This is a genomic window from Streptomyces sp. NPDC058257 (genome assembly GCF_042881845.1).
Classification (GTDB): domain Bacteria; phylum Actinomycetota; class Actinomycetes; order Streptomycetales; family Streptomycetaceae; genus Streptomyces.
In genome coordinates, this window is sequence record NZ_JBHVXJ010000008.1 from 36,925 (window position 1) to 267,610 (window position 230,686).

Sequence of the window (230,686 nt, forward strand, 5' to 3'; positions counted from 1 at the left end):
GGGGGGGGGGGGTCTTTTGGCGTCAATCCCCACGTCCCTCCAGCCCCACCGTTGTCTGGGCGGGTTTGCCCCTCCGACCCCCCCCACGGCGCCGGCGGGGGGGGGGGGGGCCCGGGGAGGGGGGTGGGTGGGGTCAGGACGGGGTGAGTGGTTGTAGCCGGTAGGCGTACGTGTAGGTTCGCCCGGAGCGCAGCAGGTATGCCTCCAGTGGAGGCGCGCCCCAGGAGTCGTTGCCGCCGACTCCCATCTGCCGGTGGTTGACCCCGAGCACCGTCTCCTCGCGTCGCTTCACCTCGTGCGGGTGTCTTGGCCCGTCCAGATCCGCCGGCGAGTGGTGCAGCGCGCTGGTCTCAAGGAGAGGCTCGCCCTCGGCCGGGTCGGCGAGCACGGTCAGGCCGCCGCCCGAGCGGTCGGCGAGCGAGAAGCGCCGCACATCCGTCATGTTGCCGGTCTGCTGCGGCCGGACGTACGGCGCGACCTGGTCGTCCACCGTGGAACGGTAACGGCCCACGAAAGCCGCCGACTTGCGGTCCTGGTAGTTCTCGTGCGGCCCGCGCCCGTACCAGTCGATCCGCTCGAACCCGGCGGGCACGGTCAGCAGGGCACCCACCACGGGCAGGTCGGGCAGCCCCGCCGCCGCCTTCAGCGTGTGCCTGACCCGCACCTCGCCGTCCCCGCGCACCGTGAACACCGTGTGCCAGGAGGACGGTTGCGGCTCGGTCGGCAGCGTGGAGCTCACCTCGATGGTGACCTCGCCGGGCGCCGGCCGCGCGGCCTTGACCTCCGTGATCTTCGCCTTGGCACCCGCCTCGCGCCAGGTGGCCGCCGTCTCCTGGAACTTGCGGCCGATGTCGTTGTCGGTGGGGGCACGCCAGAAGTTGGGTACGGGGCCGCCCGCGAGCAGAGGCTTCCCCTTGACCTTGTACGAGGAGAGGGTGCCGGTCTCCTTGGACAGGACGACCTCGATATCGCGCCCCGTGACCCTCACCTCGGTGCCGCTCTGGGTGAGTTCGAGGGCGGGCAGTGTGCCGGGCTCGGGGTCGGCGGGGGCGGGGGCGTGCCAGTCCAGGGGGAGCTGTTCGGCGGCGACGGTGTGTCCCGCCGGAGCCCAGCGGGTCTTGTGGCGCAGGACGAAGGTGACGTCGAGCCAGTACTCGGCGCCGGGTCCGAGGCTGCCGGGCTTCTTGTACGGGATGCGTACGGCCCGGGAGGTGCCCGGCGCCACATCGGGCGCGCGCAGGGTGCCGTGCTGGACCTCCTCACCGTCGCGCGTCACGCTCCAGCGCAGCTCGTACGCGTCCAGACCGCTGAAGAGGTGCTTGTTGCGGACCTTGACGGTCCCCTCCCCGAGGTCGTCGGCCGTGACGGCAACGGGCTGGTAGACCTTCTTGATCTCCATGAGGCCGGGGTGGGGTGCGCGGGTCGACGCCACAAGACCGTTGCAGCTGAAGTTGCTGTCCGTGGGATAGCCGGGGTGCCAGTCACCGCCGTACGAGAGATAGCTGTGCCTGCGGTCGCCGGGAATGGGGAGGCGGATGTTCTGGTCGACCCAGTCCCAGACGAAACCGCCGTGCAGGTTCGGGTACTTCTCGAAGATCTCCCAGTACTCGGGCAGATTGCCGTTGCTGTTGCCCATCGCGTGCGTGTACTCGCAGAGCATGTACGGCTTGGAGTTGCCGGACTTGCCGTACTTCTCGACGTCGGCGGGCTTCGTGTACATCTCGCTGTGCACGTCGGCGACGGAGTTCATGCCCTCGTAGTGCACGGGACGGGAGTCGTCGCGGGCCCGCACCCAGTGCGCCATCGACTTGAAGTTGTCGCCCTCGCCGGCCTCGTTGCCCAGTGACCAGGCCACCACACAGGCGTGGTTCTTGTCGCGCTCGACCATCGAGCGGATCCGGTCCACGCAGGCGTCGGTCCAGTCGGGCAGTGAGGCGGGGAGCCGGTCGCGCACCCCGTGCGTCTCCAGGTTGGTCTCGTCGATGGCGTACAGGCCGTACTCGTCGCACAGCTCCAGCCAGCGCGGGTGGTTGGGGTAGTGCGAGGTCCGGACGGCGTTGATGTTGTGCCGCTTCATCAGCAGGACATCCTCGACCATGACCGACTCCGGTACGGCCTGTCCGTGCTCCGGGGTCGACTCGTGCCGGTTGGTGCCGTGCAGCATGACGTGCTTGCCGTTGACCGTCCACTTTCCGGGGCCGAAGTCGACCTGGCGGAACCCGATGCGGGTGCGCTGGACGTCGGTCGTGCGGCCCTCGCCGTCGGTGAGGGTGACGACGAGCGTGTAGAGATTCGGGTCCTCGGCGGACCAGAGGGCGGGCGCTTCGACGTCGGCCTTCAGGGTGAGCGGCTCGTCGAATTCGGGCACGCCGGTCAGTTCCGTGCCCGGCACGGGGCGGCCCTTGGTGTCGTGGAGCCGGGCCGTGACGCGGTGCTCCGACTTGCGCGCCTTGCCGGTCCGGTCGCGTACGACGGTGGTGACGGACAGCGTCGCGTCGCGGAACGCCGAGTCCAGATCCGTCCGTACGAAGACGTCGTGCACATGCACGAGGGGGATCGCGTACAGATACACGTCCCGGAAGATCCCGGACAGGTCGATCATGTCCTGGTCCTCCAGCCAGCTGCCGTCGGACCAGCGGTAGACCTCCACCGAGAGGGAGTTGGCGCCGGGCCGCAGATAGGGGCTGATGTCGAACTCGGCCGGGGTGTAACTGTCCTCGCTGTAGCCGACCTTCTTGCCGTTGACCCAGACGAAGAAGGCCGACTTCACCCCTTGGAAGGAGATCAGGGTGCGCCGCCCTGACCAGTCGTCCGGGACGGTGAAGGTGCGGCGGTAGGAGCCGACGGGGTTGAAGTCCTTGGGCACGTCGGGGAAGTCGGGCTTCTCGTAGCCCTCCCACGGATATCTGATGTTGAGGTAGATCGGCTCCGGATAGCCCTCGATCTCCCAGTTGGAGGGCACGGGGATGTGGTCCCAGCCGCTGACGTCGTAGGCGTCGGCCTCGAAGCCGGTGGGCCGCTGCTCGGGGTTCTTCGACCAGTGGAAGCGCCACTTGCCGTTCAGGGAGCGGTAGTACGGCGACTTGGCGAGGTCGCCGCGCAGGGCGTCGGCCGTGGAGGCGTACGGGACGAGTCTGGGCCTGGCGGGTTCTCTGTTGACCTGGAAGACGCGCGGATCGGCGCTCCACTCGGGCACCCGAGCCGCCTTCGTCTCCGCCTCCGCTGCGAAGGCCTGTTTCTGCGCTGCGAAGGCGGCCCAGCCCACGAGGGCGGTGCCGGTGGCGAGGAACGATCGACGGCTCGGCAGATGTGCGCCCATGCTGCAACTCCGAACGTAAGGCAAAACGCAAGGCAACAAGAACCGCCAGCATCGGACGTGATCGCTCAACATTCAAGACCCGTGTAGCTGGCGGAATCCGACGTTCGACGGGCCGCACGGGACCGGCGCGATCAAGCCGCCGAACTGCTGGCTTCGGCTGGGCCGAACTGCTCGCTCCGGTTAGTCGCCGCAGAGCTCCCGTTCGGCCCGCACCGGATCGTTCGGGAAGCGGAACGACGTCCGTTCCCACACCCCGGTGACATTGCGCAGGAACCGCCCCGGCGTCATCGGATCCCGCGTAGCCGCCCGCAGCTCGGCCAGCGGCCCGCAGCCGAGTGCCCGCCGGGCGGCCGCGACGTCCGCAGGGTCGAGGCCCTCGGGGAGGGGGCCGCGTCCACGGTCGGCGAAGATCCACGTGTCGGGCAGCCGCTTGTCGTGGCCCACGCGGCCGTCGATGCGCTCGGAGTGGGCGGCCAGCGGATAGGCGAGGCCGATCGGATCGAGGGCGGCCCCGTTCAGGGGGACCACGGTTCCGCTGAAGCCGAGGGTGCTGTAGACGCCGGTGACGGTGGGGGAGTTGGCGGCGGCCGGGGTTCTGGCGAGGAACAGGCTCGGGGTTCCCGCGCGATCGGCGTCGCGTACGAGACGTGCGTACTCGACGTTGCTCGGATAGCCCGCGAAGCCGTGGTGGAGGGGGTGAGCGGCGGCGTTCTGCTGGACGTACACACCGCGTTCGTCCGCCACCCCGCCGGGCCCGATCCGCCCCTCGTACGGGATCCGCAGCAAGCTCGCGCAGGCCACGGCCCAGATCCCGATGCCCACCGCCGCGATGGCCCACGCGCGCGTGAGCGGCACCAGGAAGACCGGCAGGAGCATGAGCAGCAGACCCGGCAGGAACATCCGGCCGTGCATGAAGTCGCCGCCGACCTTGATGACGTAGCCCCAGCAGAGGAGCCCCGCGACGACGGGCGCGAGCGCGGGGACGAGCGGCGCGGCGTCACGCCTCTCCGCGGCCGACGGCAGCAGGGCCGCGAGCAGGAACAGCGCGGGCATCCAGAGCAGATAGGGCCCGCCGAAGTCCACGAGGTAGTCGAACCCGCGCCCCCACAGACTCTGCGACGCCTCCTTGGTCACGCCGGGCAGCGGCATCAGCTGTCCGTAGTACCCGATCCGGAAGATCTCGTACGAGACCGGCAGCGCGAGGGCCGCTCCGAGTCCGCCGAGAGCGGCCCGCCGCGAGGGCCGCACCATCAGCCACTGCGCCCCGAGGAAGACCGCGGACACCAGCGCCAGGTCGGGCCGTACGAGCGGGCCGAGTCCGATGACCACGCAGGTGGCGGGCGAGTGCGCCCGCGAGACGAGCAGCAGCCACGCGCCCGCGATCCAGCACGTGGCGAGGCCGGTCTCCAGACCGGAGGTGGCGAAGTCCCAGACGGGAGGCAGGGCGAGCAGGACGAGGCAGCCGAGAGGAAGGACAGCCTTGTCCGCGTACAGCCGCAGCGCCCCGAGTGAGGCGAACGCGAACCCGGCGGCGGTCAACAGCAGCCCCCCGTACATCGCCGCCCTCGCGACGTCGGTGCCCGGCAGCCCCGCAAGCACGAGCAGCCACTGCCAGAGGGTGCCGGTGGAGGACTCGGCGCGCTCGCCCGCGTTGAAGACGGGGCCGTTGCCCGCCAGGATCTGGCGGACCGTACGGACGTAGATGTGCCCGTCGTCGGACATCCAGCGCCGCTGGAACCCGGCGAACGCGATGACGCAGGCCGGGAGGAGACAGAGGACGCCGCGCCGGACGCTGCGTCCGACGTCGCGGCGGCTGTTGAGCAGCCCGAGGACGGCGTCGGGCTCACGGAGGGAGGGTTGCGTCGACGTCATGATCTTTTCATCGGCGCAGGTCAGGGGTTGCTTGAAGGATTTTTCTCGATCCGGCGCCTTGGCGGAACCGGGACGGGCTCGATATCCGGCCTGCACGGCGCCTGAGGACGCCCCAGACGAAGCGGGTAATCGCGGCGCTCACGGCGCCACGGCGCTACGGCCTCACGGCGCTACGGCCTCACGGCGCTACGGCCTCACGGCGCTACGGCCTCACGGCGCCACGCCCTCTGGCCATGGCGCGAGGCCCACGGCGCGAGGCCCGGGTCCCACGCCCACGGCGCGAGGCCCACGGCTATACGAGGCCCACGGCTATAGGCCTGCGGCCAGCCCCTCAGCGAATCTGCCGTCCGGAAATCGCCCGAGCGATCACAAGCCGCTGAATCTCACTCGTTCCCTCGAAGATCGTGTAGATCTTCGCGTCCCGGTACATCCGCTCCACCGGGTGCTCCCTGCTGTACCCCGCGCCCCCCAACACCTGCACGGCCTTCTCCGTGGCCGCCACCGCGAGCTCCCCGGCCCGCAGCTTGGACATGGAGCCCTGCCCCGCGTCGAACGACTTGTCGTTCCGCGCCATCCACGACGCCTGCCAGATCAGCAGCCGCACCGCCTCGATCTCGGTCCGCAGATCGGCGAGCGCGAAGGCGATGGACTGGTTCTCGATGATGGGGCGGCCGAAGGCGACCCGGGAGCCCGCGTAGTCGAGGGCGTACTCGTACGCGGCCCGCGCGATGCCGAGCGCCTGCGCCCCCACCGTCGGCCGGCTCACCTCGAAGGTCGCCATGGCGGCTTGCCCGCGGCCTCCGGCACCCGCCTTCGCGCCGCCTCCGGAACCGGCCTTGCTCCCCTCGCGGGCCCGGGCGAGGCGGGCGTCGAGCCGCTCCTTGCCGCCGAGCAGACAGTGCCCCGGCACGCGTACGTCGTCCAGGAAGACATCCGCGGTGTGCGAGGCCCGCAGCCCCAGCTTCTTTATCTTCTTGGCGCCTTCGAGGCCGCGGGTGGCGGGCGGCACGATGAACGCCGCCTGTCCCCGCGAGCCAAGGGCCGGATCGACGGACGCGACCACCACATGGACGTTCGCTATACCGCCGTTGGTGATCCACGCCTTCTGGCCGGACAGGGTCCACTCGTCGCGTGCCTCGTCGTACGTCGCGCGGGTCCGCATCGCCGACACGTCCGAGCCCGCGTCGGGCTCGGAGACGCAGAACGCCGCGACCTTGGGTTCGTCCTCGTCACCGAAGCACTGGGGCACCCACTCGGCGAGCTGGTCGGGCGTGCCCGCGGAGAAGATCCCGGCCACCGCGAGCGACGTGCCGAACAGGGCCATCCCGATGCCCGCGTCGCCCCAGAACAGCTCCTCGTTGGCGATCTGCAGCGAGAGCCCGGTGGGGTCGCCGAACAGATCGGCCAGGGACTCGAACCCGTACAGGCCGATCTTCGCGGCCTCCTGGATGACGGGCCAGGGCGTCTCCTCGCGCTCGTCCCACTCGGCGGCCGCAGGCCGCACCACATCGGCCGCGAAGCCGTGCACCCAGCCGCGCAGGTCCCGCTGTTCCTCGGTCAGTTCGAGCGAGAAGGCCATGGTGCGGCCCCTTCCGGAAGTCGGTGTGTCAGTCGGTGTGTCAGTCGGTGTCGGTCGGCGTGTCGGTCGGCGTGTCGGTCGGTGTGTCGGTCGGTCTGTCGGTCGGTGTGCCGGGTTCGGAACGTGTGGGCTCGGGTCAGGCCTTCGGGATGTCGAAGTAGCGGGTGAGGCCGGCGGCGAGCGCCACATCGCCCGCGACCTTGAGCTTGCGCATCATGAACATCGTCACGGGGTTGGCGTTGCCGGAGACCAGCTTGAGGAACTCGGCGTCGGCCAGGACGAGCGTGACGCGCGGCTCGGCGTTCGAGCGGCCTTCGCGGACGGTGCAGGTGCCCTCCGAGATGTCCGTCTCGTAGACCACATCGGCCGCCTCGTCGACTCCCGTGATCTTCCAGCGGATCAGGGCCTTGAGCGTGCCCGCGGCCTCCGGCCTGAACTGCCGGCCCATGCGCCCGAACACCTCCTGCAGGACGCGGGCGCGCAGCTCGGCGTCCCGGGCGATCTCGGTGATCTCCTTGCCGGACAGGCCCTTCACGATCTTCGCGAACTCCTCGGGGGTGACGCTCGCGAAGTCCAGACCGGCCACACCTTCCGCACCACCGACACCACCGACACCGTCCGTCATGGCAATCTCCTTACTCAACAGTAAACTTACTAAAGGGTAAGGTAGCCCCGAGTCTGGGAGGCTGCAAGGGTGACGGTCAACGGGAGAACTGAGGGACGGCGGAAGCGCGTTCCGCGTCAGGAGCGCGAGCAGCAGATCATCGATGTGGCGGTGACGGTCTTCGCGAAGCGCGGCTACCACGCCGCGTCCGTGGACGAGATCGCCGAACTGGCCGGGATCTCCAAGCCGATGGTCTACCTCTACCTCGACTCGAAGGAGGGGCTCTTCCTCGCCTGCCTGCGCCGCGAGGCCGACCGTCTCGTGGCCGCCTTCCAGGGCGCCGCGCAGGCGGTGGGGGGCGCGCAGGCCGGTGGTGGCGCGCCGGAATTGCGCCTGCACGCGGGCCTCTCGGCGTTCTTCGCCTTCGTCGCCGAGCACCGCGACAGCTGGGTCGTCCTGCACCGCCAGGCGTCGGAGCTGAGCGAGGCGATCGCGTCCGCGGTCGCCGACGCGCGGCGCGCGGTGATGGCCGAGGTCGCGGGCCTGGTCCGGGACGGCATCACGGAGAGCGCCGGCGGTTCGCAACTCGACGACGAGGACGCCGACTTCGTCGCGTACGCGCTGGTCGGAGCGGCGGACTCGCTCACCGACTGGATGAGCGGCCACCCGGGCCAGTCGCCGGAGGGTGTCACGCTGCGGCTGATGAACATGGTGTGGGTGGGGATGGGGCGGGTGCTCGAGGGCGAGGTCTGGGTGCCCGGCGAATGACCCGCGCGGTGGGCTCCGCGCATGGTTGCGCGCGCCGCACTCCGCACTGGCCTCTCCGTCGACTTCCTCACCGACTTCCTCACCGATTTCCTCACCCGAGTGAGCACTCATGTTCCTCACCCGAGTGAGTACTCATGTCACCGACGTGATGACCGCCCTTTGTCATCGAAGTGACGACCGCCTGCTGATTTCTTCGCCGCCCGCCCCATTGAACTTTCCTTACGCATGGGTAAGTTGACCTCCCAGTAAGTACGCGTCACCGAACCACCGCACCACCTCTGCACGTCAGCTGGTAGCCGGGAGCCGGGAGCCGTCATGGGCGTACGCAAGGATCTGAAACGGGCACAACGCCACGGCGAGCTGTCGGAGCGCGCCACGGTGGAGCTCATCCGGGACGAGCACGGCACCGTGCGCGAGGCGCGTACCGCCCGGCTCGCGGCGAAGGCCACCGCGGGCAGCACCGCCGACATCCCCTTCACCAACGCCGCCGAGGCGCCCGACGCGGTCGTCATGCGCCGCAGACGGGGCGACCAGTGGCATCCGGTCACCGCGGCGGCCTTCGCGCACGAAGTCACGGCCACGGCGAAGGGTTTGATAGCCGCCGGGCTCGAACCGGGCGGCCGGGTCGCCTTGATGTCCCGCACGCGGTACGAGTGGGCCGTACTGGACTTCGCGATCTGGGCGGCGGGCGGGCAGACCGTGCCCGTGTACGCGACATCGGCGGCGGAACAGATCGAGTGGATCGTACGGGACTCCGGCGCGACGCTGCTGGTCACGGAGACGGCGGAGAACGTGGCGACGGCCGAATCCGCGATAGGGGGCCTTGCCGAGCCGCCGCGCGTCCTCTGCGTCGACGACGCCGCTCTGAGCGAACTCGAAGCCGGTGGGCGGGATCTGCCGGACGAGGAAGTGACCAAGCGGAGGTCCGCCCTCACCCCGGACTCCGTCGCCACCATCTGCTACACATCGGGCACGACCGGCAAGCCCAAGGGCTGCGTCCTGACCCATGGCAATCTGCACGCCGAGGCCGCGAACACGGTCGACCTGCTGCACCCCGTCTTCCAGGAGATCACGGGCCAGGTCGCCTCCACGCTCCTCTTCCTGCCGCTCGCCCATATCCTGGGCCGCACCATCCAGATCGCCTGCATGCTCGCCCGCATCGAACTCGCCCACTGCCCGAGCATCAAGCCGGACGACCTGCGGCCCGAACTGCGCTCGTTCAAACCGACGTTCGTGGTCGGCGTCCCGTACCTCTTCGAGAAGATCCACGACACGGGCCGCGCGACAGCGGAGAAGATCGGGCGCGGCGCGTCCTTCGACCGGGCCGAGGGGATCGCGGTGCGGTTCGGGGAGGCGTATCTGAACAAGTTCCTCGACAGGAGCGGCCCCGGCCCCTCGATCGGGCTCCGCCTCGGCTGGGCACTGTACGAGGTGCTCGTCTACCGCCGCATCCGCAAGGAGGTCGGCGGCAGGCTGCGGTACGCGATCAGCGGCGGCTCGCCTCTCGACCGCCGCCTCAACCTCTTCTTCTTCGCCGCCGGGATCGTCATCTACGAGGGCTACGGCCTGACGGAGACCACCGCCGCCGCGACCATCACGCCACCGCTGAAACCTCGCCCGGGCACGGTGGGCCTTCCGGTGCCGGGCACGGCGGTGCGCATCGCGGACGACGGCGAGGTGTTCATCAAGGGCGGCATCGTCTTCGGCTCGTACTGGAACAACCCGGCCGCGACGGACGCCGTACTGCGGGACGAGTGGTTCGCGACCGGGGACCTGGGCGCGCTCGACGACGACGGCTATCTCACGATCACCGGGCGCAAGAAGGACATCATCGTCACGTCCGGGGGCAAGAACGTCTCCCCGGCGATCCTGGAGGACCGGCTGCGCAGCCGGACGCCGGTCGGACAGTGCATCGTCGTCGGCGACAACCGTTCGTACGTCGGGGCGCTCATCACGTTGGACCCGGAGGCCGTCGCACACTGGCTCGCCGTACGCAAGCGCCCGAAGAACACCCCGCTCGTCGAACTGTGCCGGGATCCCAAGATGATCGCGGAGGTCCAGAAGGCGGTGGACTACGCCAACACGGCGGTGTCACGGGCCGAGTCCATCCGCAAATTCTCCCTGATCGAGGGCGAGTTCACCGAGGACAACGGACTGCTCACTCCGTCGCTGAAGATCAAGCGGCATGCGGTGGCGGCGGCGTACGAGGCCGAGATCGAGGCGCTCTACGGTGAGTGAGGCGACGGGGGCATCCAGGCCCTCTCAAGAGACGTACGACTCCGAGCCCGAGCCTGACTCGGAGCCCGAGCCCGAGCCCGAGCCCGAGCCCGAGCCCGAGCCCGAGCCCGAGCCCGGCTGCGAGGCTGACTTCGACTTCGACGTGCTGGTGGTGGGCTCCGGCTTCGGGGGCTCGGTCGCTGCCCTGCGCCTGACCGAGAAGGGCTACCGCGTCGGCGTCCTGGAGGCGGGGCGACGCTTCACCCGGGAGTCACTGCCCAGCGACTCCCGGGACCTGAAGAACTACCTGTGGGCACCGGCCCTGGGTCTCTACGGCATCCAGCGCATCCATCTCCTTCGCAACGTCATGGTCCTCGCGGGCGCGGGGGTGGGCGGCGGTTCGCTGAACTACGCGAACACCCTTTACGTGCCGCCGCCCGCCTTCTTCCAGGACAAGCAGTGGGCGGGCATCACGGACTGGCAGGCGGAACTCGCCCCGCACTACGACCAGGCCCGGCGCATGCTCGGCGTACGCCAGAACCCGACCACGACCGAGGCCGACGAGCATGTGCGGGCGGCGGCGGACCGGATGGGTGTGGCGGACACCTTCCGGCTGACGCCCGTGGGGGTGTTCTTCGGCGACGGGGCGGACGCGGGCGGTGACGGCGCGCGCGGCGACGGCGTGGGTGATGGCGGCGTGGGTGATGGCGGTGCCGGTGGCGCCACCGGTTCCAGTCCTTCAACGCCCGGCGCTCACCCGGAAGTTCCGGATCACCCGGAAGTTCTGGATCGCCCGGAAATTCCCGATCCGCACTTCGGTGGGGCAGGCCCCGCGCGAGGGGCGTGCACCGAGTGCGGATCGTGCATGACGGGCTGCAAGGTGGGCGCCAAGAACACACTCACCGAGAACTACCTGTACCTGGCCGAGCGGGCGGGCGCGAAGATCCGCGCGATGACGACGGTGGTGTCCGTGCGTGAGATCGCCGGGGGCCACGAGGCGGTGACCGTCCCCACCGACAAACGCCGCAGAGGCCGCCGCACGGTCCTGCGTGCCCGCCAGGTAGTCCTGGCAGCCGGTACGTACGGCACTCAGACGCTCCTGCACCGCATGAAGGAGGAGGGAGTCCTTCCGCGCCTCTCCTCAAGGCTCGGCAGACTCACCCGGACCAACTCCGAGGCGCTGGTGGGCGCGGTGACGTTCCCGCGCCGCTACCGCAAGAAGCGCGGTGACGGCCGCCCCCTGGACTTCACCCGGGGTGTCGCCATCACGTCCTCCATCCACCCGAACCCCACCACCCACATCGAGAACGTCCGCTACGGCAAGGGCTCCAACCTGATGGCGCTGATCTGCGTCCCGCAGTACCGCCAAAACCTCCCCAAGCCGCTGGCCGCCGTGTGGGCGTGAACCCGTCCCTCACCATCACGGCCCAGGCCGAGCGCGCGATGGCGCACTGGCCCAACAAGGGCGAGACGGACGCGCGCCCGAAGCAGAACACGGGGTACGCGCGCGTGCGGCCCGTCCCACCGCAAAAGCCCGTGGTTCCGGCGGGGGCATACGGGGAACTGCGTCTACCGGAGTAGAGCCCCCGAGCGGGCAGACCGCTCGGGGAGCCTCATGGCGTAGAGGAAATGCGCCGGTCTCCTCCGTTCTGTGCCCGGTTGGGGGAGGACGGTGGGTGCAGGGCGTACCGCCCGCGCTGAGCTCCCCTCCACGGCCGGTACTGCCCGACCACGGGCGCCGGCATCGCGGGAACGCGCCGGCGCCTGTGGGGGCCCTGACACGACTCGAACCTGCGGTCGAACGCCCGGTCGGCAGGCCACGCCCGATGCGCGTACTTCACGACGCGGCCACTGTCATGTCACGAACGTGTCTTGAGAACGATCAAGAGGCAACTGAGGCAACCACACTGACTATCTGAGAGGGCAGAAAGCGACACAGCCGAACAGTCGCCCAGCTTGATCGATCGCTCGCTCGCTCGCCCGCTCGCCCGTCCGTCCGCTCCTCAGGAGCGACACCCCCACACGAAGAGGACAGAACCAGCATGCGCACTCGGAAGATCTCGGTACTGACCATGACCGCAGTGGCCCTCAGCCTGGCGCTGACGGCATGCAACAACGACGGCACGGACAGCGGGTCCTCTTCCTCGAGCAGCTCGTCGTCGTCGGCCACGAGCACCCCGAAGTCGGACAGCTCGAAGTCCGACGCGGCAGACGGCAAGTCGTCGGGCGCGCCCGCCAAGTCCGACGCGAAGTGCACGGACCAGATCGACTACGCGGGCGACTCGCGCTCCAACGCGGAGATCAACTCCATCGGTGCGGACACGGGCACGTGCCCGCCGGTCCAGAAGTCGTCGTCCGACACGAAGTGCACGGACCAGATCGACTACGCGGGCGACTCGCGCTCCAACGCCGAGATCAACTCGATCGGTGCCGACACGGGCACGTGCCCGCCGGTCCAGAAGTCGGAAAAGGCGTCGGGTACGCCGAAGGACGCCGACACGAAGTGCACGGACCAGATCGACTACGCGGGCGACTCGCGCTCCAACGCCGAGATCAACTCGATCGGCGAGGACACGGGCACGTGCCCGCCGGTCAAGCAGTAGTTACTGGCTGACCGCCCCTGAAAGCAGGAGCGCCGGACCCTCCCCATGGATGACCTGGGGGCGGTCCGGCGTTTCCGTGCCCGCGGCGTGGTGCGGTGGGTTGGTGCATCCGGATGAATCTCCTCTGAGGCGCGGTGCGGAATTTTCGGAGATCGGCAGTCTGCGGATGTCGAGAACGTGCCACCGGCTCCGTCCCAGGGACATCAGCGGCCATCCCGGGCCGTACGAGGAAGAGGGAGAAACCAGCATGGCGATTCAGCGGATGGACAACGTGGGCATCGTCGTCGAGGACATGGATGCCGCCATCGCGTTCTTCGTGGAACTCGGTATGGAGCTGGAGGGCAGGGCAGAGGTCAAGGGCCCCGTCGCCGACCAGTGCACCGGACTGGAGGGCGTCCACTGTGACATCGCGATGGTCCGGACCCCGGACGGTCACAGCCGGCTAGAGCTGGCGAGGTACCGCAGCCCCGCGGCGGTCGGCACCGAGCCGCGCGATCAGCCGCACAACATTCTGGGCACGCACCGCGTCATGTTCGCCGTCGACGACATCGAGGACACCGTTGCCCGCCTGCGCCCGCACGGCGCCGAACTCGTCGGCGGGATGGCCCGGTTCGAGGACAGCTATCTGCTCTGCTACCTCCGCGGCCCGGAGGGCATCATCGTCGGTCTGGCCGAGCAGCTCGGCTGAGAAGGACTTCGCGATTCTGACGCCCCGCAGAAACCGGTGAAAGCCGGCCAGCGCCCGGCCACCCCCACGCTGACCTGGGGGCGGCCGGGCACTTACGCGTCCGCTACCCACCGCTCGCTACGTTGCCCCGACCAGCAAAAAGGCCCTCCCGTAGAGGAGAGCCGAACAAGGATGGCTGAAGCGCCCCCGGCAGGACTCGAACCTGCGGCCAAGCGCTTAGAAGGCGCCTGCTCTATCCACTGAGCTACGGGGGCCGGATGGTGGCCGGTGGCCTGGAGCCCGGGTGGGGACGAGCCGTGACCTTGCCGGGGACAAGGATAGGGCTCCCGGGTCCTTGTCCCTGGTGCTTCGCCTCCGAGGCGCTATGTGGAGGTTCAGTGAAGCGGTCCTGATAATCGCAGGCAGGTGCGAATCTCGCATCGCTTTTGGCGTCTCACGCCCCGGGTGTTGTGCACTCGTTATGCCTGCGCCCCAGTCGCCCCTTCCGTCCCATGTGTCCGATCGGCGCGCAGGTAGTGCCCATATGCTTCATAATGCCGCCAAAATTGGGCATTCTTCGCATGTGGTGACCTTGGACGTACGGCCTAAACTGCTCGACGCACTCTCCGCCCTGCGCGAGCGTGTCGCCGCCGCACGCTTTCCGCTCCCCTTGGTGGGGGCGCCACGCGCGCGTGCCAACCGCGACGAGCTCCTAGCCCAGCTCGACGACTATTTGGTGCCCCGCCTGCGGGCCCCCGAAGCACCGCTGCTCGCCGTGATCGGGGGATCCACCGGGGCGGGCAAGTCGACCCTGGTGAACTCCCTGGTCGGGCGGCAGGTCAGTGAGGCGGGGGTGCTGCGCCCGACGACTCGGACGCCGGTCCTTGTGTGCCATCCGGAGGATCATCACTGGTTCGCCGACATGCGCGTACTGCCCGACCTCACGCGCGTATGGGTGCCGCGTCCTGAACCCTCGCGCGCCGACGACGGGGACGACGGGAACGAGGACCTGCTGCCGATCGGGCCCGACGGTGAGCGCGCGCTGCGCATCGAGACCGCGGAGACCCTGCCGCGCGGGCTCGCGCTCCTGGACGCCCCCGACGTCGACTCGCTCCTCTCCGGCAACCGGATCCTCGCCGCCGAGCTGATCTCCGCGGCCGACGTCTGGGTCATGGTGACCACCGCGTCCCGGTACGCGGATGCGGTGCCCTGGCATCTGCTGCGTACCGCCAAGGAGCACGACGCCACCCTCGTCACCGTTCTCGACCGGGTGCCGCACCAGTTGGTGGCCGAGGTGTCCCGGCAGTACGGAGCGCTGCTCGACAAGGCGGGCCTCGGCGATGTGCCGCGCTTCACCGTGCCCGAGCTGCCCGAGTCCGCGGGCGGCGGCGGGCTGCTTCCGTCCACCGCCGTCGCGCCGCTGCGGTCCTGGCTCACCCACCGGTCCCAGGAGCCCACGGCCCGTGCGCAGGCCATCGCGCGGACGGCGTACGGCGTCATCCAGTCCCTGAACGTGCGGGTCCCGGAGCTCGCGGGCGCCGTCGCCATGCAGTACGCGGCCGCGTTGCGGCTCACCTCCACCGTCGATGAGGCGTACGGGCACGAGTACGCGCGCGTGCGGGAGCGTCTGCAGACGGGGGCCGTCCTCGCGGGCGACGCGCTCAAGCGCTGGCGCAGCTACCCCCTGGACTGCGGCGCCGGTGAGCTCCTCGACGCCGTCGCCGAGAGCCTGGAGGCGCTGCTGCTGTGCGCGGTGACCGCCGCCGACGAGCGGATCGACGAGGCGTGGCGGCGTGAACCGGCCGCCGACGCCCCCGGGCTCGGCGACCGCGACCGGGAGGCGGAGAGCGCCGAGCACCGCATCGGAATGGCGGTACGGCGCTGGCGGCGCGTCCTGGAGGAGTACGCCGAGGAAGAGATCCGCGGACTCGACAGGATCGAGAAGAACTTCCTCCCCGACCCCGAGATGGTGGCCGCCCTGCTCGCCACGGCCCTCCTCGGCGGGGATCGCGGGCGCTCGGCGGGCGAGACGCTCGCCGAGCGGATCGGCGCCCAAGGCGCGCTCCGGCTGCGGGACCGGGGCGGATGCCTGCTCACCACCTACCTGGACAACGTCCTGGACACGGAGCGAGAGCGACGCCTCGCCCCTCTCGACGCCCTCGACGTGAACCCCGAACCCCAGGCGGACCTGATCGCCGCGCTGTCCGTACTGCAGAAGGAGAGGTGACCGCGGTGACTGCCATCACTGATCACACCGAACACGAACGTGAGCGCGAGGGCGGGCGCGAGGGCGGGCGCGAGAAGCACGAGAGCGGGCGCCGGCACGATGAGCGTTCCGAGGAGCCGAGAGGCCCTGAAGGGGCTGCCGGAGACGCCCGTGACACCCGTGACACCCGTGACGCCCGTGACGGCTCCGAAGGCGTCTGGGACGACGGGCTGATCGCGCGGCGTGGCGGCGGTGGCGTGCGGGCTGGTGGCGTGCGCGGTGGAGACGCTCACGGGGCGGGAGGCGGCGCTGACGCGTACGCCCCGACGGAGACCGCTTCCGGGGCCCCCTCCAGTACGCCGTCCGGTGCTCCCTCCGGCACCCCGCCCGGCATTTCGACCGCGTACGAAGGGCCCCTGCGCGCCCGGCTCGACGCCCTGCGTGAACTCGTCGGGCTCTCCCGAACCCGGCTCGACAGCGCCACGCTCGCCGAGGCGGGCCGGGTCCTCGACGAGGCCGCGGCCCGGCGCAGGCTCTCCGGGCGGCACACCGTCGTCGCCATCGCCGGAGCCACGGGGAGCGGCAAGTCGACGCTGTTCAACGCCCTGGCCGGGGTGACGATCTCGGAGACCGGCGTCCGCCGGCCGACCACGGCGGCCCCCATCGGCTGCAGCTGGACCGACGGCGCCGCGGGGCTTCTGGACCGGCTCGGCATCCCGGGGCGGCTGCGCAGGCGCCCGCTCCAGGGCCCGGACACGAGCACGCTGGAGGGGCTCGTCCTGATCGACCTGCCCGACCACGACTCGGCGGTCGGCGAGCACCGCGCGCACGTGGACCGGATCCTCACGCTCGTCGACGCGGTCATCTGGGTCGTCGACCCCGAGAAGTACGCCGACGCGATGCTGCACGAGCGCTATCTGCGGCCCATGGCAGGGCACGCCGAGGTCACGTTCGTCGTGCTCAACCAGGTGGACCGGCTCCCGGGCGACGCCGCCGACCAGGTGCTCGACGACCTGCGGCGGCTGCTCGACGAGGACGGCATCGCCCTTGGCGAGCACGGCGAGCCCGGTGCCACCGTGCTCGCACTCTCGGCGCTGACCGGCGAGGGAGTCGGTGAACTTCGGGAGTCACTCGGTCAATTCACCAAGGAGCGGGGCGCTGCCGCCCGACGGGTCTCGGCCGACCTGGACGCCGCCGCCGACAAGCTGTGGCCCGTGTACGCGGCCGGGGCGGGCGGAGGCCGGGGCGGGGCGCGGATCGGGCTCAGCGAGGAGGCGCGCGAGGAGTTCGCCGACCGGCTCGCGGACGCGGTGGGCGCGGCGGCGGCGGGGCAGGCGGCTGAGCGCGCCTGGCGACGCCACGCGGGCAAGGCGTGCGGGACGCCCTGGCTACGGCTGTGGCGTTGGTACGAGGCCCAGCGCTCGCCGCAGAGTCTCGGGTGGCCCGTGCCGCAGGTACCGGCCGACGAGGAGGCCACGGCTCGCCAGCGCGTCGAGCACGCGGTGCGCACGGTGGCCGACGAGGCTGCTTCCGGGCTGCCCCAGCCCTGGGGGCAGGCCGTCCGGGAGGCGGCGGTGCGCGGCTCGGAGGGGCTGCCGGAGGCACTCGACCAGCTGACGGTGACGGCCGGGGTGCCGGAGGGGAAGCCGCCGCGGCCCGGGTGGTGGCCGGTCGCGGTGCTCGCCCAGGCGGCGATGACGCTGCTCCAAGTCGTGGGCGGGCTGTGGTTGGTGGCACAGATCATCGGGGTCGCCGTACCGAACCTGGGCGTGCCGGTGCTGCTGATGCTGGCCGGCATCGTGGGCGGCCCCTGCGTGGAGTGGGGGAGCCGGATGGCGGCACGGGGGCCGGCGAGACGCTACGGCCTGGACGCGGAACGGCGGTTGCGGGAGGCGGCTGCCGGGTGCGGGCGGGCGAGGGTCCTGGATCCGGTGGCGGCGGAGCTGCTGCGTTACCGGGAGGTTCGGGAGCAGTACGTGCGGGTGACGGGGGCGTCGGTGGGCTGACACGGGGTCTCGACTCTGCCTCAGGTCTGCCCCAGGTCGGGGGCCCGGGTCGGGCCCAGGTCGGGCCCAGGCCGGGACCCGGTCGGGACCCGGTCGGGACCTGTTCGGGACCTGTTCGGGTGAGGGAGTTTTCCACAACCGCCCGGTAGACCACAGGGCTCAGCGGGATCTCCTCGACCGGTCCACTCTGAGATCGAAGCCGCGGAACCGAAGCGGCCGGACCGACCGCCGCCGCCGGGGCGGCGGCGGAAGCGGAGTGGACGAGGGAGGGGTTTGGCATGAACGAGACCTTGGTGACGGTGGTGGGGAACGTCGCGACGACGCCGGTGTTCCGGGAGTTGGCATCCGGGCCGGTGGCGCGGTTCCGGCTCGCGGTGACCGCGCGGTACTACGACGCCGTGCAGAACGTCTGGACGGACGGGCACACCAATTTCTTCACGGTGTGGGCGAAGCGATCGCTCGGATCGAATGTGCAGGGCTCTTTGACCATCGGTGAACCGGTGATCGTGCAGGGGAGGTTGAAGGTGCGCGACGAGGAGCGCAGTGGCCAGCACTGGACGTCGGCGGACATCGACGCGATCACCGTGGGCCACGATCTCTCGCGCGGTACGGCGGCGTTCCGGCGCGTGTTCAAGGCGAACGGATCACTGACGGAACCGGCGACGGCGCGCGGGCGGCAGTCCGAGTCGATGCCCGAGTCGATGCCCGAGCCGATGCCCGATCCGGTGCCCGAGCCAGTGGGGTGACGGACCGGCAGGGGGTGGCGACCGATGTGCGGCTTATCGGCGAATGGGTGCCGTTGATTTGTCGATAAGCCCAGTTCGGAAAGATTGTTGGCGATAACGATTCCGAGTCGGATCGGTTATCGAACGGCAGTACTGGGGACCGTGGTCTGCCGTTTCCCTAGGATGCCGGACGTAGCTAGCGGGGCAGTTGGTAGTGGATGCCACGCAGGTGGCAGGTGATTCTGCCCCTTTTCGATCTGCTGGCGGGATCTCCCCCCTCGAAGTGAACGGGTCCCGTCCGGAGGGGAATTCTGTGTCTTTTGCGCGTTCTGTGTTCTCTGCGTTCTCCGCTCTCTCCGGGGGGCGTGCGTGCTCTGCGCCGTCCCGGCGGAGACGGGGCGCCGCGCGCCTCGCCGCGGTGACGCTGGCAACCGGGGCCGTCGCTGCGGGCGCGATAGCCACCGCGGTTCCCGCCGCGGCGGAAGAGGTTCCTCAGCACCGGGGCGGAGCCGTCGCGACGCTGGGCGGACTCCAGACGTACGACCAGGCGGTCATCCGTGACAACGGGTCGAGCCAGCAGGTGCCCGCCGGACTTTTCGAGATGTCCGTGGACGGCGGCGGCACGCTGCAGACGTACTGCATCGACATTCTCAACCCCACGCAGAAGGACGCGAAGTACCAGGAGACCCCCTGGAGCGGCACTTCGCTGAACGGCAACAAGAACGCGGGCAGGATCGGCTGGATCCTGCAGAACTCCTACCCGCAGGTGAACGACCTCGCCGCGCTGGCCCACAAGGCGGGCGCGCGAGCGCTCACCGAGCAGACGGCGGCAGCCGGCACGCAGGTGGCGATCTGGCGGTACTCGGACGGCGCCGACGTGGAGGCGGCCGACCCGCAGGCCGAGAAGCTCGCGGACTACCTCTACAAGAGCGCCCGCGGTGCGGCGGAGCCCAAGGCCTCGCTGACGCTCGACCCGCCCGCGGTCTCCGGGCGCGCGGGGGAGCGGCTCGGCCCGGTCACCGTGCGGACGGACGCGGACACCGTGTCCGTGACCCCGCCCGCGGACTCGGCGGCGAGCGGAGTGAAGGTCGTCGGCAAGGACGGCAAGCCCGTCACCACCGCGGCAAACGGCAGCCAGCTGTTCTTCGACATCCCCAAGGACGCCTCGGACGGCTCGGCGACACTCGCCGTACAGGCGTCGACCACGGTGCCGGTCGGCCGGGCCTTCGCCTCCGAGACCCGGAGCCAGACGCAGATCCTCGCGGGCTCCAGCGAGTCAACGGTCTCCGCGACGGCGAGCGCCACGTGGGCGAAGGACGGTGCGATACCGGCGCTCTCCGCCGAGAAGAACTGCGCCAAGAGCGGCGTGGACATCACGGCGAGCAACAAGGGCGACGAGCCGTTCACCTTCCGCCTCATGGGCCTCAAGCACACGATCGAGGCCGACGAGTCGCGGACGGTGACGATCCCGCTGCAGGAGGACCAGCCCTACGACTTCACGATCAACGGGCCGAACGGCTTCGAGAAGCGGTTCACGGGCGTGCTCGACTGCAAGACCGAGGGCAACACGATCGGCAACAAGACGGAGCCCGTCGCCGCCCCCAGCCCCGCGTCAGCGGGCGGCACCGGCACCAGTGGCGGCGACCTCGCGGAAACGGGCGGCTCCAGCGCGACGCCGATGATCGCCGGAATAGCGGTCCTCATGGTCGTGCTCGGCGCGGCGGCGATGTTCTTCCTGCGCAAGAAGAAGGACCCGGCGACCACGGCGGAGACCCCGACCGAGGACTGAGCCGGAAGGCGAGCCGGAAGGCGAGCCGGAAGCGAACCTGACCGCGCCCGCACGGTAGTTGTGCCCCTGCCGTGCGGGAGGTCCGGCGGTTTCGCCGCATCTCGGGTGCCGATGAGCTACCGGCCCGCGCTGTGCCGTCTCCGCAGTTGATCACGGAGGGGGCAGCGCTGTTCAGACGATGCCCGATGGCCGATGCCCGATGGCCGTGGGTGTGAATCTGCTGCTGGGAACTCATCCTGATGAGCCTGTGGCCGCACTGACTGCTGAGCGTGGATGGACGCCCATCGCACCGGAGCGGCCGACGTCGACAGGCAGTGACAGGCCGGTTACCGGGGAGTGCTGGGAACGTCCAGGTCATGGCCCCCCGCCCATACTGGTTTCCCCCGGTAGCTAGCCGTCAGGCAAGATGGGGTGTATCTGCCCACTCACTGATTGCCGGACGGTTTCTCTTGGCTGAGTACATCTACACCATGCGCAAGACGCGCAAGGCGCACGGCGACAAGGTGATTCTTGATGACGTCACCCTGAGCTTCCTGCCTGGCGCCAAGATCGGTGTCGTGGGCCCCAACGGCGCCGGTAAGTCCACGGTGCTGAAGATCATGGCCGGGCTTGAGCAGCCGTCCAACGGTGACGCGTTCCTCGCGCCCGGGTACAGCGTCGGCATCCTCATGCAGGAGCCGCAGCTCGACGAGACGAAGACCGTCCTCGAGAACGTCCAGGACGGCGCCGCCGAGGTCATGGGCAAGCTCAAGCGCTTCAACGAGGTCGCCGAGCTCATGGCGACCGACTACTCCGACGCGCTCATGGACGAGATGGGCAAGCTCCAGGAGGACCTGGACCACGCCAACGCGTGGGACCTCGACGCCCAGCTCGAGCAGGCCATGGACGCGCTCGGCTGCCCGCCCGGCGACTGGCCCGTCACCACGCTCTCCGGTGGTGAGAAGCGCCGCGTCGCGCTCTGCAAGCTCCTCATCGAGGCGCCCGACCTGCTGCTCCTCGACGAGCCCACCAACCACCTCGACGCCGAGTCGGTGAACTGGCTGGAGCAGCACCTCTCCCAGTACGCCGGCGCCGTCGTAGCGGTCACTCACGACCGGTACTTCCTGGACAACGTCGCTCAGTGGATCCTCGAGCTCGACCGCGGTCGCGCCCACCCCTACGAGGGCAACTACTCCACGTACCTGGAGAAGAAGGCCACCCGCCTCAAGGTCGAGGGCCGCAAGGACGAGAAGCGCGCCAAGCGGCTCAAGGAAGAGCTCGAGTGGGTGCGGTCCAACGCCAAGGGGCGTCAGGCCAAGTCCAAGGCTCGCCTTGCCCGTTACGAGGAAATGGCCGCCGAGGCGGACAAGATGCGGAAGCTGGACTTCGAGGAGATCCAGATTCCGCCGGGCCCGCGGCTCGGGTCCATCGTCGTCGAGGTCGAGAATCTTTCGAAGGCTTTCGGCGACAAGGTACTTGTCGATGACCTGAGCTTCTCGCTGCCGCGCAACGGCATCGTCGGCATCATCGGTCCGAACGGCGCGGGCAAGACCACGCTGTTCAAGATGATCCAGGGCCTGGAGCAGCCGGACTCCGGCAGCATCAAGGTCGGCGACACCGTCAAGGTCTCGTATGTCGACCAGGGGCGCGCCAGCATCGACCCCAAGAAGACCCTCTGGGCCGTTGTGAGCGACGAGCTCGACTACATCAACGTCGGTCAGGTCGAGATGCCCTCGCGGGCGTATGTCTCCGCCTTCGGGTTCAAGGGGCCCGACCAGCAGAAGCCGGCCGGGGTGCTCTCCGGTGGTGAGCGCAACCGCCTCAACCTGGCGCTGACCCTCAAGGAGGGCGGCAACCTGCTCCTCCTCGACGAACCGACGAACGACCTCGACGTCGAGACCCTCTCCTCGCTCGAGAACGCCCTCCTGGAGTTCCCGGGTGCGGCCGTGGTCATCTCCCACGACCGGTGGTTCCTCGACAGGGTCGCCACGCACATCCTCGCCTACGAGGGTGACTCCAGCTGGTACTGGTTCGAGGGCAACTTCGAGTCGTACGAGAAGAACAAGATCGAGCGCCTCGGTGCCGACGCGGCCCGTCCGCACCGCGCCACCTACAAGAAGCTCACCCGAGGCTGAGACTGACATGAGTCGCCATATCTACAGCTGCCCCCTCCGGTGGTCGGACATGGATGCCTTCGGGCACGTCAACAACGTCGTCTTCCTGCGGTACTTGGAAGAGGCGCGGATCGACTTCATGTTCCGCCTCGCGCCGGGGGACGGCAGCCCGTCGTTCTCGGGCGGGTCCGTCGTGGCCCGCCATGAGATCGACTACGTACGGCCGTTGGTCCATCGGCACTCGCCGGTGACCATCGAGTCGTGGGTGACGAAGATAAGCGCTGCCTCGCTCACGATCTCGTACGAGGTCAAGGACCCCGAGCAGGTGTACGTGCGGGCCACGACGGTCGTCGTCCCGTTCAACCTGGAGGCGCAGCGCCCTCGGCGGATCACCGCCGAGGAGAAGGCCATGCTCCTGACGTACATGGACGACGACGGCGATGTCGCCGGAAGCGCGGAGGCGCTCGTCGCATGACGGCGCAGCTGCACTTCGCCGACGCCGGGGAGGCGGGGGATCTCGCCGCCTTCCTGGCCCGGCTCATCCACTACGACAAGGCGGCCGCGGTCCGGTTGCAGGCGGCGGGCGACACGCTCGCCGTGTTCGGCAGGCCGCCGTCGTTCGAGGTGCTCGCCATCCGTACGGCCCGGCTCGCGAAGCCGTACGAGCACGGGCTCGACTCCTCGCTCGACGTCACCGTCTCCGCCGGTGAACTCCTCGAATCCGTGGGGGAGTCGGCCGACTCCGCGCGATCGGCGGGCGCGGCCGCTGTACCGCAAGCCGTCACCGGGCCGCCCTGGGCCGGGATTCTGCCGCCCCGCGGCGGCTGGCAGCCGGAGCGGGGGCTTCCGCCGGTGGACGCGGTGCGGGGGCTCGTGGCGGCTGCCGTCGCCGAATTCAAGTCCCGCGTCGAAGAGTTGCCGCACGAGCGGCGGGTGCGGGCCGAGCTCGACCAAGTGGGGCGGGAGATCTGGTCCCGGACCATCGGGGACACGGGTCTGCCCGTGCGGGCCGCGCATGCCGCGCAGGCCCTGGGATTCCTGCGGGGCGACTCGTTCGACCTGCTGTCCTCCGGGGCGTGGCTGCGGCTGCGTACGGACTATGGGTCCATCGCCGTACGTCGGGCCGGAGTTGGCGGGCTTTCCGTGACACCGGCCTAGCCGGTGCCGTAACGGGTGCCTCAGAGGTCGAGGGTCAGCCGGGGCGACCGGGCCCGGGACACGCACGCGTACATCCTGCCCTCGAGGGCGCCGACGTCGTCCCGATGCTCCGGTGCGCCGTCCAGGACGGTGACTTCGCAGCTGCCGCACACGCCTTCGCGGCAGCCTGACGGGAGTGGGAGTCCGGCGTGGGCGAGGGCGTCCAGGAGTGACTCGTCGGGCGGCACGGCGACGGTCTTCCCCGATCGGGCGCAGACCGCCTCGAAGGCTGTGTCCGGGCCGAACGTCCGGGCCACCGGCTGGAACCGCTCCGCGTGCAGCCGCTCGGCGGGGAACGCCGCCTCGGCCGCCGCCAGCATGGCCGCTGGGCCGCAGCAGTAGACGAGGGTGTCCGTCCCCAGCGTGGCCGCGAGGGCGTCGAGGTCCGGCCTGCTCTGGCCTTTGGCCCTGGTTTCCGTGATACGTACCCGGTCACCGTACGAGCCTCGCAGCTCGTCGGCGAAAGGCATGCTGTCCGCCGACTGCCCCACGTACAGCAGGGTCGCCGGAAGTCCCGCGGACGCCACCGCGCGCAGCATCGGCAGCAAGGGTGTGATCCCGATCCCGCCCGCGAGGAACAGGTAGCTCGGTGCGGGGACGAGCGGGAAGTGGTTGCGGGGCAGGGAGATGTCGAGGGTGCGGCCCGGGCGCAGGAAGCGGTGGACGTACTCCGAGCCGCCCCGGCTGAGCGGGTCGTAGCGAACGGCGACGCGGTAGGCATCGCGGTCGGCGGGGTTCCCGCACAACGAGTACTGCCGCGTCAGCCAGTTGGGCAGGGACAGGTCGATGTGGGCGCCGGGGTCCCAGGGCGCGAGATCTCCGGTGGCGGTGCGCAGGGTGAGGGCTACGACGTCCTCGGCGACCCGGTCGATGTGGTCGACGACAGTCTGTTGCATCGGTGATTCCCTTGTCGGACTGCGAGGTCTGGTCAGTAGAGCTTTCGGTAGCCGTCCTCCAAGGACTGTTCGAGCAGCCTCGGGTCCACGTCGACGCCGAACTGCGCCGCCGCGATCTCACCGAACGACGGCATCTCCTCCGCGAGCGCCTGGCTTGCGGGATCCCACAGCCGGGAGCGGATCAGGGCGCGCCCGCAGTGGAAGTACGCCTCGGCCACCTCGACGACGATCGCCAGCTCTGGCCGCTTGGCCTCGGTGCGCATCCGGACCAGCACATCGGGCTCGTCGGTGACGTAGCCGCTGCCGTTGACGCGCAGGACCTCCCGCATGCCGGGGACGAAGAAGCACAGGCCGACGCCGTCGTTCTCGGCGAGGTTGCGGAAGGAGTCGGCGATCTTGTTGCCGGGGCGGTCGGGGAGGGCGACGGTCTGCTCGTCGAGGACCTTCACGAAGCCGGGGTAGTCGCCGCGGGGCGAGCAGTCGGCGCGTCCGGCCGCGTCCGCCGTGGCCATCGTCAGGAACGGCGAGTGGGCGATGAAGTAGCGGAAGTAGTCGTCGATACGGTCCTGCACCTTCGCTTTGACCATCGCGTCCGGCTGTCCGAGCCGTGCAAGGACCTCCTGCGGGGAGACCCTGCGAGGGCGCGTGGGGGCGATGGGGGCGGTGGGGGCAGTGGGGGCATGCGTCATGGCGCCTTCCTTGGGCTCATCGCCGCAGTTCATGGCACCATTGTGAGCAATTACTCAGGTCGTGCGCTACTCGCTTTCACGGCCCCTCGCAGGAGGTGTCATGACGGCCGACCGCCGTGGACTTCAGCCACGTAAACAGCCCCGTCAGGTCCGGGCCGAGCTGACCCGGCAGCGCGTCCTCGACGCCGCTGCTCGCGTTTTCGCCGAGTACGGGTATGCGGCGGGGACCACCAACCGGATCGCGGAGCGGGCCCGGGTCTCGATCGGCTCGCTGTATCAGTACTACCCGAACAAGGATGCGATCCTGGTCGAGTTGCTGACCCGGCATCTCGACGCCGGGATGGCCGCGGCCCCGCTGGACCAGGACGAACTGCTGCCGGAGTCCATCGAGGGCATCATGCGCTTCTATGTGCACAGCGCGATCGAGAACCACCGCGAGGACCCGCAGCTGCTCCGCGTGATGATGGAACAGGGGCCCCGCGCGCCGGAGTTGCTGGAGCGGGTCGCGGACAGCGAGCGGAGACGGATCGCCTACGCCCGCAGGCTGCTCCGGAACCATCCGGAGGTGCGGGTCGCGGACGTCGACATCGCCGCCCGGCTCGTCGTCTCCACGGTGGAGATGGTGGTGCACAGGGTGATGGCCGGGTCCGGGTCCGGGCCGGGGGGCGAGTCCGGGGTTGAGTCCGGGTCCGGGCCGGGGGGCGAGTCCGGGTCCGGGTCTGGGCCGGAGTCCGAGTCCGGGTCGGGGTCGGGGTCGGGGTCCGGGGTCGGCCAGGTCGACATCGCGCGGTTCGAGGACGAACTCGTCACCATGCTCACCCGCTACCTGAGCCCACCCGCTACCTGAGCTCACCCGCTACCTGAGCTCACCCGCTACCTGAGCCCACCCGCCGCCTGACGGGCGACCTGCCGTCTGACGGGCGACCCGGCCGGAGCACCCGGCCCCCGCACGCGTCAGCCCTCGGTGTTGACCATGGACGCCGCCGCGTACGTCATGTAATTCCACAGCGTCCGCTCGTGTTCCTCGGAGAGCTTCAGCTCCTCGACGGCCGCCCGCATGTGCTTCAGCCAGGCGTCGTGCGCGGCCCTGTCGACGGTGAACGGGGCGTGGCGCATGCGCAGCCGGGGGTGGCCGCGGTTGTCGCTGTACGTGCGGGGGCCGCCCCAGTACTGCATGAGGAACAGCGTGAGGCGCTCCTCGGCGGGGCCCAGATCCTCCTCCGGGTACATCGGTCGCAGCAGCGGGTCCTCCGCGACCCCCTGGTAGAAGTGGTGCACCAGGCGCCTGAAGGTCTCCTCGCCGCCGACCTGTTCGTAGAAGGTCTGCTCCTGAAGCGTGCCGCGCGGGATCTCTATCACACGGTCCATGGTCTCAGACGGGGCGGCCGAGGACGGAAGACTTAGGACCGATCTCCTCCGGATCGGTACGTCCTGCCGCTCGCATCGCAGGCCAAGCCGCAGCACAGTGGCTCTATGGGACCCACAGTCGACCCCCTTCTCGCCGCGGAGGCCGGATCCGCTCTCGTCCGCGAGGTCGAGGCCAGTGGTGCCTGGACGCGGGATCCGGAGCTGCGTGCGGCGTTCGAACAGGTTCCGCGGCACCTGTTCGTGCCGTACTACTACGTCTCCTCGCCGGCCGGCGGCTACGAACGCCTGTGGGGCGAGGACCCTGATCCCGTACGCCGGGCGCGCTGGCTGCGAGGGGCCTACGCGGACGCCCCGCTCGCCACCCGCGTACGCGACGGAGAGCTGCTCTCGTCCAGCAGCCAGCCCTCCCTGATGGCGAAGATGCTGGACGAGCTGGATCTGCGCGACGGGGACTGCGACGTCCTGGAGATCGGTGCGGGCACCGGCTACAACGCGGCCCTGCTCGCCCACCGGCTCGGCGACGAGCACGTCACCACCGTCGACCTGGACCCGGAGATCACCGAGTCCGCGCGGCGCCATCTCACGGCCGCCGGATACCACCCGGCCGTCGTCACCGGCGACGGCACCGCGGGGTGCCCCCAGCGCGCTCCGTACGACCGGATCATCGCGACCTGCACCCTGAACTCCGTGCCGCGTCCCTGGCTGGCCCAGAGCCGCCCCGGTGCTCGCGTCCTGGCCCCGCTGGCCACCGGCCTGATCGCGCTGACGGTGCGGGACGCCGAGCACGCCGAGGGCCGCTTCCTGCACACCCCCGCGTACTTCGTGCCGCTGCGGGGCGGCAGCGGAAGAGCCCCGCACGAGCAGCACCTCGGGGGGCTGCCGCGCGGGGCTCTGCAGAACCAGCTCTTCCGCTTCTTGCTCGAACTGACCGAAGGCAGTCTCGACCCCTACGAAGCACTCGCCCTGTGGGAGCGCGAGGGGCGGCCGGTGCGCGAGCGCTTCGGGGTCACCGTCAGCGGACCGCACGAGTGGGCCTGGCTCGACGACCCCGAAGGGCCGTACGCCTGGCCACTCGCCTGAATCCGCGTCGAGCGATCCTCAGCTGTGCCGGATGGTGATCGTCGTCCAGGCGCCCACGTGCACCCGGTCGCCGTCCTGAAGCGGCACCGGGACGAACGGCTGGATGGGCTCCTCGCCGTTGTTGACCGTGGTGCCGTTCGTCGAGTTCTGGTCGACGACCGCCCAGGTGCCGTCCGGCTGCTGGACCAGGACCGCGTGCTGGTGCGATACGCCCGGGTCCTCCGGCGGCACCGACAGGTCGATGTCCGGGGTGTCTCCGGTGGAGTGCCGGCGGCGGCCGATGGTGATCTGGTTGCCGGCCAGCGGGCGCTGCTGCTCGGGCGAGTACGCGGGCAGGTTCAGGCCCGACGCCTCGGGACCGCTGCGGTGCATCATCGCCATGAAGTACTCACGGTCGGGACCGATCGTCGCCGACCAGGTGACCGTGCCGGTGCCGGGACCGGGAACCGCCTGGAAGCCCGGAGGGCCCTGCGGTGCCTGCGTCTGCTGCGGCGGCTGGCCCGGCTGCGGCTGCCGGACCCACTCGCCCTGCTCGGGAGCCTGCGGAGCGCCACCCGGAGCGCCGGGACCCGGAGCGGCCGAGGACGGCGGCGAGATCACCCAGTCGTCGTCACCGCCACCGAAGGACGGGCCGCCAGGACCGGGCTGACCGGGACCGGGCTGTCCAGGACCGCCAGGACCAGGCTGCTGCGGAGGCGCCGGAACCCCCGTCTCCTGCGGAAACGCGGGCGGCGCGGGCGGGCCCTGCTGCTGGAACCCCTGCGGAGGCTGCCCGTGCTGACCGGGCTGCCCCGACTGCTCACCACCGCTGTACGGCGGCGGCACCTGCCCGGGCGGGTTGCCGTTGCCGTACGGCGAAGGCGCGGGCGGCGGCGGAGGCGCCTGACCGGAAGACGGGTTGCCGGTGCCGAACGGCGGGATCGGCTCGGCGGGCCGGTTCATCTGCGAGGGCCGCGAACCCTGGTACCCGAACGAGTCCTGGCCCGGCTGCGTGCCGGGGGGCTGCTGGGACTGCTGGAACTGCTGTGCCGGGTTCGACACGGGCGGGTGCGGGGCGGCCGGGGTGTACGAGGTCGCCGTGTTCGTCAGGAAGTTCCAGCGGCACTCCTCGCAGAACGGCGCGTTCGCCTCGCGGGGCGTGCGGCACTGCGGGCAGAGCTGCGGCTCGGCGGGCTGGTCCGGCACGGCCGACAGGTGCGGGCGTCCCGCGGCCTGCTGGGGGTAGCCGTATCCGGCGTCCTGACCGGGGCCGGGGCTGGGCGGCGGATAGCCGTACCCAGGGTTCTGGCCGGGTCCGGGCGGCGGCGGATAGCCGTATCCGGGAGCGGCCGGTGGCGGCGGCGGGGGCGGCGGTACGGCACCGGCCATGCGGTGACCGCAGACCTCGCACCAGTCGTCGGAACCCGACTGGTGTCCGTTCGGGCAGGTCGGCATGTCGGCGCTTCCCCCTCTCCTTCTCCGGCCCTGGGGCCGTACGTGCTGCTGTGGACCCACTCACTGTGGACCCACTTGCTGTGGAGCCACTGAATGAGTACCGATGAGTATGGGACGTGCTGGCTACTTCTTCACGCGAACAGTCTTCGTGGACCGTGTCTCAAGAGTCATCTCGTCGGCCTCGGCGACCCTCGCCTTCAATCGAACAGTACCTGCCACGGCATCGACCACGTCGACCACCTTCGAAAGCAGCTTCGCGGTGTCCTCGTTGCCCGAGGCGCTCGCGAGCTGAACGGCACGGCCCAGTTTGGCCGTGGCTCCGTCCATATCTCCCGACTTGCGCGCATCGAGGCCCTGTTGGATCACTTGTGCCAGTTCCGCCTGGCCGGTGTAGTGCGCCACCTGCGGATTGATCGACGTGGAAGCGGACATGTCATCCGTCCACACGGCCCGCACCAGGCCCTGCGAGAGCGTCTGGGCGCTGCCGTCCGGCTGCGGCACGATCAGTGAGACGCGGGCCGCGAGCATCTCCTGGCCGAGTTCGGCGTTCGGCACCTCGACACAGATGTGGTAATCGCGGGACTCGTCACCCCAGGACCCGGTGGGATAGTCGCCGGCGCGTGGTCCGGCCTCCGTGCGACGCCCCGTCAACTCCTCGACCGTGGGCGCCACTTGCTTGACGAACTTGATCTCCGCGCCCATCGGCGTCCACACCCGCAGGCTGACGTCGGCGACCTCCTTGCCCATCGCCGTCTCCATCATCCGCGTGAAGTCGGCGGACAGGGCCGCGGGGTCGGCGACGATGTCGGCGGTGCCCAGAAGCGCGGAGGCGATGCCGGTGACCTCCTTGACCTCCCAGTCGGTGCCGACACCGCGGGCGTCGCAGGTGAAGCGGCCCGCGCAGGCGTCTAGGGAGGCATGGAGGTCCTCGGGTGACTCGTGTTCGTTGCGGCCGTCCGTCAGGACGATTCCGTGCCGGATCGAGACATCGGCCGAGGAGAGCAGCCGGTCGGCCAGGCGCAGCCAGGTGCCGATCGCCGTGCCGCCGCCCGCGCTGAGCTTGCGCAGGGCCTGCTTGGCCTGTCCCCGGGTCTGCGCGTCCGCGACCGCGAGACGGCCGTTGCCCGGGTAGATTTCTTTGGCGACATGGGTGCCGCCGATCACCGCGAAGTGGACTCCGTCACGTACGGCGTCGATCGCGGCGGATGTGGCGTCACGGGCGCCGCGCATCTTCGTCGGCGGGTAGTCCATCGATCCCGAGCAGTCGACCATGATCGCCACGGCCGCGTCCGGGGTCTGCCCCGCCGAGTAGAGGTGCGGAGCGCTCACCGCGGCTCCCACCGTGCCGCCGCCGGTGGAGGTGACCGTGGCGATGGCGTTGACCTCGCGGGCGCCCTCCGCCATGTACTCGTTCTGGTACACGTCGACCGAGAACTGCGGCACGTTCGACTTCGAGAAATTGGCCATGGAATTCTGCTCCCCCTAAATGTTCCCACCGGCTTCCCCAAGCCGGTGGGTGACAAGTACGCGCGGTCGGCACCCGTTTCGAACGTGTGGTCGGCACCCGTCGCGGGGACCTTCGCTAGGCGGATCCTGCCCCTTGCGGCACCACACGGAACGGCAGAATCGCCACTGTTACGTTGTCGTGGCCCCCGCCGTCCAGTGCGTGGCCGACCAGAACCTGGGCGCTGTGCAGCGGGCGCGCGGCGGAATCGACCGGCACGGCCCGCGCCATCTCCTCCACCGCTTCCGCGTAGTTCCAGAGCCCGTCCGTGCATACCACCACTACACCCGCACGGTCCGGCTTGAAGGAAGCGGTGTGCGGCTCAAGTTCGTACGCGTCGGCGCCGAGCCAGCCCGTGATGGCGTGGGCGCGCTCGTCGGCGTACGCCTCCGCCTCGCTCATCAGGCCCGCGGCCACCATCTGAGCGGCCCACGAGTCGTCCTCGGTGAGCCGGACGGTGGGGCCGCTGCGGTCGTCGGGGACCCAGTAGGCGCGGCTGTCGCCGACCCAGCCGACGACCAGGAGGCCACCGGCGATGATCGAGCCGACCAGGGTGCACGCGGGGGCGTTCTGGTGAGGGGAGTGCTCCCGGGCCTGAGTGGGCTCCGCGGCGAGGGCGTTGACGGCGTCGGCCGCCGAGAGGATCGCGTCGTGCATGGCCTGCTGCGGGTGCGTACCGCGCGGCAGGGCGTCCAGGAGCGACTCGTTGGCCGCGCGTGACGCGGCGAGCGATGCCTCGTCGGGGCGGGTGGCGGACGAGACACCGTCGCAGACGATCGCGACGACGGCGGGGGAACCGTCCGGCAGCGCGGCCGACGAGAGCGCGAACGCGTCCTCGTTGCGGTGGTGGCGCAGGCCCCGGTCGCTGACCGCGGCGACCGCGTCGAGCTCCTGTTCCATGTGGTCGCGCTCGCGGGGCTGGGCGTGCCCGCAGTTCTCGCAGTAGCCGTCGGGGTCGACACGGCCCGAACGGCACGCCACGCAGAGCTTGGTGCCCGCGGGCGGCGTGGGATCCGAGAGGACCGTCCGGGGATCGGCGGGCTCGGCGGGCCCGGCGGGCGCGGCCTCCGGGGCGGTGCCGGGGGCGGGCAGGGGGTACTCGTCCGGCTCGGCGGGCGGCCCGAGGGGCTGCGCGGCAGACTGTTCGGCGGGCCGCTCGACGGACTGTTCGGCGGGCCGCTCGAAGGGGGCGTCCGTCCGTACGTCCCGTGCGCCCCGCGCCTCCCCCGCGTTCGGCGAGAGCTCGCCGCCCGAGGACTCCGTGACCGGCAGGTCGGTGGGCAGGTGCGCGGGCACCGGCATGTCGGAGCTGTCCACGTCCGGGGCGATGGGCCACTGCGACGACGCGTCGGCCCGCGGCGCGGGCGACGAGCCGTTCATCGCGACGGTGGGGCGGTCGTCCGACCCGACCGGCTGCGCCGACAGGTCGAACCCGCACGCGCCGCAGAACAGGTCACCCGATTCCAGCGGCTCCTGGCAGCCGGGGCACGTGGAACCTGCTGCCCCGGCAGTCTGCTGGTGAATCTGCGACATCTTCACACCCACGTCCGAGGGCGGAAACGGTTGGCCCGCTCCACCAGTTCGATCCTTTCCTCGCCACCCTGTGCGAGCCGGGCAAGCGTCCGGTAAGAGCGCTCCAGGCCGTAGCGGAGGCCGCGCTCGTCCAGATCGTTGCCGAGCAGCACGGTCCGCGAACCGCTTGCCGGTGCAGCGGGTGCTGTCGGCGGAGCGGACGCGTGACCAGAGTGCCTACCGGAGAGTACCCAGTCCAACGCGGTGCCAAGGACCTCGGTGGAGAGTCGCTCGCGGCGCACCGCGTCGAGGCCGAAGCCCGCGAGGGCCTCCACCTGGCCCGCCGCGGCCGTCAGGTCGTCCAGGACGTCGAGGAAGGGCGCGCCGGGCGACGGCGCGGTGTCCAACGTCATACGGTGGCGCAGCCTCGCCCGCACCGCCGCGACGCGGGCCGCGGTGTAGTGGATGGAGGACTCGGGCACCGACTCCAGGGTGCGCACGGCGCCGCGCCGGTCGTCCGACGCGAGCTGTACGCGGGCCAGGCCGAACGCGGCGCTGACATAGCTCGGGTCGGTGGACCACACGAGGCGGTAGTACTCGGCCGCGTTGTCCAGCTGCTCCAGGACCTCGGCGCAGACCCCGAGGGCCAGCTTGGGCGCGGGCTCGCCGGGGAACGCGTCGTACACGGCGTCGAAGGACAGCGCCGCGTTCTCGTGGTCGCCGATCGCAAGCGAGGCGATGCCGCGGTACCAGACCACCCGCCAGTCGTCCGGGTGCCGTACCTCCAGGTCGGTCAAGGCCTGCGCCGCGGGCTTGAGTTCCCCCATCGCCAGGCGGGCCCGGAGCCCGCGCAGCTGGAGTTCCACGGAGTCGGTGGTCGCGGCCCCGAGCGCGGTGATCAGCTCGGCGGGCGCGGACGCCATGAGCCCGGCGAGGAACCCGGCGTTCGGGTCGTTCGGATCGACGCGCGGCACCGGCAGGGCGAGGGCCGTCGCGGGGGCGTCGAGGGAGCGGACGATCCGGGCGGGCGGGGCGGCCGGAGGCACGGGCGGCGCGATCGCCGGGCTGCCGTTGCCCTGGCCCTGGCCGTTACCCGGGTCATGGCCGTTGCCCGCCGCCAGTTCAGGGCGCCCCTTCCTGCGGCCCGTCGGCAGCACGCGTACCCCGAAGTGCGAGACGTCCCCGGCCAGCTCCGCGAACAGCTCCGTGTCCGTGACCTTCACCTCGGGCCCGAACAGTGTGGAGAGCGCGGGGCGCGGCCGACCCGTCTGGAGGGCCACGACCTCCCTCAGAACGCCCGTGAGCTGTTCCGCCATCTCCTGCGCCGACGCGAACCTGCGGGCCGGGTCAGGGTCGGTGGCGCGCACGAGGAGGCGGTAGAACGACTCGTACTTACGGAAGACCTCGATGTTGTCGGGGTCCGGCAGGGAGTCCACGAAGACGTTCGTGTACCCCTGGAAGTCGAAGGTGAGCACGGCCAGGGTGCGCGCGACCGTATAGAGGTCGGAGGCCACCGACGGGCCGAGCTCGGCCACTTCGGGGCCTTGGTAGCCGACCGTGCCGTAGATCGCAGACTCGTCGTCGTCCATGCGGCGGACCGCGCCCATGTCGATCAGCTTGAGCTGGTCCTCGGTCTGGATCGCGTTGTCGACCTTGAAGTCGCAGTACAGGAGATTGCGGCTGTGCAGGTGCCCGAGGGCTTCGAGCGCCTCGATGCCGAACGCGCAGGCCTGTTCGACCGGCAGCGGGTCGCGCTTGCCCTGCGGCGTGCGGCGTTCGTTGGCGATCTCCTTGAGGGACTTGCCGCCGACGTACTCCATGACGATGTAGCCGTCCATGGAGCCCGTGCGCTGGTCGAGGTGCTCGACGAAGTTGTAGATGCGCACGATGTTGCTGTGCTCGATCTCGGCGAGGAAACGGCGCTCGGAGATCGCGGCGGCCATCGCGTCCTGGTCGCCCGTGTCGAGCAGGCCCTTGAGGACCACCCAGCGGTCGGAGACCGCGCGGTCGACGGCGAGATAGACCCAGCCGAGCCCGCCGTGCGCCAGACAGCCCACGACCTCGTACTGACCGTGCACGATGTCGCCGGTGTCCAGCTTCGGCACGAACGAGTACGGGTGGCCGCACTTGGTGCAGAACCCCTCGGTGCGGCCGGGGCGCTCACCGCGGGCGCGGCCCACCGGAGCACCGCAGTCGGAGCGCGAGCAGAATCGCTTCCGCTCGGGAACCTCGGGGTTCTCCTGCACCGCCTGACGAGGATCGGGGCGTGGCACCTCGGGCACCAGGACCAGGCCCACGCCCAGTCTGCTGCGGGCCGACGAACTCGCCGCCGCGCCGGAGCTGCGCACCGAGACCGACCGGGACGTCGAGGCGCCGGACAGCGAGCGCGAGAGGCGCCCCGACACCGACCTGCGGGAGGACTGGGAGCGCGCCGAGCGGGACGAGGAGCGGGAGCTGGACCGGGAGCTGCTGCTGCCCGACCCCTTTCCGCCGCCGGTGATGCCGGTCGGGGGAGAGGACACCATGCCCGTCGGGGAGACGACCGGGGCCAGGCCGCAGGTGTCGCAGTACAGCTCGCCGCCGCCCACGTCCTCGTACGACCCTGTGCATCCGGGTCGCTGGCACTTCCGCTGCTCACTCATGCTTCCCCCCTCCGGTCGGTGGGCCCGCCCTGTTGCGGCACCCTCGGTGCTAGGACTTCGGCGGCCGCCTGCTGGTAGCGGAGCACGGCCTGTTCGGCGACGCGCAGATCGCAGGGGGCGCTCCAGAGCATCCGGCGCGCCGCGTCGTACCGCTCGACGAGGAAGGGGTCCTCCGCGTGGCCCAGCCGCGCGACCTTCGCCTTGTACGCGTCCAGGCGACCGCGCAGCTCCGCACGGACCGCGAGGGGCTGCGTGACGGCGCTCAACGACTCCCGGGCCCGCAGGAGTTCGTCCTCCGCCTTCTCCTCAAGTGACTCCAGGAGCGGGGAGAGGCGGTGCCACTGGGCGTGCCTGCGGTAGTCGGACGCCATGGCCAGCTGCTCCTGCAGCGCGGTCGACGGGCCGCTGACGGCGGGCACTTCGGACGCGGCGATCTTGGCGAGGACCTCACCGCGCGCCGAGCGGGCCTCGGCCAGGGTGCGGTCCGCGCGCGAGAGCACGTCACGCAGCCTGCCGAGCCGCAGCTCCGCGTCCTGCCGGACGGTGAGCACGGCGTCGATCTCACGGCGTACGTCCTCAAGGGCGCGGGCCTCGCGGTCGTACCGATCGGTGTGCGGGCGTCCGCCGCCGGGGGCCGAACTGCCCTTCGTGGGCTGCCAGAAGGCCAGCGGGTCGGACACCACCTGCTCGCGCAGGCGCGTCAGCTCCGCCGTGATCCGCTCCAGGTCGTCGCCCGCCGGATGCTCGCCCGGACGTACGCCCACGGAGTGCGCGAGCTGGCGGGTGCGGTGCAGCTCTGCGGCCAGGAGGTCTATCCGGGCGGGCAGCGCGGACCAGACCGCGTCGGCGGCGACGACCATGTCGAGCGAGTGCGCGTACAGGTCGTTCATCCGTGCGACGAGCTCGATGAGGGTGAAGCGTTCGGTGAGCTTGGCGGGGCCGCTGATCGAGGCCGACGGCGCGGGGGCGGCGCCGCCGGCGACGGTGATGCTCTCACCGCGCAGCAGCTCGGTCAGCTCCACCAGGTCGTCCCTGTTGGGCCATCGTCTGCGGAGCCGCACGTCGTGCGCGGTGCGCAGGGCGGCGGCGTACGCGTCGAAGTACGCCCACAGAAGGGTGATCTGCTGTTCGGTGGACTGCCAGCGCTCCTGTGTGGTGCCGGTGAGACCGGCGCCTTCGAGGAGTCGGCGGCCCGCGTGATCCTGAAGGGCGAGGAGCGAGGTCTCGATCGCCTCGTGCTCGGCGTCGAGCCGCGCCAGCGCACGGTCCACCTCGTCCCGGTCCATCACAGGACCGGGGGGTCCCGCGACGCTCATCGATCACCTCTCCGCTCTGCGTTGCTGTTCACGTCCGGCTCAGTCGCTGTACTTCGGCGCGGGCGGCCCGGCCGATTTACCGAGGGCCGGCTTCAGCCAGTGGTCGTAAGACTTCTGCCAGCCGTTCTTGCTGTCGCGATAGTCCTCCAGGACTTGGTTGACCCGCCGCACCAGGTCGTCGTCGCCGTTGTCCGGCTTCTTCATCGCCACGCCGTAGTACTCGGTGTTGAGCGGCGCGTCGCCCTTGAGCTCCACCGTCGGGTCCTGCGCGGCCTGGCTCGCGGCGAGCGCGCTGTCGGTCACGACGGCGTCCACCTCGCCGAGCTGGAGCCTTACCAGGCAGTCGAGTTGGTTGGGGACCGTAGTACCGATGTCGGCACCGAGGCCCTTCTTCTTGAGCTCCTCCAGCTCGGTCAGGGCCGTGGAACCCTTCGCCGAGCAGACCTTCTTGCCGTCCAGTGTGCCGTCGAACCCGGTGATGTCCGAGGACTTGGGTGCGAGGACCTGCTGGCCGGTCTTGAAGTAGGCGGTGGAGAAGGAGACGTCCTTCTCGCGTTCGCAGGTGATCGTCATCGTCCGTACGACCATGTCGACCTGGCCGCTCTGTATGGCCTTGACGCGCTGGTTGGTGGGGATGGCGCGGAAGAGCACGGCGTCGCGGTCGCCGAGGATGTCCTCGGCGATCTTGTGCGCGAGGTCGATGTCGAAGCCTTCGAGTGTCGCCGTCTTCTTGTTCGGGTCGCGATACCCCCAGCGATAGCTGTTCTGGTCGACGCCGACGATGAGCTTCTTGACCTTGCGGTTGCGGATGGCCTCGATCGTCGGGCCGTCCTTGCCGGAGGGCGACAGGCTCGCCTCGGGGGCCGCGCACTCCTCGGCGTGCGCGGGAGCGGCCTCGGTGAAACGCTGGGACGCCCGGCTCGCACCGGCATCCCCGTCCGGCTCGGCCGCACCGCCGGCCTCCGGCAGCACCAGGACGAGGGAGCCCGTGAGCGCGCAGGCCACCGCCATGGCGGCAGCTCCGCCCCAGCCGCGCAGCCTCGCCAGTCCTCGCGTACGCATCGTCCGCTCGCCCCCTCTCACCTGTACTCCGACAGCCTGCGCCCGATGCCGAGCAGGGCGCCCGCGGCTGCGAGCACCGCGAGCACGGCGGCGCCCTCCGGGAGCCCGGTCATCGCTCCCTTGCCGTCCTTGGCCGCCTGCTGGAACTCGCCCTGCTCGTGCTTCAGCGCGACCTCGAGTGCCTTGTCGACATTGTCGAAACACTCGCCGGTGGGCTTGTCCTTCTTGTCACCGACGACCTTGGCGAGCGCGCCCTTGTAGTCACCCGCGTCGTCGCTGTCCCGCGCGGTCTTGTGGCGGTCCTTCCAGACCAGCACGTTCTTCGCGGCGGCCTCGACGGGGTTCTTGCCCGACGCGTCGTCGGCGATGGCCGCGGCCTGGCCGAGCAGCCCGCTGTCGGCGCTGCCGAGCTGCTTCATCTGCGCCTGGTAGTCGACGTCGAACTTGTCCTTGATCTCCTTGTCCGCACCGACCTCGACGGTCTCCGCGCCACGGCTCACCAGCGTGAGGTTCTCGTTGCTGCGGGCCTTGAGCGAGCTGATGCGGGCGTCGTTCAGGACGTTCAGGGACTGCACTCCGTGGTCGTACGAGTCATTGAGACCCGAGCGCGCGAAGGTGTGCCCGGCGACCAGCCAGAGCAGGACGACCGTGGACGCGGCGGTCGCGGCGACCAGGCCGTGGTTCAACACCCGGTTCGTGCGGTGGTAGTTGCGGCGCTGGGCCCAGAACAGGGCGCCCAGCGCGAGCGCGCCGAGTCCGATGGCGAACCACGGATACGGCTTCGCGTCGGCGTAGTCCGACTTCAGCCGCTGCTTCTCAGCGGTGTAGAGCTCCTCGGCCGCCGGGAGCATCTTGGTCTGCATCTTGTCGTTGGCGTACCGCAGATAGGCGCCGCCGAGGGGGAGGCCCTGGCGGTTGTTCGCGCGGGCCCGCTCGATCAGGCCGGTGTACTCCGGCAGGAGCTTGTTCAGCTTGCTCACCGAGGCGGCGGCCGTCGAACCCGAGCCCGCGTTCGACGCGGCGTTGGCCAGCTTCTCGGACGCGCGGTCGATGTCGCGGTTGTACCGGTCGCGCACGGCCGCGGGCTCCTGACCGCCAGCCAGGAAGCCGCTGGAGGCGGCCGTGTTGGCGTCCGCGAGGGAGCGGTAGATGGCCGCCGCGTCGTCGCTCAGCGGCTGGCTGCGGTTCAGGACGCTGTTCGCGGCGTCCGCGCGGTCGGTCATCTGCCAGGTGGTGACCGCGCCGAACGCCACGACGAGCAGCGCGAGGACGGCGCCGATGATCCGCAGCCTGCCCGGTTCGGTCGTCGCCGCCGCGCGCAGCCGGTCGCGGCCCTCTATCCAGGCAGGGCGGCGGGGCGCCGCGCTCCGCACGGTCTCCGCGGGCGCCGCGGAGCCCCCTCCCGCCTGAGGCGGGACGGTGGGCATCGTCGGCGCTGCTCGTCCCGGCGGCGCGGCACTGCCGTTCGGCGGGTATGTCACCTCGACCTCGACCTCCCCCTTGGTCATCGGACGTTCACTTCCGCCCGAAGTGCGCGGTGCGGGAAGAAGTGCACGGCCGCAAGTATCGCCGCAGGGACTGACATCCGCACAGGCATTGACTCGATCTTGTACTGATCATCGTGTCCGCATCACCGTGTACGGATCCCCCTGTCCGGATCAGGCGACCCCGCTGCCCGGGTCACGCGAAGATCGCACACCACCCCTGCCCTTGAATACGCGATTCAGTACGGTTCGGTTCCCTGCCTGGCCCATGAACCGTGCCGCTTCAGGCTCCCACGCCACTCTCGTAGTGCCCCCGCACGCGCGCGTGCACCTCCGTCGGCGCCCCGATCCGGTCCAGACCGAGCAGCGCGGCGCCGAGCACGGGACGGGCGACGACCACCCGGGGCACCGCCTTGGGCGCCCGGTCGGCGAGCAACGTACGGATGCGGTCGTCCAGTTGCGGGTGGCGGGCGGCCAGGACGCTGCCGCCGAGCAGTACCGGGGCCTCCTCGCCGAGCAGGCCGAGCCGGTCGAGGGCCACGGTCGACATGGCGACGACCTCGTCGGCCATCCGGTCCACCAGCGAACGCGCCACCGCGTCGCCCGCCGCCGCCGTGGCGAAGAGCACCGGCGTCAGTTCGTGCCGCCGTACCTGAGCGATGCCACCCAGATGCAGGGCCTCGATCAGCGCGTACATGGAGGGCAGGCCGAAGTGCGCGGGCAGCGCCTCGCGCAGCGCGGTCGCTGCGCCGCGGCCGTCCTCGGCCCGCGCCGCGAACCACAGTGCCTCCTCGGCGAGAGCGCCGCCCCCGCCCCAGTCGCCGGAGATCCGGCCGATGGCGGGGAAGCGGGCGGTGCGCCCGTCGGGCAGCATGCCCACGCAGTTGATGCCGGCGCCGCACACCACGGCGACGCCCCGCGGCTCGGTGTCCTCCAGGAGACCGGCCCGCAGGATGGCGAAGGTGTCGTTGCGTACGTCGACCGACCGGCCCCACGCGCGGCGGCGCAGCGCGTCGGCCAGCTCCCGCTCCTCCACCGGGAGATCCGCGTTGGCGAGACAGGCGGACACGTGCCCGACGGAGTCCACGCCCGCCTCGGCAAGGGCCCGCGTCACCGCCTCCTGAAGGATGTCCACCGCGGTCTCGACGCCGACCTGGGGCGGCTGGAACCCGCCGCCGCGTGCCGCGCCGACGACCTCGCCGTCGGCCGCGACCACCGCGACGTCGGTCTTGCTGTTGCCCGCGTCGATCGCGAGCACACTCGTGCCTACGCCCACGCCAGGTGCTCCCGGTTGTGCGCGATGAGGCTCTCGGTGAGCTGCTCGGCGTACGCGTACTGGCCGACGAGGGGGTGGGCGAGCAGCGCCTTGAAGACGCGCTCGCGCCCACCGTGCACCGCTGCCTGGAGGGCCAGGTCCTCGTACGCGGTGACGTTCGAGATGAGCCCGGCGTAGAGCGGGTCCAGCTTCGGCACCGCCAGGGGCGTGGCGCCCGAGCCGTCCACCGAGGCCTGCACCTCGATGACGGCGTCGTCCGGCAGGAACGGCAGCGTGCCGTTGTTGACGGTGTTCACCACCTGGAAGGGGCTGCCGCCGTCGCCGAGCAGCGAGGCCGCGAGATCCACGGCCGCCTCCGAGTAGAAGGCGCCGCCGCGCTTGCCGAGCAGGGCGGGCTTCTCGTCGAGCGTCGGGTCGCCGTACATCTTCAGGAGCTCGCGCTCCATCTCGGCCACCTCGGCGGCCCGCGACGGCTTGGTCCGCAACTCCTCCACCACGGCGTCGTGCTGGTAGAAGTAGCGCAGGTAGTACGAGGGCACGACGCCGAGCCGGTCGACGATCTCGCGCGGCATACGCAGATCGGCGGCGACCGCGTCCCCGTGCTCGGCGAGCAGCTTGGGCAGGATGTCGTCGCCGTCGGGCCCCCCGAGACGTACGCCCGTCTCCCACGTCAGGTGGTTGAGCCCCACGTGATCGAGGTGCACGTCGCCCGGCGTGACGTCGAGCAGCTTCGCGAACTTGCGCTGGAAGCCGATCGCCACGTTGCACAGGCCGACGGCCTTGTGGCCCGCCTGGAGCAGTGCGCGCGTGACGATGCCCACGGGGTTGGTGAAGTCGATGATCCAGGCGTTCGGGTTGGTGCGCCGTACGCGCTCGGCGATGTCGAGGACGACGGGCACCGTGCGCAGGGCCTTGGCAAGGCCGCCCGCGCCGGTCGTCTCCTGGCCGACGCAGCCGCACTCCAGGGGCCACGTCTCGTCCTGGTTGCGGGCCGCCTGCCCGCCGACGCGCAGCTGGAGCAGGACCGCGTCGGCGTCCGCGACGCCCGCGTCCACGTCGGACGTGGTGACGATGCGGCCGGGGTGCCCCTGCTTGGCGAAGATGCGCCGCGCGAGGCCGCCCACCAGGTCGAGACGGTCGGCTGCCGGGTCCACGAGGACGAGTTCCTCGATCGGCAGGGTGTCCCTCAGCCGTGCGAATCCGTCGATCAGTTCGGGTGTGTAGGTCGACCCTCCGCCGACCACTGCGAGCTTCATATCGGTTCTCAGCCCTTTACTCCGGTGAGGGTGACGCCTTCTACGAAGGCCTTTTGTGCGAAGAAGAAGATGATGATGACGGGGGCCATGACGAGCAGGGTCGCGGCCATGGTCATGTTCCAGTTCACGGCGTGCGCGCTCTTGAACGATTCCAGGCCGTAACTCAGTGTCCAGGCACCGGGGTTCTGGGCGGCGTAGATCTGCGGCCCGAAGTAGTCGTTCCAGCAGTAGAAGAACTGGAAGAGCGCGATGGCGGTGATGCCGGGCTTGGCCATCGGTACGACGATCTTGATCATGGTGCGGAACTCGCCGCAGCCGTCGACCTTCGCCGACTCGATGTACTCCTTGGGGATGGTGAGGAGGAACTGGCGGAGCAGGAAGATCGAGTACGCGTCACCGAACGCCATCGGGATGATCAGCGGCCACAGCGTGCCCGACAGATGGAACTGCTGGGCCCAGACCAGATACATCGGGATCACGATGACCTGCGGCGGCAGCATCATCGTCGAGATGACGAGCAGCATCGCCGTGCGCCGGCCGCGGAAGCGGAACTTGGCGAGCGCGTACGCCACGGGGATCGCCGAGCAGACGGTGAAGAGGGTGCCGAGACCCGCGTACATCAGCGAGTTGCGCCACCAGTCCAAAAAGCCCGGCGTCTCGAACACGGCCCTGTAGTTCGACCAGTGCCAGGAGTCGGGCCACAGGTCGCCGCTCATCGCCTGCGAGTCGCTCATCACCGACGTCAGGAAGACGAAGACGAACGGCAGGATGAAGAGCAGCGCGACGGCTATCGCCACGCTGTGCACGGCGATCCAGTGCAGGATCCGCTTGCGGCGGGCGCGGGCGGCGGCGGGGCCTCTGGACGGGGCGGTGCGTTCGGGCGCCGACGCGGGCGCGCTGAGAGTCGTGGAAGTCATCGAGAGTCCTCAGTCCTCCGCCGCGAGCAGCCCGGAGCGCTTGCGCATCAGGAGCAGCGTGACGGCCATGGCGATGGCGAAGAGCACGAGCGAGAGCACGCACGCGGCACCGGTGTTGAAGTTCTGGAAGCCCATTTGGTAGACGAGCTGGGGGACCGTGAGGGTCGAGTGGTCCGGGTAGCCGGGCTGGATCACCGAGCCGGGGCCGATGTTGACGCCGGACGCGACTTTCCCCGCGACCAGGGCCTGCGTGTAGTACTGCATGGTCTGTACGACGCCGGTGACCACCGCGAACATCACGATCGGCGTGATCGCGGGCCAGGTCACGTAGCGGAACTTGGCGAACGCCCCGGCGCCGTCCAGGTCCGCGGCCTCGTACTGCTCCTTCGGTACGTCGAGCAGCGAGGCCATGAAGATGACCATCAGGTCGCCGATGCCCCACAGGGAGAGCAGTACGAGCGAGGGCTTGGCGGTGTCCGGGTCGTTGAACCAGTTGGGGCCCGGGATCCCGACCGCGTCGAGGATCTCGTTCACCGGTCCCGTGCCCGGGTTGAGCAGGAAGACGAAGGCGACGGTGGCGGCCACCGGCGGGGCGAGGTAGGGGAGGTAGAAGGCGGTGCGGAAGAACCCGGCGCCCGTCTTGATCTTCGTGATGAGCAGCCCGAGCGAGAGCCCGAAGACGACGCGCACGGCCACCATGATCACGACCAGCCACAGGGTGTTCCACAGGGCCGGGCCGAACAGGGGCATCTGCTCGAACACGTACTTCCAGTTCCGCAGGCCCACGAAGGTGGGCTGCTTGATCTGGTTGTAGTGCATGAACGAGAAGTAGACGGTGGCGAGCAGCGGATACGCGAAGAAGACGCTGAAGCCGACCAGCCAGGGGGAGAGGAAGCCGAGCGTACGCAGTCTGCGGCGCGCGGGGTTGGAGAGGGAAAGTGCCATGGCGGGGTCCTCAGCTCTTCGACTGGAGGGTGTCGGCGTCGATCTGCTCGTCGAGCTTCGTCAGGCCCTTGCGCAGATCGGGGACGCGCCCGGACTCGACGCCGTACGCGAAGTCCATCAGCGAGACGACGTAGGCGCCGCCGTTGACGGAGGGCGGCAGTGCCTTGCTGTGCTTGTTCTCCAGGATGTCGAAGAAGGTCCGGAAGGTCGGATCGGCGTCCAGATCGGGCGACTTGAGGGCCGCGAACGTGGAGGGGACGTTGTGGATGGCGTTCGCGAAGTTCACGACCTGCTTGGTGTCGGCGGTCAGGAACCGCACCAGCTCCCACGCGGCGTTCTGGTGCTTGCTGCTGTGCGCGATCCCCGCGACCGTGCCGGTGATGAAGCCCCGCCCGTACGTGTCGGCCTGGTCGTCCGGGACGGGCAGCGGTGCCACGCCCCAGTCGAACTTCGCCTTCTCCTCGTCCAGCATCAGGCCGCGCCACTCACCGTCCAGGTGCATGGCCACCTTGCCGGTCAGGAAGGCGTTCTGATTGGACATCTCGTCACCGAACGACATCCGGAACTTTTCCAGGTCACCGAAACCGCCCTGCGCCTTGGCCAGTTGCTGCGCGGTCTTGAAGAACTTGTACGTCGATGGCTCATCGGCGAGCCGCGAGTCGCCGTCGGCGTCGAAGTACTCAGGGCCCCACTGTGCGAAGAGCCGGTCCGGACTGTTCTGGTAGAAGCGGAAGTTGGGCAGATACCCGACCTGCTTGTACGAGTCCTTGCCGCTGCGAATGGTCAGCTTCTTGGAGACCTCTTCGAACTCGGACATCGTGCGCGGCGGACGTTCGATGCCCGCCTTCTTGTAGGCGTCCTTGTTGTAGTACATCCCGAAGGCGTCCGCGAGCAGCGGCAGGGCGCACTGGCTTCCCCGGTAACTCGTGTAGTCGAGCAGCGTCTTGGGGAAGGTCTTGCGCTTGTCGAGGCCGGTCTTCTCCATGAACGGATCGAGGTTCGCCCACATCCCGGAGTCGCAGTACTGGCCCACGTTGTTGGTCGTGAAGGACGAGACGACGTCCGGGGCCTTGTCGCCGCCCGCCCGCAGGGCCTGGTTGACGGTCTCGTCGGAGACGTTCCCGGTGGCCTTGACCTTGATGTTCGGGTGCAGCTTCTCGAAGCGGTCGATGCTGTCGTTGACGGCCTTGACCTCGCCGGGCGTCGACCAGCCGTGCCAGAACTTCAGGGTGACCGGCTTGGTCGGGTCGTCGTTCGCGCTGCCGACGCTCGGATTGGCACAGCCGGAGAGCAAGAGACCGGCTGCGGCGAGCGCCGCGGACGCGCAGGTGGGCATGCGCCATCGCGGCATGGCGGACTTCCTTTACGGGGGAGGGGAGTTGCGGTGCGGGGAGGGGTGGTTCGGACGGCTGTGCGTCAGGCCGTGTCGAAGACCTGGTCGCGGGCCTGGGTGAGGGCGGAGCGCAGGGCGCCGGTGAGGATCGGGTCGCCGTCGAGTTCGCTGATGCGGATCTGGGGGCGTGGCAGTGCGAGCCCGGTCAGCTCCTCCTCGACCCTGGCGCGCAGCTTGTCGCCGCCCGCCTGGGCCACGGAGCCGGAGAGCACGACGAGTTCGGGGTCGACGACGGCGACGACCGCGGCGATACCGGTGGCGAGACGGCGTGCGACCTCGCTGAGCACGGTGTCGTCGGCGAAGGCGTCGGCCAGTGTGGCCGCGCCGCCGGCGAGTTGCTTGACGACCGGCGCGGAGACGAGGCTCTGGAAGCCGCCTCCCCCGTCGGGGCCCCGGGTCGCCTCGGGGCCGCCGTGCGCCAGGGGAGCGCCGGGCAGCGGCATGTAGCCGATCTCGCCCGCGCCGCCGGTCGCGCCGCGCAGCAGGGTGCCGCCGAGCACGATGGCGGCACCGACGCCGTCGTCGAGCCAGGTGAGGACGTAGTTGTCGTTGTCCTGGGCGGCGCCCTCGTACTGCTCGGCGACGGCGGCCAGATTCACGTCGTTCTCGATGTCGACGGGCGTGCCGAGGACGGCGGCGAGATCGTCGCGCAGCGTCCGCGAGTGCCAGCCCGGCAGGTGCGGGGCGTACCGCAGCTCTCCGGTGTGCGGGTCGATGGCGCCGGGCGTGCCGATCACCGCGGCCCGCAGGTCGTCGTGGCCGAGGCCCGCCTGGCGCAGCGCCTCGTCGACGGCCTCCGTGACCAGTTGTGCCGTGCGGCGGCGCACATCCTCGGCCACGGCCTCCGCCTCGACGCGCGCCTGCCCGATGACGGTGCCGGTGATGTCGGCGACGAGCGCGGTGATCCCGGTGGGGTCGGCGGACAGGGCGGCGACATGTGCGGCGCCCGGGTCGATCTCGTACAGCAGTGCGTTGGGTCCCGGCCGTCCGCTGAGGCTGCCGGTGGTGTGCACGAGGCCGGCGGCTTCAAGGCGCCCGAGCAACTGCGAGGTGGTGGGCTTGGAGAGTCCGGTCAGCTCACCGATGCGGGTACGGGTGAGCGGCCCGTGCACGACGAGCAGGTCGAGCACCGCCCGGTCGTTCATGGCGCGCAGGACGCTGGGCGTGCCCGGGGTCCCCGGGGTGCTGCTTGCTGCTGCCATGACGACACCTGCCTATCGGCTGCCCGAAGGTTAGCGGCCGGGCACCGGTCGGTGCTTGTCCCACTAACTGTTAGGAAACTTTCCAATTCGTGAGGACCGTACGGCTGGCGTGAATGAGGCGTCAATAGCGCACGCCCCCGCGGCAACCAAGTCGTTATCTGCGGGGGCGGGGCGTTGCACGGGGTGCTTCCCGCTCGCGACATGGACGAAAGTCATGGGGCGCTCCGCACTTTCGCCGGTGCCGGACGCCACCCGCGATTCCTACGCTCACAGCCATGATCATCAGCAGCAGCCGCATCAGCAGCAGCAGCCGCATCAGCAACCGCATGGGCAGCCGCACCCGATGCAGGGCCGCCGCAGCCCTGGTGGCCCTCACCTTCCTCGCTCCGACAGCCGCGGCCTGCGCCGACGGCTCGTCCTCGCACTCCTCGCACTCCTCGCACCGCCCCGCTTCCGCGGCGGAACGCGAAGCCGGACCGTCCCTACCGCGCCCGTCAGGGCCTCACGGCGTCGGACGGGACACCCTCCACCTCGTGGACGCGAGCCGCCGCGACCTGTGGGTGCCATCGGCAGGGGCCCGCGAGCTGATGGTGTCCGTCTTCTATCCGGCCCAGCGCGGCGGCGCTGGAGCCGGGGCGCCGTATCTGTCGGTCAAGGAGTCCGGACTGCTGCTGAAAGGGCAGAAGCTGGACGAGCGGTTCGACGCCGAGCAGGTCGCCTCCGTACGGACGAACGCCAGGTCAGCCGCCCGCCCGGCCAAGGGCAGACATCCGCTCGTGGTCCTCTCCCCGGGCTTCACCCTGCACCGCGCCACGCTGACCGGCCTCGCGGAGGAACTGGCGTCGCAGGGCTACCTCGTAGCACTCGTCGACCACGCGTACGAGTCCTTCGGAACGGTCTTCCCCGGCAAGGGGGAGTCGTCCCGGACGCTCACCTGCGTCGCCTGCGAGAACGTCGAGAAAGCGCCGCACGGCGACGCGGGAGAGAAGAAGGCACTGGCCGAGGCGGCCAGGAACCGGGCGGCGGACATCTCCTACGTCATCGACGCGCTGACCGGACGATCCCGCACCGACGACGGACGGCACCCCGACTACCGGGCCCTGATCGACCCCCGGCGGATCGGCGCCGCGGGCCACTCGCTCGGCGGAAACGCGGCGACCACAGCCGCCGGCACCGACCGCCGAATCCGTGCGGCGGCCAACCTGGACGGCACTTTCTTCGCGCCGGTCCCGGCCGCGGGCACCGGCCGCCCCGTCCTCATGCTCGGCACCCGGAACGGCCACAGTCCCCGCACCGACGACGTCACCTGGCCACGCGAGTGGCGGCGCCTGCACGGCTGGAAGCGCTGGCTCACGGTCGCCGGCTCCGGACACCTCACCTTCACCGACATGCCGGTACTCGGTGGTCAGCTGGGGATGACCGACCCCTCGGCCCCGCTGTCCGGCAAACGCTCGGGCGAGATCACCACCGAATACGTCACAGCCTTCTTCGACCAGCACCTCAAGGCCCGACACCGATCCGTCCTCGACGGCCCGTCGAACGCCAACCCGGAGGTCGCCTTCCACTCACCCTGACCCGCCGCCCGTCCGTCCGTCCGTCCGGACAGCACGATGGGCCGTACCGCTACTTCGCCAGGTTCGGCGGCGGTGCTATCGGGGACGCCGCGAGGGACTGCGGGGAAGTCGAGGACGCGTACGCGGAGGGGGCCGCCATGCCTGCTGACGGGTCGGGCGCCTCCTCCGTCGCCTGGAGGGGGAGGCCGCCCACGATGCGGATGCCCTCCGCGTCGAAGGCCCGCTTGATGCGCCAGCGCAGTTCCCGCTCCACGCCCAGGGCGTTGCCCGGCATCGTCTTCGCGGAGACCCGCACGACCATCGAGTCCAGCAGCACGCTGTCAAGGCCGAGTACCTCGACCGGGCCCCAGAGGCGCTCGTTCCACGGCTCGTCCTTCGCCATGGACTCGCCGACCTCGATCAGCGTCGCCTGCACCTTCTCCAGGTCCTCGTCCGGGCGGACGGTGACGTCGACACCCGCCGTTGACCAGCCCTGGCTGAGGTTGCCGATGCGCTTGACCTCGCCGTTTCGGACGTACCAGATCTCGCCGTTGTCGCCGCGCAGCTTGGTGACGCGCAGGCCGACCTCGATCACCTCGCCGGAGGCCACGCCCGCGTCGATCGAGTCACCGACGCCGTACTGGTCCTCCAGGATCATGAAGACGCCGGAGAGGAAGTCCGTGACGAGGTTGCGGGCGCCGAAACCGATCGCCACACCCGCCACACCCGCCGACGCGAGCAGTGGGGCGAGGTTGATCTGGAATGTGCCGAGGATCATCAGCGCGGCCGTGCCCAGGATCAGGAACGACGCCACCGAGCGCAGTACCGAGCCGATGGCCTGCGAGCGCTGGCGGCGGCGCTCCACGTTCACGAGGAGGCCGCCGAGCGCCGTGCCGTTCACGGACTGCGCCGTGCGGTTCATGCGCTCGATGAGCTTGGTGATCGAGCGCCGGATGACCACACGAAGGACGACGGCGACGGCGACGATCAGCAGGATGCGGAGCCCGATGCCCAGCCACGCCGACCAGTTCTGCTCGACCCAGCTCGCGGCGTTCGTCGCGTGCTCCTGGGCGTCTTCCAAGGTCGGGGGCTTCGGCGTCGTCTTGTCGTCCGGGTCCGTTCCGGCTGCTGACAGGACGGACAGGAACACGGCAGGTACCTCCAGGCATAGCGGCCTGCCCAGGAGATGCACCGGGCAGAGTCACCACACTAACGGGGCATTGTGTGTGGATCGTTGTGATGTTCGAGGGAGAGACAGTGCTCACTTGGGGAAGATGAGGGTGTTGTACATCTGTGGTCGAAAACACTCCGAGCCCGTTACCGGTACATGGTGGCGCTTGGACCAGGCATGAGGGGAGACTGGCTACAGATCGTCCCGGCGCGAGCCACGCGCCGCCGGCGTAATAGGAGGCATCCGTGCCGCACGTCCTGGTCCTCAATGCGTCGTACGAGCCTCTGGGCGTCGTACCGCTCCGCCGCGCGCTCGTCCTCGTCCTGGAGAACAAGGCTCTCTGCCTCGAGGAATCCGGCGCCTTCATGCACAGCGCAACGCGCACTGTCCCCGCACCCAGCGTGGTCCGCCTCAAGCGGTTCGTCCGGGTCCCCTACAGGGGGCCCGTTCCTCTGACCAGGCGGGCGCTCTTCGCCCGCGACGGCGGTCGGTGCATGTACTGCGGTGGCGTCGCAACCAGCGTCGACCACGTCATTCCGAAGAGCCGTGGCGGCCCGCACGCCTGGGAGAACGTGGTGGCGTCCTGCCGCCGCTGCAACCACACCAAGGCGGACCGGCACCTCCTGGAGCTGGGGTGGCGCCTGCGTCACAAGCCCGCGCCGCCCTCGGGCCTCGCGTGGCGCATCATCGGGACCGGGCATAGGGATCCGCGCTGGCTGCCGTACTTGCAGCCGTTCGGCGCGGACGACGCGATGGCCCGGATCGACGGCATTTCCGCCTGAGAGATCCGGGCTTTTACGCGTGGCCGGAGCGTCGGTGTCCGCACCGCTCCGGCCACACGTCTTGAGCCGCTCCGGCTCCACGTCATGAGCCGCTCCGGCCACATGTCATGAGCCGTTACGCCGCTGTACGGCCGTGATCACGGCTGCCAGCGCCGCGACACCACCGCCGAGCAGCCCGGCGCCCGCCCCCGCCGCTCCGTGGTCGACGCAGTACTTGGCGATCCAGAGGTAGCCCACGATCCCGCCCGCGCCGAGGACCATGCCGGTCACCAGGCCCGCCGCCCGGAACCACACGTTGACCAGGTCGAGACGGCGGTTGTGCTCGGCGTCCCGTATCCGCTGGTCGACGAGCTTGTTCTTCATCTGGAATTCCTGCTCGACGAGCGACAGCATGCGCTCGGCCGAGTCCGACACGAGATCGTTCCAGATTCGCATCTGCTCGCCCGACGGCAGCTCGCGGTACTCACCAGGTGCGGGTTGCGCTGCGGGCTCCGGGGACTTCTCCGGCTCCGGAGGGTTCTCCGGCTCCGGTGATCGGGGTGGGACGGGGGCGGTCATGGAGTGGTCCCGTTGTTGTCGGGCGAGTGCGAGGGCCAGTGTGATGAGGACGGGGGCGGGGGAGGCGCGGGTGGGGCCGGGGCTTGCAGCTGGGGCACCGGCAGCCTGGCGTACAGGGCGTTCAGGGAACGTTCGACCGTGGCCCGGGCCTCCTCACGGGTGGGGCGCGGGGGGTCCGGGGCCGGCTGCCGGGGGCGACCTGCCGTGTCCGTCAGGGGTCGGTCCGTCAGGGGTCCGGAGAATCCCCACGCCGCCCATACGCCGTCCATGAAGGCGCGGCGCCGGGGCGCGGGTGACGACGTGGACGCGGCGCCGGGCGGGCGGGCGCGGGCGGGCGGCCTCCGCAGCCTGGCGCCGACGATCCCGATGACGACGAGCACCGCCCACAGGCCGAGCAGCGCGGCGGCCCCCCACGTCCCCCGCATCGGCGGCAACGCCCTGAGCAGGGCGTAGAGGCCGACCGTGATCACCGCGAAGGCCATGAGGAGGAGGGCGGGCAGCGCGGCGGCGGACAGCGCGGAGGCGGTGGACTCGCGGGCCTTGGTGAGTGAGGAGCGGGTGACGGCGAGTGCGTGGTCACGGGCGCGGTGGCCCGGCAGCGGCTCCCGGCCGCCGCGCCGTGCGGGCCCCGACAGCCGTACGTCGCGGCCGTTCGCCCGCATCAGGACGCGTGCCCGCGGGTGGGCGGCGAGCGTGCGCGCGGAGAGGGGGGCCTCGGCAGCGAGCGCGTCGGTCAGGAACGGCCGGGGAGACCAGCGGTCCGGGTTGGTGACGATCAGCGTGAGACGGCCCCGGAAGTGCCACATCAGCTCTTCGTACCGACGGGAGAATACCGCCACCGGCGGTACCTGGTCCGGCCGGTCCGATTCCAGGACCACGACGATGTGCCGGGCCCGGGTCAGCCCGACCAAATCGAACAGAGGGGCGAACGACAGGCCGCCCGACCTGCCCGGCGGCCGGTCGTGGGGGTCGCTGACATCCAGGACGCCCGTGTAGTGGACGAGCAGCAGATCGCTCGTGCCGCGGACGGCTTCGTGGAGCCTGTACGAGCTGTCCGGGAAGGTGATGTCGAGCGCGACGACACGGCCGGGCTCGGTGCGGAAGAGGCTGTCGGGCCAGCGGGTCAGGGAGTCCCGGACGGCCAGTGTGGCGGGGGGAGGAGGGGGAGAAGGGGCAGGCCGGGGAGGACTGGACGACGAGCGCCGGTCGCCGCCCAACTGGTTGTACCGCTCCCGCTCGTACCGCTCCCGCTCGTACCACTCGCGCTCACGCCGCTCCCGCTCGTACGGGTCGCGTTCACGGCGCTCCTGCTCGTACCGCTCGCGTTCACGCCGCTCCCGCTCGTACGGGTCGCGTTCACGGCGCTCCTGCTCGTACCGCTCGCGTTCACGGCGCTCCCGCTCGTACGGGTCGTCCTCGTGACCGGGCCGGTGCCGATAGGCGTCCGGTCGCTCGACGTCGCCCTCGTACAGCAGAACGGCACACGAGCGCCGCGCATCCGGTCGGTGCGCCAGTGATCGCATGTCGATCCCCCCGGTGAGGCCTCACCTCCATCATCGCGCGCCCGACGGGCCAACTGGCAAGTCGCGCGGGCGTCTTGCTGACGCACAGGCCGTCTACCTGGCGTCGGCCACCGCGTACGCCTCCACCGACCAGAGGGAGTAGCCGAAACGTGTGGCCCGCCTGTCGCCCTGCACCCGGACGTAGCGGGTGTCGGGGGCGTCCATGCGGACCGCCTCGCGACCGCCCTTGCCGTCCTGCACGGTCGCCGCCGTGCGCCAGGTCCTGCCGTCGGCGGACGTCTGTACGCGGTAGCCCGCCGCGTACGCGTCCTGCCAGCGCAGGACGACCTGACCGAGCCTGATCGGCTCCGTGAGCTCCATCTGCCACCAGGCGCCGTCCTCATACCGCGAGGACCAACGGGTCCTGGGGTCGCCGTCGTTGGCGCCCGACGCCGGGAAGTCCTTCGTCTCGTCGCCCGACGACGACGCCTTCGCGCCGCGCGCCAGGTCGGGTCCCGCGGTGCGCGGGTAGGCGCGGATCGAGACCGTTCTGCTCCGGCCGCCGAAGGCGAGCTCAATCTCGTACGTTCCCGAGCGCGTGCCCGCCGGGACGGTGACGTCGACGGGCACGTCCACCTGAGTGCCGCGCGGCAGCGTGGACCTCTCGGGGGTGCGCACCTCGACGCCCTCGGGGGCCTTCGCCGTGACCTTGCCCTGTACGTCGCCCGGGCGCAGGGACGTCAGCTTCGCCGTGACCCGCCGCGGGCCGCCGCCGATCTCCACGTCGGCCTCGGTGCGGGACAGGGAGAGGCGGGCGTCGGGGGAGTCGGCGTACCAGGGGACCACGTGGCGGACCGTGCCCTCGGAGACCTTGACGCGGACGGCGTCGGCGCGGGGGCCGGAGCCATCGGGTTCGGGCTCGGGCCTGACCTCGGTGAAGCCCGTGCCGGACAGGGCGGCGACGCGGCGCCAGCCGTCGCCGGGTACGTGGGCCTCGATGCCGCCCTTGGTGCCGGGGTCGGTCAGCACGGTCACCGCCGTGAGGGGGCGGGCGCGGGGGACGCGGACCGTCGCGCGGTCCGACGCCTGCTCGTTGTCGAGCCCCGCCCATGCCCCGTACGCCTTCTGCGAGCGCGTGAGGAAGGGGGCCAGGACGCCCTTGCCGACGGTGACTTGACCGGCCGCCCGCAGGTCCCTCTGGAGCCCGGCCAGGGTGCGCGAGGCGCGCCAGGCGGCCGCTCCGTCGCCGGTGGACTGCGCGCGCAGCATGTCGACCGCCGTCTCGCCCGCTTTCCCGTAGCGCGCCAACCGCGTCACCCAGGGCCGCAATTCGCCGTAGATGTCACTGTCACTGCCACTGCCACTGCCACTGCCACTGCCACTGTCGGCGAGGCGTCGCGGTGCCTCCTTCATGACGGTGAAGGCATCCCGCAGTGCCTGCCCGGACTTCCTGACGCGGGCGGTGTCCGTCGTCGTACGCGCGCGCCAGAAGTCGTCCATGAGCGGGCGCAGATACGCCGATTCGTCGGCGCCGAGCACGGAGGACGCGTCATTGCCCGCGAGGGCGCGCAGGGCGCCCCGTGTCTTCCTGTCGCCGCCCGACAGGTCGTCGATCGCGGCGAGCCAGGACTCGTGCGGGCGGTAGGCGCGGGGGTTCCAGGCGTAGTCGGCGGCGGTGAACAGCGGGATGCGGGAGGCGGACGGCTGCTCCATGGCGTTGCCGAGCAGCGCCGCCGAGCCGGTGGCCACGGCGGGCTCGCGGCCGGTGTACGGGCCGAGGAAGACGCGGTCCTCCGCGAAGTCGTTGACGGGGTAGTTGTCCGTCGTCACGAGCGGGTGGTCGCCGAACGCGGCGCGGGCGCCAGCGAGTTCACGTCCGGTGATGGTCCTGGGGACCACGCCGACGCCGGTCCAGGCCACCTCGATGCCGTGGTCGAGGCGGTCCGCGATGGCGTCGCGGTACTTGGTGGAGCCGTTCTGGTAGTACTCCGTGGGCATGAGGGAGAGCGGCTTCGCGTCCGGGTGGCGCTCGGTGAGGTGCGCGGAGACGGCGTTGGCGACGCGGGACTGGGCCCTCGCGGCGGCCTCGGGCCCCGAACCGAAGGCGTCGGCGTCCGCCTGGCAGTGCCACTCGCTGTAACTGACGTCCTGGAACTGCAGCTGGAAGGCGCGCACGCCAAGGGCCCACATCGCGTCGATCTTGCGGTTCAGGGCCTTGATGTCCTTCTCGGACGACATGCACATGGCCTGGCCGGGGGCGATGGACCAGGCGAGCGTGACGTGGTTGCGCGCCGCCCGCTCGGCGAGGGCGCGGAAGTCGGCGCGCTGGTCGGCGGGGTAGGGCTCGCGCCAGCGCGCCTGGCGGTACAGGTCGTCGCCGGGGGCGTGGAGATAGCGGTTCTGCTTCGTGCGGCCCATGAAGTCCAGCTGGTCCAGGCGCTGCTCGCGGGTCCACGGGGTGCCGTAGAAGCCCTCCGTCATGCCGCGGACCGCGGTGCCGGGCCAGTCGCGGATCTGGACCGCGGGGATGGTCGGACGGGTGTTGCCGGTGTTCTTCTCGCCGCGCTTGGTGACCAGCTGGCGGAGGGTCTGTACGCCGTGGAAGAGGCCGTCGTCGCCCACGCCCGCGAGGGCGACGGTGTCCTGGCCGCCGATCCGGCCCACCGCGAGGCGGTAGCCGCCGGACGGGAGGCCGCGCCGGTCGCGGGCGCCGAGGGCGCGCAGCGCCTGGTCCGCACCGGCGCCTTCGGTACGGATGACGAGGTTCCCGCTGCCCGCGGGGAGCGGTTCACCGTCCTTCACCTCGGTGATCCCGCGGGCGCCCGCGTCGCCGAGGAGGGCGCGAAGGGCATCCATGGCGTACGGGTCCGGGGCCCGGCCGGTGACCAGGACGACCTCGTCGGTGACGGTGACCGGAGCCCCTGCCGTGCTCATGCTCATCGACTGGGGGCGGGGCCAGACCGGCGGGAGGGTGCCGTCGGTCTCCCGGTCGTCGTCCGGGGACGTGGCCGGGGTGCCGGGCTTTCCGGGGACGCCGGGGGCGGAGACAGCGCCCGGAGCGCCACCGAGCGTGCCGGCGATGACGGCGACGGCGATGGCCACCGCGCCCTTCCTGCGCCGCAGCTGCACGGCACTCTCCTCGGCTCGGTCCCTCGTCCTGATCGGTCGGGTGGGGCCTGATGGGTCGGGTGGGGCCTGATGGGTCTGGTGGGGACTGATGAGGACTGGTGATCACTTTTGGTGCATGAGTCGTCTCAGGGTGTCACCGAGCCCATCACTCGCGTGGCTCGGGTGTCAACGGGTGTGGAGTTCGCACGCGCGTGCCGGAGGGGGGAGGTGCTGGAGGGGTCGGATGGGCCGGATGGGTGGCCCTGGATGCGGCAAGGGGCGGAACAGGGGAAAAGGAAGATCTTGCGTCTATGCCCCCACTCGGGGAAACGAATGTGAGTACGCGCACGTTCATGCAACGGATATGTCTGCGAACCCGCTTTCGGGGTAGGGCTGCTGCCGAAGACCCGTCCTGCCCCCTGACAATGGAGCCTCACGTGCCCGCTTCCACGATGCTTCTCTCCGCTCTCTCCAAACAGGTCTCCGGTCCCGACTCCGGACTCGACGGCTCCTGCTCCTGCGGCTGCCTGGAGCCGCCCCTGACCAGCGAGCCCCCGCTGGCCGACGCCGCACCCCTGACCAGCGAGCCCCCGCTCGCCGACGCCGCCCCGCTGACCAGCGAGCCGACCTCCACCGGCACCGCGTCGGGCCTGGACTACATGGGGGTCTAGATGGCCCCACCCGGAGCTACCGGTCCCACCGGCCCCACTGAGCCCACCGGACTGACCGGATCCACTGGACCCATCGAACCCGCGGGCCCCACCAGCTCCACCGGCCCCACCGGCCCCACCAGCTCCACCGGACTTTCCCGTCTTGCCGCCCTGCACGGCGTGGCGACGTCCTACTCCCCGTCACCGGACCGAACGGTTCCGGCCACCGACGCCGCGGTGATCGCGGCCCTGGCCGCCCTCGACGTGGACGCGAGCACACCCGAGACGGTGCGGCGCGCCCTCACGGCCCGTGAGACGGAGCTGAGCGACCAGCTGCTGCCGCCGACGGTGGTGGTGTGGCAGGGCGGCCCCGATGCGCCCCCACCCTGGTCCGGCCTGCCACCGGGCACGAGGCTGTCCGTGGAGACGGAGCGGGGGGAGCGGTTGGAGTGGGAGACGCCGGATGATCGGGCGCGGGCGCTGCCGCCGGGCGTTCACCAGCTTCGAGCCGAGACCCCGGACGCCCACACGGCCACCGCCCACCTCGTCGTCGCCCCGAACCACTTGCCGCCCCCGCGCGAGAACACGTACGGGATGCTCGTCCAGCTCTACTCCCTGCTCTCCCACCGCTCCTGGGGCATGGGCGACCTCGGTGACCTGGCCGAGCTCGCCGCCTGGTCCGGGCGCGCCCTGGGCGCGGGATTCGTACAGGTCAACCCGTTGCACGCGGCGGTGCCGAAGCCGCCGGACGGGCCGTCCGACCCCTCTCCCTACCGCCCTTCCTCGCGCCGCTTCCCCGACCCCGTCCATCTGAGGGTCGAGGACATTCCCGAGTACGCGCACCTGAAAGGCGCGGCCCGCGACCAGGCGGCCGACCTCACGCGCCGGGCCGCCGCGCTGCGCGAGTCCGTGCTCCAGCAGGGCCAGTTGATCGACCGCGACGCGGTCTGGGAGCTCAAGCTCCAGGCCCTGGAGCTGATGCACGAGGTCCCGCTCGGCCCCGGACGGGGCGCCGCCTACAACGACTTCCTCGCCGAGCACGGCCAAGCCCTTGAGGACCACGCCACTTGGTACGCGCTCGCGGAGCGCTACGGCCCCGACTGGCACACCTGGCCCGCCCCCCTGCGCGACCCCGCTTCGCCCCGAACCGCCCGCGCCCGCCGCGAGTTGATGGACCGTGTCGACTTCCACTGCCGTCTCGCCTGGCTCACCGACGCCCAGCTCGCGGCCGCGCAGCGCTCCGCGTGCGACGCGGGCATGGACATCGGCCTGGTGCACGACCTCGCGGTCGGTGTACATCCGGCCGGGGCCGACGCCTGGGCGCAGCAGCGGCACTTCGCCGCGGGCATGTCGGCCGGCGCCCCGCCGGACGCGTTCAACGCGCGCGGCCAGGACTGGGGCCTTCCGCCGTGGCGCCCCGACCGCCTAGCCGAGTCCGGATACGCCCCCTACCGCGCCCTCCTGCGCGGACTGCTCCGGCACGCGGGCGCGATCCGCATCGACCATGTGATGGGGCTCTTCCGGCTCTGGTGGGTCCCGGAGGGCCGCGCGCCCACCGAGGGAACGTATGTCCACTACGACGCCGAGGCGATGCTCGCCGTTCTCGCCCTGGAGGCGCACCGCGCGGGCGCCCTCGTCATCGGTGAGGACCTCGGCACCGTGGAACCGGGTGTCCGCGAGACCCTGCAGCGGCACGGCGTGCTCGGCACATCCGTGCTCTGGTTCGAGCGGGACTGGGCCGGTACGGGACGGCCGCTGCCGCCCGAGCGGTGGCGCGCGGACTGCCTGGCCACCGCCACCACCCACGACCTGCCGTCCACAGCGGCCCGGCTCAGCGGCGAGCACGTCCAACTCCGCGACCGGCTCGGTCTGCTGACCCGCCCGGCGGCCGTGGAGCAGACCGAGGCCGCGGCCGACGTGTGGGAGTGGCTCGGGCTGCTCTCCCGGCTCGGGATGCTGCCCGGCGGCGGTGGGAACGAGCAGGAGGAGATCCGCGCCGTCCACCGCTTCCTGCGCGCCACCCCGGCCCGCATGATCGGCGTATGGCTGCCGGACGCGGTCGGTGACCGGCGCCCGCAGAATCTCCCCGGCACCTGGGACCAGTACCCCAATTGGCGGCTGCCGATCGCCGATGCCGAAGGCCGCCCCCTCACCCTGGAGGAACTCGCCGCGTCACCGCGCCTGCACGCGTTCATGGAGGTGTTCACGGACGTGTTCCGCGCACGCCGACGGCCCCGTACGGCACCCCCGGGCGCGCGGCCCGTTTAGCCATTCGCTACGTTGGCACCGTGGACAAGAAGAACGCTCTGCGCGCCGGTGCCCTGGCTTCCGGTACGACGCTGATGATGCTGCTCATGTCGTCCCCCGCGCTCGCGTACATGCAGGACGACGGTGATGACCCGGGTCCGGGCCTGAGCGTGGTCGAGACGCTGGGTCTCTATGTCGTGGCGCCCATCGTGCTGTTCCTGGTGATCGCGGGCCTCGTCATGGTCGGTGACAAGTCCCGCAAGCAGCAGAAGCAGGGCTGACGCCGCTTTCCCGCTTCACTTCCTGAGTTCTCCGTAGGGGGCTCTTGACCGGCGCGTGCGCATGCGTTGCGTACGCCGGTCAAGAGCCCCCTACGCATGTCGTGGCGGGTGCGGCGGGTACGGCACGTATCTCATGGCCGCTCGGCCGTGAGATAGCGCTGGACCGTCGGCCCGAGCCATTGCGCCATCTCCTCGCCGGACAGTGCGACCGCCGGCGGGAACCGCAGCACATAGCGGGTCAGCGCCATGCCGAGGATCTGCGAGGCGCAGAGCCCCGCCCGTTTCGGCGCGTCGGCGGGATCGGGGCAGACGCGGCGCGCGACCGGCAGCAGCTGGTCCCTGAAGATGCCCTGCATACGCTCGGCGCCCGCCGTGTTCGTGATGCCGACGCGGAGCATCGCGGTCAGCACCCCGTCGTTCTCCCAGATGTCGAGGAAGTGGCTCACCAGGGCGCGCCCGATGTCCTCGCGCGGCACCGTGGCGAGATCGGGCAGGCGCAGATCGATGGAGCAGGCGGCGGCGAACAGGCCCTCCTTGTTGCCGTAATAGCGCATCACCATCGACGGGTCGATCCGGGCGTCCTTGGCGATGGCGCGGATGGTGGCCCGTTCATAGCCGTCGGCCGCGAACCGCTCACGGGCCGCGGCGAGGATCGCGCCGCGGGTCGCGTCGGAGCGGCGGGGTGGTGCCGCGGTCACTGGATCGGGTGCGTTCTCCGTCATGTCAACAAGCGTAGGCCAACATGTGTTGACAGTCCATGGCGGTGGTTCTACGTTAGCCAACAAGCGTTGACCAACAGCTGTTGGCACAGGGAGGCCGCCATGAACGGAACCCAGACCCAGGACACTGTGATCGTCGTCGGCTCCGGCCCGACCGGGCTGCTGCTCGCCGGGGACCTGGCGGTCGCGGGCGTCCCCGTCACCCTCCTCGAAAAGCGGCCGCACGGGATCAGCAACCTCTCGCGCGCCCTGGTGCTGCACGCCCGCACCCTCGAACAGCTCGACGCGCGCGGCCTCGCCGACGAACTGGAGGCCATGGGCAGGCCGCTCGACCGCCTGCGCCTCTTCGCCCGCCTCGACGTGGACCTCGGCAAGTTGCCCTCGCGCTACAACCACGTCCTCGTCCTGCCGCAGTACGAGGTGGAGCGAGTTCTCGAACGGCGGGCGATCGCGGCCGGTGTCGACTTCCGGTACGAGAGCGAGGTCACCGGACTCACCCAGGACGCGGACGGCGTGACTCTCGAAGTCCGGGGCCCCGGCGGCGAGTCGAGCACGCGACGGGCGGCGTACGCCGTCGGCGCCGACGGACTGCACAGCCCCGTCCGCAAGGCCATCGGCCTGCCCTTCCCCGGGAAGTCCGCGATCCGCTCGCTCGTCCTCGCCGACGTGAAGCTCGCCGAGAAGCCCGCGTCGGTCCTCACCGTGAACGCCGCCGGTGACGCCTTCGCCTTCATCGCGCCCTTCGCCGACGGCTATTACCGCGTCATCGGCTGGAACCGCGCCCACGACGTTCCCGACAGTGAGCCCCTCGATCTCGAAGAGGTCAAGGAGATCACCCGGCTCGCGCTCGGCCGCGACTACGGCATGCACGACGCCCGCTGGATGTCCCGCTTCCACAGCGACGAGCGCCAGGCGCCCGCGTACCGGGTCGGGCGGGTCTTCCTCGCCGGGGACGCGGCGCACGTCCACACCCCGGCGGGCGGTCAGGGCATGAACACCGGCCTCCAGGACGCCGTGAACCTGAGCTGGAAGCTGGTGGCGGCGGTCAACGGCCGTGCGCCGGAGGGCCTGTTGGACACCTATCAGTCCGAGCGGCACCCCATCGGCAAGGCGGTCCTGCGCAGCAGCGGCGGGATCGTGCGGCTCGCGATGGTCAAGCGCCCGTGGTCGCGCGCGGGCCGCGCCGTCCTCGCGTCCTTCATCGGGGCCGCGCGCCCGGTCCGCGACAAGGTGATGGGCAAGCTCACCGGCATCGGCTACAGCTACCCCGCCCCGAAGGGCGCCCACCGCCTGGCCGGGCACCGCGCTCCGGACATCGCGCTCAAGGAGGGGCGGCTCTACGAGGTCCTGCGCGGGGGTGAGTTCGTGCTGATCGTCCCGGAGGGCACGGACGCGGAGTACGGCGCGGGGCGTGCCGTCGTGACGCACTGGACGAGCGGGCGGCGTACGACCGTCCTCGTCCGTCCTGACGGGTACGTGGCGTGGGCCGCGGACGAGGCGGACGCGGGCGCGGTGCGGGCGGCGCTGGGAGAGTGGGGCGCGGCTGCCTGACGGCGACCCACGAGGCTTACTGTTCAGCTGACCTTAAAAGAAGTCTCGGAAAGATTCGATGGACCTGATGGGTGTGGGGGTGCGACGGTAGCCACGCAGCCAACCAAGAGATCAGCCAAGAGATCCCCGCCGGGTGGTGACCACCTCGGCGGGGATCGTGTTTTCCCGGGCCATCGGGAGAGAGACAGGGGATATCAGTGACGGTCCTGGACCGGACGACCTCCACCCATGCCGCGTCGAACGCGCCGGCCCCGGCGGCGGCGAGCGAGCCGCACCGGGCCACACGCCCCATAGGCATCGGCCTCGCCCTCGCGGCACTCGCCACCGTCGTCTGGTCGGGCAGCTTCGTCACCTCACGTGCCCTGGCCGACAGCGTGCCGCCCATTCAGCACGCGTTCTGGCGGTGGGTCATCGCGATCGCGGTGGTGGCGCCGTTCGCGGCGCGGCAGACATGGCGGCAGCGGGCCCTGCTCCGACAGCACCTGCGCTTCCTGCTCCTCGCCTCCCTGCTCGGCGTCACCATCTACAACACGCTGGTCAACCAGGCGGGCGTCACCACCACCGCGGGCAACATGGGCATGATCATGGCGGCGTCGCCGGTCCTGATGGCGGTGTACGAACGACTCGGCGGCGCGAAGCTCGGCGCGCGCCGTGTGACGGGCATGCTGATCGCCTGCGCGGGCGTCCTGGTCCTGGTCTCCGGGGGAACTCTCGCCATGGACTTCGCGGTGGGTGACCTGTGGGTGATCGCGGGCGCCGTCGCCTTCGGCTCGTACAGCGCGCTGCTCAAGCGCAAGCCGGCCGGGATCGGCGGACTGCCGTTCCTCTTCGCGACGTTCACACTCGGCGCGCTGATGCTGTTTCCGGTGTTCGTGGCCAGCTATGTGCTCCAGGGCGGCTTCGAGCCCACCCTCGGGACGGTGTCCCCGCTCCTGTACGTCGGTGTCGTCTCGTCCGCGGTCGCCTTCTTCGCCTGGAACAAGGCGATCTCGATCATCGGCGCCGCCCGCGCCGGGGTCGTCTACTACCTTCAGCCGGTGTGCGTCGCCCTGCTCTCCTTCGCGCTGCTCGACGAGGCGATGGGATGGCTGCGGGTGATGTGCATGGGGCTGATCCTGGGCGGGGTCGTGCTCGGCGCGGCGCGTACGAAGTAGGGGGCGCGTCCCGTGGGATCACCTCTCCTGACCAGTCGGTACGTTGACTCCATGAGCGAGTGGGACATCAAGAAACTGCAGATCCTGCGTACGTTGAGCGAGCGGGGCACGGTCACGGCGACGGCGCGGACGCTGCAGATGACGCCGTCGGCGGTGTCGCAGCAACTGTCCAACCTCGCGAAGCAGCTGGGGGTGCCGCTCCTGGAGGCGCACGGGCGGCGGGTCCGCCTCACGGACGCGGCGCATCTCGTGCTGCGGCACGCGGAAGCGGTCTTCGCCCAGCTGGAGCGTGCGGACGCGGAGTTGGCGGCGTACGCGCAGGGCGAGGCGGGGGAGGTGCGGGTCGGCGCCTTCTCGACCGCGGTGCCCGCGCTCGTGGTCCCCGCGGTGCGGGAGCTGCGGGCGGCGGCGCCCGGGATCTCGGTGCGGGTGCGTGAGGCGGAGGCGGCGGAGGCGTACGAGCTCCTTGCCGCGGGCGAGGTGGACGTCGCCCTCTCCCTGGCGGTGACGGCGCCGGTGTCCGGGGACGCCGACACGCGCTTCACGCGGGAGTCGCTCCTCGCGGATCCGCTGGACGTGGCGCTGCCCGGCGACCATCCGCTGGCGGTGGCCGAGGGGCTCCGGCTCGCGGATCTGGCCGGGGAGCCGTGGATCTTCGGGGGAAGCGGTCCCTGGTCGGAGATCACGCGTGCGGCGTGCGAGGGGGCCGGGTTCACCCCGGAGCAGGCGCATTCCGCCTCCGGCTGGACGGCGATCCTCGCGATGGTGGAGGCGGGGATGGGGGTGGCCCTCGTCCCGCGGATGGCGGCGGTCCGCCGTGCCGACGTGGCGATGCGGGAGCTGGCGGCGGACCGGCCGCGGCGGCATGTGGTGGCGGCGGTGCGTCGCGGGGCGGCGGGGGGCGCCGCGGTGGGCAGGGTGCTGGGGGCGTTGCGGGGGGCGGCGGGGCCTCGCTGAGGGACGATCGGAGGGCCTGCGTGCGGGCCCTCCGGCATCTGCGCGGGCTGGTGCGGCCTCGGTTCTGCCTGCTGGGGCCTGTGTGTGGCCTCTATGTGTGTCGGCCTCAGCCCTGCCTCGCCTCGGTGCGGCCTCCGTACGGGCTCGTGCGGTCCCGAAGCCGGAGTGCGGTCACCGCTCGGCTTGGCAGCGCATCTGACCAGCTCCGCCGGTCGTCCTGGGACGTGGGATAGCGCCAGCGTCTGCCGCTGTTGATGTCAGCCGTGGATGTCAGCGAGACTCAGCGCTTCCTGCGTCGCTGCCGGATCTTCCGCATCTTCTCCTTGGCTTCCTTCGCCTTGCGCTGCGTCACTCCATACGACCAGCTCCTCGTCGTCCCGCGTGGACCCGGTCAGAATCCGCGCCGCCACGTCGAGTTCGTGGAGCTCGGCGAACCGGAGCCGGACGTGGGTGCCGGGGATCTGGCGCTTGAGCTCCTCGGTGGTGCCCTCGGCGACCAACTCGCGACGATTCCCCACATCGTGCGTCTGCTGCGCGGGTCGAGGCCCGTCGTCGGCTCGTCCGGGAAGGTGATCCGCGGGTTGCCGACCAGCGTCATCGCCAGGTCCAGCTTCCGGCGCATACCGCCGGAGTAGGTCGCCGTCCTCTTGTCCGCCGACTCCGCCAGATCGAACCGTTCGAGGAGCCCCGCGACCACCCGGTCGCCGGAGCGCACGCGCTTGAGGTCCGCCATCAGCCGCAGGTTCTCCCGGCCCGAAAGCAGCTCGTCCACCGCTGCGGACTGACCGGTCACGCCGATGGACGCGCGCACCTGCCTGGTCGCGGTCGCCACGTCGTGCCCGGCGACGCGCACCGTCCCCGCGTCGGCTCTGAGCAGCGTCGCCAGTACGTTCACCGTGGTCGTCTTGCCGGCACCGTTCGGGCCGAGCATGGAGTAGACCGTTCCCGCGGCGACATCGAAGTCGATGCCGGCGAGCACGACTTTGTCGCCGTCTGCCTTGCGCAGCCCTGTGACTGCGATCGCCGAATTCTTCATGTCCCCACCGTGGCCACGGCCCCTGACACGGCCCCTGACACGGCCCACCCGGTCGCCCTGGGGCAACCGGGTGGGCCGTGTCCTGAACTACGGGAGCGCTACGCGTCCGCCGCCTGCGCCCGCAGCGCGCGCTCCACGCCCGCACGGGATTCCGTGATCAAGCGCCGCAGGGCCGCCGACGGGTCCGCGGAGGCGAGCCACGCGTCCGTCGCGTCCAGGGTCGCCTGCGACACCTGGAGCGAGGGGTAGAGGCCCACCGCGATCTGCTGGGCCATCTCGTGCGAGCGCGAGTCCCACGCGCCCTTGACCGCCGCGAAGAACTTGTCCGTGTACGGGGCGAGGAGATCGCGCTGGTCGGTCTGGATGAAGCCGCCGATGACGGACTCCTGGATCGAGTTCGGGAGCTTGTCGGACTCCACGACCGAGGCCCAGGCCTCCGCCTTCGCCTCCGCGGTGGGCCGCGCCGCACGCGCCGCCGCCACGTGCCGCTCGCCCGCGGACGTCTTGTCGCGCTCCAGCTCCGCCGCGATGCCGGCCTCGTCGAGCCGTCCCGTCGCCGCGAGCCGGTGCACGAACGCCCAGCGCAGCTCCGTGTCCACGGCGAGGCCCTCGATCGACTGCTTCCCGGAGAGCAGCTCCTCCAGGAGGTCCAGCTGCTCGTCCGTACGCGCCGCCGACGCGAACGCCCGTGCCCACGCCAGCTGGTGGTCGCTGCCGGGCTCCGCCGAGCGCAGGTGCGAGAGCGTCGCGTCCGTCCAGCGGGTGAGCGCCTCCTCGCGTCCGGAGGGGGCCGCGTACAGCTCCAGGGCCATCTTGACCTGGCGGTGCAGGGACTGGACGACCCCGATGTCCGACTCCTTGGCGATGCCGGACAGGACGAGGGAGAGGTACTCCCGGGTGGGGAGTTCCGCGTCCCGCGTCATGTCCCACGCCGACGCCCACGAAAGGGCACGCGGCAGTGACGCCTCGAAGTCACCGATGTGCTCGGTGACGAACGCGAGCGACTCCGCGTCGAGACGGACCTTCGCGTACGAGAGGTCGTCGTCGTTCAGGAGGATCACCGCGGGACGCGCCCGGCCCACCAGCTCGTCCACCGACGTCAGTTCGCCGTCGACGTCCAGTTCCACGCGGTCCGTGCGAAGGAGCTTGCCGCTGTCGCCGTCGAGGTCGTACAGGCCGATCGCGATCCGGTGCGGGCGCAGCGTCGGCTCGCCCTTCGCGCCCGTAGGGAGCGCGGGAGCCTCCTGCTTCACCGCGAACGACGTGATCTTGCCGGACGTGTCGACGTCCACGACAGGGCGCAGGACGTTGATGCCCGCCGTCTCCAGCCACTTCTTCGACCAGGTCTTGAGGTCGCGCCCGCTGGTCTCCTCCAGCTTGCCGAGCAGATCGGACAGCCGCGTGTTCCCGAACGCGTGCGCCTTGAAGTAGGCCTGCACGCCCCGGAAGAACTCGTCATCGCCGACATACGCCACGAGCTGCTTGAGGACGCTCGCGCCCTTCGCGTACGTGATGCCGTCGAAGTTGACCAGGACGTCGTCGAGGTCCTGGATGTCGGCCATGATCGGGTGCGTGGACGGCAGCTGGTCCTGGCGGTACGCCCATGTCTTCATGGAGTTGGCGAACGTCGTCCAGGACTGCGGCCAGCGCGAGTTCTCCGCGTACGCCTGGCAGGCGATGGAGGTGTACGTGGCGAACGACTCGTTCAGCCAGAGGTCGTTCCACCACTCCATCGTCACCAGGTCGCCGAACCACATGTGGGCCAGCTCGTGGAGGATGGTCTCCGCGCGCGTCTCGTACGCCGCGTCCGTCACCTTCGAACGGAACACGTACTGGTCGCGGATGGTCACCGCGCCCGCGTTCTCCATCGCGCCCGCGTTGAACTCCGGCACGAAGAGCTGGTCGTACTTGGCGAAGGGGTACGCGTAGTCGAACTTCTCCTGGAACCAGTCGAAGCCCTGCCGCGTGACCTCGAAGATCGCGTCCGAGTCGAGGAACTCCGCGAGCGAGGGGCGGCAGTAGATGCCGAGCGGAACCGACTGGCCGCCAGGACCCTCGTACGAGCTGTGGACCGAGTGATACGGACCGACGATGAGCGCCGTGATGTACGTCGAGATGCGCGGCGTGGGCTCGAAGACCCAGACATCACCGCTGGGCTCGGGGGTCGGCGAATTCGAGATGACCGTCCAGCCGGACGGCGCCTTCACGGTGAACCCAAACGTCGCCTTGAGATCGGGCTGTTCGAAGGACGCGAAAACGCGGCGCGCGTCAGGAACCTCGAACTGCGTGTAGAGATAGGCCTGTTGGTCGACCGGGTCGACGAACCGGTGCAGTCCCTCACCCGTGTTGGTGTAGTCGCAGTCGGCGACCACCTTCAGCTCGTTCGGCCCCGCCTCCAGGTGGTTGAGGGCGATGCGCGAGTCACGGAAGACGGCGGCCACGTCCAGCGGACGGCCGTTCAGTACGGCCTCGTGGACCGCCGGGGCGACGAGGTCGATGAAGGTCTCGGCGCCCGCCTCCGCGGAGTCGAAGCGCACCGTGGTCACCGACCGGTAGGTGCCGCCCTCCTGGGCGCCGGAGAGATCGAGATCGATCTCGTACGAGTCAACGGTGAGCAGCTTCGCCCGCTGCTGCGCCTCTTCGCGGGTCAGATTGGTGCCGGGCACGCGGTCATCTCCTCAGGAACGTCAGGTACGACTTGTGGCGTTTCCAGCCATCCTTCCACGTGGATCCACGGGCATGGCGGGGCATCGGCCACCGGCCGCCGGGCGGCATTGTTCGCAGGCTGTCGTGCCGCTAGCATCCGCGCGTCGGCTCACGCCCCGGGGGGAGCGTTCATGGGACCCAGACGATTGCCGCGATTACCAGGATTGCGACGATTACCCGGCGCGGGGTGCGCCCCGTGATCGACGTGCTCGTCGTGGGAGCCGGGATCGGCGGGCTCACCACCGCGCTCGGTCTGCACGCCGCGGGCATCGGGGTGCGGGTCGTGGACGCGGTCGACTCGCTGCGGCCCGCCGGGGTCGGCATCAACCTCCTCCCGCACGCGGTGGGCGAGTTGACGGAACTGGGCCTCGGCGCCGAACTGGCCGCGACGGCCGTACCGACCGCCGGGATGCTGCACTTCGACCGGCACGGCAACCACATCTGGGGCGAGCCGCTCGGCCTCGCCCGCGGCCACCACTGGCCCCAGTACTCCTTGCACCGCGGCGCGCTCCAGCTGATCCTCCTGGACGCGGTGCGCGACCGCCTCGGCGACAACGCTGTCCAGACCGGTACGGCGTACGTGCGGCACGCCGAGCCGGAGGGGGCGGGGGTGGTGCGGGTGACCCTGCGGGACGTGTGGCGCGGGCGGGAGTTCGTGGTGCCGGTGCGGGCCCTGGTCGGGGCCGACGGCCTGTACTCGGCGGTCCGGTCCTGCCTGCATCCCGGGGAGGGGCCGCCGCTGTGGAACGGCGTCCGCATGTGGCGGGGCGTCACCGAGTGGGCGCCGGTGCTCGGCGGCCGGACGATGGCGATCGCGGGCAGCAACGCGGCCACGAAGCTCGTCGTCTACCCGATCTCGCGGGAGGCGGAGGTACGGGGGCGCGCGCTGCTCAACTGGGTGGCCGAGGTGCGGTATCCGGTGCACCACCACGGGGCGCAGGGCCCCGCGGACTGGAACCGTTCGGGACGCCTGTCCGATGTGCTTCCGCACTTCTCCGGGTGGCGGATCGGAGACCTTGACGTGCCCGCGCTGCTCGCCGCGACCGGGTCGACGGGGCGGATCCTGGAGTACCCGATGGTGGACCGTGACCCGCTGCCGTGGTGGGGCCGTGGCCCGGTGACCCTGCTCGGTGACGCGGCCCATCCGATGTACCCCGTGGGGTCGAGCGGGGGCTCGGAGGCGGTGCTCGACGCGCGGGCGCTCGCGCGGTGCGTGGCCCACGCCGGGGTGGACCGGGTGGGCGGACTGCGTGCCTACGAGGCGGAGCGGTGGGGGCCGGCCAACGCGGTTGCCCTGGCGAATCGGGCGATGCCGGTGGATGAGGTGTTGCGGGTGGTGGCTGAGCGCGCCCCGGAGGGCTTCGCTCGGGTGGAGGACGTTCTGACGGGAGAGGAGTTGGCGGGGCTGGGGGAGGGGTATCGGAGGATGCGGGGGTATTGGTAGCGGTGCTTCTTTCCCTGGAAGTATCCAGCCCGGCTCCCGGCCGGCGTTCGCGGACGCCCCGCGCAGTGGGTTCTCGGGGAGGGGCGGGGTCGGGGCAGTGGGTTCCCGGGAAGGGGCCGGGTCGGGGCAGTCGGTTTTCGGAGAAGGGGCGGGGTCGGGGAACAGCGACGTCTGAAGGCCGCCAGCTCCCATCCGCCCCCACCCTTCCCCACCCGTGACACTCGGCACATGACGTCACGCCGCCCGTGGTACTCCGCCGTGGGGCGGCACAGCGGCATCGCCCCGCGCCCGGCGGCGACCGGCGTCAATCCCTCCTGGAGAGTCCGCACCTCGCGTGGGGCCTGGCCTACGGCGGGGTCTCCGTCTCGACCCAGCACTGGGGTACGCGAAGGGGGCGGGCACCGAATAGACATCGGCGCCCGCCCCCATCGGCGTATGCGAGACCTCAGCTCATGAGCTTCAGCCCTTGAGCTTCAGCCCTTGAGCTTCAGCCCTTGAGCTCGGCCGCCACCAGCTCCGCGATCTGCACCGCGTTCAGCGCGGCGCCCTTGCGGAGGTTGTCGTCGGAGATGAAGAAGGCCAGGGCGTTCTCAGCCGTCTCGTCGTTGCGGATACGGCCCACGAAGGCGTCGTCCTTGCCCGCGGCGACCAGCGGGGTCGGGACGTCCGTGAGGACGACACCCTCGGCCGACGCGAGGATCTCGGTGGCGCGCTCGGCGCTCAGCGGACGCTCGAAACGGGCGTTGACCTGGAGGGAGTGACCGGTGAAGACCGGCACGCGGACGCAGGTGCCGGAGACCTTGAGGTCCGGGATCTCCAGGATCTTGCGGGATTCGTTGCGGAGCTTCTGCTCCTCGTCGGTCTCGTTCAGACCGTCGTCGACGATGGAGCCCGCCATCGGAAGGACGTTGTACGCGATCGGCGCGACGTACTTGTTCGACGCCGGGAACTCGGTGGCCGAGCCGTCGTGCGTGAGCTTGGGCGCGTCGTCGCCGACCTTCTTGACCTGCTCGAAGAGCTCGTCGACACCGGCGAGGCCCGAGCCGGACACGGCCTGGTAGGTCGCCACGACGAGCGCGGTGAGCCCGGCCTCCTTGTGCAGCGGCTTGAGGACCGGCATGGCGGCCATCGTCGTGCAGTTCGGGTTGGCGATGATGCCCTTGGGGCGGTCCGCGATCGCGTGCGGGTTGACCTCGGAGACGACCAGCGGGACCTGGGGGTCCATCCGCCAGGCCGACGAGTTGTCGATCACGACGGGGCCCTGCGACGCGACCTTCTCGGCGAGCGCCTTCGACGTGGCGCCACCGGCCGAGAACAGGACGATGTCAAGGCCGCTGTAGTCGGCCGTGGAGGCGTCCTCGACCGTCACACCGTCGAGGGTCGAGCCGGCCGAGCGGGCCGATGCGAACAGGCGCAGCTCGTCGACGGGGAAGTCCCGCTCGACGAGGATCTTGCGCATGACCGTGCCGACCTGACCGGTGGCTCCGACGATTCCGACCTTCACAGGGATGTCCTCCGTATGTGCATGGGCATAGGCGTTGGCCTGTGCGTTCCATCATGCGTCTGTCCACGGTCGCCTTGTCCAATCCATTGTCCGGAGTTCGGGATGTCACATTTCCGCGCACCTTGATCGAACCCGGATCGGACCCGGATCGGACCCGGATCGGACCCGGATCGAGCGGGAGCCGCGGCAAGGGAAGGGGATGAAGTGCTGAGCGGCGCGGACACACGCCGGACGCGAAGCACCGGCCGGGCTGAGACCATCCAGCCCGGCCGGTGCGTGTGATCGGCGGCTGCTACGGAGCCGTCACCTTCTCGATCAGGACGCTGCCCGTGCCGGTAACCGTGCCCCGCCCGTTCAGGAGAGCCACCTCACCGAACAGCTGGCGTCCGTCGGCCGCGGGTGCGTCCGCCGCGACCTCGGCGGTGACCTGGGCGGATGCCCCGTTCGCCAGCTTCACCGGCGCCGAACCGTCGACCTTGACGGAACCGAGCGCGCCCGAGAAGAAGACGTCGCGGTAGTCGTACGCGGTGGTGCCGGACGGTACCGAGTAGCCCACCACCTTGATCTCGTACGTCCCCGCCGCGGGCTTCGTGAGGCTGACGGACTCCTCCGAGTCGCCCTCCGCCGACGAGCCCACGACCTTGCCGTCCTTCAGGACCGACAGGTCCAGGTCGGCCGCGACGTCCGCCGTCGACCCGATGGCGACGTCGAGCCGCTCCGCGCCCTCGGGCACGACCACGGTCGTCGTCTGCGTCTCACCCTGCTTGATCGACGGCCGTGCCGCCTTCGCAGAGCCGAGCGAGCCGCCCTTCAGCTTGCCGTCCACCGCGGCGAAGTTGTTCGTCACCTTCCAGGAGACGGGCGTCGGCGTACCGACCTTCGCCTCCGGAACCGTCTGCACGGCCGGGTCGAAGGCGACCCCCAGAGTGGAGACGTCCAGCTTGTAGGGGTTGTCCAGGAGCGGGGACGTCCTGCGCGACTCGACCTCGATCTCCCACACGCCCGCCTGCGGCTCGGGGTACGAACGCAGGTCGGGGCGGCAGGTGTTGGCCGGGTTGTCGTAGTTCGAGTAGCAGACGAGCGACGACGTCGAGTCGATCGGGACGCCGTACGGGTGCACCGCGATGAACCGCGTCTGGCTCTTGCCCTTCAGGCCGCCGAGCGCCACCTCAAGGGACTTGGCGCCCTTGGGGACCGTCACGAAGTACGACTGGGTGCTGTTGCGCTGCACCGAACCGGAGGCCGAGAACGTGTGCGCGGGCTGCGCGAGCGGCGACGACACGACGACCGTCGACATGATCTGCTGGTCGACGCCCTCGGTGCGCTCGTCGTCGACGGTCAGGATCGCGCTGTGCAGACCGGCCGACTTGGCCTTCGCCTGCACCTTGACGGTGACCGGCTTGTTCAGCGGCAGCTTCACGTCGTCGTCGCCGAGCAGGCGGAAGGTGCCCTCGTGGTTGTTGACCAGGTCCAGCTCGTGACGGACGGAGCGGTCAGGGCCCGAGGTGCGGGTGATCGTGACGTCGTAACTCCGCTTCTCGCCGGTCTTCAGGCCGCCCTCGCGGTCGTAGACGCCGGTGCCGGGCTTCTTCAGCTCCTGGTCGAGCGCGGTGTCGACCGGGGCCTTCACCGTGTACGTGTACGCCTTCGCGTCGTCCTCGATGGCCTTCCAGGCGTCGACGACGTCGATCAGGCCTGTGCCCTGCGCGTACGCCTGCTCACCGCGGATGTGGCTCGCCGTCGAGGTGAGGGCCGTGCGCAGCTTGGCCGGGGTCAGGCCGATGTGCTCGCGCTTGGCGGCGGAGAGGAGGAGCGCCGAGGCGCCTGCCGCCTGCGGGGACGCCATCGACGTGCCCTGCAGCATCGAGTAGCCGGCCGGGAGCTTGTAGCCCGCCTCGGCTGCCGGGGCGCCCGGCAGCCAGGTCTGCGTGGTGTTGATGGCCGAGCCCGGCGCGGAGATGATCGGCGCGAAGCCGCCGTCCTCGCGCGGACCGCGCGAGGAGAACGGCATCATCGCGTACGACTTCTCCACGGCGGAGCCGTAGTTGGCGGCCCAGGTCTCCTTGGAGATGGAGGCGCCGACGGAGATGACCTTGTCGGCGAGGCCGGGGTCACCGATGGTGTTCGCGCCGGGGCCGGAGTTGCCCGCGGAGATCACCAGCTGGACGCCGTAGTCGTCGATGAGGCGCGTGTAGAGCAGTGCGCGCGCGTTGTTGCCGTCGTTCAGGGCCGGAAGCCCGCCGATCGACATGTTCACGATGTCGACGCCGCGCTTCGTCACGAGGTCGATCATGCCCTCGGTGAGCGCGACGTTCGTGCAGCCGCCGCTCCAGGTGCAGGCGCGCGAGGAGACCAGCTTGGCGCCGGGCGCCGCGCCGTTCATCTTCTTGCCGCCGAACAGGCCGTTGGCCGCGGTGATGCCCGCGACGTGCGTGCCGTGCTCGGACTCGATGACGCCGATGTTGACGAAGTCGGCCTTCTTGCCGACCCAGTCGCCGCCGTACGGGTCGGTCGGCACGTCCTTGCGGATCTCGACGACGAAGGGGACGCGCTCGACGACGTCGGTCGCCGGGTCGTCCTTGCCGAAGTAGGCGACCTGGTGGTCTTCCTTGTACGGCTTGAGCACCTCGTCGTCGGTGAAGTCGTTGTTGTCGTTCAGGTCGACGCGGACCGTCCCGGCCGCCGGGTCGTAGAGCACGCCCCAGCTGTCGGTGGTGTCGCCGTCGCGGTTGATGTCGCCGTTGGCGTCACCGCCGGTGGTGGCCGACTCGCGGAAGCGGTTGACCTGGTAGGAGCCCGCGGGCGCCTTCCACGTCTCGCTCTCCCAGGTGAAGACGGGGCCTGAGACGGGGTTGGTCATCCGCCGCCAGGTGCCGTCCGCGTCCACGATCGGGTCGGTCGCGGTCACCCAGTCGGTGATCTTCCGCTCGCCCGTGGTGGTCTTCTGGAGTGCGGGGTGGGCGAGGTCGACGCCGGAGTCCAGGATGCCGATGGTGGTGCCGCGGCCGTCCGCCTTCGGGTTCTTCTGCACGAAGTCGACGGCGCCCGTCTCGAAGGACGGGTTGTACGGGTTCTTCGCCGGGGTGTTCTTGCCGGGCCCCGCGTACGTCCCCTTGTCGGCGGCCTTCGCGCCCTTGGCCCGGTCGGCGGAGGGCGTCGGGTCGTCGAGCTCGATCTCGTGCCGCAGATCGATGCCGTGCACGGACGACAGCTTCCCCGCGGCCTTGATGGCCGCTTCGGCCTTCGCGGTGGGCACGGTGGCGCGTACGTAGCCGAGCTTGTCGTACGTCCGGCCGACCGAGCCGCCCTTGACGGCGTCGAGCTGGTCGGCGACCTGCTCGGTGGCGCCGGGCGCGGTGGCGATCATCATCGTGACGGTCTTCTCGCCGTCCGCCTTCGCGGTGGCGAGCAGATCGGCGTCGGCCGAACCGAGTTTCTCGTCGGCGGACTTGGGGGTGGTCTGCCCCCCGGGGTCGCCGTCGGCCGCGAGGGCCATGGGTATGGGCCCGGCGGCGGAGAGCGCGGCGGTCAGGCCGACGGCTATCGCGAGACGGGTCGTGCGTCTAGCACTGGATCTGTGCATCAGCGTCCCTGTACGTAAAGGTCGAAAAGGTCCGGAATCCGGAACCGGATGACCGCTCAGCCTTACGTAAGTGACTGCTGTTTGGGGAGAGTTGTCCGAGCTGTGATCAGGGCATGACGTAATTCCGCCATCCGCCATGCCGGACAAGGCGGTGGATAAAGGGACTTGCTCCGGGAAATTCTCGGGGGTCCGGCGGGATCCGGTCGGGCCCGGTGGGGCCCGGTGGGGTCTGGTGGGGCCCGGTGGGGTCAGCTCTCGCGCGAGCGCGCGTAGTGCCGCGACGCCTTCGCGCGGTTGCCGCAGGCCGCCATGGAGCACCAGCGGCGCGTGCCGTTGCGCGAGGTGTCGAAGAAGTGCAGGACGCACGTGTCGTGGGCGCAGCCGCGGATCCGGTCGGGCGCGGTGGCGAGGAGGTTCAGGTAGTCGCGCGCCGCGAGCCAGGCCGCACCCCACGCCGGATCCTCGAACTCGGGCTCCTCGCCGGGGCCTTCCGAGGTGAGGGTCGCGCGGATGCGGCCGTGCCCCAGGACCTCGTCGACGCGGGCGACGCCCGCAGGGGCGCCGGGCGATTCCACGGCGGACGCGAGCGCGTCGCGGGCGCGCAGCACGTTCGCCAGGGTCGGCCCGTCGGCGGCGAAGCGCGTGCCGAGGCCGTTCGCCGCGAGCCAGAGCGCGAGCCCTTCGGTGTCCGTGAGCAGGTCCCGGCGCACGCCGTCGTGATTCCAGACGGTGTTGAGCAGATCGAGGGAGAGCGGCTCGCCGACGAGCGGGCGGGGGTCGTGCGGGGCCTTGACGGTGGCCTCGGTGGCGGGCCTGGCGTCGGGCATGGGCGTTCCCTTCGATGCTAACCGCTCAAGTCTACGTGACCGGTTGACGGGCTCGACATCTAACCCTTAACGTTACTTTCAACGGTTAGCAAGCAGAGCGGCCGAGGCGGCCGAAGCAGCCAAGGGGAGAGCCATGACGACGTCCACCGCACCGCGCACCGGCCACATCGGCCTGAACGTCACCGACTTGGAGCGCTCGCTCGCGTTCTACCGGGACGTGCTCGGCTACGGCGTGCTCGGCGAGGGCAAGGAGGAGGGCCGCCGCTACGCCTTCCTCGGGGAGAGCAGTCAGGAGGGCGGCCAGGGGAGTGGCCAGGAGGGCGGCCAAGGGAGTGGGCGGCCCGTGCTCACGCTCTGGCAGCAGGCCGACGCCGCGTACTGCGCGGGGAACGCGGGCCTGCACCACCTCGCGATCGAGGTCGACACGATCGAGCGGGTCAGGGAGTACGAGGGCGCGCTGCGGGCGTACGGGGTGGAGTTCGCGTACGAAGGGGTCGTCCCGCACGGTGAGGGCTCGGCGTCGGGCGGGATCTTCTTCCACGACCCTGACGGCACGCGCCTTGAGATTTACGCCGACGTGGGCGCATCGGGCCGTGCCCCGGTGGCGGCTGCGCCGACGTGCGGCTTCTTCTAGTCCCCGGCCCGCTCACTTCCGCGGCGGAGTGCCGTCCGCCGTACGCGGGTTGTCCGTGATCGATCATGCGGTTCCCCGCGCCTCTTCGCGCGGTTCCCCGCGCCCCTTCGGGCGCTGCCCACCTGATTGCTCGGCAGGAGCGACATGACTTCCCACGCCCCTTACCACCACGGCTCACGCGCCGTTCAGGATCTCGTCGGTGTGCGGGAACTGGCCGACCACGTGGGCCGGTCCATCGGCGACGGCATCCGTCCCGTCGCCGCCGCCTTCCTGGAGCTCCAGCCCATGCTGGTGATCGGCGGCGCGGACGGGTCGGACGGGTCGGACGGGTCGGGCGGGGCAGGCGGCGCCGTATGGGCCTCGCTGCTCACCGGCGCCCCCGGGTTCGTACGGGCCACAGGGCCGAACCAGATATCGATCGCGGGCGGCCTTCGCCGGGCCGACCCCCTCGCGCGGGCCCTCGCGGAGGAGGGCACCCCCGTGGGCACCATCGCCCTGGACCCCCGCACCCGGCGCCGCATGCGGCTGAACGGCCGGGCGCGGCCGACCCCCCGGGGCCTGGCGATCGAGGCCGATCAGGTCTTCTCGAACTGCCCGAAGTACATCCAGAAGCGGCAGCTCCCGCCCGGTGCCATGCCGGGCCGCCCGTCCGCGCCGCGCCACGGAGTCAAGCTCACCGGCGACCAGCGCGCGTTCCTGGCCGAGGCGGACACCTTCTTCCTCGCCACCGTCCACGCGGAAGGCGCCGACGCCAGTCACCGGGGCGGCAATCCCGGCTTCGTCCGTGTCACCTCTCCGTACACGCTGGAGTGGGACGACTTCCCGGGCAACTCCATGTTCCTGTCCCTGGGCAACCTCGCCACCGACCCCCGCGCCGGGCTCCTCTTCCTCGACTGGGTGACCGGCATCAGCCTCCAGCTCACCGGCACGGCCCGCACCGAACACGGCGGCGACGGGACCCGCACGGTCCGCTTCACCCTCACCGAGGCGGTCCAGACCCTCGGCGCGAGCCCCTGGAGCTGGACCTCTCCGGAGTACTCCCCTGCCAATCCCCGCCAGGAGGACTAGCGTCACTCTGTGCATAAAGAACTCCGGGTGGCGGCCTACGCCGTATGCGTTCAGGACGGACAGCTGCTGCTCGCCCGGTGGGTGGCGGGCGACGGCAGCAAGCGCTGGACGCTGCCCGGCGGCGGGATGGACCACGGGGAGGATCCGTACGACACGGTGATCCGCGAGGCCGACGAGGAGACGGGGTACGCCGTCGAGCCCGTGACGCTGCTCGGCGTCGACTCGCTGCGTCGGCGCTACCCGCGCAAGCTCGGCGCCGTCGCCGACTTCCACGGCCTGCGGATCGTCTACGAGGCGCGGATCGCCGGCGGCGAGCTGCGGCACGAGCGGGACGGTTCCACCGATCTCGCCGCCTGGCACCACCTCGACGCCGTCCCCGGACTCGACCGGGTCGGGCTCGTCGACATCGGGCTCGACCTGTGGCGGAACCGGCCCGACGACGGACACCTGACGGTGCCCTCCTGAGGCCGCGCGGCGCCTCGCCTTCCCCGAAAGGTGAACGTGGAGTGACCGCTTCCTCTCCGTCCGGAGAGGGGTGCGTGACCGCGCAGGGTGCCCGGTGATCCACGTACGGTGATCGGCGTTGCCCGTTGCTGTCTCGTTAACGCGCAGGTCATCCCGGATGTAAACGATCCAGTACGAGCGGGAATCTCGCCTACTGCGGAGCTCCCCGCGACCACTGCCGACGCGTTCGCAACCGGGGAGACCGCGCCATGTCGCGCATACGCAACGTCGCCACCGCCGCCCAGACCGCCACCCATTCCGCCGTCCGTGCCGTGGACCGCCGGGCCTTCCTCGCGACCACCGCGGCCGTCTCCCTCTCCGCCGGTATCGGATACGCGATGCGGCCCGCGAGCAGCCACGCCGCCACCGCCGGGCCCGCCCCCGTCGCACTCTCCCGTCAGGCGCCCGCCGCGCCCCTGACGCCCTACCGGGACGGCACCACCCTGCGTACCGTCGCCGCCCCGCGCGGCACCTCCGGCTACCGGCGCCTGGGCGACGGGCCCGCCTGGGACCGGGTGGTCCGCGGTGACCTGGCCGCCGCCAAGAGCGGCCGCGAGCAACGGCGTACCTCGCTCGCCGCGTTCGTCCAATTCACCGACCTGCATCTGGTCGACGTGCAGCACCCGCTGCGGTACGAGTACCTGCGTGCCCAGACCGCCAGTGCCTGGCGCCCGCAGGAGGCCCTCTCGGTGGCCGGCGCGGTCGCGCTCGTCGAGCGGGTCAACGCGCTGCGCGGCGCGCCCGCCACCGGATCGCCGCTGCACTGCGTGGTGACGACGGGCGACAACACCGACAACAACTCCCGCTCCGAGCTGGACTGGTTCCTCAAGACCATGAGCGGCGGGCGCATCACCCCCAACACCGGTGATCCGCGCCGCTACGAAGGCGTCCAGGACAGCGGCCTCAAGCTGTACTGGCACCCGGACGACGACCTCCGCGACTCCGACAAGGCCCTCGGCTTCCCGCACGTCGACGGCTTCCTGGACGCGGCGCTGCGCGAGGTCAACAGCCCCGGCCTCGGGCTTCCCTGGTACTCGACCGTCGGCAACCACGACGCGCTGCCCGGCGGCTGCTGGGGGCCGGGGGACTCGTACTTCACCGAGTTCGCCGTCGGTGGGAAGAAGCTGATGTCCCTCGACGAGTCACGCGGCGCCGCCCTGTGGAAGGCCGTCAAGAAGGGCCGCGACCCCAAGGGCGCGCGGTTCAAGGAGCTGCTCAAGAGCGAGGCGCGGCGGATGCGTTCGGTCACCCCGGACGAGAGCCGCGCCCCCTTCACCCCCGCCGAGTACGTCAAGGCCCATCTCGACCCGGCGTACAAGGGCCACGGCCCTGCCGGACACGGCTACACGCAGGAGAACCTCGACGCGGGCACCCAGTACTACTCCTTCCGCATCAGCGAGGACGTACTCGGCATCAGCCTGGACTCGACGGACCCCGGCGGCCACTACGAAGGCTCGCTCGGCAAGGCCCAGATGGACTGGCTGGAGCGGGAGCTGAAGGCGAACGAGGAGAAGAACGGCGGCGGTTCGTACGTCATCGTCTTCAGCCACCACACCAGCAGGACCATGCGCAATCTGCGCCAGGACCCGGGCCGCCCGCGCGAGGCCAGGCACGGAGGTGACGAGATCGTCGCCCTTCTCGCCCGCCACCGCTCCGTGCTCGCCTGGGTCAACGGGCACAGCCACAAGAACGACATCACCGCGCACCAGACCCCGCACGGCTCCTTCTGGGAGGTCTCCACGGCCTCGCACATCGACTTCCCGCAGCTGGCCCGCGTGGTGGAACTGAGCGACAACCACGACGGCACGCTCTCCCTCTTCACCACCCTCATCGAGTCATCGGCCCCGCACCGCACGGATTACGCCGATCTCTCGCAGACCGGCCTCGCCGCGCTCTACCGCGAACTCTCCTTCAACGCCCCCGGCGCCAAGCCCGCCCTCGGCGGTGAGCCGGGCGACCGGAACACGGAACTGATCCTGAAGAAGGGCTGAAAACCGCTCAACCCGCGTGAGGCGGTCAACCTCCACATCGGGCCCATGAGTCCCCCTGGACGTCGTGAACAGCACGTCGTGAACAGCACGTCGTGAACAGCACGTCGTGAACAAGGGGGAGAGATGTCAGCGCGCAAGAGAGCTTTGATGGGCGTGGCCGCGGGAGTGGCCATGGCGGTGACAGCGGGAGCGTTCGCGGCCCCGGCGCTGGGCGCCGCGCCGGGAAACGGAGACCGGCACCGGGCGACACAGAAGGCGATGGAAGCAGCCCTGAACGAGGACGCCGCGGGTGTGACCGCGCAGGCCAGGCAGGAGAAGCACAGGGCCTGGAACTCCGCCGCGGGCATCGGCGACCTCGAACGCCAGAGCCCGCGCGGTGCCCACGACCGCTATCGCATCGGCAGCAACACCAAGACGTTCGTCTCGACGGTGGTGCTCCAACTGGTCGCCGAGGGAAAGCTGAGCCTCGACGACAAGGTGGGGCGGTGGCTGCCCGGCGTGGTCGAGGGCCACGGCCACGACGGCGACCACATCACGGTGCGCCAGCTCCTCAACCACACGAGCGGCATCTTCAACGTGACGGCCGACGCCGGCTTCCAGGACAAGGTGTTCACCGAGAAGTTCCTCGCGCACCGCTACGACACCTGGACCCCCGAGCAGGAGGTCGCCATCGCCATGCGCCACAAGCCGGACTTCGACCCCGGCACGGGCTGGAACTACTCCAACACCAACTACATCCTCGCCGGCATGATCATCGAGAAGGTGACGGGAGAGTCGTACGCGGACCAGATCGAGCAGCGCGTCATCGAGCCGCTCCACCTGGGTGGCACCGAGGTGCCGGGCACGAACGCGTCGATGCCGAAGCCGAGTTCACGCGCGTACACGAAACTGTCCGACGCGCCGGATGCCAAGAACCACGACGTGACGGAGCTCAACCCGTCCGTGGCGGGCGCGTCAGGCGAGATGATCTCCAGCTCGGCGGACCTGAACCGCTTCTACACGGCCCTGCTGCGCGGCAAGCTCCTGCCGAAGAAGCAGCTGGCCGAGATGAAGACGACCGTCTCGCAGGGGGACGACGAACGCAACCAGCGGTACGGGCTCGGCCTTGCGCGCCGTACGACCTCCTGCGGCACCGTCGTCTGGGGGCATGGCGGTGACATCCACGGTTCGTCGACGATGGCGCTGGCGACCGAGGACGGCGGGCATGCGCTCGCCCTGAACTTCAACGGCCCGGGCGGCGACTGGGCCTCGGTCCTCGACGCGGAGTTCTGCGCCAAGTGACGTACGGGCTCGGCGAGCCGCGTACGTGAGAGGGGGCGGGGCCCGTCGCCCGGGCCCCGCCCCTCCTCACTCCCCTCTTGTCGGCACCCCTGTCGGTACCCCTGTCGGTACCCCGGTCGGCACCCGCCGCGCGTTGTCGCGCGCTATCTGGGCAGTACGACCACATACGCGGCCGGGTCGCGGTCGGCCGAGGCCATCAGCGCGGTCCGCATGACGGTCGCCTGCTGTTCGAGGGACTCGCGCAGTTTCTTGGGCGTCAGATGGACGACCGTGATGCCGAGCCGCTCCAGGTGCTCGCGCTTGCGGGCGTGTTCGGACCACTGCGCGTCGTCGTCCTGCCGGAAGTCCTCCTGGACGCTCTCCCGGAAACCCTGCCGGGGTGCCCGCGTGTCCAGCTCGATCGCGACGGCCAGATCGGGCCAGTAGGCGTCGACGCCCCCGAGGTGCGGCCCGCCGGGCAATCGCAGGTCGACGTTCCACAGCGGATCGGGCAGGCCGTGCTCGGCGACCATTCGGTAGAGACGGTCCTCGGCGATGGCACGGCCTTCGGCGAGCAGTGAGTCCACCGCGTCCACGACATGCGGGCGGGTGAGCAGCTTCGCCTGGTTCAACTCCCAGACGACGGCGGCCGGTTCACAGTGTCCACCGCGCACCGCCTCCGTGAGCAGCCTGCGCACCGCGCTCGCCTCGGAGAGCCCCGCCACGGCGTCGGCCAGCGCACGCGGCACCGGGGCCACCGGAACTCCGGCGATCTGTACGGCGGTCGGCAGCGCCTGGGTCCGCACGAGGCGGACGAAACCGGTGGACCGCAGCCGCCGTGTGCGGGGGAGCAGGACGTCGATGCGGTCCAGGGAGAGCAGCGGGGGAGCGGACGAGAAGCGGTGCAGGGTGAGCGCCGCGAGTCCCGTGATCAGGGCGTCGGCGTACGGGGCGTGGGGGGTGTCCGCGCAGGGCTGTGCGGGCACGGTCTTCGCCGCCTTGGCCGGCGGCCGGCCGGCGAACAACAGGGCGCCGTGCAGGCGCTCTTCGCTGGTCGGCGGCCCCGGGTGCAGCAGGCAGACCCCCGGGAGCAGCTGCTGCCAGGGCCCTTCCGGGCGGCAGTGCGCCGCGACGTCGGCTGCGGCGATGCCGTGGGCGCGGAGCTGGGCGGTGCTCATCACGCGGCGCTGGACGTCGGCGAGGTGGTGGAGGGGGCGGGGGGAGAGCGGGGTGTTGTGGTTCATGACGGGGCCCTTCCCGCTGCTGATCCATCCCCTAACCGCTGTTACACGCCCGTCGACATAACCGGACAACCCCGCACTAAAGTGCAGACGTTCGACTGCCGAAAAGGTCCGTTTACGCTGGGTACGTTCCAGGAGTCGCGCTCAGGCCCCTCCGCAGCCCCCCCCCGCAGCCCCCGCAGGCCCCCTCCGCAGGATCCTCATCCTCCGCGGGCCCTACGGGTGGGCGCGTCGCCGGAGCCGCCGAGCGGCAACTGACGGTGCGCCCACCCTGTTTGACCTAGGAAGCGGCAGCCGAATCGCAACCCTGCGCCCGCAGTGACCTGGCGAGGTCGTCCCGGGCCTCAAGGACGAGCCGTCGCAGTGCCGGCGCGGCCGACTCATGGGACGCGAGCCACGCGTCCGCCGCCTCCAGCGTCCCCTGATCGTCCTGGAGGTGCGGGAAGAGACCCTTCACCACGTCCATCCCGATCTGGATGGACCGCTCGGCCCACACCCGCTCGATGGCGGCGAAGTACTTGGGCGCGTACGGAGCGATCAGCTCACGCTGCGAGGCCCGTGCGAACCCCGAGATCGTCGCCCCCACCAACGCGTTGGACAGCGAGTCGGACTCCACCACGGAGGCCCAGGCCTGCGCCTTGACCGCCTCGGAGGGCCGAGCGGCGAGCAGCCGCACCTGGTGCCGCTTGCCCGAAGCCGTGTCGTCCCGGGCCAGTTCGGCGGCGAGCGTCTGCTCGTCGGCGACGCCGGTCGCGGCCAGCGGGCCGAGGAAGGACCAGCGCAGCTCCTGGTCGACGTCCAGGCCGTCGATCTTCGCCGTCCCCGCAAGGAGGCCCCGCAGCAGCTGGAGATCGGCCTCCGAAGAGGCCACCGCGGCGAAGAACCTCGCCCACGTCAGCTGGTGCTGGCTGCCGGGCTCCGAAAGCCGCAGCTCCCGCAGCGCGCTCTCGGCGAGCGCACGCCCGCCTTCCTCGCGCCACTCGGGGGCCGCGTAGAAGGTGAGGGCCGAGTCCGCCCAGGTGTGCAGCATCTGAAGGACACCGATGTCGCTCTCGCGCTCCGCGAACCGCAGCACGAGCCCGATGAAGTCCCGCGCGGGCATGAGCGCGTCCCGGGTGAGGTTCCACAGCGCCGACCAGCACAGGGCGCGGGCGAGCGGGTCGGTGATGTCGCCCAGGTGCTGCCGCAGCGTGTCGAGGGAGGTCTCGTCGAAGCGGATCTTGCAGTACGTCAGGTCGTCGTCGTTGACCAGGACCAGCTCGGGCGCCTCGGCACCGGCAAGATCGTCGACGGTCGTACGGGGGCCCTCGACGTCGACCTCCGCGCGCGCGTACCGCGTCAGGTCGCCCTCGGGGGTGCGGCGGTAGAGGCCCACGGCCACGCGGTGCGGCCGCAGTTCGGGGTGCGACTCCGCGGCCTCCTGCACCACGGAGAGCTCGGTGATCCGGCCCTCCGCGTTCAGGATGACCTGCGGAGTGAGGGAGTTGACGCCCGCCGTCTGGAGCCACGACTGCGACCAGGACGCCATGTCGCGCCCCGAGGTCTCCTCAAGGACCGAGAGAAGGTCGCCGAGCCGGGTGTTCCCGTACGCGTGCCGCTTGAAGTAGCGCCGCGCGCCCTCGAGGAACGCGTCACGTCCGACGTAGGCGACGAGCTGCTTCAGGACGCTCGCGCCCTTCGCGTACGTGATCCCGTCGAAGTTGAGCTTGGCGTCCTCCAGGTCGCGGATGTCGGCCGTGACCGGGTGCGTGGAGGGCAGCTGGTCGGCGCGGTAGGCCCACGCCTTGCGGTTGTTGGCGAAGGTGATCCAGCCGTTGGTGAAGCGCGTCGCCTCGACCATCGAGAAGGAGCCCATGAAGTCGGCGAAGGACTCCTTGAGCCACAGGTCGTCCCACCAGCGCATGGTGACGAGGTCGCCGAACCACATGTGCGCCATCTCGTGCAGGATGACGTTGGCCCGGCGCTCGTACGACGCCTGGGTCACCTTGCCGCGGAAGATGAACTCCTCGCGGAAGGTCACGAGGCCGGGGTTCTCCATCGCGCCCAGGTTGTACTCCGGGACGAAGGCCTGGTCGTACTTCCCGAAGGGGTAGGGGTAGTCGAAGTTGTCGTGGAAGAAGTCGAGCCCCTGCTTGGTGACAAGGAAGACGTCGTCCGCGTCGAAGTGCTTGGCGAGCCCCTTCCGGCACAGGGCGCCGAGCGGGATGTCCAGCGTCGTGCCGTCCTCGAAGGTGCGGCTGTAGGAGTCCGTCACATAGTGGTACGGGCCCGCGACGACCGCTGTGATGTACGTCGAGATCGCCTTCGTCTCGGCGAACTTCCACACTCCGTCGACCAGTTCACCGGAGCCGTTGGACCACGCGGTCCATCCCTCGGGAGCCCGCACCTCGAAGCGGAAAGGCGCCTTCAGGTCGGGCTGCTCGAAGTTGGCGAAGACGCGGCGCGAGTCCGCGGGCTCGTACTGCGTGTAGAGGTAGACCTCGCCGTCCTCCGGGTCGACGAAGCGGTGCATGCCCTCGCCGGTGCGGCTGTAGGCGCACTGGGCGTCCACCACCAGTTCGTTCTCCGCGGCCAGGTCCTCAAGGGTGACCCGGGTGCCGTCGAAGACCTCGGACGGGTCCAGGTCCTTGCCGTTGAGGGACACCGCGGTGACGCTCGGCGCGATCAGGTCGGCGAAGCTCGTGGCGCCGGGTTCGGCGGAGCGGAAGCGGATCGTGGTGACGGAGCGGAACGTGCGCGGCTCCTGGTCGCTCTCGCCGATCGCGGAGCGCAGGTCGAGAAAGACCTCGTACCCGTCGACGGACAACAGCGCGGCCCTCTCCTGGGCCTCGTCGCGGGAAAGATTCTCACCGGGCACGGGCGGCACTCCTTTGTACTCGCAAGGGGAAGTCGTGGATCGCACGACCTGTACGAATGTCTACGATCCTCGCATGTGCCCCCAGCGTGCGGTATCCGGGAATGCCCAGGTAGATCACTGACGTTCCCCTGGCCAAGCGCGCACGCATTCCCCTAGGGAGAGACATGTCCGAGAACGGCAATCCCGGCAAGACCCCTGTGGACTTCTGGTTCGACCCGCTGTGCCCGTGGGCCTGGATGACCTCCCGCTGGATGCTGGAGGTGGAGAAGGTCCGCGACGTCGAGGTCCGCTGGCATGTCATGAGCCTCGCCGTGCTGAACGAGGACCGGCTCGACGAGCTGCCCGAGGAGTACCGCGACATGCTGGAGACGAAGGCCTGGGGCCCTGTCCGCGTGGTCATCGCCGCTCAGCAGAAGCACGGCGACGAATACACCGGCAAGCTCTACACCGCCCTCGGCACCCGCTTCCACAACCTCGGCGAGGGCCCGACCCGTGACGCGGTCGTCTCCGCGCTCAAGGACGTCGGTCTGCCCGAGGACCTCGCGGACTACGCGGACTCGGACGAGTACGACACCCAGCTGCGCGCCTCCCACCAGGAGGGCATCGACAAGGTGGGCCAGGACGTGGGCACGCCTGTCATCGCCGTTCCCGGCGCGGACGGCGAGCAGGTCGCCTTCTTCGGCCCCGTCGTGACACCCGCACCCAAGGGCGAGGCGGCGGCGAGGCTGTGGGACGGCACGCTGCTCGTGGCGTCGACGCCGGGCTTCTACGAGATCAAGCGGACGCGTAAGCAGGGGCCGATCTTCGACTGATCCAGAGGAACGATTCCGACTGAGTCGGAGGAGCGATTCCGACTGATTCAGAGGAACGATTCGGGGAGGCGCCGGCCCTTTGGCTGGTTGAGGTGCGGCTGCACCCAGAGGCACCCCGCGCTTTGACAGCGCCAGTGGCCGTGAGCCTCGGCCCGGGTCATTCGGGTGGCCAAGTAGTCCTCCTCTCCCTGGTTGACCGGCCGGAAGTCCTGCGGTTTGCCGCCGCATGTCGGGCAATGCCTGGAAATCCTGTCCATGGACCACAATGTCCCCCGGAGCCAGGCATACCGAAAGACCCCCGTGAGTCATGTCCTCACGGGGGCCTTTCGTCTATCCGCCTGCCTCGGCGAAGGTTGAGAAGACGATCACGAGGCAGGGCGTTTCAGGGGACGATGTGCCTCACGGGCTGAGCAGCAGGCTGTTCACGCGCTGCTTGGCGGCCTCGTAACGCTTCGAGACGTCCTGCCAGTTGACGACCTGCCACATGGCCTCGATGAAGTCGACCTTCTGGTTCTTGTACTGCAGGTAGAAGGCGTGCTCCCAGGCGTCGAAGACCAGGATCGGCGTCGAGCCCTGGCCGACGTTGCCCTGGTGGTCGTAGACCTGCTCGACGATGAGGCGGTTGCTGAGCGGCTCGTAGGCGAGCACGCCCCAGCCCGAACCCTGCGTGGTCGCCGAGGCCTTGGTCAGCTGGGCCTTGAACTTGGCGAAGGAGCCGAAGGACTCGGTGATCGCGTCCGCGAGGTCGCCGACTCCGTCCGCGGCCAGCGGCTCACCGCCGCCGCCGTCCTTCGGGCTGTTCATGTTGTGCCAGTAAATGCTGTGCAGGATGTGGCCGGAGAGGTGGAAGGCCAGGTTCTTCTCCAGGCCGTTGATCGCGCCCCAGGTCTCCTTGTCGCGCGCCTCCTCCAGCTGCTCAAGGGTGTCGTTCGCGCCCTTCACGTACGCCGCGTGGTGCTTGTCGTGGTGCAGTTCGACGATCTGGGGGTTGATGACCGGCTCGAGCGCCGCGTAGTCGTACGGAAGTTCTGGAAGCGTGTAAATGGCCATGTCCGAGCCCTCCGACTGCTGCTCTGCTGGTGCTGCTCTTCTGTAGTGCAACGCTTATTGCAAGCTATATGCAAGTGCAGGCTAGCAGCAGGAGGGGCTCGGAGTTGATCAGCCCTTCGTCCTAGGACCGGGGACGTGGAGACGCCGGACACGACGCGAGAGGGCCCCGAGTCCGTCGACTCGGGGCCCTCTGGTGGGACGGAACGCCGCCTGCTACTCGGCGGCGACCGCGGCGCGCTCCGCGATCTTCTGCCGCGCGAATCCGATCGCGGCCAGGATCAGCGTGAGGATGCCCGTCGCCAGCAGTTGCTTGCGCGTGTCGGGCTGCTGCGTCATCAGGTAGAAGATGTAGGCCATCGCGGCGAGCGCCACCCACGTCAGGACCGGGTAGCCCCACATCTTCACGACCAGCTTCTCGGGCTCCTCGCGCTCCGTCCTGCGGCGCAGGATCAGCTGGGAGGCGGCGATGAAGATCCAGACGACCAGGATCATCGCGCCGATCATGTTCAGGAGCCACGGGAAGACGTCGTCGGGGCGCCAGTAGCTGAGCAGCACGCAGACGAAGCCGAAGACCGAGGACGCGAGGACCGCGAGGCGCGGGACGCCGCTGTGGATACGGCCGAGCGCCTTGGGGCCCTGGCCGCGCGCGATCAGGGAGTACGACATGCGCGACGCGCCGTAGATGTTGGCGTTCATCGCGGAGAGGAGGGCGATCAGGACGATGACGTTCATGATCTGGCCGGCGCCGGGGATGCCCAGGTGGTCGAGGGTGGCGACGTACGGACCCTTCGCCACGACCTCCTTGTTGTCCCACGGGAGCAGCGTGACGACGACGAGCATCGAGCCGACGTAGAAGACGGCGATGCGCCACATCGCCGTGCGCACGGCCTTGGCGACGCTCTGGACCGGCTTCTCGGACTCCGCGGCCGCGATCGTGACGGTCTCCAGACCGCCGTACGCGAACACGGAGGCGAGGAGGCCGATGATCAGGCCGTCCGTGCCGTTGGGCATGAAGCCGCCCACGCCGGTGAGGTTGTCCGAGCCGGGCGCTGAGACGTCCGAGCCGGGCAGGATGCCGAGGATCGCCAGGACGCCGATGCCCAGGAAGAGGGCGATCGCGCCCACCTTGAGGGCGGCGAACCAGAACTCGAACTCGCCGAAGTTCTTCACGGCCGTCAGATTGGCCCCGCAGAACACCAGCATGAAGAGGGCGACCCAGGCCCACTCGGGGCTGTCCGGGAACCAGCCCACCATGATCTTCGCGGCACCGATGCCTTCGAGGCCGACGGCGACGCAGAGCAGGAACCAGAAGCCCCAGCCCGCCGTGAAGCCCGCCCAGGGGCCGATCGCCCGCTCGGCGTGGACCGAGAAGGAGCCGGACGCCGGGTTCGCCGCCGACATCTCACCGAGCATGCGCATCACGAGCATGACGAGCGCGCCGGATATCGCGTAGGCGAGGACGATCGAGGGACCGGCCGCGGCGATGCCCGCCCCGGAGCCCACGAAGAGTCCGGCGCCGATCACGCCGCCGAGGGCGATCATGGACAGATGCCGCTGCTTGAGGCCGTGGACGAGCGGCGAATCGACGTGGTGAGCCGGGTCGTGCGCTGCGTCCTTGGGGGTGTCCTGGGGAGTGGACATCCGAGACATGGGCGTGCCCTGTTCAGTAGCTGAAGTGGGGGAGCGAGCGGCCCACAGTCTGAAGTCCGGCACCGCTGACAGGGAACACCCGACCGCTATACGGACACGACGCTCACACGTTGTGAAGAGGCGGGCACGAAATGTTCACGCCTGTTTCAGGTGCGCCTCGCGCCGTCGCGCCACTCCCGCAGCCCCGCGACCGCGAGCACGAGCCCCGTCGCACCCGCCGACCACAGCAGCTGCGGACGCGCCCCGTCGTCGGTCAGCATCAGCCCGAGCACGGCGGCCATCGCGGCGAGCGCAGCCCATGTCAGATACGGGAACGCCCACATCCGCAGGACGAGCCGCTCCGGTGCCTCGCGCTCGATGCGGCGGCGCAGCCTCAGCTGTGAGACCGCGATCAGCGCCCACACGAAGAGGAGCACGGCGCCGACCGAGTTGAGCATGTAGAGGAAGACCGAGTCGGGCCACTTCAGATTGAGTACGACGGACACGAAGCCGAAGGCCACCGAGGCGAGCACGGCCCGCCGGGGCACTCCACCGCCCGACACCTTCAGGAGGGCCTTGGGGCCCTCGCCGCGCTCGGCGAGCGAGAAGATCATCCGGGACGAGCCGTAGAGGTTGGCGTTCAGCGCCGAGAGCAGCGCCACGAACACCACGATGTTCATGATCGTGCCCGCGGACGGCACCCCGATCGAGTCGAGGACCTTCACATACGGACTGACGCCCGCCTTCTGTGCCGTCCACGGCAGCACCGTCACGATGACCAGCATCGACCCGACATAGAAGAAGAGGATCCGGTAGACGGCGCTGCGCACGGCGCGGGCCACCGAGCGCACCGGATCGTCGGACTCGGCGGCGGCGATCGTCACGACCTCCAGACCGCCGAAGGCGAAGACGACGGCGAGCACGCCGGAGACGACGCCCTCCCAGCCGTTCGGCAGGAACCCGCCGTGCCCGCTGAGGTTGCCCAGGCCCACGGGCTCCGTGTCGGGCAGCACCCCGAAGATCGCGAGCAGCCCGAGGACCAGGAACGCGACGATCGCGAAGACCTTCAGCGTGGCGAACCAGAACTCGAACTCGCCGAAGTTCTTCACGGCGGCGAGATTGGCCGCCGTGAACACCAGCATGAAGATCAGTACCCAGGCCCACTGCGGAACGCCCGGCGCCCAGCCGCCCGCGATCTGGGCGGCGCCGGTGGCCTCCACGGCGAGCACGACCACGAGCAGGAACCAGTAGAGCCACCCGACACTGAACCCCGCCCAGCGGCCGAGGGCGCGCTCGGCGTGCACGGAGAAGGACCCGGACGCGGGCATCGCCGCCGACATCTCGCCGAGCATCCGCATCACACACATCGCCAGCGCGCCGGCGATGAGATACGAGACGACGATGCCGGGCCCGGCGACGGCGATCCCGGCCCCGGATCCGACGAAGAGCCCGGCCCCGATGACACCACCGAGCCCGAGCATGGTGAGATGCCGCTGCTTCAGACCTCCGCCGAGGGGCTCGGTACCCCCCGCCGTGCCCACGCCTGAGGGTGCCGATTCGTCGGGGGGTGCTTCGTGCATGGTGCTCAGGCTGCTCTCGGGATCACAAAGGCTTGGCGGGAACCTACAGTGTCGCCGTGCCACGGCCCCCCGCGCAAAGCGGGCCCACACGCCGTTCACCTCAGTGACGAGCGTCACGCCCCCCGCAGGGGTACACCCCGCACTTTGTACAGAGCCCACCACCGGAGCCCCCGGCACCTTGTCACCCACCACCGGTGTCGGGCGCCCCCGCCTGGGATAGCGTCGCGGGGTCCCACCTGCCCGTCCCAGAACCCGCGGAGTCCCGATGAGCATCGCCGCCGTCTCTTCCCGTCCCGGCCAGGTCCTCGCGGACCTGCTCCCCGCCTCCCGCGCGAAGGACGCGGCCTTCGTCCTCGGCGGCGCCGCCCTCACCGGTATAGCGGCCCAGATCGCCGTGCCCGTCCCGGGCTCCCCCGTACCGGTGACGGGGCAGACCTTCGCCGCCCTCCTCGTCGGCACCGCGCTCGGCGCCCGCCGCGGCTTCCTCTCCCTCGCCGTGTACGCCCTCGTCGGCATGGCGGGCATGCCGTGGTTCGCGGAGGCGGGCTCCGGCCTCGCCGCGCCGTCTCTCGGCTACGTCCTGGGCATGCTGCTCGCCGCCACCGTGGTCGGCGCCCTCGCCCGCCGCGGCGGCGACCGTTCGGTCCTGCGCACCGCGGGCACGATGGTGCTCGGCTCCGCGATCATCTACGCGATCGGAGTCCCCTACCTCGCCGCGGCGACCGGCATGTCGCTGACCCAGGCCGTCGCCGCCGGATTCACGCCCTTCCTGATCGGCGACGTCCTCAAGGCCGCGCTCGCGATGGGCGCGCTGCCCACGGCGTGGAAGCTGCTCGACCGCTAGGGCCTCACGCCGTAGTTCCGCCTGAAGAGGTTCGCCGGGTCATACGTGGCCTTCAGATCGGCGAGCCTCTTCTGCGTACCGGAGTCGTACAGTCCGTCGGGCCGGTCGCCCGCGCCGAAGGCGAAGTTGAGCAGCCGCCCCACGGCCCCCGGCGCGAAGAGACCGAACGCCCGCTCCTGCACGGCCCGCACCGCGACGAGGTCGGTGCCCTCGAACGGCGAGAGCACCCGCACCAGCCACCCCGCCTCCCGGTACGGCACCGCATTGCCCGCCGGTTTCGCGAGCGCCCCGCCCAACTGGTTGATCTGGACGACGTGCATCGCCCCGGCGGCCGGACCGGTCAGCGTGAACAGCTCACTCGCCGCAGCGACGTCGAGATCGCCCACCACCACGCTGTCCCCGTAGTAGGAGTGCGGGAAGTCGGGGTCGCTGTGAATCGTGTGGCTGTCGGTGTACGGCATCTCCCGCAGCGAGTCCGACACCACGGGCCCGATCTCGCGCAGCGGCGCCACAAGCAGCTCGCCCGCCGCCTCCGGGCCCGTGTAGGCGACCCGGACCGTGACGAGGTAGCGGCCCCGCAGATGCGGCGGCAGCTGAGGGATGTCCGGGTAGACAAGGGCCGCCACCGACGAGGTCACCTCGTCCGGCACCGTCCGCGTCCACTCCTCGTACGCCCGAAGGACCCGGCCGGGGTCGACCTCGTACCCGTCGAACTCGATCGCCCCGCCGTACAGCCGCGCCACCGGCACCAGGCCGATCTCCAGGGCCGTCACCACCCCCAGGTTCGCGCCCCCGCCGAGCAGCCCCCAGAACAGCTCCGGCTGGGTCCGCGCCGTCACGTGCCGCAGCTCGCCGTCCGCGGTGACGACGTCGAGCCACCGGACGTGGTCGGCCGCGTACCCGAACTCCCTGGCCAGGATGGAGAGGCCGCCGCCCAGCGTGTACGAGACGGCGCCCACGCCGGGGGCCGAACCGTTCAGCGGCGCGAGGCCGTGCGCCGCGGCGGCCTCGACGACCTGGGCCCAGCGGACACCCGCGCCCACGGTCACCGTGCGCGCGTCGGCGTCGATCCGCACGGAGTCCATCCGCCGCGTGCTGATCAGGACGCCGCCCTCCGAGGACCCCGGGAGCCCGTGCCCGGTGGCCTGCACGCCGACGGGAAGACCCGCGTCAGCGGCGTACGACACGGCGGCGACGACGTCATCCGCGCTCTCGGCCGCGAACACGATGGCGGGCCGCTGCGTGAAACCGGTCTGGAATCCGGCGCTCTCCTCGTCGTACCCGTCGTCGCCGGGCCGGAACACGAGTCGCTGATCGGTGAAGTCCACGGTGATCCTCCAGGAAGTCCTTGCTGACGCATCAGAGGTTCCCCGGAAAACCTGACATCCGCCGTCAAGTTTTCCGGGCCGTTCCGCGCCTTCGGAAAACCGCGTCGGCTGTGCTGTCATGAGAGGAGGGTCGGGGGTGGACACCCATGCCGGAGCTTCGTGTGGTCGCGGGCCGCTACCACCTGCTCGACGTCATCGGCCAGGGCGGCATGGGCCGTGTGTGGCGCGCGGCAGACGAGCTCCTCGACCGCGCTGTCGCGGTCAAGGAGATGCGCGTCGAGGGTGCCTTCGAGGGCCCTGACGCGCAGGACTCCCGCGTCCGACGGGAACGCGCGCTGCGCGAGGCGCGGGCCAGCGCGCGGATCGACCACCCCGGTGCCGTACGCGTCTATGACGTCGCCGAGGAGGACGGCCGGCTCTGGATCGTCATGGAGCTGATCGTCGCGCGCTCTCTCGCCCGGTACGTCGACGAGGAGGGGCCGCTCGACGAGCACGAGGCGGCGCGTGTCGGCCTCGCCCTGGTGGCGGTGTTGCGCCGGGTGCACGCGGCGGGCGTCCTGCACCGCGACATCAAGCCGGAGAACGTCCTGCTGAGCCCCGGCGGACCCGCCGACCGCGTGGTCCTCACCGATTTCGGCATCGCCGCGCTGGAGGACACGGACCGCCGCACGCGGCCGGGCACGCTGGTGGGCTCGCCCGAGTACATGGCGCCCGAGCGGATCTCCGGGGCGCGGCAGGGACCGCCGTCGGACCTCTGGTCCCTGGGGGCGACGCTCTGCACCGCGGTGCGCGGCAGCTCGCCCTTCGCCCGTGAGTCGACCCTGAACACGCTGGTGGCGGTCCTGCACGAGGCACCCGAACTGCCGCCGGAATCAAGCCGGTTGCGCCCGGTGCTCGCCGCGCTCCTCATCAAGGAGCCGGAGCGGCGCCCGGGCCTCGACGAGACGGAGGCGGCTCTGCGGACGGTGCTCGCGGCACCACCGGGGCCACGGGGATCGCCGCGGACCCAGCCCGCCGCGGACCGGCGGACCCGCGTCCTGACCGCCCTGGTCCTGCTTGTCGCGGCCGCCGTGGCAGCCGTCATGTTCCTCACCGCGCGCGATCCGGGAGGCGGCGAGCCGCGGGGACCGGGCACGCGGCCGCCGACGGTGGCGGGTACGTCGACCGCGCCACCGTCGGACGGCACCGGCTAGACGTCGATGTCGACGGCGTCCGTGGCAGCCGCGTCGTCCGCGCGGGGCCGCACCTTGTCCCGTACGAGGGAGAACACCACCACGAAAGCGGCCGCGAGCAGCGAGAGCAGCACCTGCTTGCGTCCGGCCTCGTCGGTCAGCATGTAGACGAGCACGAACGAGATCATCGCGATCGTGACCCAGGTCAGGTACGGGAAGAGCCACATCTTCACGACCAGCTTCTCCGGCTCCTCGCGCAGGATGATGCCGCGCATCCGCAGCTGCGTGAACGCGATCATCAGCCAGACGAAGAGGGCCACCGCGCCCGAGGAGTTGAGCAGGAAGTCGAAGACGGTGTCCTGCCACTGGTAGTTGAACCAGACGGCGATGAAGCCGAACACGACGGAGCCGAGGATCGCGGCCTGCGGCACACCGCGTGAGTTGGTGCGCGCGAAGGCCTTGGGCGCGTCACCGCGCGCCCCGAGCGAGAAGGCCATGCGGGAAGCGGTGTAGAGACCGGAGTTGAGACAGGAGAGTACGGCGGTCAGCACGATGACGTTCATGACCTGACCGGCGTGCGGAATGCCGATCGAGTTCAGCGCGGCGACGTACGAGCCGTCCTTGAGGATCGACTTGTCGTTCCACGGGAGCAGCGTGATGACGACGAAGATCGAGCCCAGGTAGAAGACACCGATGCGCCAGATGACGCTGTTCGTCGCCTTGGTGACGGCGCGCTGCGGGTCCTCGGACTCACCGGCGGCCAGCGTGACGATCTCGGAGCCCATGAACGAGAAGACGACCATGAGCACGCCGGTGAGGATGGCGCCCGCACCCTTGGGCATGAATCCGCCCGCGTCGGTGAGGTGCGCGAATCCGGCGCCGGGGTTGTCGGAGCCGGGCAGCACGCCGAAGACGGCGAGCAGGCCGATGATCACGAACCCGCCGATGGCGACGACCTTGATGCCGGCGAACCAGAACTCGAACTCACCGTAGGAGCCGACCGAGACGAGGTTCGTCGCGGTGAGCACCACCATCACGATGAGCGCCCAGCCCCACTGCGGGACGGACGGTATCCATCCGTTGAGGATGACGGCACCCGCGGTGGCCTCCACCGCGAGCACGACGACCCAGAAGAACCAGTAGAGCCAGCCGATCGAGAAACCGGCCCAGCGGCCGAGTGCCTGGTCCGCGTAGGTGGAGAAGGAGCCCGATGCGGGGCGCGCGGCGGCCATCTCGCCGAGCATCCGCATCACCAGGACGACCATCGTGCCGACGAGGGCGTACGAGACGAGGATGGCGGGCCCGGCGGCGGCGATGCCGGAGCTCGATCCGACGAAGAGGCCCGCTCCGATGACGCCACCGATGGCGATCATGGAGAGGTGGCGGTTCTTCAGCCCGGCCTTGAGGCCGTCACCGGTGTCTCCAGACTGCGGATCCCCAGGTTCGTTGGGGCTGCGGTCTGCCTTCGCAAGGGAGGGTTGCGAGGTCATGGACGAATCCTTAAGTTCTCGGGTCACGAGCCCCCGCATTCAAACTCAGGGGTGTACGTGACGGAAGTCCCGACTCCGGATCGTTGTATTCCGGCCCAATGGCCCAGACCTTGGGGAACAGCTGAACAAGGGTGACCAAGGTCCGGCCCCCGGTCGCCGCTACCCGCCCCGCGACGTGCCACACTCATTCGCATGCGCGTGTACCTCGGCTCGGATCATGCCGGCTACGAACTGAAGAACCACCTGGTCGAGTGGCTCAAGAGCCACGGCCACGAGCCCGTCGACTGCGGGCCCCACATCTATGACGCCCAGGACGACTACCCCCCCTTCTGCCTCCGCGCCGCGGAGAAGACGGCGGCGGACGCGTCGTCGCTCGGCATCGTGATCGGGGGCTCCGGCAACGGGGAGCAGATCGCCGCGAACAAGGTGAAGGGGGTGCGGGCCGCCCTCGCCTGGAGCGAGCAGACGGCCGCGCTCGGGCGTGAGCACAACGACGCGAACGTGGTGTCGATCGGCGGCCGGATGCACACACGGGAAGAGGCCACGAAGTTCGTCGAGATCTTCCTGGCGACGCCGTACTCGGGCGAGGAGCGGCACAGCCGCCGCATCGAGATGCTGTCGGCCTACGAGACCACGGGCGTGCTGCCCGAGATCCCGGCACACCACCCGCAGGGCTGAGTTCCCCCCCCCGCACCGTCAATCACCGGCTTCGCCGAGTTCGTCCTCGCTCGCCGGACGGGCCGAGAATTCAGCCCGTCCGGCGAGCGAGGACATCTTGTACGGGGGTCCAGGGGGCGGACCCGAATCCAGGAGGACCTCGTGCCTGAGGGGCACACCATCCACCGGCTGGCAGCCGATCACAGGGAGCGCTTTCAAGGGCGGGGCCCCCTCCGGGTGACCAGCCCCCAGGGCAAGTTCTCGGACAGTGCGGCCCTGCTCGACGGGCAGGAGATGGACACCGCCGAGGCCCACGGCAAGCACCTCTTCCTCGGCTTCGCCGAGACCGGCTGGATCCACATCCACCTGGGTCTCTTCGGCAAGGTCGGCTTCGGCGAAACCGCCACCGCGAACCCGCCCACGGACACCGTCCGCCTCCGCCTTGCCACCAAGGACGCGTACGTGGACCTCCGCGGCCCCACCACCTGCGCCCTCATCACCGACGAGGAGAAGCAGGCGATACACGCCCGCCTCGGCCCGGACCCCCTGCGCGCGCAGGACGACCCGGCCGCCGCCTACGCCCGCATCGCCCGCAGCCGCACCACCATCGCCGCCCTCCTCATGGACCAGAAGGTCATCGCGGGTGTCGGCAACGTCTACCGCGCCGAGGTCCTCTTCCGGCACGGCATCGACCCGTACACCCAGGGCAAGGACATCGGGCCCGGCCGGTGGACGGCGATCTGGGACGACCTGGTCGCCCTGATGCGCGAGGGCGTGCGCCTCAACCGCATCGACACCGTCAGGCCCGAGCACACGCCGGAGGCGATGGGCCGTCCGCCGCGCGTGGACGATCACGGCGGCGAGGTGTACGTGTACCGCAGGGCCACGATGCCCTGCCACATCTGTGGCGGCGAGATCCGCACCGCCGATCTCGCCGCCCGCAATCTCTTCTGGTGCCCGGCCTGCCAGCGAACGGCGCCCTGAGCCCCCGGCGGGCGGCACGCCTGAGACCATTGGCCGACACCCGACCGAAAGCCCGAAACGCCACTCCAACGGGGGACCCATGTTCAATTTCGAAGCCGGCTGGCTGAGCGGGCCGATCGTCATCGTGATCGGCGTGCTCTTCGTCGCCGTCTACCTGCTGCCGTCCCTCATCGCCTTCAACCGGGGCGTCGAGCTCCGTTGGGTGGTTCTGGTCATCAACATCTTCCTCGGCGCCTCGTTCATCGGCTGGCTGGTCGCCCTCTACCTGGCGATCCGCAAGCCGAAGCCGTCACTGGGAATGACCACTTAGAAACCGTGCGGCAGCCACGGCGCCACGTCCGACCCGAAGGCCAGCGCCGCCTCGGCGAGCGCGCCCGGACGCAGCTCGCGCACCCGCCCCGCCGCCGCCAGTGACGTCAGGGAGAACCCGCCGAGGTAGGCCGAGCCCAAGTCCCGTACGGACAGGGCGAGATCGGCGTCGTCGTCGGTGCGCTCGCAGGTCGCGCTCTTCACATCGCCCTTGAGGCGCCAACGCCCCTCGTTCCAGGGGCAGAAGGCGTCCTCGACCTCCAGCACCAGGTTCACCGGCGCCCGGTACGCGCGCGCTTCGAGCGCGGCCCCGACGTCCACCAGCCGTACGTGGAGCGAGTCCCGCACCTGGATCCGGCAGCGCCGCATGTCCGAGACGAGGTGGAGCACCGCGTCGTCCATCGGGCGGCTGTGCGCCTCGACCGTCGACGTCAGGTCGATGCCGAAGAGGAAGCGCCACAGTGCCGCGTTCGCCGCCGGGTCGACGGCTTCGAGATCGCGGAGCCGGACCGTGCCCTTGGGGCCCGCCATGTCCCAGTCGGGCTTCACGCTGTAGCGCGCGTACCCGACCAGCTCCCCGTCGCGCTCGGCGACCACGCACAGCAGCGCAGACGCACCGTGCCGCTCGCTCTCCGGGTCGAGCAGACCGAGCCGCTCCCAGCCGGGCTGCCTGGCCAGCATCCCGGGGCGCTCGCTCACCCGTCGTGCGTACAGCGCCTCGCAGGCCTCGTGGACGTCGGCGGCCTCGGCGTACCGAAGGCGTACGTCATCGGTGCCGGCCGGCACCGTCAGACGTACGCGTGACGTGTCGATCTCGGCCTTCACCGTCTGCGTCGCCGCGCCGTACCCGAATCGTCCGTAGATGACGGGTTCGGAGGCGGTGAGCACGGCCAGACACTCGCCCTTCGCACGTACGTCGTCGAGCTGGCGCCGCATCATCGACGTCAGGATGCCCTGCCTTCGGTGCGTCGCCGCGACGCTGACCATCGTCACACCGGCCGCGTCCACCAGGCAGCCGCCCGGCACGGAGAGGCGGAAGCTGAACGCTCCGGTCGTGCCGACGCAGGTCTCGCCCTCCCAGGTGCCGAAGAAGCGGTCGAACTCGGTCAGCGAGTTCCAGAGCTCATGCTCCTCCCGCGCCTCCGTGACGCCGCCGAAGGCGAGCTCAAGCGTGCCGTAGTACTCGTCCCAGTCCTGCTGGCGCAACTCCCGCAATTCCGTCGTCATATGCCATGCCTACCAGGGGGAAGCGGGCGGAGCGACAGGATTTCCGCTCGCCCTGACCTGCCACTGACGGGGGACAACCGGTACCTCCCGTGCGAAGTGCCTGGCCCGGTGGATAGGGTCCGGGAGCAATGGCAGGCAGCCGAGCGGAAGCCGAGACGTTCACAGCCCGGATGAAGAAGCGGATCCACCGGGCTCGCATAGGGCTGCGCAAATCCGGGGTCGACTACTTCAGAGGCGACGGTTCGGACTGGGTCGCGCTCGCGGGCCTGCTCGTCACCATTCCGGTGATCGCGTTCTGCACCATCGTCAACAACGTCTGGTGCGCGCCCTCCACGCTCGTCCTGCCCATCGTGGCCGGCGGCCTGCTCCTGCGGCCCTCCAGCCTGCTCGGCCTGTACGCGACGGCGGCCGCCGCGCTCATCGTGGAGTCCGTCAAGCTCGGCCCGTACACGCAAGGGCCCTCGCGGGTCACGCCCGGAGTGGTTCTGGTCGTCGCGGCCTGCGGATTCTTCGGCCTTGTCATCGCGCAGTTCCGCAGCCGGGTCGGTGTGCCGTGGCGCGGTGGCGGCACGATGCTCTTCGACCTGCGTGAACGTATCCGCGTACAGAGCAAGCTGCCGCAGCTGCCGGCGGGCTGGCACCGCGAGATGGCGCTGCGGCCCGCGGGCGGCCAGTCCTTCTCGGGGGACTTCGTGGTCGCGGCCCGCACGAACGGCGGCCGCACCCTGGAGGTCGTCCTCACGGACGTCTCGGGCAAGGGCATGGACGCGGGCTCCCGCGCCCTGCTCCTGTCCGGCGCCTTCGGCGGTCTGCTCGGCTCGCTGCCGCCGCACGCGTTCCTGACCGCCGCCAACGGCTACCTCCTGCGCCAGGACTGGGACGAGGGCTTCGCGACCTCGACCCATCTGGTCCTCGACCTGGAGACCGGCGACTACGAGCTCTTCACCGCGGGCCACCCGCCGGGCCTCCAGCTCAGCGCGGGCAGCGGCCGCTGGGAGGAGATGGCCGCCGAGGGCCCCCTCCTGGGGGTCTACGACGGGGCGCAGTTCGACCCGGTGAAGGGCTCCCTGCGCCCCGGCGACGTCCTGATGCTGTTCACCGACGGCATCGTCGAGACCTCCGAGCGCGACATCAGCGAGGGCATCGACCGCCTCACCGGGGAAGCCGACCGCTATGTGGCGGGCGGCTTCCACGGCGCCGCGTGGCATCTGATCGAGGCGGTCGCGAAGGACGTCAACGACGACCGTGCGCTGCTTCTGATCTGCCGGGACCACTCACCGGGCGCCTGACAGCTCAGGGTCCGGCTCCGGTTCGGTGGCCGCGTCGCGTCCGCCCGGCAGTATCCGGGCCAGCCAGTGCGAGCGTCCCGCCGCGAGCGGGCCGAGCACGGCGAGCAGCAGCACGTACCCCGCGATGAAGGGGGACAGGCGTTCGTCGAGTCCCGCGGTGGCCGCCATGGTCGCCAGGATCAGGGCGAACTCGCCGCGCGCGAGCAGAGTGGTGGAGATGTTCGCCGCAGGTCCTGCCCCGAAGCCGTAGATGCGCGCGGCGCCGAGTCCCGCGAGGACGTTCATGAGCAGCGTCACGGCCACGGCGGCGAGCACCGGCCAGAGCACCACGGGCAGGTCGCCGGGGTCGATCGAGAGCCCGAAGCCGAAGAAGAAGATCGCCCCGAACGCGTCCCGCAGGGGGTGTACGAGTTTGCGGACCCGCTCGCCGGACGCCGTACTGCCCACCATCAGACCGACCATGAACGCGCCGATCGCGTCCGCGACCCCGAACCACTCCGAGACACCGGCGACGAAGACCGCGGCTCCGAGGAAGGAGATGACGAGCAGCTCGTCGTCACGGGTGTCCATGAGCCGCCCGACGACCTTGGTGCCGAAGCGCGCCACGAGGGCGAGCAGCAGCAGGAAGCCGAAGGCCTTGCCGCCGTCCATGACGGCCGCCGAGAGGCTGTCGGCACCGGACAGGACGGGCTGCAGCGCGGCCAGATAGAGCGCCAGGAAGACGTCCTCGACGACGATGATGCCGAGGATCGGCTTCGTCTCCGGATTGCCGAGCCTGCCGGTGTCGACGAGCACCTTGGTGACGATCGCCGACGACGAGATGCCGAGCACCCCGGCGAGGACCAGAGCCTCGGAGGTGCCCCAGCCGAGGGCGAATCCGAAGCCGAGGCCCGCGCCGACGTTCAGCGCGAGATACGTCCCCCCGGCGAGGGCCATCTTGCGGCCGCCCGTCTTGAGGTCGTCCATGTGGAACTCGAGGCCCAGGTAGAAGAGCAGGAGCACCAGGCCGAGCGCCGAGAGCATCTCCAGGTCGTGGGGGTCGGAGAGCAGGACCACGCCGGGAGTGTGAGGGCCGAGAAGGATCCCGGCCAGGATGAAGAGCGGGATGGTGGGGAGGCCGATACGGCCGCCCAGGCGGGCGAGCACGGCGGCGGCGAGAAAGGCGCCGCCCATGGCTATCAGGGTGTCTGCGTGTCCGATGGGCCCGTTCCTCCTGGTAGTCGGCGACGCACCCGCCGCGCATGTATGGCAAAGGGAGCGTCAAGAACGCGTCAATAGTTAGCTTACCAAACGATCTGCGCGGCCCCTGGCCGCTGCTTTCGGCCATGCGCCGCCGGGGCCGCCGAGGGGTTGCCCGCGAGGCTGCCGGGGGCTAACCCCACCCCCGATTCGCCAGGGGACCTCATGGTCCGCGGCACCCCCGGATCCGTACGTTCGAGACATCGGTCAGGGGCGTACTCACGGAAGGCGGACGGGACGATGGGGCTGCGGCGCAAGAAGCGATCCGAAGCGGGCGAAGAGTCGCACGGGGGAGCGGTGCCCCCGATGCCCGCGGGTGCGCCCACCGGCGCCGCCCTGGCCGTCGAACTGCACGGCGTACGCCGCAGGTACGGCAGGGGCTCCGGCGCCGTGCACGCCCTCAGCGGCATCGACCTCGCCCTTGAGCGCGGCAGCTTCACCGCCGTCATGGGCCCGTCGGGCTCCGGCAAGTCCACCTTCCTGCAGTGCGCCGCCGGACTCGACAGGCCCAGCGAGGGCACGGTGCGCCTCGGCGGTACGGAGATCACCTCCCTGAGTGAGAACAAGCTCACCGCGCTGCGCCGCACCCGCCTCGGCTTCGTCTTCCAGGCCTTCAACCTGCTGCCCTCGCTGACCGTCGAGCAGAACGTGGTCCTGCCGATGCGCCTCGCGGGCCGGCGCCCCGACCGCCGCCGGGCGGCCGACGTCCTCGCCCGCGTCGGACTCGGCAGCGACAAGCACAAGCGCCGCCCCGGAGAGCTCTCCGGAGGCCAGCAGCAGCGCGTCGCGATCGCCCGCGCCCTGGTCACGAACCCGGACGTGATCTTCGCCGACGAGCCGACGGGCGCCCTGGACACCACGACGGCCGCCGAGATCCTCACCCTGCTCCGCTCGGCCGTCGACGGGATGGGCGCCACGGTCGTCATGGTCACCCACGACCCGGCCGCCGCTGCCTACGCGGACCGGGTGCTCTTCCTCGCGGACGGCGCGATCGTGGACCGCCTCGAGCGCTCTTCGGCGGCACAGATCGCGGCGCGGATGACGACGCTCACGGCACCGGCGTACGCGACAGCGGCGGCGTAGCCCCCTTCACTCCGCCCCTTCACCAACTCCGGAGATCCCCCGTGCAGTTCATGCCCAACGGCATCGCCCGCGCCGCCATCCGCTTCAAACCGTCCGCCTTCGTGGGCACCTTCGTCGCGTTGATGATGGCCGCGATGATCGTGTCCGCCTGCGGCATCCTCCTGGAGACGGGGGTGCGGGCGTCGGTGCCGCCCACCCGCTACGCCGACGCCCCGGTGGTGGCCGCGGCCCAGCAGACGGCCCACTTCGTGACGGGCGGCGGAGACAGCCGGTCCGAGTCGGACACGCCGCTGCCCGACAGGGCCCGGATCGACAACTCCCTCGTGAAGAAAGCCGGTTCGGTGCCCGGCGCCCGCGCCGCCGTCGCGGACGTCACCTTCCCCGTGGGGTCAGGGGACAAGAGCGTCACCGCGCACGGCTGGGGTTCCACCGCCTTCACCGGCGAGAAGCTCACCGCGGGCCGCGCCCCGCAGCCCGGTGAGGTCGTCCTCGCGGCGCCCGGCGCGTCCGTCGGCGAACACACCACGCTCACCACGGCGGACGGCCCGCGCGACTTCCGCGTCTCCGGCACCGTGAGTGCCCGACAGGGCGCCCCCACAGCCTGGTTCACCGACTCGGATGCCGTACGCCTCTCCGGCCACGCCGGCCGCGTCGACGCCATCGCCGTCCTGCCCAAGGACGGCGTCACGGACGACAGCCTCAAGTCCCAGGTGGCGCACGCCGTCGGAAGCAAGGCCGACGTCCTCACCGGCGACGGCCGCAGTGCGGCCGAGGGCTCCGAACTCGCCTACGCCAAGGAGATGCTCACCGGGCTCGGCGGCTCCTTCGGCGGCATCGCCACCATGGTCGCCATGTTCACCGCCGCGGGCACCGTGGCGCTCTCCGTCGGCCAGCGCGCCCGCGAGTACGCACTCCTGAGGGCCATCGGTACGACGCCTCGCCAGATCCGCCGCACGATCGCCACGGAGGCCCTGCTCGTCGCACCCCTCGCGGGAGCGGTGGGCGTGCTGCCCGGAATCGCCCTGGCCGACTGGTGGTTCGGCCAGCTGAAGGAGAAAGGCGCGATCCCCGAGGCGCTGGACCTCTCGGTCTCCTTCGTCCCTCTTCTTTCGGCCGTCGGCGCAGCCGTGATCACCGCACTGCTCGCGGGCTACCTGGCGGCCCGCCGCCCCTCCCGCATCAAACCGGGCCAGGCGCTGGCCGAGTCCTCGGTGGAACGCCTGCGCCCCGGCTGGATCCGTACGCCACTGGGCATCGCGGCGGCCGTCGGCGGCTGCGTCCTCGCCAAGGTCGCCTCCTCCATGACGGGCGACGACGCGGCCAACGTGGCGCTCGGCATCGTCATGCTGTTCATGCTGGCCATGGCCCTGCTCGGCCCCTTGGTGGCCCGCGGCTGCGCGGCCCTGTTCGGACTTCCGCTGCGCGGAGCGTCCGCCTCCGCCTCGCTCGCGGCGGCCAACTCCCGTACGAACGCCCGCCGTCTCGCCTCGGCGATCACCCCGATCGTCCTCGCGATGGCGTTCTCGTCGACCCTCGTCTTCATGCACACCAGCGAGGACCGGGTCGCCGCCGACCAGCAGCGCGAGGGCATCACGGCGGACCACATCGTCTCCGCGTCGGGAGCGGGAGCGACCGCCGACGGGGTCAGGAAGGCGGGGCGTGCCCAGGGAGTCACGTCGGCCGTGGGCCTCCTGAAGACCTCCGTCCTCGTGCCGGTGGGCTCGGGCGGCGACCGCTGGCTGGAGTCGGCGTCGACGCAGGGCGTGACGGGCGCGTCGCGTGACCTGGCCGCGGTCCAGGACCTGGACGTCAGGACGGGGACGATGGCCTCGCTCGGCAGCGGCGAGGTGGCCGTGGACGCGAAGCTCGCGGACGCCGCGCACGTGAAGACGGGCGAGCGCATGGCCCTGCGGCTGCCCGACGGCACGAAGGCGGCACCGAAGGTGGTCGCTACGTACGGCAGAGGCCTGGGCCTCTCTCAGATCACCCTCCCCTCCACGGACTTGAAGCAGCACCTGACCTCGTCCTTCTCCTCGGAGATCTGGACGAAGGGCGATGCGCCGCGGTCCCTCACGGCCCTCGGCACGCTCCAGGACCGCGACGACTACGCAACCGCGCAGTCCACGGACCGTGCGGTCAACGGCTGGGCGAACAAGGTGATGGCGGCCGTACTCGGCGGCTTCGCGGCGGTCGCCGCGGCCAACACCCTGGTCATGACGGTCCTGGACCGCCGCCGCGAACTCGGCACGCTGCGCCTGATCGGCACCACCCGGCGCCAGGTGATGCGGATGGTGCGGTGGGAGGCGCTGCTCGTCGCCTGCGCGGGCGTCGTCATCGGCTCGGCGATCGCGATGACGACGCTGGTCCCCATGATGAACGGCCTGACGGGGGAGTCGCCGTACGTCCCACCGCTCCTCTACGGCTCCTTCGCGGGCGGGGCGCTGGCGCTCGGCCTGGCGGCCACGGCGCTTCCGGCGAGGTTGGCGTTGCGGGAGAGGGGCTGACGGCTGAAAGACTTCCCCGAGCCGGGGAAATCTCAGCCCGTCCGGCGATTGAGGACGAACTCGGCGAAGCCGGTGATGACGGTACGCACAAGGCACAGGGCTCCCGCGCCGAGCGGCCCGCGGCGGAGCCGCCAACGGATGCAGTCGGGAAGGGGCGGGGTTGGGGAAAGATTCCCGCATGAATCGAAGCCCCGACCTCACCCTCCCCGAAGTAGAAGCGGTAGCCCGTCAGGCCCACGCCACCCAGAAAGACAAAGCGGGCCGCCCCTATACGGAGCACCTGCGAGCCGTGGCCGACGGAGTCGAGGCCCGAGGCGGCTCGCCGGAACAAATCGCCGCCGCCTGGCTCCACGACGCCATAGAGGACAACGCCCTCACCGAGCAGTGGCTGCGGGACGCGCGCCTCACTCCACGTACGAAGGACATCGTGCGAGCCCTCACCAAGCGTGCGGGCGAATCCCCCGAGGCCTACGCCACCCGCATCCTCACCACCCCCGGCGCCCGCCTGGTCAAGGAGGCGGACCTGGCCCACAACGCAAATCCGGCCCGTCTAGCAGAGCTAGACGGGCCGACCCGCACTCGCCTCACGGCGAAGTACGCCAACATGCACGCCCTACTGGGCCTTGAACCACCGCGCTAGGAGGAGGACTTCGCCCGCTCCCGAGCCAACGCCGCGGCATCCCGCTTGAACGCCCACTCCATCTTCGGCTCCATGGCGAAGCGGAACATCCGCTGCACAGGAGGCGTACAGAGGAGCGTCACCACCGTCCCGGCCGCCAGCGATACGCACACCTGACCGACAGGCGTGTGTACCCAGTCGTGGTCGAACCAACCCCAGAAACGCGAGCCCTTGGCGAGGAAGCCGTGCAGCAGGTAGCCGTACAACGTGCCCGCGCCGAGCACCGTGAACCACATCTTGCGACGCGGAACCCACGCGAAGAAGCACGCGGTGAGGACGACGGAGCAGCCGAACAGCGCCAGCGTCATCACGACACCGGCCCACCAAGGAGCGCCCAACTCCTGCGCGCTGTCCCGGCGGTAGAACCACGCGGAGGTCATCCGCGGACCGGCCCAGTACGCGAGAAGCAGCGCGCTCGCGAAGATCGGGATGGAGAGCAGCCGCACCTCGCGGCGCCGCACCAGCTGGAAGTACTCGGGCTTCATGAACAGGCCGAGCACGAAGAAGGGCAGGAACTGCAGCACCCGCTGCAGATCGAGGTCGTCGCCGATGTCGGGCGAGACCGAGGCGAGCACGGCGATGGCCAGCGCCAGCGGCACCGGCCAGCGGACCAGCTTCCACAGCGGAGTCGTCAGACGCCAGACGAAGAGCGCGACCAGGAACCAGGTGAGGTACCAGGGGTCGAGCAGACTGATCGGCTGTGTCGGATCGTCGTCCGCGTAGCGCTTGAAGAAGGTGTACGCGACTTCGAAGATGACGTACGGCACGGCGATGCCGGTCACCAGGCGCTTGAGGCGGTCGGACCGCATGTCGAAGCTGCGCGAGAAGTAGCCGGAGATGAGGATGAACGCCGGCATGTGGAAGGTGTAGACGGTCATGTACAGCGCCTCTGCGGCGCGGCTGCCGTCCGTCAGCGGCTCCCAGGCGTGCGCCATCGCGACCAGCACGATCGCCAGGTACTTGGCGTTGTCGAAGAAGGAGTCGCGCTGTTTGGCGGACTGACCGGTGGAAACGGGTCTGTCTGAGGTGGAACCGGAGTGGCCCGTGGAGCTGGTGGGGCCGGTGGAGCCTGAGTGACCCGTGGAGCCGGGTCGAGCGGTGGTGCCGGCCGGGGCATGGGGAACGGACGCGGCCATGGTGGACTGGGGGGCGCGGGGGCCAGGGACTCCCTCTGCCGGCACATGTGCCGGGGGGAGCGGCGCCCGGTGGCGGCCGTGCGGTTGAACCGAGTTCGTCACAGGCCCTCCCACCAAGAACCAGGTGAGACGACCCGGGACCGCACTGCGCCTGCGGGGATGGTGGCAGCGTGGAACATCTGAGGCACCCTAGCGTCGCTTGCGTGTATTCGTAAAACCCTCAACTCGCCTGTCATACCAATCACACGCGGTTCGGGACTATTGATGTCCGAGTACCCACAAAACATGGGAGTCGGCATGGAGATTCACCTCCTGTCACCCTCGATACAGGGGTCAAACATCGGGGCGCAATGTCCGTTAGGTCACATTTAATCCCCCTTAAACGTTGCATACCGCCCGCAGGCGACTCTGGTGAAATGTCCGCTTGATTGGCCCTTTGCGGCGCTGGTGATGTGTGTCCGGCAACAATTCGAATTTCTGGCGAACGAGTTGTGTGGCAATGGAAACGATCAAGCCGAATTAGCGGCCACGCGCGGGCTTCGAATTGCCGTGCGGGGGCGCGATGATCAGACGCCCCAAGGGTGCCCCCGTGCGCGAGGGCCGCGCGGGGCGCGTCAGGCCTTGGCCGACGATGTGTCACCGGCCGCATACGGGCGGCGCGTTGGTGGCACGATGGTCCTGGCGGGGGTGTGCGAGGTCGTACCCCCCGGGCCGGGGAGAGACCGACCTAGGGTGTGATCAGTGTGGCCATTTCACTGTCAGTGGTGTTGCTGTTGGCGGTCATCCTTGTGGTGCTGATCCGCGGGGGATCGATCAAAGCGGGGCCCGCGATCGTCGCGGTGCTGTTCGGGTTCTTCCTCGCCTCAACTGGAATGGCGCCTTCCATAAACCGCTTCCTCAATGAGGTGGCTCAGACCATCAACTCGATCAGCTTCTGAGCGGCGCGGCGGTCCGCCGCGATGCGAAACCGGCCAAGCTGCCCGCGCGGCCGGCGCTCTCGTCGGCGACCCCCGAGGCGCCCTCGAAGGAGCCCGCGCGCCGCATGCCCCTGGAACGCGAAAAGGCCTCCGGCCCGGTTCCGAGGAACCGGGCCGGAGGCCACAGAGCGGGTGACGGGAATCGAACCCGCGTAGCTAGTTTGGAAGACTAGGGCTCTACCATTGAGCTACACCCGCACAGCTCGTGCCGCAGGACACCGCAGATCAGCGACCGCTGCACGGCAAGCATCGTAGCGGGTCGGAGCCCCTCGCCGCACACCCCGTACGTACTCGCGATTAAGCGGGCGCCGCACTGCCTGCGGGCATGTACCCTACGTGTCGCACCGACGGGGTGTGGCGCAGCTTGGTAGCGCGTCCGCTTTGGGAGCGGAAGGCCGTGGGTTCAAATCCCGCCACCCCGACCAGCAAGATCTCCCTCACAAGATCGCATTGTGGGTCGGCTCCCGCTTGCCGTTACTATGCAAGCTGTGTGCCCGTGTGTCTCTGAGCCGGGCTCAATCCCAAGAAGTCAGCCCCAAGGAGACCGAACCGTGAAGAGCGCCGTGGAGACCCTGAACCCGACCCGGGTTCGGCTCACTGTTGAGGTGCCCTTCGAGGAGCTCAAGGAAAGCCTCGACGCGGCCTACAAGAAGATCAACCAGCAGGTCACGGTGAAGGGCTTCCGCAAGGGCAAGATCCCTGCCCGAGTCATCGACCAGCGGTTCGGCCGCGGCGCCGTCCTCGAAGAGGCCGTCAACGACGCGCTCCCGAAGTTCTACACCGAGGCCGTGAACGAGGCCGAGCTCAACGTCCTGGGTCAGCCCGAGGTGGACATCACCGAGCTGAAGGACAACGAGACCCTCAACTTCACCGCTGAGGTCGACATCCGTCCCGCGATCGAGATCCCGGACTACTCCGGCATCGAGGTCGAGGTCGACGCGGTCGAGGTCAGCGACGAAGACGTCGACAAGGCCGTCGAGGAGCTCCGTGAGCGCTTCGCGTCCACCTCGCCGGTCGAGCGTGCCGCCGTGGACGGCGACGTCGTGACGATCGACCTGGAGGCCAAGGTCGAGGGCGAGGTCCTGGAGGACGGCGTCGCGTCCGGCGTCTCCTACACGATCGGCTCGGGCGAGCTCCTCGAAGGCATCGACGAGGCCGTCACGGGCCTGGAGGCCGGTGGCGAGGCCACCTTCACCTCCGAGCTCAAGGGCGGCTCCGCCACGGGTAAGGAGTCCGAGGTGACCGTCAAGGTCACCCAGGTCGCCGCCCGTGAACTGCCCGCCCTGGACGACGACTTCGCGCAGCTCGCGTCGGAGTTCGACACCCTGGACGAGGTCAAGGCGGACAGCCGCAAGCGCCTCGAGAACATGAAGCAGTACGACCAGGCGACCCAGGCCCAGGAGCGCGTCCTGGAGAAGCTGCTCGAGCTCGTCGAGGTCCCCGTCCCCGAGAAGCTCCTCGTGGACGAGATCGAGACCCGCAAGCACAACCTGGTGAACCACCAGCTCGGCCAGATGGGCCTCGACCTCGAGAAGTACCTGGAGATCCAGGGCAAGACCGAGGAAGAGTTCGACGCCGAGACCAAGGAGCAGGCCGAGAAGGGCATCAAGACGCAGTTCGTCCTTGACGAGCTCGTCAACAAGGAGAAGCTGAACGTGAACCAGGAGGAGCTCACCGAGCACCTCATGCGTCGCGCGCAGTCCTCCGGCATGAGCCCCGACCAGTTCGCCCAGGCGGTCGTCGAAGGCGGCCAGGTCCCGATGCTGGTCGGCGAGGTCGCCCGCGGCAAGGCCCTCGCGGTCGTCGTCGAGGCCGCGTCGGTCAAGGACACGAACGGCGAGGTCGTGGACCTCGACGACGAGGACGAGACCGCCGAGACGGTCGAGGCCACGGAGTCGGCTGACTCCGCCGAGGAGAAGACCGAGGCCTGAGCCTCGCTCTGACGCTCGTACGACAGGGCCCCCGGGACTTCGGTCCCGGGGGCCCTGTCGCGCCCCGTCAGGGGCGCGGGGAACCGCGCGCTCAGCCACGTACGAGCCGCACCCGCCAGGGGAGACCCGCTACAGACGCGTCCGCGACCGCGTGGGGGGCGGGCCGCGCCGTTCCCCGCGCCCCTGACTGGGCATTGACGGGGCCCGAGGCAACCCCGGGGCCCCTGCTCAAGGCGCCCCCGCCAGAACCTGCGCTCACAGCGAACAGGTCCCTTTGCGGGATTCCCCGGGCGGGGCTGAGCGTTAGGGTCCATGAATACGAGGGCAGGGGAGTCCCCGAAGCCGTCCCGGAGCGGCGAGCACGCGGGGTCCCAAGCCTCAGAAGAAGACGTGAGACGGCCCGGCGCCGTCGTAAGACGAGCAGGTGGATACGTGACGAATCTGATGCCCTCCGCCGCCGGCGACCCCTCCATCGGTGGTGGCCTCGGCGACCAGGTCTACAACCGGCTGCTCGGCGAGCGGATCATCTTCCTCGGCCAGGCCGTGGACGACGACATCGCCAACAAGATCACCGCGCAGTTGCTGCTCCTTGCCGCAGAGCCGGACAAGGACATCTTCCTTTACATCAACAGCCCTGGTGGATCCATCACGGCCGGCATGGCGATCTACGACACCATGCAGTACATCCAGAACGACGTGGTGACGATCGCGATGGGCATGGCGGCCTCGATGGGCCAGTTCCTGCTCAGCGCCGGTACGCCCGGCAAGCGCTTCGCGCTGCCGAACGCCGAGATCCTGATCCACCAGCCCTCCGCCGGACTCGCGGGCTCCGCGTCGGACATCAAGATCCACGCCGAGCGTCTTCTCCTCACGAAGAAGAAGATGGCCGAGCTCACCGCGTTCCACACGGGTCAGACCGTCGAGCAGGTCACCCGCGACTCGGACCGCGACCGCTGGTTCGACCCGCTGGAGGCCAAGCAGTACGGCCTCATCGACGACATCATGCCCAACGCGGCCAGCATGCCGGGCGGCGGCGGCACCGGAGCCTGAGCCTCACCGCTCAGCCCTTCCGAAGCCGACCTCAGCCCACGCTCCTCAGGAGACCTACAGAGATGAAGAACTACCCCGGCAGCGGCCTCTACGAGCGCACCCAGGCCGAGTACACCGGCCCGACCGCCGAATCCCGCTACGTCATCCCGCGCTTCGTCGAGCGCACCTCGCAGGGCGTGCGTGAGTACGACCCGTACGCGAAGCTGTTCGAGGAGCGCGTGATCTTCCTCGGCGTGCAGATCGACGACGCGTCCGCCAACGACGTCATGGCGCAGCTCCTGTGCCTGGAGTCGATGGACCCCGACCGTGACATCTCGATCTACATCAACAGCCCCGGCGGCTCCTTCACGGCGCTCACGGCGATCTACGACACGATGCAGTTCGTGAAGCCCGACGTGTCGACGGTCTGCATGGGCCAGGCGGCGTCCGCCGCCGCCGTGCTCCTCTCGGCGGGTACGCCGGGCAAGCGCATGGCGCTCCCGAACGCGCGCGTCCTGATCCACCAGCCCTACAGCGAGACGGGCCGCGGTCAGGTCTCCGACCTGGAGATCGCCGCGAACGAGATCCTCCGGATGCGCTCGCAGCTGGAGGAGATGCTGGCCAAGCACTCCACGACGCCGATCGAGAAGATCCGCGACGACATCGAGCGCGACAAGATCCTCACTGCCGAGGACGCGCTGGCGTACGGCCTGATCGACCAGATCATCTCCACTCGGAAGATGAACAATTCCTCGGTCGTCTGACGCAGCGATGTAGCATCTGCCGTTCCTCGGCGCGGTCCACGTCAAAGTGAACCGCGCCAAGGGGGGCCCGAACGGGGGGCCGGGCAAGGTACCGTCAGATAGAGGCACCAGGAGTCGCTGAACGTGGCGTCTCCCAGGCGAAGGGGAAGCACCTCGTGGCACGCATCGGTGACGGCGGCGATCTGCTCAAGTGCTCGTTCTGCGGGAAGAGTCAGAAGCAGGTCAAGAAGCTCATCGCAGGTCCCGGTGTGTACATCTGCGATGAGTGCATCGACCTCTGTAACGAGATCATCGAGGAAGAGCTCGCGGAGACGAGCGAGGTGCGGTGGGAGGAACTCCCCAAGCCTCGTGAGATCTACGAATTCCTCGAGGGGTATGTCGTGGGCCAGGAGCCCGCGAAGAAAGCCCTCTCGGTGGCGGTCTACAACCACTACAAGCGGGTCCAGGCCGGGGAGACCGGCGGCGCGCAGGGCCGTGACGACGCGATCGAACTCGCCAAGTCCAACATCCTGTTGCTCGGCCCGACCGGTTCCGGCAAGACGCTGCTCGCGCAGACGCTCGCGCGCATGCTGAACGTCCCGTTCGCCATCGCGGACGCGACGGCGCTCACGGAGGCGGGTTATGTCGGCGAGGACGTCGAGAACATCCTCCTGAAGCTCATCCAGGCCGCTGACTACGACGTCAAGAAGGCCGAGACGGGCATCATCTACATCGACGAGATCGACAAGGTCGCTCGCAAGAGCGAGAACCCCTCGATCACGCGCGATGTATCGGGTGAGGGCGTCCAGCAGGCACTGCTCAAGATCCTGGAGGGTACGACCGCCTCGGTTCCACCGCAGGGCGGCCGCAAGCACCCGCACCAGGAGTTCATCCAGATCGACACGACGAACGTGCTCTTCATCGTGGGCGGCGCCTTCGCCGGCCTCGAGAAGATCATCGAGTCGCGGGCCGGCGCGAAGGGCATCGGCTTCGGCGCCACGATCCACTCCAAGCGCGAGCTTCAGGAGAAGGACCGGTTCGAGGACATCATGCCGGAGGACCTGGTGAAGTTCGGGATGATCCCCGAGTTCATCGGCCGCCTCCCCGTGATCACCTCGGTCCACAACCTGGACCGCGAGGCTCTGCTCCAGATCCTGGTGGAGCCGCGCAACGCGCTCGTCAAGCAGTACCAGCGCCTCTTCGAACTCGACGGCGTGGAGCTGGAGTTCGAGCGCGAGGCCCTTGAGGCCATCGCCGACCAGGCGATCCTGCGCCAGACCGGCGCGCGAGGCCTGCGCGCCATCATGGAGGAAGTCCTCCAGTCGGTGATGTACGAGGTCCCGTCCCGCAAGGACGTGGCCCGCGTAGTCATCACGGCGGACGTCGTCCATTCGAACGTGAACCCGACGCTGGTGCCGCGCGACGCGCGGGGTCCGGGGCCGGGAGAGCAGAAGTCCGCATAGGCGGCAGCCCGTCGCGTACGACGAAGGGGGCGCCCCGCGATCACTCGCGGGGCGCCCCCTTCAACGTGTCGCCGTGCGGAGCTACTTGGCCTCTACGCGGACGTCGGCGCGGAGCTTGGCGGTCAGGTCCGCGGCCGTGTCGAGGGAGATGTCCTTGCCGCTGGCGACGGCGCTCGCGTCGGAGTGCCCGACGGAGGCGACCGTGCTGTGGTCGCCCCAGACGCACATCGGCGTCTGGAAGGTGTTGGGGATGTCGTCCTCCTGCTCGGCCTTGTCGGGGGCGCCGAGCCGGAACTCGGCCTTCTGGCACTTCATGACGCCGTTGTCGAAGCCGTCCGGCGTGAACTCCTCGGGGCTGCCGATGAGCTTCACGCTCCCGGGCTCGTCAGTGGACTTCTTCTTCATCTCGGCGAACATGGCGTCCACGACCTTCTCGGGGTCGTCGATCTCGCCGTACACACCGGAGAAGTTGAGGCTCTTCATGCTCGCGCCCGAGCCCGAGTTGTACGCGCCGTGGGCGTCCTTGGGACTGCCGACGCCCTGCTTCTCCAGGTCCTTGAGATCACTCGACGACATACCGCCACCGCCGGCGCCCGAGTTGTCCTGCTTGTACTCGCCGCCGATGATGCTCGCGGGCGCCGTCAGCTTGTACGTCTTGCCGTCGTCGGCGACGGATCCGCCGTCCTTGCCCGCGGTGAACCACCACACACCGGCCCCGACCGCCACGATCGCGACGACGGCACCGATGACGATCCCGGCCTTCTTGCCGCCACCGCCGCTCGGCGGGGCCTGCCCGTACGGGGCTTGTCCGTACGGAGCTTGTCCGTACGGGGCTTGCGGCTGCTGGCCGTACGGCCCCTGCGGCTGCTGGGGGTAGCCGTAGCCGGGCTGCTGCTGCGGAGGCTGCGGGGGCTGCTGGGGGGCGCCGTAGGGCCCCTGCTGGCCGTAGGGTCCAGGCTGCTGCGGCTGGCCACCGTAGGGTCCAGGCTGCTGCTGCGGCTGGCCGCCGTACGGTCCCGGCTGGTTGTAACTCATGACGTGGGTTCCTCTCTAGACGCGTTCGGTCGGCTCAGAGCTTGACGCGGACTTCCTTGCGGAACTTGGCCGTCGTCTCCGCGGCCCCGTCGAGGTCGGCGCTCTTGCCTGCCATCGCGTTCGCCACATCCGAGGTGATCGCTATGCCAAGGGTGCTGTTGTCGCCCCAGATGCAGGTCGCCATCGACATCTCGCTCGGGCCCTGGCTGCTGCCGGCGGTCGACGACGAACCGAGGTCGAGCTTCATCTCCTGGCACTTGAGGACCGCGCCGTCGAGCCCGGCGGGGCTGTACGACTTGGGGCTGCCGACCAGCTTCATCTCGCCGCCACCGGCGCCGGTGCCGCCCTCCTCGGCGTTCTTCGCCGCCTCGCCGAACATCGCGTCGACGACCTTCTCGGGGTCGGTGATGTCGCCGTAGACGCCGTTGAACTGCAGCACCTTCTGCGACAGCGGGTTGTCCTCGTCCCCCGCCTGGTACTGGGCCGCGACGTCCTTGGCGTTCTTCACGCCCTGCTCCTCGGCCTTCTCGATGTCGTCGGAGCTCATGCCGCCTTCGCTGCCGGCTTCCTTGTTCTGCTTGTACTCGGAGAGGACCGTCGCCGGCGTGATCAGCTTGTGCGGACCGTCGTCCTTGATGCCGGCGCCGCCGCCCGCCACCGAGGAGCCGCCGCCCTTCTTGCCGCCGTCGTCGTCACCGCCCGCGAGAACGAAGTAGCCACCGACGGCGACCGCGACGACCGCGACCACGGCGGCGATGATGATGCCGGTCTTCTTGCCGCCGCCCTGCGGGGGCACGGGCGGCGGGAACTGTCCGTAGGGGGCCTGCGGCTGCTGCCCGTACGGGGCCTGCTGCTGGGGGTAGCCATAGCCGGGCTGCTGCTGCGGCGCCTGCTGCTGCGGCGCCTGCGGGGGGTAGCCGTAGCCGGGCTGCGGGGCCTGCGGCGGCTGGCCGTAGGGGCCGGGCTGCTGCGGAGGCTGCCCTCCTCCGTACGGCCCGGGCTGCTGGGGCTGCTGGCCGCCGTACGGGCCCGGCTGGTTGTAGCTCATGGGTGGGTTCCCCCTGTGTGCGCTTATGTGTAGCCAACATCCTGACGGAAGCAGCCCCGGCCGAAGCGACCGGGGCTGCTGAGCGCGAGGCGATGCCGTCGGGACATCAGACGAGAAATCAGGCCTTGACGCGGACTTCCTTGCGGAGCTTCGTCGCCGTGTCGGCGGCGTCGTCCAGCGAGGCGCTCTTACCGGTCATGGCGCTTCCCATGTCGATCGGGATCACGATGCCGAGGGTGCTGTGGTCGCCCCAGATACAGACCGGCATGCGGATCGACTTGGGTCCGGAGCCGCCACCCTTGACCTCCGTCTCCTGGCACTTGATGACCGCGCCGTCCGCGTCGAAGCTCTTCGGGCTGCCGACCAGCTTGCCCGTGGAGGTGGAGGCGCCCTCCTTCTCGGACTCCGTCTTCATCTTGTCGAACATTCCGTCCACGACCTTGGACGGGTCGCCGATCTCGCCGTAGACGCCCATGAACTTGATCATCTTCTGCGCCAACGGGTTGCTCTTGTCACCCGACTGGTACTCGGCGTCCACGGGCTTGCCGTTCTTGACGCCGTCCTTCTCGGCCCTCGCCATGTCGTCGTCGTTGAAACCGCCGTCGGTGCCGGCCTGCTTCTTGTACTCGGAGAGAACCGTCTCCGGCGTGACGAGCTTGTGCTTGCCGTCGTCCGTCACCGCCGAGTTGCCCGCCGACGACGAGCTGTCGTCCTTGCCCGCCGTGAACCACCAGATGCCGCCGCCGATCGCGACGAGCGCGACGACCGCGCCGATGATGAGGCCGGTCTTCTTGCCGTTGCCGCCACCCGCGGGCGGGGGCGGCGGGACCTGCCCGTACGGGGCCTGCTGCTGGCCGTGGTCGTAGGGACCCGGCTGCTGCGGCTGGCTGTAGCCGCCCTGCTGCGGAGGGACGCCCTGCGGGGGCTGCTGGGGGTAGCCGTAGCCGGGCTGGGGTGCCTGCGGCTGCTGGCCGTAGGGCCCAGGCTGGCCCGGCTGCTGCCCGTGAGGACCGGGCTGCTGGGGCTGCTGCCCGCCGTACGGGCCAGGCTGGTTGTAGCTCATTGCGTGACTTCCCCCTGAGTGCGCTTATGTGATTCCGACATCCTGACCGACGCCGGAGTCCCATGGGGCGTCGGACCGCAACCGTTACTCAAGAATCCGGTTTCGGGACGGGTCTGTGACACCTCTAAACTGGGACCGTGACCGAGAATCCTCAGCAGCAGACTCCAGCGCCCATCACCGAACTGCCGACCCAGTACGCGCCGGCCGAGGTAGAGGGGACGCTGTACGAGCGCTGGGTAGAACGCGGCTACTTCTCCGCCGACGCGGCGAGCGAGAAGCCTCCGTACACGGTCGTCATCCCGCCGCCGAACGTCACGGGCTCCCTGCACCTGGGCCACGCCTTCGAGCACACGCTCATCGACGCCCTCACCCGCCGCAAGCGCATGCAGGGCTTCGAGACGCTCTGGCAGCCGGGCATGGACCACGCCGGTATCGCCACGCAGAACGTCGTGGAGCGCGAGCTCGCCAAGGAGGGCAAGTCCCGCCACGACCTGGGGCGCGAGGAGTTCATCGACCGGGTCTGGCAGTGGAAGGACGAGTCCGGCGGGCAGATCTCCGGGCAGATGCGCCGCCTCGGCGACGGCGTCGACTGGGAGCGTGAGCGGTTCACGATGGACGAGGGGCTTTCCCAGTCCGTCCAGACCATCTTCAAGAAGCTCTACGACGACGAGCTGATCTACCGCGCCGAGCGCATCATCAACTGGTGCCCGCGCTGTCTGACCGCCATCTCCGACATCGAGGTCGAGTACCAGGACGACGACGGCGAGCTCGTCTCGCTGAAGTACGGGGACGGGGACGAGACCCTCGTCGTCGCCACCACCCGCGCCGAGACGATGCTCGGTGACACGGCCATCGCCGTCCACCCCGACGACGAGCGGTACAAGCACCTCGTCGGCAAGCTGATCAAGCTGCCGCTCACCGACCGCTCCATCCCGGTCGTCGCGGACGAGCACGTCGACCCCGAGTTCGGCACGGGCTGCGTCAAGGTGACCCCGGCGCACGACCCGAACGACTTCGAGATCGGCCAGCGCCACGACCTGCCGAACATCGCGGTCATGGACGAGCACGCCGTGATCACCGTTCCCGGCCCCTTCCAGGGCCTGGACCGGCTCGAAGCCCGCAGCGCCATCGTCGGCGCCCTGCGCGCCGAGGGCCGCATCGTCGCCGAGAAGCGCCCGTACACGCACTCGGTCGGCCACTGCTCGCGCTGCAAGACCACCATCGAGCCGCGCCTGTCGATGCAGTGGTGGGTCAAGGTCGGCCCGCTCGCGAAGGCCGCCGGTGACGCGGTCCGCGACGGCAAGGTCGCGATCCACCCGCAGGAGATGGAGAAGCGCTACTTCGACTGGGTCGACAACCTCCACGACTGGTGCATCTCGCGCCAGCTGTGGTGGGGCCACCGGATCCCGGTCTGGTACGGGCCGAACGGCGAAGTCGTCTGCGTCGGACCCGACGACGAGGCGCCCACCGGCGAGGGCTGGACCCAGGACTCCGACGTCCTGGACACCTGGTTCTCCTCCGGCCTGTGGCCGTTCTCCACGCTCGGCTGGCCCGAGGAGACCGACAGCCTGGCGAAGTTCTATCCGAACTCCGTCCTGGTCACCGGCTACGACATCCTCTTCTTCTGGGTCGCCCGGATGATGATGTTCGGCCTGTACGCGATGGACGGCACCCCGCCGTTCCACACGATCGTGCTGCACGGCATGGTCCGCGACCAGTTCGGCAAGAAGATGTCGAAGTCCTTCGGCAACGCGGTCAACCCGCTCGACTGGATGGACAAGTACGGCTCGGACGCCGTCCGCTTCACACTGGCCCGCGGCGCCAACCCCGGCGTCGACGTGCCGATCGGCGAGGACTGGGTCCAGGGCTCGCGCAACTTCGCCAACAAGATCTGGAACGCCACGCGCTTCGCGCTGATGAACGGCGCCACGATCGAGGGCGAACTGCCGCCCGTGGAGCAGCAGTCGGCGACGGACCGCTGGATTCTGTCCCGTCTCAACGCGACGGTCGCCGAGGTCGACGCGTTCTACGACGACTACCAGTTCGCCAAGCTGTCGGACAGCCTCTTCCACTTCGCGTGGGACGAGGTCTTCGACTGGTACGTCGAGCTGTCCAAGACCACGTTCATGGGCGGCGGCGAAGCGGCGAAGGTCTCGGGCCGCGTCCTGGGCGAGGTCCTCGACGTGACGCTGCGCCTGCTCCACCCGATCGTCCCGTTCGTCACGGAGACGCTCTGGACGACGCTCACCGGTCGCGAGTCCCTCGTGATCGCCGAGTGGCCCAAGGACAGTGGGTTCCGCGACACCGGTGCCGAGCAGGAGATCGAGACGCTCCAGCAGGTCATCACCGAGGTCCGCCGCTTCCGCGCCGACCAGGGTCTTCAGCCGGGCCAGAAGGTCCCGGCCCGTCTCACCCTGGACGGCACGGCGCTCGCCCCGCACGAGGCGGCCATCCGCCAGCTCCTGCGCCTCCAGCCGGAGGGCGAGGGCTTCGCGGCCACCGCCACGCTGCCGGTCTCGGGCGCCACGGTCGCGCTCGACCTGTCCGGCACGATCGACGTCGGGGCGGAGCGCAAGCGTCTGGCCAAGGACCTCGCGGCGGCCGAGAAGGAGAAGGCGCAGGCCACGGCGAAGCTCGGCAACGAAGCGTTCCTGGCGAAGGCGCCGGACAACGTGGTCGACAAGATCAGGGGCCGCCTCACCAAGGCGGACGGCGACATCGCCCGGCTGCAGGCCCAGCTGGACGGTCTGCCGCAGGCCTAGTCAGGCACTGGAGACAGGGCCCATGGAACCGACCGGTTCCATGGGCCCTGTCCCGTGTTCGGCTCCCGTCTCCTGCCCGGGGATGTACACCTGCTCGGGGATGTGAAGGCCCAGGCGCACCAGCTCCGCCTCGGCGAGCGCGTCGATGATGTCGGGGTCGCCGCCGCGCCAGCCCTCGGCGAGGCTGCCCGCGGTGGCGTCGGGGAGTTCGTACGCCATCCGTGCGACCTCGTCCAGCGGCCGAAGGAGGGCGCGCAGGGCGAGCAGCTCGCGGCCGTCGTCGCTCGCGGCGAGCTCCTGGGCGGCTGCTGCCTGCCGGATCCAGCGCAGGCGGCGGGGGAGCCAGCTCTTGAGCACGAGGCCCACGGGTACGAGGAAGACGACGACGGCGCCCACGATCACCGCGGCCCGGACGATCACCGGGTCCCCGGCTCCGGCGGCGTCCGCGGCGGCCCGCAGCGCGGAGTCGACGCGATCACCGACCAGGGGCAGCCGGGAGGGATCACCGAGCGACGGGGCGTGGGTCCGAGGCGTGGGGCGGGTGAGCAGACAGGCAAGCCGGTAGGCGACGAAGGCCGCGGCGGTCCACAGCGCGGTCCAGAGCAGGACCGCGCCGTCGCCGAGCAGCTGGCGGGTCCGTCGGCCGGGGTTCTGGGCATACCACATGGTCTGATTTGACCCCTGGAGTCCGCCTTTCGGGGGCTGCCACGCCGACGGTCGCCGACGTGTCACACTTCACGAAATAAAGGTCATAAGTCCGATGATTCGGGCAGAAGGACCTTGGATGATGGAGGGCATGCACGACCTGCCCGTCGCCCAGGCGATCCGCGAGGCGGCGGCCGCGGGCCGACGCCTGGCCGGGCATTGGGCGGGTGCGCCCCGGGCGCAGGACGCCCTCACCGCGCTGAGCTGCCTGGCCCTGATGGGCCTGGACGTCCCCGGCCTCGCCGAGGCGGACAACTCCCTCAACGGCCCGCTCGCGGCCCTGGTCCTCACCTGCGGCGCCGCGTCCCTGCTGCTGCGCCGCCGGGCTCCGTGGGTGTCGTACGCGGTGGCCCTCTCGTTCATCGGCTGGCTGCACGAGCTGACCCTCGCCCAGTTCGCGCTGTACTCGCTCGCCAGACACCGCGGCCGTCTCGCCGGCACGCTCGGTGTGATCGGCTATGTGGCCTTCTCGTACGTGATGTTCACTCTCCCCGGCTGGCCGGTGCACCGCGGTGACAGCCTGAGCTCCTTCCTCAGCCTGGTCGTGCCGATCGGGGTGCTCGCGACGGGGGTCGGCGTCGCGGCCAACCGGCAGGACCTGGTCCGTGCGCTCCAGGCGCAGCGGGCCGAGACGGACGCGTTGCACGCGGTCCAGCGGGAGCGGTCCCGCATCGCACGGGACGTGCACGACTTCGTCGGGCGCGAGCTGACGCTGTTGAGCGTGCGCTCGCAGGTGTTCGCCCGGCGGGCGGGCGGCGGGGACTTCGAGGACGGCTTCGAGGAGCTCTCGGAGACGGCCCGTTCGGCGCACCGGATGCTGAACGAGATCATCGTGCGGCGGGGTGTGGACGGTGCGCCGACGCCCGGTCTCGATGCGCTTCCCGGCCTTGTCGAGCGCAGTGAGCTCGCGGGTACGCCGGTCGATCTCCTGATCGACGGGGCGGCCTGTCGGCTCTCGCCCATTCGGCAGGCGGCCGTGCATCGGGTGGTGCAGGAGTGTCTGACGAACGCGGCCAAGCACGCGCCCGGGGAGCGGGTCGACGTGCGGGTGGAGGTGGCCGACGGTCACCTGCGTGTGAGCGTGCGCAATGCCCTGTCCGTGGCCGCGCCCGCCTCGTCACCCGTCTCCGCCGGGACCGGTACCGCCGGTATGGCCGAGCGGGTCCGCTCCGTGGGCGGCACCTTCTCCGCCGGGCCCCGGCGCGGGGTGTACGAGGTCCTGGCGGCGCTGCCCGCGGGGGACTTGGTCTGAGGGACGGACGCCTGCCCCGCGGGCAGCGCCGCCAGAACCTACGCCGCCGACATCACCCGCTCCAGCCCGTCGAAGTCCTCCACGCACTTTCCGCAGCCCATCGCCACGCTGTCCAAGGGATCGTCGGCCACGAAGACCGGGATGCCGGTGGCCGATGCCATGCGCAGGTCCAGGGCGGGGAGCAGCGCTCCGCCGCCCGTCAGGGTGATGCCGTGTTCCATGATGTCGCCCGAGAGCTCCGGCGGGCACTCCTCCAGCGTCGTCCGCACCGCGGCGATGATCGCCTCCACCGGCTCGTCGAGCGCCGCCCGCACCTCGCGCACCGTCAGCTCCACCGTCTTCGGAAGGCCGCGCACCTTCTCCCGTCCCCGCACGGTGAACGTCCGCGACTCCAGCGCTTCGTCCCCGGGCACCGGCCACGCCGAGCCGATGGCGACCTTGATGTCCTCGGCGGTCCGCTCGCCGATGAGCAGCCCGTGCTCCTTGCGCACGAAGTTCGTGATCGCCTCGTCCAGACGGTCCCCGCCCACCCGCAGCGACTGCGACGTGACGATCCCGCCCAGGGAGATGACGGCGACCTCGGACGTGCCGCCCCCGATGTCGACCACCATCGATCCCCGCGGCTCCGCCACCGGAAGTCCCGCCCCGATCGCCGCGGCCATCGGCTCCTCCACCAGGTGCACGGCACGGGCCCCGGCCCGCTGTGCCGCGTGCACGATGGCCCGGCGCTCGACCGGCGTGACGCCGCTCGGCACGCACACCACCATCCGCGTACGAGGACGGCGCCCCGGCACGGCCTTGCGCACGAAGTGCCGGATCATCTCCTCGGCGGCTTCGTAGTCGCTGATCACACCGCCCCGCAGGGGGCGGATCGCGGTGATGGACCCCGGCGTACGGCCGATCGTCTCCTTGGCCTCCGTACCGACGGCCAGGGCCGTGCGCGCCCCCTCCTTGACGGCGACCACGGACGGTTCGTTGAGCACGATGCCCTGCCCGCGCACGTAGAGAAGGGTGTTCGCTGTACCGAGGTCGATGCCTATGTCCATGATCACCAAGTTTGCCCGGCGATTGACCGGATCGGCGGGACCAAGGTCCCGAATCGACCGGGACCAAAGTCCTGACAGGTCCCGGCGGCGGCTGTCGGACCCCGTCCGTAGACTGGCCCGCGTGAGTGACCTCCCCCCGCCTGACAGCGAGCACCCCGACCGCGACGACAACGCCGACCGTTTTGACGAGATCGTCGAAGCCGAGACCGACCGCGACCCCGACCTCGCCGTGATCGAGGCGGGCAGCCGCACCCTGCGCACCCAGGCGGGCCCGCCCCAGGCGGGCATCCCCTCGCGCCCCACCGACCCCGAGATCGACAAGGCGCTGCGCGAGGTCGAGACGGAGCTCGCGAGCCGCTGGGGGGAGACCAAGCTCGAACCCTCCGTCAGCCGGATCTCCGCGCTGATGGACGTCCTGGGCGAGCCCCAGCGCGCGTACCCCTCGATCCACATCACCGGCACGAACGGCAAGACGTCCACGGCCCGCATGATCGAGGCCCTGTTCACCGCCTTCGAGCTGCGCACCGGGCGTTACACCTCGCCGCACGTCCAGTCGATCACCGAGCGGATCAGCCTGGACGGCGCCCCCATCGAGGCCGAGCGCTTCGTGGAGACGTACAACGACATCAAGCCGTACGTCGACATGGTCGACTCCCAGCAGGAGTTCAGGCTCTCCTTCTTCGAGGTGCTCACGGGCATGGCGTACGCGGCCTTCGCGGACGCCCCCGTGGACGTCGCCGTCGTCGAGGTCGGCATGGGCGGCAGCTGGGACGCGACGAACGTGATCGACGGCTCGGTGGCCGTCGTCACGCCCATCGACCTCGACCACACCGACCGCCTCGGCGGCACGCCGGGCGAGATCGCCGGCGAGAAGGCCGGCATCGTCAAGCCGGACGCGACCGTGATCCTCGCCCAGCAGCCGGTGGACGCGGCTCAGGTGCTCCTGAAGAAGGCAGTCGAGGTCGACGCGACGGTGGCCCGCGAGGGCCTGGAGTTCGGCATCGTCTCCCGCTCGGTGGCCGTCGGCGGTCAGCTCCTGACCCTGCGCGGTCTCGGCGGGGAGTACGAGGAGGTCTTCCTGCCGCTCCACGGCGCCTATCAGGCGCACAACGCCGTGGTCGCGCTCGCCGCGGTGGAGGCCTTCTTCGGCATCGGCTCGCAGCACGCGAGCCCGCTCGACATCGACACCATCCGCAAGGCCTTCGCCTCGGTCTCGTCGCCGGGCCGCCTCGAGGTCGTGCGTACCTCGCCGACCGTCGTCCTGGACGCCGCGCACAATCCGGCGGGCGCCCGAGCCACCGCCGAGGCGATCAGTGAGGTCTTCGACTTCAGCAATCTGATCGGCGTGGTCGCGGCGAGCGAGGGCAAGGACATGAAGGGGCTGCTCGAAGCCTTCGAGCCGATCTTCGCCGAGGTCGTCATCACGCAGAACTCCAGCCACCGCGCGATGGACGCGGACACGCTGGCGGGGCTCGCCGTCGAGGTCTTCGGGGACGAGCGTGTCCAGGTCGAGCCGCGCCTGCCGGACGCCCTCGAAGCCGCGATCACCCTCGCCGAGGAAGAAGGCGAGTACGCGGGCGGTGGTGTCCTGGTCACCGGCTCCGTCATCACGGTCGGCGAGGCCCGGCTGCTCCTGGGGAGGGGCTGACTCCTGTGCGTACGCTCTGTGCTTCGACGCTGATCGGCGAGTTCTTCGTCATCGGCTTCGCCGGTCTGGTCGCCATGAAGGACCCGGACCTGTCGATGGGCACGGTCTGGACGGTCTGCGGCATCGCGATGCTGTTCAGCGTCCTGCTGTGCGGAATGATCACCCGGCCCGGCGGGGTGCAGCTGGGCTGGGCGCTGCAGATCGCGCTCATCGTGAGCGGGTTCGTCGTGCCGATCATGTTCTTCATGGGGGCCCTGTTCGCCGTGCTGTGGTGGGCCTCGCTGCACTTCGGCCAGAAGATCGACGAGGCGAAGGCCAGGTTCGCGGCGCAGGCCGAGTCCGGGGCAGGGGCCGAGGCGGGGGCCTAGCCCCTGCGGGCCTTGCCCCTGCGGGCCTTGCCCCGCCTGCCCGGCTGAGCGGGCTTCCGGGGCCGGAGGTAACGCGGTGTAGTGGGTGCCGGTATTCTGCCGGGCAACCCACACGCTCGTAGAAAAAATGCTTGGAGCCGCACATGACCCAGCGCACTCTCGTCCTGCTCAAGCCCGACACCGTCCGTCGTGGCCTGATCGGCGAGATCATCGGCCGTATCGAGCGCAAGGCGGGCTGGACGATCTCCGCCCTCGAACTGCGCTCGCTCGACCAGGAGACGCTGGAGCAGCACTACGGCGAGCACAAGGGCAAGCCCTTCTACGAGCCCCTGGTCGCCTTCATGGCCTCCGGTCCGGTCGTCGCGCTCGTCGTCGAGGGCGAGCGCGTCATCGAGGGTGTGCGCGCCCTCGCCGGTCCGACCGACCCGATCGCCGCGGCGCCCGGCTCCATCAGGGGCGACTTCGGCAGCATCGTCCGGGAGAACCTGATCCACGCGTCGGACTCCGAGGAGTCCGCCGAGCGCGAGATGAAGATCTTCTTTCCGGGTGCCGTCTGAGGGGCGTCGTCCGTCCGAGGGCCGTGGTCCGGCGGTCGGACGCAAGAATCTGACAGGCGCACGTAAAGAGTTTCGTAAATACTTCTGACGCCTAGTCAGCAGGGCACTGCCCTGACCAGGGGGTGGCCGAGAAAACCGGCCGCCCCTTGGCATATGCGGCCCAATTGGGGGAACCCGTGCCTCCGATGGCACGTCTCCAAGAGCGAGGCGGCGCATCATCTGCTGACAATGGCGAAGACCCTAGCGCCGTGTTCGTGCAGGCGAGACTACGATGTAAGCCTCCACGCCACACAGCACCCACCTCGCCTACCTAAAAAGCCATCAGACGCTCCAGGGAAGGCCAGACGCATCCTCATGGGGAACCACATGTCGTTCATCGGCCGTGACATGGCTGTCGACCTCGGGACCGCCAACACGCTGGTGTACGTCAGGGGCCGGGGGATCGTTCTCAACGAACCGTCCGTCGTCGCCATCAACACCAACACGGGTGGCATCCTCGCTGTCGGCGCCGAAGCCAAGAAGATGATCGGCCGCACGCCGGGCAACATCGTTGCCGTGCGGCCGCTGAAGGACGGCGTCATCGCCGACTTCGAGATCACCGAGCGGATGCTCCGCTACTTCATCCTGAAGATCCACAAGCGCCGCTACCTCGCCCGCCCGCGTGTCGTCGTCTGTGTGCCCTCCGGCATCACCGGAGTCGAGCGCCGCGCCGTCATCGAGGCCTCCTCGCAGGCCGGCGCGCGACAGGTGCACATCATCGAGGAGCCCATGGCCGCGGCCATCGGTTCCGGCCTGCCGGTCCACGAGGCCACGGGCAACATGGTGGTCGACATCGGCGGCGGCACCACCGAGGTCGCCGTGATCTCGCTCGGCGGAATCGTCACGGCACAGTCGATCCGTGTCGCGGGCGACGAGCTGGACAACGCGATCATCCAGCACATCAAGAAGGAGTACTCCCTCCTCCTCGGCGAGCGCACGGCCGAGCAGATCAAGATCACCATCGGTTCGGCGTACGACATGGACGCCGACGAGCACACCGAGATCCGCGGCCGGGACCTGGTGTCCGGGCTGCCCAAGACCGTCGTCATCTCCGCGGCCGAGGTGCGCAAGGCGATCGAGGAGCCCGTCAACGCGATCGTCGACGCGGTCAAGACGACCCTCGACAAGTGCCCGCCGGAGCTTTCCGGTGACGTGATGGACCGTGGCATCGTTCTCACCGGAGGCGGTGCCCTGCTGCGCGGCCTCGACGAGCGTCTGCGCCGCGAGACGGGCATGCCGATCCACATCGCCGAGGACCCGCTGGACAGCGTGGCGCTCGGCTCCGGCAAGTGCGTCGAGGAGTTCGAGGCGCTTCAGCAGGTCCTTGACGCGTCGCCGCGCCGCTGAGAGTGGCGCGAACCCGCTGAACGGGTGTCCGCCGTACGAGTGCCTGTCACCTCGTGCGGCGGATCGTTGATATAGAGGCCTTTAGAGGGCACGCACAGTTGCTCAGAATTCCAGAGATTTCCAACTGAGGAAGGCACGGCCGCCGCACGTGAGGGACACACGAGAGAGCCGGCTGCTCCTGGTGCTGCTGATCGCCATCGCGTTCGCTTTGATCACGGTGGACATCCGCGGTGGCGAGGACTCGCCGGTCGACGGTGCCCGCCAGGCCGCCGCCACGGTCTTCGGCCCGGTCGAGGACGGAGTGTCGTCCGCGGTCGACCCGATCGGCAACGCCATCGGCGCGGTACGGGACTCCGGCGACCGGCATGACCGGATCGCCGAACTCACGCGGCAGAACGCCGCGTTGAAGGCGAAGCTCGGCAGCGACGACCGCAACCGCAGCCGGGTCAGACAGCTCGACAGCATGCTCAAGAGCGCCGGCGCGGGGCAGTACGGCATCAAGGGCGCCGAAGTCATCGGCATAGGAGCGGCCCAGGGCTTCTCCTGGACCGTGACCATCGACGCGGGCGCGAACGACGGACTCAAGCGCGACATGACCGTCCTGAACGGCGACGGCCTGGTCGGCCGCGTCACCACGGTCGGCCCGAGCACCGCGACCGTCCTGCTCGCCAACGACCCCGACTTCACCGTCGGCACCCGCATGGAGAAGACCGACGAGCTCGGCTTCGCCACCGGACAGGGCGACCGCCCGCTCTCGGTACAGATGCTCAACGGCAAGGCCAAGGTCAAGAAGGGCGACCGTCTGGTCACCTTCGGCTCGCAGGCCGACAAGCCGTTCGTGCCCGGTGTGCCGGTCGGCCAGGTCGTCCGGGTCGACCCGTCGGGCGGTGACCTGACGCGCAACATCTACATCAAGCCGTACGTCGGCTTCACCAAGCTGGACATCGTCGGTGTCGTCGTCGAAGCGCCCCGCGAGGACCCGCGCGACACGGTCCTGCCGAAGAAGCCCGCCAAGCCGAAGCCGACCCCGACGGTGACCGTGACGGCCACCCCGTCAGGACAGCCCCCGGCCAACGGCGTCGACAACGGCAACGAGTAGTAGGAGTCCCGGACCCATGCGCTTCAACCGAATCCTGCTCTCCGCCACCCTGATCGTCGTCGCCCTGGTCATCCAGGTCAGCGTCCTGGCCAGGCTCCAGCTGCCGGGCGCGGTCCCGGACCTGGTGCTGCTCACGGTGCTCGGCCTCGCCCTGGTCTACGGCCATGTGGGCGGCGCCCTCATCGGCTTCGGCGCCGGACTGCTCGCCGACCTGGCCCCGCCCGCCGACCACGCGGCCGGGCGGTACGCCCTGGTGCTCTGCGTCATCGGCTACCTCGCGGGCCTGGCCAAGCCGGAGACCGGTCGGCTCAGGTCGGCCACCGGGCCGCTCGTCGTGGTCGTCGGCGCCGCCATCGGATCGACCCTGCTGTACGCGGGCGTGGGCGCCCTCGTCGGGGACACCGCCGCCCGCCACGTGGGCCTGGGCGGACTCCTCTTCACCGCCGCCCTGTACGACCTGCTGCTCGCGCCGTTCACCGTGCCGCTGATCATCGCGCTCGCCCGGAGAGCCGAGAACGACCCGCTGGGGGAGACCTCCCCCACCAGCAAGGCCGCGGACGTCTCCGACGGCTGGCTCTCCTCGGGCACCGGCCTGCGCATCGGCAACCAGCGCGGCGGCCTGCGGATGAAGGCGGCCAAGGCCCGCGTCGCGCGCGCCGGGCGCATCAAGGGGGTCAAGCGCCTGTGACCGCAGCGCAGTTGGCCCCGTACCCGACCGGCCGCGCACACAGGTCGGTCGTGTACACGTACTACTCGTACACACACTGAGAGGGGGAGGAACAGCAGTGACCAACGCCCACCCGTCCCCCGCCACCACCCTTTCAACGAATGGGCCGCGCCCATGACCAACATCCCCGAGACCGGACGGACCCCAAGGGTCCAGATCCGCCTCATCGTCATCCAGATCCTGGTGCTCTCCCTCCTCCTCACCCTCGGCGGCCGGCTCTGGTACCTCCAGATCCGCAACGGCGAGGAGTACGCCGAGGAAGCCTCCGGCAACCACGTCCAGCAGGTCGTCGACCCCGCCGTACGCGGCTCGATCCTCGACGCCCGCGGTGTGCCGATCGCCGACAACGAGACCCGGCTCGTCGTCTCCGCGTCCCGCACCGAGCTGATGAAGATGAAGGACGACGGCAAGTCGGCCCTCGCCAAGCTCGCGGACGTCCTCGGCATGAGTGCCAAGGAAGTCGGCGACAAGGTCCGCCTCTGCGACGCCAAGACCCCGCAGCCCTGCTGGAACGGCTCGCCCTACCAGCCGATCCCGATCACGGACGAGGCCTCGCCCAAGCAGGCCCTCCAGATCCGGGAGCGCGCCGAGGACTTCCCCGGCATCACCGCGGAGCCCACCGCCGTACGCCGCTATGCCGCGCCCGGCAAGTCCAACACCGCCCAGGTGCTCGGCTACCTCTCGCCCGTCACCGACGACGAGATCAAGAAGGCCGAGAACACCGACTCGCCGTTCCTCCGCTCCGACCAGGTCGGCCGCTCCGGTCTTGAGCGGACGTACGACGCCCAGCTGCGCGGCAAGGCGGGCGTCACCCGCTACGAGGTCGACAACCTCGGCCGCGTCATCGGCAAGGCCAAGGACGACCCGGCCGAGCCCGGCGCGAACGTCGTCACCAGCATCGACGCGCGCGTGCAGGCGCTCTCCGAGTACTGGCTGAACGACGCGATGAAGAAGGCCCGCCAGGAGTTCGACAAGAACACCAACGAGAACTACAAGGCCGACGCGGGCGCCGTAGTCGTCATGGAGAACAAGACCGGACGCATCGTCTCCATGGCGTCCAACCCGACCTACGACCCGAACGCCTGGGTCGGCGGCATCTCCGGCAAGGACTACGCGCAGCTCACCGGCAAGAAGTCCAACTACCCGCTCCTGAACCGCGCCATCCAGGGCCAGGCGGCCCCCGGCTCGATCTTCAAGGTCATCCCGACGGCGGCGGCGGTCAACGCGGGCTACGACTTCAACGGAAGCTACCCCTGCCCCAGCTCGTACTCCATCGGCGGCCAGACGTTCAAGAACTTCGAGTCCCAGGGCCACGGCAGCATCTCCCTCGGCCAGGCGCTCGAAGTCTCCTGCGACACCGTCTTCTACAAGCTCTCGCACGACCAGTGGAACAAGGACGGCGGCAACAAGCCGAAGAAGAACCCCAAGGACTGGTTCTACAAGACGGCCCACCAGTTCGGTCTCGGCAAGGAGACCGGCATCGACCTGCCGAACGAGGTCACAGGACGCGTCCCGGACCGCCAGTGGAAGAAGGACTTCTGGAAGGCCAACAAGGACGGCTGGTGCAAGCAGGGCAAGAAGGGCGGCGACTACGCCCAGCAGATCGCGTACGAGAACTGCCTCGAAGGCATGAAGATGCGCGCCGGTGACTCCGTCAACTACTCCATCGGACAGGGCGACACCCTCGTCACGCCGATACAGATGGCGACGATCTACTCCGCGATCGCCAACGGCGGCACCCTGCACGACCCCACGGTCGGCAAGGCGATCATCAGCGCCGACGGCAAGCAGACCCAGGAGATCAAGCCGAAGTCGCACGGCAAGCTGCCCATGACGCAGAAGACCCGCAACGACATAGACGGTGCCCTCGCCGACGTCGCCACCAAGGGAACGGCCGCCTGGCGGTTCGGCGGCTGGCCACAGGACAAGATCCCGATGCACGCCAAGACGGGTACGGCGGAGGTCTACGGCAAGCAGACCACCTCGTGGTTCGCGACGTACACCAAGGACTACTCGATCGTGATGACGATCGCCCAGGGTGGTACGGGTTCCGGTGCGTCGGGCCCCGCCGTCCGCAAGATCTACGACGGCATCTACGGCCTGGACGACAGCGGCAAGCAGAACCTCAAGAAGGCCCTGCTGCCCCAGCCGCAGAAGAACCTGCCGAAGATCGAGACCGACGGTTCGATCGATTCCCCGAAGCTCAAGCCGTACAAGCCGGAGGCCCCCAAGCCGCCGCGGGAGCAGCAGGAACTGGCGGGCGCGCCCGCGAACGGGAGGCGCGACTAGTGGCCGGAAACAATGGCTTCTCCGTCTCCGGCTACGGGCCCGAGCGCTCGTCGATGACGTCCCGCGTGCTCGCCCGCGACTCTCTGGTGCGCAGGCTCGACTGGCCGATACTGCTCTCCGCGATCGCGCTCTCCGCGATCGGCTCCGCGCTCGTCTTCTCGGCGACGCGCAACCGCACCGAGCTGGTCGGCGACGACCCGTACGCCTTCCTGTTCAAGCACGTCCTGAACACCGGCATCGGCATCGCCCTGATGGCGGGCACGATCTGGCTCGGCCACCGGACGCTGCGGACGGCCGTGCCGATCCTCTACGGCATCTCCGTCTTCCTCGTCCTGCTCGTCCTCACCCCGCTCGGCGCGACGATCAACGGCGCGCACGCGTGGATCGTGATCGGCGGCGGCTTCTCGTTGCAGCCCTCCGAGTTCGTGAAGATCACGATCATCCTGGGCATGGCGATGCTGCTCGCGGCGCGGGTGGACGCGGGCGACCGGGACCACCCCGACCACCGCACGGTCCTGCAGGCCCTCGGCCTGGCCGCCGTACCGATAATGATCGTGCTCCTCATGCCCGACCTCGGGTCGGTCATGGTGATGGCGATGATCGTGCTCGGCGTGCTTCTCGCGTCGGGCGCCTCCAACCGCTGGGTCTTCGGACTCCTCGGCACGGGCGCGGCCGGCGCGATCGCCATCTGGCAGCTCGGCATCCTCGACGACTACCAGATCGCTCGCTTCGCGGCCTTCGCCAACCCCGCGCTCGATCCGGCGGGCGTCGGCTACAACACCAACCAGGCGCGCATCGCGATCGGCTCCGGCGGCCTGTCGGGCACCGGCCTCTTCAAGGGTTCGCAGACCACGGGGCAGTTCGTGCCCGAGCAGCAGACGGACTTCGTCTTCACCGTCGCGGGCGAGGAGCTCGGCTTCGCGGGCGCGGGCCTCATCCTCGTCCTGCTCGGCATCCTGCTCTGGCGGGCCTGCCGCATCGCGCGCGAGACGACCGAGCTGTACGGCACGATCGTCGCCGCCGGGATCATCGCCTGGTTCGCCTTCCAGGCCTTCGAGAACATCGGCATGACGCTCGGCATCATGCCGGTGGCGGGTCTGCCACTGCCCTTTGTCTCCTACGGAGGATCATCGATGTTCGCGGTCTGGGTGGCCGTGGGCCTGCTCCAGTCGATCAAGGTGCAGCGGCCGATGTCGGCGTAGGCCGGTTGCAGGGCTGCCCTCGGCCTGCGATCGCGTCTAGATTCGGTTCATGGCGGAGACGAAGCGCGAGATCGAGCGGAAGTACGACGTCGGGGCGGACACGGCGCTGCCCGACCTTTCCGGGGTCGCCGGGGTGGCCGACGTCGTCGACAAAGGCGTCGTCGAACTGGACGCCGTCTACCACGACACGACCGACCAACTCCTGCTCTCCGACTCGATCACGCTGCGCCGCCGCACCGGCGGCGACGACGAGGGATGGCACCTCAAGCTGCCGGTGTCCCTCGCGCAGGGCGTGCGGGACGAGATCCGGGCCCCGCTCTCGGAGTCGGTGCCGCCCGAGCTGTCCGGGCTCGTGCGCTCCCGGGTGCGCGATGCCGGACTCGTGCCCGTCATGCGCCTGTTGACCGCGCGGGACCTGCGTCACCTCGTCGACGCCAAGGGTGCGCTCCTTGCCGAGCTGAGCATCGACCGGGTGCGGGCCGAGCGGCTCACGGAGGGCGGCGGCACCGCCGAGTGGGCCGAGATCGAGGTGGAGCTCGCGGACGACGCGGATCCCGCGCTGCTCGACCGGATCGAGAAGAAGCTGAGGAAACTGGGCGTCGAGCGGTCGGCGTCCGCGTCGAAACTGGCCAAGGCACAGGCGGCGACGGCTCTGGGCGAGACCCGGCAGCGGTCCGCGCAGGGCGGGCCGAAGCCTGCCAAGGCCAAGAGGGGGAAGGCGGATGAGCAGTACGTCGTCATCCATCTGAAGGACCCCGCCGTGCAACGTGCCCCCGTCACCGCCGCCGACCATGTCCTGGCCTACGTCCGCACCCAGCGCGACGCCCTCGTCGCCCTCGACCCCGACGTCCGCCGCGACGTGCCGGACTCCGTGCACCAGATGCGCGTCGCCACACGGCGGATGCGCAGCGCGTTCCGCTCGTACGGGAAGATCCTCGACCGCACCGTCACCGACCCGATCGGCGACGAGCTGAAGTGGCTCGCGGGCGAGCTCGGGGTCGACCGCGACCAGGAGGTCCTCGCCGAGCGGCTCACGCACCGCATCGACGCCGTGCCGGGGACCCTGCTCCTGGGGCCGGTGCGGGCCCGCCTGCAGATCTGGGGTGTCGCCGGCGCCGACGACGCCCGGAGCAGGACCGTCGCCGCCCTCGAAGGAGAGCGGTACGTGCGGCTCCTGAACTCCGTCGACGCCGTGCTCGCCGACCCCCCGCTGCGCAAGGCCGCCGCGGCGTCCCCGGACAAGGCTCTCCCCAAGGCCGTACGGAAGGACTACGCCCGCCTGGAGGCCCGCATCGAGCACGCGCTCGCGCTGGAGCCGGGGGAGGAGCGGGACGTGGCGATGCACGGCGCCCGCAAGGCCGCCAAGCGTGCCCGGTACGCGGGCGAGGCGGCCAGGCCCGCGCTCGGCAAGCCCGCCAAGCGGTTCGCGAAACGCATGAAGGCCGTCCAGAAGGTCCTCGGCGACCACCAGGACAGCGTCGTCGCCCGTGAAACGCTGCGGCACCTGGCGATCCAGGCCCATGCGGCGGACGAGACCGCCTTCACCTGGGGACTCCTGTACGGCCAGGAGGAGGCCACGGCCGCCGAGCGCGAGAACGAGCTGCCGGGGGTGTGGCACCGGGCGTCCCGGCCCAAACTGAGGGCGGCGTTGAGCAGCTGACCGCCGGGGTACGCTGGATGGTCACCCCTGTCAGATCATGAGAACCCTGCCGAAAGACGCTGTGATGCCTGTCGAGTCCGTCTTCCCTCGCCTGGAAGCGCTTCTCCCGCACGTCCAGAAGCCCATCCAGTACGTCGGCGGTGAGCTCAACTCCACCGTCAAGCCGTGGGACAGCTGTGACGTCCGCTGGGCGCTCATGTACCCCGACGCGTACGAGGTCGGGCTGCCCAACCAGGGCGTCATGATCCTCTACGAGGTACTGAACGAGCGCGAGGGCGTCCTCGCCGAGCGCACGTACAGCGTCTGGCCCGACCTCGAAGAGCTGATGCGGGAGCACAAGGTCCCGCAGTTCACCGTGGACAGCCACCGCCCCGTCGGCGCCTTCGACGTGTTCGGGCTCAGCTTCTCCACCGAGCTCGGCTACACGAACATGCTCACGGCCCTGGACCTCGCGGGCATCCCCCTTGAGTCCAAGGACCGCACGGTCGACGACCCGATCGTCCTCGCCGGAGGCCACGCCGCCTTCAACCCCGAGCCGGTCGCGCAGTTCATCGACTGCGCGGTCATCGGCGACGGCGAGCAGGCCGTGCTCGACATGACCGCGATCATCCGCGAGTGGAAGTCCGAGGGCCGCCCCGGTGGCCGCGAGGAAGTTCTGTTCCGCCTCGCGAGGACCGGCAGCGTCTACGTCCCCGGGTTCTACGACGTCGAGTACCTCCCGGACGGGCGCATCGGCCGTGTCGTACCGAACAAGTCCGGTGTCCCGTGGCGCGTGTCCAAGCACACCGTCATGGACCTGGACGAGTGGCCCTACCCCAAGCAGCCCCTCGTGCCGCTCGCGGAGACCGTCCACGAGCGCATGTCCGTGGAGATCTTCCGCGGCTGCACCCGCGGTTGCCGCTTCTGCCAGGCCGGCATGATCACGCGCCCCGTGCGGGAGCGAAGCATCACCGGCATCGGCGACATGGTGGAGAAGGGCCTGAAGGCGACCGGCTTCGAAGAGGTCGGCCTGCTCTCCCTGTCCTCCGCGGACCACAGCGAGATCGCGGACGTCGCCAAGGGCCTCGCGGACCGGTACGAGGAAGACAAGATCGGCCTCTCCCTGCCCTCGACCCGCGTCGACGCCTTCAACATCGACCTCGCGAACGAGCTGACGAGGAACGGCCGTCGGTCGGGTCTGACGTTCGCTCCCGAGGGCGGCAGCGAGCGGATGCGGAAGGTCATCAACAAGATGGTCTCCGAAGAGGACCTGATCCGTACCGTCGCGACCGCGTACGGCAACGGCTGGCGCCAGGTCAAGTTGTACTTCATGGTCGGTCTGCCCACCGAGACCGACGAGGACGTCCTGCAGATCGCGGACATGGCGGCGAACGTCATCGCCAAGGGCCGCGAGGTCGCGGGCAACGACATCCGCTGCACGGTCTCCATCGGCGGCTTCGTGCCCAAGCCGCACACGCCCTTCCAGTGGGCCCCGCAGCTGTCGGCGCAGGAGACGGACTCCCGTCTCACGAAGCTGCGCGACAAGATCCGCGCCGACAAGAAGTACGGCCGCTCGATCGGCTTCCGCTACCACGATGGCAAGCCCGGCATCGTCGAAGGCCTGCTCTCGCGCGGGGATCGCCGCATCGGCTCCGTCATCCGCGCCGTGTACGAGGACGGCGGCCGTTTCGACGGCTGGCGCGAGCACTTCAGCTACGACCGCTGGATGGCCTGCGCCGAGAAGACGCTGCCCGACTTCGGTGTGGACGTCGACTGGTACACCACGCGTGAGCGCACGTACGAGGAGGTCCTGCCCTGGGACCACCTCGACTCCGGTCTCGACAAGGACTGGCTCTGGGACGACTGGCAGGACTCGCTCGACGAGACCGAGGTCGAGGACTGCCGCTGGACCCCGTGCTTCGACTGCGGCGTGTGCCCGCAGATGCAGACCGAGATCCAGATCGGCCCGACCGGCAAGAAGCTCCTTCCGCTGTCGGTGGTGAAGTAGGTGGAGCGGCCGGGGCCCGTGGGCGGGGCGGGTGTTCCTCAACTCGCCCCGCCCTCGGGCCTCGTGCATCTCTCCTTCATCGCCGCGATGGAGGAGTTCCGTGCCGAGGGGCGCGGCGGCGATGACGACGACACGACGCTCGGCCGTACCCTGCGCGACTACGGCGACAAGTGGCACGACCCGGTGGTCTTCGAGCGCTATGTGGCCGAGGTCCGCGCCGCCGTGCACCCCGCAGAGCCGTTCTCCGTCCCCGTGACGACCCTCTGGTACGCGGACGGCGCCGACTACTTCGGCCGTCTGGCCATCCGGCACAACGTCAACACGCGCTTTCTGCGCGAGTACGGCGGCCACATCGGCTACGACGTACGCCCCACGGCCCGCCGCCGCGGCCACGCCACGGCGATACTCATCGACAGCCTGCCGTACGCCCGCGAGCTGGGCCTCGCATCGGTCCTGGTCACCTGCGACACCGACAACACCGGTTCGCGCAAGGTGATCGAGGCCGCGGGTGGCGCGTTCGATGACGAACGCGGCGGAAAGCTGCGTTACTGGGTCCCGACCGCCGTCTGACGAACCAGCGGCATCCACCGAAGCGTCTAGGACAGCATGGATCTGGAGAAGCGGCCCTCGCCGCACGAGCCGCAGCAGCCGCTCGACACCCCTCGACCGCAGGCCGAGGGGTGTCTCGCCGTCGCGATCCGCATCCCGGTGCGGATCGTGGTGCTCGTGCTCGTCGTGCCCGTACGCCTGCTGTGGGACGCGCTCGCCGTGTGCGGCCGCTTTCTGTACTTCAGGGCGCTGCGGCCGGTGGGGCGCGCGTTCGCCTGGCTCGGCCGGACGCTGATCGTGACGCCCCTGGACTGGCTGAACGAGTACGTCTTCACACCGGTCGCGCGCGGCATCGGCATCGGGTCGGTGTGGCTGCTCAAGGCGGTGTTCGTGTGGCCGTGGGTGGGGCTGTGGCGGTATGTGGTCGTCCCCGTCGGCAAGGGGCTCGGGTGGCTGGGGCGGGTGCTCGTCGTGGTGCCCGCCGTCTGGTTGTACGCGTCCGTGCTGACGCCGGTCGGGCACGCGATCATCTGGCTGTGCAGGGGAGTTGGGCACGGCGTCGGGTGGCTGGGGCGGGTGCTCGTGGTCGTCCCGGCCGTCTGGTTGTACGCGTCCGTGCTGACGCCGGTCGGGCACGCGGTCGTCTGGCTGGTACGGGGCGGCGCGGCGGTGGCCGCGGTGGCCGGACGCGGCATCGGCGTCGGTCTGGTGTGGCTGCTCAAGGCGGTCTTCGTGTGGCCGTGGGTGGGGCTGTGGCGGTATGTGGTCGTCCCCGTCGGCAAGGGGCTCGCGTGGCTGGGGCGGGTGCTCGTAGTGATCCCCGCCGGGTGGCTGTACGCGTCCGTCCTCACGCCGGTCGGGCACGCGATCGCCTGGCTCGCCAAGGGAATCGGGGCGGGCATCGCGTGGACGGCATGGGGGATCGGGGCCGGGGCCAGCTGGTTGCTCGGGGGGATCGGGACGGTGCTCGGCGCCCTGGGCCGCTGGATCTTCGTGGTGCCCGCCGTCGCTGTGTGGCGCTGGGTGCTCGCACCCGTCGGGCGGGGCATCGCCGTCGTCGCACGCGAGATCGTCGACGCGCTCGGACACGCCTGGCGGATCGCCGGGTACATCTCGCTCGCGGTGGGGCGCTTCCTGGGCCGCCTCCTGCGGTGGCTCTTCGTGGACCCGGTGCGCTGGGTGTACCGCTCGGTCCTCGCTCCCGTCGGACACGCCCTGCGCGACGCGGTCTGGCGCCCTGCCGCCCGGGCGGTGAAGGACGCGCGCCGCGCCACCCGGCAGGCGCTCACCGCCGCCCGCCAGAGCGTGCGGGACGCCCGTGCCGACGTACGGCGCATGCTGTTCGGTGCGCCGAAGGGACAGGCCCCTGCGGGGGCGGTTCCGGCGGAGCCCGCGCCGGTGCCCGTGGCCCGGCGGGAACCGGACACGCCCGGGACACGTACTCTAGGTAGCAGTACGACCGCACTCACGAAGGACTAGAACACTGGGCAAGCGACAGCCCGAAGGCCCGCCGCCCGCTCCCGCGGTGCAGCGCATCCGACTGCGCTACACCAAGCGCGGCCGCCTCCGGTTCACCAGCCACCGTGACTTCCAGCGCGCCTTCGAGCGGGCGCTGCGCCGCGCCGAGGTGCCCATGGCGTACTCGGCGGGGTTCACGCCGCACCCGAAGGTGTCGTACGCCAATGCCGCACCCACCGGCACGGGCAGTGAGGCCGAGTACCTGGAGATCGCGCTCACCGAGGCGCGTGACCCCGACAAGCTGCGCGAGCTGCTCGACGAGTCGATGCCGACCGGCCTCGACATCGTGGACGCCGTCGAGTCCCGTACGTCGGGGCTCGCCGACCGGCTCACCGGATCCGTGTGGGAGCTGCGCCTGAACGGCGTGGAGCCCGCGGACGCGGAGCGTGCCGCCGGAGCCTTCCGGGCCGCGGAGAGCGTCGAGGTCCAGCGCCGCGCGAAGAACGGTATGCGGACGTTCGATGCCCGTGCGGCCGTCGTGAGCCTTGAGGCAATCGCCTCTGACGAGGCACTCAGCCACGACGCCGATAGGCCGACCGACCAGCCCTGTGCGATACTGCGGCTGGTTGTTCGGCACGTGACACCTGCCGTACGACCCGACGACGTCTTGTCCGGTCTCAGAGCTGTTGCTGACCTGGCGCCGCCGGTCGCCGCAGCGGTGACCAGGCTGGCGCAGGGGCTTCTTGACGACGAGACCGGCACGGTGACCGACCCGCTCGCGCCCGACCGCGAGGCAGCCACGGCCCCACTTGAGAACCAAGGGGTCGCCGCAGCCGCCGCGAAGGTGCCGGTGACGGAAGGTCCCGTGTAGGGAGACCCGTCGGCAGAACAGAAGCGCCGCCCTTGTACTCGGGAGCCACCTGGGTCGGGCAGCGCACTGACCGAGACTTTCGCCAGGCCGTCCGCATTTGGGCGTACGGAACCGGTGAGACAGACACATAGAGCTCCCGTGCGGCGCCCACGCCCCCGGATGGCGGCCCCGCGTAGGTGAGCGAGAGCCGCGGACATCACCGGACCAGGCGCGGCGCCCGGGAGCGTGACGGGAGAACCGCCCGCATGCTTGAGCCGAACGAACCCACTGAGGGCTCGGACAACAACACACCCAGCGACACCCTTCCGCCGCGCCGCAGGCGCCGTGCGGCGTCGCGGCCCGCCGGGCCGCCCGTGGGTGCCACCGAGGGCACCGAGGGCACTGCTCCGGCCATACCGGCCGCCCCCGTAGCCGAAGAGCCAGTCAAGGCCGCCGCTCCGGAGCCGGAACCGGCCGAGGAAGCCGCTCCTGCCCCGCGTGCACGCCGTCGCGCCACCCGCCGCTCCTCGGCTCCCGCCGGTGCGCCGCAGGGCGCTGAGACGGCCGCCGAAGCGCCGGTCGCCGAGCCCGCCGTGGCCGAGGCCGAGCCTGAAGAGACCACTCCCGCCCCGCGCCGCCGCCGTGCCACCCGCCGCGCCTCCGCGCCCGCCGGTGCGCCGCAGGGCGCCGAGGCCGCCGCGGAGACGCCCGTGGCAGCCGAGCCCGCCGCCGAGGAGCCCGCCGCGCCCGAGGCACAGCCGGAGTCCGGCGACGCCGCCCCGCGCCGTGCCCGCCGCCGCGCGACCCGCGGTTCGTCCGCGCCCGCCGCGGAGACGCGGACCGAGCAGGCCCAGCAGGCCCCGGCCGCCGAGCCGAAGGCCGACGCCGCGCCCGCCGCAGGCAAGCAGGCCCCCGAAGCGGAACCCGCCGAAGAGGACGCGCCCAGTGGCCGCCGTCCCCGCCGTGCCACCCGCAAGGCCGCCGCCGGGTTCTCGGCGCCCGCCCCGACGCGGGCCCGCAAGGCGCGTGCCGGTGACACCGAGGAGGGTTCCGGAAGGAAGCCGCGCCCCGCCGTCGCCGTCTTCCAGGCGCCGGTGTTCGCCGCGCCGATGTTCCAGACCCCCGAAAGCGCCGCTGCCGCTGCCGCCGCCGAAGCGGCCGACGAGCCCGCCGAAGAGGTCGAGGCCGAGCCCGTCGCCGCCGCACCGGTGGTGGAGGAGGAGACCGGAGGGCGCCGGCGCCGCAACCGCCGTCGTGCCGCCGATGAGCAGCCCGCCGCCGAGCGTGAGCCGGCCAAGCCCGCCGCGAAGGCCGTCGAGGCCGAGGCCCCCGAGCCCGAAGAGGCCGAGGACACCGCCGAGGACAGCGACAACAACGACAACAACGACAACGAAGAGTCCGACGACTCCGGTGAGCGCCACGGCCGCCGCCGCCGTCGCGGCGGCCGTCGCCGTCGCCGCGGTGAGTCCGCCGACGACTCCGGCGACCAGCAGGACGCGGACGCCGACTCCGACGCGGACGCCGCTGAGGACGCCAACGAGACCGACGACGCCAAGGACGCGGCCGAGCAGGCCGACGACGACGCCGACGACAACGGCTCGGGCTCCGGTTCGAGCAGCAGCCGTCGCCGTCGTCGCCGCCGTCGCCGCGCCGGTGACTCCGGTGACGGGGACGCGGGCGACAGTGACCCGGAGCGTACGGTCGTCAAGGTCCGTGAGCCGCGCAAGAAGGAAGAGCGCGAGCTGGGCACCGGGGCCGACGAGGTCACGTCCATCAAGGGCTCGACCCGCCTCGAGGCCAAGAAGCAGCGCCGCCGCGAAGGCCGCGAGCAGGGCCGCCGTCGTGTGCCGATCATCACTGAGGCCGAGTTCCTGGCGCGCCGCGAGGCCGTCGAGCGCGTGATGGTCGTCCGCCAGAACGGCGAGCGCACCCAGATCGGCGTCCTTGAGGACAACGTGCTCGTCGAGCACTACGTCAACAAGGAGCAGGCCACCTCGTACGTCGGCAACGTCTACCTCGGCAAGGTGCAGAACGTCCTGCCGTCGATGGAGGCCGCCTTCATCGACATCGGCAAGGGCCGCAACGCCGTGCTCTACGCCGGTGAGGTCAACTTCGAGGCGCTCGGGATGGCCAACGGCCCCCGTCGCATCGAGTCGGCCCTCAAGTCGGGCCAGTCGGTCCTCGTGCAGGTCACGAAGGACCCGATCGGCCACAAGGGCGCCCGCCTCACCAGCCAGGTCTCGCTGCCCGGCCGCTACCTGGTCTACGTGCCCGAAGGCTCGATGACCGGCATCAGCCGCAAGCTGCCCGACACCGAGCGCGCGCGCCTGAAGACCATCCTCAAGAAGATCGTCCCCGAGGACGCGGGCGTCATCGTGCGCACCGCCGCCGAGGGCGCGAGCGAGGACGAGCTGCGCCGTGACGTCGAGCGTCTGCAGCAGCAGTGGGAAGAGATCCAGAAGAAGGCGAAGAACGGCGGCGCCGCGCCGACCCTTCTGTACGGCGAGCCGGACATGACCGTCCGTGTCGTCCGCGACATCTTCAACGAGGACTTCTCCAAGGTCATCGTCAGTGGTGAGGAGGCCTGGGAGACCATCCACGGATACGTCTCCCACGTCGCCCCCGACCTGGCCGACCGCCTCCAGCGCTGGACCTCCGAGGTCGACGTCTTCGCGACGTACCGCATCGACGAGCAGCTCATGAAGGCCCTGGACCGCAAGGTCTGGCTGCCGAGCGGCGGTTCGCTGGTGATCGACAAGACCGAGGCGATGATCGTCGTCGACGTCAACACCGGCAAGTTCACCGGTCAGGGCGGCAACCTCGAAGAGACCGTGACGAGGAACAACCTCGAAGCGGCCGAGGAGATCGTGCGCCAGCTGCGCCTGCGTGACCTCGGTGGCATCGTCGTCATCGACTTCATCGACATGGTGCTCGAGTCCAACCGGGACCTGGTCCTGCGCCGCCTGCTCGAATGCCTGGGCCGCGACCGTACGAAGCACCAGGTCGCCGAGGTCACCTCGCTCGGTCTCGTGCAGATGACCCGTAAGCGGGTCGGTCAGGGTCTCCTGGAGTCCTTCTCCGAGACCTGCGTCCACTGCAACGGCCGCGGCGTGATCGTGCACATGGAGCAGCCGACCGCCGCCGGTGGCGGCGGCAAGCGCAAGAAGCGCGGGCGCGGCGGCTCCGAGCAGGGCCAGGAGCACACGCACGAGCACGAGACCCACGACAGCGCCGACGAGGTCGAGACCGAGGCCGAGGTCGCCGCTGAGGCCGCTGCTCCGGTGGCGCTTCCCGAGCCGGAGTTCGTGCCGGACGAGGAGCTCTACAGCAGCGCGTCCGAGGCCGAGGCGGCCGCGTCCCGCGGTGGCCGTTCGCGCCGCAGGGCTACCCGTCGGGCCTCGGCTCCGGCCGGCACCCCGAAGGCGGAGACCGGGCCCGCGGAGAGCGCCCCGAAGTCGGAGAAGAAGCGGTCCAAGTCCCGGCAGGCCGCCACGGCCGAGGCTCCGGCCGCCGAGGACCCGGTCGTCGAGGCTCCGGTCGCACCGGCGCGGGAGGAGGCTGCTGCGCAGCCTGCCGCCGTCGTCGAGGCCGCTCCTGAGGCGCCCGTGGACGATGCCGCTCCCAAGGGACGTACGCGCCGTCGTGCGACCCGCAAGGCGACGTCGCCCGCAGGTTCGCCGAAGAGCGCGCAGAGTGCCGAGCCGGAGGCCGCCGAGGTGATCGTCACCGAGGCGCCCAAGGCGGAGCCCGTCGCGGAGCCGGTCGCCGCCGAGCCGGTGGCCGAGGCTCCCGCCGACGCCGCCCCGGCCCGTCCGCGCCGCCGTGCGGTCCGCAAGGCCACCGCGCCGACCACGTCGTCCGATGAGGCTGCCGTCCTGGTCGTCCCGTCGGCCGAGAAGGTCACGGAGGTTCCGGAGAAGCCCGAGGCGGACACCGCCGAGGAAGCCGCTCCGGCCAAGAAGACGGCGCGTAAGACCGCCGCCAAGAAGGCGCCCGCGAAGAAGACGGCCGCCAAGAAGACCGCGACCGCCGCGAAGAAGACGGCCGCCAAGAAGACGACGGCCAAGAAGGCGTCGAAGACGACGAAGAAGACCGCCGCGGCGGAGCAGGCGCCGGCCGGCGTCAAGTCCTCCGCGGCCGACGAGGGCTGACCCCCTCCTTCGTAGTCCGTATGTATGTCCGGGTGCCCCCGGCATGGTGATCTTGCCGTGCCGGGGGCATCTCGTTGTGGGAACTTGGAACAGAGTGAAGTACCTGTAAAACTCATGCGGTTGATGAGAGAGCACGCGGGCGTGGCGTCTGGGGAGACGTTCCGTTCGCGTAAGGGGAGGGGATGGACGATGGCGCACGGTCGTCTGAGAGGCACGGGACGTCACCGTGCCGTGAAGCAGGTCAAGGGCGGACGCCAGGCCGTCGCGCTTGCGACGGTCCTGTCGGCCGCGGGAATCCAGACGGTGAGCGCCGTGGGGACGGCGGCCGCGGATGATCAGGCGCCGCCACTGGCCGAGGCGCCGATCTTCAACGATCCGCTGGGCACCCCCGAGCAGCAGTACGCGATCCGGACCCGTCTGATCGACCTGACGAACGCCGCGGTGCCGGGATCGACCATCAAGGTCGCGGTCTACCACGTGTGGGAGGCCTCGGTCGTCGACGCGCTCGTGGCGGCCAAGAACCGCGGTGTGCACGTACAGATGCTGCTCGACGAGACCAGCAGGAGCGACCGCCCCACGAACACCTCGTACAGCACGCTCGCGGCGAATCTCGGCACGGACAAGAACAAGTCGTCCTTCGTGCGGCTCTGCCCGGCGGCCAAGTCCTGCCTGGGCGATCCCCGGTACGGCAAGTCGATCATGCACAACAAGTTCTGGCTGTTCTCGCAGGTCGAGGGCGCCAGGGACGTCGTCGTACAGACCACGTCGAACTCGACGCCGTCCGCGCACACGCGGTTCTTCAACGACGCGCTTCAGCTCCCGAACAACCCGACGATGTACGAGGCGTACGCCGACTACTTCACGGACATGATCGGCAAGGACTGGCGGAACTGGGACTACCGCACGGTCAGCGACGGCCTCTACAAGGCGTACTTCTTCCCGCGCTCCGGCACGGTCAACGAGACCGACACGATGTACTCGGTCCTGAACAACGTGCAGTGCAACTACAAGGACGCGGCCGGCGTCGCCCGGCACACCAACATCCGCGCCTCGATCTTCAAGATCACCCGGGAGCAGATCGCCGACAAGCTCGTCTCGCTCAAGAAGGCGGGCTGCACGGTGAGCATCGTCTACGCCGAGACCGACAGCGCCAAGAGCCAGGGCGGCACCCCCGGCACCTGGGAGGCACTGCACAAGTCGGGCGGGCCCACGATCCGCTGTTTCAACGACGACCGTGACCCGCTGCACCCCGGCACCAAGCTGGTGACGCCCTTCATCATCCACTCGAAGTACCTGCTCATCGACGGCAAGTACGACGGCAAGCAGAACAAGATCTCCTTCACCGGCTCGCAGAACTACACGGCGCCCGCCCTGCGCGAGAACGACGAGGCGATCGTGAAGGTCGACGACGACTCCGTGCACGACGCGTACCGCGCCCACTTCGACCACGTACGGGCCGTGGCCTGGCCCGGAACGGCCGATAAGACCGACTTGTGCAAGGGCGTCAAGCCGCTGCCGCCGGACGGTGAGAAGCCGGTTTGACCCTTCCGGCCGAGCCCCGTAATCTTGACCGTCGGCGTGTCAGTAGGTACGCCCTACCCCTGTAAACCTGATTTCCTTCCGGCGCCTGGCGTCCGGGAGAGGCCGACCGCGTCATGCGGACGGCTGGACTTCGGGGGTCCCGTTCCGAGCGAAAGAGAGATCCGTGTACGCCATCGTGCGCAGCGGTGGTCGTCAGCACAAGGTTGCTGTCGACGACATCGTTGAGGTTGACAAGCTTCCCACCGCCAAGGTTGGCGACACCGTAGAGCTCTCTACGCTGCTCGTTGTCGACGGCGATGCCGTGACGAGCGACCCGTGGGTGCTTGCCGGTATCAAGGTCACGGCCGAGGTCGTGGACCACCACAAGGGTGCCAAGATCGACATCCTTCGTTACAAGAACAAGACCGGCTACCGCCGTCGCCAGGGTCACCGCCAGCAGTACACGGCGATCAAGGTCACCGGTATCCCCACGGCTGCGAAGTAAGGGACTGAGACATGGCACACAAGAAGGGCGCATCGTCCACTCGGAACGGGCGCGATTCCAATGCTCAGCGGCTCGGCGTGAAGCGCTTCGGCGGTCAGGCCGTCAACGCCGGTGAGATCCTGGTCCGCCAGCGTGGCACCCACTTCCACCCCGGCTCGGGCGTCGGCCGTGGCAAGGACGACACGCTGTTCGCGCTGGCCGCCGGTGCGGTCGAGTTCGGCACCCACCGTGGCCGTAAGGTCGTGAACATCGTTCCGGTCGCCTGAATCAGGCTTCCGTAGAACAGGTTCTTCGCGAGGGCGGACCTCACTTCCCTGTCGGGAAGCGGGTCCGCCCTTCGCGTGTTACTAGATAGACATTCCGCTCGTTTCTGGAGGCACATCCCATGACCACCTTCGTGGACCGCGTCGAGCTGCACGTCGCCGCGGGTAGCGGGGGCCACGGCTGTGCCTCCGTCCACCGTGAGAAGTTCAAGCCGCTCGGCGGCCCTGACGGTGGCAACGGCGGCCGTGGCGGTGACGTGATCCTGGTCGTCGACCAGTCGGTCACGACCCTGCTCGACTACCACCACTCCCCGCACCGCAAGGCGACCAACGGCGCCCCCGGAGCCGGTGACAACCGCTCCGGCAAGGACGGCCAGGACCTGGTCCTGCCCGTGCCGGACGGCACCGTCATCCTCGACAAGGACGGCAACGTCCTGGCCGACCTGGTCGGCCAGGGCACGACCTTCGTCGCCTCGCAGGGCGGCCGCGGCGGCCTCGGCAACGCGGCACTCGCCTCGGCCCGCCGCAAGGCGCCCGGCTTCGCCCTCCTCGGTGAGCCGGGGCAGGAGGGCGACGTCGTCCTCGAACTCAAGACGGTCGCGGACGTCGCGCTCGTGGGCTACCCCAGCGCGGGCAAGTCCTCGCTGATCTCGGTCCTGAGCGCCGCCAAGCCGAAGATCGCGGACTACCCCTTCACGACGCTCGTCCCCAACCTGGGTGTGGTGACGGCCGGTTCGACCGTCTACACGATCGCCGACGTACCGGGTCTGATCCCGGGTGCCAGCCAGGGCAAGGGCCTCGGCCTGGAGTTCCTGCGGCACGTCGAGCGGTGCAGCGTCCTGGTGCACGTCCTGGACACGGCCACCCTCGAATCCGACCGTGACCCCGTGTCCGACCTCGACATCATCGAGGAGGAGCTGCGGCAGTACGGCGCGGGCCTGGAGAACCGCCCGCGTGTCGTCGTCCTCAACAAGATCGACGTACCGGACGGCCAGGACCTCGCGGACCTCGTCCGGCCCGACCTGGAGGCGCGCGGCTACCGCGTCTTCGAGGTGTCGGCCGTGGCGCACAAGGGGCTCAAGGAGCTCTCCTTCGCGCTCGCCGAGGTCGTGGGCGCGGCGCGTGCCGCGAAGCCGAAGGAGGAGGCGACCCGTATCGTCATCCGGCCCAAGGCCGTGGACGACGCGGGCTTCACGGTCAAGCTCGGCGACGACGGCATCTACCGCGTGCGCGGCGAGAAGCCGGAGCGCTGGGTGCGCCAGACCGACTTCAACAACGACGAGGCCGTCGGCTACCTCGCGGACCGGCTGAACCGCCTCGGCGTCGAGGAAGCGCTGATGAAGGCGGGCGCGCGCACCGGCGACGGCGTCGCCATCGGCCCCGAGGAGAACGCGGTCGTCTTCGACTGGGAGCCGACGGTGATGGCCGGTGCGGAGATGCTCGGCCGCCGCGGCGAGGACCACCGCCTGGAGGAGCCCCGCCCCGCGGCCCAGCGCCGCCGGGACCGTGACACCGAGCGGGACGATGCGGAGAAGGCGTACGACGACTTCGAGCCGTTCTGAGCGGGTTCTGGCGGGGGCGCCCTGGACAGTGAGAAGGGCCCCCGGAGCTTCTGCTCCGGGGGCCCTTCTCTTGTTCGTTCACCGTGCTCTTGTTCGTTCACCGTGCGGGTGCGTGCCCCTTACGGGGCTCTCTACGCGGTGACCGCGTCCTCCGCCCCGTTCTGCTCGGTCGGGTCGGACTCCATTTCCTCCGCCGCGTCCTCCGCGGCCCGCTGAGCGGGGATCTCCGCGTCGATGCGGGTGGCCATGCGGACGCGGCGCTCGTCCGCCTTGGCCGAGAGCGCGAGGGCCGCCTCGTTGAAGCGGACCAGGGACGGCGGGTCCGAGGGGCCGAGGAGGTGCTCCTTGAGGGCCGCACGGGCCTCGGCGTGGGTGTCCTTCTCCGGGGAGCGGACGGCCTCCAGGAGGGCCGGGACGCTCTCGGCGGTCGGGGAGAGGATCGCCGCCGCGCTCACCGTCGGGAAGCCCGCGCGGAAGTCCGTCTCGGTCATGCCGGACGTGTTGGCGACGGCGTAGGGCTTCTCACTCGTCAGCCAGTCGGAGACGACCGAGGAGACATCGCTGATCAGCAGGTCCGCCTGGTTGAAGCAGGAGAAGATCGCCGGGCGCGCGGCGGTGATGATCTGGTGCTCCCACTCGGGGAGCGACGCCCAGTAGGCCGCCTCCCACGCCGCCGTCGCCTTGGTGATGGCGGTCTGCTGATCGCCGTCGGGCGTGCCCTGGAGCATCATCCGCTCCATCTCGTCCACGCTCTTGCGGAACGCGGTCGAGGTGAGCTGGTCCAGGTCGGCGGTGCGGCGCGCCAGTTCGGCGACGGCCTCCGGTCCCGGACGCTCGCCCGAACGCTTGGCGGCGGCCTCGCGGATCATCGCCTTGATGCGCTCGTTGGCGGCGCCGGCCCGCGGGTCCTGCGAGCCGGTCATCGGGTGCGGCTTGTAGACGAGCCGTACGCCGGGGTCGGCCAGGAGGTGCCTGACGATGTTCTCGCCCGCGAGGGTCACCGACGTATTGCCGGGGTTGCCGTCCCAGCCCTCCCAGGTGGGGGCGTACAGGACGGTCGTGAACGGCCCTGTGGGGGTGCCCGTCGACCGCAGGATCGGGGACAGCTGGGGGCGGCCGACCTCGACCACGTCCTTGTCGTCGACACCGACGTCCGCGGCCTGGTAGCGGTCGCGGGCGGCGGGTCCCGCCACCCACACCTCGTCGTACGCCTTCGCGTACGGGTTGCAGGAGGACAGCTTGTCGCTCTCGCCGTGGTTGATGAAGGCGTGCTTGATCGTGGGGATCCGAAGGACCTGCGAGGTCTTCGCGGCATTGGCCGGGTGCAGCATCATCTTCAGCGTCGACGTCTCCAGGGAGAACATCGTCGCGACCTTCGGGAAGCAGATGATCGGGACGTCCGTCGCGTCGATCTTCTGCACCATGAACCGCTCACGCAGCACGATCAGCGGCTTGCCGTCGAGCTGAGAGAGCGTGGAGAGCCACATGTTCGCCTGGTACGCGGATGTGGCGCCTCCCGAGAAGTACATGGCGACGGACGGCTGGTAGTCGGCCAGCCAGTTGTCCAGCCACTCCATGACCTTCTGGTCGTTCTTCGCGCGCTTCTTGGGGAGCAGCCACGTGGCGAGGTAGATCGCGCCGGCGCCCATCAGGGCGATGGAGATCCCGAGGCCGATGCCGCCCCAGTACGCGTCCGTGGTGCCCGCGGTGGCCAGCAGTCCTGCCGTGGCGGGGATCGCGAAGGTCAGGAGGCGGTGGGCCTGGCGGCGGGAGAGGATCCGCGGCGGGGCCGCGGTCAGGTGCAGGTCGGACGCGTCGATGTTGCGCGTGACGATCGGCAGCTGGCGGGTGCGGCGGACCAGTATGGCGGTGGCCTGGCAGCCGAAGTGCAGGAAGTAGAAGGCCAGCACCGAGATGGTCAGCGGCGACTGCTCGGCCAGCGGCTCGATGCCGTCGATGCGCAGCAGGCCGACCATGATCAGCATGTCGCGCAGGAGCTGCCTGACGGTGACATCGAAGCGGATCTTGCCAAGGAGGGAGAGGAGCCCCGGCTGCTTGTACTGCAGATAGACGTCGAGCGCGAGGTTCGCCGCCGACGCGGCGATGAACACCGGTACGTACGGGACCAGCGCGCTGACGAGCTGGGCCGTGAAGAGCGCGAACATCGCGAACAGCGCGGTGAGCTGCACGATGCGGCGGGGTGCGAGTCCGGCAGAGGGCACGGGCTTGGGCTCCTGGCGGGGGATCGGATGGGGGGAGTCGGGGGAAAGCGGGGAAGTCGACCACTGACCGTATGACGTGCGGTGGCCCGGTAGCAATCTTCCGTGACGACAATCACCGGATAAAGGGGCAAAGGTACTGAACCATTGGGCCGGTTCCCGCATCAGGGGGGTCGTAGGTCCGCCCCTCGAAATGCGGGGGCACCCCACCTGGGCACTCGCGTAGATTGGCTGGTCCGGCAGGGAATGGGATCTTCAGGATCATTGGGGAAACGCGTGGCTGGGGCAAGGCAGGGCATCGCAGAGGCCCACAGGATTGTCGTCAAGGTCGGGTCCTCGTCCCTGACCACCGCGTCGGGAGGTTTGGACGCCGACCGTGTTGACGCCCTTGTCGACGTGCTCGCCAAGAGCCGCAGCGGAGGCGAGCGCGAGGTCGTGCTCGTCTCGTCCGGTGCCATCGCCGCCGGGCTCTCGCCCCTTGGCCTGCGCAGGCGCCCCAAGGACCTGGCGAGGCAGCAGGCGGCCGCCAGCGTCGGCCAGGGGCTTCTCGTGGCCCGCTACACGGCATCCTTCGCCCGTTACGGCGTACGCGTCGGGCAGGTGCTCCTCACCTCCGACGACATGGCCCGCCGTGCCCACCACCGCAACGCCTCCCGCACCCTCGACCAGCTCCTGGCGATGGGCGCGCTGCCCGTCGTGAACGAGAACGACACCGTGGCGACGGACGAGATCCGCTTCGGTGACAACGACCGGCTCGCCGCCCTCGTCGCCCACCTCGTCCACGCCGACCTCCTCGTCCTGCTCTCCGACGTGGACGGACTCTACGACGGCGACCCGGCCAGGCCCGGCAGCTCCCGGATCTCCGAGGTGTCGCGCCCCGCCGACATAGAGCACGTCCAGATCGGCAGCGCCGGCAAGGCGGGCGTCGGCACCGGCGGCATGGTCACCAAGGTCGAGGCCGCGCGGATCGCGGCGGCTGCCGGGATCCCGGTCGTCCTGACCTCCGCGAGCCAGGCCGCCGACGCCCTCGCGGGCCGTGACACCGGGACGTACTTCCACCGGACGGGCCGCCGGACCGCCGACCGGCTCCTGTGGCTCCAGCACGCCTCTGAGCCGCAGGGCGCCCTGACGCTCGACGACGGTGCGGTGCGCGCGGTCGTCGAGGGGCGCAAGTCGCTCCTTCCGGCGGGCATCGCGGCGGTCGAGGGAGACTTCGCCGCGGGCGACCCGGTCGAGCTGCGTGACACCGCGGGGCGTGCCGTGGCGCGCGGCCTGGTGAACTTCGACGCCAAGGAGCTTCCGCAGCTCCTCGGCCGTTCCACGCGGGAGCTCGCCCGGGAGCTGGGACCGGCGTACGAGCGGGAAGTGGTGCACCGCGACGACCTGGCTCTCCTGCACGACTAGCCCTTCGCCCGCATGGCTGGTCCTTCGCAACACCTGTCACAGCCGCCTCATCCGGCCCCGGCCGAAAACAAGCGCGAACGCCGGGCGCCGACCGGCCCCTGCGAGGTGAAACTCCCCAAAACCGCCCCGCGGGGGCCCTTGGCCTGCTCAACTTTGTTCCAGACACTTCCGCACGACCATTGCGTATCCGCACCACCATTGCGTAGAGGAGGCCGTCGTGAGACGAGTGCGTTCGGGAACGTCGTCCCGCACGTCGGCTGAGTGTTCCCTGACCAGTGTCGCCGCGGGGGCGACGTACACCGGTGACGTGCGAGCGGCGGGCGAGACGGACGAGAGCCAGGAGGGCGGGACGGTGGACGTGCCCCGTCTGTGGCACGTCACCCTGAGCGTCTCGGGCGGCGAGGCCCCGCTGAAAGAGGTCAGGCGCGGCCTCGAACAGCTCGCCCACGACCACCCCTTTCTGCTGACCAGCAGGTACGCGCCCGATCACGCGGAGATCCGGTACTGGGAAGAGGCCCGCGACCTGCACGACGCGGCGGCGGTCGCGCTCCGGCTCTGGGGCGAGCACCGGCAGAGCGCGCAGCTCCCGCCGTGGGAGATCGTGGGGCTCGAAGTCATCGATCGCGACACATACCACCACCGGATCGCGGAAGGGTACGGTCCGCTTCCGGCGACCCCGGTGGGTGTGCACCCCTTTTGAGCCGTCGTGAGCCCGGTGGTCCCGGCTGCCGGCGCTCCGGTCTCGGCTGCTGAAACGGCGGGTGGGCCCCGCACGCTCCCCATTACGCTGCGGTCATGACGTCCCTCACGCCTTCGTTCTCCGGCTTGCCGTACGACAACCTCTCGCCCGTCGCCCAGGCCGCCTACCGCGCCCGTGGCGCCGCCGCGACGCTCGCGCCGCTGCCGCGAGCCGCCAAGGACGACGCGCTCCTCGCGATCGCCGACGCCCTGGAGGTGCGCACCGCCGAGATCATCGAGGCCAACGGCAAGGACACCGCACGCGCCCGCGAGGCCGGGACGAGCGAGTCCATCGTCGACCGTCTGACGCTCACCCCTGAGCGGGTCCGCGCCATCGCCGCCGACGTGCGCGACGTGGCCGCCCTGCCCGACCCCGTCGGCGAGGTCGTCCGCGGCTCGACCCTGCCCAACGGCATCGACCTGCGCCAGGTCCGCGTGCCGCTCGGCGTCGTCGGGATCATCTACGAGGCCCGCCCGAACGTCACCGTGGACGCCGCCGCCCTCTGCCTGAAGTCCGGCAACGCGGTCCTCCTGCGGGGCTCGTCATCGGCGTACGACTCGAACACGGCGCTCGTCCGCGTGCTGCGCGACGCCGTCCACGGAGCCGGGCTGCCCGCCGACGCCGTCCAGCTCGTCCCCGGCGAGAACCGCGACTCCGTGCGCGAGCTGATGCGGGCCCGCGGTCTCGTCGACGTCCTCATCCCGCGCGGCGGTGCCTCGCTGATCAAGACCGTCGTCGAGGAGTCCACCGTCCCGGTCATCGAGACCGGCACCGGCAACTGCCACGTGTACGTGGACGCCCACGCCGATCTCGACATGGCCGTCGACATCCTCATCAACTCCAAGGCCCAGCGCCCCAGCGTCTGCAACGCCGCCGAGACGCTCCTGGTCCACGCGGACATCGCCGACGCCTTCCTGCCGCGCGCCCTGGACGCCCTGGCCGATGCCGGGGTGACGGTGCACGCCGACGAGCGCCTCATCGCGTATGCCGATGGCTCGAAGGCCACCGTCGTGCCCGCGACCACGGAGGACTGGGAGACCGAGTACCTCTCGTACGACATCGCGGCGGGCATCGTCGACTCCCTGGAGCAGGCCGTCGAGCACATCCGCCTGTGGACCTCCGGGCACACCGAGGCGATCGTCACCACCTCGCAGCAGGCCGCGCGCCGCTTCACCCAGCTCGTGGACTCCACGACGGTCGCCGTGAACGCCTCCACGCGCTTCACGGACGGCAGCCAGTTCGGCTTCGGCGCCGAGATCGGCATCTCCACGCAGAAGCTGCACGCCCGGGGCCCGATGGGCCTGCCCGAGCTGACGTCGACGAAGTACATCGTCACCGGCGACGGCCATATCCGCTGAATTCCCGCACGGCCCCAATTCCCGCACCGTCTGCCCAGATTGCCCCTTCCGGGCTACCCTGGAGAGGTGCCGGAGGACGTGGGGGGCACGCCGTCGTCAGCTGACGGCTGGGAGCCCGACGACGACCACGACCGCGGGGGTGCGGACGAAGAGTTCGCCTCCGTGGTCTTCGACGAGCACTTCATCAAGGCCGCCAAGGTCCATGAACCCACCGCCGTGGAGCGGCTGTTGGCCGCCGCCCAGGCGCGTGCCGAGGCCGGCGAGGCCGAGAACCGCCGGGCCCGCACCCGGGGCTCTGGCCGTGACTCGCCGGAGGACGACCTCTACGACGAAGGCTTCGGCCCCGACGACGGCGGCGAGTTCGGCCACGACCCCGACCTCGACGACGTGTACGAACGAGAGCTCACCGAGGACGGGTACGGCCGCCAGGGCCGCTATGGAAGCCACAACCGCTGGCACCGCCCCGTCGCCTGGATGCTCGCCATCCTGATGGGTGTCGGCATGGTCGCGCTCGCCTTCACCGCTGTCTACCGAGGCGCGTCGACGAGCCGGCAGGACCCGATCCCGCCGCCCGTGTCCACGGAGCCGTCCACCTCCGCCGAGTACGACCCGCCGGCGGTGTCCGCGTCGCCGCGCACCCCGTGAGAAGTTGTCAGAACTTCTCGTGTACCAGGGCGTTTACCTGACCGTGCGGAGACCTACCCTGAAGGTATGGGCGGGCAAGGAGAACCACCCGAGGGGACATCCGAGGGTGCTCCCGCCGGTGGTGAGGACGAGTACAGATCCGTCGTGTTCGACGAGTCGTTCGTCCGCGCCGCGCGGCTCCAGGAGTACTCCGCGCAGGAACGCATGGGCGACCACGCGCACGCGGTGCGCCGCCGTGCCGTGCGCCACCGGTACCTCTCCAAACAGGCCGTGATCCTCGTCCTGCTGATAGCCGTCGCCTTCGGCACGGCGATCTACATGGGCGTACGCCACCCGTACCAGAACCCGGTCGCGCAGCGCCCCGAGTCGCTGCGGATGACGGTCATCCCGCTCGCCCCGCCCGGACCCGTGCCCGGCGCCGAGAAATCGGCCGAGCTGTACGAGCACAGCCCGGCCGCGCAGTTCCGCGTGGGCGCGAAAGGCATCAATCTCCCGTCGGCGCACCGCACCTCGCACTTCTCGGACGGCCAGGTGATGTCCGCGCTGACCACCGCCAAGGACTACCTGGTCGAGTCCTCGCTCGACCCGGACGTCCTCACCGGCGGCACCGTGCGCTCCGCGCGGATCCTGCTCGACCCGCAGCAGCTCGACCAGTTCGACGAGAGCTTCGCGCACCCGGCGGCGGACGGACGGCACGCGCCCACCGGCTGGCTGGTGCGCTTCGACCCGACGAAGACGGCCCTGGCCACGCCCGGCATCCGGGTCAACGGCACGCTGCGCGCCACCGAGACGGACAGGAACACCCTCGAAGTGACCTCGGACCACACCTTCGTCTACGCGCTGCGCCCGGCCGGCGAGGGCGATCACGTCAAGGCCTCGCTGTTCACCGTCCGCCGCGAGCTGCAGTTCCGCTTCGACCGCGACGACCTGCGGATGCACCAGGCCGAGCTGCTCGTGTCGTACACGCAGGCGGGCCCGCTCACCTGCTCCGCCGACGCGGTGAACCAGCTGCGGCCCCTGCTCGCCGGGCAGAAGGCGAAGGCGGGCGGCCCCGCGGGCACCGACCCGTACGCGACGGGGGCCGCCACGGCGCTGTGCGGCTCGCTGGCCGAGGGCGCCCAGCCTTCGTTCTGAGGGTTACTCGTCCTCCGACGGCGGGGTGCCGTTCTGGCCGGTGAACTTCCCGCGCAGCTTGCCGCCCAGGTCGCCCGCGCCGCCCGCCAGGTCGTTGACCAGCTTCATCAGCGGGTCCTTGCTGCTGCGTACGTCCTCGGCGTAGCTGGAGGCCGACTGGCGGAAGGAGTCCGACACCGAGGTGTCCTTGTCCTCGTCGCGGCGGGGGTAGTGGCCGTCCATGATCCGCTGGTAGTCGCGGGTCTCGGCCCACTTCTTCAGCTCGGCGGCGCGCACGGTGGTGAAGGGGTGCGTGCGCGGCAGCACGTTCAGGATCTTCAGGACCGAGTCACGCAGGTCGCCCCCCGCCTCGTACTCCTTGGCCTGGTCCAGGAACGCGTCCACGTTCATCTCGTGCAGGTGATTACCGCCCGCGATCTTCATCAGACCGCGCATCGACGCCTTGAGGTCCTGGCCCACCAGGAGCCCGGCGCGGTCCGCCGAGAGCTCGGACTTGCGGAACCACTCGCGCAGGGCGGTCACGATCGTCATGATCGCCAGGTTGCCGAGCGGGATCCAGGCCACCTTGAGCGCGAGGCCGGTGAGGAAGAGCAGTATCGTCCGGTACACCGAGTGGCCGGAGAGGGCGTGGCCCACCTCGTGGCCGACGACCGCGCGCATCTCCTCCTCGTCGAGCAGCTCGACGAGCCCCGTGGTCACCACGATGATCGGCTCGTCGAGGCCGATGCACATCGCGTTCGGGTTCGGGTCCATGTTCACGTACATCGGCGGGACCTTCTCCAGGTCCAGGATGTAACAGGCGTCCCGCAGCATGGTGTTGAGGTGCGCGAACTGCGCGTCGGAGACCCGTACGGAGTCCGACAGGAACAGGAGCCGCAGGCTCCGCTCGGGGAGCAGTCCGCTGAGCGCCTTGAAGACGGTGTCGAACCCGCTGAGCTTGCGCAGGGCCACCAGGGCCGAACGGTCCGCCGGGTGTTCGTACGCCCGTGACGAGATTCCGGGAAAGCGCCTGCGCTGCCTGCTCGGCACGTGCTCGTGGCCTTCGTCCCGCCCGCCCTCGCTGTGCCGGCCGTGGTCGTTGTCGTCGGTCATGCCCCATCCCCCATGCTCGTCCAGTCATGCCCCCGAGGTGGGGTCCAGACTAGGCGGAGATACCGTGACAGGGCAGCACAGCGAATGGAGTCGCCCGTCATGGCAGTCATGGAGCACAGCGCCGCCGCCCACCACTGGGTCACGGAGGCGGCCGCCCTTGCCGCCAAGGAGCAGGGTGCGGGCAATCTGCTGCGCGTCGTGCTGATCGTCATGGTCGTCGGCTGCGTGCTCGTCGCGTGGTTCCTGTTGCGGGGCTACCGCCAGGGCGCCGACGCCGATCGAGAGGCCGGGGGAGCCGACGCCGAGCGTCCGGGCGGGGACGCCGAGCGCGGCGGGACCCGTTCCGGCGCGGGCGACGGGGACGACCGCGCCGACCGCAACAGCTGAGTCGACGTGAGCTTGGCCGCCGCCCCCGCATACGATGGCCCTGAAGTCTTTGTCCCGCCCACCACCGGATAGGTCCTGCCGACGATGAGCCTCCACAGCACCGCCTCCCAGCTGGTCACTCTCGCCTCCGAAGGTGAGCACGCGGGCAACCACCAAAGCCTCAATCCTCTTGTCGTCGGCGGTGGCGCGTTCGTCCTGCTCCTGCTGCTCCTGTGGATCACCACGCGCTTCAACCGCGACCGCTGAGCGGTCTCACGGAACGGACGGCCGCAACAGAGCCCGTCGACCGGGCCGGTAGGGTCTGCACGCATGGGAGAGCAGGACATGCCTACCGGTCCAGGTACCGGCCCGGCCAGCAAGGGCAAACGCCGCCTGGGCGTCATGGGCGGAACGTTTGACCCGATCCACCACGGACACCTGGTGGCGGCCCAGGAGGTCGCCGCGCAGTTCCACCTCGACGAGGTGGTGTTCGTGCCGACCGGGCAGCCGTGGCAGAAGAGCGACAAGGTGGTGTCCCCGGCCGAGGACCGCTATCTGATGACGGTCATCGCGACGGCCGAGAACCCACAGTTCTCGGTGAGCCGCATCGACATCGACCGCGGCGGACCGACCTACACGACGGACACGCTGCGCGATCTGCGCACGCTCAATCCCGACACGGACCTCTTCTTCATCACGGGCGCCGACGCCCTCGGTCAGATCCTCACCTGGCGCTACACCGAAGAACTGTTCTCCCTGGCGCACTTCATCGGGGTCACCCGTCCCGGCCATACGCTGACCGACCCGGGCCTGCCGGAGGGCGGCGTCTCGCTGGTGGAGGTCCCGGCCCTCGCCATCTCGTCCACGGACTGCCGTGCACGGGTCGCCAAGGGGGACCCCGTCTGGTACCTGGTGCCGGACGGTGTGGTGCGTTATATCGACAAGCGCGAGCTGTACCGCGGCGATTGAGCCGAGAGGGGCACCGGTGAACGACCGACAGTACGACCCGTATGCGGGCGGCGACCCGTACGCGGGCGGTGACCCGTATGCGGGCGAGTACCAGATCGTCGGGTACGACGAGTACGGGCAGCCGGTGTACCAGCAGGTACAGCCCTCGGCTTCGTACGACCAGTACGGGGCTCAGGCCCAGCAACAGCAGCAACCACACCAGCAACAGCAGCACCAGCAACAACAGCAGCCGCAGGGTTACGGCTACGACCCGTACGCGACCGGGCAGCAGCCCCCTGTCCCGTCCTACGACTCCTCGTACGGCTCTTCGTACGACTCCGGTTCTTACGGCACGTACGACCAGCAGCAGGCCCAGCACCAGCAGCACCAGCAGCACCAGCAGCCCCGGCAGCAGGCCGCCCAGCAGACGCAGACCGGCTGGATCCCGCAGCAGCCGCGGCAGCCGGAGCCGGAGGCGGAGCCCGGACCCCGGCGTGAGCCCGAGGCCGAGCCCGAGGCCGAGTCCGAGCACCGCGATCCCGCGTACGAGACCCAGCAGTTCTCCTTCATCGAGGAGCCGGACGAAGAGTCCGAAGACGTCATCGACTGGCTGAAGTTCACCGAGAGCCGCACCGAACGGCGTGAGGAGGCCAAGCGGCGCGGGCGTTCCCGGGTCGTCGCCCTCGTCGTGGTGGTCGCGCTCGTGATCGCGGGCGGCGTCGGCTACCTCTGGTACGCGGGCAAGCTCCCCGGCCTCTCGGACGACGCGTCCGGCGACGCGGCAGCGGCGGCCGGACCGCAGAACCGCGACGTGATCGTCGTCCACCTGCACAACACCAAGGGGGGCGGCACCTCCACGGCGCTCCTGGTGAACAACACCACGACCAAGCGCGGCACCACCGTCCTGCTGCCCAACTCCCTCTCCGTGACGGATGACGACGGCGCGGGGACGACACTCGGCAAATCGGTCGACGACGACGGCTCGACCGGTACCCGCGAGTCGATCGACAGCCTGCTGGGCACCCAGGTCGAGGGCACGTGGCGGCTTGACACCCCGTACCTGAACAACCTCGTCGAGCTGGTCGGCAACATCGACGTCGACACGGACGCCGACGTGCCGGACCCCAAGGCCAAGAAGGGCCAGGGGCCCCTCGTGAAGAAGGGCGAGCAGCAGACCCTGAGCGGCCCGATGGCCGTCGCGTACGCCACCTACCGTGCCTCGGGAGAGACCGAGACCGCGCAGCTGAGCCGGTTCGGGCAGGTCATGCAGGCTGTCCTGCGGAAGCTGTCGTCCGACCCGCAGGCCGCGACGACCACGGTCCAGTCGCTCGCCCAGATCCTGGACCCGTCGCTCAAGGAGAAGGACCTCGGCGCCTTCCTCGCCAAGCTCGCCGACCGTGCGAAGGGCGGCGACTACTCCACGCAGACGCTCCCGGTGCAGCAGGACGGGACGCTCTCGGAGAAGGCCGGCGAGAGCGTGGTCAAGAACGTCCTGGGCGGCGCGGTCAAGAACCCGGACAAGGGCGCGGCCGTGCGGGTCGGCGTCAAGAACGCCTCCGGTGCCAAGGGCGCCGGGCAGGAGGCGCGGATCTCGCTGGTCAACGGCGGGTACACCTTCGTCGACGGCGGCGCGGGCTCGACGGCTCAGACGTCGTCGCAGGTCACGTACGCCGAGGCGGACAAGAAGACGCAGGCCACCGAGGTCGCCAAGACGCTCGGCCTGCCGGCGAGCGTGGTCCGCAAGGGCAAGACCGCGACGAACGCGGATGTGTCGGTCGTCCTCGGCCAGGACTACAAGGCGGGGTGACGGCGCCATGCCACCCGGCCGGGGGTTTTCCCGGCCGGGTGACGCAGCAGACAGGGTGATCGGGCGATCATCGGGGATGCTGTCGGCGGTCCGTGAGACCCTTGGGGTGTCTTGACCACCTGAAGGAAAGCTCACCAGTGACCGCCACGGACCGCTCCATCGAGCTCATCAAGGTCGCCGCACAGTCGGCTGCCGACAAGCTCGCGCACGACATCATCGCGTACGACGTCAGCGACGTGCTGTCGATCACGGACGCCTTCCTGCTCGCCTCCGCGCCCAACGACCGCCAGGTCAAGTCGATCGTCGACGAGATCGAGGAGCGGCTCAGCAAGGAGCTCGGCGTCAAGCCGGTGCGCCGCGAGGGCGACCGCGAAGCCCGCTGGGTCCTCCTGGACTACGTGGACATCGTGGTGCACGTCCAGCACAGCGAGGAGCGTGTCTTCTACGCCCTCGAGCGCCTGTGGAAGGACTGCCCCGAGATCGAGCTGCCCGCCGACGCCGTCGCGACCCGCGGCAAGGCCGCCGAGCACGCCGAGCAGCGCGCCGAGGAGGAAGCAGCCGACCTGGACGGTGAGCTTCGGTGACCAGCCGCGGCTGCCGGATCATCCTGTGGCGGCACGGCCAGACGGCGTGGAACCTGGAGCGCCGCTTCCAGGGCTCCACGGACATCGAGCTGACCGACACCGGTGTCTCGCAGGCCAGACGCGCCGCCCGGCTGCTCGCCTCGCTGAAGCCGGACGCCATCGTGGCGTCCGACCTCAGTCGGGCGGCGGCCACCGCGGCGGAGCTCGCCACCCTGACCGGCCTGGAGGTCACGCACGATTCGGGCCTCCAGGAGACGTACGCCGGTCAGTGGCAGGGCCTGACGCACGACGAGATCATCACCCGCTTCGGCGACCAGTACGCCGCGTGGAAGCGCGGCGAATCGGTGCGCCGCGGCGGCGGTGAGCTCGAGACCGAGGTCGCCGACCGGGCCGCGCCGATCGTGCTTCGCCATGCCGAGAAGCTGCCGGAGGACGGCACGCTCGTCGTGGTCAGCCACGGCGGCACGATCCGCACCACCATCGGCCGTCTCCTCGGCCTGGAGTCCCACCACTGGGAGGGCCTCGGCGGGCTCTCCAACTGCTGCTGGTCCGTGCTCGGACAGGGCGCGCGCGGCTGGCGCCTCCTTGAGCACAACGCCGGCACGCTGCCTGAGCCGGTGCTCGGCGACGACGATTGACCCTGGTCCTGGCGGCTGTCGCAGCGGGGCTGGGGCGGGCGCCGGACCGGGTGTCAGAGCCGCTGGTCGGAGGGCCCGAGAGGGCCCGTCACCCGGATTTCACATTCCGGCTCGGCGCAGGCTAAAGTTCTTCTTGTTCGCCCGCCGAGCGGGACGGAACATCATGCGGCTCCGCCGCGTGGAACACGGGGCTATAGCTCAGTTGGTAGAGCGCCTGCATGGCATGCAGGAGGTCAGGAGTTCAATTCTCCTTAGCTCCACAATTCGGATCCCGTCCTCATCAGAGGGCGGGATCCTCCCGTTTCCGGCAGCCTGAGCCCGCGAAGCTCCACCGCCCGCAGTCGGCTCACCTCGTCGTCCGGTGTGTACGCGACGATCCGGCACTCCGGCATGCCGTTGATGGACAGCGAGACCGACGTCATCCGCAGCTCTCCGACCGCCGCGTGCCGAAACGTCTTCACGCGCGGTCCCGGCGGTGCCACGTCCCCGCTCTCCCACAGCTCGGCGAAGTGCGCGCTCGCGGCGGACAGACGGCGTATGAAGTCCTCCCAGGCGGGCTCGCCCACATGGCGTCCGTACGAACTGCGCAGCGTCGCCACCATCACCGGCAGCTCCGACTCGCGGAAGACCAGCGGGCAGACGGGGTCGGGCACGATGAACAGCGTCCACAGGACGTTCGGCACACGCAGGACCGTCACCTGCGGGACGAAGAAGAGGTCGCGGTAGGCGGGGTTGGTGGCGAGGATGTCGTAGCGCGCGTTGTAGACCACGGCCGGGTGCGGGTCGAGGGCGTCGATGATGCCCTGGATCTCGGGGCCGACTGCCTCGGGGGACGCGGTCTCACGGTCCGGCTCGAACGGAACCTCTGCCAGGTGGTACAGATGCTCGCGCTCCGGCTTGTCGAGGCGGAGCGTGCGCGCCACGGCGTCCAGGACCTGCGCCGACGCGTTGATCGGGCGTCCCTGCTCCAACCACGTGTACCAGGTGACGCCGACTCCGGAGAGCTGGGCGACCTCCTCGCGGCGCAGACCGGGCGTGCGGCGGCGCAGCCCCGGCGGCATGCCCACGTCGGCCGGTGTCACCCTGGCTCTGCGGCTCCGCAGGAAGGTGGCGAGCTCGGGCCTTCGTCGCTGAGTCGTCCCCATCGTCGTCACGTCCCCCATCGTCGGTCCATGCCCCGGGCTTTGCCAGGTGCTGCCAGTACCAGCATCAACGGGCTCTCGTTACCCGTACCAACTCGCCGTCACGCTCGGTGTCATGACAACGAGCACCCCGTCCACCGCGGCGGATCCCGCTGATCCCGCTGGTTCGCTCGATTCCGTTGACTCCGCTGATTCCGTTGATTCCGCTGATTCAAGTCCCGCACTCAGTAAAGCCCCCGGCACCGACAATCGCCCCGGGCGGCTCCTCGCGGTCGTCATCGCCGCGCAGTTCATGGCACTGCTCGACGCCTTCATCGTCAATGTCGCCGCGCCCACCATCCGCGCCGAACTGGGCGCGTCGGGCGCCGGGTTGCAGCTGGTGATCGCCGGATACACCATCACGTACGCCGTGCTCCTGATCACCGGCGCGCGGCTCGGCGACCGCCTCGGCCACCGCCGCCTCTACCTCGTGGGCCTCACGGTCTTCACCGTCGCCTCGCTCGCCTGCGGACTCAGCCAGGGCACGGGCGAGTTGATCGCCTTCAGGCTGTTGCAGGGCGCGGGCTCGGCACTGCTCATCCCGCAGGTCCTCAGCCTGATCCAGCGCAACTTCACCGGCGAGGCGCGGACGAAGGCGCTCGGCGCGTACTCGGCCGTGCTCGCCGTCGGGGCGGCGGCGGGGCAGGTGCTCGGCGGAATCCTGGTCAGCGCCGACCTGTTCGGCACGGGCTGGCGCCCGGTGTTCCTGGTGAACGTGCCGGTCGGCGTGGTCCTGCTGATCATGGCCCGGCGTGTGCTGCCGGGTGACGCCTCCCCGAAGCCGGGGGAGGGGCGGCGGGCGCGTGGACTCGATCTGCCGGGGCTCGTGCTGCTCGGCGCCACCGTCTCGCTGCTCACCGTGCCGCTGGTGCTCGGCCAGCAGGAGGGCTGGCCGCTGTGGTCCTGGCTCTCGATGGGCTCGGCACTGGTCCTCTTCGCGCTCTTCTGCGGATACGAGTCCCGGCTCGCCCGCGGTGGAGGCGCACCGCTGATCGCGCCGCGGGTCCTGCGCATCCCCGGTATGGGCCTCGCGGTCTTCCGGATAGGCACCGTGATGGCGGTCAACGCGGGCTTCCTGTTCGTGCTCACGCTGCACGTCCAGGGCGGCCTCGGCTACAGCGCGCTGCGCGCCGGTCTGACGTTCGGGCCCACCGCCGTGGTCTTCGGCGCGGTCGGCCTGACCTGGCGGCGATGGCCGGCGGCGGCCCAACGGGCACTGATCCCCGGTGGGTTCGTGCTCACCGCGGTGTCGACGGTCGCGGTGGGTCTGCTGCTGGGGGACGGCGGTCAGGGCGGACTGTGGCTGTACGCGGCCTTCGTGGGCATCGGCGCGGGGCTCTCCCTGGGGTTCAGCCCGACGCTCACCCGGGCACTGTCCACGGTGCGGCCGGAAGACGCCGCTGACGCCAGCGGACTCCTCTCCACGGTCACTCAGATCGGCCAATTGATCGGCGTCGCGTGTTTTGGCGCACTTTTCCTCAACCGGCTTGAGTCGCAGGGGGCTCCGGGGGCGTATTCATCCGCGGACGCGCTCCAGGTGTGCGCATATGCCCTGGCCGGAGCGGCGGCGCTGGGCGCCGTGTCCGGACTGGTACGACTGCGTCGCTGACCGGGTCGCTCAGGCCATGGCAGAATCGGACAACCGGAAGGGGACCGCGCCAGACCACCGAATGTGACCCGACGGGAGGGAGAGCGATGCCTGCGAGCATCCGCGATGAGGCTGTCGGCCCCATCGCAGTGGCCGCGCCACGCCGCGCTGCCGCTCCCTTCGCGGCGGTCGCACCCCATCTCACCTGTCCGTCCTGCGGTTCGTCCCATGTCGCCCAAGTGCTCGGCGACAACGGCGGTGTCTCGTACGTGTGCACGGCCTGCGGCCGCAGCTGGAGCTGATCGATGGGTGCACACAGGCGTAAGTGCGACTGGTGCGGCAGTGGTACGCCCATCGTCCGCGACATGGAACCGGTCAACCCGGACTACCAGTACTGGTGCGAGGAGTGCGCGCGGGCGCTGATCATAAAGGGCGACCCCATCGAGACGTACCGCGAGCTCGAAGGGGAGCCGATCTATGGACGGCTGCTCGACGAACACTGCACGCTCAAGCGCTTCTACTCCTTCGCCACGGCTTGATCCCTGATCGGATCCGGCCTCCGATTCCCTGTAGTTCATGCAGCAGGAAGGCGAAAGCGGTCCCTACGTAGAGGGCGGACAGCGTCATCTCGCCATAATTCTGGCCGAGTTCAAGCCGTCCCACGCCATGGGGAACCCACCACAGGGCGTACGAACAGAAGACGAGGACCACGGCGCCGGTGGCCGCCCACCGGGCCCGGCCGCCCCGGCGCACCGCCTCCGTCCACAAGAGCAGCGCCATCGGCACGCACCACACCCAGTGGTGCGACCACGACACCGGGCTGACCAGGAGCGCCGTCGCCGCGCAGGCCACCGCCGCCCGTGCGCGCTCCCCGCGCAGCGCCGCGCGCACGGCGACCGCGAGACCGAGCACGCAGGTCACCGCCGCGGCCACCGCCCACCGGGCGCCGGGCTCGTCGGTGTGCAGGAGCCGCGCCAGGACGCCGCGCAGCGACTGGTTCGCGGTGTCCTCGGCGAGCCCGACCCGGCCCGTCTCGAAGACCATCCGGGTCCAGAACCGCCAGGAGTCGCCCGGCAGGGCGGCGGCCGCGAGCAGCGTCGCCCCGGCGAACGAGACGCCCGCCACGCACGCGTGGCGCACGGGAGCGCGCCAGTGTCCGCGCCGTACGGCCTCGGCGGCGCCGGTGAGCAGCAGGAAGACCACGAAGAGCGCGGGCGTGAGCTTGACCGCCGCCGCGATGCCGATACCCAGGCCCGCCCAGCGGTGGCCGGGGCGGCGTGACAGGTCCCACAGGACCAGGACGGCGAGCAGCAGATTGATCTGGCCGTACCGCAGGGTCGTCCACACCGGCTCCGCCCAGACGGCGAGCGCGGACACCCACAGGGCGGTCTCGGTGCTCCGGGCGGGTCCGATGAGGCGCAGGGAGAGGTGTGCGAAGGCCACCAGGAGGAGCAGGTTGCCCAGGGTCGCCAGGGTGCGCATGTCCGCCGTGGCCAGGAGCGTCAGCGGGGTGAACAGCAGGGCCGCGAACGGCGGGTAGGTGGTGGGCAGGTGGGCCTCGGTGGTGCGCAGTGCGTAGAGGTCGCCGCCCGCGCGCGCGGTCTCGCCCTCGGCCCGGTAGACCATCAGGTCGATCATCGAGACGTCCGCGGCGCGCTGCGCGAGCCAGAAGGCCGTGAAGGAGAGCAGGCACACCCCTGCGGCGAGGGGCATGCGGCGGCGGGCGCCGACAAGCGCGATCACGGTCACGAAGGCTGACAGTACCGGCCGTATCGGTACAGACCGGGAACGATTTGGTGGAGCACGGGGAGGACCGTGTAATGTTGGCGAGGTCGCCGGGGGAACCGGGCGGACAAGCAAGGGGCTATAGCTCAGTTGGTAGAGCGCCTGCATGGCATGCAGGAGGTCAGGAGTTCAATTCTCCTTAGCTCCACAGCAGATGAGAGCGGGCCACCCGGATCGGGTGGCCCGCTTTCGTGTGTCTTCTGGAGGTGTCTCCTAAAGGGTCATTGGCGTCCGCTGCCGAGCGCCCTGCGGCCACGGCCGCGGCCCGGCGGGAGTGCGAGCGGCAGCGCCGTGCGCGGTGAGGGCACGGACGGGTCCTCCTCGACGCGCAGTGCGAGTGCGGGGCAGCGGCGTACGGCGCGTGCGGCTCGCGCTTCGGAGTAGCGCGGTACGGACGCTTCCGCAACGGAGGGGAAGCCGTCGGGGCCCAGCTGGATCAGCTCGGGGACGATGTCCGCGCACAGCCCGTGGCCCTGGCAGAGGGTCCAGTCGACGGCGAGCCTGCGGCCGCTGGGGGCCTCGGCCTGCGGGGTCTCCTCCTGGAGCGGCAGGACACCCTCCACGGGGCGGCCGCAGCCGCCGCCGAGGACGTGCGCGGCGAGGTCGTCCGTGAACGCCGAGATGCTGGAGTCGATGAAGGCCGCCGTGCCGTCGGGGTGCTTGCAGGCGCCGCGCCGCTTCACGGCCCGTGTCACCTCGCGCAGCGCCTCCAGGGCGGTGGGGCCGCCGCCGTCCAGGACGTCCGCGAGACCGCGGGCCGCCGCGGGGAGCCCCAGGTAGCAGGGGCCGCACTGGCCCGCGCTCTCGCCGGCCAGCCAGTTCGCCACGTGCAGCGACTCCCCGAGCGGGCAGGTGCCGGGTCCGATCGGCAGGATGGCGCCCGCGCCGAGCGCGCCGCCGCAGGCCTCCAGGGAGGCGCGTGAGACGACCGCGTCATGTGCGGTGACCGCGTCGAGCCACTTGCCGTGATAGCCGCCCGTCAGGACGCCCTGGGGGAGCGGCGGGGCGCCGGCGAGCTGCAGTACGTACTGCAGGGGCACTCCGGTGGGAACCTCGACCACCATGGGCCTCGCGACGGCTCCGGAGACGGTGAGCAGCACCGTGCCGGGCTCCTCCCGCAGGCCGGTGCGGCAGTAGCGGTCGGCGCCCGTCCGGGCGGCGACCGCGAGCTGCGCGAAGGTCTCCGCGTTGGACAGCAGCGTGGGCGCGCCGCCCACTCCGGAGTCGGAGGTGCGCACCTTGCGTCCCGGCGGCAGTGGCGGACCGCCGTCCGCCGAGCGGACCAGGGCCGAGGACTCTCCGGTCACCATGCGCACCGGATTGCGTTGCACGCGCGCGCGGATGGTCGATCCGCGCCGGTTGGTGAGGCCGCGCTCGGCGAGCGCGGCGAGCATCGAGGACTCGGTGGAGTCCCGGGTCACACCCACGACGAGCGTGCGGGCGCCCAGGGCTTCGGCGGCGAGGAGAGCGCCGTCGAGGATGAGGTGCGGGGCGCGGTTGATCAGGACGGTGTCCTTGCGGCAGGCGGGTTCGTCCTCGCTGCCGTTGACGACGACCACGGGGCGCACGCCCCGACGTATCGCCGCGTCGGCGACCGCGCGGAGCTTCTTGGCGAAGGGAAAGCCCGCGCCGCCCCTGCCGCGCAGCGAGATGGCCTCGGAGAGACCGGCGAGGGACTCGCCCGCCATGGGTTCGAGCGGGCCGTGCACCTTCAGGTGCATCGCCAGATCAAGGCGCTCGACCAGATCGAAGCCCGAGGTCAGGAGCGGAAGCCCGACGACGCGGACTTCGGGGACGTCGGGCAGCGACGCGTTCACTTGGGTCCTCCGGTGGCGGCGTTCCAGGGCTCGCCCGAGCTCGGCGCCTGGAAGGTGTGGGGCAGCGGTTCGGTGGCGGGACCGCTGTCGTACGGGGCTTGGTACGGGGCCTCGTACGGAGGGTTGTGGGCCGCGTCGTACTGCGGGTCGTACGCGGTGTCGTGGGAGCGGTAGGGGGCGTCCGGGGGGTCGTACGCCGTGGTGTGGGTGTCGTACGAGGTGTCGTACGGAATGTGCGGGGCCTCGGCCGGGAGAGGCGGGGAAGGGGACGGCCAGCGCGGCGGGGGGTCCATCGGGGGATCGGTGGGAACCGCCTCTGTCGGCCGGCTGCTGGAGGCGAGGACGCGGTAGGCCGCCGCGATGCCGACCACCGGAGGGTCGGGTACGGGTTCGGGGGCGCGGCCGGGATCGGCGGCCGTACCGGGGAGCGGGGACTCGGTGGTGTCCCGGTGTACGGGCTGCCGACCGCGCACCCTGCCCTCCGGTTCGAGAAAGGCCAGGATCCGGGCGGCCACCTTTCGCTTGACCGGGAGCGGGGCCGCGCGCAACGCGACCGCACCCGCGACGGCGACCAGGCAGAGGCAGTACAGGGCGATCACCCACGGCTTGGGCGCGCGTCCCGCGTACAGGCCGTGGACGAGGGCCGAACACCAGGCGGGGTAGGCGAGCATGTGCAGCGCCCGCCAGCGCGACGCGACCTGGGCGGGCGAGGCGAAGGCGCTGCGCAGGGCCCCGGTGACGCCGGTGACGACCATGAGGAGCCCGGCGAGCGAGCCGAGGCCGATGAGGCCATCGCTGCCGGAGAAGCCGAGCCCGAAGGGGATGAGGGCGCCGACGGGCGACACGTGGTCGAGCGCGAGTTTGACGCTGACGTGCAGCAGAAGGGACCCGATGGAGGCGACGGCGGTGGCCCGGTGCACGGCCTGGGCGAGCAGTCGCTGACGGGAGTGCAGGAAGAGCCGGTCGGTGGCGACCAGGCCCCACACGACGGCGGCGGTCAGGGAGACCAGGGACAGGACGCCGGTGGTGAAGTCGAGGGCGGCGCGGAAGGCGTCGCTGCCGACTATGACGAGCAGGGGTATGAGCAGCAGTGCGGCGGTGGTCAGGACTCCGCGCGTGGTTCTGCTCGGTTCGGGGAAGGCTGCGAACGAACGGCTCTTGCGGTTGGAGCGGTTGGTGCGGCTCTTGCGAGGAGAATTCAGAGGGTTCATGGGGGCGACTCCGAAATGGCTCGATCGCCGCATGCTAAGTGGCCGCATACCAGTGAGTACGAGGTTTGAGTTATTGCGTTGTTATCTAAACGCGACGCGATCTTGGTGTTGCCCCGATAGTGGTCGGTACGCGGAGTAACCTTTGGCCAAGGGTCGGGTTCCGGGCCTTCGGCGGGCCAGGGGGCGGCGCGGGGTGGTGCGGGGCGGTGCGGTGGAACCTCGTCGCGGGCCACGTGAGCGCTGCGGTACCCTGACGCCATGCGTGCCGTACGCCTTCTGCTTAGCGGGCCGCGCTGATCAGTCCCGACCGCCGGAAAATCGCGGTCGGCATCGGCGCGGCGTCCCCTCCTGTGTGAGGGGCTTTTTCATTTGGCCAGGACGGTCATTTCCGCAGGCAGAGACGATCGATGGAGCTTTGACAATCATGAGCGAGACGAATTCCGCTGCCGCCACCGAGGTGGCCGCGCCGCACCGCTACACGGCTGCCCTGGCCGCCGAGATCGAGGCACGCTGGCAGGACTTCTGGGACGCCGACGGCACGTACGAGGCGCCGAACCCGACCGGCGACCTGGCGGCGGACGGCGACGCGCAGGCCGCGCTGGTCGCCAAGCCCAAGAAGTTCATCATGGACATGTTCCCGTACCCCTCCGGAGCGGGCCTGCACGTCGGCCACCCGCTGGGATACATCGCCACGGACGTCTACGCGCGCTTCCAGCGCATGACCGGCCACAACGTCCTGCACACCCTGGGCTTCGACGCCTTCGGCCTGCCCGCGGAGCAGTACGCCGTGCAGACGGGCACGCACCCCCGGGCCTCCACCGAGGCCAACATGGAGAACATGAAGACGCAGCTGCGCGGTCTGGGCCTGGGCCACGACAAGCGCCGCTCCTTCGCGACGATCGACCCGGACTACTACAAGTGGACCCAGTGGATCTTCGTGCAGATCTTCAACTCCTGGTACGACGGGGAGACGAAGAAGGCCCGCCCGATCGCCGACCTGGTCGCGCAGTTCGACAGCGGTGAGCGTGCGGTACCGGGCTCCACGCGCGCGTGGAGCGAGCTGACTGCCAACGAGCGCGCCGACGTGCTGAGCGAGTACCGCCTGGCGTACGCCTCCGACGCCCCCGTCAACTGGTGTCCCGGCCTGGGCACCGTCCTGGCCAACGAGGAAGTCACCGCCGACGGCCGGTCCGAGCGCGGCAACTTCCCCGTCTTCAAGGCCAAGCTGCGCCAGTGGAACATGCGCATCACGGCGTACGCGGACCGCCTCCTCGACGACCTGGACGGCCTGGACTGGCCCGAGGCCATCAAGCTGCAGCAGCGCAACTGGATCGGCCGCTCCGAAGGCGCCCGCGTCGACTTCCCGGTCGGCTCCGGGGACGAGGCCATCACCGTCTTCACCACCCGCCAGGACACCCTGTTCGGCGCGACCTACATGGTCCTGGCGCCCGAGCACGAGCTGGTCGACAAGGTCGTCCCCGACGCCTGGCCCGAGGGCACCCACGAGACGTGGACCGGCGGGCACGCCACCCCGGCCGAAGCCGTCGCCAAGTACCGCGCGTTCGCCGCCTCCAAGTCCGACGTGGAGCGCCAGGCCGACGCCAAGGAGAAGACCGGCGTCTTCACCGGCGTCTACGCCACCAACCCGGTCAGCGGCGAGCAGGTCCCGGTCTTCATCGCCGACTACGTCCTGATGGGCTACGGCACCGGCGCGATCATGGCCGTCCCGGCGCACGACAGCCGAGACTTCGCCTTCGCGCGCGCCTTCCACCTGCCGATGCGCTGCGTGGTCGAGCCGTCCGACGACCGCGGCACCGACACGTCGACGTGGGACGACGCCTTCTCCTCCTACGAGGCGAAGCTGATCAACTCCGCCAACCAGGAGATCTCGCTGGACGGCATGGACGTCGCCGGCGCCAAGGCGCGCATCACCGGCTGGCTGGCCACCCGCGGCATCGGCGAGGGCACCGTCAACTTCCGCCTGCGCGACTGGCTGTTCAGCCGTCAGCGCTACTGGGGCGAGCCCTTCCCGATTGTCTACGACGAGGACGGCATCGCCCACTCGCTGCCCGAGTCGATGCTGCCCCTGGAGCTGCCGGAGGTCGACGACTACTCCCCGCGCACCTTCGAACCCGGCGACGCGGACACCTCTCCGGAGACGCCGCTGTCCCGCAACGAGGACTGGGTCAATGTCACCCTGGACCTGGGCGACGGCCCCAAGAAGTACCGCCGCGAGACGAACACGATGCCCAACTGGGCCGGTTCCTGCTGGTACGAGCTGCGCTACCTGGACCCGCACAACGACCGGAAGCTGGTCGACCCGGCCGTCGAGCAGTACTGGATGGGCCCGCGCGAGGGGCAGCCGACCGGCGGCGTCGACCTGTACGTGGGCGGCGCCGAGCACGCGGTGCTGCACCTGCTGTACGCCCGCTTCTGGTCGAAGGTGCTGTTCGACCTGGGGCACATCTCGTCCTGCGAGCCGTTCCACAAGCTGTTCAACCAGGGCATGATCCAGGCCTACGTGTACCGCGACAGCCGTGGCTTCCCGGTCCAGGCCACCGAGGTCGAGGAGCGCGACGGCCAGTACTTCTTCGAGGGCGAGCCGGTCAAGCGCGAGCTGGGCAAGATGGGCAAGTCCCTGAAGAACGCGGTCACTCCGGACGAGATCTGCGAGGAGTACGGCGCGGACACCCTGCGTCTGTACGAGATGGCGATGGGCCCGCTGGACGTCTCGCGCCCGTGGGACACGCGCGCGGTGGTCGGCCAGTACCGGCTGCTGCAGCGCATGTGGCGTCTGATCGTCGACGAGTCGACCGGTGAGGTCACGGTCGCGGACGTCGCGGAGTCCGACGTCGCCGAGGGCACGCTGCGCGCCCTGCACAAGGCGATCGACGGTGTGCGCCAGGACCTGGACGGCATGCGGTTCAACACCGCCATCGCCAAGATCACCGAGCTGAACAACTACCTGACCAAGGAGGGCGGCACGCTGCCGCGCCCGGTCGCCGAGCGCCTGGTGCTGCTGATCGCTCCGCTGGCCCCGCACGTCGGCGAGGAGCTGTGGCGCAAGCTGGGTCACACCGACTCGGTCGTCCACCAGGACTTCCCCGTGGCCGACCCGGCGTACGTCGTGGACGAGACCGTGACCTGCGTCGTGCAGATCAAGGGCAAGGTCAGGGCGCGCCTGGAGGTCTCCCCTTCGATCTCGGACGAGGAGCTGGAGAAGGTGGCCCTGGGCGACGAGAGGGTTCTGGCGGCGCTGGACGGTGCCGGGATCCGCAAGGTCATCGTGCGGGCGCCGAAGCTGGTGAACATCGTCCCGGCCTAGAGACACGCGGTACGCGAGGGGATATGAGGGTAGTCCCCTACGGGCAGGTTGGGGGTTCCACTGGAACCCCCAACCTGCCCTTTGCGTTTACCGTGGAAGGGTCGGTGCGGAACTCGCCGCAGGATCCGGGAGGAGCGTCATGGAGGCCGTGGGCGTGATCGTGGCGCTGCTCGTAGTGCTGTTTCTGGTTTTTGGTGTGTACATGACGGTGAAGGCGGTCGGTGCCGCCAAGCGCGGCGTGGACCGCACGATCTCGCAGGCGCGCCGGTCGGTGGAGGACACGACGCTGCGCGCGAGGAGCTTCGCGCAGGTGGGCCCGACCGCCGAACTGGCCCAGCTGAGGCTCTCGTTGCGTACGTCGATGCGGGCCACGCAGGACGCCCTGCGGGCGGGTGCCGTCGAAGACGTCTCGCTGAAGGAGTCCCTGGGGCTCTTCGAGCGGCTCAGCGCGCACGGCCACGAGCTGGACGAAGAGCTCAGGCGCCTTGAGCGGGACCCGGACAGGACGGCCCTGACCCAGCGCCTCCCCGCCCTGCGGGAGCGCACGGAGCAGATCACGAAGTCGGCGGATTCGCTGCGGTGGGTGGTGCGCGACCGGGCCCACCGTTTCGCGGACGACGATCTGGACTCGCTGAGCTCGCAGATCGACCTGGAGACGGGCGCGCTGCGGCACTGGACGAAGGAACCGGCGCCCGCGCAGACCCCCGCCGCGTGGCCCGAGCCCGACCAGGCGGCGGACGCGGGCAAGGCCGCGGAGCAGACGTGGACGGAGCCGTCGGAGCAGGAGTCGTCCGCGTCGCAGGAGCAGGCGCGGCCCGCCATCACGCCGCCGACGCCGCGGCCCTCCTATCCCTGGGAGAAGCAGGCCAGGCCCGAGAGCACGACGTGAGCGCGGGGGCGATCAGGCAGGGCCCGGAGAGCGACTGGCAGACTGGACCGCAAGGGGTCGGGCTGCCGCCGTCGGGCCCAGGCAGGTAACCTCCACCGCATGTCCCGTCATGTCGCGATCGTCACGGATTCAACGGCCTATCTGCCGCAGCGGACGATGGAGCGGCACGGCATCACGTCGGTACCCCTGACGGTGGTCCTGGGCGACCAGGCGCTCGAAGAGGGCACCGAGATCTCCGCGCGCTCCCTGGCTCTGGCGCTGCAGAAGCGCCGCTCTGTGACCACCTCGCGGCCGAGCCCTGAGGTCTTCGCCCAGACCTACCGCAAGGTCGCCGAGTCGGGCGCGACGGACATCGTCTCGCTGCATCTGTCCGCCGAATTCTCGGGCACGTACGACGCGGCGGCCCTCGCGGCGAAGGAAGCGCCGGTGCCGGTTCGGGTGGTGGACACCGGCATGGTCGCGATGGCCCTGGGCTTCTGCGCGCTCGCGGCGGCGGAGGCGGCCGAGTCCGGCGGCTCGGTGGACGAGGCGGTGACCGCGGCGGAGAAGCGGTCCGCGAACACGTCCGCGTACTTCTACGTCGACACCCTGGACTATCTCCGCCGGGGCGGCCGGATCGGCGCCGCGCAGGCGCTGTTGGGCTCGGCCCTTGCCGTGAAGCCGCTGCTTCAGCTGGACGGCGGGCGCATCGAGATGCTGGAGAAGGTGCGGACGGCGTCCAAGGCGATCGCCCGCCTGGAGGAGATCGTGATCGAGCGGGCCGGCGCGGACCGCGTCGATATCGCGGTGCATCACCTGGCGGCGCCCGAACGGGCCTCGACCCTCGCGGACCGGCTCAGGGACCGGGTGCCCGGCCTTGCGGAGCTGCACGTCAGCGAGGTCGGGGCGGTGATCGGGGCGCATACGGGGCCCGGGTTGTTGGGGGCCGTGATTTCGCCCTGGTGAGGGTGAGCGGGGCCGTGCGGGGCAGGTTCAGGTCGTTCCAGGTCGCCGCTCCAGGTCGCCCCAGGGGCGTCCTAGGTGTACTGACCCGAGAGGTTAGGGACGCGGCTGGCGGGTGGCAGCCCCCTTCAGGGCGGTGTGTCTCCGGTGATGGTTGTAGGTATGGAGCCAGCCGGGGTAGGCGTCGCGGCGTTCCTTCTCGCTGAGGTACGGCTTGGCGTAGGCCCATTCGTCGAGGAGGGCGCGATTGAAGCGTTCGACTTTCCCGTTGGTCTGGGGGCGGTAGGGACGGGTGCGTTTGTGGGCGATCCCTGCGTCGGCCAGGGTGTTGGCCCAGGTACGTGAGCGGTAGCAGGAGCCGTTGTCGGTCAAGACGCGTTGGACGGTGATTCCGGCCTGGCCGAAGAAGTTCTGCGCCCGGATCCAGAACGCGGAGGCGGTCTCCTTCTTCTCGTCGGCGAGGATCTCGCTGTAGGCCAGGCGTGAGTGATCGTCGACGGCGTTGTGGAGGTAGCTGTAACCCTCGCCAATCCGGTTCTTTCGGCCGGCCCGGCGGCCCAGCACCTGATGGCCGCCGCCGTTGGGGATGTTGCCGAGCTTCTTGATGTCGACATGGATCAAGTCGCCTGGTGCGGCGTGCTCGTAGCGTCGGAAAATGACGATGGCCGGGTGCACGAGTTGCGTCTCGTGCACCCGGCCGTTGCGTGGGCGCCGTCAAGTGGCGAGATTTGGAAGTGGGTTGGGAAAACGTGGGTGGGCTCGCGCCAAACGCGTGCGCTGTTCGCGGGTCGCCGTCTCTCCCAGCCGGGGCTCGCCGATCATACTGAGCAGGTCGGTGTGAAAGCCACCCCAGCTTCCTGGCGAGTGCGTGGTGCGCCCACTGCCACCTCGGCGCTCTCGCGCGCGCATTGTTACCAGGAGATGGATCCCTGGTCGTCGAAGAAGCCGCCTCGGGGGCCGTCGTCGGGCAGGGTGGCGAGGCGAAGGGCGATCGCGGCGCCCTGCTCGGGTGTGCGTTCCCCGGCGAATCCGGTGAAGTCGGTTGCGACATACCCGGGGCATGCCACGTTCACGATGATGTTCGTGTCAGCAAAACGGCGGGCGTACTGTCCTGTGACGCTGTTGAGCATCGACTTGGAGGGTGTGTAGGCGGCCATGACCGGGCCGGTCTGCAGCGTCAGCGAGCCCATGTTGCTGGACATGTTGACGATCCGGGGTGACGCGGCGCGGCTGAGCAGCGGGAGCATCGCGTTCGTCACCCGCACGACCCCGAACACGTTCGTTTCCAGGACCGTGCGCAGGACGTCGAGGTCGAGGGTCGTGGGGTCCTGAGCCCCGTTCTCGAAGCGGCCGGAAATTCCTGCGTTGTTGACGAGTACGTCGAGTCGCCCGGCTGCCTTCTCGATGCTCGCCGCCGCGGCGGCGACGCTGTCGTCGGAGGTGACGTCGAGGGCGACTCCGAATGTCTCAATGCCTGCGGCACGCAACCGCTCCACGGCCTCCTTGCGTCGGGTGTCGTCACGAGCCCCCACGGCGACGGTGAAGCCGAGGGTTCCGAGACCCTGAGCGATGGCGAAGCCGATTCCCTTGTTGGCGCCGGTGACCAGGGCTGTCTTGGTGTTGTTCATGCTGCCCATACTCAGAGCGCGGCGTCCGTTTCGTCCAATATCGATCCAGTACGCTGTGATACCCGGCGGGTATCACAAGGTGGATGGGGTAGGCGTATGGACGATCTGGAGAGCCGTGAGCTGCGGTACTTCGTTGCGGTCGCCGAGGAGCTGCACTTCGGGCGCGCGGCTCAGCGGCTCGGGATCGCGCAGCCACCGCTGTCGCGCGCCATCCGGCAGCTGGAACGCCGGCTCGGCGTCCAACTCCTGGACCGGGACCGACGAGGGGTGGCCCTCACCGACGCCGGCGGTGTGCTGCTGCGTGAAGCCCGGGTAGCCCTCGATGCGGTCGCGGCTGCCGCGCGCCGGACCCGGCGGGCAGCGGATCTCCAGCGGCCACTGGTACTGGTGACGAAAGCCGGCGCATCACACGAGCTGCTGCAACGACTCCTCGCCTCGTCGGCAGCCGACAGCGATACGGCACCGGTCGAAGTTGTCCTGTGCGAGGTCGGTGAGCAGGCGCAGTTCCTGCGCACCGGGCGCGCGGATGTGGCTCTCATGCACCGGCCGGTCGACGACCTGGCCGGGTTCAATACCGAAGACCTCTGCACCGAAGGGCAAGTCGCCCTCCTCCCGTCCGGACACCCGCTCGCCGCACGTCCCCAGCTCACCCTCGCGGACGTTGGCAACGTGCCGGACCTTCCCATCGCCCGATGGCCCCGGCTCGACGGCTCCTATCCCGACGGCCCCGGGCCAGAGGTGCACACCCAGTCGCAGCTCGCTCAGCTCGTCGCGCTCGGCAAGACCCTGCTCGTCATCCCCGCCTCCAGCCGCGCCTGGCAGTGGCCCGACCATGTCGCAGTGCCCGTCGTCGACGCCCCCGACATCACGACCGTGCTCGCCTGGCCAGCCGGCCACCACTCATCGGCCCTCGCCGCACTGACCCGAGCCGTGGCCGGGCTTCGCAAGACGCCACCAGCTGCGCTCACACCCTGAACCTCCTCGCCACCCGACTCCGCGGATGTTAACGGGGGACCAACCAGAGCTCTATCGTCACCAACCTCTGTGAACAGAACACCTAGGTCGCTCTTGCGGGTGGCGGGGTTATCCACAACTGCCGGGTAATCCACGGGATTTGACCAAGATCAACAAGATTTCGCCGCGGTGCCTAGCGTCGTCGGCATGGCACTTCGATCACTTTCACGCACACCTGCCGCCACGAGCGGACCGGGCCGCGGCCCCGCATCCGACAGCCGCGTTCCCGCGTCCGGCGGCGCCGAGCGATACAGCCAGGCACGCAGACGGGCGGCAAGGCGCAGACACGCTTCAGGAGAGGCGCGGGCGCGGGCACTGGCGTTACGGCAGCGCGCGGAGTCACTCTTCAGCGAGCCCGAACGGGCGGGTGACGGAGAGGGCTTGGAGCCCGCGGGGCGGGCGCAGGGTGGACCGGTGTCGCATCCGCGGGCCCTGCGGCAGCCGGAGGCCGTGACGGTGCCGCATCCGGAGCGGCCGGGCATGCGATGGCGTCAGCCGGTGCTGGAGGAGGCGGGCCGGACGCAGGCCGGGCCGGTGCCGCGGGACGTGCGGCCGTACCGGTCGGCGGCGCAGCAGGTGGAGACCGCTGGGGCGCAGACGCAGACCGTGCGGCCCTCACGGGCTGTGCCGTGGCCCGAGGCGGAGGCGGAGGCTGAGGCTGAGGTGCCCTCTCCGGCGCGGACCGTGCGGCGGCGTCGGGCTGTGCCGCAGGTGCAGGACGTCGCAGCGGCTCAGACACGGAAGCGGGCCTCGGTGCGACCCGCGGCTGCGACGGCACCGTCGACTCAGCCGCAGGCCGTGCGTCCCGCCAAGGTCGTGTCGCGACCTCAGCCGGTGTCGCACTCCCCGGCTCAGGCGCAGCCCCGAGACCGGGCGCAGCAGCAACCGGCGCCACCCGCGACCGGTGGCGAGGTCGTGGCGCCGTTGTGGGGGCGGGTGGGGCTTGCCGTGCGGGAGCGGTTGCCGTTGTGGCTTCAGCTGCGGTGCGGCCTTGAGCGGCGGAGCCTGGTCGCACTCTCGGTGGTCCTCGCCCTTGCCGCGGTCTTCGCCGCCCAGCACTTCTGGTCAGGGCGTACGCAGCCGGTGCGGGCTCCGGACGTGGTCGGTGCGGCGCCCGATCGGGGTGCGGAGCCGTCTTCGTCACCGGGAGCTCCAGCCTCTCCGGAGGGGGGTGGCGCAGGCGGCATGCCCGGTGCGGGCGGCGGCAGGGTCGTCGTGGACGTCAGCGGCAAGGTCCGCAGCCCCGGGATTCTGCGGCTGCCCGCGGGTTCCCGGGTCGCCGACGCGCTGAAGGCCGCGGGCGGGGTTCGCCCCGGCGCGGACACGGACGGCCTCAACCGCGCCCGCCTGCTCATCGACGGCGAACAGGTGGCTGTGGGCGCTCCTGCGGCTCCGGCTGCTCCGGCGGTGCCTGGCGCGGAGGCGGGCGCCGGGCCGACGGGAGCGAGCCCCGCCGCGCCTGTCGGCCTCAACACGGCCACAGCCGAGCAGCTCGACGAACTGCCTGGCGTGGGTCCCGTGCTGGCCCAGCACATCATCGACTACCGCACGGAGCACGGCGGTTTCCGCTCGGTGGACGAACTGCGCGAGGTCAACGGAATCGGCGACAGGCGCTACGCCGACCTGCAGAACCTCGTGCGGCCATGAGGCCGAGGAGCCGGACGGCTGAGTCGAGGAGTCGGGCCGCCACGATGTCCGGAGCCTCGACAGACGTAGGCGGCACCACCGACGACGCCCATCCCGGGCGTCGGCTCGGGGACGCGCACCCTCGCCAGGAGGGCCCACCGGACCTGCGTCTCGTGCCACCCGCCCTCGCGGCCTGGGGAACGGCGGCCCTGGCGCTGGACGCGCCGCCCCGGTGGGTGATCGCGGCTGTGGCGGTCTGTGTGGGGGTGGCGGGCGCCCTGCTGGTGGTGTGGACGGTGCGGGGGCGGCCGACGGGTGCGGGGCGCCAACCCTGGCGGCGGGTCTCGGTGGCGGCCGTCCTCCTCTGCGCCGCGGCGGGCGCTGCCTCCGCGGCGTTGCACGGGGCCGACCTGCACCGGGGCCCGGTCCCTGCGCTGGCTGACCAATATGCCGATGTGGAGGTCGATGTGGAGGTCACATCCGATCCCCGGATCACCCGGCCCCGGGTCCCGGGAGCCCAGGCCGCGCCGCCCTCCGTGATGCTGGACGCGGAGATCGTCCGGGTCACGACGCACGACGGCAGGACATCCGTGACCCGAACCCCGGCCCTGGTCTTCGCGGAGGACAGGGACGGGGACAGGGACGGGGATGGAGATGGGGACGGGGACGGGGACGGGGACGGACAAGGCCCTGGGGGCGCGGCCGGCGGCGGGGATGCCGCAGGCCCCTGGCACAGGGCGCGCTGGCTCGCGCTCCTTCCGTCCACCAGGCTGCGCATCCGGGCGAGCCTGTCGCCTCCCTTGCCGCAGAGTGACCGCGTCGCGGCGGTGGTCCGGGTGGCCGGAGAGCAGACGCCGCGGGTGATCGAGGCACCGTCAGGGCCGCAGCGCCTGGCGGGGCGGTTGCGGGGCGGGCTGCGGGAGGCCACGGATGGGTTGCCGCCCGATGCGCGGGCGCTGTTGCCCGGTCTTGTGGTCGGGGACACCTCCCGCGTGCCGCCCGAGCTGGAAGAGGCCTTCAGGGCAACCGACCTGACGCACCTCCTCGCCGTGAGCGGGGCCAATCTCACGATCGTCCTCGCGCTGCTCATCGGCCCGCCGGGCCTCGCTCAGCGCGCCGAGCGGCGGGGTATCGCACCACGGCTCGGGATCCCGCTGCGGGCGACCGCGCTGATCGGCGGCGCCCTCACTCTCGGCTTCGTCATCGTCTGCCGACCGGACCCGAGCGTGCTGCGGGCCGCGGCGTGCGGGGTGATCGCGCTGCTCGCCATCGGTACGGGACGGCGTCGGTCGCTGATCCCGGCCCTGGCCGCAGCCGTGCTGCTGCTCGTCCTGTACGACCCGTGGCTGGCCCGCAGCCCCGGCTTCCTGCTCTCCGTCCTGGCCACCAGCGCCCTGCTCACCCTCGCCCCGAGATGGAGCGCCGCGCTTCAAAGACGCGGGGTGCCTCCGCGCCTGGCCGAGGCGTTGGCCGCCGCGGGTGCCGCGCAGGCGATGTGCGCGCCGGTCGTCGCCGTCATCGCGGCACGGGTGAGCCTCGTGGCGATCCCCTGCAACCTCCTCGCGGAGGTGGCCGTCGCGCCCGCCACGGTCCTTGGCTTCGCCACGCTCGCGACGGCTCCAGTGGCCATGCCGGTCGCCAAGTTCGTCGCATGGTGGGCGAGTTGGCCGGCCGCGTGGATCGCGGACATCGCGCGCACGGGTGCGGCTCTGCCGGGGAGCGGAGTCGACTGGCCCGGTGGCTGGCGTGGTGGTCTGCTGCTCGCCCTTGCCACGGTCGGCGTGGTGCTGGTCGGCCGCAGGCTCATCAGGCACCCCTGGCTCAGCGCGGCCTGCGCCCTGCTGCTCCTCCTCACGATCGTGCAACCCCCGCCCCTCGTCCGGGTGATCGCGGGCTGGCCGCCGCCTGGCTGGCGGTTCGCGATGTGCGATGTGGGCCAGGGGGATGCCACCGTGCTCGCCGCCGGTGACGGGGCGGGAGTGGTCGTCGACGCGGGTCCTGACCCGGTGCTCGTGGATCGCTGTCTGCGTCTGCTCGGCGTGACCCGTGTGCCGCTCGTCGTGTTGACCCACTTTCACGCGGACCACGTGGCGGGCCTGCCGGGCGTGCTGCGGGGGCGTTCGGTCGGGGCGATCCAGACGACGGGGTATCAAGAGCCGTTCGAACAGGCGAAGTTCGTCACGGATCAGGCGGCCGCCCATCAGATTCCGGTGACCCGTGCCGTGGCGGGGGAGCGGCGCCGTGCGGGCGGCGGCGCCCTCGACTGGCAGGTCCTCTGGCCCGCGGCGGCGGGCCAGGGCCCGGTGCCGACCCCCGATGGCCCGAACGACGCCAGCGTCACCCTGCTCGTCCGCGCCAAGGGGGTGACCCTGCTCCTGCTCGGCGATCTCGAGCCGCCCGCCCAGCGAGCCCTCTCGCGCACACCGGCCGTGGCGGCGCTGCCTCCCGTGGACGTGCTCAAGGTCGCGCACCACGGCTCGGCCTATCAGGACCCCGGACTGATGCGGCGGACCGCGCCGCGCCTCGCGCTCATCTCTTGTGGCAGGGACAACTCGTACGGGCACCCGGCGCCCCGCACGGTCGCGGCGTTGCGGGCCGGGGGAGCGCAGGTTCTGCGGACGGATACGGACGGCTCGATCGCGGTCATCGGGCCGACCGGCAGACCGGCGGCCCCGTCGGCGGGCGGAGCGGCTCCGAGGCTGGAGGTGGCCACGCGAGCGCCCTGGCGAGCCGCCGGGTCCGAGCCGCCGGGTCCAGCCCGTCGGCCTTAACCGAATTGCAGCGAAGTGGGTTCGTGTTGCATCGAATGCCGCAACGGTGATCGAATGCCCCTTCGGGACAGGAGTTGTCAAGGTGCGCGGGGGTGTGTCGCATATGTTCGGCCGTTGGCTGGGAGACCGCAGGAACCGAGCCGGTCGGACCGATCGGGCCGGTGGAGCAGGAAGAGCCGGTGGCGCAGGGCTGACAGGCCGGGCAGGACGGGCCGGAGGGCCCTTGTCGGCAGTGGCGATCCCGCCCAGCGCGGGCGTGCTCAGCTGCCGGGTGCTCGATCCCGTCAATGAGCCCGTGCGGCACGCGGAGTTCTCGGTCAGCGATGCCATGGGGCGCAAGGTCGTCGGCGGAGGGCTTGACCCGTTCGGTTCGTTCGTCGCCACTGTTCCGGCCGGGGAGTACCGCTTGGCGGTCTCGGCGGAAGGGTTCACTCCGTACCGGGCGAACGCCACGGTCGGGGAGAGCGCGCACGCCTCCCTCGGTGACGTCATGCTTCAGATAGCTCAGCCCCCGGCGCTGCCCGAGCCCGGCGACTGGGAGATCGACCCCCAGCACACCTCGGTCGCCTTCACCGCGCGGCACATCGGGCTTGCCCGTATCCACGGCCGGTTCAACAGCTTCGCGGGTGTCATAAGGCTGGGAGAGCGCATGGAGGACTCCGCGATGCATGTCGTCATCGACGCCGCCTCCATCGACACCGCGGTGAAGATGCGGGACGACCACCTGCGGTCCGGTGACTTCCTCGACGTGGAGCGCTTCCCGACGATGGAGTTCTACAGCGACCGCTTCGTGCACAAGGGCGGCACCCGTTGGGCGATCACCGGCGGCCTGACGCTGCACGGCGTGACGCGTACGGTCACGCTCGAGACGGAGTACCTCGGGGTGGGCCACGGCCTGGAGGGTGAGACCCGCGTCGCCTGTCGCGCCTCCACCGAGCTGCACCGCGACGACTTCACGATCAACTGGCAGACCATGCTCGCCCGCGGCATCGCGGCGGTCGGCCCCAGCATCACGATCGACCTCGACATACAGGTCCTGTCCAAGGGCTGACGCCGGGCTCCGTCGCTGACGCCGGGCTCCGTCGGGAAGCCCGGCCTGGGAAGCCCGGCCTGGGGAGCCCGGCCTGGGAAACCTGGCTTGGGAAGCCCGGCCTGGTGAGCCCGGCCTAGGGAGCTTCGAGCCAGCCCTCGTGCTCCGCCGCCAGTTCGTCGAGCGCCGATCGGTCGAGGCGCCGCTCGGGGTCCTCGATCACGACGAGCCACTGGGCGTCCTCGGCGTCGTCCTCGCCGGCCAGGGCGTCGCGGACCAGTTGGGGCTGCTCGCGCACGCCGAAACGGTCGGGGAGTTCTTCCGCCACCTCTTCCGCGGTATCGCGGTCGGGCAGCACCAGGACATGTCGTACGTCGGTCACCGCCCCATTCTCCGGTACGGGGCGAGCCTTCCGTGAACCGGCTGCACGGGACGGGCTGTCAGTGCCGCGTGGGATGCTTTACCGCGATGGCCAGGAAGACAGATACCGCCGACCCGCTCGCTCCTCTCACGCTCGCCGTGGGCCAGGAGGACCTCCTCCTCGACCGCGCCGTGCAGCAGGTGGTCGCGGCCGCCCGTGCCTCCGACGCGGACACGGACGTGCGCGACCTCACCTCCGACCAGTTGCAGCCCGGCACGCTCGACGAGCTGACAAGCCCCTCGCTCTTCGCCGAGCGCAAGGTCGTGATCGTCCGTAACGCGCAGGATCTGTCGGCCGACACGGTCAAGGACGTGAAGGCGTATCTCGGGTCACCGGCCGAGGAGATCACCCTCGTCCTGCTGCACGCGGGCGGTGCCAAGGGCAAGGCGCTGCTCGACGCCGCCCGCAAGGCGGGGGCCCGTGAGGTCGCCTGCCCCAAGATGACCAAGGCCGCGGACCGGCTCTCGTTCGTACGGAGCGAGTTCCGTGCCCTGGGCCGTTCGGCGACGCCGGAGGCGTGCCAGGCCCTTGTCGACTCGATCGGCAGCGATCTGAGGGAGCTCGCTTCGGCGGTGTCCCAGCTGGTGGCGGATGTCGAGGGCACGATCGACGAGGCGATCGTCGGCCGCTATTACACGGGCCGCGCCGAGGCCTCCAGCTTCACCGTGGCCGACCGTGCCGTGGAGGGCCGGGCGGCCGAAGCGCTCGAAGCGTTGCGCTGGTCCCTGTCGACCGGCGTCGCCCCCGTCCTGATCACCAGCGCGCTCGCACAGGCCGTGCGGGCCATCGGGAAGCTCTCCTCCGCACGGGGCGGGCGGCCCGCCGACCTCGCCCGTGAGCTGGGTATGCCTCCCTGGAAGATCGACCGAGTCCGGCAGCAGATGAGGGGCTGGACGCCGGACGGAGTGGCCGCCGCGCTTACCGCTGTCGCGGCGGCCGACGCGGGGGTCAAGGGGGGCGGGGATGATCCGGAGTACGCGCTGGAGAAGGCCGTCGTCGCCATCGCCCGCGCGGCCAGGCCCCGTCGCTGAACCCACCTCCCGCTGGGCCTCCCCGTAAGACGGCCGGTTCGGAATCTGCGGGTAGTCCGTGGCAGGTCACGCAGTTCCCCGCGCCCCTTAGGCCGCTCAGTTCCCCGCGCCCCCTCCGGCCCGCGCCTCTTCCGGGCCCCGCGCCTCTTCCGGGCCCCGCACCCCCCCCTGGTGGCACCCCGGACACAGCAATGCCCCCGGAGTGGGCCGGGGGCATCGTCGCAGCGTGGCGTACTGCGTGGTCTGTCCGCGATTCGAGGTAGAGGGCTCGAATTACCCTCGCGGGAGGATTGATCAGCGCCCCGGCGAGCCGGGGCAAGAGCCTCAGCCCTGGAGGGTCGCGACCTTCGAAGCAAGCGCCGACTTCTTGTTGGCGGCCTGGTTCTTGTGGATGACGCCCTTGGAGACGGCCTTGTCGAGCTCACGCGAAGCAACGCGCGTCGCCTCGACGGCCTTCTGGGTGTCACCCGCGGCAACGGCCTCGCGGGCCTTGCGGATCGCGGTCTTCAGCGAAGACTTGACCGCCTTGTTGCGCTGACGCGCCTTCTCGTTGGTCTTGATCCGCTTGATCTGGGACTTGATGTTCGCCACGAAAGAGCCTTTTCAGGTTCAGGTACTGCAGAGGTACTGCAGCTGAGTTTCTTTGACATGTGCCCCAGGACCGCGAAACCCATGGGCCGAGAGACCCATGAGCCCAGTAAGTCCAGGAGACACAGCTGCCCAGATTACCAGTCGCCCCACGACCGGCCCAATCCGGTCTCGTCCCGGTCTCGTCCCGGTCTCGTCCCCCCACCCTGACCTGCCCGATCCGGGCCCAGTGCCCCACCCATGGGACCATGGAATCTACGTATAGATCCGACCCGAGGCGACAGGCGCCTCAAGAGACAGGACCCTGCGTGCCCGCGACCCCTAATAATGTGCCCGCGCCGAGCCGTACCGACCCGGCTCTGATCCGTAATTTCTGCATCATCGCGCACATCGACCACGGCAAGTCCACGCTCGCCGACCGCATGCTCCAGCTGACCGGTGTGGTCGACCAGCGGCAGATGCGCGCCCAGTACCTCGACCGCATGGACATCGAGCGTGAGCGCGGCATCACGATCAAGTCCCAGGCGGTGCGTCTGCCCTGGGCCCCCACGGAGGGGCCCGAGCAGAGCAAGACCCACATTCTCAACATGATCGACACCCCGGGGCACGTGGACTTCACGTACGAGGTGTCGCGCTCGCTCGCGGCGTGCGAGGGCACGATCCTCCTCGTCGACGCGGCGCAGGGCATCGAGGCGCAGACTCTCGCCAACCTCTATCTGGCGATGGAGAACGACCTCAAGATCGTTCCGGTGCTCAACAAGATCGACCTGCCGGCCGCCCAGCCGGAGAAGTTCTCGGAGGAGCTCGCCAACCTCATCGGCTGCGACCCCGAAGACGTGCTGAAGGTCTCCGCGAAGACCGGCATGGGTGTCGAGGCGCTGCTCGACAAGGTCGTCGCAGAGGTTCCGCCGCCGGTCGGCGTCGCCGACGCGCCCGCGCGCGCGATGATCTTCGACTCGGTGTACGACTCCTACCGGGGCGTCGTGACGTACGTACGAGTGGTCGACGGCCAGCTCAACAAGCGTGAGCGGATCCGGATGATGTCGACCGGCGCCACGCACGAGCTGCTCGAGATCGGTGTGTCGTCCCCCGAGATGACCCCGGCCGACGGCATCGGCGTCGGTGAGGTGGGCTACATCATCACCGGCGTGAAGGACGTACGTCAGTCCAAGGTCGGTGACACGATCACCTCCCTGAACAAGGGCGCGACCGAGGCCCTCGGCGGTTACAAGGACCCCAAGCCGATGGTCTTCTCGGGCCTCTATCCGCTGGACGGATCGGAGTACCCGGACCTGCGCGAGGCCCTCGACAAGCTGCAGCTCAACGACGCCGCCCTTGTCTACGAGCCGGAGACCTCGGCCGCGCTCGGCTTCGGCTTCCGCGTCGGCTTCCTGGGGCTTCTGCACCTCGACGTGATCCGTGAGCGCCTTGAGCGCGAGTTCGGGCTCGACCTGATCGCCACCGCCCCCAACGTGGTCTACCGCGTGGACATGGAGGACGGCACAGAGCACACGGTCACCAACCCGAGCGAGTTCCCCGAGGGCAAGATCGACAAGGTCTACGAGCCTGTCGTGCGCGCCACTCTCCTCGCGCCCAGCGAGTTCATCGGCTCGATCATGGAGCTCTGCCAGACCCGCCGCGGCACCCTCCTCGGCATGGACTACCTCTCCGAGGACCGGGTGGAGATCCGCTACACCCTCCCCCTCGCCGAGATCGTCTTCGACTTCTTCGACCAGCTGAAGTCCAAGACCCGCGGTTACGCGTCCCTGGACTACGAGCCCACCGGCGAGCAGTCCGCCGACCTGGTGAAGGTCGACATCCTGCTGCACGGCGACCGCGTCGACGCGTTCTCCGCCGTCACGCACAAGGACGCCGCGTACGCGTACGGCGTGCGCCTGGTGGCCAAGCTGCGGGAGCTCATCCCGCGGCAGGCCTTCGAGATCCCCGTCCAGGCCGCCATCGGCTCCAGGGTCATCTCCCGCGAGACCATCCGCGCCATCCGCAAGGACGTGCTCGCCAAGTGCTACGGCGGTGACATCTCCCGTAAGCGCAAGCTGCTCGAGAAGCAGAAGGAGGGCAAGAAGCGCATGAAGATGGTCGGCTCCGTCGAGGTGCCGCAGGAAGCCTTCATCGCGGTGCTCTCCAGCGACGACAGTGGTCCGGGCAAGGCGAAGAAGTAACTCCGGCCCCGTCCGACACGGGCGGCACAGGGGCATCTCAGCGGGTCCGTCGCGCTCTTGCGCGGCGGACCCGTTCTTGTATGAAGTGACAGGCAGAAGCCCCTTACGCGCTGGGCTTCAGCGTTCTACTCTGATCACTGCTCGTAGGTTACTCGCAAGTTAAACAAGACCAGCAGCCGCCAGCCAGTCGCCGCCATGTCGCGGGTCCGGAGGATGTCGTGAGCGACACACAGACCTTGATCGAGAACCGTCCGCCGTCCGTGGCGCATCTCTTCCTTGAGCGCGTGGCGGCCACGCCCGATGCAGAGGCCTACCGCTATCCCACGCCGGCTGCCTCCGGCGACGGCCCCGACGAATGGAAGTCGCTGAGCTGGGCGCAGGCCGCCGAGCGCGTCTACGCCATTGCCGCGGGCCTGATCGAGCTCGGCCTCGCCCCCGAGGACCGGGTGGCGCTCGCCTCGTCCACGCGGGTCGAGTGGATCCTCGCCGACCTCGGCATCCTCTGCGCGGGCGCGGCCACCACCACGGTGTATCCGCAGACCAACGCCGAGGAGTCCACCTACATCCTGGCCGACTCCGGCAGCCGGGTCCTCATCGCCGAGAACGCCGCGCAGCTCGCCAAGGCGCGCGAGAAGCGCGCCGAGCTGCCCGATCTTCGGCACGTCGTGGTGATCGACACCGAGGGTGCGGGGCCCGCCGACGGCGACCCCGAAGGCTGGGTGCTCACGCTCGCCGATCTGGAGGCGCGCGGCGCCGCCCATCTGGAGAAGAACCCCGAGGCCGTCAAGGAGCGGATCGCGGCGATCACCAAGGACCAGCTCGCCACGATCATCTACACCTCCGGCACCACGGGCCGCCCCAAGGGCGTGCGCCTGCCGCAGGACAACTGGTCGTACATGGCCAAGGCCATCGCGTCGACCGGTCTGCTCGGCCCGGACGACGTGCAGTACCTGTGGCTGCCGCTCGCGCACGTCTTCGGCAAGGTGCTGACCTCGGGGCAGATCGAGCTGGGGCACGTCACCGCGGTCGACGGCCGGGTCGACAAGATCATCGAGAACCTGCCGGTGGTGCAGCCGACGTACATGGCCGCCGTGCCGCGCATCTTCGAGAAGGTCTACAACGGGGTCGCGGCCAAGGCGCGGGCCGGTGGCGGCGCCAAGTACAAGATCTTCCTGTGGGCGGCCGACGTCTCCCGCGAGTACGCGAAGGTCAGCCAGGACAACTTCCGCAGGACCGGATCCGCGTCCGTGCCCTTCGGGCTCGGCGCCAAGCACAAGGTCGCCGACGCGCTCGTCTACTCCAAGCTGCGCGACGCCTTCGGCGGACGTCTGCGCGCCGCCGTCTCCGGGTCGGCCGCGCTCGCGCCCGACATCGGCTACTTCTTCGCCGGCGCGGGCATCCACATCCTGGAGGGCTACGGACTCACCGAGTCCTCCGCCGCCTCCTTCGTCAACCCCGGTGAGGCCTACCGCACCGGCACCGTCGGCAAGCCGCTGCCCGGCACCGAGGTCAGGATCGCGGACGACGGCGAGATCCTGCTGCGCGGCCCCGGCATCATGGAGGGCTACCACGGCCTCGACGAGAAGACGGCCGAGGTTCTTGAGTCCGACGGGTGGTTCCACACCGGGGACATCGGTGAGCTGTCCGAGGACGGCTACCTCCGGATCACCGACCGCAAGAAGGACCTGATCAAGACCTCCGGCGGCAAGTACATCGCGCCCGCCGAGGTCGAGGGCCAGTTCAAGGCCGTCTGCCCGTACGTCTCCAACATCCTGGTGCACGGCGCCGACCGGAACTTCTGCACCGCCCTGATCGCGCTCGACGAGCCGGCCATCCTGGCCTGGGCCAAGGACAACGGCCTGGACGGCAAGAGCTACGCCGACGTGGTCTCCGCCCCGGCGACGGTCGAGCTCATCGAGGGCTATGTGAAGCAGCTCAACGAAGGCCTCCAGCGCTGGCAGACCGTCAAGAAGTTCAAGCTGCTGCCCCGCGACCTGGACATCGAGCACGGCGAACTGACGCCCAGCCTGAAGCTGAAGCGCCCGGTCGTCGAGCGGGAGTACCAGCACCTGATCGACGAGATGTACGCGGGCTCCCGCGAGGCCTGAGCCGCAACCCCTGTACGCGGGCGCGGCGTCCGGTCCATGGGCCGGCCGGGTCAGGCGCCCCGCCCGCGCCGCATCTCGTTCACCAGGTCCTCCATGTGTGTCACGTGGTGGCGCAGTTCGAGTACGTCGCCCAGGCTGCTCGCGGCCATGTGCGCCTCGATCGCCGAGAGACGGGCCGCCAGCTCGGCGAACTGCTGCTGCTCGCGCGCCAGGATCTTCTCCAACTGCTGGTTCTTGCGGTGCAGTTCGAGGAAGACGGTGACCTTGGAGCGCAGTACCCAGGGGTCGAACGGTTTGGTGAGGTAGTCCGCGGCGCCCGTCGCGTAGCCCCGAAAGGCATAGCCCGCGTCGTTGTCGGTGCCCGTCAGGAAGATGATGGGCACGTCCTTGGTCTGGTCGAGCCGCTTGATGTTCGACGCGGTCTCGAAGCCGTCCATCCCCGGCATGCGGACGTCCAGGAGGATCACGGCGAATCGTTGCCGCAAGAGGGCCTTCATCGCCTCCTCGCCCGAACGCGCGCGCACCAGTGGTTCGTTGAGCGAACCCAGGACAGCTTCGAGCGCCATCAGGTTGTCCTCCATGTCATCGACAAGAAGGATGCTCGCGCGGTTGTCGGTCATGACCTCAGTACTCATGGTGATGGTGCCTCATTCGATCGTCGGCGGAACAGCAGCCTCCCCGAGAGTGTCTGCTGGTTCCGGAACAACGGGCTTCTCTTCTGCGGTGGGTGTGCCTGGCTCGTCCGTGTCATTGCTCTCGGGGGCAAGGAGTGCACAGGCGACGGTGAGTAGCTGGTCCACATCCACAGGTTTGGGTACGTAGTCGCTGGCGCCCTGCTCGATGGCCTTCTCGCGGTCGCCGGGCATCGCCTTGGCGGTCAGCGCGATGATGGGAAGGCCGGTCCAGCGTGGGGTGCGGCGGATCGCGGTGATGGTTTCGTACCCGTCCATCTCCGGCATCATGATGTCCATCAGGATCAGGTCGGTGTCGGGGTTGCGCTCCAGGGTCTCGATTCCTTCGCGGCCGTTCTCCGCGTACAGGACGGGCATGCCGACGCGGCTCAGTACGTGGGTGAGCGCGAAGACGTTGCGGATGTCGTCGTCCACGATCAGGACGCGGCGCCCACGCAATATGCGGCCGGCCTCGCCTTCCCTGTACTCCTCCAGCTTGGTGGGGGTCGGCCAGCTGTCGTTCTGTTCGTGGAAGGTGTGCGGGGACATGGTGACCCGCTCGTCGTGCGGCTCCGGCGTCGTCAGTTCCCTGGTCGCCGCGTACGCCGCCGCCGCGGGCCCGTGTCCGGGGTGCACCACGGGGACGTACAGCGAGAAGGTGGAGCCCCGGCCCGGGCTGCTCTCCGCGGTGATGCGGCCGCCCAGGAGCCCGGCGATCTCGCGGCTGATGGAGAGGCCGAGGCCGGTGCCGCCGTACTTCCGGTTGGTGGTGCCGTCGGCCTGCTGGAACGCCTCGAAGATGGCCGGGAGCTGGTCGACCGGGATGCCGATGCCGGTGTCCTTGACGGCGAAACAGAGCCGGTCGCCCTCGTGCAGCCGGTCACTCGTGTGTTTGACCCGGCTCACGCGCAGCTCGACGCGGCCGGTGGCGGTGAACTTGACCGCGTTCGACAGGAGGTTGCGCAGGATCTGCTGGAGCCGCTGCTCGTCCGAGAACATCTCGCGCGGTACGTCCTCGCCGACCGACACCTCGAAGGCGAGCCCACGGTCGAGAGTGAGCGGACGGAACGTCGCATGGACGTAGTCGAGGACCTTGATCAGGGGGAGCTTCTTGGGCCGTACGTCCATCCGGCCCGCCTCGATCTTCGACAAGTCCAGGATGTCGTTGATGAGTTGGAGGAGATCGGAGCCCGAGCGGTGGATCGTGGTCGCGAACTGTACTTCCTGGTCGGAGAGATGGCTGTCGGGATTGTCGGAGAGCAGCCGGGCAAGGATGAGCAGGGAGTTCAGCGGCGTGCGCAGCTCGTGCGACATGTTCGCGAGGAACTCCGACTTGTACTGCGAGGACGTGGCGAGGAGGGCCGCCTTCTCCTCCAGCTCGGCGTTCGAGCGCTGCAACTCAGCCTGCTGGAGCTGGAGTTCGTCGGAGCGGTCCTGGAGCTGAGTGGCGAGCCGCTGGGACTCGCTGAGCAGTGATTCCGTGCGGGAGTTGGCGATGATCGTGTTGATCGCGACGCCGATCGTGCTCACGAACTGGTCGAAGAACGCGAGGTGCACGTCCGAGAAGCGGGAGAACGTGGCCAGCTCGATCACGCCGAGCAGCTTGTCCTCGAAGAGGATGGGGATGATCACCAGGCTGGCCGGCGTCGCGTCCCCGAGGCCCGAGATGATCTTGATGTAGTCGGGCGGCACCTCGTCCACGAGGATCCGCTTCTTCTCCAGGGCGGCCTGACGCACCAGGCCGTGCGCGGGCATGGCGCCCGTGTCGACCACCGAGCCCTGCCCGGAGCCGTACCCGGCGATGAAGGCGAGCCCCTTGACGGGCGGAGCCTGCAGCGTCGCGGTCTCTCCCGCGTCCGGGTCGGCCAGGAAGAAGGCTCCGTACTGCGCGTTCACCAGCGGGGTCAGCTCGCGCAGGATCAGGTCCGCGACCTCCATCAGGTCACGGTGGCCCTGCATCAGACCCGCGAGACGGGCGAGGTTCGACTCCAGCCAGTCCTTGGCGCGGGTGGTCTCGCGGAGGTTGGAGACCATGACGTTGATGTTGTTTTTGAGCTCGGAGACCTCGCCCCGGGTCTCGACGGTGATGGAACGGGTCATGTCGCCCTGGGCCACGGCGGACGCGACCTCGGCGATCGCGCGGACCTGCGTGGTGAGGTTCAGAGCGAGCTCGTTCACGTTCGTCGTCAGGCGCTTCCACGTGCCGTAGACGCCCTCGACCCGCGCCTGGCCGCCCAGTTGACCCTCGGAACCGACCTCGCGGGCCACCCGGGTGACCTCGGAGGAGAAGGAGGACAGCGTGTCCACCATGGTGTTGATGGTGGTCTTCAGCTCCAGGATCTCGCCGCGCGCGTCCACGTCGATCTTCTTGGAGAGGTCGCCCTGGGCCACCGCCGTCGCGACCTGCGCGATGTTGCGGACCTGTCCCGTGAGGTTGTCGGCCATGTAGTTGACGTTGTCGGTGAGGTCCTTCCACACGCCCGACACACCGAGCACCTGGGCCCGCCCGCCGAGCCGCCCGTCCGTGCCGACCTCGCGGGCCACGCGGGTCACCTCGTCCGCGAAGGCACGCAGCTGCTCCACCATCGTGTTGACGGTGTCCTTCAGCTCCAGGATCTCGCCGCGCGCCGTCACCGTGATCATCTTGGACAGGTCGCCGTTGGCGACGGCCGTGGTCACCTGGGCGATGTTGCGCACCTGGGAGGTGAGGTTCAGCGCCATGAAGTTGACGTTGTCGGTGAGGTCCTTCCAGACGCCGGAGACGCCGCGCACCTGGGCCTGACCGCCGAGGTTGCCTTCGGTGCCGACCTCGCGGGCCACCCGGGTCACCTCGTCGGCGAAGGCCGAGAGCTGGTCCACCATCGTGTTGATGGTCGACTTCAGTTCGAGGATCTCGCCCTTCGCCTCGACCGTGATCTTCTTGCCGAGGTCCCCCTGGGCGACGGCCGTCGACACGAGGGCGATGTTGCGCACCTGGGAGGTGAGATTGTCCGCCATGAAGTTGACGTTGTCCGTGAGGTCCTTCCAGACCCCCGACACACCCCGCACCTGAGCACGGCCGCCCAGATTTCCTTCCGTGCCGACCTCGCGGGCCACCCGGGTCACCTCGTCCGCGAAGGCCGAGAGCTGGTCCACCATCGTGTTCACCGTCGACTTCAGCTCCAGGATCTCGCCCCGGGCGTCGACGGTGATCTTCTGGCTCAGGTCGCCGTTGGCGACGGCCGTGGTCACCTGGGCGATGTTGCGCACCTGGGAGGTGAGGTTCGACGCCATGAAGTTGACGTTGTCGGTGAGGTCCTTCCAGACCCCCGACACACCACGGGCCTGCGCCCGGCCGCCCAACTGGCCCTCGGTGCCGACCTCGCGGGCGACACGCGTCACCTCGGCGGCGAACGCCGAGAGCTGCTCGACCATCGTGTTGACGGTCAGCTTCAGTTCGAGCAGCTCTCCCGTCGCCTCGACGGTCACTGTCCGTGTCAGATCACCCTGCGCGACCGCGGTCGTCACCAAGGCGATATCGCGCACCTGTGCGGTGAGCCGGGAGGCCATCGTGTTCACGGCCTCCGTCACATCACGCCAACTGCCCGAGAGGCCGCGCACCTTGGCGCGCCCGCCGAGCCGCCCCTCCGTGCCGACCTCGCGGGCGACGCGGGTGACCTCGCCCGTGAAGAGCGAGAGCTGGTCGACCATCGTGTTCACCGCACGGCCCAGGCGCCGCAGGTCGCCCCGCAGCTCGCGGGAGCCGTCGTGCAGGTCCACGCGCTGGGTGAGGTCGCCGCCCGCGACCGCGTTCAGGACACGGGTGGCGTTGGCCGCGGGGGCGACAAGCGAGTTGAGCAGGGAGTTGATGTCCTGGACGCGCGTGGCCCAGCTGCCCTGCCCCGGGCTCGCGGAGAACCGCTCGTCGAGATGGCCGAGGCGGATGATCTCCCGGCGCACGCGGGCGAGTTCGCCGTCGAAGTGGAGGGAGCGGTCCAGCATTTCGTTGAACACGGTGTGCAGCTCGGCCGTCAGGCCGTGACCGGTCACCGCGACCTTGGTGAAGTCGCCGTCCCGCGCCGCCCGCATGGCGGCCAGAAGCGGGCGCAGGTCGGAGATCGCTTCCGGGGCGTGCTCCGGGGGTGCTGAGGCCTCGTCCGGAGGGAGTCCGGGAGTCGGCGAAGGTATGGGTTTCTGTGCTGGAATCCGACCGGAATCGAGCGCGGGCATAGCACTGTTCTCACTCATAGCGGCCCACTTCGGTAACTCGGTGCTTATGGGCATGGCCAGTCTGTCACTCTGTCGGTGTCGGCTGAGGCGTATTCGACCGAACTGCTCAGGAGCCGAAACGTGGGGTCCATTCCGATGCAACGGGAGACCACTTTCCGTGTGTCCACCCAGCCGGGGCACGAGCCCGGCCCGCCTGCCGTGGTGTGCACATCACTGCCCGGAAACCCGTCGGCGCCCGCCGCCGCACGCAAGTTCGTGCGCGCGGCGCTCGCGGACTGGACCGAGCTCTCTGTTCCTGCGGCGGCGGGCATAACGGAGCGGGTCACGGACGACGCCGTGCTGCTGGTCAGCGAACTCGTCACGAACGCCGTCGTGCACGCGGGCACGACGGTCGAGCTGCTGTGCCGGCTCGACGAGGCGGGCCTGGGGGAGGAGACCGACTCCCTGGTCATCGAGGTCTCCGACCACCACCCCGCCCGCACGGTCCGCAGCGACCCCAAGCACCAGCTGCCGGGAACACCCGAGTACGGCAGGGGCCTTCAGCTCGTCGCGGCCCTCTCCGACTCCTGGGGCATCACCTACCGCACCGGCACCAAGGCCGTCTGGGCCCGCCTTCCGGTCGGGGGCGCGCAGGCCATACAGGAGATCGAGTCGTACGCGACCGAACAGGCGATACAGCGCGGGCTGCGCGGCACGGAGATCCTCGCGCCACTGCCGAAGCGGATCGCGCACGAGACGGAGTGGGTCAACCGCGGCGCGCTCACCTTCCTCGCCGAGGCGTCCGATCTGCTCGCCGGGCAGTTCGACGAGGAACTGGTGGCCGCTCTCGTCGGGCAGCTCCTCGTGCCGCGGCTCGCGGACTGGTGTGCGGTGTGGCTCGACGACGAATCGGAGGCCGCGCCGCGCGACAGCGCGAGCAGCGGTACGTCGGCACGGCTCGCCCGCGTCTGGCACGCCAGCGAGCAGCGCATGGAGGAACTGCGCCGCAGCCTGGAGAAGGACCCGCCCCGGCTGCCCGAATCGGCGGGAACCGGCGCCGTCCCCGTGCCGTGGCCCGGCGGGACGGTGACCGACGAAGAGCCCGGCACGGCCCTGGCCTACCGGCTCATGGCGGGCGGAGGTTCGCTGGGCACGCTCGTCATCGGGCGGGCCGGGGAGATGCGCTTCGCCGACGAAGTCACCGGCCTCGTCGAGGACTTCAGCCGCCGCGTCGCGCTCGCCATCAGCGCCGCGCGCCGCTACCAGCGGCAGGCCACCATCAGTCAGGTCCTGCAGCGCGGCCTGCTGCCGAGCTCCGTCGCGGACATCCCCGGGATGCACAGCGCCGTGGTGTACGAGCCGCGGGACAAGGGCGGTCCCGGCGGCGACTTCTACGACGTGTTCCAGGCGGGCAAGAACCGCTGGTGCTTCGCGCTCGGCGACGTACAGGGCAAGGGCGTCGAAGCGGCCGTCGTGATCGGCCTCGCCCGGCCGTGGCTGCGGCTGCTCGCCCGCGAGGGATACAAGGTCGCGGAGGTCCTCGACCGCCTCAACCAGCTCCTCCTCGACGACGCGACGGAGGCGGCGGACGCGGCGGCCGCGGTGCTCGCGGTCGCGGGCGGCCAGAGCCCGCCGGCCGACGGGCCCACATCCCGCTTCCTCTCCATGCTCTACGGAGAGCTCGTGCCCATGGACGGCGGCGGCGTCCGCTGCACGGTGGCGAGCGCCGGACATCCGCTGCCGCTCCTGCTCTCCCCGGACGGCACGGTCCAGTCCGCGGCCACGCCCCAGCTGCTGCTCGGGGTCGTCGACGACGCGAAGTACACCAGCGAAACGTTCGAGCTCTGGGCCGGCGACACACTGCTCTGCGTCACGGACGGGGTGACGGAGCGCCGGGCCGGCCGAGAGATGTTCGACGACGGCGACGGCCTGACCACGGCGCTCGCGGGCTGCACGGGCCTGGACGCGGTTCTGGTGGCGGAACGGATCAAGAGGATGGTGCACGAGTTTTCGGAGAGGCCGTTGGACGACGATATGGCGGTGCTTGTGTTGCAGGCGCAGTGATCTCGCCGCTCGGCGTATTGGACGGTCGGGCTGTTCCGTACGGCCGCGTTCACCGGGGACGTCCCCCGGGGGGACGCGGCCTCCGAGAAGCCGGTGGACGGCAACACGGCTGTGCTGGTGTCGCGGGCGCAGCGGTGGCTCCGGCAGCTTCGGCGGGAGCGGTTCTGTGCGCGGCGTCGGGTCGCCCCGCGGTGCGGGACAATCGAAGGTATGCCTTCCGCACTGCCCGATGGTGAGCCCATGCCCGAGGACGGCGCGCTGCCCGCGTCCGCCCTACAGGGAGCGGGGGCCCGTCCGCTCGGCTTCTACCTCCACGTCCCGTACTGCGCCACGCGCTGCGGCTACTGCGACTTCAACACCTACACGGCGACCGAGCTGCGCGGTTCAGGCGGCGTGCTCGCCTCACGCGACAACTACGCGGACACACTGATCGACGAGGTGCGGCTCGCGCGCAAGACCCTGGGCGACGACCCGCGCCCGGTGCGGACGGTCTTCGTCGGCGGCGGTACGCCGACGCTCCTCGCCGCGTCCGATCTGGTCCGCATGCTGGGCGCCGTGCGGGAGGAGTTCGGGCTCGCGGACGACGCGGAGATCACCACCGAGGCGAACCCGGAGTCCGTCGACCCCGCGTACCTGAGCGAGCTGCGGGCCGGGGGATTCAACCGTGTCTCCTTCGGGATGCAGAGCGCCAAGCAGCACGTACTGAAGGTGCTCGACCGTACGCACACCCCCGGGCGGCCCGAGGCGTGCGTGGCGGAGGCGCGGGCCGCCGGCTTCGAGCACGTCAACCTGGACCTCATCTACGGCACACCGGGTGAGACGGACGACGACTGGCGGGCCACCCTCGACGCCGCGATCGGCGCCGGACCCGACCACGTCAGCGCCTACGCCCTGATCGTCGAGGAGGGCACGCAGCTGGCGCGGCGGATCCGGCGCGGGGAGGTGCCGATGACGGACGACGACGTCCACGCGGACCGGTATCTGATCGCCGACGAGGTGCTCGCGGGCGCGGGATTCTCCTGGTACGAGGTGTCCAACTGGGCCACCTCCGAGGCCGGGCGCTGCCTGCACAACGAGTTGTACTGGCGGGGCGCCGACTGGTGGGGGGCCGGGCCCGGGGCCCACAGCCATGTGGGGGGTGTGCGGTGGTGGAACGTGAAGCATCCCGGGGCTTATGCGGGGGCGCTCGCCGCTGGGCGCTCGCCGGGGGCCGGGCGGGAGATTCTCGCCGCGGAGGACCGGCGGGTGGAGCGGATCCTGCTTGAGCTGCGGCTGCTCGAAGGATGCCCGTTGACCTTGCTGCACCCTGCGGGGCTCGCCGCCGCGGGGCGGGCGCTCGCCGACGGTCTGCTGGAGGCGGGGCCCTACGGGCAGGGGCGGGCGGTTCTTACGCTGCGGGGGCGGTTGCTGGCGGACGCGGTGGTGCGGGACCTGGTGGACTGAGGTCAGGGCGTCCCTGCGGGGCCTTTCCCCCGTCCCGCCTCTTCCCGAGACTCTGGGGCTCCGCCCCAGACCCCGGTCCTCAAACGCCGGGCAGGCCGAAAAGAACGAACGCGCGGCCCAACGCTCAGGAGGAGATGCGAGGTAATTCGGCGGACGGGCGGGCGGACGGGCGGACAGGCGGGCGGAGGGGCGGGAAAAGATCCGCCGCGGAGTGACGGGGCGGTCAGGTGTCCGTCCCCGTGACGAAGTCGATCAGTTCCTCCACGCGGCCGAGCAGCGCCGGCTCCAGATCCCGGTAACTGTGCACCGAACCCAGGATCCGCTGCCACGCCGCCCCAGTGTTCAGCGGCCACCCGAGCGCCTCGCAGACGCCCGTCTTCCAGTCCTGGCCGCGCGGGACCCGGGGCCACGCCTCGATCCCCACCGACGACGGCTTCACCGCCTCCCACACGTCGATATAGGGATGCCCCACCACCAGCGCCGAGGAAGAACTCACCTCCGCCGCGATCCTCGACTCCTTGGAGCCGGGTACCAAGTGGTCCACCAGGACGCCGAGGCGTGCGTCGGGGCCGGGGGAGAACTCCGTGACGATCGCGGGGAGGTCGTCGATGCCCTCCAGGTACTCGACGACCACGCCCTCGATGCGCAGGTCGTCGCCCCACACCCGCTCGACGAGTTCCGCGTCGTGCCGCCCCTCTACGTAGATCCGGCCGGCCCGGGCGACCCGGGCCCGCGCTCCCGGCACCGCCACCGAACCGGATGCGGTGCGTGTGGGACGTACGGGAGGAGCGGTCGCCGACGGGCGGACGAGCGTGACCGTCCGGCCCTCCAGGTCGAAGCCCCCGGGAGTCATCGGGAAGACCCGCTGCTTGCCGAAGCGGTCCTCCAGGGTCACCGTCGGACCCTCCGCCGTCTTCTCGCAGCGGATCACCGCTCCGCAGAAGCCGGTGCCCAGCTCCTCCACCACGAGGTCCGCCTCCGCGGCGACCTCCGGCACGGGCTTCGGCTTCTTCCATGGCGGTGTGAGGTCGGCGGAGTACTGGCGCATTCGCATGACGATAAGAGAAAGGGTGTGGGGCTGGCTACGACACGCCGAAGCGGGCCGCCAGTGTGGCGCGTTGCGCGCGGACAAAAGCCCCGTCGACCACCGCACCGTGCCCCGGCACGTACAGCGCGTCATCGCCGCCCAGGTCGAGCAGCCGGTCGAGCGCCGCGGGCCACCGCTGCGGCACCGCGTCGTCGCCCGCCTGCGGTTCGCCCGACTCCTCGACCAGGTCGCCGCAGAAGACGACCTCCTCGGAGCCGTCCGGGCCGGTGACGAGGACCGCCAGGTCGTGCCCCGTGTGCCCCGGACCGACGTTCGCGAGCAGGACCCGCACCCCGCCGCCCAGGTCGAGGGTCCACTCCCCGCACACCGAGTGGTGCGGCCGGACGAGCAGGTCGGCGGCCTCCGCGGCGGCGTCCGGGGGGACCCCGTGCCGGACGGCCGACGCACGCAGCTCGTCGCGGCCGCTCGCGAGGACCGTGTCGATGCCGACCGCGCCGTACACCTCCACGCCCGCGAACGCCGCCGCGCCCAGGACGTGGTCGAAGTGCGGGTGCGTCAGGGCGAGATGGGTGACCCGCCGCCCCCCGCCGAGAATGCGGCGCGCCTGTGTGCGCAGCTCCGCCCCCTCGCGCAGGGTCGCCCCCGCCTCGATCATCAGCGCCGATTCACCGCCGACGACAAGGCCGGCCGTGCAGTCCCAGATCGGCAGGCGCCGCCGCCCCACGTGCGGCGCGAGCCGCTCCCAGCCCGCCTCGTCCCATGCCAGTGCCACATTCATAAGCCGACGCTAGCCCCGTACGGGCGCCTTGGCAGCCGCCGCCTTGCCGGTTGAACCGACATCGGGGCTCCGGCCCTTGCCGGGGTCGTACCTCGCGGCCGTACACTGGGCGCGGCAATGGCTGGCACTCGCCCGAGGGGAGTGCCAGGCGGGTCACAGGGCAGTAGAGGTTTCAGGGCGAAAAGGTGGAGGTGTGCGCGGATGCTCAATGAACGCAGGCTCGAAGTGCTGCGCGCCATCGTCCACGACTATGTCGGTACCGAGGAGCCCGTCGGCTCCAAGGCGCTCACCGAGCGGCACAGCCTCGGGGTCTCCCCGGCCACCGTCCGCAACGACATGGCGGCACTGGAGGAGGAAGGGTTCATCGCCCAGCCTCATACGAGTGCGGGGCGCATCCCGACCGACAAGGGGTACCGCCTCTTCGTCGACCGGCTCGCGGGCGTCAAGCCGATGGCGGCGCCGGAGCGCAGGGCCATCCAGAACTTCCTCGACGGCGCCGTCGACCTCGACGACGTCGTGGCGCGCACGGTGCGGCTGCTCGCGCAGCTGACCCGGCAGGTCGCGGTCGTGCAGTATCCGTCGCTCACGCGGTCGACGGTGCGGCACGTGGAGCTGCTCTCGCTGGCTCCCGCCCGCCTGATGCTCGTCCTGATCACGGACACGGGCCGGGTCGAGCAGCGCATGATCGACTGTCCCGCCCCGTTCGGTGAGACCTCGCTCGCGGATCTGCGGGCGCGGCTCAACAGCAGGGTCGCGGGCCGTCGCTTCGCGGACGTGCCGCAGCTGGTGCAGGACATGACGGAGTCCTTCGACGCGGAGGACAGGGGCACGGTGGCGACGGTGCTCTCCACGCTCCTCGAAACCCTCGTCGAGGAGACCGAGGAACGGCTGATGATCGGCGGAACGGCCAATCTCACCCGCTTCGGACATGACTTTCCCCTCACCATCAGGCCGGTCCTCGAGGCCCTTGAGGAGCAGGTCGTTCTGCTCAAGTTGCTTGGCGAGGCCACAGATTCGGGCATGACCGTACGGATCGGTCACGAGAACGCCCATGAGGGACTCAGCTCCACGTCCGTGGTCTCCGTCGGCTACGGTTCGGGCAGCGAGGCAGTAGCCAAACTCGGCGTGGTCGGCCCGACCCGCATGGACTATCCGGGAACGATGGGAGCAGTACGCGCAGTGGCACGTTACGTCGGACAGATCCTGGCGGAGTCGTAAGTGGCCACGGACTACTACGCCGTACTAGGCGTGCGCCGCGACGCTTCCCAGGACGAGATCAAGAAGGCCTTCCGGAGGCTGGCGCGTGAGCTTCACCCGGATGTGAATCCGGATCCGAAGACTCAGGAGCGCTTCAAGGAGATCAACGCCGCGTACGAGGTGTTGTCGGACCCGCAGAAGAAGCAGGTCTACGACCTCGGCGGCGACCCGCTGTCCCAAGCGGGCGGCGGCGGTGCGGGCGGTTTCGGAGCCGGTGGCTTCGGCAACTTCTCGGACATCATGGACGCGTTCTTCGGGACGGCGTCGCAGCGTGGCCCCCGGTCGCGCACGCGCCGTGGCCAGGACGCCATGATCCGGCTCGAGATCGACCTGGACGAGGCGGCCTTCGGGACCACCAAGGACATACAGGTCGACACGGCTGTCGTCTGTACGACCTGCAGCGGTGAGGGCGCCGCGCCGGGAACGTCCGCTCAGACGTGTGACATGTGCCGCGGTCGCGGTGAGGTGTCGCAGGTCACGCGGTCCTTCCTCGGTCAGGTCATGACGTCGCGGCCGTGCCCGCAGTGTCAGGGCTTCGGCACGGTCGTGCCCACCCCGTGCCCCGAGTGCGCCGGCGACGGCCGCATCCGGTCGCGGCGGACGCTCACCGTGAAGATCCCCGCCGGTGTCGACAACGGCACGCGGATCCAGCTCGCGGGTGAGGGCGAGGTCGGCCCCGGCGGCGGCCCCGCCGGTGACCTGTACGTGGAGATCCACGAGCTGCCGCACGCCGTGTTCCAGCGGCGCGGGGACGACCTGCACTGCACGGTCACCATTCCGATGACGGCCGCGGCTCTGGGCACCAAGGTGCCCCTGGAGACGCTGGACGGCATGGAAGAGGTCGACATCCGGCCGGGCACGCAGTCGGGCCAGTCGGTGCCGCTGCACGGCAGGGGCATCACGCACCTGCGGGGCGGCGGGCGAGGTGACCTCATCGTGCATGTCGAGGTCCTCACGCCGAGCAAGCTGGACGCGGAGCAGGAGCGGGTCCTTCGGGAGCTTGCCGTGCTGCGGGGCGAGGAGCGGCCCACCGGGCAGTTTCAGCCGGGGCAGCAGGGGTTGTTCTCACGCTTGAAGGACGCGTTCAACGGGCGGTAGCGCCTTGAGCGGTGTCTCTTTGTGCCCCCGGTAACGGATTACCCCGTGCCGGGGGCACTTTGTTGTCTGCCTCTGCGGGCCGCATCGGGTTGCTCGCGCAGTTCCCCGCGCCCCTTACGGGGCGCGATTCGGACGGTTGCCCGGGGCATGGCACGATGCGTTCATGTCCTCCGCACTGACCGATCTCTGCCGCCTTCCGATCGTGCAGGCCCCTATGGCGGGCGGCGCCTCGTGCCCCCAGCTCGCCGCGGCCGTTTCCGAGGCCGGGGGGCTCGGTTATCTCGCCGCCGGGTACAAAACCGCCGACGGGATGTACCAGGAGATCAAACAGTTGCGCGGGCTCACGAGCAGGCCCTTCGGCGTGAATCTCTTCATGCCGCAGCCCGAGTACGCCGATGCCGCCGCCGTCGACGTCTACCGCAACCAGCTCGCCGGTGAGGCCACCTGGTACGAGACGCAGCTCGGCGATCCGGACAGCGGCCGTGACGACGGCTACGACGCCAAGCTCGCGATCCTCATCGAGGACCCGGTGCCGCTGGTGTCGTTCACCTTCGGGTGCCCCACCCGCGACGTCTTCGACTCCTTCGCGCGGGTCGGCACGATCACCGTCGCCACCGTCACCACGCCCGAAGAGGCACAGACCGCCCAGTGGTCCGGCGCCGACGCCGTGTGCGTGCAGGGCATCGAGGCGGGCGGCCACCAGGGCACGCACCGCGACAACCCCGAGACGGACGGCGCCGGGCTCGGCCTCCTCTCGCTCATCGCGCAGGTGCGCGACACCGTGCAGATCCCGATCGTCGCGGCCGGTGGCCTGATGCGAGGCTCGCAGATCGCCGCGGTGCTCGCGGCGGGCGCCGACGCGGCGCAGCTCGGCACGGCCTTCCTGGTCTGCCCCGAGTCGGGCGCGAACGTCCTGCACAAGCAGGCCATGACCAACCCGCTGTTCACCCGGACCGAACTGACCCGCGCCTTCTCCGGCCGCCCCGCGCGAGGCCTGGTCAACCGCTTCATGCGCGAGCACGGTCGGTACGCCCCCGCCGCCTACCCTCAGATCCACCACCTCACCAGCGGCCTGCGCAAGGCCGCTGCCAAGGCCGGTGACGCGCAGGGCATGGCGCTGTGGGCCGGACAGGGACACCGCATGGCGCGGGAGGTCGAGGCCGGGCAGCTCGTGGAGGTCCTCGCGGCCGAACTGGACGAGGCGAAGGCCGCGTTGGCGTCCGGAGGGCAGCAGGGAACCGAGCCCGGGGGCCAGGCGTGACCGCGCCCGTCTTCGTCGTCGAGACCTTCGAGACCTTCGAGACCTTCGAGAACACTGCCGCGGGCGGCGACGGCCGCTACGTACTCGATGGCCCCGAAGGGCGTCATGCCGTGTCGGTGAAGCGGCTGCACGCCGGTGAGGACGTCGTCCTGACCGACGGGGCGGGGCGCTGGGCCGACTGCGTGGTCGTCGACACCGAGGGCAAGGACCGGCTGATCCTGCGGATGGACCCCGTACAGGAGGAGGCGCCCCAGGAGCCCCGGATCACCGTCGTACAGGCGCTGCCCAAGGGTGATCGCGGCGAAGTCGCCGTCGAGACCATGACGGAGACCGGCGTCGACCGGATCGTGCCCTGGTCCGCGTCCCGCTGCATCACGCAGTGGAAGGGCGAGCGCGGGCTCAAGGCGCTCGGCAAGTGGCGGGCGACGGCGCGCGAGGCGGGCAAGCAGTCCCGCCGCGTGCGCTTCCCCGAGGTCGCTCAGGCCGCGTCGACCAAGCAGCTGGCGGCGTTGCTCGCCACGGCCGACTTCGCCGCGGTCCTGCACGAGGAAGGCAGCGAGCCCCTTGCCACGGCGCATCTTCCGGCAGCCGGACACATCGTCCTGGTGGTCGGCCCCGAGGGCGGCGTGTCCCCGGACGAGCTCGCGGCGTTCGCGGAAGCGGGCGCGAAGCCCTACCGCCTGGGGCGTAGCGTGTTGCGTACGTCGACCGCGGGGACGGCGGCGGCCGCACTGCTCCTTGGACGCACGGGCCGCTGGTCCTGAACCCCCGCGCCGAACAAGGGGGTTGTCGTGGAACTGGCCCAAGTGCGGCTGCTCGTAACGGACTTCAGAGCCTGCTATCGCTTCTACGCCGAGATACTCGACCTCAAGCCGCAGTCGGGGGCGGTGGAGGGACCGTACGAGAAATTCAGCCCGGCGATCGGCTCCGCGGGGATCGCGCTCCAGGACCGCTCGGTGATGGCCCGCCTCCTCGGCGAGCTGGAGGAGTCGGCGACCGGCCACCGCTCACTCGTGGTGCTGCGCGTCGACGACCTCGACGCGTACTGCGCGGGGATCGTCGAACGCGGCGGAACCATCGCCCAGGGCCCCGCGCCGCTGACGGACCGCATGCGGGTGGCCCATCTCAAGGACCCGGAGGGGAACTTGGTGGAGTTGCAGGAGTGGCTGCTGCTTCGCGGCTGAGGGCGCCGTCGAACAAGGTCCACCCGTCGAGCTCGCGCGTCGATCCGTCGGCGCCTCGCGGCAGCGGTCCGCGCGCCACCGCCTCGTCGATGAGGAGGCGGACGGCTCCGGGCTCGTAGAGGTTGAGCCACTTCCGGTCGACGCGATCCCCGCGCGTGTCCACGAGCGAGCCGTGCACCCAGTGGCCCTCGGAGATGACGCGCCCGGGTCCTTCCCTGAAGACGATCGCCGTACGGAAGCGGCTGCCCTCGCGGTACAGGGTCAGGATGTGACGGCAGTCCGCGCCGCCCAGGCCTGCGGCGCTGTCGTGGCGGTGCCGGAACGACCACAGGTAGGCGGTGCGGTCGTCGACGACAAGACGCCGTAGCCTGCGGTCGTTTCTCATGCGGGGAGAGTAGGGGCGGGGGCGGGCGCCCGGCGCGTTCTTTTCCGCGGGGGCACGCGTTCCACGGCGTCCGGAGTGGACGCAAAGGCGACTATCGTCAGGCCGCTCGTACTGGCACTCTGCCGCCTATGGGGGTATTGAGGCGCATACGGGATCGTGCGGTGGACGTACGCGGACCACGCGGACCACGCGGACCACGCGGACGGCGCCGACGGGTGCTGTACGCCGTCGGGTTCGCCGGGGCGGCGGTGATCGGGGTCGCCGCGTGCGATCCCGTCGACGGGGGCACGAACACCGCTGCCGTCGCGGTCACCACCGACGACATGGCGACGAAGGAGCTGGAGCGGCAGCATCTCGACGTGCTGTGGATCAGCTGCACCGCCCGCTACAAGGACAGGGCCACGCCGTCCAGCGGCGAGCGGGACAAGAACGCCGACATCACCGTCGACTGCCAGGGGCAGGCCAGGGACGGGAAAGGTTCCGGCGACACCAGCAGCATCACCGTCAGGGGGACGGTGTGGTCCGTCGTCGACGGACACTGCGTGCGCGGGAGCCTGACCGCCAAGGTCGAGGACAAGGTGTGGTTCCGCGTCGACGTGCTCGGCGACTGCTCCGGAGGCGACGACGGGAGCGGCAACGGCGGCAACGGCGGCAACGGAGGAGGCAACGGCGGCTGGGACGACGGCGGTGACGACAACGGCGATCAAGGCAGTGACAAGCCGGACCAGCCGGACCAGCCTCCCACGGCGACCGTCACCGTGACCGCCACGCCCGATCCGCCGGCGCGGGAGCCCGATCCGACGTGCTCGTGCTTCAAGGGCAAATGAACCAACGCCGGCTCGACCCCGTCGACCGCGTGAACAGGCAAGTGATCCAAAACGCTGACCGGCTCCGCCGCGGCTGCCTAGGCTGGCTTTGTGACACTGACTGGGCACTCTGCGTATCTCCGGTTTCCACATCTGCGCGGCGAGTTGGTCGCCTTCACGGCTGAGGACGACGTCTGGGTCGCGCCCCTCGACGGCGGTCGGGCGTGGCGCGTCAGCGCCGACAACATGCCCGTGAATCACCCCCGCATCTCCCCGGACGGGACGACCGTCGCCTGGACGTCCACCCGTGACGGCGCCCCCGAGGTGCATGTCGCGCCGGTCGACGGCGGTTCCTCAAGGCGCCTCACGTACTGGGGGAGTTCGCGTACGTCGGTGCGGGGCTGGACCCCGGACGGACAGGTCCTCGCGGTCAGCACGTACGGCAAGGCCTCGCTGCGCCGCAGCTGGGCGCGGGCCGTGCCGCTGGACGGCGGTCCCGCGGACACCCTGCCGTACGGCATCGTGGGCGATGTCGCGCACGGTCCGGAGGACGGCCAGGCCCTGCTGCTCTCCGCGCCGATGGGGCGCGAGGCGGCCTGGTGGAAGCGGTACCGGGGCGGTACGGCGGGCAAGCTCTGGATCCGGCGCGAGGCGTCGGGCGCCGACGGAGAGGGCGGAGAGGGCAGCGAGGGCTCAGAGGCCCGCTTCGTGCGCGTCCATGAAGAGCTCGACGGGAACATCGAGTACCCACTGTGGGTCGGGGATCGGATCGCCTTCCTCTCCGACCACGAAGGCGTCGGCGCCGTCTACTCCTCGCTGCCCGACGGCTCCGACCTGCGTCGGCACACCGCTATCGACGGCTTCTACGCCCGGCACGCCGCGACCGACGGCACGCGTGTCGTGTACGTGTCGGCGGGTGAGCTCTGGCTCCTCGACGACCTGGCGGACGCCGAGCCGCGCCGCGTCGACATCCGCCTCGGCGGCCAGCGCACCGACCTCCAGCCGTTCCCCGTGAGCGCGGCGCGCTGGTTCGGTGCCGCGGCCCCCGACCACACGGGGCGGGGCAGCGCCGTCTCCGTGCGCGGCGGCGTGCACTGGGTGACCCACCGGGAGGGGCCCGCCCGCGCGCTCGCCGTCGAGCACGGGGTGCGTGCGCGGCTGCCGCGCACGTTCCGTGTCGACGGCGAGGAACACGTCGTCTGGGTGACGGACGCGGAGGGCGACGACGCGCTCCAGTTCGCGCCCGCCACGGGGCTCTCGCCGGGGGCGACGCCGCGCAGGATCGCCGCCGGACAGCTGGGCAGGGTGCTCGGGCTCGCCATGGCGCCCGACGGCAGCAGGGCCGCCGTCGCCTCGCACGACGGTCGGGTGCTGCTCGTGGAGCGGGAGAGCGGGGAGGTGCGCGAGGTCGATCGCGGGGAGCACGGTGATGCCACCGGGCTCGTCTTCTCGCCGGACTCGGCCTGGCTCGCGTGGTCGCATCCGGGGCCGCGCCCGCTGCGGCAGCTGAAGCTGGCGAACACGGCCGATCTGTCCGTTTCCGAGGCGACGCCGCTGCGGTTCCGCGACTACGCGCCCGCGTTCACCCTCGACGGCAAGCACCTGGCGTTCCTGTCCGCGCGGGCCTTCGACCCCGTCTACGACGAGCACGTCTTCGACCTGGCCTTCGTCGGGGGATCGCGGCCGTATCTGATCACGTTGGCGGCGACCACGCCGTCGCCCTTCGGACCGCAGCGGCACGGGCGCCCTTTCGAGGCACCCGACAAGGACGAGACCCCGGACAGTGAGGGCTCGCCCGTCACGCGCATCGACCTGGACGGGCTCGCGGACCGCATCGTGCCGTTCCCGGTAGAGGCTGCCCGTTACTCGACCCTGCGGGCCGCCAAGGACGGCGTCCTGTGGCTGCGGCACCCCGTGCGGGGCGTCCTTGGCGCCTCCCGCGCGACCCCGTCGGACCCCGACCCGCAGACCGAGCTGGAACGCTACGACCTCGTTCAGCAGCGCATCGAGGAACTGTCGTCGGACGCCGACCACTTCGCCGTCAGCGGTGACGGCAAGCGGGTGCTCCTTTGGGCCGACGGGAAGCTGAAGGTCGTGCCGAGCGACCGGCGTGCGTCCGGTGACGAGAGCTCCGACTCCAACATCACCGTGGACCTCACGCGGGTCAGGCAGACGGTCGACCCGGCTGCGGAGTGGCGCCAGATGTACGACGAGGCCGGGCGGTTGATGCGGGACAACTTCTGGCGGCCCGACCTGGGCGGGGTCGACTGGGACGGCGTACTCGACCGCTACCGTCCGGTGCTCGGCCGGTTGGCCACGCACGACGACCTCGTGGACCTGCTGTGGGAAGTCGCCGGGGAGCTGGGGACATCGCACGCGTACGTGATCGGGGGCGGGGCCTGGGGAAGTCCGTCCGTACGGCAGGGGCTGCTCGGCGCGGACATCTCGCGGGGCGCGGACGGGGCGTGGCGGATCGACCGGGTCCTGCCCTCCGAGACGTCGGACCCGTCCGCCCGCTCGCCCCTCGCCGCGCCCGGGGTCGCCGTGCGGGCCGGGGACGCGTTGCTGGCGGTCGCGGGGCGGCCGGTCGATCCGGTGACGGGGCCGGGGCCGCTGTTGGTGGGTACGGCGGGCAAGCCGGTGGAGTTGACGGTGTCGCCCGCCGGCGGCGGCGATCCGCGCCACGCGGTGGTGATCCCCGTGGACGACGAGGAGCCGTTGCGCTACCACGCCTGGGTGGTGGACCGGCGTGCGTACGTCCACGAACGGTCCGGCGGACGGCTCGGGTATCTGCACGTGCCGGACATGCAGGCGCCCGGTTGGGCGCAGATCCACCGGGACCTGCGGGTGGAGGTGGCGCGGGACGGGCTCGTGGTGGACGTGCGCGAGAACCGTGGCGGGCACACGTCGCAGCTGGTGGTGGAGAAACTCGCCCGGAAGATCGTGGGCTGGGACCTGCCGAGGGGCTCGCAGCCCTTCAGCTACCCGGCGGACGCGCCCCGGGGTCCTGTCGTCGCTGTCGCCAACGAGTTCTCCGGTTCCGACGGGGACATCGTGAACGCGGCGATCAAGGCCCTTGGGATCGGGCCCGTGGTGGGGACGCGGACGTGGGGCGGGGTGATCGGGATCGACAGCCGGTACCGCCTGGTGGACGGGACGCTGGTGACGCAGCCGAAGTACGCGTTCTGGCTTGAGGGGTACGGGTGGGGCGTCGAGAACTACGGCGTGGACCCGGACGTGGAGGTGGTGACGACCCCGGAGGACTACACGGCGGGCCGCGACCCCCAACTGGACGAGGCGATCCGCCTGGCGCTCGCCGCGCTGGAGGAGACCCCGGCGAAGGTGGCTCCGGAGCTGCCGGGGAGCTGAGGGTTCTCGCCGGGGGCGGTGTTGGCGGTGTTACTCCGTCTCGGGGGCGGTGTCGCTCCGTCTCGGGGGCGGGGCCGCGCCGGTATGTCCGTCCTCGCCCCGTCCTCCCCGACTGCTGTACGCGTTCTCCGCCTCCAGCCGCACCGACCCGCTCTTCGGCAACGCGGGGTGATGGAGCGGGCGGGTGGGAGAGGTCTGTTCGGGGAGGGGGTGCCAGGGGCCGAGGGGAGGGGCCGGGCGTGGGCGGCGGCCCGGATAGCATGCGGGGGGCATAGTGAATCAGTGAGAAGCGGAGGCGCAGCATGGCGGGAGAACCGCAGGCGGACTGCCTGTTCTGCAAGATCGTCGCAGGTGACGTACCCGCGACCCTCGTGAGGGAGACGGACACGACCGTCGCCTTCCGCGACATCAACCCGCAGGCCCCCACCCACGTACTGGTCATCCCCAAGGCCCACTACCCGGACGCCGCCACCCTCGCCGCCGCCGAACCCGCCATCGCGGCCGACGTCCTGCGTGAGGCCGGCGAGGTCGCCGCCGAGGAGAAGGCGGAGAGTTACCGCATCGTCTTCAACACCGGCGCAGGCGCGGGCCAGACCGTCTTCCACGCGCACGCCCACGTCCTCGGCGGACGCGGACTGCAGTGGCCCCCGGGATAACTCACCTTGTCCGTACGTGAACTGGTGGTCCTCGGCACCGCCAGCCAGGTTCCCACCCGGCACCGCAACCACAACGGGTACGTCCTGCTCTGGGACGGCCAGGGCATCCTCTTCGACCCCGGCGAGGGCACGCAGCGGCAGATGCTGCGTGCCGGGGTCGCCGCGCACGACCTGCACCGGATCTGCGTCACGCACTTCCACGGCGACCACTCGCTGGGGCTGCCCGGCGTCATCCAGCGGATCAACCTGGACCGGGTCCCGCACGACGTGACCGTGCACTTCCCGCGCTCCGGTCAGCACTTCTTCGATCGGCTGCGGTACTCCACCGCCTATCGCGAGACCGTCCAGCTCGTCGTCGAACCGGTCGCGGACGACGGGCGGTTGGCCCGCATCCCCTCCTACACCCTCGACGCCGTCAAGCTCTCGCACCCCGTCGAGTCCTTCGGCTACCGCGTCACCGAGCCCGACGGGCGGCGGATGCTCCCGGAGCTGCTCGCCGAGCGCGGCATCGCGGGACCCGACGTGGGCCGCCTCCAGCGCGACGGCGTGCTGCGGGGCGTCACGCTCGACGAGGTGAGCGTGGTCCGGCGCGGACAGCGGTTCGCCTTCGTGATGGACACCCGGCTCTGCGACGGCGTCCACGCCCTCGCCGACGGCTGCGACATGCTCGTCATCGAGTCGACCTTCCTGGACGAGGACGAGCAACTCGCACTCGATCACGGGCACTTGACCGTCGGGCAGGCCGCCAGGGTCGCGGTGGACTCCGGTGTGCGGCATCTCGTACTGACCCACTTCAGCCAGCGCTACCCCGACCCCGGCGTTTTCGAGCAGCAGGCCCGGGATGCGGGATTCGACGGTGAACTCACCGTCGCACAAGACCTGTTGCGTGTACCTCTGCCCAAACGAACCATCTGAGTGAGCCGCCGTCATGCCCCTTCCCAAAGCCGAACTCCACCTCCACATCGAGGGGACGCTCGAACCCGAGCTGGCCTTCGCCCTCGCCGCCCGCAACGGCGTCACCCTGCCGTACGCGGACACCGAAGAGCTGCGCAAGGCCTACCTCTTCGACGATCTGCAGTCCTTCCTTGACCTGTACTACGGGCTGATGGCAGTTCTGCTCACCGAGGCGGACTTCGAAGAGCTCGCCGACGCCTATCTGGCCCGCGCCGCTCAGCAGGGCGTGCGGCACGCCGAGATCTTCTTCGACCCGCAGGCGCACATGGCGCGCGGCGTCGGCATCGGCACCGTGATGGAGGGCCTCGGGCGCGCCCTTGAGCGCAGCGAGGAGCGCCACGGGATCTCCACCCGGCTCATCATGTGCTTCCTGCGCGACCAGTCCGCCGAATCGGCACTGGAGACCCTGGAGGCCGCGAAGCCGCACCTGGACCGGATCGTGGGCGTCGGCCTCGACTCCGCCGAGGTCGGGCACCCGCCCGCCAAGTTCCGCGAGGTGTACGAGGCCGCCGCCGTGCTCGGCCTGCGCCGGGTCGCCCACGCGGGCGAGGAAGGTCCGCCCGCGTACATCACGGAGGCCCTGGACGTCCTGGGCGTCGAGCGCATCGACCACGGGCTGCGCTGCATGGAGGACCCGGAGCTTGTGGAGCGCCTCGTGCGTGAGCGGATTCCGCTCACGCTCTGCCCGCTGTCCAATGTCCGGCTGCGCGCCATCGACGTACTCGAAGAGCATCCGCTGGCGCGGATGATGGACGCCGGGCTGCTGTGCACGGTCAACTCCGACGACCCGGCGTACTTCGGCGGCTATGTCGACGACACCTTCCACGCCGTACGGGAAGCCCTCGCGCTCGACCAGGAGCGGCTGCGCGAACTCGCCCGCAACTCCTTCGAGGCCTCCTTCCTCGACGGGAGCGCGGAGGATGAGGCGCTGCGTGCCCGGTACCTCGCCGAGGTCGATGCTTATTCGTTCGACTGAGCGTGCGGGGCGGAGTTGCGGCCCGCCCAGGGGCTGAAACCTGCCTGTCCGGCGTCCGTCCGTTACGGTCCCTGCATGGTCGTACCCTTCAAACCCAGCATCGACCCGCTCAAGGCAAGCCGCAGAGCAGGCGATCCGCCCTGTGACGTCTTCCTCACCGGGACGGTCTTCCTCGACATCATCTTCACCGGCCTCGACTCGGCGCCCGTACGCGGCACCGAGTCCTGGGCGCGCGGGATGGGGTCGAGCCCCGGCGGCGTCGCCAACATGGCGACCGCGCTCGCGCGGCTCGGCCTGCGCACCTCGCTCGCGGCGGCCTTCGGGGACGACCACTACGGCGAGTACTGCTGGGACGCGCTCGAACAGGGCGAGGACATCGACCTCCAGACGTCGCGCACCGTGCCCGGCTGGCACTCCCCGGTGACCGTCTCCATGGCGTACGAGGGCGAGCGGACCATGGTCAGCCACGGCCACGAGCCGCCGCCCGACATCGATTCCCCGGACGGCGGCGCCCCGGAGTGCCCGCCACGCGCGCGTGCCGCCGTCGCCTCCCTGACGCCCGGCACGCGCGCGCCGTGGATCGCCGAGGCCGCGCGCACGGGCACGCGGATCTTCGCCGACGTCGGATGGGACGACACGGGGCGCTGGGATCTGGCGGGGCTCGCGGACCTTGAGCACTGCGAGGCGTTCCTGCCGAACGCGGAGGAGGCCATGCGGTACACACGGACCCAGTGCCCCCGCGCCGCCGCGCGGGCGCTGACCGAGTACGTACCGCTCGCGGTGGTGACGCTGGGCGCGGAAGGGGCGTACGCGGTGGACGGCAGGACCGGCGAGACCGCCGAGGTTCCGGCCATCGCGGTGGAGGCGCTCGATCCCACGGGGGCCGGTGATGTCTTCGTGGCGGGCTTCGTGACCGGCACCCTCGCCGACTGGCCCCTCGCGGACCGGATCGCCTTCGCGGGGCTCACGGCGGCGCTCTCGGTGCAGGAGTTCGGGGGGTCCCTGTCGGCGCCGGGCTGGGCGGAGGTCGCCACGTGGTGGCGGACCGTGCGCGAGGTCGACGACCAGGACCCGGTGGCGCTGCGGCGGTACGGGTTCCTGGAGGGCCTGCTTCCGGAGGCCACGCGTCCATGGCCGCTGCGGCGGGCTGTGCCCACGATCGGGTTCAGGTCGGCGTAACAAGTCGTACAGCTGTGCGTCACCGGAGTGGAAAAGCCCTACGGCGGTGACAGTGGGGCGTCGTACCCTTGGCAGTGCAGAGGGCTACCAGGCGTTGTGGTACCCAAAGGCACCGCGACCACTGATCGAGTAACCACCACGGCGGGCGAGCAGGTCCCGCGAGAGCGGCGCCGGTTTAGGCGCAGAGGAGGGTTGAGCAGGCCATAGTGCCGGCCCATGACTCAGACACCCACAGCTCGTACCCCTGCCCAGGGCCAATCGCGAGCACACTTCACCGTCCCGGCGAACCACCCGATGGTGACGGTGCTCGGTTCCGGAGACGCCCTGTTGCGCGTGATCGAGAAAGCCTTCCCGGCGGCCGACATCCATGTCCGGGGCAATGAGATCAGCGCTGTCGGTGACGCCGATGAAGTCACCCTCATCCAGCGTTTGTTCGACGAGATGATGCTGGTGCTCCGCACCGGTCAGCCGATGACGGAGGACGCAGTGGAACGCTCGATCGCCATGCTCAGGGCGGACGAGGCGGGAGAGGGCGACGGTCCGGAGACCCCGGCCGAGGTCCTCACGCAGAACATCCTCTCGTCCCGCGGCCGCACGATCCGCCCCAAGACGCTCAACCAGAAGCGCTACGTCGACGCCATCGACAAGAACACCATCGTGTTCGGCATCGGCCCCGCCGGTACGGGCAAGACGTACCTCGCCATGGCCAAGGCCGTGCAGGCGCTCCAGGCCAAGCAGGTCAACCGCATCATCCTGACCCGCCCCGCCGTCGAGGCCGGCGAGCGGCTCGGCTTCCTGCCGGGCACGCTCTACGAGAAGATCGACCCGTATCTGCGGCCGTTGTACGACGCGCTGCACGACATGCTCGACCCGGACTCCATTCCGCGGTTGATGGCAGCGGGAACCATCGAGGTCGCCCCGCTGGCCTATATGCGGGGTCGCACGCTTAATGACGCCTTCATCATCCTGGACGAGGCGCAGAACACCAGCGTCGAGCAGATGAAGATGTTCCTCACCCGCCTCGGCTTCGAGTCGAAGATCGTGATCACGGGCGATGTCACCCAGGTCGACCTGCCGAACGGCACCAAGTCGGGTCTGCGGCAGGTCCAGGACATCCTGGAGGGCATCGACGACGTGCACTTCTCGCGGCTCACGTCGCACGATGTCGTACGGCACAAGCTGGTCGGCCGTATCGTCGACGCGTACGAGAAGTACGACGACAGTCAGCAGAACAAGAAAAACGGGAAGTAGCGGAAGCCGCACCATGTCGATCGACGTCAACAACGAATCCGGAACCGAGGTCGACGAGCAGGCGATCCTCGACATCGCCCGCCACGCCCTCGCGCGGATGCGCATCCACCCGCTCTCCGAGCTCTCGGTGATCGTCGTGGACACCGACGCCATGGAGCAGCTCCACATCCAGTGGATGGACCTGCCGGGACCGACCGATGTCATGTCGTTCCCGATGGACGAGCTGCGCCCGCCCGCCAAGGACGAGGAGGAGGCCCCGCAGGGCCTCCTCGGCGACATCGTGCTCTGCCCCGAGGTCGCCCTCAGGCAGGGCAAGGAAGCGCCCACCGAGCACTCCATGGACGAGGAGCTCCAGCTGCTCACCGTCCACGGGGTCCTTCACCTGCTCGGGTACGACCATGAGGAGCCGGACGAGAAGGCCGAGATGTTCGGCCTCCAGGCGGCCATCGTCGACGGCTGGCGCGCTGAGAACGGCCTGACCGGGCCGTCTCCGGCGCCCACCGTCTCGTAACCCCATGAGCTTCCAGCTGATCGCGGGCGCCGTCGCCCTTGTCGTCGTCGCCTGGCTCGCGGCCTGTGCCGAGGCGGGCATCGCCCGTACCTCCAGCTTCCGGGCTGAGGAGTCGGTCCGCTCCGGGCGGCGCGGCAGCGCGAAACTCGCGCAGGTCGCCGCCGACCCCACCCGCTATCTGAACGTGGCGCTGCTCGTGCGCGTCGCGTGCGAGATGGCGGCGGCGTCCCTGGTGACGTACGCCTGCCTGAAGGAGTTCGACGAGACCTGGCAGGCGCTCGCCGTCGCCATCGCGGTGATGGTCCTCGTGTCGTACGTGGCCGTGGGCGTCTCGCCGCGCACCATCGGGCGCCAGCACCCGCTCAACACGGCCACGGCCGCCGCGTACGTCCTGCTGCCGCTGGCCCGCGTGATGGGCCCCATCCCGCCGCTCCTGATCCTCATCGGCAACGCGCTCACGCCCGGCAAGGGCTTCAGGCGCGGCCCGTTCGCCTCCGAGGCCGAGCTGCGCGCGATGGTCGACCTCGCCGAGAAGGAATCCCTCATCGAGGACGACGAGCGCCGCATGGTGCACTCCGTCTTCGAGCTCGGCGACACCCTCGTACGCGAAGTCATGGTGCCCCGGACGGACTTGGTCGCCATCGAGCGCTTCAAGACCATCCGTCAGGCGCTCACCCTCGCCCTGCGCTCCGGCTTCTCCCGCATCCCCGTGACCGGGGAGAGCGAGGACGACATCGTGGGCATGGTCTATCTCAAGGACCTGGCCCGCAAGACGCACATCAACCGCGACAGCGAGTCGGAACTGGTGTCGACGGCGATGCGCCCGGCGACCTTCGTGCCCGACACGAAGAACGCGGGTGACCTGCTGCGCGAGATGCAGCAGGAGCGCAATCACGTCGCCGTCGTCATCGACGAGTACGGCGGCACGGCCGGCATCGTCACCATCGAGGACATCCTCGAAGAGATCGTCGGCGAGATCACCGACGAGTACGACCGTGAACTGCCGCCGGTCGAGGAGCTCGACGACGGCTGCTACCGCGTCACCGCGCGCCTGGACATCGGTGACCTCGGCGAGCTCTTCGGGCTCGACGAGTTCGACGACGAGGACGTGGAGACCGTGGGCGGCCTGCTCGCCAAGGCGCTCGGCAGGGTGCCGATCGCCGACGCGTCGGCCCTAGTGCCGCTGCCCGACGGCCGACAGCTGCGGCTCACCGCGGAGTCCGCCGCGGGGCGCCGGAACAAGATCGTCACGGTGCTCGTGGAGCCGGTCGCGCCCGCGGGCGCGGAGAAGGAGGGGGCGGCGTGAATCCGCAGGAGCTGCGCGCGTTCTGCTTGTCCTTCAACGACGTGGTCGAGGAGTTTCCGTTCGGTCCTGACGCCTCGGTGTTCAAGGTCGCGGGGAAGATGTTCGCGTTGAGCTCGCTGGACGCGACGCCGTTGACCGTGAACCTGAAGTGCGATCCCGAGATCGCGGTCCAGCTGCGGGCCGCGCACCCGGAGATCGCGCCGGGGTGGCACATGAACAAGCGCCACTGGAACACCGTGACGGTCGACGCGAAACTCCCGGACCAGCAGGTCCGGGAGCTCGTCGAGGATTCGTACGACCTGGTGGTGGCCGGGCTTCCGAAGGCGCGACGCCTGCGGCTCGACCGCCCCTAGACGTCAGGCCCTGGGCGTCAGGCCCTAGACGTCTAGGGCCTGGGCGTCGCGGCGGGTGCGCAGGCCCGTCGCGACCAGGGCCGCCGCCACGAGCACCACCGCCGCGTCGATCAGGAGTACGGTCCGCGTTCCCGCCAGGAGGTCCGTGCCCGTGGTCGCGAGCACTCCCAGGAGCGGGATGCCGATCGTGATGCCCACCTGCTGGGTCGATGTCACCAGGCCCGTGGCCAGTCCCTGCTCCTCGTCCGGGACACCCGACGTGACGGTGACGCCGTACGAGATGATCGCGCCCAGGTGGAACACGCTCGCCAGCGATACGCCCGCCGTGGCGAGCCAGACCGACCCGGTGCCGTCGTCGATGCCGAGCAGCGTGGCGATGAACAGGCCCTGGCCCAGGAGCGAGACGACGAGGGTGCGGCGCGCTCCGAAGCGGCTGATGACCTTGGGCGCGTAGATCCCGGAGACCACCGAGAGCACGCCCTGCACGCCGAAGACGAGACCCGTCCGGAAGGCGGAGAGCTTCAGGACTTCCTGAAGGTAGAGCGTGAGGACGAAGATGACCGCCGACATCATCGAGAAGGTGACGAGACCGCCCAGGTTGCCCCACGCGACCGTCCGCCGCCGCAGCATGGGGAGGGAGACCAGCGGCGACGCGGCGCGCGACTCGATGTATCCGAAGGCCGCGAGCAGCAGGATGCCGGTGATCAGCGTGACGATGACGTCCGCGCCGCCGAAGCCGCGTTCGGCGGCCGTGGAGAGCGCGTAGATCAGGGCGAGCAGGCCGCCGGTGACGGTGATGGCACCGGGGATGTCGAGGCGGGGGCGGTCCGGGGTGCGGGACTCGGGAAGCAGACCCGGCGCGAGCGGCAGCACGATCAGTACGAAGAGGGTCAGCAGGCCCATCGTGGAGCGCCAGCCGAGCGTGTCGGTCAGTACGCCGCCGAGCACCATGCCGACCGTGAAGCCGAGCGAGAGCAGCGTGCCGGATATCCCGAGCGCCCGGTCCCGCTGCGGGCCTTCGGGGAACGTGGTGGTGAGCAGGGACATGCCGGTCGGCACGATGGCCGCCGCGCCGACGCCCTGCAGCGCGCGCCCGGCGAGGAACGACGCCGGGTCCCAGGCGAAGGTCGCGAGCAGCGAGGCGAGGCCGAAGAGCGCCAGGCCGCCGATGAACAGCTTGCGCCGCCCGAACAGGTCGCCGGTGCGGCCGAAGAGCAGCAGGAAGCCACCGGAGGGGAGGGCGAACGCGGTCACCGCCCACTGCAGCGCGGACTGGCTCATGCCCAGGTCGGCGCCGAGCACGGGCAGCGCCACGTTCAGCACGGAGAAGTCGAGCGCGACCATGAACTGGGCGGCGCAGAGCACGAAGAGGACGAGCCTGTCGCGGGAGGAGAGCTTGGGGGCCTGCTCCGGCCGGGGCCGCGTCGCGGGGGCCGCGGCCGTGGGGGACGGGGGAGTGGTGGTGTCGATCGCCATGAGATGAGCTTCGGGCGGCAGGAATAGCCGTGGGGAGCCAGAACTTATGCTGGTGGTCGGAACACCAGGCAGGGGGAACTGCGCATGGCGGGGACGAACGAGGCCGTGGCGAGGGTGCCGCAGGACGCGTCCAAGGCACGGAGGCTCGGTGAACTGCGCGAGTTCCTGATGAGCCGCCGCGCCCGGATCAGCCCGGCGCAGGCGGGGCTCCCGGACGGCGGGGCGCGGCGGCGTACGCCGGGTCTGCGCCGCGAGGAGGTCGCCGTGCTCGCCGGGGTCGGCGCGTCCTGGTACCAGTGGTTGGAGCAGGGCCGCGACATCTCGGTGTCGCCGCAGGTCCTGGACTCCGTGGGGCGCGTCCTGAAGCTGTCGAGCGCCGAGCGGCGGCATCTGTATGTGCTCGCCGGGCTCAACCCGCCGGCTCCCGAGGTCGAGCAGGCGGACCGGGACATGTGCGAGGGGCTGCGGCGCCTGATCGACACGTGGATGCCGTACCCGGCGCACATCATGGACCGCTACTACAACTGCGTCCTCTACAACGACGCCGCCGGGATGGTCTTCGGGATGCGTCCCGAGATCACCCAGAACTGCCTCGTGGACTTCTTCACCGACCCCATCTACCGCTCCCGGAGCGTGAGTTGGCGGACCAACGCGGAGTCGGTCGTCGCGCAGTTCCGTGCGTCGTGCTCGGAGACGCCGGACGACGAGGGGTTCCAGGCGGTCCTCGCCGAGCTGCGGGACGTGGCGGGCGAGGAGTTCACCGAGCTGTGGGAGCGGCGGGACGTGCGGCCCGCGGGGCAGGTCCACAAGGAGCTCATCCACCCGCTGGTGGGCGCGTTGCACGTCGAGTCGACGGCGTTGCGGGTGCCGGCGCGGCCCGACCTGACGATCGTGATGCACACGCCGCTGCCGGAGGCGGATACGGCGGCGAAACTGGAGTGGCTCGCGTCGCCGGAGGGGCGGCGGGGGTCCATGTACCCGGTGGCCATGTAGCTCTCTGCGCTCCGTATGCTCGGTTTATGACCGAGAGTGCTGCGCTTGACGCTGAGGACCGGAAGATCGTTACGCTGGCTCGATCGGCGCGGGCGCGGAACGGGGTGGCCGAGGGGGCCGCTGTGCGGGACGAGACGGGGCGGACGTATGTCGCCGGGACGGTTTCGCTCGACTCCCTGAAGCTTTCCGCCCTGCGGACCGCTGTCGCCATGGCTGTCGCCTCCGGCGCCGAGTCCCTGGAAGCGGCGGCGGTCGTCTCCGGCGAGGAGTCGCTCTCCGTGGAGGATCTTGCCGCTGTGCGGGACCTCGGTGGGGCCGGGACGCCGGTTTTCCTTGCGGGGCCCGATGGGGAGGTCCGGGTGCGGGCTCAGGCGAACTGACCCTTTCCCCGACCCCGCCCCTTCCCGCAAACCGCTCGGCGCGGGGGCCCTGCGCCTTGCGCGTACCGTCATCACCGGCTTCGCCGAGTTCGTCCTCAATCGCCGGACGGGCTGGATATTCCAGCCCGTCCGGCAATTGAGGACCTCTACACCGCGTCCGGGCCCCGCTCACCCGTCCGCACCCGCACCACCGTCTCCACCGGGACCGCCCACACCTTCCCGTCACCGATCTTCCCCGTGGCCGCCGCGCGGACGATCGCGTCGATCACCGGGTCGAGGTCGGGGTCCTCGACCACGACCTCGATGCGCACCTTCGGCACCAGGTCCACCTGGTACTCCGCCCCCCGGTACACCTCCGTGTGCCCCCGCTGGCGCCCGTACCCGCTCGCCTCGGTGACGGTGAGGCCCAGTACGCCCAGTTCCTGCAGTGCCGTCTTCACCTCGTCGAGGCGGAACGGCTTGATGACCGCGGTCACGAGCTTCATGCGTGGGTGCTCCCCTTCGGGTGGTGCGAGGCGGTGCTGCCCTTCAGGGGGCCGCCGACCAGGACGCCGTGATCGTAGGCCGTCTCCGCGTGGTGCGTCTGGTCGAGGCCCGTCATCTCGTCATCGGCGTTCGCCCGGAAGCCCATCAGCCTGTCGATCGCCTTGCCGATGCCGAACGTCACGGTGAACGTGTACGCCGCCACGACGAGCACCGCCACCGTCTGCTTGCCCAGTTGGGCGGGCCCGCCCCCGTAGAAGAGGCCCTGCGCGCCGTCCGTCATCGTGGCCGTCGCGAACAGACCGATCAGGAGTGTGCCGATCACGCCGCCGACCAGGTGGACGCCCACGACGTCCAGCGAGTCGTCGTAGTCGAAGCGGAACTTCCACGCCACGGCGTACGAGCAGACCACGCCCGCCGCGAGGCCGACCACCGCGGCGCCGAGCACCCCGACGACCCCGCACGCGGGGGTGATCGCCACCAGTCCCGCCACCGCGCCCGATGCCGCGCCGAACGTCGTGGGGTGGCCGTCGCGCCTCTGCTCCACGAAGAGCCAGCCGAGCAGGCCCGTGCACCCGGCGAGCAGGGTGTTCAGGACGGAGGCCGCCGCGAGGCCGTTCGCGCCGAGGGCCGAGCCGCCGTTGAAGCCGAGCCAGCCGAACCAGAGCAGGCCCGCGCCCATCAGGACCATCGGCAGGTTGTGCGGGCGCATCGCGTCCTTCTTGAAGCCGATGCGCGGGCCGATGACCAGGACCAGCGCGAGGCCGGACGCGCCGGACGCGATCTCGACTACCAGGCCGCCCGCGAAGTCCAGGGCGCCCAGGGACGAGGAGATCCAGCCGTCCGGGCCCCAGACCCAGTGCGCCACGGGAACGTATACGAGCAGCGCCCAGATCGGCACGAAGACGAGCCAGGCCACGAACTTCGTGCGGTCCGCGATCGCGCCGCTGATCAGCGCCGTGGTGAGGATCGCGAAGGTCAGCTGGAAGGTGGTGAAGAGAAGGGTGGGGACCGTCCCGGTGAGCGTGCTCGGGCCGATGCCCGCCATGCCGAAGTGGTCGACGCCGCCGATCAGGCCCGCGAACGTGTCGTCGCCGAACGCGAGCGAGTAGCCCGCGAGCAGCCACACCACGGTGACGAGGGCGATCGACACGAAGCTCATGAGGAGCATGTTGAGGACGCTCTTCGTGCGGACCATGCCGCCGTAGAAGAGGGCGAGGCCGGGCGTCATCAGGAGGACAAGGGCGGTGGCTGCGAGCAGCCAGGCCGTGTCTCCGGTGTCGGGCCCCTCGGCGGCGGCCAGGGTGGTCGTGAGCGGGTGCGACGAGAACGACGGGATCACGGACTGGGCGGGCTGCACGGGGAATCTCTCCTCCGGGTGGGGGCAGAGGGGAAGCGTCACCGCCCAGCATTTCGGAAAGGACACCCCGGCGTTTCCGCCGTGTTTCGTGTTGCGTGAGAGTTTCGTGGAGCTCACGGACGCCGCGTCGGCGCCCCATTGGTGCCCGATCGGTGCCTCGGCGTGCTGCGGCCCTCCGTCGATCAGGGAGAATGGGCGCCATGAGCGTTCGTACCGAGTCATCCGAGCCGTCCGAGGCCATCCACCGCGCCGGCTTCGCCTGCTTCGTGGGCCGCCCGAATGCGGGCAAGTCCACCCTTACGAATGCTCTGGTCGGCCAGAAGGTGGCGATCACCGCCAACCAGCCGCAGACCACGCGGCACACGGTGCGCGGCATCGTGCACCGCCAGGACGCGCAGCTGATCCTGGTGGACACCCCCGGGCTCCACAAGCCGCGCACGCTGCTCGGTGAGCGGCTCAACGACGTCGTGCGGACCACCTGGGCCGAGGTCGACGTCATCGGGTTCTGCCTGCCCGCGAACGAGAAGCTCGGCCCCGGCGACCGGTTCATCGCCAAGGAACTGGCCACCATCAAGAAGACGCCGAAGATCGCGGTCGTGACGAAGACCGACCTCGTCGACAGCAAGACGCTCGCCGAGCAGCTCATCGCCATCGACCAGCTCGGCAAGGAGCTCGGCTTCGAGTGGGCGCAGATCGTGCCGGTCTCGGCGGTCGGCGACAAGCAGGTACAGCTGCTCGCCGACCTGATCGTCCCGATGCTGCCCGAGAGCCCGCCGCTCTACCCCGAGGGCGACCTCACGGACGAGCCCGAGCAGGTCATGGTCGCCGAGCTGATCCGCGAGGCCGCGCTCGAAGGCGTACGGGACGAGCTGCCGCACTCCATCGCCGTCGTGGTGGAGGAGATGCTGCCGCGCCAGGACCGCCCCGCGGACAAGCCGATGCTCGACATCCACGCGAACGTCTACATCGAGCGGCCCAGCCAGAAGGGCATCATCATCGGCCCGAAGGGCAAGCGGCTCAAGGAGGTCGGGATCAAGTCCCGCCAGCAGATCGAGGCCCTGCTCGGTACGCCGGTCTTCCTGGATCTGCACGTCAAGGTCGCCAAGGACTGGCAGCGCGACCCCAAGCAGCTGCGCAAGCTCGGCTTCTGAGGCCCGCCCGCACCTGACGCCCCGGCCCGCACCTGACGCCCCGCCGCGCCCCTGAGGGCTACTACTCCACGCCCCTGATCCGCGTCACGAGCAGCGCCCCCGCCAGACCCACTCCCGCGGCCACCAGGTACAGGACCCGGTAGCCGCCCAGGTGCGTCACGACCGGGGCCGCCAGGGCGGGGGCGGCCACCTGGGGGAGTGAGTTGGCGATGTTGATGACGCCCATGTCCTTGCCGCGGTCCATGGCCCTGGGGAGCACGTCCGTCATCAGCGCGAAGTCCACCGACGTGAAGACGCCGAAACCCACTCCGAGCACCGCCGCCGCGACGATCGCGCCCGGCCATGTCTGCCAGCCGGACAGCATGGCGGTCGCGAGGGCCATCAGGACGCCCGACCAGAGCACGAACGGTTTGCGGCGGCCCACGCGGTCCGACCAGACGCCGCCCACGACCACCGTCGCGAGCAGCGTCAGACCGTTCACCGCCGTGAGGATCAGTACGCCCCCGCCGGGGTCCGGGTAGTCCAGGCGGTCGCGCAGGTAGTAGAGGAGGTAGAGCAGGACCAGGGCGTTGCCGAGGTTGATCAGGAAGCGGGTCAGCCAGGCCCAGGCCAGGTCCGGGTAGCGGCGCGGGCTCAGCCAGAACGCGGCGGCGAACGAGCGCCAGGCGAACGGCGGCCTGTCCCGTGGCGCGAGACGCGGGTCCCGGTGGCGCAGGACATACGGCAGGACCCCCGCCACCGTGAACACCGCGCAGGCCGCGTACCCCGCCCCCACGCCCCCGGCCACCGTCGTGAGGCCCGTACCCACCACCACGCCCAGGATCTGCGCCGCCCCGAGCCAGCCGCCCACCGCGCCCCGCTGGAGCCGTGGCACCCGGTCGGGCACGGCCGCCGTGACCGCGGCGAACGCGGCGTTCAGGGTGAGCTGGACCAGGCACCAGCCCGCCGCCATCCACCAGACCGACCCCGCGGCCGAGAGCAGCAGGAGCGCCGCGGCGCCGCCCGCCGTGCCCGCCACGATCCACGGCGTGCGCCGCCCGAAGCGCGACACCGTACGGTCCGAGAGCGCGCCGAAGAGCGGGTTCGAGGCGAGGGACACCACGGCCCCGACGCCGGCCACCCACGCGAGGACCGTCTCCTTCGACGTACCGGCCGGGGCGAGGTCCTGCGCCTGTAGGGCCAGGAGGATCTGCAGCGGGCCGTACCAGCCCACCCAGATCGCGCCGTTGGCGAGCGAGAGCGCGGACGTCCAGCTCCGCCCGACCCGCTCGGTCGGCTCCTTCAGCGCGTCGTCGACCGGCGCCGCCGTCATGCCCGCCGGGTCCGCTGGGCCCGCAGCGCCTCGCGCAGCCACGCGTACGACGCCTTCGGGGTGCGTTCGAGGGTGGTGTGGTCGACGTGCACGAGGCCGAAGCGCCGGCGGTAGCCCTCCGCCCACTCGAAGTTGTCCATCAGGGACCAGACGAAGTAGCCGCGTACGTCGACGCCCTGCGCCAACGCCTGGTGCAGTGCGCGGAGATGGCCGTCGAGGTACTCGATCCGCCGCTGGTCGTCGAGCCCCTCGTACGAGCAGCCGTTCTCGGTGATCACCAGCGGTGGCAGGCGGTCGCCGTACCGGTCGCGGAAGCCGGTGAGGAGCTCGGTGAGCGCCTCGGGGACCACCGGCCAGCCGAAGTCCGTCACCGGGTGGCCCTCGATCTCCCTCGGCGAGAAGGGGAGTTCGGGCGGCAGGGTGAGGCCGGAGAACTCCGTGGACGTCGGTGCCCCTGCCGACGTCGCCGGGAGCGGCGCGCCCACCTTCGTCGGCTGGTAGAAGTTGATGCCGTACCAGTCGACCGGCTCCGCGATGACCTTGAGGTCCGCCGCGATGTCGTCGACGCCGCCTGACCGCAGCAGCTCCTCGATGCCGTCCGGGTACCGGCCCAGGATCAGCGGGTCCGCGAACAGGCGGTTGAGGAGTACGTCGTAGAGGTCCGCCGCCTGAGTGTCCTGGGCCGAGGGCGACGCCGGCCAGGTGGGGCCGTGCGAGTTGGCGATGCCGATGTCCGTGACACCGGCCGCGCGCAGGGCCCGTACGGCGAGTCCGTGGGCCAGGAGCTGGTGGTGGGCCACCGGCAGTGCGCCGAACATGAGCTGTTCGCCCGGCGCGTGCTGGCCGAGCGCGTGACCGAGAAGGGTGTGCTCGGCGGGTTCGTTGAGGGTGATCCACTTCTTGGCGCGGTCACCGACGCGGTCCGCCACCACGGACGCGTACTCGGCGAAGCGCTCGGCCGTGTCCCGCCGCAGCCAGCCGCCCTCGTCGGCCAGCGTGAGCGGGGTGTCCCAGTGGAAGAGCGTGGGGACGGGGCTCACCCCCGCCGCGCACAGCTCGTCGACCAGACGGTCGTAGAAGTCGAGGCCCGCGGCGCTCACCTCCCCGCGACCGCTCGGCAGCACACGCGGCCACGACACCGAGAAGCGGTACGCGTCCACCCCCAACTCCCGTATGAGCGCCACGTCTTCGCGGTAGCGGTGGTAGTGGTCGCAGGCGACGGCGGCCGTCGTGCCGTCCTTCACCTTGCCCGGCACCGCGGTGAACGCGTCCCAGACCGAGGGACCGCGCTCGTCGACGGCGCCCTCGATCTGGTGAGCCGATGTGGACACGCCCCACAGGAAGTCGCGGGGGAACTGAGGTAGTGGATCGCGCGCGTCGCTCGCTGCCATGGGCGCGATCTTCCGTACGGCCGTGTACGGAAGTCAATGGGCGTACCTCAGAAAAGGTGAACAGTTCTCATGTCTTTGGAACCCCTCGGGATCTTGGAACCGCTCGGGATCTTGGAACCGCTCGGACCTCTCCCGGAATCCTTCAGGCCCCCTCCTTCAGTACGCGCGTGATCAGCTTCCGCTGTGGATCGGTCAGGCGCGGATCCGCGCAGTACACCGTGTGCCCGTCGACGGTGAGCTGGTAGCTGAAGCCGTCCGGCACTCCTAACGGCGGCGTGCTCCGCCCGTCGGTCATGGCCTCCTCGGCCAGGACCTGCCACTCGTGGGCATCGGGCAGCCCCGAGGTGTCGACCTCGGAATGCCGCTCGATGCCCGCGAAACCTCCCGTGCGCTTCACCTGGATACGCATGGATCCTGTCTACTCCATCTACTCCGGCTGCTCCATGGGGAGGTCGGTCTGCGGGTCAGTTGGTGGGCACTCCGACCTGGGACCACGCCTTCACGACGGCTCCGTGCTCCTCGCCATCGCCGTACTTGTCGCGGGCCGCGGCCACCGTCAGCTTCGCGAAGTCCGCGAAGGACGCGTCCTGCGCCAGCTGCCCGCCGGTCAGGACGGAGTACCAGATCTGCCCCGCCCGCTCCCACGCGTTGCCGCCGAGCGCCTCGGCGAGCAGGTAGAAGGCGTGGTTGGGGATGCCGGAGTTGATGTGCACGCCGCCGTTGTCGCGGCCCGTGCGGACGTAGTGGTCCATGTCGGCGGGCTGCGGGTCCTTGCCGAGCACGTCGTCGTCGTAGGCCGTGCCGGGGGCCTTCATGGAGCGCAGCGCCTTGCCCGTGACGCGGGGGGCGAGCAGCCCCGCACCGATCAGCCAGTCGGCGTCGGCGGCGGTCTGGCCGAGTGTGTACTGCTTGATCAGCGAGCCGAAGACGTCCGACATCGACTCGTTCAGGGCGCCGGGCTGGCCGAAGTACGTGAGGTTGGCCGTGTACTGCGTGACGCCGTGGGTCAGCTCGTGGCCGATGACGTCGACCGGGATGGTGAAGTCGAGGAAGATCTCGCCGTCACCGTCGCCGAAGACCATCTGTTCGCCGTTCCAGAAGGCGTTGTTGTAGTTCTCGGAGTAGTGCACGGTCGCGTTCAGCGGCAGGCCTCGGCCGTCGATGGAGTTGCGCTGGTACGTCTTCAGGTACAGCTCGAAGGTCGCACCGAGGCCCGCGTACGCGCGGTTGACGGTCGCGTCCTTGCCGGGCCGCTCGCCCTCACCGCGGACCTTGCGGCCCGGCAGGTCGGTCCTGTGCTTGGCGTCGTAGAGCGTGCGGTGCGCCTTTCCCTCTGCCGCTTCCTTGGGCAGTGAGACGGCCGGGGCGCCGATGACCGTGGTCAGACGGCGGTGGGTGCGCTCGATGGAGTCCCGCTCCAGGGTGCGGCGGGCGGGCCCTGCGAGCGCGGCGTCGTCACTCTGGGCCAGAGTGTCGAGGACATGCGGCGGGATGATCGTGCAGAAGACAGGCTCGAAGCCTGGATTGGCGGTCATGGCCGCAAATGTGGCACTGGGTCATGCCCGTGTCACTACCTGCAACCATGATTAGTGAAATAGAGGTATTGATCACCTCTTACCGGTGGCGCCGATCCCGCATACTGATATGGATCCGCGCGCACGGCGCGGCTCGGTTAGGCTGCGGAGCATCATGCGTTACGGGCTGCTTCTCCTTAGCTGCCGCGGCGAGGGCCTGTAGTCGAGGCCGACCCCCTCCCCGCGGAGTTCGGTGTTGCTCGCGAAGCGACCGTCGGCCGTCCTTAAGGACACTCCCGAGGAGCCCCCGCATCATGGCGATCAAGCCCAATCTGCAGCGTGCCACTTCCATGCCGATCCACAAGTACGGCCGGTACGACCAGGTCGACATCCCCGACCGCACGTGGCCCGACAACCGGATCACCGTCGCACCCCGCTGGCTCTCCACGGACCTGCGTGACGGCAACCAGGCGCTGATCGACCCGATGTCCCCGGCGCGCAAGCGCGAGATGTTCGACCTCCTGGTCCGCATGGGCTACAAGGAGATCGAGGTCGGCTTCCCCTCGTCGGGCCAGACGGACTTCGATTTCGTACGGTCGATCATCGAGGACGGCGCGATCCCGGACGACGTGACGATCTCCGTACTGACGCAGGCACGCGAAGAGCTGATCTCCCGCACCGTCGAGTCGCTGATCGGCGCCAAGCGCGCCACCGTCCACCTGTACAACGCGACCGCGCCCGTCTGGCGCGAGGTCGTCTTCCGTGGCTCGAAGGACGCGGTCAAGCAGATCGCCGTCGACGGCACCCGCCTCGTCATGGAGTACGCCGAGAAGCTGCTGGGCCCCGAGACGATCTTCGGCTACCAGTACAGCCCCGAGATCTTCACGGACACCGAGCTGGACTTCGCCCTGGAGGTCTGCGAGGCCGTCTGCGACGTGTGGCAGCCCGCGGAGGGCCGCGAGATCATCCTCAACCTGCCCGCCACCGTGGAGCGTTCGACGCCCTCCACCCACGCGGACCGCTTCGAGTGGATGTCCCGCAACCTGACCCGGCGCGAGCACGTCTGCCTGTCCGTCCACCCGCACAACGACCGCGGCACCGCCGTCGCCGCCGCCGAACTGGCCATCATGGCCGGCGCCGACCGCATCGAGGGCTGCCTGTTCGGGCAGGGCGAGCGCACCGGCAACGTCGACCTGGTCACGCTGGGCATGAACCTGTTCTCGCAGGGCGTGGACCCGCAGATCGACTTCTCCGACATCGACGAGCTGCGCCGCACCGCCGAGTACTGCAACCAGATGGAGGTCCACCCGCGCCACCCGTACGCGGGCGACCTCGTCTACACCGCCTTCTCCGGCTCCCACCAGGACGCCATCAAGAAGGGCTTCGAGGCGATGGGGCTCCGCGCCGAGCAGCAGGGCAAGACGGTCGACGAGATCGAGTGGGCCGTCCCGTACCTGCCCATCGACCCCAAGGACGTCGGACGCTCCTACGAGGCCGTGATCCGCGTCAACTCGCAGTCCGGCAAGGGCGGCATCGCCTACGTCCTGCAGAACGACCACAAGCTGGACCTGCCGCGGCGCATGCAGGTCGAGTTCTCGAAGGCCATCCAGCTGAAGACCGACACCGAGGGCGGCGAGGTCACGCCGGACGCGATCTGGAGCATCTTCCAGGACGAGTACCTGCCCAACCCCGAGAACCCGTGGGGCCGCATCCAGGTCAGGAACGGCCAGACCACCACGGACAAGGACGGCACCGACACGCTCACCGTCGAGGCGACGGTCGACGGCGCCGACACGGTCCTGACCGGCACCGGCAACGGCCCGATCTCGGCCTTCTTCGACGCGCTGCAGGGCATCGGCGTCGACGTACGTCTCCTGGACTACCAGGAGCACACGATGAGTGAAGGAGCCTCCGCGCAGGCCGCGTCGTACATCGAGTGCGCGATCGGCGACAAGGTTCTGTGGGGCATCGGTATCGATGCGAATACGACACGTGCCTCGCTGAAGGCCGCGGTTTCCGCGGTGAACCGCGCGGCTCGCTGACCAGCGCCTCGCGGCTCCACTTCGCGGCAGACAAGCGCCGGACGGGTTCGAAAGAGCCCGTTCGGCGCTTTTGCGTGGGCCCGTGTCCAGGTCGTCTACAGGCCATCTCTCGTACGGGGTGCTGACGCCACATCGACAATGTGGCTAACATCACGCCCAACACGGCAACGTCGCCGGGGCGTTACGGAGGTGCGTGGTGCTGCCAGATCGGGAACGAAACGGCCGGGAATCCCGCATTTTCGCGACGCCCGTTTCACGCGGGCGGGTCCTGCGCAGGCGCGTGATCGGCGTGCACACGGCCTGGACCACCGTCGGGGACGGCGAGTTCTTCTGTCCGGCCTGCGGCGGTGACCGCAATTACCAGCGGCGCACCGGCCGTCGCCGCTTCGTCCTGCTCGGCGTCCCGGTCCTGCCGCGCGGCGCCGCGGGCCCCATCGTCGAGTGCGCCGCCTGCGGCGACCACTTCGGCACGGACGTGCTCGACCACCCCACGACCACCCGGCTCTCGGCCATGGTGCGCGACGCCGTGCACACCGTCGTCCTCGCGATCCTCGCCGCGGGCGGCACCTCGTCGCGCACGACGCTGGACGCGGCCGTCGGCGCGCTGCGCGGCGCCGGGTTCGACGACGCCTGCGAGGAGCAGCTCGTCGCGCTCGTCGAGGCGCTCGCCGCGGACACCGGCCGGGCGACCGTGCCGGACTGCGGGCCCGGTCTGGCCATAGAGCTCCACGAGGCGCTCGGCCCGCTGGCCCCGCACCTCGCCCCGGCCGGGCGCGAGGCGCTGCTGCTCCAGGGCGCGCGGATCGCGCTCGCCGACGGCCCGTACACCCCGGCCGAGCGCGAGGTGCTCGCCACGGCGGGCGGCGCGCTGACCATCGGGGCGGACGAGGTGACGCGGCTGATGGTGGCGGCGCGGACGACGCACTTCTGACCGCTGCCGGGTCCGGGGCGGGCGGCCCCGGACTCCCGGGGGAGTCATGCGGACCGAACAGACCGCCGCACGACGGCGTTGGTGATCGTGGCGTCTGAGCCGGGGCTGGTGCGGCCGGGGGCGGCAGGGGCGGCAGGGGCGGCGTGGGGGCGGACTCCGCGGGGCGTTCCCCGACCCCGCCCCTTCCCGAAAACCCGCTCGGCGCGGGAGCCCTGTGCCTCGTCCGCACCGTCATCACCGTCCGCACCGTCATCACCGGCTTCGCCGAGTTCGTCCTCAAACGCCGGACCGGCTGGAAACAGCCCGGTCGGCTCAGGGGGGCGGGGGCCGGGGAGAGGAGAGGAACCGCCTACAACAACCCCGCACCCGCCAAGAACTTCCCCACCCGCTCAACCTCCCCGGAGGACAACGGCACCTGCGGCTCAGCAGTGGCCGGACAGGCGATGACACCCCGCAGATGCAGCGCCGCCTTGAACGCCCCCAACGCCGACGAACTACCTCCCATCCGCCCGGCGCCCCCGACCCGCACCATCCCGAAGAGCCCGCACAACCGCTCCTGCTCGGCCCGGGCCCGTACCCAGTCCCCCTCCCGGCAGTAGCGGTACAGCCGCGCGTACCCATGCGGATCCACGTTCCCGAGACCCGGCACCACCCCGTCCGCCCCCATGGCCAACGCCGAGTCCACCGTCGTCTCCGACCCCGTGAGCACGCTGAAGCCCGAGACCTCCGCCCGCCCCCGCGCTCCGAGCACCAGCTCCCGGAAGTTCCCCTCGTCCCCGCTGGAGTCCTTCAACCCGGCGAGGACCCCCTCCGAGGCAAGCTCAAGGACCAACTCCGCGTCCAGTTTCGAGTGGACGGCCACCGGAAGGTCGTACGCGAAGACCGGCACCGCGGACCCCGCCGCCACCAGACGGAAGTGACGGGCCACCTCCACCGGATGCGTCCGCGTGTAGAAGGGGGCCGTCACCACCACCCCGTCGGCCCCCGCCCCCGTCACCGCGCGCACATGGTCCAGGACCCGTGGCGTCGTCATGTCGATCACCCCCGCGAGGACGGGCAGTTGACCCCCCACATGCCCCGCCACCGTCTCGATCACGGCCCTGCGCTGCCCGTCCGTCAGGTACGCCGCCTCCGACGACGAGCCGAGCACGAACAGACCGTCCACTCCGCCCTCCACAAGGTGGTCGACCAGCCTGATGAGCGACGGCGTATCCACCTCGCGCTCCGGTGTCAGGGGCGTACAGACGGGCGGGACGACACCGGTCAGCGGGGTGGGCATGGTCATGGAATCTCCCTGGGGCTCGCGTCCGTGGCGGCGGACTGGATCACTAGCTCGTGCGTGGACTGGCCGTCCCGCACGGGGTGGTGGCAGCGGTAGCGGTGCCCCGACCCTTGCGTCGATGCGAAGTCCGGCATGGTGGAGGCGCAGACCTCGTCCGCCTTCCAGCACCTCGTACGGAACGGGCACCCGCTCGGCGGTCGTGTGGCCGACGGCACCGGGCCGACGAGCGGGATCGGGTCGATGGGGTCGAGGAGGCCGGGCGTCGCGGAGAACAGCGCGCGCGTGTACGGATGGCGCGCCCTGTCCAGGATCTCCCGGGCAGGCGACTCCTCCACGATCCTGCCCAGGTACATCGTGATGACCCGGTCGCTCATGCGCCGCACCGTCTGGATGTCGTGCGACACGAAGACCAGGGCGAGGCCGAGCCGCTCCTTCAGATCCAGCAGGAGGTTGAGGATCTGGGCGCGCACGGAGACATCGAGCGCGCTCGTCGGCTCGTCCGCCACCACGAGCTCCGGTTCGAGGGCAAGCGCACGCGCGATCGCCACGCGCTGCCGCTGCCCGCCCGAGAGCTGTCCGGGAAGCCCGTCCGCCAGGACCGTGGGGAGGCCCACGAGCGACATCAACTCGCGGACACGGTCGTCGCGTCGAGCGGGCGCCCCCAGCCTGTGTACGTCCAAGGGGTCACGGAGTATCTGCCGCACCGTCAGCCTGCGGTTCAGCGCGGTCGACGGGTCCTGGAAGATCATGCCGGTGTTCCTGCCGATCGCGGCACGCCGCTCGGCGGGCCGCATCGACCACAGGTCCCGGCCCCGGAAGGACACCGTGCCGGTCGTCGGCCGCTCCACCCCCACCAGCACCTTCGCGAGCGTCGACTTGCCGCACCCCGACTCGCCCACGACTCCCACGGTCTCGCCGGGCGCGATGGTCAGGTCGGCGCCGGTGAGGGCGTACACGCGATCCCGCGAGAACAGCCCGCCCGAGCGTGCCCGGTGGACGACGTGCGCGTCCGCGAGAGAGATCAGGTCCTCGGGCTTCTCGGTGGTCACTGGAGGGCCTCGTTTCCCCTGGGCTCCGGCACTCTCGGCGGCTGCTCCGCCGGATGGTGGCAGGCGATGGAATGCCGCGCCCCGCCGGCGAGCCGGACGAGTTCGGGCGCCGTCGTCCGGCAGACCTCACTCGCCAGCGGGCAGCGGTCCGCGAACCGGCAGCCCGCCGGGAAGTCGGCGGGCGAAGGGACGACACCCTTGATCTGGGTCAGGCGTTCCGCCGCCGATTCGAGTGAGAGCACCGAACCGAGCAGGCCGCGCGTGTAGTGGTGCGACGGGGCCTCGACCAGGTCCGCCGTCACGCCCGTCTCGACGATCTGGCCCCCGTACATCACCACCACCCGGTCGGTGACGTCCGCGACGAGGGCCAGGTCGTGCGAGACGAGGATCAGGGCGAAGCCCAGCTCCTCGCGCAGGCGCAGGAGGAGCTGGATGACCTGGGCCTGCACGGTGACGTCCAGGGCCGTTGTCGGCTCGTCCGCGACGATCAGCTTCGGGTCGCGGGAGAGCGCCATCGCGATCAGGACGCGCTGGCGCTGGCCGCCGGAGAGCTCGTGCGGGTAGCTGCGCAGGGTGCGGTCCGGGTCAAGGCCGACCAGTTCGAGGAGTTCGACCGATGTGCGGCGCCCACCTCGTCGTACGACCTGTTTGAGCTGGGCGCGGACCGTCATCGCCGGGTTGAGTGACGAAAGCGCGTCCTGGTAGATCATCGCCATGTCGTGGCCGAGCAGCCGCCTGCGCGCCCGCATCGGCATCCCGAGCAACTGCTGCCCGTTGAACATCACTTCGCCGCCGACACGTGCGTCCTTCGGCTCCAGGCCCATCACGGTCAGCGCGGTGAGCGACTTGCCGCAGCCCGACTCGCCCACCAGGCCGAGTACTTCACCCGGCCTCACGTGGAAGCTGATGCCGTCCACGATGTCCACCCCGCCGTGCCGGGCGTCGAAGCCGATCGCGAGATCGGAGACGGTCAGGACCGGCGCGCCTTCCGGCAGAGGGCGTGCGCGGGAGCGCAGGCGCTGGGCCGCCTCTGTCAGACCCGGCAGCTCAAGTACCTTGCCGCTGCCCGGTTCCGGGGCTTCGAGACGATCCTCCTTGCGGGCCGCGCCCGGCACGTCTCGGGTCGCGGGCGCCGCCCACGCGTCCGAGACGCCCTCGGAGAGGATGTTCAGGGCCAGTACCGTGACCAGCATCAGGAGGCCGGGGAAGACCGTCGCCCACCAGCCGCCGAGCAGCACCATGTTCTTGCCGTCGGCGATGACGCTGCCCCAGGACGGGTCCGGGGGGCGTACGCCCGCGCCGATGAAGGACAGCGAGGCTTCGAAGACGATGGCCTCGGCGACCTGCACCGTACAGAAGACGAGGATCGGCGCGGCGCAGTTGATGGCCACGTGCTTGATGAGGATGTGCGGGGTGCGGGCGCCGACGATGCGTTCGGCGACGACATAGTCCTCGCCGTACTGATCCATCACGTTCGCGCGTACGACCCGTGCGATCGGCGGGGTGAACAGGAAGGCGATGGCGCAGATCAGTACGGTGATGCCGCCGCCGAAGACCGCCACGAGGACGGCCGCGAGCGCGATCCCGGGGAACGCCATGACGATGTCGAGGCACCGCATCAGGGTCTCGTCGACGGCCTTGCGCGAGGTCGCCGCGATCGCGCCGAGCACCGCGCCGACGATCAGGGCGAGCAGCGTCGCCCCGAGCCCGATCGCCAGGGACCAGCGTGCCCCGTACATCAGCCGGCTCAGGATGTCCCTGCCGAGGCTGTCCTGGCCCATCCAGTGGTCGCCCGACGGGTGCCCCGTGCCGTCCACCTGCGGCTGCTGGTCGAGCGGGTCGTGCGGGGCGAGCAGCGGCGCGAAGAGCGCCACGAGGACGACCACGCCCACGACGCCCACCGCGACGCGGGAGAGGACGGGGAGGCGGCTCAGCGATGGCGGCCGGATGCCGGGCCGCGAGAGCCGCTCGGTCAGAGCCTTGCGCGACATGATCATCAGGCGGCCTCCCTCAGGCGCGGATTGACCAGCAGATAGAGGATGTCGAGGACCAGGTTCACGACCACGAACCCGACGGCTGTCGTGATGACGACTCCCTGTACGACGGCCGGGTCGCCGTTCTTCACGGCGTCGATCATCAGCTTCCCCATGCCGGGCAGCGAGAAGATCGTCTCGATGACGACCGCGCCGCCGAGCAGATAGCCGACGCGCAGACCGAGCACGGTCAGCGGGTTGATGAGGGCGTTGCGCAGGACGTTGCGCCCGACGACCACGACCGGGGGCAGGCCGCTGCCGATCGCCGTCCGTACGTAGTCCTTGTCGAGCTCCTCGACCACCGCCGTACGGATGATGCGGGTGAGCCCGGCGGCCACGGGCAGGGAGAGCGCGAGGGCCGGGAGCGTCATCGACTTCAGCCAGCCGGTGAAGGAGTCGGCGGGGTTGATGTATCCGCCGGTCGGGAACCAGCCCGCCTCCACCGCCAGATACTGGATCATGAGCAGCGCCAGCCAGAAGCCGGGCGCCGCCACACCGGTCAGCGAGATGACGCGGATGAGCTGGTCGGGGAGCCGGTCGCGGTAGATCGCGGCGCTCACGCCGAGCAGCAGCGAGACGACCACCGCGATGCCGAGACCCATGAAGGTCAGCTGGAGGGTGAGCGGCAGCGCGGTGGTGACCTGCTCCACCACCGGTGAGCGGGTGAGCACGCTGATGCCCATGTCGCCCTGGAGCAGGTCGCCGACGAAGGCGACGTAGCGCACCGGCAGCGGATCGAGCAGGCCGTTCTCCTCGCGGAACTGGTGCAGCTGCTCAGGGGTCGCGTTGGCGCCCTGGAAGAACGCCGACGCCGGATCGATGTCCGAGAACCGCATCACCAGGAAGACGAACAGGACGATGCCGAGAAGGAGCGGGACGAGGAGGGCGAGGCGGCGGGCCAGGATTCTGACGATGGCGGTCACGTGTGTATGACTCCCAACGATGGTGCTGGAAGAGCTGGTTGCCCGGCTGGCGGGGGTGCGGGGCTAGTCGGCCCACTTGGCCTGGAGGAGGTTGATGCCGGGGTAGGGCTGGGCCTTGACGCCGGTCAGCTTCTTCGGGTCCCAGGCGGTCATCAGCTCGTTGTGGACGACCGGGTAGATCACCGCCTGCTCGGCGACGGTGTCGATGTAGTCCTGGACCATGGCCTTCTTCCTGCCCGCGTCCGGTTCGCGCGTCGCCTGGTCCATGTCCTTGAAGAGCTTCTTGGCGACGGAGTTGCCGGCCCAGCGCGCATAGCCCATCCACAAGTTCTCGGGGCCGTAGTTGTAGTGCATGATCAGATCGGGGTCGATGCCGAACTGGTTGGGGTTCGATGCGGCCGCGACGATCTGGTAGTCCTTCTTCTGGTCCATCTTGGTGAAGACGGCGGTGGTCTCCTGCGGGTCGAGCGTCGTCTTGACGCCGATCGCGTCCCATGAGGCCTTGATGGTCGGCAGACAGTCGACGATCCAACTCACGTTCACCGCCATGAGGTTGATCGACAGGTCCGTGACCCCGGCCTCCTTCAGGAGCCTCTTCGCCTTCTTCGGGTCGTACGCGTAGACCGACTTCGCGGGGCGGTAGGCGGGGTTGGACTCGTTGAGGAACGAGGTCGACGCCTTGCCGTGCCCCTTGAGGGCGACCTCGATCATCTTCTCGGTGTCGATGGCGTAGTGCAGTGCCTGGCGCACGCGTACGTCGTCGAAGGGCTTGTGCGCGGTGTTGAACATCAGGAACAGGTTGTTCATCCCCGCCCCGCCCTCGACGCTGAGCCCGTCCTTCTTGAGCTGTCCGATGTTGGCGTAGGGGATGTTGTCCGAGATCTCCGAGTCCGCGCTGCCGCCGGAGATCTTCGCCACGCGGGGCGCGGCGTCCACGATGGTCAGCCAGTTCATCTTCTTGAAGGCGGCCTTGCGCGGGCCGTTGTAGTCGGCGAACGCCTCGAAGGTGGTATTGGACTTCGGGTGGTGCGAGGCCTGCTTGTACGGTCCCGAGCCCACCGCCTTGCCCTTGGTCGCGTCGTCCCAGGCGCCGGGCTCGGAGAAGACGTGCTTCGGCATGATCTTGGCGAGGGAGAGACGGGCGAGGCCGTCCGGGAACGGGAACTTCAGGACGAGTTCGACCGAGGTCGCGTCGACCTTCCTGACCTCCTTCAGCCAGCTCTCGAAGAAGCCCTTGGCCAGGGTCTGCGTCTTCGGGTCCAGGATGCGGTCGAAGACGAACACCACGTCGTCGGCGGTGACGGGCTTCCCGTCGTGCCACTTGGCGCCGGGCCGCAACGTGAACTTCCAGGTGGTCGCCTTGCCGTCGGCGGGGATCTCCGTGGCGAGGGCGGCATACGGCTCGCGGGTGATGGGGTCGGTGTTGAGGAGACCCTCGTAGATGTGTTCGTTGCCTGCCATCGCGAAGGCGGACGCGGTCTGTGTCGGGTCCCAACTGCCGTCGTTCCCATAGCCGATGACGGCGGTGAGGGTGGAGTCGCCGCCCTTGCCGCCGCCCCCTCCGGCGTCGTTCGTGGACTCGGGCCCCGACGAGCAGGCGGAGAGCGTGGTGGTGATGGCGGCTGCCGCGCCCAGCGCACCGGTGTACTTGAGGAAGGACCGACGGCCGGGTGCGGCTGCGGGTCCGGGGCCGGGGGAGCCGATGCGGGCCTCGCGGTCGCTCGCCTGGTCGCTCACATGGTCGCTCACTATGTCTCCCTTGAGAGATCCCACGTCCTACGTCATGGTGGCGTGGTGACCATAAGAGCGCCGAGATGGCCGGTCAAGAGATCGCGCACGTATCCGATTTGGGGTGGTCGACGGGTCCGCGCGGAACGATGTCGGTCCGGAGGTGGGACGTGGGATGTCATCCGTGCCTACGATGTGCCGCATGCCTCAGGAGCCAGCCCGCGAACGGCGTGTGGGCAGTCAAGTCCGGCGCTCGGTCATGCAGTTGATCCTCGACAGGCGGCTTCGGCCCGGTGCGCCGCTGCCCACCGAGGCCGAGCTGATGGAGGAGCTGGGGGTCAGCAGGAACTCGGTGCGCGAGGCGCTGAAGGCCCTCCAGGCGCTGGACATAGTGGAGATCAGACACGGCTACGGGACATATGTGGGGCAGGCGTCGCTGACACCGCTCGCGGACGGTCTGACGTTTCGCGCACTGGTGCAACTCGGCGACGACACGCATGCCCTGGCGGAGATTCTTCAGGTGCGCGAGGTGCTTGAGGAGGGGCTTGTGCGCCGGGTGGCGGTGCTGCTCACGGACGAGGAGCTGCGCCAACTTGAGGCACTGGTGCGCAAGATGGAGGAGTCGGCGGATGGCGGAGCCGCCTTCCCGGAGCTGGACCGCGAGTTCCACGAGACGCTCTACCGCGCGCTGGGCAACGAGCTGGTGCCGCAGCTGCTCGGCGCGTTCTGGAACGTGTTCAACCGGGTGGCGGGCGTGCGGGGGTGGGTCCGCGACCCGGCGCCCGACGTGACGGTGAGCAGGCACCGGGACATCGTGACGGCGCTGCGGGCACGGGACGTGGAGCGGGCTCAGCGGGCGATGGCGGATCACTTCCGGGGGATCGCGGCGCGGTCCCAGCAGGGGGCGAGGGGCGTGGGATGAGGGTGGGGCGTGAGCTGGGCGAGAGGGGAGAGCTGGGCGAGGTGAGCGCGAGGTGAGCGAGCTGCCTGGGGCGAGACTGGGGCACTTCTATGACCGGGTCGCGTCGCTGGGGTTCGGGGGTGACTACAACCCCGAGCAGTGGGGCCCCGAAACCCACGCGGAGGACAGCGCGTTGATGCGCGAGGCGGGCGTGAACCTCGTGACGCTCGGCATCTTCTCCTGGGCGAGGACGGAGCCCGCCCCCGGCACGTACGACTTCGCCTGGCTCGACGGCCACATGGACCGCCTGGCGGAGGCGGGCGTCGCGGTCAGCCTCGCCACGATGACGGCGTCCCCGCCGCCCTGGCTGACCCGCCTGCACCCGGAGACGCTGCCGGTCCTGGAGGACGGCACGCGCCTGTACCCCGGCTCGCGCCAGCACTGGTGCCCGTCGAGCGCGGTCTACCGCCGTTACGCCGTACGCCTTGCGGAACGCCTGGCCACGCGCTACGGCACGCACCCCGCCCTGGCGCTCTGGCACATCGGCAACGAATACGGCTGTCACATCTCACG

Annotated in this window: 180 protein-coding genes, 5 tRNA genes and 3 pseudogenes (1 of these 188 cut by a window edge); 114 read left to right on the top strand and 74 right to left on the bottom strand. The window is 70.2% G+C overall.

The genetic code is table 11. The annotated features are described in order from the left end of the window. Positions 1-133: 133 nt before the first annotated feature. The 4 genes from ACFVXC_RS20425 to ACFVXC_RS20440 all read right to left on the bottom strand — a co-directional run bounded on the left by ACFVXC_RS20425 (position 134) and on the right by ACFVXC_RS20440 (position 7,395). Positions 134-3,319 carry a glycoside hydrolase family 2 TIM barrel-domain containing protein gene (locus ACFVXC_RS20425; protein ID WP_389907001.1) on the bottom strand — a complete coding sequence of 1,062 codons (3,186 nt, stop codon included), beginning with the start codon at positions 3,317-3,319 and terminating at the stop codon, positions 134-136. A 180-nt stretch (positions 3,320-3,499) separates the two neighbouring features. Continuing rightward, positions 3,500-5,191 carry a hypothetical protein gene (locus ACFVXC_RS20430; RefSeq protein WP_389907002.1) on the bottom strand — a complete coding sequence of 564 codons (1,692 nt, stop codon included), beginning with the start codon at positions 5,189-5,191 and terminating at the stop codon, positions 3,500-3,502. A gap of 331 nt (positions 5,192-5,522) precedes the next feature. Next, complete coding sequence (locus ACFVXC_RS20435) at positions 5,523-6,770, bottom strand: acyl-CoA dehydrogenase family protein (RefSeq protein WP_389907004.1); 1,248 nt, start codon at positions 6,768-6,770, stop codon at positions 5,523-5,525. A gap of 136 nt (positions 6,771-6,906) precedes the next feature. Next, a complete protein-coding gene (locus ACFVXC_RS20440; RefSeq protein ID WP_389907006.1) occupies positions 6,907-7,395 on the bottom strand; it encodes an SCP2 sterol-binding domain-containing protein in 489 nt (162 codons plus the stop codon). A 69-nt stretch (positions 7,396-7,464) separates the two neighbouring features. Here ACFVXC_RS20440 and ACFVXC_RS20445 point away from each other — a divergent pair, with 69 nt between their 5' ends. The 5 genes and pseudogenes from ACFVXC_RS20445 to ACFVXC_RS20465 all read left to right on the top strand — a co-directional run bounded on the left by ACFVXC_RS20445 (position 7,465) and on the right by ACFVXC_RS20465 (position 13,650). Then, positions 7,465-8,142, top strand: a complete 678-nt coding sequence (locus tag ACFVXC_RS20445; RefSeq protein ID WP_389907008.1) for a TetR/AcrR family transcriptional regulator — start codon at positions 7,465-7,467, stop codon at positions 8,140-8,142. A gap of 315 nt (positions 8,143-8,457) precedes the next feature. After that, entirely contained in the window at positions 8,458-10,380 is a 1,923-nt protein-coding gene (locus tag ACFVXC_RS20450; RefSeq protein WP_389907010.1) for an AMP-dependent synthetase/ligase, read from the top strand. After that, positions 10,328-11,940, top strand: a pseudogene (locus tag ACFVXC_RS20455) (GMC family oxidoreductase N-terminal domain-containing protein). Before ACFVXC_RS20450 ends, ACFVXC_RS20455 begins: the two are co-directional and overlap by 53 nt. A gap of 461 nt (positions 11,941-12,401) precedes the next feature. Beyond that, complete coding sequence (locus ACFVXC_RS20460) at positions 12,402-12,962, top strand: hypothetical protein (RefSeq protein ID WP_389907012.1); 561 nt, start codon at positions 12,402-12,404, stop codon at positions 12,960-12,962. 247 nt (positions 12,963-13,209) lie between these two features. After that, the gene (locus tag ACFVXC_RS20465; protein ID WP_389907014.1) at positions 13,210-13,650 is read left to right on the top strand and encodes a VOC family protein; all 441 of its coding nucleotides are present in this window, start codon (positions 13,210-13,212) and stop codon (positions 13,648-13,650) included. Positions 13,651-13,831: 181 nt separating this feature from the next. Here the strand turns inward: ACFVXC_RS20465 and ACFVXC_RS20470 are convergent. Then, positions 13,832-13,904, bottom strand: a tRNA-Arg gene (locus ACFVXC_RS20470). Between the two features lie 308 nt (positions 13,905-14,212). On the opposite strand from ACFVXC_RS20470, the gene ACFVXC_RS20475 reads away from it, so the two are divergent. From ACFVXC_RS20475 to ACFVXC_RS20505, 7 genes are all read left to right on the top strand, one after another. Then, positions 14,213-15,856, top strand: coding sequence for a dynamin family protein (locus tag ACFVXC_RS20475; protein ID WP_389907016.1), 1,644 nt, complete (start codon positions 14,213-14,215; stop codon positions 15,854-15,856). Next, the gene (locus ACFVXC_RS20480) at positions 15,853-17,841 is read left to right on the top strand and encodes a GTPase (protein WP_389907018.1); all 1,989 of its coding nucleotides are present in this window, start codon (positions 15,853-15,855) and stop codon (positions 17,839-17,841) included. Before ACFVXC_RS20475 ends, ACFVXC_RS20480 begins: the two co-directional genes overlap by 4 nt. Before the next feature lie 278 nt (positions 17,842-18,119). Beyond that, positions 18,120-18,587, top strand: coding sequence for a single-stranded DNA-binding protein (locus ACFVXC_RS20485; RefSeq protein WP_389907020.1), 468 nt, complete (start codon positions 18,120-18,122; stop codon positions 18,585-18,587). Positions 18,588-18,897: 310 nt separating this feature from the next. Next, complete coding sequence (locus ACFVXC_RS20490; protein ID WP_389907022.1) at positions 18,898-20,355, top strand: Cys-Gln thioester bond-forming surface protein; 1,458 nt, start codon at positions 18,898-18,900, stop codon at positions 20,353-20,355. 449 nt (positions 20,356-20,804) lie between these two features. Next, the gene (gene ettA / locus ACFVXC_RS20495) at positions 20,805-22,469 is read left to right on the top strand and encodes an energy-dependent translational throttle protein EttA (RefSeq protein ID WP_389907024.1); all 1,665 of its coding nucleotides are present in this window, start codon (positions 20,805-20,807) and stop codon (positions 22,467-22,469) included. 7 nt (positions 22,470-22,476) lie between these two features. Next, positions 22,477-22,923, top strand: a complete 447-nt coding sequence (locus tag ACFVXC_RS20500) for an acyl-CoA thioesterase (protein WP_389907026.1) — start codon at positions 22,477-22,479, stop codon at positions 22,921-22,923. Beyond that, positions 22,920-23,606, top strand: coding sequence for a hypothetical protein (locus tag ACFVXC_RS20505; protein ID WP_389907028.1), 687 nt, complete (start codon positions 22,920-22,922; stop codon positions 23,604-23,606). The genes ACFVXC_RS20500 and ACFVXC_RS20505 overlap by 4 nt, the downstream gene beginning before the upstream one ends. Before the next feature lie 20 nt (positions 23,607-23,626). On the opposite strand, the gene ACFVXC_RS20510 is transcribed toward ACFVXC_RS20505, so the two are convergent. Both ACFVXC_RS20510 and ACFVXC_RS20515 read right to left on the bottom strand, forming a co-directional pair. Beyond that, positions 23,627-24,541, bottom strand: coding sequence for a PDR/VanB family oxidoreductase (locus tag ACFVXC_RS20510; RefSeq protein WP_389907030.1), 915 nt, complete (start codon positions 24,539-24,541; stop codon positions 23,627-23,629). 32 nt (positions 24,542-24,573) lie between these two features. After that, positions 24,574-25,230, bottom strand: coding sequence for an MSMEG_1061 family FMN-dependent PPOX-type flavoprotein (locus tag ACFVXC_RS20515; RefSeq protein WP_389907457.1), 657 nt, complete (start codon positions 25,228-25,230; stop codon positions 24,574-24,576). 100 nt (positions 25,231-25,330) lie between these two features. Here ACFVXC_RS20515 and ACFVXC_RS20520 point away from each other — a divergent pair, with 100 nt between their 5' ends. Continuing rightward, on the top strand, positions 25,331-26,077 hold the full coding sequence (locus ACFVXC_RS20520; protein WP_389907032.1) for a TetR/AcrR family transcriptional regulator: 747 nt from the start codon (positions 25,331-25,333) through the stop codon (positions 26,075-26,077). Between the two features lie 107 nt (positions 26,078-26,184). Here the strand turns inward: ACFVXC_RS20520 and ACFVXC_RS20525 are convergent, their stop codons facing one another. Next, entirely contained in the window at positions 26,185-26,598 is a 414-nt protein-coding gene (locus tag ACFVXC_RS20525) for a globin (RefSeq protein ID WP_389907034.1), read from the bottom strand. Positions 26,599-26,703: 105 nt separating this feature from the next. Here ACFVXC_RS20525 and ACFVXC_RS20530 point away from each other — a divergent pair, with 105 nt between their 5' ends. After that, on the top strand, positions 26,704-27,678 hold the full coding sequence (locus tag ACFVXC_RS20530; RefSeq protein WP_389907036.1) for a methyltransferase domain-containing protein: 975 nt from the start codon (positions 26,704-26,706) through the stop codon (positions 27,676-27,678). Between the two features lie 18 nt (positions 27,679-27,696). Here the strand turns inward: ACFVXC_RS20530 and ACFVXC_RS20535 are convergent, their stop codons facing one another. The 13 genes from ACFVXC_RS20535 to ACFVXC_RS20595 all read right to left on the bottom strand — a co-directional run bounded on the left by ACFVXC_RS20535 (position 27,697) and on the right by ACFVXC_RS20595 (position 45,621). Further along, positions 27,697-29,112 (bottom strand): FHA domain-containing protein, encoded by a 1,416-nt coding sequence (locus tag ACFVXC_RS20535; RefSeq protein ID WP_389907038.1) that lies wholly within the window; start codon positions 29,110-29,112, stop codon positions 27,697-27,699. Between the two features lie 123 nt (positions 29,113-29,235). After that, positions 29,236-30,579 carry a VWA domain-containing protein gene (locus tag ACFVXC_RS20540; RefSeq protein ID WP_389907040.1) on the bottom strand — a complete coding sequence of 448 codons (1,344 nt, stop codon included), beginning with the start codon at positions 30,577-30,579 and terminating at the stop codon, positions 29,236-29,238. Positions 30,580-30,694: 115 nt separating this feature from the next. Further along, positions 30,695-32,149: a PP2C family protein-serine/threonine phosphatase gene (locus ACFVXC_RS20545; protein ID WP_389907042.1), complete on the bottom strand. Its 1,455-nt coding sequence runs from the start codon at positions 32,147-32,149 to the stop codon at positions 30,695-30,697. 2 nt (positions 32,150-32,151) lie between these two features. Continuing rightward, positions 32,152-34,770: a tetratricopeptide repeat protein gene (locus ACFVXC_RS20550; protein ID WP_389907044.1), complete on the bottom strand. Its 2,619-nt coding sequence runs from the start codon at positions 34,768-34,770 to the stop codon at positions 32,152-32,154. After that, positions 34,767-36,086: a hypothetical protein gene (locus ACFVXC_RS20555; RefSeq protein ID WP_389907045.1), complete on the bottom strand. Its 1,320-nt coding sequence runs from the start codon at positions 36,084-36,086 to the stop codon at positions 34,767-34,769. The genes ACFVXC_RS20550 and ACFVXC_RS20555 overlap by 4 nt, the downstream gene beginning before the upstream one ends. 39 nt (positions 36,087-36,125) lie before the next feature. Then, positions 36,126-37,148 (bottom strand): glutamate ABC transporter substrate-binding protein, encoded by a 1,023-nt coding sequence (locus ACFVXC_RS20560; protein WP_389907047.1) that lies wholly within the window; start codon positions 37,146-37,148, stop codon positions 36,126-36,128. 17 nt (positions 37,149-37,165) lie between these two features. Further along, positions 37,166-38,629: a hypothetical protein gene (locus ACFVXC_RS20565; RefSeq protein ID WP_389907459.1), complete on the bottom strand. Its 1,464-nt coding sequence runs from the start codon at positions 38,627-38,629 to the stop codon at positions 37,166-37,168. Positions 38,630-38,915: 286 nt separating this feature from the next. Then, positions 38,916-39,908 carry an N-acetylglucosamine kinase gene (locus ACFVXC_RS20570; protein WP_389907049.1) on the bottom strand — a complete coding sequence of 331 codons (993 nt, stop codon included), beginning with the start codon at positions 39,906-39,908 and terminating at the stop codon, positions 38,916-38,918. Beyond that, positions 39,899-41,164: a 6-phospho-beta-glucosidase gene (locus ACFVXC_RS20575; RefSeq protein WP_389907051.1), complete on the bottom strand. Its 1,266-nt coding sequence runs from the start codon at positions 41,162-41,164 to the stop codon at positions 39,899-39,901. The genes ACFVXC_RS20570 and ACFVXC_RS20575 overlap by 10 nt, the downstream gene beginning before the upstream one ends. An 8-nt stretch (positions 41,165-41,172) precedes the next feature. Beyond that, positions 41,173-42,081 (bottom strand): carbohydrate ABC transporter permease, encoded by a 909-nt coding sequence (locus tag ACFVXC_RS20580; protein WP_389907053.1) that lies wholly within the window; start codon positions 42,079-42,081, stop codon positions 41,173-41,175. Between the two features lie 9 nt (positions 42,082-42,090). Further along, entirely contained in the window at positions 42,091-43,026 is a 936-nt protein-coding gene (locus ACFVXC_RS20585; protein WP_389907055.1) for a carbohydrate ABC transporter permease, read from the bottom strand. A gap of 10 nt (positions 43,027-43,036) precedes the next feature. Beyond that, complete coding sequence (locus tag ACFVXC_RS20590) at positions 43,037-44,377, bottom strand: ABC transporter substrate-binding protein (RefSeq protein ID WP_389907057.1); 1,341 nt, start codon at positions 44,375-44,377, stop codon at positions 43,037-43,039. Between the two features lie 65 nt (positions 44,378-44,442). After that, positions 44,443-45,621 (bottom strand): ROK family protein, encoded by a 1,179-nt coding sequence (locus ACFVXC_RS20595; RefSeq protein ID WP_389907059.1) that lies wholly within the window; start codon positions 45,619-45,621, stop codon positions 44,443-44,445. Between the two features lie 275 nt (positions 45,622-45,896). On the opposite strand from ACFVXC_RS20595, the gene ACFVXC_RS20600 reads away from it, so the two are divergent. Then, a complete protein-coding gene (locus tag ACFVXC_RS20600) occupies positions 45,897-47,195 on the top strand; it encodes an alpha/beta hydrolase family protein (protein ID WP_389907061.1) in 1,299 nt (432 codons plus the stop codon). Between the two features lie 49 nt (positions 47,196-47,244). On the opposite strand, the gene ACFVXC_RS20605 is transcribed toward ACFVXC_RS20600, so the two are convergent. Then, a complete protein-coding gene (locus tag ACFVXC_RS20605) occupies positions 47,245-48,324 on the bottom strand; it encodes a mechanosensitive ion channel family protein (RefSeq protein ID WP_389907063.1) in 1,080 nt (359 codons plus the stop codon). Positions 48,325-48,590: 266 nt separating this feature from the next. Here ACFVXC_RS20605 and ACFVXC_RS20610 point away from each other — a divergent pair, with 266 nt between their 5' ends. Further along, positions 48,591-49,127 carry an HNH endonuclease gene (locus ACFVXC_RS20610; protein WP_389907065.1) on the top strand — a complete coding sequence of 179 codons (537 nt, stop codon included), beginning with the start codon at positions 48,591-48,593 and terminating at the stop codon, positions 49,125-49,127. A gap of 105 nt (positions 49,128-49,232) precedes the next feature. On the opposite strand, the gene ACFVXC_RS20615 is transcribed toward ACFVXC_RS20610, so the two are convergent. The 3 genes from ACFVXC_RS20615 to ACFVXC_RS20625 form a co-directional block, all read right to left on the bottom strand. Then, positions 49,233-49,685: a hypothetical protein gene (locus tag ACFVXC_RS20615; protein WP_389907067.1), complete on the bottom strand. Its 453-nt coding sequence runs from the start codon at positions 49,683-49,685 to the stop codon at positions 49,233-49,235. Then, on the bottom strand, positions 49,682-51,208 hold the full coding sequence (locus ACFVXC_RS20620) for a hypothetical protein (RefSeq protein ID WP_389907069.1): 1,527 nt from the start codon (positions 51,206-51,208) through the stop codon (positions 49,682-49,684). The genes ACFVXC_RS20615 and ACFVXC_RS20620 overlap by 4 nt, the downstream gene beginning before the upstream one ends. A gap of 93 nt (positions 51,209-51,301) precedes the next feature. Then, positions 51,302-54,316 (bottom strand): beta-N-acetylglucosaminidase domain-containing protein, encoded by a 3,015-nt coding sequence (locus tag ACFVXC_RS20625; RefSeq protein ID WP_389907071.1) that lies wholly within the window; start codon positions 54,314-54,316, stop codon positions 51,302-51,304. Between the two features lie 404 nt (positions 54,317-54,720). Between ACFVXC_RS20625 and ACFVXC_RS20630 the strand changes: the two genes are divergently transcribed. From ACFVXC_RS20630 to ACFVXC_RS20640, 3 genes are read left to right on the top strand one after another with little or no spacing between them, the layout of a single operon-like run. Next, positions 54,721-54,966, top strand: coding sequence for a hypothetical protein (locus tag ACFVXC_RS20630; RefSeq protein WP_389907073.1), 246 nt, complete (start codon positions 54,721-54,723; stop codon positions 54,964-54,966). Then, positions 54,967-57,213: a 4-alpha-glucanotransferase gene (gene malQ / locus ACFVXC_RS20635; RefSeq protein ID WP_389907075.1), complete on the top strand. Its 2,247-nt coding sequence runs from the start codon at positions 54,967-54,969 to the stop codon at positions 57,211-57,213. Between the two features lie 20 nt (positions 57,214-57,233). Further along, entirely contained in the window at positions 57,234-57,473 is a 240-nt protein-coding gene (locus tag ACFVXC_RS20640; RefSeq protein ID WP_389907077.1) for a hypothetical protein, read from the top strand. Between the two features lie 131 nt (positions 57,474-57,604). Here ACFVXC_RS20640 and ACFVXC_RS20645 read toward each other — a convergent pair whose 3' ends face one another. Continuing rightward, positions 57,605-58,195, bottom strand: a complete 591-nt coding sequence (locus tag ACFVXC_RS20645; RefSeq protein WP_389907079.1) for a TetR family transcriptional regulator — start codon at positions 58,193-58,195, stop codon at positions 57,605-57,607. A 99-nt stretch (positions 58,196-58,294) separates the two neighbouring features. Between ACFVXC_RS20645 and ACFVXC_RS20650 the strand changes: the two genes are divergently transcribed. The 3 genes from ACFVXC_RS20650 (at position 58,295) to ACFVXC_RS20660 (ending at position 61,854) form a co-directional block, all read left to right on the top strand. Next, on the top strand, positions 58,295-59,743 hold the full coding sequence (locus ACFVXC_RS20650) for an FAD-dependent monooxygenase (RefSeq protein ID WP_389907081.1): 1,449 nt from the start codon (positions 58,295-58,297) through the stop codon (positions 59,741-59,743). A gap of 197 nt (positions 59,744-59,940) precedes the next feature. Continuing rightward, positions 59,941-60,897, top strand: a complete 957-nt coding sequence (locus ACFVXC_RS20655) for a DMT family transporter (protein WP_389907083.1) — start codon at positions 59,941-59,943, stop codon at positions 60,895-60,897. 51 nt (positions 60,898-60,948) lie between these two features. Continuing rightward, positions 60,949-61,854, top strand: coding sequence for a LysR family transcriptional regulator (locus ACFVXC_RS20660; protein WP_389907085.1), 906 nt, complete (start codon positions 60,949-60,951; stop codon positions 61,852-61,854). A gap of 356 nt (positions 61,855-62,210) precedes the next feature. On the opposite strand, the pseudogene ACFVXC_RS20665 reads toward ACFVXC_RS20660, so the two are convergent. Continuing rightward, a pseudogene (locus ACFVXC_RS20665) lies at positions 62,211-62,890 on the bottom strand (ABC transporter ATP-binding protein); the annotation flags it as partial. 98 nt (positions 62,891-62,988) lie between these two features. Then, positions 62,989-65,556: an aminopeptidase N gene (pepN, locus tag ACFVXC_RS20670; RefSeq protein ID WP_389907087.1), complete on the bottom strand. Its 2,568-nt coding sequence runs from the start codon at positions 65,554-65,556 to the stop codon at positions 62,989-62,991. A gap of 239 nt (positions 65,557-65,795) precedes the next feature. Between pepN (ACFVXC_RS20670) and ACFVXC_RS20675 the strand changes: the two genes are divergently transcribed. Beyond that, positions 65,796-67,040 carry a flavin-dependent oxidoreductase gene (locus ACFVXC_RS20675; protein ID WP_389907461.1) on the top strand — a complete coding sequence of 415 codons (1,245 nt, stop codon included), beginning with the start codon at positions 65,796-65,798 and terminating at the stop codon, positions 67,038-67,040. A 487-nt stretch (positions 67,041-67,527) separates the two neighbouring features. Here ACFVXC_RS20675 and ACFVXC_RS20680 read toward each other — a convergent pair whose 3' ends face one another. From ACFVXC_RS20680 to ACFVXC_RS20690, 3 genes are all read right to left on the bottom strand, one after another. Next, the gene (locus tag ACFVXC_RS20680; RefSeq protein ID WP_389907089.1) at positions 67,528-68,544 is read right to left on the bottom strand and encodes an aspartate-semialdehyde dehydrogenase; all 1,017 of its coding nucleotides are present in this window, start codon (positions 68,542-68,544) and stop codon (positions 67,528-67,530) included. Positions 68,545-68,836: 292 nt separating this feature from the next. After that, on the bottom strand, positions 68,837-72,127 hold the full coding sequence (locus ACFVXC_RS20685; protein WP_389907091.1) for a S8 family serine peptidase: 3,291 nt from the start codon (positions 72,125-72,127) through the stop codon (positions 68,837-68,839). 248 nt (positions 72,128-72,375) lie between these two features. Further along, complete coding sequence (locus tag ACFVXC_RS20690; protein ID WP_389907093.1) at positions 72,376-72,954, bottom strand: CGNR zinc finger domain-containing protein; 579 nt, start codon at positions 72,952-72,954, stop codon at positions 72,376-72,378. 133 nt (positions 72,955-73,087) lie between these two features. Between ACFVXC_RS20690 and ACFVXC_RS20695 the strand changes: the two genes are divergently transcribed. From ACFVXC_RS20695 to ACFVXC_RS20715, 5 genes are all read left to right on the top strand, one after another. Then, positions 73,088-73,588 carry a VOC family protein gene (locus ACFVXC_RS20695; RefSeq protein WP_389907095.1) on the top strand — a complete coding sequence of 167 codons (501 nt, stop codon included), beginning with the start codon at positions 73,088-73,090 and terminating at the stop codon, positions 73,586-73,588. Positions 73,589-73,732: 144 nt separating this feature from the next. Then, positions 73,733-74,656 (top strand): pyridoxamine 5'-phosphate oxidase family protein, encoded by a 924-nt coding sequence (locus tag ACFVXC_RS20700; RefSeq protein ID WP_389907097.1) that lies wholly within the window; start codon positions 73,733-73,735, stop codon positions 74,654-74,656. Positions 74,657-74,665: 9 nt separating this feature from the next. Continuing rightward, the gene (locus ACFVXC_RS20705; RefSeq protein ID WP_389907099.1) at positions 74,666-75,121 is read left to right on the top strand and encodes an NUDIX hydrolase; all 456 of its coding nucleotides are present in this window, start codon (positions 74,666-74,668) and stop codon (positions 75,119-75,121) included. Between the two features lie 248 nt (positions 75,122-75,369). Beyond that, entirely contained in the window at positions 75,370-77,151 is a 1,782-nt protein-coding gene (locus tag ACFVXC_RS20710) for a TIGR03767 family metallophosphoesterase (protein WP_389907101.1), read from the top strand. Positions 77,152-77,274: 123 nt separating this feature from the next. Further along, positions 77,275-78,432 carry a serine hydrolase domain-containing protein gene (locus tag ACFVXC_RS20715; RefSeq protein ID WP_389907103.1) on the top strand — a complete coding sequence of 386 codons (1,158 nt, stop codon included), beginning with the start codon at positions 77,275-77,277 and terminating at the stop codon, positions 78,430-78,432. A gap of 143 nt (positions 78,433-78,575) precedes the next feature. On the opposite strand, the gene ACFVXC_RS20720 is transcribed toward ACFVXC_RS20715, so the two are convergent. After that, positions 78,576-79,655 (bottom strand): hypothetical protein, encoded by a 1,080-nt coding sequence (locus ACFVXC_RS20720; RefSeq protein ID WP_389907105.1) that lies wholly within the window; start codon positions 79,653-79,655, stop codon positions 78,576-78,578. A 277-nt stretch (positions 79,656-79,932) separates the two neighbouring features. Further along, entirely contained in the window at positions 79,933-82,509 is a 2,577-nt protein-coding gene (gene pepN, locus ACFVXC_RS20725) for an aminopeptidase N (protein WP_389907107.1), read from the bottom strand. A gap of 164 nt (positions 82,510-82,673) precedes the next feature. Between pepN (ACFVXC_RS20725) and ACFVXC_RS20730 the strand changes: the two genes are divergently transcribed. Further along, a complete protein-coding gene (locus ACFVXC_RS20730) occupies positions 82,674-83,321 on the top strand; it encodes a DsbA family protein (RefSeq protein WP_389907109.1) in 648 nt (215 codons plus the stop codon). A 399-nt stretch (positions 83,322-83,720) separates the two neighbouring features. Here ACFVXC_RS20730 and ACFVXC_RS20735 read toward each other — a convergent pair whose 3' ends face one another. The 3 genes from ACFVXC_RS20735 to ACFVXC_RS20745 form a co-directional block, all read right to left on the bottom strand. Next, positions 83,721-84,371: a superoxide dismutase gene (locus ACFVXC_RS20735; RefSeq protein ID WP_389907111.1), complete on the bottom strand. Its 651-nt coding sequence runs from the start codon at positions 84,369-84,371 to the stop codon at positions 83,721-83,723. A 213-nt stretch (positions 84,372-84,584) separates the two neighbouring features. After that, a complete protein-coding gene (locus ACFVXC_RS20740) occupies positions 84,585-86,021 on the bottom strand; it encodes an amino acid permease (RefSeq protein WP_389907113.1) in 1,437 nt (478 codons plus the stop codon). Positions 86,022-86,167: 146 nt separating this feature from the next. Further along, positions 86,168-87,580: an amino acid permease gene (locus ACFVXC_RS20745; protein WP_389907115.1), complete on the bottom strand. Its 1,413-nt coding sequence runs from the start codon at positions 87,578-87,580 to the stop codon at positions 86,168-86,170. Between the two features lie 265 nt (positions 87,581-87,845). On the opposite strand from ACFVXC_RS20745, the gene ACFVXC_RS20750 reads away from it, so the two are divergent. Continuing rightward, on the top strand, positions 87,846-88,424 hold the full coding sequence (locus ACFVXC_RS20750; RefSeq protein WP_389907117.1) for a biotin transporter BioY: 579 nt from the start codon (positions 87,846-87,848) through the stop codon (positions 88,422-88,424). On the opposite strand, the gene ACFVXC_RS20755 is transcribed toward ACFVXC_RS20750, so the two are convergent. Next, positions 88,421-89,752: an FAD-binding oxidoreductase gene (locus ACFVXC_RS20755; RefSeq protein WP_389907119.1), complete on the bottom strand. Its 1,332-nt coding sequence runs from the start codon at positions 89,750-89,752 to the stop codon at positions 88,421-88,423. The genes ACFVXC_RS20750 and ACFVXC_RS20755 overlap by 4 nt on opposite strands. Positions 89,753-89,898: 146 nt before the next feature. On the opposite strand from ACFVXC_RS20755, the gene ACFVXC_RS20760 reads away from it, so the two are divergent. Beyond that, positions 89,899-90,945 (top strand): serine/threonine-protein kinase, encoded by a 1,047-nt coding sequence (locus tag ACFVXC_RS20760; protein ID WP_389907121.1) that lies wholly within the window; start codon positions 89,899-89,901, stop codon positions 90,943-90,945. Here ACFVXC_RS20760 and ACFVXC_RS20765 read toward each other — a convergent pair. Continuing rightward, entirely contained in the window at positions 90,942-92,414 is a 1,473-nt protein-coding gene (locus ACFVXC_RS20765) for an amino acid permease (protein ID WP_389907123.1), read from the bottom strand. The genes ACFVXC_RS20760 and ACFVXC_RS20765 overlap by 4 nt on opposite strands. Positions 92,415-92,606: 192 nt before the next feature. Between ACFVXC_RS20765 and ACFVXC_RS20770 the strand changes: the two genes are divergently transcribed. The 3 genes from ACFVXC_RS20770 to ACFVXC_RS20780 all read left to right on the top strand — a co-directional run bounded on the left by ACFVXC_RS20770 (position 92,607) and on the right by ACFVXC_RS20780 (position 94,365). Then, positions 92,607-93,092, top strand: a complete 486-nt coding sequence (locus tag ACFVXC_RS20770; protein WP_389907125.1) for a ribose-5-phosphate isomerase — start codon at positions 92,607-92,609, stop codon at positions 93,090-93,092. A gap of 141 nt (positions 93,093-93,233) precedes the next feature. Beyond that, entirely contained in the window at positions 93,234-94,055 is an 822-nt protein-coding gene (locus ACFVXC_RS20775) for an Fpg/Nei family DNA glycosylase (protein ID WP_389907127.1), read from the top strand. A gap of 79 nt (positions 94,056-94,134) precedes the next feature. Further along, the gene (locus ACFVXC_RS20780) at positions 94,135-94,365 is read left to right on the top strand and encodes a superinfection immunity protein (protein WP_389907129.1); all 231 of its coding nucleotides are present in this window, start codon (positions 94,135-94,137) and stop codon (positions 94,363-94,365) included. On the opposite strand, the gene ACFVXC_RS20785 is transcribed toward ACFVXC_RS20780, so the two are convergent. Further along, on the bottom strand, positions 94,362-95,591 hold the full coding sequence (locus ACFVXC_RS20785) for a GNAT family N-acetyltransferase (protein WP_389907131.1): 1,230 nt from the start codon (positions 95,589-95,591) through the stop codon (positions 94,362-94,364). The two genes, ACFVXC_RS20780 and ACFVXC_RS20785, sit on opposite strands and share 4 nt — an antisense overlap. 128 nt (positions 95,592-95,719) lie before the next feature. Between ACFVXC_RS20785 and ACFVXC_RS20790 the strand changes: the two genes are divergently transcribed. Next, positions 95,720-96,880 carry a PP2C family protein-serine/threonine phosphatase gene (locus ACFVXC_RS20790; protein WP_389907133.1) on the top strand — a complete coding sequence of 387 codons (1,161 nt, stop codon included), beginning with the start codon at positions 95,720-95,722 and terminating at the stop codon, positions 96,878-96,880. On the opposite strand, the gene ACFVXC_RS20795 is transcribed toward ACFVXC_RS20790, so the two are convergent. Continuing rightward, a complete protein-coding gene (locus tag ACFVXC_RS20795; RefSeq protein WP_389907135.1) occupies positions 96,866-98,053 on the bottom strand; it encodes a cation:proton antiporter in 1,188 nt (395 codons plus the stop codon). The two genes, ACFVXC_RS20790 and ACFVXC_RS20795, sit on opposite strands and share 15 nt — an antisense overlap. Positions 98,054-98,359: 306 nt before the next feature. Between ACFVXC_RS20795 and ACFVXC_RS20800 the strand changes: the two genes are divergently transcribed. From ACFVXC_RS20800 to ACFVXC_RS20810, 3 genes are all read left to right on the top strand, one after another. After that, the gene (locus ACFVXC_RS20800) at positions 98,360-99,202 is read left to right on the top strand and encodes an ABC transporter ATP-binding protein (protein WP_389907137.1); all 843 of its coding nucleotides are present in this window, start codon (positions 98,360-98,362) and stop codon (positions 99,200-99,202) included. A 50-nt stretch (positions 99,203-99,252) separates the two neighbouring features. Continuing rightward, the gene (locus ACFVXC_RS20805; RefSeq protein WP_389907463.1) at positions 99,253-101,706 is read left to right on the top strand and encodes an ABC transporter permease; all 2,454 of its coding nucleotides are present in this window, start codon (positions 99,253-99,255) and stop codon (positions 101,704-101,706) included. 178 nt (positions 101,707-101,884) lie between these two features. Then, positions 101,885-102,346 (top strand): HD domain-containing protein, encoded by a 462-nt coding sequence (locus tag ACFVXC_RS20810; RefSeq protein WP_389907139.1) that lies wholly within the window; start codon positions 101,885-101,887, stop codon positions 102,344-102,346. Here the strand turns inward: ACFVXC_RS20810 and ACFVXC_RS20815 are convergent. Then, entirely contained in the window at positions 102,343-103,623 is a 1,281-nt protein-coding gene (locus ACFVXC_RS20815; RefSeq protein WP_389907141.1) for an acyltransferase family protein, read from the bottom strand. The genes ACFVXC_RS20810 and ACFVXC_RS20815 overlap by 4 nt on opposite strands. Before the next feature lie 641 nt (positions 103,624-104,264). Here ACFVXC_RS20815 and ACFVXC_RS20820 point away from each other — a divergent pair. Then, entirely contained in the window at positions 104,265-104,459 is a 195-nt protein-coding gene (locus ACFVXC_RS20820; protein WP_389907143.1) for a hypothetical protein, read from the top strand. A 166-nt stretch (positions 104,460-104,625) separates the two neighbouring features. Here the strand turns inward: ACFVXC_RS20820 and ACFVXC_RS20825 are convergent. Next, positions 104,626-104,696, bottom strand: a tRNA-Gly gene (locus tag ACFVXC_RS20825). 150 nt (positions 104,697-104,846) lie between these two features. On the opposite strand from ACFVXC_RS20825, the gene ACFVXC_RS20830 reads away from it, so the two are divergent. The 5 genes from ACFVXC_RS20830 (at position 104,847) to clpX (ending at position 109,664) form a co-directional block, all read left to right on the top strand. Then, positions 104,847-104,923, top strand: a tRNA-Pro gene (locus ACFVXC_RS20830). A 126-nt stretch (positions 104,924-105,049) separates the two neighbouring features. Then, the gene (tig, locus tag ACFVXC_RS20835; protein ID WP_389907145.1) at positions 105,050-106,429 is read left to right on the top strand and encodes a trigger factor; all 1,380 of its coding nucleotides are present in this window, start codon (positions 105,050-105,052) and stop codon (positions 106,427-106,429) included. A 444-nt stretch (positions 106,430-106,873) separates the two neighbouring features. Next, positions 106,874-107,479, top strand: a complete 606-nt coding sequence (locus ACFVXC_RS20840) for an ATP-dependent Clp protease proteolytic subunit (protein WP_389907465.1) — start codon at positions 106,874-106,876, stop codon at positions 107,477-107,479. A 62-nt stretch (positions 107,480-107,541) separates the two neighbouring features. Beyond that, entirely contained in the window at positions 107,542-108,222 is a 681-nt protein-coding gene (locus tag ACFVXC_RS20845) for an ATP-dependent Clp protease proteolytic subunit (RefSeq protein WP_389907147.1), read from the top strand. A 155-nt stretch (positions 108,223-108,377) separates the two neighbouring features. Beyond that, positions 108,378-109,664 (top strand): ATP-dependent Clp protease ATP-binding subunit ClpX, encoded by a 1,287-nt coding sequence (gene clpX, locus ACFVXC_RS20850; RefSeq protein WP_389907149.1) that lies wholly within the window; start codon positions 108,378-108,380, stop codon positions 109,662-109,664. A gap of 81 nt (positions 109,665-109,745) precedes the next feature. Here clpX and ACFVXC_RS20855 read toward each other — a convergent pair whose 3' ends face one another. The 3 genes from ACFVXC_RS20855 to ACFVXC_RS20865 all read right to left on the bottom strand — a co-directional run bounded on the left by ACFVXC_RS20855 (position 109,746) and on the right by ACFVXC_RS20865 (position 112,810). Continuing rightward, entirely contained in the window at positions 109,746-110,699 is a 954-nt protein-coding gene (locus ACFVXC_RS20855; RefSeq protein ID WP_389907150.1) for a hypothetical protein, read from the bottom strand. A gap of 34 nt (positions 110,700-110,733) precedes the next feature. Beyond that, a complete protein-coding gene (locus ACFVXC_RS20860) occupies positions 110,734-111,747 on the bottom strand; it encodes a hypothetical protein (RefSeq protein WP_389907152.1) in 1,014 nt (337 codons plus the stop codon). Between the two features lie 118 nt (positions 111,748-111,865). After that, the gene (locus ACFVXC_RS20865) at positions 111,866-112,810 is read right to left on the bottom strand and encodes a hypothetical protein (protein ID WP_389907154.1); all 945 of its coding nucleotides are present in this window, start codon (positions 112,808-112,810) and stop codon (positions 111,866-111,868) included. A 137-nt stretch (positions 112,811-112,947) separates the two neighbouring features. Between ACFVXC_RS20865 and ACFVXC_RS20870 the strand changes: the two genes are divergently transcribed. Further along, positions 112,948-115,572 (top strand): valine--tRNA ligase, encoded by a 2,625-nt coding sequence (locus ACFVXC_RS20870; RefSeq protein WP_389907156.1) that lies wholly within the window; start codon positions 112,948-112,950, stop codon positions 115,570-115,572. Here the strand turns inward: ACFVXC_RS20870 and ACFVXC_RS20875 are convergent, their stop codons facing one another. Continuing rightward, positions 115,573-116,238, bottom strand: coding sequence for a hypothetical protein (locus ACFVXC_RS20875; protein ID WP_389907158.1), 666 nt, complete (start codon positions 116,236-116,238; stop codon positions 115,573-115,575). Positions 116,239-116,368: 130 nt separating this feature from the next. Between ACFVXC_RS20875 and ACFVXC_RS20880 the strand changes: the two genes are divergently transcribed. Continuing rightward, positions 116,369-117,529, top strand: coding sequence for a sensor histidine kinase (locus ACFVXC_RS20880; RefSeq protein WP_389907160.1), 1,161 nt, complete (start codon positions 116,369-116,371; stop codon positions 117,527-117,529). A 38-nt stretch (positions 117,530-117,567) separates the two neighbouring features. Here ACFVXC_RS20880 and ACFVXC_RS20885 read toward each other — a convergent pair whose 3' ends face one another. Continuing rightward, a complete protein-coding gene (locus ACFVXC_RS20885; protein ID WP_389907162.1) occupies positions 117,568-118,575 on the bottom strand; it encodes a rod shape-determining protein in 1,008 nt (335 codons plus the stop codon). Between the two features lie 121 nt (positions 118,576-118,696). Here ACFVXC_RS20885 and ACFVXC_RS20890 point away from each other — a divergent pair, with 121 nt between their 5' ends. The 18 genes from ACFVXC_RS20890 to obgE all read left to right on the top strand — a co-directional run bounded on the left by ACFVXC_RS20890 (position 118,697) and on the right by obgE (position 142,357). Further along, a complete protein-coding gene (locus ACFVXC_RS20890; RefSeq protein WP_389907164.1) occupies positions 118,697-120,223 on the top strand; it encodes a bifunctional folylpolyglutamate synthase/dihydrofolate synthase in 1,527 nt (508 codons plus the stop codon). A 5-nt stretch (positions 120,224-120,228) separates the two neighbouring features. Then, complete coding sequence (locus tag ACFVXC_RS20895) at positions 120,229-120,591, top strand: DUF4233 domain-containing protein (RefSeq protein WP_389907166.1); 363 nt, start codon at positions 120,229-120,231, stop codon at positions 120,589-120,591. 143 nt (positions 120,592-120,734) lie between these two features. After that, positions 120,735-121,148, top strand: a complete 414-nt coding sequence (gene ndk / locus ACFVXC_RS20900; RefSeq protein ID WP_389907168.1) for a nucleoside-diphosphate kinase — start codon at positions 120,735-120,737, stop codon at positions 121,146-121,148. 366 nt (positions 121,149-121,514) lie between these two features. Beyond that, entirely contained in the window at positions 121,515-122,534 is a 1,020-nt protein-coding gene (locus tag ACFVXC_RS20905) for a rod shape-determining protein (protein ID WP_160505014.1), read from the top strand. Between the two features lie 148 nt (positions 122,535-122,682). Then, positions 122,683-123,633: a rod shape-determining protein MreC gene (gene mreC, locus ACFVXC_RS20910; RefSeq protein WP_389907170.1), complete on the top strand. Its 951-nt coding sequence runs from the start codon at positions 122,683-122,685 to the stop codon at positions 123,631-123,633. A gap of 16 nt (positions 123,634-123,649) precedes the next feature. Next, positions 123,650-124,321 (top strand): rod shape-determining protein MreD, encoded by a 672-nt coding sequence (gene mreD / locus ACFVXC_RS20915; RefSeq protein WP_389907172.1) that lies wholly within the window; start codon positions 123,650-123,652, stop codon positions 124,319-124,321. A 153-nt stretch (positions 124,322-124,474) separates the two neighbouring features. Further along, the gene (gene mrdA / locus ACFVXC_RS20920) at positions 124,475-126,649 is read left to right on the top strand and encodes a penicillin-binding protein 2 (protein ID WP_389907174.1); all 2,175 of its coding nucleotides are present in this window, start codon (positions 124,475-124,477) and stop codon (positions 126,647-126,649) included. Next, positions 126,649-127,851 carry a rod shape-determining protein RodA gene (gene rodA / locus ACFVXC_RS20925; RefSeq protein WP_389907176.1) on the top strand — a complete coding sequence of 401 codons (1,203 nt, stop codon included), beginning with the start codon at positions 126,649-126,651 and terminating at the stop codon, positions 127,849-127,851. Before mrdA ends, rodA begins: the two co-directional genes overlap by 1 nt. Before the next feature lie 49 nt (positions 127,852-127,900). After that, on the top strand, positions 127,901-129,511 hold the full coding sequence (locus ACFVXC_RS20930) for a CHAD domain-containing protein (RefSeq protein WP_389907178.1): 1,611 nt from the start codon (positions 127,901-127,903) through the stop codon (positions 129,509-129,511). A 64-nt stretch (positions 129,512-129,575) separates the two neighbouring features. Next, complete coding sequence (locus tag ACFVXC_RS20935; protein WP_389907180.1) at positions 129,576-131,498, top strand: TIGR03960 family B12-binding radical SAM protein; 1,923 nt, start codon at positions 129,576-129,578, stop codon at positions 131,496-131,498. Then, on the top strand, positions 131,499-132,068 hold the full coding sequence (locus ACFVXC_RS20940) for a GNAT family N-acetyltransferase (RefSeq protein ID WP_389907182.1): 570 nt from the start codon (positions 131,499-131,501) through the stop codon (positions 132,066-132,068). It abuts the gene before it with no gap. A 36-nt stretch (positions 132,069-132,104) separates the two neighbouring features. Then, positions 132,105-133,526 (top strand): hypothetical protein, encoded by a 1,422-nt coding sequence (locus tag ACFVXC_RS20945; protein ID WP_389907184.1) that lies wholly within the window; start codon positions 132,105-132,107, stop codon positions 133,524-133,526. 46 nt (positions 133,527-133,572) lie between these two features. Beyond that, the gene (locus ACFVXC_RS20950; RefSeq protein WP_389907186.1) at positions 133,573-134,376 is read left to right on the top strand and encodes a TIGR03936 family radical SAM-associated protein; all 804 of its coding nucleotides are present in this window, start codon (positions 133,573-133,575) and stop codon (positions 134,374-134,376) included. 245 nt (positions 134,377-134,621) lie between these two features. Beyond that, on the top strand, positions 134,622-138,506 hold the full coding sequence (locus tag ACFVXC_RS20955; RefSeq protein ID WP_389907188.1) for an Rne/Rng family ribonuclease: 3,885 nt from the start codon (positions 134,622-134,624) through the stop codon (positions 138,504-138,506). A 189-nt stretch (positions 138,507-138,695) separates the two neighbouring features. After that, positions 138,696-140,048 carry a phospholipase D-like domain-containing protein gene (locus ACFVXC_RS20960; RefSeq protein ID WP_389907190.1) on the top strand — a complete coding sequence of 451 codons (1,353 nt, stop codon included), beginning with the start codon at positions 138,696-138,698 and terminating at the stop codon, positions 140,046-140,048. Positions 140,049-140,211: 163 nt separating this feature from the next. Then, positions 140,212-140,532 carry a 50S ribosomal protein L21 gene (gene rplU, locus ACFVXC_RS20965; RefSeq protein WP_160505004.1) on the top strand — a complete coding sequence of 107 codons (321 nt, stop codon included), beginning with the start codon at positions 140,212-140,214 and terminating at the stop codon, positions 140,530-140,532. An 11-nt stretch (positions 140,533-140,543) separates the two neighbouring features. After that, complete coding sequence (gene rpmA, locus ACFVXC_RS20970; RefSeq protein WP_389907192.1) at positions 140,544-140,798, top strand: 50S ribosomal protein L27; 255 nt, start codon at positions 140,544-140,546, stop codon at positions 140,796-140,798. 119 nt (positions 140,799-140,917) lie between these two features. After that, positions 140,918-142,357 (top strand): GTPase ObgE, encoded by a 1,440-nt coding sequence (gene obgE / locus ACFVXC_RS20975; RefSeq protein ID WP_389907194.1) that lies wholly within the window; start codon positions 140,918-140,920, stop codon positions 142,355-142,357. A gap of 131 nt (positions 142,358-142,488) precedes the next feature. On the opposite strand, the gene ACFVXC_RS20980 is transcribed toward obgE, so the two are convergent. Next, positions 142,489-144,579, bottom strand: a complete 2,091-nt coding sequence (locus ACFVXC_RS20980) for a hypothetical protein (RefSeq protein WP_389907196.1) — start codon at positions 144,577-144,579, stop codon at positions 142,489-142,491. 243 nt (positions 144,580-144,822) lie between these two features. On the opposite strand from ACFVXC_RS20980, the gene proB reads away from it, so the two are divergent. From proB to ACFVXC_RS21005, 5 genes are all read left to right on the top strand, one after another. Next, positions 144,823-145,980: a glutamate 5-kinase gene (proB, locus tag ACFVXC_RS20985; protein ID WP_389907198.1), complete on the top strand. Its 1,158-nt coding sequence runs from the start codon at positions 144,823-144,825 to the stop codon at positions 145,978-145,980. A 217-nt stretch (positions 145,981-146,197) separates the two neighbouring features. Continuing rightward, positions 146,198-146,680 carry a hypothetical protein gene (locus ACFVXC_RS20990; protein ID WP_389907200.1) on the top strand — a complete coding sequence of 161 codons (483 nt, stop codon included), beginning with the start codon at positions 146,198-146,200 and terminating at the stop codon, positions 146,678-146,680. A 95-nt stretch (positions 146,681-146,775) separates the two neighbouring features. After that, positions 146,776-148,077 (top strand): glutamate-5-semialdehyde dehydrogenase, encoded by a 1,302-nt coding sequence (locus ACFVXC_RS20995; RefSeq protein WP_389907202.1) that lies wholly within the window; start codon positions 146,776-146,778, stop codon positions 148,075-148,077. A 66-nt stretch (positions 148,078-148,143) separates the two neighbouring features. Further along, positions 148,144-148,722, top strand: coding sequence for a hypothetical protein (locus ACFVXC_RS21000; protein WP_389907204.1), 579 nt, complete (start codon positions 148,144-148,146; stop codon positions 148,720-148,722). A 66-nt stretch (positions 148,723-148,788) separates the two neighbouring features. After that, positions 148,789-149,856, top strand: a complete 1,068-nt coding sequence (locus ACFVXC_RS21005; protein WP_389907206.1) for a hypothetical protein — start codon at positions 148,789-148,791, stop codon at positions 149,854-149,856. 3 nt (positions 149,857-149,859) lie between these two features. On the opposite strand, the gene ACFVXC_RS21010 is transcribed toward ACFVXC_RS21005, so the two are convergent. Beyond that, positions 149,860-150,948, bottom strand: a complete 1,089-nt coding sequence (locus ACFVXC_RS21010; RefSeq protein WP_389907208.1) for a M48 family metallopeptidase — start codon at positions 150,946-150,948, stop codon at positions 149,860-149,862. A gap of 99 nt (positions 150,949-151,047) precedes the next feature. Here ACFVXC_RS21010 and ACFVXC_RS21015 point away from each other — a divergent pair, with 99 nt between their 5' ends. The 7 genes from ACFVXC_RS21015 to ACFVXC_RS21045 all read left to right on the top strand — a co-directional run bounded on the left by ACFVXC_RS21015 (position 151,048) and on the right by ACFVXC_RS21045 (position 155,551). Then, positions 151,048-151,335, top strand: coding sequence for a hypothetical protein (locus ACFVXC_RS21015; RefSeq protein ID WP_389907487.1), 288 nt, complete (start codon positions 151,048-151,050; stop codon positions 151,333-151,335). 84 nt (positions 151,336-151,419) lie between these two features. Next, complete coding sequence (locus ACFVXC_RS21020) at positions 151,420-151,581, top strand: hypothetical protein (RefSeq protein WP_389907210.1); 162 nt, start codon at positions 151,420-151,422, stop codon at positions 151,579-151,581. A gap of 63 nt (positions 151,582-151,644) precedes the next feature. Continuing rightward, on the top strand, positions 151,645-152,283 hold the full coding sequence (gene nadD / locus ACFVXC_RS21025; RefSeq protein WP_383281987.1) for a nicotinate-nucleotide adenylyltransferase: 639 nt from the start codon (positions 151,645-151,647) through the stop codon (positions 152,281-152,283). A 16-nt stretch (positions 152,284-152,299) separates the two neighbouring features. Next, positions 152,300-154,069 (top strand): LCP family protein, encoded by a 1,770-nt coding sequence (locus tag ACFVXC_RS21030; protein ID WP_389907212.1) that lies wholly within the window; start codon positions 152,300-152,302, stop codon positions 154,067-154,069. 137 nt (positions 154,070-154,206) lie between these two features. Beyond that, positions 154,207-154,653, top strand: coding sequence for a ribosome silencing factor (gene rsfS, locus ACFVXC_RS21035; protein WP_389907214.1), 447 nt, complete (start codon positions 154,207-154,209; stop codon positions 154,651-154,653). Further along, entirely contained in the window at positions 154,650-155,291 is a 642-nt protein-coding gene (locus tag ACFVXC_RS21040; RefSeq protein WP_389907216.1) for a histidine phosphatase family protein, read from the top strand. Before rsfS ends, ACFVXC_RS21040 begins: the two co-directional genes overlap by 4 nt. 187 nt (positions 155,292-155,478) lie before the next feature. After that, positions 155,479-155,551, top strand: a tRNA-Ala gene (locus ACFVXC_RS21045). Here ACFVXC_RS21045 and ACFVXC_RS21050 read toward each other — a convergent pair. After that, complete coding sequence (locus tag ACFVXC_RS21050; RefSeq protein WP_389907218.1) at positions 155,543-156,454, bottom strand: helix-turn-helix transcriptional regulator; 912 nt, start codon at positions 156,452-156,454, stop codon at positions 155,543-155,545. The two genes, ACFVXC_RS21045 and ACFVXC_RS21050, sit on opposite strands and share 9 nt — an antisense overlap. Before the next feature lie 94 nt (positions 156,455-156,548). Between ACFVXC_RS21050 and ACFVXC_RS21055 the strand changes: the two genes are divergently transcribed. The 3 genes from ACFVXC_RS21055 to ACFVXC_RS21065 all read left to right on the top strand — a co-directional run bounded on the left by ACFVXC_RS21055 (position 156,549) and on the right by ACFVXC_RS21065 (position 158,599). Continuing rightward, positions 156,549-158,081, top strand: a complete 1,533-nt coding sequence (locus ACFVXC_RS21055; RefSeq protein WP_389907220.1) for an MFS transporter — start codon at positions 156,549-156,551, stop codon at positions 158,079-158,081. 86 nt (positions 158,082-158,167) lie between these two features. Then, positions 158,168-158,362 carry a hypothetical protein gene (locus ACFVXC_RS21060; protein WP_389907222.1) on the top strand — a complete coding sequence of 65 codons (195 nt, stop codon included), beginning with the start codon at positions 158,168-158,170 and terminating at the stop codon, positions 158,360-158,362. Positions 158,363-158,365: 3 nt separating this feature from the next. Further along, the gene (locus tag ACFVXC_RS21065) at positions 158,366-158,599 is read left to right on the top strand and encodes a hypothetical protein (RefSeq protein ID WP_016643127.1); all 234 of its coding nucleotides are present in this window, start codon (positions 158,366-158,368) and stop codon (positions 158,597-158,599) included. Here the strand turns inward: ACFVXC_RS21065 and ACFVXC_RS21070 are convergent. Further along, complete coding sequence (locus ACFVXC_RS21070; protein WP_389907224.1) at positions 158,568-159,809, bottom strand: glycosyltransferase 87 family protein; 1,242 nt, start codon at positions 159,807-159,809, stop codon at positions 158,568-158,570. The genes ACFVXC_RS21065 and ACFVXC_RS21070 overlap by 32 nt on opposite strands. 111 nt (positions 159,810-159,920) lie before the next feature. Here ACFVXC_RS21070 and ACFVXC_RS21075 point away from each other — a divergent pair. Next, positions 159,921-159,993, top strand: a tRNA-Ala gene (locus tag ACFVXC_RS21075). Positions 159,994-160,066: 73 nt separating this feature from the next. Here ACFVXC_RS21075 and ACFVXC_RS21080 read toward each other — a convergent pair. Next, positions 160,067-161,662 carry a ferredoxin gene (locus ACFVXC_RS21080; RefSeq protein ID WP_389907226.1) on the bottom strand — a complete coding sequence of 532 codons (1,596 nt, stop codon included), beginning with the start codon at positions 161,660-161,662 and terminating at the stop codon, positions 160,067-160,069. After that, a complete protein-coding gene (locus tag ACFVXC_RS21085) occupies positions 161,659-162,873 on the bottom strand; it encodes a hypothetical protein (protein ID WP_389907228.1) in 1,215 nt (404 codons plus the stop codon). Before ACFVXC_RS21085 ends, ACFVXC_RS21080 begins: the two co-directional genes overlap by 4 nt. Before the next feature lie 424 nt (positions 162,874-163,297). Here ACFVXC_RS21085 and leuS point away from each other — a divergent pair, with 424 nt between their 5' ends. The 3 genes from leuS (at position 163,298) to ACFVXC_RS21100 (ending at position 168,032) form a co-directional block, all read left to right on the top strand. After that, complete coding sequence (leuS, locus tag ACFVXC_RS21090; protein WP_389907229.1) at positions 163,298-166,198, top strand: leucine--tRNA ligase; 2,901 nt, start codon at positions 163,298-163,300, stop codon at positions 166,196-166,198. A 139-nt stretch (positions 166,199-166,337) separates the two neighbouring features. Further along, positions 166,338-167,087: a hypothetical protein gene (locus ACFVXC_RS21095; RefSeq protein ID WP_389907231.1), complete on the top strand. Its 750-nt coding sequence runs from the start codon at positions 166,338-166,340 to the stop codon at positions 167,085-167,087. A gap of 99 nt (positions 167,088-167,186) precedes the next feature. Then, positions 167,187-168,032 (top strand): DegV family protein, encoded by an 846-nt coding sequence (locus ACFVXC_RS21100; protein WP_389907233.1) that lies wholly within the window; start codon positions 167,187-167,189, stop codon positions 168,030-168,032. Between the two features lie 71 nt (positions 168,033-168,103). Here ACFVXC_RS21100 and ACFVXC_RS21105 read toward each other — a convergent pair. Further along, a pseudogene (locus ACFVXC_RS21105) lies at positions 168,104-168,686 on the bottom strand (IS481 family transposase); the annotation flags it as partial. Positions 168,687-168,940: 254 nt separating this feature from the next. Beyond that, on the bottom strand, positions 168,941-169,657 hold the full coding sequence (locus ACFVXC_RS21110) for an SDR family oxidoreductase (protein ID WP_389907235.1): 717 nt from the start codon (positions 169,655-169,657) through the stop codon (positions 168,941-168,943). Between the two features lie 96 nt (positions 169,658-169,753). On the opposite strand from ACFVXC_RS21110, the gene ACFVXC_RS21115 reads away from it, so the two are divergent. From ACFVXC_RS21115 to ACFVXC_RS21130, 4 genes are all read left to right on the top strand, one after another. Next, positions 169,754-170,632, top strand: coding sequence for a LysR family transcriptional regulator (locus ACFVXC_RS21115; RefSeq protein ID WP_389907237.1), 879 nt, complete (start codon positions 169,754-169,756; stop codon positions 170,630-170,632). An 855-nt stretch (positions 170,633-171,487) separates the two neighbouring features. Further along, entirely contained in the window at positions 171,488-172,318 is an 831-nt protein-coding gene (locus tag ACFVXC_RS21120) for a helix-hairpin-helix domain-containing protein (RefSeq protein ID WP_389907467.1), read from the top strand. Positions 172,319-172,362: 44 nt separating this feature from the next. Then, a complete protein-coding gene (locus ACFVXC_RS21125; protein WP_389907239.1) occupies positions 172,363-175,068 on the top strand; it encodes a ComEC/Rec2 family competence protein in 2,706 nt (901 codons plus the stop codon). A gap of 103 nt (positions 175,069-175,171) precedes the next feature. Continuing rightward, positions 175,172-176,119, top strand: coding sequence for a YceI family protein (locus ACFVXC_RS21130; protein ID WP_389907469.1), 948 nt, complete (start codon positions 175,172-175,174; stop codon positions 176,117-176,119). A gap of 115 nt (positions 176,120-176,234) precedes the next feature. Here the strand turns inward: ACFVXC_RS21130 and ACFVXC_RS21135 are convergent, their stop codons facing one another. Beyond that, complete coding sequence (locus ACFVXC_RS21135) at positions 176,235-176,480, bottom strand: hypothetical protein (protein ID WP_389907241.1); 246 nt, start codon at positions 176,478-176,480, stop codon at positions 176,235-176,237. Positions 176,481-176,566: 86 nt separating this feature from the next. Here ACFVXC_RS21135 and holA point away from each other — a divergent pair, with 86 nt between their 5' ends. Further along, on the top strand, positions 176,567-177,550 hold the full coding sequence (holA, locus tag ACFVXC_RS21140; protein WP_389907243.1) for a DNA polymerase III subunit delta: 984 nt from the start codon (positions 176,567-176,569) through the stop codon (positions 177,548-177,550). Between the two features lie 324 nt (positions 177,551-177,874). Here holA and rpsT read toward each other — a convergent pair whose 3' ends face one another. Then, the gene (gene rpsT, locus ACFVXC_RS21145; RefSeq protein WP_389907245.1) at positions 177,875-178,141 is read right to left on the bottom strand and encodes a 30S ribosomal protein S20; all 267 of its coding nucleotides are present in this window, start codon (positions 178,139-178,141) and stop codon (positions 177,875-177,877) included. A gap of 305 nt (positions 178,142-178,446) precedes the next feature. Here rpsT and lepA point away from each other — a divergent pair, with 305 nt between their 5' ends. Continuing rightward, complete coding sequence (gene lepA / locus ACFVXC_RS21150) at positions 178,447-180,318, top strand: translation elongation factor 4 (RefSeq protein ID WP_389907247.1); 1,872 nt, start codon at positions 178,447-178,449, stop codon at positions 180,316-180,318. Positions 180,319-180,536: 218 nt separating this feature from the next. Then, a complete protein-coding gene (locus ACFVXC_RS21155; RefSeq protein ID WP_389907249.1) occupies positions 180,537-182,426 on the top strand; it encodes an AMP-dependent synthetase/ligase in 1,890 nt (629 codons plus the stop codon). Positions 182,427-182,476: 50 nt separating this feature from the next. Here the strand turns inward: ACFVXC_RS21155 and ACFVXC_RS21160 are convergent, their stop codons facing one another. Further along, on the bottom strand, positions 182,477-183,061 hold the full coding sequence (locus ACFVXC_RS21160; protein ID WP_389907251.1) for a two-component system response regulator: 585 nt from the start codon (positions 183,059-183,061) through the stop codon (positions 182,477-182,479). Between the two features lie 12 nt (positions 183,062-183,073). Continuing rightward, entirely contained in the window at positions 183,074-187,165 is a 4,092-nt protein-coding gene (locus tag ACFVXC_RS21165) for a HAMP domain-containing protein (RefSeq protein ID WP_389907471.1), read from the bottom strand. Positions 187,166-187,426: 261 nt separating this feature from the next. Here ACFVXC_RS21165 and ACFVXC_RS21170 point away from each other — a divergent pair, with 261 nt between their 5' ends. Further along, on the top strand, positions 187,427-189,349 hold the full coding sequence (locus ACFVXC_RS21170) for a SpoIIE family protein phosphatase (RefSeq protein ID WP_389907253.1): 1,923 nt from the start codon (positions 187,427-187,429) through the stop codon (positions 189,347-189,349). A 210-nt stretch (positions 189,350-189,559) separates the two neighbouring features. Further along, the gene (gene hemW, locus ACFVXC_RS21175) at positions 189,560-190,792 is read left to right on the top strand and encodes a radical SAM family heme chaperone HemW (RefSeq protein WP_389907255.1); all 1,233 of its coding nucleotides are present in this window, start codon (positions 189,560-189,562) and stop codon (positions 190,790-190,792) included. A 223-nt stretch (positions 190,793-191,015) separates the two neighbouring features. On the opposite strand, the gene ACFVXC_RS21180 is transcribed toward hemW, so the two are convergent. Both ACFVXC_RS21180 and ACFVXC_RS21185 read right to left on the bottom strand, forming a co-directional pair. Then, entirely contained in the window at positions 191,016-191,840 is an 825-nt protein-coding gene (locus tag ACFVXC_RS21180) for a DUF3097 domain-containing protein (RefSeq protein WP_389907257.1), read from the bottom strand. A gap of 34 nt (positions 191,841-191,874) precedes the next feature. Further along, positions 191,875-192,618 carry an MBL fold metallo-hydrolase gene (locus ACFVXC_RS21185; RefSeq protein ID WP_389907259.1) on the bottom strand — a complete coding sequence of 248 codons (744 nt, stop codon included), beginning with the start codon at positions 192,616-192,618 and terminating at the stop codon, positions 191,875-191,877. Positions 192,619-192,819: 201 nt separating this feature from the next. Between ACFVXC_RS21185 and hrcA the strand changes: the two genes are divergently transcribed. The 5 genes from hrcA (at position 192,820) to ACFVXC_RS21210 (ending at position 197,418) form a co-directional block, all read left to right on the top strand. Further along, positions 192,820-193,836 carry a heat-inducible transcriptional repressor HrcA gene (gene hrcA, locus ACFVXC_RS21190; protein ID WP_249589973.1) on the top strand — a complete coding sequence of 339 codons (1,017 nt, stop codon included), beginning with the start codon at positions 192,820-192,822 and terminating at the stop codon, positions 193,834-193,836. Next, on the top strand, positions 193,837-194,973 hold the full coding sequence (gene dnaJ / locus ACFVXC_RS21195) for a molecular chaperone DnaJ (protein ID WP_389907261.1): 1,137 nt from the start codon (positions 193,837-193,839) through the stop codon (positions 194,971-194,973). Between the two features lie 163 nt (positions 194,974-195,136). Then, positions 195,137-196,234, top strand: coding sequence for a nitronate monooxygenase (locus ACFVXC_RS21200; protein WP_389907263.1), 1,098 nt, complete (start codon positions 195,137-195,139; stop codon positions 196,232-196,234). After that, positions 196,231-196,998 carry a 16S rRNA (uracil(1498)-N(3))-methyltransferase gene (locus ACFVXC_RS21205; protein ID WP_389907265.1) on the top strand — a complete coding sequence of 256 codons (768 nt, stop codon included), beginning with the start codon at positions 196,231-196,233 and terminating at the stop codon, positions 196,996-196,998. Before ACFVXC_RS21200 ends, ACFVXC_RS21205 begins: the two co-directional genes overlap by 4 nt. Positions 196,999-197,025: 27 nt before the next feature. Next, on the top strand, positions 197,026-197,418 hold the full coding sequence (locus ACFVXC_RS21210; protein ID WP_389907267.1) for a VOC family protein: 393 nt from the start codon (positions 197,026-197,028) through the stop codon (positions 197,416-197,418). On the opposite strand, the gene ACFVXC_RS21215 is transcribed toward ACFVXC_RS21210, so the two are convergent. Continuing rightward, the gene (locus ACFVXC_RS21215; RefSeq protein ID WP_389907269.1) at positions 197,360-197,803 is read right to left on the bottom strand and encodes a hypothetical protein; all 444 of its coding nucleotides are present in this window, start codon (positions 197,801-197,803) and stop codon (positions 197,360-197,362) included. The genes ACFVXC_RS21210 and ACFVXC_RS21215 overlap by 59 nt on opposite strands. A 215-nt stretch (positions 197,804-198,018) precedes the next feature. Here ACFVXC_RS21215 and ACFVXC_RS21220 point away from each other — a divergent pair, with 215 nt between their 5' ends. From ACFVXC_RS21220 to ACFVXC_RS21265, 10 genes are all read left to right on the top strand, one after another. After that, positions 198,019-198,630 carry a hypothetical protein gene (locus ACFVXC_RS21220; protein ID WP_389907271.1) on the top strand — a complete coding sequence of 204 codons (612 nt, stop codon included), beginning with the start codon at positions 198,019-198,021 and terminating at the stop codon, positions 198,628-198,630. A gap of 96 nt (positions 198,631-198,726) precedes the next feature. After that, the gene (locus tag ACFVXC_RS21225) at positions 198,727-201,978 is read left to right on the top strand and encodes a S41 family peptidase (protein WP_389907473.1); all 3,252 of its coding nucleotides are present in this window, start codon (positions 198,727-198,729) and stop codon (positions 201,976-201,978) included. 302 nt (positions 201,979-202,280) lie between these two features. Further along, positions 202,281-202,634 (top strand): histidine triad nucleotide-binding protein, encoded by a 354-nt coding sequence (locus tag ACFVXC_RS21230; RefSeq protein WP_389907273.1) that lies wholly within the window; start codon positions 202,281-202,283, stop codon positions 202,632-202,634. Positions 202,635-202,640: 6 nt separating this feature from the next. Next, positions 202,641-203,549 (top strand): ribonuclease Z, encoded by a 909-nt coding sequence (locus tag ACFVXC_RS21235; protein ID WP_389907275.1) that lies wholly within the window; start codon positions 202,641-202,643, stop codon positions 203,547-203,549. A gap of 13 nt (positions 203,550-203,562) precedes the next feature. Beyond that, the gene (locus ACFVXC_RS21240; RefSeq protein ID WP_389907277.1) at positions 203,563-204,564 is read left to right on the top strand and encodes an adenosine deaminase; all 1,002 of its coding nucleotides are present in this window, start codon (positions 203,563-203,565) and stop codon (positions 204,562-204,564) included. 75 nt (positions 204,565-204,639) lie between these two features. After that, entirely contained in the window at positions 204,640-205,743 is a 1,104-nt protein-coding gene (locus tag ACFVXC_RS21245) for a carbohydrate kinase family protein (protein ID WP_389907279.1), read from the top strand. A 216-nt stretch (positions 205,744-205,959) separates the two neighbouring features. Next, the gene (locus ACFVXC_RS21250) at positions 205,960-206,994 is read left to right on the top strand and encodes a PhoH family protein (protein ID WP_389907281.1); all 1,035 of its coding nucleotides are present in this window, start codon (positions 205,960-205,962) and stop codon (positions 206,992-206,994) included. Positions 206,995-207,007: 13 nt separating this feature from the next. Then, complete coding sequence (gene ybeY, locus ACFVXC_RS21255) at positions 207,008-207,505, top strand: rRNA maturation RNase YbeY (RefSeq protein WP_389907283.1); 498 nt, start codon at positions 207,008-207,010, stop codon at positions 207,503-207,505. 4 nt (positions 207,506-207,509) lie between these two features. Continuing rightward, positions 207,510-208,811 carry a hemolysin family protein gene (locus ACFVXC_RS21260; protein ID WP_389907285.1) on the top strand — a complete coding sequence of 434 codons (1,302 nt, stop codon included), beginning with the start codon at positions 207,510-207,512 and terminating at the stop codon, positions 208,809-208,811. After that, positions 208,808-209,164, top strand: a complete 357-nt coding sequence (locus tag ACFVXC_RS21265) for an MmcQ/YjbR family DNA-binding protein (protein WP_389907287.1) — start codon at positions 208,808-208,810, stop codon at positions 209,162-209,164. Before ACFVXC_RS21260 ends, ACFVXC_RS21265 begins: the two co-directional genes overlap by 4 nt. 24 nt (positions 209,165-209,188) lie before the next feature. On the opposite strand, the gene ACFVXC_RS21270 is transcribed toward ACFVXC_RS21265, so the two are convergent. After that, positions 209,189-210,640: an MFS transporter gene (locus ACFVXC_RS21270; RefSeq protein ID WP_389907289.1), complete on the bottom strand. Its 1,452-nt coding sequence runs from the start codon at positions 210,638-210,640 to the stop codon at positions 209,189-209,191. 84 nt (positions 210,641-210,724) lie between these two features. Here ACFVXC_RS21270 and ACFVXC_RS21275 point away from each other — a divergent pair, with 84 nt between their 5' ends. Together ACFVXC_RS21275 and ACFVXC_RS21280 are read left to right on the top strand one after the other, a co-directional pair. Beyond that, the gene (locus ACFVXC_RS21275) at positions 210,725-211,633 is read left to right on the top strand and encodes a helix-turn-helix transcriptional regulator (protein ID WP_389907291.1); all 909 of its coding nucleotides are present in this window, start codon (positions 210,725-210,727) and stop codon (positions 211,631-211,633) included. A gap of 26 nt (positions 211,634-211,659) precedes the next feature. Next, complete coding sequence (locus ACFVXC_RS21280) at positions 211,660-212,013, top strand: cytidine deaminase (RefSeq protein WP_389907293.1); 354 nt, start codon at positions 211,660-211,662, stop codon at positions 212,011-212,013. Positions 212,014-212,159: 146 nt separating this feature from the next. Here ACFVXC_RS21280 and ACFVXC_RS21285 read toward each other — a convergent pair whose 3' ends face one another. Next, positions 212,160-212,498, bottom strand: coding sequence for a P-II family nitrogen regulator (locus tag ACFVXC_RS21285; RefSeq protein ID WP_389907295.1), 339 nt, complete (start codon positions 212,496-212,498; stop codon positions 212,160-212,162). Next, positions 212,495-213,799 (bottom strand): ammonium transporter, encoded by a 1,305-nt coding sequence (locus ACFVXC_RS21290; protein ID WP_389907475.1) that lies wholly within the window; start codon positions 213,797-213,799, stop codon positions 212,495-212,497. Before ACFVXC_RS21290 ends, ACFVXC_RS21285 begins: the two co-directional genes overlap by 4 nt. Positions 213,800-214,047: 248 nt before the next feature. Between ACFVXC_RS21290 and era the strand changes: the two genes are divergently transcribed. Continuing rightward, on the top strand, positions 214,048-215,007 hold the full coding sequence (gene era, locus ACFVXC_RS21295; protein WP_389907297.1) for a GTPase Era: 960 nt from the start codon (positions 214,048-214,050) through the stop codon (positions 215,005-215,007). A 61-nt stretch (positions 215,008-215,068) separates the two neighbouring features. Here era and ACFVXC_RS21300 read toward each other — a convergent pair whose 3' ends face one another. The 4 genes from ACFVXC_RS21300 to ACFVXC_RS21315 all read right to left on the bottom strand — a co-directional run bounded on the left by ACFVXC_RS21300 (position 215,069) and on the right by ACFVXC_RS21315 (position 219,245). Continuing rightward, positions 215,069-216,319 (bottom strand): MFS transporter, encoded by a 1,251-nt coding sequence (locus ACFVXC_RS21300; RefSeq protein WP_389907299.1) that lies wholly within the window; start codon positions 216,317-216,319, stop codon positions 215,069-215,071. Continuing rightward, positions 216,316-217,710, bottom strand: coding sequence for a GH1 family beta-glucosidase (locus ACFVXC_RS21305; RefSeq protein WP_389907301.1), 1,395 nt, complete (start codon positions 217,708-217,710; stop codon positions 216,316-216,318). Before ACFVXC_RS21305 ends, ACFVXC_RS21300 begins: the two co-directional genes overlap by 4 nt. Before the next feature lie 142 nt (positions 217,711-217,852). Further along, the gene (locus ACFVXC_RS21310; protein ID WP_389907303.1) at positions 217,853-218,119 is read right to left on the bottom strand and encodes a protealysin inhibitor emfourin; all 267 of its coding nucleotides are present in this window, start codon (positions 218,117-218,119) and stop codon (positions 217,853-217,855) included. Between the two features lie 55 nt (positions 218,120-218,174). Continuing rightward, positions 218,175-219,245, bottom strand: coding sequence for a M4 family metallopeptidase (locus tag ACFVXC_RS21315; RefSeq protein WP_389907305.1), 1,071 nt, complete (start codon positions 219,243-219,245; stop codon positions 218,175-218,177). A 293-nt stretch (positions 219,246-219,538) separates the two neighbouring features. Here ACFVXC_RS21315 and leuA point away from each other — a divergent pair, with 293 nt between their 5' ends. Together leuA and ACFVXC_RS21325 are read left to right on the top strand one after the other, a co-directional pair. Then, entirely contained in the window at positions 219,539-221,266 is a 1,728-nt protein-coding gene (gene leuA, locus ACFVXC_RS21320; protein ID WP_389907307.1) for a 2-isopropylmalate synthase, read from the top strand. A 196-nt stretch (positions 221,267-221,462) separates the two neighbouring features. Next, positions 221,463-222,197, top strand: a complete 735-nt coding sequence (locus ACFVXC_RS21325; protein ID WP_389907477.1) for a TerB family tellurite resistance protein — start codon at positions 221,463-221,465, stop codon at positions 222,195-222,197. Between the two features lie 349 nt (positions 222,198-222,546). On the opposite strand, the gene ACFVXC_RS21330 is transcribed toward ACFVXC_RS21325, so the two are convergent. The 5 genes from ACFVXC_RS21330 to ACFVXC_RS21350 form a co-directional block, all read right to left on the bottom strand. Continuing rightward, positions 222,547-223,482 (bottom strand): dihydrodipicolinate synthase family protein, encoded by a 936-nt coding sequence (locus tag ACFVXC_RS21330; RefSeq protein ID WP_389907309.1) that lies wholly within the window; start codon positions 223,480-223,482, stop codon positions 222,547-222,549. Beyond that, positions 223,479-224,528 carry an oligopeptide/dipeptide ABC transporter ATP-binding protein gene (locus ACFVXC_RS21335; protein WP_389907311.1) on the bottom strand — a complete coding sequence of 350 codons (1,050 nt, stop codon included), beginning with the start codon at positions 224,526-224,528 and terminating at the stop codon, positions 223,479-223,481. The genes ACFVXC_RS21330 and ACFVXC_RS21335 overlap by 4 nt, the downstream gene beginning before the upstream one ends. Further along, positions 224,525-226,525, bottom strand: a complete 2,001-nt coding sequence (locus ACFVXC_RS21340) for a dipeptide/oligopeptide/nickel ABC transporter permease/ATP-binding protein (protein ID WP_389907313.1) — start codon at positions 226,523-226,525, stop codon at positions 224,525-224,527. Before ACFVXC_RS21340 ends, ACFVXC_RS21335 begins: the two co-directional genes overlap by 4 nt. Then, positions 226,525-227,484 carry an ABC transporter permease gene (locus ACFVXC_RS21345; RefSeq protein WP_389907315.1) on the bottom strand — a complete coding sequence of 320 codons (960 nt, stop codon included), beginning with the start codon at positions 227,482-227,484 and terminating at the stop codon, positions 226,525-226,527. Before ACFVXC_RS21345 ends, ACFVXC_RS21340 begins: the two co-directional genes overlap by 1 nt. Positions 227,485-227,547: 63 nt before the next feature. Next, positions 227,548-229,188 carry an ABC transporter substrate-binding protein gene (locus tag ACFVXC_RS21350; protein WP_389907479.1) on the bottom strand — a complete coding sequence of 547 codons (1,641 nt, stop codon included), beginning with the start codon at positions 229,186-229,188 and terminating at the stop codon, positions 227,548-227,550. Positions 229,189-229,405: 217 nt separating this feature from the next. Between ACFVXC_RS21350 and ACFVXC_RS21355 the strand changes: the two genes are divergently transcribed. Together ACFVXC_RS21355 and ACFVXC_RS21360 are read left to right on the top strand one after the other, a co-directional pair. Beyond that, positions 229,406-230,134 (top strand): FadR/GntR family transcriptional regulator, encoded by a 729-nt coding sequence (locus ACFVXC_RS21355; RefSeq protein ID WP_389907481.1) that lies wholly within the window; start codon positions 229,406-229,408, stop codon positions 230,132-230,134. A 52-nt stretch (positions 230,135-230,186) separates the two neighbouring features. Continuing rightward, positions 230,187-230,686, top strand: partial view of a beta-galactosidase gene (locus tag ACFVXC_RS21360; protein ID WP_389907317.1) — the 5' portion only. The gene runs 1,417 nt beyond the window's last position; the window shows 500 of its 1,917 coding nt (coding positions 1-500); the start codon lies at positions 230,187-230,189; its stop codon lies beyond the right edge, outside the window.

Excerpts from the sequence above, each read along its gene's own strand:
- ACFVXC_RS21245 (WP_389907279.1), top strand. The coding sequence starts at position 204,640 with ATGGTCGTACCCTTCAAACCCAGCATCGACCCGCTCAAGGCAAGCCGC.
- rpmA (WP_389907192.1), top strand. The coding sequence starts at position 140,544 with ATGGCACACAAGAAGGGCGCATCGTCCACTCGGAACGGGCGCGATTCC.
- ACFVXC_RS21270 (WP_389907289.1), bottom strand. The coding sequence starts at position 210,640 with ATGGCGATCGACACCACCACTCCCCCGTCCCCCACGGCCGCGGCCCCC.
- ACFVXC_RS21340 (WP_389907313.1), bottom strand. The coding sequence starts at position 226,525 with ATGATCATGTCGCGCAAGGCTCTGACCGAGCGGCTCTCGCGGCCCGGC.
- ACFVXC_RS21240 (WP_389907277.1), top strand. The coding sequence starts at position 203,563 with ATGCCCCTTCCCAAAGCCGAACTCCACCTCCACATCGAGGGGACGCTC.
- ACFVXC_RS20810 (WP_389907139.1), top strand. The coding sequence starts at position 101,885 with ATGAATCGAAGCCCCGACCTCACCCTCCCCGAAGTAGAAGCGGTAGCC.
- ACFVXC_RS20880 (WP_389907160.1), top strand. The coding sequence starts at position 116,369 with ATGCACGACCTGCCCGTCGCCCAGGCGATCCGCGAGGCGGCGGCCGCG.
- ACFVXC_RS21005 (WP_389907206.1), top strand. The coding sequence starts at position 148,789 with ATGGGCGGGCAAGGAGAACCACCCGAGGGGACATCCGAGGGTGCTCCC.
- malQ (WP_389907075.1), top strand. The coding sequence starts at position 54,967 with ATGGCCCCACCCGGAGCTACCGGTCCCACCGGCCCCACTGAGCCCACC.
- ACFVXC_RS20430 (WP_389907002.1), bottom strand. The coding sequence starts at position 5,191 with ATGACGTCGACGCAACCCTCCCTCCGTGAGCCCGACGCCGTCCTCGGG.
- ACFVXC_RS20885 (WP_389907162.1), bottom strand. The coding sequence starts at position 118,575 with ATGGACATAGGCATCGACCTCGGTACAGCGAACACCCTTCTCTACGTG.
- proB (WP_389907198.1), top strand. The coding sequence starts at position 144,823 with ATGGGATCTTCAGGATCATTGGGGAAACGCGTGGCTGGGGCAAGGCAG.
- ACFVXC_RS20590 (WP_389907057.1), bottom strand. The coding sequence starts at position 44,377 with ATGCCGCGATGGCGCATGCCCACCTGCGCGTCCGCGGCGCTCGCCGCA.
- ACFVXC_RS21185 (WP_389907259.1), bottom strand. The coding sequence starts at position 192,618 with ATGAATGTGGCACTGGCATGGGACGAGGCGGGCTGGGAGCGGCTCGCG.
- hemW (WP_389907255.1), top strand. The coding sequence starts at position 189,560 with ATGCCTTCCGCACTGCCCGATGGTGAGCCCATGCCCGAGGACGGCGCG.
- ACFVXC_RS21355 (WP_389907481.1), top strand. The coding sequence starts at position 229,406 with ATGTGCCGCATGCCTCAGGAGCCAGCCCGCGAACGGCGTGTGGGCAGT.
- ACFVXC_RS20555 (WP_389907045.1), bottom strand. The coding sequence starts at position 36,086 with ATGAGCGTCGCGGGACCCCCCGGTCCTGTGATGGACCGGGACGAGGTG.
- ACFVXC_RS20450 (WP_389907010.1), top strand. The coding sequence starts at position 8,458 with ATGGGCGTACGCAAGGATCTGAAACGGGCACAACGCCACGGCGAGCTG.
- leuS (WP_389907229.1), top strand. The coding sequence starts at position 163,298 with ATGAGCGAGACGAATTCCGCTGCCGCCACCGAGGTGGCCGCGCCGCAC.
- ACFVXC_RS20760 (WP_389907121.1), top strand. The coding sequence starts at position 89,899 with ATGCCGGAGCTTCGTGTGGTCGCGGGCCGCTACCACCTGCTCGACGTC.
- ybeY (WP_389907283.1), top strand. The coding sequence starts at position 207,008 with ATGTCGATCGACGTCAACAACGAATCCGGAACCGAGGTCGACGAGCAG.
- ACFVXC_RS20545 (WP_389907042.1), bottom strand. The coding sequence starts at position 32,149 with ATGTCGCAGATTCACCAGCAGACTGCCGGGGCAGCAGGTTCCACGTGC.
- ACFVXC_RS20845 (WP_389907147.1), top strand. The coding sequence starts at position 107,542 with ATGAAGAACTACCCCGGCAGCGGCCTCTACGAGCGCACCCAGGCCGAG.
- ACFVXC_RS21015 (WP_389907487.1), top strand. The coding sequence starts at position 151,048 with ATGGCAGTCATGGAGCACAGCGCCGCCGCCCACCACTGGGTCACGGAG.
- ACFVXC_RS20620 (WP_389907069.1), bottom strand. The coding sequence starts at position 51,208 with ATGCGATCACTGGCGCACCGACCGGATGCGCGGCGCTCGTGTGCCGTT.
- ACFVXC_RS20855 (WP_389907150.1), bottom strand. The coding sequence starts at position 110,699 with ATGAGTTACAACCAGCCGGGACCGTACGGCGGCCAGCCGCAGCAGCAG.
- ACFVXC_RS20535 (WP_389907038.1), bottom strand. The coding sequence starts at position 29,112 with ATGCCGACCTGCCCGAACGGACACCAGTCGGGTTCCGACGACTGGTGC.
- mrdA (WP_389907174.1), top strand. The coding sequence starts at position 124,475 with ATGACCAACATCCCCGAGACCGGACGGACCCCAAGGGTCCAGATCCGC.
- ACFVXC_RS20580 (WP_389907053.1), bottom strand. The coding sequence starts at position 42,081 with ATGACTTCCACGACTCTCAGCGCGCCCGCGTCGGCGCCCGAACGCACC.
- mreD (WP_389907172.1), top strand. The coding sequence starts at position 123,650 with ATGCGCTTCAACCGAATCCTGCTCTCCGCCACCCTGATCGTCGTCGCC.
- ACFVXC_RS20935 (WP_389907180.1), top strand. The coding sequence starts at position 129,576 with ATGCCTGTCGAGTCCGTCTTCCCTCGCCTGGAAGCGCTTCTCCCGCAC.
- ACFVXC_RS20615 (WP_389907067.1), bottom strand. The coding sequence starts at position 49,685 with ATGACCGCCCCCGTCCCACCCCGATCACCGGAGCCGGAGAACCCTCCG.
- ACFVXC_RS20960 (WP_389907190.1), top strand. The coding sequence starts at position 138,696 with ATGGCGCACGGTCGTCTGAGAGGCACGGGACGTCACCGTGCCGTGAAG.
- ACFVXC_RS20630 (WP_389907073.1), top strand. The coding sequence starts at position 54,721 with ATGGAGCCTCACGTGCCCGCTTCCACGATGCTTCTCTCCGCTCTCTCC.
- ACFVXC_RS20770 (WP_389907125.1), top strand. The coding sequence starts at position 92,607 with ATGCGCGTGTACCTCGGCTCGGATCATGCCGGCTACGAACTGAAGAAC.
- ACFVXC_RS20765 (WP_389907123.1), bottom strand. The coding sequence starts at position 92,414 with ATGACCTCGCAACCCTCCCTTGCGAAGGCAGACCGCAGCCCCAACGAA.
- ACFVXC_RS20955 (WP_389907188.1), top strand. The coding sequence starts at position 134,622 with ATGCTTGAGCCGAACGAACCCACTGAGGGCTCGGACAACAACACACCC.
- ACFVXC_RS20500 (WP_389907026.1), top strand. The coding sequence starts at position 22,477 with ATGAGTCGCCATATCTACAGCTGCCCCCTCCGGTGGTCGGACATGGAT.
- ACFVXC_RS20945 (WP_389907184.1), top strand. The coding sequence starts at position 132,105 with ATGGATCTGGAGAAGCGGCCCTCGCCGCACGAGCCGCAGCAGCCGCTC.
- ACFVXC_RS20685 (WP_389907091.1), bottom strand. The coding sequence starts at position 72,127 with ATGCACAGATCCAGTGCTAGACGCACGACCCGTCTCGCGATAGCCGTC.
- ACFVXC_RS21115 (WP_389907237.1), top strand. The coding sequence starts at position 169,754 with ATGGACGATCTGGAGAGCCGTGAGCTGCGGTACTTCGTTGCGGTCGCC.
- ACFVXC_RS21065 (WP_016643127.1), top strand. The coding sequence starts at position 158,366 with ATGGGTGCACACAGGCGTAAGTGCGACTGGTGCGGCAGTGGTACGCCC.
- ACFVXC_RS20745 (WP_389907115.1), bottom strand. The coding sequence starts at position 87,580 with ATGCACGAAGCACCCCCCGACGAATCGGCACCCTCAGGCGTGGGCACG.
- ACFVXC_RS20865 (WP_389907154.1), bottom strand. The coding sequence starts at position 112,810 with ATGAGCTACAACCAGCCTGGCCCGTACGGCGGGCAGCAGCCCCAGCAG.
- ACFVXC_RS21230 (WP_389907273.1), top strand. The coding sequence starts at position 202,281 with ATGGCGGGAGAACCGCAGGCGGACTGCCTGTTCTGCAAGATCGTCGCA.
- ACFVXC_RS21125 (WP_389907239.1), top strand. The coding sequence starts at position 172,363 with ATGTCCGGAGCCTCGACAGACGTAGGCGGCACCACCGACGACGCCCAT.
- ACFVXC_RS20795 (WP_389907135.1), bottom strand. The coding sequence starts at position 98,053 with ATGGGCGGCGCCTTTCTCGCCGCCGCCGTGCTCGCCCGCCTGGGCGGC.
- ACFVXC_RS21200 (WP_389907263.1), top strand. The coding sequence starts at position 195,137 with ATGTCCTCCGCACTGACCGATCTCTGCCGCCTTCCGATCGTGCAGGCC.
- ACFVXC_RS21110 (WP_389907235.1), bottom strand. The coding sequence starts at position 169,657 with ATGAACAACACCAAGACAGCCCTGGTCACCGGCGCCAACAAGGGAATC.
- ACFVXC_RS20690 (WP_389907093.1), bottom strand. The coding sequence starts at position 72,954 with ATGCCCGACGCCAGGCCCGCCACCGAGGCCACCGTCAAGGCCCCGCAC.
- ACFVXC_RS21275 (WP_389907291.1), top strand. The coding sequence starts at position 210,725 with ATGGCGGGGACGAACGAGGCCGTGGCGAGGGTGCCGCAGGACGCGTCC.
- ACFVXC_RS20505 (WP_389907028.1), top strand. The coding sequence starts at position 22,920 with ATGACGGCGCAGCTGCACTTCGCCGACGCCGGGGAGGCGGGGGATCTC.
- ACFVXC_RS21020 (WP_389907210.1), top strand. The coding sequence starts at position 151,420 with ATGAGCCTCCACAGCACCGCCTCCCAGCTGGTCACTCTCGCCTCCGAA.
- ACFVXC_RS21165 (WP_389907471.1), bottom strand. The coding sequence starts at position 187,165 with ATGCGGGCGGCGCGGGACGGCGACTTCACCAAGGTCGCGGTGACCGGT.
- ACFVXC_RS20735 (WP_389907111.1), bottom strand. The coding sequence starts at position 84,371 with ATGGCCATTTACACGCTTCCAGAACTTCCGTACGACTACGCGGCGCTC.
- ACFVXC_RS20645 (WP_389907079.1), bottom strand. The coding sequence starts at position 58,195 with ATGACGGAGAACGCACCCGATCCAGTGACCGCGGCACCACCCCGCCGC.
- ACFVXC_RS20515 (WP_389907457.1), bottom strand. The coding sequence starts at position 25,230 with ATGACGCATGCCCCCACTGCCCCCACCGCCCCCATCGCCCCCACGCGC.
- ACFVXC_RS20840 (WP_389907465.1), top strand. The coding sequence starts at position 106,874 with ATGCCCTCCGCCGCCGGCGACCCCTCCATCGGTGGTGGCCTCGGCGAC.
- ACFVXC_RS21050 (WP_389907218.1), bottom strand. The coding sequence starts at position 156,454 with ATGGGGGACGTGACGACGATGGGGACGACTCAGCGACGAAGGCCCGAG.
- ACFVXC_RS21330 (WP_389907309.1), bottom strand. The coding sequence starts at position 223,482 with ATGACCATGCCCACCCCGCTGACCGGTGTCGTCCCGCCCGTCTGTACG.
- ACFVXC_RS20995 (WP_389907202.1), top strand. The coding sequence starts at position 146,776 with ATGACGTCCCTCACGCCTTCGTTCTCCGGCTTGCCGTACGACAACCTC.
- ACFVXC_RS21305 (WP_389907301.1), bottom strand. The coding sequence starts at position 217,710 with ATGGCAGCGAGCGACGCGCGCGATCCACTACCTCAGTTCCCCCGCGAC.
- ACFVXC_RS21055 (WP_389907220.1), top strand. The coding sequence starts at position 156,549 with ATGACAACGAGCACCCCGTCCACCGCGGCGGATCCCGCTGATCCCGCT.
- ACFVXC_RS20440 (WP_389907006.1), bottom strand. The coding sequence starts at position 7,395 with ATGACGGACGGTGTCGGTGGTGTCGGTGGTGCGGAAGGTGTGGCCGGT.
- ACFVXC_RS20560 (WP_389907047.1), bottom strand. The coding sequence starts at position 37,148 with ATGCGTACGCGAGGACTGGCGAGGCTGCGCGGCTGGGGCGGAGCTGCC.
- ACFVXC_RS20805 (WP_389907463.1), top strand. The coding sequence starts at position 99,253 with ATGCCCAACGGCATCGCCCGCGCCGCCATCCGCTTCAAACCGTCCGCC.
- ndk (WP_389907168.1), top strand. The coding sequence starts at position 120,735 with ATGACCCAGCGCACTCTCGTCCTGCTCAAGCCCGACACCGTCCGTCGT.
- ACFVXC_RS20905 (WP_160505014.1), top strand. The coding sequence starts at position 121,515 with ATGTCGTTCATCGGCCGTGACATGGCTGTCGACCTCGGGACCGCCAAC.
- ACFVXC_RS21215 (WP_389907269.1), bottom strand. The coding sequence starts at position 197,803 with ATGAGAAACGACCGCAGGCTACGGCGTCTTGTCGTCGACGACCGCACC.
- ACFVXC_RS20435 (WP_389907004.1), bottom strand. The coding sequence starts at position 6,770 with ATGGCCTTCTCGCTCGAACTGACCGAGGAACAGCGGGACCTGCGCGGC.
- ACFVXC_RS20540 (WP_389907040.1), bottom strand. The coding sequence starts at position 30,579 with ATGGCCAATTTCTCGAAGTCGAACGTGCCGCAGTTCTCGGTCGACGTG.
- ACFVXC_RS20710 (WP_389907101.1), top strand. The coding sequence starts at position 75,370 with ATGTCGCGCATACGCAACGTCGCCACCGCCGCCCAGACCGCCACCCAT.
- ACFVXC_RS20595 (WP_389907059.1), bottom strand. The coding sequence starts at position 45,621 with ATGGCAGCAGCAAGCAGCACCCCGGGGACCCCGGGCACGCCCAGCGTC.
- ACFVXC_RS20740 (WP_389907113.1), bottom strand. The coding sequence starts at position 86,021 with ATGTCTCGGATGTCCACTCCCCAGGACACCCCCAAGGACGCAGCGCAC.
- ACFVXC_RS21315 (WP_389907305.1), bottom strand. The coding sequence starts at position 219,245 with ATGACCGCCAATCCAGGCTTCGAGCCTGTCTTCTGCACGATCATCCCG.
- ACFVXC_RS20695 (WP_389907095.1), top strand. The coding sequence starts at position 73,088 with ATGACGACGTCCACCGCACCGCGCACCGGCCACATCGGCCTGAACGTC.
- ACFVXC_RS21300 (WP_389907299.1), bottom strand. The coding sequence starts at position 216,319 with ATGACGGCGGCGCCGGTCGACGACGCGCTGAAGGAGCCGACCGAGCGG.
- ACFVXC_RS21310 (WP_389907303.1), bottom strand. The coding sequence starts at position 218,119 with ATGCGTATCCAGGTGAAGCGCACGGGAGGTTTCGCGGGCATCGAGCGG.
- ACFVXC_RS20510 (WP_389907030.1), bottom strand. The coding sequence starts at position 24,541 with ATGCAACAGACTGTCGTCGACCACATCGACCGGGTCGCCGAGGACGTC.
- ACFVXC_RS20750 (WP_389907117.1), top strand. The coding sequence starts at position 87,846 with ATGAGCATCGCCGCCGTCTCTTCCCGTCCCGGCCAGGTCCTCGCGGAC.
- ACFVXC_RS20425 (WP_389907001.1), bottom strand. The coding sequence starts at position 3,319 with ATGGGCGCACATCTGCCGAGCCGTCGATCGTTCCTCGCCACCGGCACC.
- ACFVXC_RS21130 (WP_389907469.1), top strand. The coding sequence starts at position 175,172 with ATGTTCGGCCGTTGGCTGGGAGACCGCAGGAACCGAGCCGGTCGGACC.
- ACFVXC_RS20660 (WP_389907085.1), top strand. The coding sequence starts at position 60,949 with ATGAGCGAGTGGGACATCAAGAAACTGCAGATCCTGCGTACGTTGAGC.
- obgE (WP_389907194.1), top strand. The coding sequence starts at position 140,918 with ATGACCACCTTCGTGGACCGCGTCGAGCTGCACGTCGCCGCGGGTAGC.
- ACFVXC_RS20860 (WP_389907152.1), bottom strand. The coding sequence starts at position 111,747 with ATGAGCTACAACCAGCCGGGCCCGTACGGCGGCCAGCAGCCCCAGCAG.
- ACFVXC_RS20720 (WP_389907105.1), bottom strand. The coding sequence starts at position 79,655 with ATGAACCACAACACCCCGCTCTCCCCCCGCCCCCTCCACCACCTCGCC.
- ACFVXC_RS20785 (WP_389907131.1), bottom strand. The coding sequence starts at position 95,591 with ATGACGACGGAATTGCGGGAGTTGCGCCAGCAGGACTGGGACGAGTAC.
- ACFVXC_RS21280 (WP_389907293.1), top strand. The coding sequence starts at position 211,660 with ATGACCGAGAGTGCTGCGCTTGACGCTGAGGACCGGAAGATCGTTACG.
- nadD (WP_383281987.1), top strand. The coding sequence starts at position 151,645 with ATGGGAGAGCAGGACATGCCTACCGGTCCAGGTACCGGCCCGGCCAGC.
- ACFVXC_RS21100 (WP_389907233.1), top strand. The coding sequence starts at position 167,187 with ATGTCCCGTCATGTCGCGATCGTCACGGATTCAACGGCCTATCTGCCG.
- hrcA (WP_249589973.1), top strand. The coding sequence starts at position 192,820 with ATGCTCAATGAACGCAGGCTCGAAGTGCTGCGCGCCATCGTCCACGAC.
- leuA (WP_389907307.1), top strand. The coding sequence starts at position 219,539 with ATGGCGATCAAGCCCAATCTGCAGCGTGCCACTTCCATGCCGATCCAC.
- ACFVXC_RS21095 (WP_389907231.1), top strand. The coding sequence starts at position 166,338 with ATGGAGGCCGTGGGCGTGATCGTGGCGCTGCTCGTAGTGCTGTTTCTG.
- ACFVXC_RS20650 (WP_389907081.1), top strand. The coding sequence starts at position 58,295 with ATGAACGGAACCCAGACCCAGGACACTGTGATCGTCGTCGGCTCCGGC.
- ACFVXC_RS21085 (WP_389907228.1), bottom strand. The coding sequence starts at position 162,873 with ATGAACCCTCTGAATTCTCCTCGCAAGAGCCGCACCAACCGCTCCAAC.
- ACFVXC_RS20465 (WP_389907014.1), top strand. The coding sequence starts at position 13,210 with ATGGCGATTCAGCGGATGGACAACGTGGGCATCGTCGTCGAGGACATG.
- era (WP_389907297.1), top strand. The coding sequence starts at position 214,048 with ATGGGCGCCATGAGCGTTCGTACCGAGTCATCCGAGCCGTCCGAGGCC.
- ACFVXC_RS20550 (WP_389907044.1), bottom strand. The coding sequence starts at position 34,770 with ATGAGTGAGCAGCGGAAGTGCCAGCGACCCGGATGCACAGGGTCGTAC.
- ACFVXC_RS21260 (WP_389907285.1), top strand. The coding sequence starts at position 207,510 with ATGAGCTTCCAGCTGATCGCGGGCGCCGTCGCCCTTGTCGTCGTCGCC.
- ACFVXC_RS21160 (WP_389907251.1), bottom strand. The coding sequence starts at position 183,061 with ATGAGTACTGAGGTCATGACCGACAACCGCGCGAGCATCCTTCTTGTC.
- ACFVXC_RS21180 (WP_389907257.1), bottom strand. The coding sequence starts at position 191,840 with ATGCGCCAGTACTCCGCCGACCTCACACCGCCATGGAAGAAGCCGAAG.
- ACFVXC_RS20790 (WP_389907133.1), top strand. The coding sequence starts at position 95,720 with ATGGCAGGCAGCCGAGCGGAAGCCGAGACGTTCACAGCCCGGATGAAG.
- ACFVXC_RS20700 (WP_389907097.1), top strand. The coding sequence starts at position 73,733 with ATGACTTCCCACGCCCCTTACCACCACGGCTCACGCGCCGTTCAGGAT.
- ACFVXC_RS20800 (WP_389907137.1), top strand. The coding sequence starts at position 98,360 with ATGGGGCTGCGGCGCAAGAAGCGATCCGAAGCGGGCGAAGAGTCGCAC.
- ACFVXC_RS20485 (WP_389907020.1), top strand. The coding sequence starts at position 18,120 with ATGAACGAGACCTTGGTGACGGTGGTGGGGAACGTCGCGACGACGCCG.
- ACFVXC_RS20585 (WP_389907055.1), bottom strand. The coding sequence starts at position 43,026 with ATGGCACTTTCCCTCTCCAACCCCGCGCGCCGCAGACTGCGTACGCTC.
- ACFVXC_RS21285 (WP_389907295.1), bottom strand. The coding sequence starts at position 212,498 with ATGAAGCTCGTGACCGCGGTCATCAAGCCGTTCCGCCTCGACGAGGTG.
- ACFVXC_RS20875 (WP_389907158.1), bottom strand. The coding sequence starts at position 116,238 with ATGTGGTATGCCCAGAACCCCGGCCGACGGACCCGCCAGCTGCTCGGC.
- ACFVXC_RS20520 (WP_389907032.1), top strand. The coding sequence starts at position 25,331 with ATGACGGCCGACCGCCGTGGACTTCAGCCACGTAAACAGCCCCGTCAG.
- ACFVXC_RS20525 (WP_389907034.1), bottom strand. The coding sequence starts at position 26,598 with ATGGACCGTGTGATAGAGATCCCGCGCGGCACGCTTCAGGAGCAGACC.
- ACFVXC_RS20730 (WP_389907109.1), top strand. The coding sequence starts at position 82,674 with ATGTCCGAGAACGGCAATCCCGGCAAGACCCCTGTGGACTTCTGGTTC.
- ACFVXC_RS20460 (WP_389907012.1), top strand. The coding sequence starts at position 12,402 with ATGCGCACTCGGAAGATCTCGGTACTGACCATGACCGCAGTGGCCCTC.
- ACFVXC_RS20530 (WP_389907036.1), top strand. The coding sequence starts at position 26,704 with ATGGGACCCACAGTCGACCCCCTTCTCGCCGCGGAGGCCGGATCCGCT.
- ACFVXC_RS20575 (WP_389907051.1), bottom strand. The coding sequence starts at position 41,164 with ATGAAGCTCGCAGTGGTCGGCGGAGGGTCGACCTACACACCCGAACTG.
- ACFVXC_RS21250 (WP_389907281.1), top strand. The coding sequence starts at position 205,960 with ATGACTCAGACACCCACAGCTCGTACCCCTGCCCAGGGCCAATCGCGA.
- ACFVXC_RS20600 (WP_389907061.1), top strand. The coding sequence starts at position 45,897 with ATGATCATCAGCAGCAGCCGCATCAGCAGCAGCAGCCGCATCAGCAAC.
- ACFVXC_RS20780 (WP_389907129.1), top strand. The coding sequence starts at position 94,135 with ATGTTCAATTTCGAAGCCGGCTGGCTGAGCGGGCCGATCGTCATCGTG.
- ACFVXC_RS20715 (WP_389907103.1), top strand. The coding sequence starts at position 77,275 with ATGTCAGCGCGCAAGAGAGCTTTGATGGGCGTGGCCGCGGGAGTGGCC.
- ACFVXC_RS21010 (WP_389907208.1), bottom strand. The coding sequence starts at position 150,948 with ATGACCGACGACAACGACCACGGCCGGCACAGCGAGGGCGGGCGGGAC.
- ACFVXC_RS20930 (WP_389907178.1), top strand. The coding sequence starts at position 127,901 with ATGGCGGAGACGAAGCGCGAGATCGAGCGGAAGTACGACGTCGGGGCG.
- holA (WP_389907243.1), top strand. The coding sequence starts at position 176,567 with ATGGCCAGGAAGACAGATACCGCCGACCCGCTCGCTCCTCTCACGCTC.
- ACFVXC_RS21060 (WP_389907222.1), top strand. The coding sequence starts at position 158,168 with ATGCCTGCGAGCATCCGCGATGAGGCTGTCGGCCCCATCGCAGTGGCC.